The 225,197-nt window shown below is 48.4% G+C and carries 197 protein-coding genes and 3 tRNA genes; 88 read left to right on the plus strand and 112 right to left on the minus strand.

What is annotated here, in order from left to right:
* The 11 genes from U9S71_RS08840 to U9S71_RS08890 form a co-directional block, all read right to left on the minus strand.
* On the minus strand, positions 1–474 hold a 474-nt coding region (locus tag U9S71_RS08840; RefSeq protein ID WP_326326840.1), incomplete at its 3' end, for a hypothetical protein.
* A gap of 94 nt (positions 475–568) precedes the next feature.
* Positions 569–1,204, minus strand: coding sequence for a fibronectin type III domain-containing protein (locus U9S71_RS08845; RefSeq protein ID WP_326326842.1), 636 nt, complete (start codon positions 1,202–1,204; stop codon positions 569–571).
* Positions 1,205–1,344: 140 nt separating this feature from the next.
* Positions 1,345–1,860, minus strand: coding sequence for a CHAP domain-containing protein (locus U9S71_RS08850; protein WP_326326844.1), 516 nt, complete (start codon positions 1,858–1,860; stop codon positions 1,345–1,347).
* A 77-nt stretch (positions 1,861–1,937) separates the two neighbouring features.
* Entirely contained in the window at positions 1,938–2,366 is a 429-nt protein-coding gene (locus tag U9S71_RS08855; RefSeq protein ID WP_326326845.1) for a hypothetical protein, read from the minus strand.
* 155 nt (positions 2,367–2,521) lie between these two features.
* Positions 2,522–2,866, minus strand: coding sequence for a helix-turn-helix domain-containing protein (locus U9S71_RS08860; RefSeq protein WP_326326847.1), 345 nt, complete (start codon positions 2,864–2,866; stop codon positions 2,522–2,524).
* A 53-nt stretch (positions 2,867–2,919) separates the two neighbouring features.
* On the minus strand, positions 2,920–3,495 hold the full coding sequence (locus U9S71_RS08865; protein ID WP_326326848.1) for a hypothetical protein: 576 nt from the start codon (positions 3,493–3,495) through the stop codon (positions 2,920–2,922).
* A gap of 15 nt (positions 3,496–3,510) precedes the next feature.
* On the minus strand, positions 3,511–4,326 hold the full coding sequence (locus tag U9S71_RS08870; protein ID WP_326326850.1) for a LytR/AlgR family response regulator transcription factor: 816 nt from the start codon (positions 4,324–4,326) through the stop codon (positions 3,511–3,513).
* Positions 4,323–5,384 (minus strand): sensor histidine kinase, encoded by a 1,062-nt coding sequence (locus U9S71_RS08875; RefSeq protein ID WP_326326851.1) that lies wholly within the window; start codon positions 5,382–5,384, stop codon positions 4,323–4,325. Before U9S71_RS08875 ends, U9S71_RS08870 begins: the two co-directional genes overlap by 4 nt.
* Positions 5,385–5,460: 76 nt before the next feature.
* Positions 5,461–6,420, minus strand: coding sequence for a hypothetical protein (locus U9S71_RS08880; RefSeq protein WP_326326852.1), 960 nt, complete (start codon positions 6,418–6,420; stop codon positions 5,461–5,463).
* A 60-nt stretch (positions 6,421–6,480) separates the two neighbouring features.
* A complete protein-coding gene (locus U9S71_RS08885; RefSeq protein WP_326326853.1) occupies positions 6,481–6,648 on the minus strand; it encodes a hypothetical protein in 168 nt (55 codons plus the stop codon).
* A gap of 295 nt (positions 6,649–6,943) precedes the next feature.
* Positions 6,944–7,129, minus strand: a complete 186-nt coding sequence (locus tag U9S71_RS08890) for a hypothetical protein (protein ID WP_326326854.1) — start codon at positions 7,127–7,129, stop codon at positions 6,944–6,946.
* A 48-nt stretch (positions 7,130–7,177) separates the two neighbouring features.
* Between U9S71_RS08890 and U9S71_RS08895 the strand changes: the two genes are divergently transcribed.
* Together U9S71_RS08895 and U9S71_RS08900 are read left to right on the plus strand one after the other, a co-directional pair.
* On the plus strand, positions 7,178–7,762 hold the full coding sequence (locus tag U9S71_RS08895; RefSeq protein WP_326326856.1) for a Crp/Fnr family transcriptional regulator: 585 nt from the start codon (positions 7,178–7,180) through the stop codon (positions 7,760–7,762).
* A 276-nt stretch (positions 7,763–8,038) separates the two neighbouring features.
* Positions 8,039–8,437 (plus strand): hypothetical protein, encoded by a 399-nt coding sequence (locus U9S71_RS08900; protein ID WP_326326857.1) that lies wholly within the window; start codon positions 8,039–8,041, stop codon positions 8,435–8,437.
* Between the two features lie 67 nt (positions 8,438–8,504).
* Here U9S71_RS08900 and U9S71_RS08905 read toward each other — a convergent pair whose 3' ends face one another.
* The 4 genes from U9S71_RS08905 to U9S71_RS08920 all read right to left on the minus strand — a co-directional run bounded on the left by U9S71_RS08905 (position 8,505) and on the right by U9S71_RS08920 (position 14,997).
* Entirely contained in the window at positions 8,505–9,800 is a 1,296-nt protein-coding gene (locus U9S71_RS08905; RefSeq protein WP_326326858.1) for a TlpA family protein disulfide reductase, read from the minus strand.
* Complete coding sequence (locus tag U9S71_RS08910) at positions 9,797–11,185, minus strand: RagB/SusD family nutrient uptake outer membrane protein (protein ID WP_326326860.1); 1,389 nt, start codon at positions 11,183–11,185, stop codon at positions 9,797–9,799. The genes U9S71_RS08905 and U9S71_RS08910 overlap by 4 nt, the downstream gene beginning before the upstream one ends.
* Before the next feature lie 10 nt (positions 11,186–11,195).
* The gene (locus U9S71_RS08915) at positions 11,196–14,477 is read right to left on the minus strand and encodes a SusC/RagA family TonB-linked outer membrane protein (RefSeq protein ID WP_326326862.1); all 3,282 of its coding nucleotides are present in this window, start codon (positions 14,475–14,477) and stop codon (positions 11,196–11,198) included.
* A 181-nt stretch (positions 14,478–14,658) separates the two neighbouring features.
* A complete protein-coding gene (locus U9S71_RS08920) occupies positions 14,659–14,997 on the minus strand; it encodes a hypothetical protein (protein WP_326326863.1) in 339 nt (112 codons plus the stop codon).
* 349 nt (positions 14,998–15,346) lie between these two features.
* On the opposite strand from U9S71_RS08920, the gene U9S71_RS08925 reads away from it, so the two are divergent.
* The 6 genes from U9S71_RS08925 (at position 15,347) to U9S71_RS08950 (ending at position 18,020) form a co-directional block, all read left to right on the plus strand.
* The gene (locus U9S71_RS08925; protein ID WP_326326865.1) at positions 15,347–15,586 is read left to right on the plus strand and encodes a helix-turn-helix domain-containing protein; all 240 of its coding nucleotides are present in this window, start codon (positions 15,347–15,349) and stop codon (positions 15,584–15,586) included.
* A 179-nt stretch (positions 15,587–15,765) separates the two neighbouring features.
* Positions 15,766–15,990 carry a DUF2281 domain-containing protein gene (locus U9S71_RS08930; protein WP_326326867.1) on the plus strand — a complete coding sequence of 75 codons (225 nt, stop codon included), beginning with the start codon at positions 15,766–15,768 and terminating at the stop codon, positions 15,988–15,990.
* A gap of 1 nt (position 15,991) precedes the next feature.
* Complete coding sequence (locus tag U9S71_RS08935; protein ID WP_326326868.1) at positions 15,992–16,390, plus strand: type II toxin-antitoxin system VapC family toxin; 399 nt, start codon at positions 15,992–15,994, stop codon at positions 16,388–16,390.
* A gap of 76 nt (positions 16,391–16,466) precedes the next feature.
* Entirely contained in the window at positions 16,467–16,685 is a 219-nt protein-coding gene (locus U9S71_RS08940; protein ID WP_326326869.1) for a hypothetical protein, read from the plus strand.
* Positions 16,686–16,990: 305 nt separating this feature from the next.
* Entirely contained in the window at positions 16,991–17,275 is a 285-nt protein-coding gene (locus tag U9S71_RS08945; RefSeq protein WP_326326870.1) for a hypothetical protein, read from the plus strand.
* A gap of 151 nt (positions 17,276–17,426) precedes the next feature.
* On the plus strand, positions 17,427–18,020 hold the full coding sequence (locus tag U9S71_RS08950) for a hypothetical protein (protein ID WP_326326871.1): 594 nt from the start codon (positions 17,427–17,429) through the stop codon (positions 18,018–18,020).
* Position 18,021: 1 nt separating this feature from the next.
* Here U9S71_RS08950 and U9S71_RS21030 read toward each other — a convergent pair whose 3' ends face one another.
* Positions 18,022–18,219 (minus strand): DUF5615 family PIN-like protein, encoded by a 198-nt coding sequence (locus tag U9S71_RS21030; RefSeq protein WP_436410312.1) that lies wholly within the window; start codon positions 18,217–18,219, stop codon positions 18,022–18,024.
* A 333-nt stretch (positions 18,220–18,552) separates the two neighbouring features.
* The gene (locus tag U9S71_RS08955; protein WP_326326872.1) at positions 18,553–20,976 is read right to left on the minus strand and encodes an ABC transporter permease; all 2,424 of its coding nucleotides are present in this window, start codon (positions 20,974–20,976) and stop codon (positions 18,553–18,555) included.
* A 563-nt stretch (positions 20,977–21,539) separates the two neighbouring features.
* On the opposite strand from U9S71_RS08955, the gene U9S71_RS08960 reads away from it, so the two are divergent.
* The 4 genes from U9S71_RS08960 (at position 21,540) to U9S71_RS08975 (ending at position 24,152) form a co-directional block, all read left to right on the plus strand.
* Positions 21,540–22,352: an SDR family oxidoreductase gene (locus U9S71_RS08960; protein ID WP_326326873.1), complete on the plus strand. Its 813-nt coding sequence runs from the start codon at positions 21,540–21,542 to the stop codon at positions 22,350–22,352.
* Positions 22,353–22,355: 3 nt separating this feature from the next.
* Entirely contained in the window at positions 22,356–22,925 is a 570-nt protein-coding gene (locus U9S71_RS08965; protein WP_326326874.1) for a Crp/Fnr family transcriptional regulator, read from the plus strand.
* 77 nt (positions 22,926–23,002) lie between these two features.
* Positions 23,003–23,743: an SDR family oxidoreductase gene (locus U9S71_RS08970; RefSeq protein ID WP_326326875.1), complete on the plus strand. Its 741-nt coding sequence runs from the start codon at positions 23,003–23,005 to the stop codon at positions 23,741–23,743.
* Positions 23,744–23,861: 118 nt separating this feature from the next.
* Positions 23,862–24,152 (plus strand): hypothetical protein, encoded by a 291-nt coding sequence (locus U9S71_RS08975; protein WP_326326876.1) that lies wholly within the window; start codon positions 23,862–23,864, stop codon positions 24,150–24,152.
* Between the two features lie 209 nt (positions 24,153–24,361).
* Here U9S71_RS08975 and U9S71_RS08980 read toward each other — a convergent pair whose 3' ends face one another.
* The 5 genes from U9S71_RS08980 to U9S71_RS09000 all read right to left on the minus strand — a co-directional run bounded on the left by U9S71_RS08980 (position 24,362) and on the right by U9S71_RS09000 (position 28,713).
* Complete coding sequence (locus U9S71_RS08980) at positions 24,362–25,243, minus strand: lysophospholipid acyltransferase family protein (protein WP_326326877.1); 882 nt, start codon at positions 25,241–25,243, stop codon at positions 24,362–24,364.
* On the minus strand, positions 25,243–26,157 hold the full coding sequence (locus U9S71_RS08985; protein ID WP_326326879.1) for a DUF6268 family outer membrane beta-barrel protein: 915 nt from the start codon (positions 26,155–26,157) through the stop codon (positions 25,243–25,245). The genes U9S71_RS08980 and U9S71_RS08985 overlap by 1 nt, the downstream gene beginning before the upstream one ends.
* 255 nt (positions 26,158–26,412) lie before the next feature.
* Positions 26,413–27,030, minus strand: a complete 618-nt coding sequence (locus U9S71_RS08990) for a porin family protein (protein WP_072408696.1) — start codon at positions 27,028–27,030, stop codon at positions 26,413–26,415.
* 148 nt (positions 27,031–27,178) lie between these two features.
* Positions 27,179–27,934: a LytR/AlgR family response regulator transcription factor gene (locus U9S71_RS08995; RefSeq protein WP_326326882.1), complete on the minus strand. Its 756-nt coding sequence runs from the start codon at positions 27,932–27,934 to the stop codon at positions 27,179–27,181.
* Positions 27,931–28,713, minus strand: coding sequence for a sensor histidine kinase (locus tag U9S71_RS09000; RefSeq protein ID WP_326326883.1), 783 nt, complete (start codon positions 28,711–28,713; stop codon positions 27,931–27,933). The genes U9S71_RS08995 and U9S71_RS09000 overlap by 4 nt, the downstream gene beginning before the upstream one ends.
* 114 nt (positions 28,714–28,827) lie before the next feature.
* Between U9S71_RS09000 and U9S71_RS09005 the strand changes: the two genes are divergently transcribed.
* Positions 28,828–29,046, plus strand: coding sequence for a hypothetical protein (locus U9S71_RS09005; RefSeq protein ID WP_326326884.1), 219 nt, complete (start codon positions 28,828–28,830; stop codon positions 29,044–29,046).
* A 60-nt stretch (positions 29,047–29,106) separates the two neighbouring features.
* Positions 29,107–29,193, plus strand: a complete 87-nt coding sequence (locus U9S71_RS21035) for a JAB domain-containing protein (protein WP_436410316.1) — start codon at positions 29,107–29,109, stop codon at positions 29,191–29,193.
* Positions 29,194–29,386: 193 nt separating this feature from the next.
* Here U9S71_RS21035 and U9S71_RS09010 read toward each other — a convergent pair.
* Together U9S71_RS09010 and U9S71_RS09015 are read right to left on the minus strand one after the other, a co-directional pair.
* Positions 29,387–29,459: transfer RNA gene (locus U9S71_RS09010), tRNA-Thr, on the minus strand.
* Between the two features lie 69 nt (positions 29,460–29,528).
* A complete protein-coding gene (locus tag U9S71_RS09015) occupies positions 29,529–29,945 on the minus strand; it encodes an OsmC family protein (RefSeq protein ID WP_326326885.1) in 417 nt (138 codons plus the stop codon).
* A gap of 72 nt (positions 29,946–30,017) precedes the next feature.
* Here U9S71_RS09015 and U9S71_RS09020 point away from each other — a divergent pair, with 72 nt between their 5' ends.
* The 7 genes from U9S71_RS09020 to U9S71_RS09045 all read left to right on the plus strand — a co-directional run bounded on the left by U9S71_RS09020 (position 30,018) and on the right by U9S71_RS09045 (position 37,121).
* Positions 30,018–31,205, plus strand: a complete 1,188-nt coding sequence (locus U9S71_RS09020; protein WP_326326886.1) for a cysteine desulfurase family protein — start codon at positions 30,018–30,020, stop codon at positions 31,203–31,205.
* Positions 31,206–31,210: 5 nt separating this feature from the next.
* The gene (locus U9S71_RS09025) at positions 31,211–32,470 is read left to right on the plus strand and encodes a polysaccharide pyruvyl transferase family protein (protein WP_326326888.1); all 1,260 of its coding nucleotides are present in this window, start codon (positions 31,211–31,213) and stop codon (positions 32,468–32,470) included.
* A gap of 7 nt (positions 32,471–32,477) precedes the next feature.
* Positions 32,478–33,659, plus strand: coding sequence for a THUMP-like domain-containing protein (locus tag U9S71_RS09030; protein ID WP_326326890.1), 1,182 nt, complete (start codon positions 32,478–32,480; stop codon positions 33,657–33,659).
* A 44-nt stretch (positions 33,660–33,703) separates the two neighbouring features.
* A complete protein-coding gene (locus U9S71_RS09035) occupies positions 33,704–34,717 on the plus strand; it encodes an LLM class flavin-dependent oxidoreductase (RefSeq protein ID WP_326326892.1) in 1,014 nt (337 codons plus the stop codon).
* An 82-nt stretch (positions 34,718–34,799) separates the two neighbouring features.
* Positions 34,800–34,994: a hypothetical protein gene (locus tag U9S71_RS09040; protein ID WP_326326894.1), complete on the plus strand. Its 195-nt coding sequence runs from the start codon at positions 34,800–34,802 to the stop codon at positions 34,992–34,994.
* Entirely contained in the window at positions 34,994–35,266 is a 273-nt protein-coding gene (locus U9S71_RS21040; protein ID WP_436410313.1) for a type II toxin-antitoxin system YafQ family toxin, read from the plus strand. Before U9S71_RS09040 ends, U9S71_RS21040 begins: the two co-directional genes overlap by 1 nt.
* Positions 35,267–35,282: 16 nt before the next feature.
* Complete coding sequence (locus U9S71_RS09045) at positions 35,283–37,121, plus strand: UbiD family decarboxylase (RefSeq protein WP_326326896.1); 1,839 nt, start codon at positions 35,283–35,285, stop codon at positions 37,119–37,121.
* 128 nt (positions 37,122–37,249) lie between these two features.
* Here U9S71_RS09045 and U9S71_RS09050 read toward each other — a convergent pair whose 3' ends face one another.
* The 3 genes from U9S71_RS09050 to U9S71_RS09060 form a co-directional block, all read right to left on the minus strand.
* Positions 37,250–38,575, minus strand: a complete 1,326-nt coding sequence (locus U9S71_RS09050) for an ABC transporter permease (protein WP_326326898.1) — start codon at positions 38,573–38,575, stop codon at positions 37,250–37,252.
* Positions 38,572–39,507 (minus strand): ABC transporter ATP-binding protein, encoded by a 936-nt coding sequence (locus U9S71_RS09055; protein WP_326326900.1) that lies wholly within the window; start codon positions 39,505–39,507, stop codon positions 38,572–38,574. The genes U9S71_RS09050 and U9S71_RS09055 overlap by 4 nt, the downstream gene beginning before the upstream one ends.
* Positions 39,508–39,585: 78 nt before the next feature.
* Complete coding sequence (locus tag U9S71_RS09060; RefSeq protein ID WP_326326902.1) at positions 39,586–42,597, minus strand: TonB-dependent receptor; 3,012 nt, start codon at positions 42,595–42,597, stop codon at positions 39,586–39,588.
* 185 nt (positions 42,598–42,782) lie between these two features.
* Here U9S71_RS09060 and U9S71_RS09065 point away from each other — a divergent pair, with 185 nt between their 5' ends.
* On the plus strand, positions 42,783–43,292 hold the full coding sequence (locus U9S71_RS09065; protein ID WP_326326904.1) for a DUF4890 domain-containing protein: 510 nt from the start codon (positions 42,783–42,785) through the stop codon (positions 43,290–43,292).
* A gap of 99 nt (positions 43,293–43,391) precedes the next feature.
* Complete coding sequence (locus tag U9S71_RS09070) at positions 43,392–44,237, plus strand: 3-hydroxybutyryl-CoA dehydrogenase (protein WP_326326905.1); 846 nt, start codon at positions 43,392–43,394, stop codon at positions 44,235–44,237.
* A 13-nt stretch (positions 44,238–44,250) separates the two neighbouring features.
* Here U9S71_RS09070 and U9S71_RS09075 read toward each other — a convergent pair whose 3' ends face one another.
* Together U9S71_RS09075 and U9S71_RS09080 are read right to left on the minus strand one after the other, a co-directional pair.
* Positions 44,251–44,847 (minus strand): DUF502 domain-containing protein, encoded by a 597-nt coding sequence (locus tag U9S71_RS09075; protein ID WP_326326907.1) that lies wholly within the window; start codon positions 44,845–44,847, stop codon positions 44,251–44,253.
* Positions 44,848–44,917: 70 nt separating this feature from the next.
* Positions 44,918–47,380 (minus strand): bifunctional UDP-N-acetylmuramoyl-tripeptide:D-alanyl-D-alanine ligase/alanine racemase, encoded by a 2,463-nt coding sequence (locus U9S71_RS09080; RefSeq protein ID WP_326326908.1) that lies wholly within the window; start codon positions 47,378–47,380, stop codon positions 44,918–44,920.
* A 56-nt stretch (positions 47,381–47,436) separates the two neighbouring features.
* On the opposite strand from U9S71_RS09080, the gene U9S71_RS09085 reads away from it, so the two are divergent.
* The 3 genes from U9S71_RS09085 to U9S71_RS09095 all read left to right on the plus strand — a co-directional run bounded on the left by U9S71_RS09085 (position 47,437) and on the right by U9S71_RS09095 (position 48,939).
* On the plus strand, positions 47,437–47,925 hold the full coding sequence (locus U9S71_RS09085) for a regulatory protein RecX (RefSeq protein WP_326326910.1): 489 nt from the start codon (positions 47,437–47,439) through the stop codon (positions 47,923–47,925).
* A 64-nt stretch (positions 47,926–47,989) separates the two neighbouring features.
* Positions 47,990–48,065: transfer RNA gene (locus U9S71_RS09090), tRNA-Gly, on the plus strand.
* Positions 48,066–48,198: 133 nt separating this feature from the next.
* Positions 48,199–48,939: a 3-keto-disaccharide hydrolase gene (locus U9S71_RS09095; RefSeq protein ID WP_326326912.1), complete on the plus strand. Its 741-nt coding sequence runs from the start codon at positions 48,199–48,201 to the stop codon at positions 48,937–48,939.
* An 85-nt stretch (positions 48,940–49,024) separates the two neighbouring features.
* Here the strand turns inward: U9S71_RS09095 and U9S71_RS09100 are convergent, their stop codons facing one another.
* Together U9S71_RS09100 and U9S71_RS09105 are read right to left on the minus strand one after the other, a co-directional pair.
* Positions 49,025–51,841: a TonB-dependent receptor gene (locus U9S71_RS09100; RefSeq protein WP_326326914.1), complete on the minus strand. Its 2,817-nt coding sequence runs from the start codon at positions 51,839–51,841 to the stop codon at positions 49,025–49,027.
* Between the two features lie 94 nt (positions 51,842–51,935).
* Complete coding sequence (locus U9S71_RS09105; RefSeq protein WP_326326915.1) at positions 51,936–53,180, minus strand: beta-helix domain-containing protein; 1,245 nt, start codon at positions 53,178–53,180, stop codon at positions 51,936–51,938.
* A gap of 235 nt (positions 53,181–53,415) precedes the next feature.
* Between U9S71_RS09105 and U9S71_RS09110 the strand changes: the two genes are divergently transcribed.
* The 3 genes from U9S71_RS09110 to U9S71_RS09120 are packed head-to-tail and all read left to right on the plus strand — an operon-like array spanning position 53,416 to position 55,910.
* Positions 53,416–54,078, plus strand: coding sequence for an ABC transporter ATP-binding protein (locus tag U9S71_RS09110; RefSeq protein ID WP_326326917.1), 663 nt, complete (start codon positions 53,416–53,418; stop codon positions 54,076–54,078).
* On the plus strand, positions 54,075–55,424 hold the full coding sequence (locus tag U9S71_RS09115) for an ABC transporter permease (protein WP_326326919.1): 1,350 nt from the start codon (positions 54,075–54,077) through the stop codon (positions 55,422–55,424). Before U9S71_RS09110 ends, U9S71_RS09115 begins: the two co-directional genes overlap by 4 nt.
* Positions 55,425–55,433: 9 nt before the next feature.
* A complete protein-coding gene (locus U9S71_RS09120; protein ID WP_326326921.1) occupies positions 55,434–55,910 on the plus strand; it encodes a hypothetical protein in 477 nt (158 codons plus the stop codon).
* A gap of 4 nt (positions 55,911–55,914) precedes the next feature.
* On the opposite strand, the gene U9S71_RS09125 is transcribed toward U9S71_RS09120, so the two are convergent.
* The 9 genes from U9S71_RS09125 to U9S71_RS09165 form a co-directional block, all read right to left on the minus strand.
* Positions 55,915–56,637 carry a 16S rRNA (uracil(1498)-N(3))-methyltransferase gene (locus U9S71_RS09125; protein ID WP_326326922.1) on the minus strand — a complete coding sequence of 241 codons (723 nt, stop codon included), beginning with the start codon at positions 56,635–56,637 and terminating at the stop codon, positions 55,915–55,917.
* A gap of 11 nt (positions 56,638–56,648) precedes the next feature.
* Entirely contained in the window at positions 56,649–57,962 is a 1,314-nt protein-coding gene (locus tag U9S71_RS09130) for a hemolysin family protein (RefSeq protein ID WP_326326924.1), read from the minus strand.
* Complete coding sequence (locus tag U9S71_RS09135; RefSeq protein ID WP_326326926.1) at positions 57,962–58,513, minus strand: inorganic diphosphatase; 552 nt, start codon at positions 58,511–58,513, stop codon at positions 57,962–57,964. Before U9S71_RS09135 ends, U9S71_RS09130 begins: the two co-directional genes overlap by 1 nt.
* 12 nt (positions 58,514–58,525) lie before the next feature.
* The gene (locus tag U9S71_RS09140) at positions 58,526–59,185 is read right to left on the minus strand and encodes a DedA family protein (RefSeq protein ID WP_326326928.1); all 660 of its coding nucleotides are present in this window, start codon (positions 59,183–59,185) and stop codon (positions 58,526–58,528) included.
* A gap of 65 nt (positions 59,186–59,250) precedes the next feature.
* A complete protein-coding gene (locus U9S71_RS09145) occupies positions 59,251–59,661 on the minus strand; it encodes an HIT family protein (protein WP_326326930.1) in 411 nt (136 codons plus the stop codon).
* Between the two features lie 136 nt (positions 59,662–59,797).
* Positions 59,798–60,271: a transcription elongation factor GreA gene (gene greA, locus U9S71_RS09150; protein WP_326326931.1), complete on the minus strand. Its 474-nt coding sequence runs from the start codon at positions 60,269–60,271 to the stop codon at positions 59,798–59,800.
* 132 nt (positions 60,272–60,403) lie between these two features.
* Positions 60,404–61,099, minus strand: coding sequence for a response regulator transcription factor (locus U9S71_RS09155; protein ID WP_326326932.1), 696 nt, complete (start codon positions 61,097–61,099; stop codon positions 60,404–60,406).
* 47 nt (positions 61,100–61,146) lie between these two features.
* Positions 61,147–62,814, minus strand: a complete 1,668-nt coding sequence (locus tag U9S71_RS09160) for a sensor histidine kinase (protein ID WP_326326933.1) — start codon at positions 62,812–62,814, stop codon at positions 61,147–61,149.
* A complete protein-coding gene (locus tag U9S71_RS09165) occupies positions 62,811–64,616 on the minus strand; it encodes a S9 family peptidase (RefSeq protein WP_326326935.1) in 1,806 nt (601 codons plus the stop codon). The genes U9S71_RS09160 and U9S71_RS09165 overlap by 4 nt, the downstream gene beginning before the upstream one ends.
* A 242-nt stretch (positions 64,617–64,858) precedes the next feature.
* Here U9S71_RS09165 and U9S71_RS09170 point away from each other — a divergent pair, with 242 nt between their 5' ends.
* Together U9S71_RS09170 and rfbC are read left to right on the plus strand one after the other, a co-directional pair.
* Positions 64,859–65,155, plus strand: coding sequence for a DUF4286 family protein (locus U9S71_RS09170; protein ID WP_326326937.1), 297 nt, complete (start codon positions 64,859–64,861; stop codon positions 65,153–65,155).
* A 4-nt stretch (positions 65,156–65,159) separates the two neighbouring features.
* The gene (rfbC, locus tag U9S71_RS09175) at positions 65,160–65,708 is read left to right on the plus strand and encodes a dTDP-4-dehydrorhamnose 3,5-epimerase (protein ID WP_326326938.1); all 549 of its coding nucleotides are present in this window, start codon (positions 65,160–65,162) and stop codon (positions 65,706–65,708) included.
* Here the strand turns inward: rfbC and U9S71_RS09180 are convergent.
* From U9S71_RS09180 to prpB, 6 genes are all read right to left on the minus strand, one after another.
* Positions 65,705–66,007: a DUF983 domain-containing protein gene (locus U9S71_RS09180; protein ID WP_326326940.1), complete on the minus strand. Its 303-nt coding sequence runs from the start codon at positions 66,005–66,007 to the stop codon at positions 65,705–65,707. The two genes, rfbC and U9S71_RS09180, sit on opposite strands and share 4 nt — an antisense overlap.
* Positions 66,008–66,108: 101 nt before the next feature.
* On the minus strand, positions 66,109–66,387 hold the full coding sequence (locus U9S71_RS09185) for a hypothetical protein (protein WP_436410314.1): 279 nt from the start codon (positions 66,385–66,387) through the stop codon (positions 66,109–66,111).
* A gap of 58 nt (positions 66,388–66,445) precedes the next feature.
* Positions 66,446–67,141 (minus strand): RluA family pseudouridine synthase, encoded by a 696-nt coding sequence (locus U9S71_RS09190; protein ID WP_326326941.1) that lies wholly within the window; start codon positions 67,139–67,141, stop codon positions 66,446–66,448.
* A 37-nt stretch (positions 67,142–67,178) separates the two neighbouring features.
* Positions 67,179–68,633 carry a bifunctional 2-methylcitrate dehydratase/aconitate hydratase gene (locus tag U9S71_RS09195; RefSeq protein ID WP_326326943.1) on the minus strand — a complete coding sequence of 485 codons (1,455 nt, stop codon included), beginning with the start codon at positions 68,631–68,633 and terminating at the stop codon, positions 67,179–67,181.
* A 49-nt stretch (positions 68,634–68,682) separates the two neighbouring features.
* Entirely contained in the window at positions 68,683–69,840 is a 1,158-nt protein-coding gene (prpC, locus tag U9S71_RS09200; protein WP_326326945.1) for a bifunctional 2-methylcitrate synthase/citrate synthase, read from the minus strand.
* Positions 69,841–69,895: 55 nt separating this feature from the next.
* A complete protein-coding gene (prpB, locus tag U9S71_RS09205) occupies positions 69,896–70,780 on the minus strand; it encodes a methylisocitrate lyase (RefSeq protein ID WP_326326946.1) in 885 nt (294 codons plus the stop codon).
* A gap of 124 nt (positions 70,781–70,904) precedes the next feature.
* Here prpB and U9S71_RS09210 point away from each other — a divergent pair, with 124 nt between their 5' ends.
* Genes U9S71_RS09210 through U9S71_RS09225 form a run of 4 tightly spaced genes read left to right on the plus strand, consistent with a single transcriptional unit; the run spans position 70,905 to position 74,629 of the window.
* On the plus strand, positions 70,905–71,642 hold the full coding sequence (locus U9S71_RS09210) for an electron transfer flavoprotein subunit beta/FixA family protein (RefSeq protein ID WP_326326948.1): 738 nt from the start codon (positions 70,905–70,907) through the stop codon (positions 71,640–71,642).
* A gap of 38 nt (positions 71,643–71,680) precedes the next feature.
* Positions 71,681–72,655 carry an electron transfer flavoprotein subunit alpha/FixB family protein gene (locus U9S71_RS09215; protein ID WP_326326950.1) on the plus strand — a complete coding sequence of 325 codons (975 nt, stop codon included), beginning with the start codon at positions 71,681–71,683 and terminating at the stop codon, positions 72,653–72,655.
* Positions 72,656–72,710: 55 nt separating this feature from the next.
* Entirely contained in the window at positions 72,711–73,322 is a 612-nt protein-coding gene (locus U9S71_RS09220) for a bifunctional nuclease family protein (protein WP_326326951.1), read from the plus strand.
* A 59-nt stretch (positions 73,323–73,381) separates the two neighbouring features.
* Positions 73,382–74,629 (plus strand): nucleoside permease, encoded by a 1,248-nt coding sequence (locus U9S71_RS09225; protein WP_326326953.1) that lies wholly within the window; start codon positions 73,382–73,384, stop codon positions 74,627–74,629.
* Here the strand turns inward: U9S71_RS09225 and U9S71_RS09230 are convergent.
* Positions 74,613–75,092 carry an RES family NAD+ phosphorylase gene (locus U9S71_RS09230; RefSeq protein ID WP_326326954.1) on the minus strand — a complete coding sequence of 160 codons (480 nt, stop codon included), beginning with the start codon at positions 75,090–75,092 and terminating at the stop codon, positions 74,613–74,615. The two genes, U9S71_RS09225 and U9S71_RS09230, sit on opposite strands and share 17 nt — an antisense overlap.
* Complete coding sequence (locus U9S71_RS09235) at positions 75,092–75,553, minus strand: Xre family toxin-antitoxin system antitoxin (RefSeq protein ID WP_326326955.1); 462 nt, start codon at positions 75,551–75,553, stop codon at positions 75,092–75,094. Before U9S71_RS09235 ends, U9S71_RS09230 begins: the two co-directional genes overlap by 1 nt.
* A gap of 189 nt (positions 75,554–75,742) precedes the next feature.
* On the opposite strand from U9S71_RS09235, the gene U9S71_RS09240 reads away from it, so the two are divergent.
* Both U9S71_RS09240 and U9S71_RS09245 read left to right on the plus strand, forming a co-directional pair.
* Positions 75,743–76,396 (plus strand): hypothetical protein, encoded by a 654-nt coding sequence (locus U9S71_RS09240; protein WP_326326957.1) that lies wholly within the window; start codon positions 75,743–75,745, stop codon positions 76,394–76,396.
* 370 nt (positions 76,397–76,766) lie between these two features.
* Positions 76,767–78,017, plus strand: a complete 1,251-nt coding sequence (locus U9S71_RS09245; protein ID WP_326326958.1) for a DEAD/DEAH box helicase — start codon at positions 76,767–76,769, stop codon at positions 78,015–78,017.
* Positions 78,018–78,037: 20 nt separating this feature from the next.
* On the opposite strand, the gene U9S71_RS09250 is transcribed toward U9S71_RS09245, so the two are convergent.
* Positions 78,038–79,555 carry an acyl-CoA dehydrogenase family protein gene (locus U9S71_RS09250; RefSeq protein ID WP_326326960.1) on the minus strand — a complete coding sequence of 506 codons (1,518 nt, stop codon included), beginning with the start codon at positions 79,553–79,555 and terminating at the stop codon, positions 78,038–78,040.
* 119 nt (positions 79,556–79,674) lie between these two features.
* Between U9S71_RS09250 and U9S71_RS09255 the strand changes: the two genes are divergently transcribed.
* A tRNA-Val gene (locus tag U9S71_RS09255) sits at positions 79,675–79,749 on the plus strand.
* A 35-nt stretch (positions 79,750–79,784) separates the two neighbouring features.
* Here the strand turns inward: U9S71_RS09255 and U9S71_RS09260 are convergent.
* Genes U9S71_RS09260 through U9S71_RS09275 form a run of 4 tightly spaced genes read right to left on the minus strand, consistent with a single transcriptional unit; the run spans position 79,785 to position 86,559 of the window.
* Complete coding sequence (locus U9S71_RS09260; protein WP_326326961.1) at positions 79,785–81,209, minus strand: glycoside hydrolase family 183 protein; 1,425 nt, start codon at positions 81,207–81,209, stop codon at positions 79,785–79,787.
* A gap of 10 nt (positions 81,210–81,219) precedes the next feature.
* A complete protein-coding gene (locus tag U9S71_RS09265) occupies positions 81,220–81,633 on the minus strand; it encodes a DUF4945 domain-containing protein (protein WP_326326963.1) in 414 nt (137 codons plus the stop codon).
* A 19-nt stretch (positions 81,634–81,652) separates the two neighbouring features.
* Positions 81,653–83,410, minus strand: coding sequence for a RagB/SusD family nutrient uptake outer membrane protein (locus U9S71_RS09270; RefSeq protein ID WP_326326964.1), 1,758 nt, complete (start codon positions 83,408–83,410; stop codon positions 81,653–81,655).
* 11 nt (positions 83,411–83,421) lie between these two features.
* Positions 83,422–86,559 carry a SusC/RagA family TonB-linked outer membrane protein gene (locus tag U9S71_RS09275; RefSeq protein WP_326326965.1) on the minus strand — a complete coding sequence of 1,046 codons (3,138 nt, stop codon included), beginning with the start codon at positions 86,557–86,559 and terminating at the stop codon, positions 83,422–83,424.
* Positions 86,560–86,924: 365 nt separating this feature from the next.
* Here U9S71_RS09275 and hrpB point away from each other — a divergent pair, with 365 nt between their 5' ends.
* From hrpB to U9S71_RS09290, 3 genes are all read left to right on the plus strand, one after another.
* The gene (gene hrpB / locus U9S71_RS09280; protein WP_326326967.1) at positions 86,925–89,414 is read left to right on the plus strand and encodes an ATP-dependent helicase HrpB; all 2,490 of its coding nucleotides are present in this window, start codon (positions 86,925–86,927) and stop codon (positions 89,412–89,414) included.
* 120 nt (positions 89,415–89,534) lie between these two features.
* On the plus strand, positions 89,535–89,924 hold the full coding sequence (locus U9S71_RS09285) for a hypothetical protein (RefSeq protein ID WP_326326969.1): 390 nt from the start codon (positions 89,535–89,537) through the stop codon (positions 89,922–89,924).
* Positions 89,925–89,930: 6 nt separating this feature from the next.
* The gene (locus tag U9S71_RS09290; protein WP_326326970.1) at positions 89,931–90,446 is read left to right on the plus strand and encodes a hypothetical protein; all 516 of its coding nucleotides are present in this window, start codon (positions 89,931–89,933) and stop codon (positions 90,444–90,446) included.
* On the opposite strand, the gene U9S71_RS09295 is transcribed toward U9S71_RS09290, so the two are convergent.
* Positions 90,437–91,168 carry an IclR family transcriptional regulator gene (locus U9S71_RS09295; protein ID WP_326326971.1) on the minus strand — a complete coding sequence of 244 codons (732 nt, stop codon included), beginning with the start codon at positions 91,166–91,168 and terminating at the stop codon, positions 90,437–90,439. The two genes, U9S71_RS09290 and U9S71_RS09295, sit on opposite strands and share 10 nt — an antisense overlap.
* Before the next feature lie 94 nt (positions 91,169–91,262).
* Between U9S71_RS09295 and U9S71_RS09300 the strand changes: the two genes are divergently transcribed.
* From U9S71_RS09300 to U9S71_RS09320, 5 genes are all read left to right on the plus strand, one after another.
* A complete protein-coding gene (locus tag U9S71_RS09300) occupies positions 91,263–92,570 on the plus strand; it encodes an MFS transporter (RefSeq protein ID WP_326326973.1) in 1,308 nt (435 codons plus the stop codon).
* Between the two features lie 35 nt (positions 92,571–92,605).
* Complete coding sequence (locus U9S71_RS09305) at positions 92,606–93,724, plus strand: metallophosphoesterase (protein WP_326326975.1); 1,119 nt, start codon at positions 92,606–92,608, stop codon at positions 93,722–93,724.
* 80 nt (positions 93,725–93,804) lie between these two features.
* A complete protein-coding gene (locus U9S71_RS09310; RefSeq protein ID WP_326326976.1) occupies positions 93,805–95,178 on the plus strand; it encodes an FAD-dependent oxidoreductase in 1,374 nt (457 codons plus the stop codon).
* Positions 95,179–95,289: 111 nt separating this feature from the next.
* Positions 95,290–95,658, plus strand: a complete 369-nt coding sequence (locus U9S71_RS09315) for an iron chaperone (RefSeq protein ID WP_326326977.1) — start codon at positions 95,290–95,292, stop codon at positions 95,656–95,658.
* A 140-nt stretch (positions 95,659–95,798) separates the two neighbouring features.
* Positions 95,799–96,350, plus strand: coding sequence for a DNA-3-methyladenine glycosylase I (locus tag U9S71_RS09320; RefSeq protein WP_326326978.1), 552 nt, complete (start codon positions 95,799–95,801; stop codon positions 96,348–96,350).
* Positions 96,351–96,354: 4 nt separating this feature from the next.
* Here U9S71_RS09320 and U9S71_RS09325 read toward each other — a convergent pair whose 3' ends face one another.
* A complete protein-coding gene (locus tag U9S71_RS09325; protein ID WP_326326979.1) occupies positions 96,355–98,358 on the minus strand; it encodes a M13 family metallopeptidase in 2,004 nt (667 codons plus the stop codon).
* Between the two features lie 137 nt (positions 98,359–98,495).
* Here U9S71_RS09325 and U9S71_RS09330 point away from each other — a divergent pair, with 137 nt between their 5' ends.
* The gene (locus U9S71_RS09330; RefSeq protein ID WP_326326981.1) at positions 98,496–99,761 is read left to right on the plus strand and encodes an MFS transporter; all 1,266 of its coding nucleotides are present in this window, start codon (positions 98,496–98,498) and stop codon (positions 99,759–99,761) included.
* Here the strand turns inward: U9S71_RS09330 and U9S71_RS09335 are convergent.
* From U9S71_RS09335 to U9S71_RS09350, 4 genes are all read right to left on the minus strand, one after another.
* Positions 99,722–100,534 (minus strand): alpha/beta hydrolase, encoded by an 813-nt coding sequence (locus tag U9S71_RS09335; RefSeq protein ID WP_326326983.1) that lies wholly within the window; start codon positions 100,532–100,534, stop codon positions 99,722–99,724. The genes U9S71_RS09330 and U9S71_RS09335 overlap by 40 nt on opposite strands.
* A gap of 125 nt (positions 100,535–100,659) precedes the next feature.
* On the minus strand, positions 100,660–101,202 hold the full coding sequence (locus tag U9S71_RS09340) for an NUDIX hydrolase (RefSeq protein ID WP_326326984.1): 543 nt from the start codon (positions 101,200–101,202) through the stop codon (positions 100,660–100,662).
* Positions 101,171–101,740: an RsmD family RNA methyltransferase gene (locus tag U9S71_RS09345; protein WP_326326985.1), complete on the minus strand. Its 570-nt coding sequence runs from the start codon at positions 101,738–101,740 to the stop codon at positions 101,171–101,173. The genes U9S71_RS09340 and U9S71_RS09345 overlap by 32 nt, the downstream gene beginning before the upstream one ends.
* Complete coding sequence (locus U9S71_RS09350; protein WP_326326987.1) at positions 101,728–102,534, minus strand: DUF3822 family protein; 807 nt, start codon at positions 102,532–102,534, stop codon at positions 101,728–101,730. The genes U9S71_RS09345 and U9S71_RS09350 overlap by 13 nt, the downstream gene beginning before the upstream one ends.
* 70 nt (positions 102,535–102,604) lie before the next feature.
* On the opposite strand from U9S71_RS09350, the gene U9S71_RS09355 reads away from it, so the two are divergent.
* From U9S71_RS09355 to U9S71_RS09385, 7 genes are all read left to right on the plus strand, one after another.
* Entirely contained in the window at positions 102,605–104,038 is a 1,434-nt protein-coding gene (locus U9S71_RS09355; RefSeq protein WP_436410317.1) for an ATP-dependent DNA helicase, read from the plus strand.
* Between the two features lie 106 nt (positions 104,039–104,144).
* Entirely contained in the window at positions 104,145–105,473 is a 1,329-nt protein-coding gene (locus tag U9S71_RS09360; RefSeq protein WP_326326988.1) for an APC family permease, read from the plus strand.
* 141 nt (positions 105,474–105,614) lie between these two features.
* A complete protein-coding gene (locus tag U9S71_RS09365) occupies positions 105,615–106,142 on the plus strand; it encodes an SAM-dependent methyltransferase (RefSeq protein ID WP_326326990.1) in 528 nt (175 codons plus the stop codon).
* A 103-nt stretch (positions 106,143–106,245) separates the two neighbouring features.
* On the plus strand, positions 106,246–106,443 hold the full coding sequence (locus U9S71_RS09370; RefSeq protein ID WP_326326992.1) for a hypothetical protein: 198 nt from the start codon (positions 106,246–106,248) through the stop codon (positions 106,441–106,443).
* Between the two features lie 75 nt (positions 106,444–106,518).
* The gene (locus U9S71_RS09375) at positions 106,519–108,018 is read left to right on the plus strand and encodes a S9 family peptidase (protein ID WP_326326994.1); all 1,500 of its coding nucleotides are present in this window, start codon (positions 106,519–106,521) and stop codon (positions 108,016–108,018) included.
* A 123-nt stretch (positions 108,019–108,141) separates the two neighbouring features.
* Positions 108,142–110,385, plus strand: coding sequence for a sodium-translocating pyrophosphatase (locus tag U9S71_RS09380; protein WP_326326995.1), 2,244 nt, complete (start codon positions 108,142–108,144; stop codon positions 110,383–110,385).
* Positions 110,386–110,599: 214 nt separating this feature from the next.
* Positions 110,600–112,093: an amino acid permease gene (locus U9S71_RS09385; protein WP_326326996.1), complete on the plus strand. Its 1,494-nt coding sequence runs from the start codon at positions 110,600–110,602 to the stop codon at positions 112,091–112,093.
* Between the two features lie 74 nt (positions 112,094–112,167).
* Here the strand turns inward: U9S71_RS09385 and U9S71_RS09390 are convergent, their stop codons facing one another.
* A complete protein-coding gene (locus U9S71_RS09390) occupies positions 112,168–113,556 on the minus strand; it encodes a DNA/RNA non-specific endonuclease (protein WP_326326998.1) in 1,389 nt (462 codons plus the stop codon).
* Positions 113,557–113,787: 231 nt separating this feature from the next.
* Between U9S71_RS09390 and U9S71_RS09395 the strand changes: the two genes are divergently transcribed.
* The gene (locus tag U9S71_RS09395; protein WP_326327000.1) at positions 113,788–116,451 is read left to right on the plus strand and encodes a TonB-dependent receptor; all 2,664 of its coding nucleotides are present in this window, start codon (positions 113,788–113,790) and stop codon (positions 116,449–116,451) included.
* 62 nt (positions 116,452–116,513) lie between these two features.
* On the opposite strand, the gene U9S71_RS09400 is transcribed toward U9S71_RS09395, so the two are convergent.
* Genes U9S71_RS09400 through U9S71_RS09410 form a run of 3 tightly spaced genes read right to left on the minus strand, consistent with a single transcriptional unit; the run spans position 116,514 to position 120,239 of the window.
* Positions 116,514–117,158 (minus strand): MgtC/SapB family protein, encoded by a 645-nt coding sequence (locus tag U9S71_RS09400; RefSeq protein WP_326327002.1) that lies wholly within the window; start codon positions 117,156–117,158, stop codon positions 116,514–116,516.
* 7 nt (positions 117,159–117,165) lie between these two features.
* Complete coding sequence (locus tag U9S71_RS09405; protein WP_326327003.1) at positions 117,166–119,544, minus strand: endonuclease MutS2; 2,379 nt, start codon at positions 119,542–119,544, stop codon at positions 117,166–117,168.
* A 2-nt stretch (positions 119,545–119,546) separates the two neighbouring features.
* Positions 119,547–120,239 carry a DUF4296 domain-containing protein gene (locus U9S71_RS09410; protein ID WP_326327005.1) on the minus strand — a complete coding sequence of 231 codons (693 nt, stop codon included), beginning with the start codon at positions 120,237–120,239 and terminating at the stop codon, positions 119,547–119,549.
* Positions 120,240–120,385: 146 nt separating this feature from the next.
* On the opposite strand from U9S71_RS09410, the gene U9S71_RS09415 reads away from it, so the two are divergent.
* The 4 genes from U9S71_RS09415 (at position 120,386) to U9S71_RS09430 (ending at position 123,956) form a co-directional block, all read left to right on the plus strand.
* On the plus strand, positions 120,386–121,051 hold the full coding sequence (locus U9S71_RS09415) for a YggS family pyridoxal phosphate-dependent enzyme (RefSeq protein ID WP_326327007.1): 666 nt from the start codon (positions 120,386–120,388) through the stop codon (positions 121,049–121,051).
* A 194-nt stretch (positions 121,052–121,245) separates the two neighbouring features.
* On the plus strand, positions 121,246–122,058 hold the full coding sequence (locus U9S71_RS09420; protein ID WP_326327009.1) for a DUF3298 and DUF4163 domain-containing protein: 813 nt from the start codon (positions 121,246–121,248) through the stop codon (positions 122,056–122,058).
* Complete coding sequence (locus U9S71_RS09425) at positions 122,058–123,320, plus strand: aspartate kinase (RefSeq protein ID WP_326327011.1); 1,263 nt, start codon at positions 122,058–122,060, stop codon at positions 123,318–123,320. Before U9S71_RS09420 ends, U9S71_RS09425 begins: the two co-directional genes overlap by 1 nt.
* Positions 123,321–123,344: 24 nt before the next feature.
* Positions 123,345–123,956: a peroxiredoxin family protein gene (locus tag U9S71_RS09430; RefSeq protein WP_326327012.1), complete on the plus strand. Its 612-nt coding sequence runs from the start codon at positions 123,345–123,347 to the stop codon at positions 123,954–123,956.
* Between the two features lie 30 nt (positions 123,957–123,986).
* Here the strand turns inward: U9S71_RS09430 and U9S71_RS09435 are convergent, their stop codons facing one another.
* Positions 123,987–124,166 (minus strand): hypothetical protein, encoded by a 180-nt coding sequence (locus U9S71_RS09435; protein WP_326327013.1) that lies wholly within the window; start codon positions 124,164–124,166, stop codon positions 123,987–123,989.
* 93 nt (positions 124,167–124,259) lie between these two features.
* Between U9S71_RS09435 and gap the strand changes: the two genes are divergently transcribed.
* Positions 124,260–125,267 (plus strand): type I glyceraldehyde-3-phosphate dehydrogenase, encoded by a 1,008-nt coding sequence (gap, locus tag U9S71_RS09440; RefSeq protein WP_326327014.1) that lies wholly within the window; start codon positions 124,260–124,262, stop codon positions 125,265–125,267.
* A gap of 71 nt (positions 125,268–125,338) precedes the next feature.
* Here the strand turns inward: gap and rplT are convergent, their stop codons facing one another.
* From rplT to U9S71_RS09470, 6 genes are all read right to left on the minus strand, one after another.
* The gene (rplT, locus tag U9S71_RS09445) at positions 125,339–125,683 is read right to left on the minus strand and encodes a 50S ribosomal protein L20 (RefSeq protein ID WP_326327016.1); all 345 of its coding nucleotides are present in this window, start codon (positions 125,681–125,683) and stop codon (positions 125,339–125,341) included.
* A 94-nt stretch (positions 125,684–125,777) separates the two neighbouring features.
* Positions 125,778–125,978, minus strand: a complete 201-nt coding sequence (rpmI, locus tag U9S71_RS09450; protein WP_262249005.1) for a 50S ribosomal protein L35 — start codon at positions 125,976–125,978, stop codon at positions 125,778–125,780.
* Between the two features lie 32 nt (positions 125,979–126,010).
* Positions 126,011–126,580: a translation initiation factor IF-3 gene (infC, locus tag U9S71_RS09455; protein ID WP_326327017.1), complete on the minus strand. Its 570-nt coding sequence runs from the start codon at positions 126,578–126,580 to the stop codon at positions 126,011–126,013.
* A gap of 12 nt (positions 126,581–126,592) precedes the next feature.
* Positions 126,593–128,518 carry a threonine--tRNA ligase gene (gene thrS / locus U9S71_RS09460; RefSeq protein ID WP_326327019.1) on the minus strand — a complete coding sequence of 642 codons (1,926 nt, stop codon included), beginning with the start codon at positions 128,516–128,518 and terminating at the stop codon, positions 126,593–126,595.
* A gap of 92 nt (positions 128,519–128,610) precedes the next feature.
* A complete protein-coding gene (locus tag U9S71_RS09465) occupies positions 128,611–129,168 on the minus strand; it encodes a hypothetical protein (RefSeq protein ID WP_326327021.1) in 558 nt (185 codons plus the stop codon).
* Positions 129,169–129,174: 6 nt separating this feature from the next.
* Positions 129,175–130,431 carry an LVIVD repeat-containing protein gene (locus U9S71_RS09470; protein WP_326327023.1) on the minus strand — a complete coding sequence of 419 codons (1,257 nt, stop codon included), beginning with the start codon at positions 130,429–130,431 and terminating at the stop codon, positions 129,175–129,177.
* Positions 130,432–130,571: 140 nt separating this feature from the next.
* On the opposite strand from U9S71_RS09470, the gene U9S71_RS09475 reads away from it, so the two are divergent.
* From U9S71_RS09475 to U9S71_RS09485, 3 genes are all read left to right on the plus strand, one after another.
* On the plus strand, positions 130,572–131,195 hold the full coding sequence (locus U9S71_RS09475) for a 7-carboxy-7-deazaguanine synthase QueE (RefSeq protein ID WP_326327025.1): 624 nt from the start codon (positions 130,572–130,574) through the stop codon (positions 131,193–131,195).
* 148 nt (positions 131,196–131,343) lie between these two features.
* Positions 131,344–131,730: a DUF1573 domain-containing protein gene (locus tag U9S71_RS09480; protein WP_436410315.1), complete on the plus strand. Its 387-nt coding sequence runs from the start codon at positions 131,344–131,346 to the stop codon at positions 131,728–131,730.
* A gap of 103 nt (positions 131,731–131,833) precedes the next feature.
* Positions 131,834–133,030, plus strand: a complete 1,197-nt coding sequence (locus tag U9S71_RS09485) for a pyridoxal phosphate-dependent aminotransferase (protein ID WP_326327027.1) — start codon at positions 131,834–131,836, stop codon at positions 133,028–133,030.
* Between the two features lie 15 nt (positions 133,031–133,045).
* On the opposite strand, the gene cmk is transcribed toward U9S71_RS09485, so the two are convergent.
* The 5 genes from cmk to yihA all read right to left on the minus strand — a co-directional run bounded on the left by cmk (position 133,046) and on the right by yihA (position 138,057).
* Entirely contained in the window at positions 133,046–133,708 is a 663-nt protein-coding gene (gene cmk / locus U9S71_RS09490) for a (d)CMP kinase (RefSeq protein WP_326327028.1), read from the minus strand.
* 4 nt (positions 133,709–133,712) lie between these two features.
* Positions 133,713–134,126 carry a hypothetical protein gene (locus tag U9S71_RS09495; RefSeq protein ID WP_326327030.1) on the minus strand — a complete coding sequence of 138 codons (414 nt, stop codon included), beginning with the start codon at positions 134,124–134,126 and terminating at the stop codon, positions 133,713–133,715.
* The gene (topA, locus tag U9S71_RS09500; RefSeq protein WP_326327032.1) at positions 134,123–136,453 is read right to left on the minus strand and encodes a type I DNA topoisomerase; all 2,331 of its coding nucleotides are present in this window, start codon (positions 136,451–136,453) and stop codon (positions 134,123–134,125) included. Before topA ends, U9S71_RS09495 begins: the two co-directional genes overlap by 4 nt.
* 159 nt (positions 136,454–136,612) lie before the next feature.
* Entirely contained in the window at positions 136,613–137,461 is an 849-nt protein-coding gene (locus U9S71_RS09505) for a UbiA-like polyprenyltransferase (protein WP_326327034.1), read from the minus strand.
* Entirely contained in the window at positions 137,458–138,057 is a 600-nt protein-coding gene (gene yihA / locus U9S71_RS09510; RefSeq protein ID WP_326327036.1) for a ribosome biogenesis GTP-binding protein YihA/YsxC, read from the minus strand. Before yihA ends, U9S71_RS09505 begins: the two co-directional genes overlap by 4 nt.
* An 83-nt stretch (positions 138,058–138,140) precedes the next feature.
* Between yihA and U9S71_RS09515 the strand changes: the two genes are divergently transcribed.
* The gene (locus tag U9S71_RS09515; RefSeq protein WP_326327037.1) at positions 138,141–138,758 is read left to right on the plus strand and encodes a C40 family peptidase; all 618 of its coding nucleotides are present in this window, start codon (positions 138,141–138,143) and stop codon (positions 138,756–138,758) included.
* Positions 138,759–138,834: 76 nt separating this feature from the next.
* Positions 138,835–139,482, plus strand: a complete 648-nt coding sequence (locus U9S71_RS09520; RefSeq protein WP_326327038.1) for a lipoprotein — start codon at positions 138,835–138,837, stop codon at positions 139,480–139,482.
* Here U9S71_RS09520 and U9S71_RS09525 read toward each other — a convergent pair whose 3' ends face one another.
* The gene (locus tag U9S71_RS09525; protein WP_326327040.1) at positions 139,483–140,106 is read right to left on the minus strand and encodes a hypothetical protein; all 624 of its coding nucleotides are present in this window, start codon (positions 140,104–140,106) and stop codon (positions 139,483–139,485) included. It abuts the gene before it with no gap.
* An 85-nt stretch (positions 140,107–140,191) separates the two neighbouring features.
* Positions 140,192–140,803, minus strand: coding sequence for a WbqC family protein (locus U9S71_RS09530; RefSeq protein WP_326327041.1), 612 nt, complete (start codon positions 140,801–140,803; stop codon positions 140,192–140,194).
* Between the two features lie 126 nt (positions 140,804–140,929).
* On the opposite strand from U9S71_RS09530, the gene U9S71_RS09535 reads away from it, so the two are divergent.
* From U9S71_RS09535 to ligA, 4 genes are all read left to right on the plus strand, one after another.
* Complete coding sequence (locus U9S71_RS09535) at positions 140,930–141,796, plus strand: lysophospholipid acyltransferase family protein (RefSeq protein WP_326327042.1); 867 nt, start codon at positions 140,930–140,932, stop codon at positions 141,794–141,796.
* Complete coding sequence (locus U9S71_RS09540; protein WP_326327043.1) at positions 141,793–142,824, plus strand: glycosyltransferase family 2 protein; 1,032 nt, start codon at positions 141,793–141,795, stop codon at positions 142,822–142,824. The genes U9S71_RS09535 and U9S71_RS09540 overlap by 4 nt, the downstream gene beginning before the upstream one ends.
* Positions 142,825–142,914: 90 nt before the next feature.
* Positions 142,915–143,643, plus strand: coding sequence for a hypothetical protein (locus tag U9S71_RS09545; RefSeq protein ID WP_326327044.1), 729 nt, complete (start codon positions 142,915–142,917; stop codon positions 143,641–143,643).
* Positions 143,644–143,670: 27 nt separating this feature from the next.
* Entirely contained in the window at positions 143,671–145,689 is a 2,019-nt protein-coding gene (ligA, locus tag U9S71_RS09550; RefSeq protein ID WP_326327046.1) for an NAD-dependent DNA ligase LigA, read from the plus strand.
* Here the strand turns inward: ligA and U9S71_RS09555 are convergent.
* Both U9S71_RS09555 and U9S71_RS09560 read right to left on the minus strand, forming a co-directional pair.
* Positions 145,678–149,520, minus strand: coding sequence for a glycosyltransferase (locus U9S71_RS09555; RefSeq protein WP_326327047.1), 3,843 nt, complete (start codon positions 149,518–149,520; stop codon positions 145,678–145,680). The genes ligA and U9S71_RS09555 overlap by 12 nt on opposite strands.
* Positions 149,507–150,787: a glycoside hydrolase family 2 TIM barrel-domain containing protein gene (locus U9S71_RS09560; RefSeq protein WP_326327048.1), complete on the minus strand. Its 1,281-nt coding sequence runs from the start codon at positions 150,785–150,787 to the stop codon at positions 149,507–149,509. Before U9S71_RS09560 ends, U9S71_RS09555 begins: the two co-directional genes overlap by 14 nt.
* A 333-nt stretch (positions 150,788–151,120) precedes the next feature.
* On the opposite strand from U9S71_RS09560, the gene dapA reads away from it, so the two are divergent.
* The gene (gene dapA, locus U9S71_RS09565) at positions 151,121–151,999 is read left to right on the plus strand and encodes a 4-hydroxy-tetrahydrodipicolinate synthase (protein WP_326327049.1); all 879 of its coding nucleotides are present in this window, start codon (positions 151,121–151,123) and stop codon (positions 151,997–151,999) included.
* Here dapA and U9S71_RS09570 read toward each other — a convergent pair.
* Positions 151,982–152,893, minus strand: a complete 912-nt coding sequence (locus tag U9S71_RS09570) for a glycosyltransferase family 2 protein (protein ID WP_326327051.1) — start codon at positions 152,891–152,893, stop codon at positions 151,982–151,984. The two genes, dapA and U9S71_RS09570, sit on opposite strands and share 18 nt — an antisense overlap.
* Positions 152,894–153,643: 750 nt before the next feature.
* Between U9S71_RS09570 and U9S71_RS09575 the strand changes: the two genes are divergently transcribed.
* The 9 genes from U9S71_RS09575 to U9S71_RS09615 all read left to right on the plus strand — a co-directional run bounded on the left by U9S71_RS09575 (position 153,644) and on the right by U9S71_RS09615 (position 173,498).
* A complete protein-coding gene (locus tag U9S71_RS09575; protein WP_326327053.1) occupies positions 153,644–160,324 on the plus strand; it encodes a polyketide synthase in 6,681 nt (2,226 codons plus the stop codon).
* A 205-nt stretch (positions 160,325–160,529) separates the two neighbouring features.
* Positions 160,530–161,678, plus strand: a complete 1,149-nt coding sequence (locus tag U9S71_RS09580) for a transposase (protein WP_326327055.1) — start codon at positions 160,530–160,532, stop codon at positions 161,676–161,678.
* 17 nt (positions 161,679–161,695) lie between these two features.
* A complete protein-coding gene (locus tag U9S71_RS09585) occupies positions 161,696–166,975 on the plus strand; it encodes a non-ribosomal peptide synthetase (RefSeq protein WP_326327056.1) in 5,280 nt (1,759 codons plus the stop codon).
* A 4-nt stretch (positions 166,976–166,979) separates the two neighbouring features.
* Positions 166,980–168,320: a flippase gene (locus tag U9S71_RS09590; RefSeq protein ID WP_326327057.1), complete on the plus strand. Its 1,341-nt coding sequence runs from the start codon at positions 166,980–166,982 to the stop codon at positions 168,318–168,320.
* Positions 168,321–168,486: 166 nt separating this feature from the next.
* Positions 168,487–169,884, plus strand: a complete 1,398-nt coding sequence (locus U9S71_RS09595) for a hypothetical protein (RefSeq protein ID WP_326327058.1) — start codon at positions 168,487–168,489, stop codon at positions 169,882–169,884.
* Positions 169,885–169,969: 85 nt separating this feature from the next.
* Entirely contained in the window at positions 169,970–170,854 is an 885-nt protein-coding gene (locus U9S71_RS09600; protein WP_326327059.1) for a glycosyltransferase family 2 protein, read from the plus strand.
* A gap of 15 nt (positions 170,855–170,869) precedes the next feature.
* Positions 170,870–171,799: a glycosyltransferase family 8 protein gene (locus U9S71_RS09605; protein ID WP_326327060.1), complete on the plus strand. Its 930-nt coding sequence runs from the start codon at positions 170,870–170,872 to the stop codon at positions 171,797–171,799.
* 42 nt (positions 171,800–171,841) lie between these two features.
* On the plus strand, positions 171,842–172,726 hold the full coding sequence (locus U9S71_RS09610; RefSeq protein WP_326327061.1) for a glycosyltransferase family 8 protein: 885 nt from the start codon (positions 171,842–171,844) through the stop codon (positions 172,724–172,726).
* A 10-nt stretch (positions 172,727–172,736) separates the two neighbouring features.
* The gene (locus tag U9S71_RS09615; protein WP_326327062.1) at positions 172,737–173,498 is read left to right on the plus strand and encodes a glycosyltransferase; all 762 of its coding nucleotides are present in this window, start codon (positions 172,737–172,739) and stop codon (positions 173,496–173,498) included.
* A gap of 13 nt (positions 173,499–173,511) precedes the next feature.
* Here the strand turns inward: U9S71_RS09615 and U9S71_RS09620 are convergent, their stop codons facing one another.
* The 11 genes from U9S71_RS09620 to U9S71_RS09670 form a co-directional block, all read right to left on the minus strand.
* Positions 173,512–175,221, minus strand: coding sequence for a GMC family oxidoreductase (locus U9S71_RS09620; protein WP_326327064.1), 1,710 nt, complete (start codon positions 175,219–175,221; stop codon positions 173,512–173,514).
* Complete coding sequence (locus U9S71_RS09625) at positions 175,175–176,254, minus strand: nitroreductase family protein (RefSeq protein ID WP_326327066.1); 1,080 nt, start codon at positions 176,252–176,254, stop codon at positions 175,175–175,177. Before U9S71_RS09625 ends, U9S71_RS09620 begins: the two co-directional genes overlap by 47 nt.
* Before the next feature lie 34 nt (positions 176,255–176,288).
* Positions 176,289–177,530 (minus strand): glycosyltransferase, encoded by a 1,242-nt coding sequence (locus tag U9S71_RS09630; RefSeq protein WP_326327068.1) that lies wholly within the window; start codon positions 177,528–177,530, stop codon positions 176,289–176,291.
* Positions 177,530–178,780, minus strand: coding sequence for a polysaccharide pyruvyl transferase family protein (locus tag U9S71_RS09635; protein WP_326327070.1), 1,251 nt, complete (start codon positions 178,778–178,780; stop codon positions 177,530–177,532). Before U9S71_RS09635 ends, U9S71_RS09630 begins: the two co-directional genes overlap by 1 nt.
* Positions 178,781–178,789: 9 nt before the next feature.
* The gene (locus tag U9S71_RS09640) at positions 178,790–180,202 is read right to left on the minus strand and encodes a lipopolysaccharide biosynthesis protein (RefSeq protein ID WP_326327072.1); all 1,413 of its coding nucleotides are present in this window, start codon (positions 180,200–180,202) and stop codon (positions 178,790–178,792) included.
* A 123-nt stretch (positions 180,203–180,325) separates the two neighbouring features.
* Positions 180,326–180,865: a gluconate 2-dehydrogenase subunit 3 family protein gene (locus U9S71_RS09645; RefSeq protein ID WP_326327074.1), complete on the minus strand. Its 540-nt coding sequence runs from the start codon at positions 180,863–180,865 to the stop codon at positions 180,326–180,328.
* Positions 180,866–180,917: 52 nt separating this feature from the next.
* Positions 180,918–182,099: a glycosyltransferase gene (locus tag U9S71_RS09650; protein WP_326327075.1), complete on the minus strand. Its 1,182-nt coding sequence runs from the start codon at positions 182,097–182,099 to the stop codon at positions 180,918–180,920.
* The gene (locus U9S71_RS09655) at positions 182,096–183,295 is read right to left on the minus strand and encodes a glycosyltransferase (protein ID WP_326327077.1); all 1,200 of its coding nucleotides are present in this window, start codon (positions 183,293–183,295) and stop codon (positions 182,096–182,098) included. The genes U9S71_RS09650 and U9S71_RS09655 overlap by 4 nt, the downstream gene beginning before the upstream one ends.
* 113 nt (positions 183,296–183,408) lie before the next feature.
* A complete protein-coding gene (locus tag U9S71_RS09660; protein ID WP_326327117.1) occupies positions 183,409–184,839 on the minus strand; it encodes an O-antigen ligase family protein in 1,431 nt (476 codons plus the stop codon).
* A gap of 31 nt (positions 184,840–184,870) precedes the next feature.
* On the minus strand, positions 184,871–187,018 hold the full coding sequence (locus tag U9S71_RS09665; RefSeq protein WP_326327078.1) for an exopolysaccharide transport family protein: 2,148 nt from the start codon (positions 187,016–187,018) through the stop codon (positions 184,871–184,873).
* 22 nt (positions 187,019–187,040) lie between these two features.
* Positions 187,041–187,718 (minus strand): TolC family protein, encoded by a 678-nt coding sequence (locus U9S71_RS09670; RefSeq protein WP_326327079.1) that lies wholly within the window; start codon positions 187,716–187,718, stop codon positions 187,041–187,043.
* A gap of 263 nt (positions 187,719–187,981) precedes the next feature.
* Between U9S71_RS09670 and U9S71_RS09675 the strand changes: the two genes are divergently transcribed.
* Positions 187,982–189,592 (plus strand): hypothetical protein, encoded by a 1,611-nt coding sequence (locus U9S71_RS09675; protein WP_326327081.1) that lies wholly within the window; start codon positions 187,982–187,984, stop codon positions 189,590–189,592.
* Between the two features lie 22 nt (positions 189,593–189,614).
* Here U9S71_RS09675 and U9S71_RS09680 read toward each other — a convergent pair whose 3' ends face one another.
* Together U9S71_RS09680 and U9S71_RS09685 are read right to left on the minus strand one after the other, a co-directional pair.
* Positions 189,615–191,033 (minus strand): PQQ-dependent sugar dehydrogenase, encoded by a 1,419-nt coding sequence (locus tag U9S71_RS09680; protein WP_326327082.1) that lies wholly within the window; start codon positions 191,031–191,033, stop codon positions 189,615–189,617.
* Between the two features lie 182 nt (positions 191,034–191,215).
* Positions 191,216–192,199 carry a carboxylesterase family protein gene (locus U9S71_RS09685; RefSeq protein WP_326327083.1) on the minus strand — a complete coding sequence of 328 codons (984 nt, stop codon included), beginning with the start codon at positions 192,197–192,199 and terminating at the stop codon, positions 191,216–191,218.
* A 131-nt stretch (positions 192,200–192,330) separates the two neighbouring features.
* On the opposite strand from U9S71_RS09685, the gene U9S71_RS09690 reads away from it, so the two are divergent.
* Positions 192,331–193,176, plus strand: coding sequence for a beta-1,6-N-acetylglucosaminyltransferase (locus U9S71_RS09690; RefSeq protein WP_326327085.1), 846 nt, complete (start codon positions 192,331–192,333; stop codon positions 193,174–193,176).
* 7 nt (positions 193,177–193,183) lie between these two features.
* Here U9S71_RS09690 and U9S71_RS09695 read toward each other — a convergent pair whose 3' ends face one another.
* From U9S71_RS09695 to U9S71_RS09740, 10 genes are all read right to left on the minus strand, one after another.
* On the minus strand, positions 193,184–194,269 hold the full coding sequence (locus U9S71_RS09695; protein WP_326327087.1) for a sugar transferase: 1,086 nt from the start codon (positions 194,267–194,269) through the stop codon (positions 193,184–193,186).
* Positions 194,253–194,645, minus strand: a complete 393-nt coding sequence (locus tag U9S71_RS09700; protein WP_326327088.1) for a response regulator — start codon at positions 194,643–194,645, stop codon at positions 194,253–194,255. Before U9S71_RS09700 ends, U9S71_RS09695 begins: the two co-directional genes overlap by 17 nt.
* A gap of 207 nt (positions 194,646–194,852) precedes the next feature.
* Positions 194,853–195,881, minus strand: coding sequence for a UbiA family prenyltransferase (locus U9S71_RS09705; RefSeq protein ID WP_326327090.1), 1,029 nt, complete (start codon positions 195,879–195,881; stop codon positions 194,853–194,855).
* Positions 195,882–195,948: 67 nt separating this feature from the next.
* Entirely contained in the window at positions 195,949–196,854 is a 906-nt protein-coding gene (locus tag U9S71_RS09710) for a class I SAM-dependent DNA methyltransferase (RefSeq protein ID WP_326327091.1), read from the minus strand.
* A 112-nt stretch (positions 196,855–196,966) separates the two neighbouring features.
* On the minus strand, positions 196,967–197,959 hold the full coding sequence (locus U9S71_RS09715; RefSeq protein WP_326327092.1) for a glycosyltransferase family 2 protein: 993 nt from the start codon (positions 197,957–197,959) through the stop codon (positions 196,967–196,969).
* A complete protein-coding gene (locus U9S71_RS09720) occupies positions 197,956–199,122 on the minus strand; it encodes a glycosyltransferase family 4 protein (RefSeq protein ID WP_326327093.1) in 1,167 nt (388 codons plus the stop codon). The genes U9S71_RS09715 and U9S71_RS09720 overlap by 4 nt, the downstream gene beginning before the upstream one ends.
* A gap of 11 nt (positions 199,123–199,133) precedes the next feature.
* Complete coding sequence (locus tag U9S71_RS09725) at positions 199,134–200,960, minus strand: ABC transporter ATP-binding protein (protein WP_326327094.1); 1,827 nt, start codon at positions 200,958–200,960, stop codon at positions 199,134–199,136.
* Positions 200,961–202,049: 1,089 nt separating this feature from the next.
* The gene (locus U9S71_RS09730) at positions 202,050–202,235 is read right to left on the minus strand and encodes a hypothetical protein (RefSeq protein WP_326327095.1); all 186 of its coding nucleotides are present in this window, start codon (positions 202,233–202,235) and stop codon (positions 202,050–202,052) included.
* Positions 202,236–202,317: 82 nt separating this feature from the next.
* Positions 202,318–205,725, minus strand: coding sequence for a 3-keto-alpha-glucoside-1,2-lyase-like domain-containing protein (locus U9S71_RS09735; RefSeq protein ID WP_326327096.1), 3,408 nt, complete (start codon positions 205,723–205,725; stop codon positions 202,318–202,320).
* Positions 205,726–205,746: 21 nt separating this feature from the next.
* Positions 205,747–207,018, minus strand: coding sequence for a Gfo/Idh/MocA family oxidoreductase (locus U9S71_RS09740; RefSeq protein WP_326327097.1), 1,272 nt, complete (start codon positions 207,016–207,018; stop codon positions 205,747–205,749).
* A gap of 190 nt (positions 207,019–207,208) precedes the next feature.
* Here U9S71_RS09740 and U9S71_RS09745 point away from each other — a divergent pair, with 190 nt between their 5' ends.
* Positions 207,209–208,447 carry an ROK family protein gene (locus tag U9S71_RS09745; RefSeq protein WP_326327098.1) on the plus strand — a complete coding sequence of 413 codons (1,239 nt, stop codon included), beginning with the start codon at positions 207,209–207,211 and terminating at the stop codon, positions 208,445–208,447.
* Between the two features lie 3 nt (positions 208,448–208,450).
* A complete protein-coding gene (locus U9S71_RS09750; RefSeq protein ID WP_326327099.1) occupies positions 208,451–209,233 on the plus strand; it encodes a 4'-phosphopantetheinyl transferase family protein in 783 nt (260 codons plus the stop codon).
* Here U9S71_RS09750 and U9S71_RS09755 read toward each other — a convergent pair.
* Both U9S71_RS09755 and U9S71_RS09760 read right to left on the minus strand, forming a co-directional pair.
* Positions 209,164–210,372 (minus strand): glycosyltransferase family 2 protein, encoded by a 1,209-nt coding sequence (locus U9S71_RS09755; RefSeq protein WP_326327100.1) that lies wholly within the window; start codon positions 210,370–210,372, stop codon positions 209,164–209,166. The two genes, U9S71_RS09750 and U9S71_RS09755, sit on opposite strands and share 70 nt — an antisense overlap.
* Before the next feature lie 77 nt (positions 210,373–210,449).
* Positions 210,450–210,911 carry an NUDIX domain-containing protein gene (locus U9S71_RS09760; RefSeq protein WP_326327101.1) on the minus strand — a complete coding sequence of 154 codons (462 nt, stop codon included), beginning with the start codon at positions 210,909–210,911 and terminating at the stop codon, positions 210,450–210,452.
* A gap of 75 nt (positions 210,912–210,986) precedes the next feature.
* On the opposite strand from U9S71_RS09760, the gene U9S71_RS09765 reads away from it, so the two are divergent.
* Positions 210,987–211,982, plus strand: a complete 996-nt coding sequence (locus U9S71_RS09765; protein WP_326327102.1) for an acyl-ACP desaturase — start codon at positions 210,987–210,989, stop codon at positions 211,980–211,982.
* Here U9S71_RS09765 and U9S71_RS09770 read toward each other — a convergent pair.
* A complete protein-coding gene (locus U9S71_RS09770; protein ID WP_326327103.1) occupies positions 211,979–213,421 on the minus strand; it encodes an arginine deiminase family protein in 1,443 nt (480 codons plus the stop codon). The genes U9S71_RS09765 and U9S71_RS09770 overlap by 4 nt on opposite strands.
* Positions 213,422–213,753: 332 nt before the next feature.
* Entirely contained in the window at positions 213,754–215,139 is a 1,386-nt protein-coding gene (glmM, locus tag U9S71_RS09775) for a phosphoglucosamine mutase (protein ID WP_326327104.1), read from the minus strand.
* Between the two features lie 86 nt (positions 215,140–215,225).
* Here glmM and U9S71_RS09780 point away from each other — a divergent pair, with 86 nt between their 5' ends.
* Together U9S71_RS09780 and U9S71_RS09785 are read left to right on the plus strand one after the other, a co-directional pair.
* Positions 215,226–215,810, plus strand: coding sequence for a phosphatase PAP2 family protein (locus U9S71_RS09780; RefSeq protein ID WP_326327105.1), 585 nt, complete (start codon positions 215,226–215,228; stop codon positions 215,808–215,810).
* Entirely contained in the window at positions 215,807–216,550 is a 744-nt protein-coding gene (locus U9S71_RS09785; protein WP_326327106.1) for a ZIP family metal transporter, read from the plus strand. Before U9S71_RS09780 ends, U9S71_RS09785 begins: the two co-directional genes overlap by 4 nt.
* On the opposite strand, the gene U9S71_RS09790 is transcribed toward U9S71_RS09785, so the two are convergent.
* The 4 genes from U9S71_RS09790 to U9S71_RS09805 form a co-directional block, all read right to left on the minus strand.
* The gene (locus tag U9S71_RS09790) at positions 216,497–217,288 is read right to left on the minus strand and encodes a menaquinone biosynthetic enzyme MqnA/MqnD family protein (protein WP_326327107.1); all 792 of its coding nucleotides are present in this window, start codon (positions 217,286–217,288) and stop codon (positions 216,497–216,499) included. The genes U9S71_RS09785 and U9S71_RS09790 overlap by 54 nt on opposite strands.
* A gap of 7 nt (positions 217,289–217,295) precedes the next feature.
* Positions 217,296–217,916 (minus strand): histidine phosphatase family protein, encoded by a 621-nt coding sequence (locus U9S71_RS09795; protein ID WP_326327108.1) that lies wholly within the window; start codon positions 217,914–217,916, stop codon positions 217,296–217,298.
* Between the two features lie 10 nt (positions 217,917–217,926).
* Positions 217,927–219,135 carry an aminofutalosine synthase MqnE gene (mqnE, locus tag U9S71_RS09800; RefSeq protein ID WP_326327109.1) on the minus strand — a complete coding sequence of 403 codons (1,209 nt, stop codon included), beginning with the start codon at positions 219,133–219,135 and terminating at the stop codon, positions 217,927–217,929.
* 172 nt (positions 219,136–219,307) lie between these two features.
* Entirely contained in the window at positions 219,308–221,125 is a 1,818-nt protein-coding gene (locus U9S71_RS09805; RefSeq protein ID WP_326327110.1) for an ABC transporter ATP-binding protein, read from the minus strand.
* Between the two features lie 108 nt (positions 221,126–221,233).
* Here U9S71_RS09805 and U9S71_RS09810 point away from each other — a divergent pair, with 108 nt between their 5' ends.
* Together U9S71_RS09810 and U9S71_RS09815 are read left to right on the plus strand one after the other, a co-directional pair.
* Entirely contained in the window at positions 221,234–222,409 is a 1,176-nt protein-coding gene (locus tag U9S71_RS09810) for a pyridoxal phosphate-dependent aminotransferase (RefSeq protein ID WP_326327111.1), read from the plus strand.
* Between the two features lie 24 nt (positions 222,410–222,433).
* Entirely contained in the window at positions 222,434–223,273 is an 840-nt protein-coding gene (locus U9S71_RS09815; protein ID WP_326327112.1) for a prephenate dehydrogenase, read from the plus strand.
* Between the two features lie 57 nt (positions 223,274–223,330).
* Here the strand turns inward: U9S71_RS09815 and U9S71_RS09820 are convergent.
* Positions 223,331–225,197, minus strand: a 1,867-nt coding sequence (locus tag U9S71_RS09820) for an OmpA family protein (RefSeq protein WP_326327113.1), incomplete at its 5' end; no start/stop codon positions are given.

Here is a 225,197-nt window from a genome sequence, read left to right on the forward strand (position 1 = left end):
ACGGGCAAGGAAGCCCATAACCAACAGTAGCACCAGCGCCGCAACCGCCCAGCGCCACGGAATATGGTGTTTCTCTTGCCGCTCCAAGGCATGGGTTTCGTGGGTTGCTACGTGGTCTGCGACGTTGGCGGTGGTGCGGGATAGGTGCTGCGTACTATCGTGGCGGGCGTGCCGCTCCGTATGGACGCCCCGGCGCCGCAGTTGCACGAGGATGGCTTGGCCCCGATACCCCGAATCGGGGTGGTAGGTAAAACGGCCCAGCGGCGTAATGGTAGCCGTTTCACAATATCCGAGGGAGTCAAGGTGGCGCTCGATGGTTAGCCGATGCGCCTGGCTGTCGGTAGTCCGTTGCTCGGTATGGTGAATGGCCAGCACCTTTCTGGCGTCTTCCACATACCTGCTCCTGCGGCTTGCGCAGGAGGAAACATGCAATAAAAGCCCCGCGACCAAAAGGATGAATATGTCGTATCTCATGTCAGTAAATTTTAATTGTGTTTAAAAAAAGGGTTTAAAAAAGGGGCGATGCCTGAATGACACCGCCCCGGTTTGAAGTCAACGGCCGGCTTGGCTACCAGTTGGTAAATCCGATGACGACGGTACTCCAGGCACTTTCGCCCTTGATGTTGCGGGCCCGAACGCGCGCACGGTACTCCGTACGGTTTTCGAGGCCGGTAACGATGACCCCCTGGCTGCGGCTGGAGCGGCGGATATCGCCCCAGATGGGCTGATTTTCGGCATCCAACTCATCGGCTAGGGTATATTCATATTCCTTTGCCCTGTTCGCTGCGGCCCAGTCGAGGATCATCTCGCCAGGTAGCCTTCCCTTGCGGAACTTTATCCACTCCACCGGATCGGGCCCCTGTAGTGTCTTCGGGTCGGCCACGGGGTAAAAGCCCGAGCTCAGCTGGATGGAGCTCACTTCCGTGAAGTTGTTGATGTAGCTGGCCACAGCACGCAGGGATTTCAGCAATACCTTACGGGATTCATCCTTTTCTTCCTTCTGTTGTCCGCTGGCACGGCCGTTGGCCGTGATGGCCTGCTTGGCGATATAATCCAGTGCCAATGGCTCAAATTCGGCAAATGCCGGTATCATGTCGGGGAAGTTGGTATTCGTGCGCAGCGCATCGGCGGTACGCGTGGCGAATGAAGCGAGGTCTGAGTCGTTCATGTCGCTGTAATTGATTATTAATTTTGGTGTTCTCATTTTTGTAGTATTTAGTATTTAGAATTTAGTACTTAGTACTTAGTATTTAGTATTCAGTACTTAGTACTTAGTATTTAGTATATAGTATATATAGACATTTATGGGTATTAATCTGTTCACAAGTTCACAACCTCACAGGCTCACTTGTTCACAGGCTCTGTCCACCGTGCGACGGCTTTGATGGTCCTGATCGGCCGCCGCTTGCGGTAAACGCCTTGGCGGGTGGGGCCGGCGCGAATTGGGTTTGCTGGATAATCCTCGGGCATAGCTGTGCCGGTAGGCGGGCCGGTGTTTCCTTCTACCGTGATGCTGTATTTGCCGTCCCACCCATCCACGAACCCGACGTGGGCGATACGCTCAAGGTTGGTGTAGTAGATACCGAAGACATCGCCTGCGCGAGGAATCGGCTGGCCACCGCTCAAGGGCTCTTGTTTGCCCGCATGCCAGATGGTTCGACTAGCCGGGAATAGCGCCGGGCTCCATGCGTTGCGCGGCTCAGCGAATCCAGCCTGCCCATGGCACCAGCTCACAAAAGCGGCGCACCAGGCATAGCCTTCATCCAGTCCGCAGTAGCGGAGGTACGCCCCCACCCGGCTGCCGTCGTTGTTGCCCGTGGCTTCTTTGATGCCGATCTCGGCGGTATAGGTTTCACGCAAAGTTGGTTGTCGCAGTGGTTCTCGCAAAGTAGACGAAGAAAAAACCTCTGCGTTCTTTGCGTGAAAAACCTTCCCGCTTAAAAAACCGCCACCAAGCAGCACACAAACGCATACAGCAGCCCGAAGAAGGTAACGAGGTAAAAGGTGATCTTTTGCCATGGTAATAAGGATTTGAAATTGCGTGAAAAATGGTTCCGTTGGTAGCTACGCATCACGGGCCAGAGCAGGCCCAGCAGCCAGCGCGACACCGTGAGGAAGGCAGCTAAGGCCACCACCGCCAGCAGCACGAGGCTTAGCACGCCGATGTCGACCACCGCAGCCGTGGGATCGGCAAGCCGCAGCAAGGGGCCGACCCGTGCGAACAGCACGAACAGGCCGATGAGGGCCAAGCCCGTGCCGAGCCAGCGCCAGATGGGCCATGCCCAGGGTGATGACCATCGCAGGGTGTTGGGGAAGATGGTGGGGGGCTCCACCCCCATCCATCCGGTAATCGTTGTTGTTTTCATAACGGTACTCCTTTCGTTTCGGGCAAACGTAGGGTACCGGCATGCAAAAAGAAGAAAAATGTCCGACGGTTGTCCACCTGTTGTCCGGTAAAACGGCGTTTACGGGCTATTAACGCAGGTGGGATGTCCGGTGGTGGACATCGATTATCCGTTTGCTATCGGTTGAATCCGCCCTTCGGGAATCCGTGCAGCTTCTCGAAAAGCACTTCCAAGTCGGCCTCCGCATAGCGGATACATCCCTGGTCGTCGTGCGAAATGGGCAAATCGCCGTCTACCCGATACCGGTAGACCTGCTTTTCGCTCCGTTCCAGAAAATCGGCGGCAGCGGGCTGGCTGTAAAAGGTATGGGCCTTCGTAGCGAGCTCCGAAAGCGACGGCACCGGCGGAGCCAAAGATACTTCATGCCGGCAATGCAAGCACCGGTTCGGTTTATCGGCCAATTGGCGCATTAGTTGTTCAATCCGCAGTGCACACTGCAAGAGCTGTTCATTCATATTCATGGTAGGGTGTAGTTTTTGTGGTAAACGGGTTTAATGTGAGCCGGTGTTGGCCGTTAGCTATCGGGCAACCGGTTATCCAAGCGTTTCAGCATGTTCAACAGGCGTTGTCTGACATGCTTGTCGGCACCCACATGGCGTAAACTATACCGTTTCTTGAGGCTATCGAATGATAACCGGCGGTGTGTATGGGTACCCACGTATTGACTAAGGTAGCGGAAGATCGGGCGTAGCGTTTCGGTATGGATGATGCCCTCTTCAACCATCAGCCGCACCAGCAGCAAGATTTCCTGCGCATTTAACGAAACGGTTACCCGGGCATCTTCGTTAAAGCACAACGACCGGTCGATGCGGCCGATCAGCCCGTCGTAGAAATCCAGTTGTTCGTCCCACCAAAGCTGCTGCGTTTGTTTGGAAGACGATGGGGCATCCAGCAGACGTGCTTGCAGTTCCTCCCGGGCCTCCAGTTCATGCTGCCAATGGCGCACCTGCATGCCGACATCGGCTAATACCTGCCGCAACGCGCCATTCAGCCGATCGAGTGCCTGCCGGCTCCATCGGTCGCCCCCCTGCGTCTGGCGCTGCATCCGCTCTAGCTCTTTGCGGGTTTTATCAAGTTGCGTACTTAACAAAATCGTTGCGTATCGTTATTTGCGTATGCCCAGTGCCTTTTCCACCCGGTAACGGTATTTATTACCAACGGGAAACCGTCCGTTATCCTGGTCGTTTTTCCAATCTTTATTCGCGTCCAGCGTCAAAACCACCCACCAATGCTTCGCCTCATCACCCAGCCATGGCCTATAGTCGCCTATTGCCGCCTTGTTGACCAGGTATTGCCGTTGTATACGGATGAATTTAGCCGGATCGAGCAGGGTCTGTACATCCCGCAGCAACTGCCGGACCAGCAATTGCGAGCCATCGATAAAGAACAACCGACAGTTCTTTCCGTCCGAACGCGCATATACGAGATCACTCACACATATTCCCTTATAACTGTTGGTGTCGGGATTTCGATGTTCCTCCATCGAGCTCGTCTCATCAGGTGCCAGCGACATAAATAGGGTGGCCGAGTACGCCGTGTTGCGCGCAATGTTTTCCAGTAGTTCGAGTTTCCGCAATGCCCTGTCGATGGCATAGTCGAACCGTTCGGGTGCCACCATTTTGGTGAGGAAGTCGATCGCTCCGCTACCGATCGCGTCGGTGCCCTCTTTCTCGAATGCTGTGCATACGATAATCTGGGTGGGCTCTTCCACCGCCCCCATCAAGCGGTAGCCCGTGTCCACGCGTAGATCCAAATCGGTAATCAGTATATCATTATCATTTTCATCGAGGAAATCCAGCGCATCGTGAAACTGGGTGGTGGCCAGTGCGATTTCCAATTCCGGCCTGCGTTTCACCAGTTCAATGAGCACCTCCAATGCCGGGTGTTCATCGTCTACAATTACAACTTTTCTTTTGTTCATGGTTTATATGATCTGTTAACGGTTAATACGGCTTCATACCATCCGCTATCGGTGTCGCGGGTTTCCAGCCACGCTTGGTCGCCATATAGCAACCTCAGGCGTCGCCGGATGTTTTCATTACCGATACCTGATGATTGTTCGGCTGCCTTGTGGGCGTTGGTTTTATTGCGGATGGTAACCTCCAGACGGTGTTCGCTGCATGTAGCCACCAGCGAGATCGGTGCATGCTCCTCCCACGAAACGCCGTATTTGAATGCATTCTTCAGTAAAGCGGAAATAGACAACGCCGGCACCTGCCAGCCGCAGTGTTCGGCAGGGATGTCCATGGTGATGTGCGTCTCGTCGAACCGGCGCTGGTTGATAGCGACAATGCGATTGCAATGCGCCATCTCTTCGGCAAAAGGTACGGCACTATCCGCGTCGCGTGCCTTTTCCTGGATATACCGCCAATACGTTTTCAGTTCCCGCAAGGTATTGGCAATCTCCCCATCACGCTTCAGCGCCATGGCATACGGAATATCGAGCATATTGGTCTGTTCGTGCGGCTCCATCTGCCCCATAAGCCACTGGAGTTCCATTCGGTGTTTCTCTTCCAAGAGCTTCCGCTTACGGCGTTCGTCTTTGCGGATGCGGTAAATCGCAGCGAGTAGGCCTGCTTCGACCATTGCATGGTGGAAAAACAGGAACATGGAAAACAAAAAGATGGGCCAGGTGAATTTGGCGTCCTCGTCGTAGGTGATATATCCCAGTTTCGGCAGCAGCGTATAAATGAGGATGTAGTATACCAACGAGTAAAGTAAAAAGGTAAAGGCGATGACGAACGTACCACGGATAGGCTTCAGGTATGTGCGTGCAAAAATAAAGACGATGGTATAAATGATCCCGATGACCAACACATCGGCCAAAAACACCAACCACCAAGGGTATGACACATCGAGCCCGGTGTTTTTTACCAATGTTAGCAAAAAATAGCCAACCCAGTAGAGGGCTTGGTAGACCTCCAGCTTATATCGGTCGAAGAACGGAAATGAAAGTTTTTTTTGTAGCGATAACTGCATAATTAATCAAGATTGGCAGTCAAACTTAACTAAATTCCTCTTTTATTAGGTGCCGGACCCCCGGATTGGCCCGTTTTTATCGGATCGGGTGTAAACGATAATGGTTACGGTCGAACGCGTAACGATCGTCGGCGTGTACCATCACACCGAAAGGTTGTTTCCATACGCGGTCTGGAGGACGGATGCACTGCGTGGCATCCATGTGCTGCTGGAGATTCCACCAGTTGGTCCACTGCTCCGGATAGTGCAGCAGATAGGCAGCGAAATGATCGCAGATCGCTCCGATGGACTGGCGTAGATAGCTTTCTTTTGACAAGCCTTCTTTACGGATAGGGGGATGGCGATACACGTCTATCGAACCGCCCTGCTGCCTTCGGAACGCCCAGACAGGATAAATGGGCACCTCTGCGTGCCATGCCGCGTACGGTATGCCGCTACGTACAAACATGTGCTGCCCCAGGAAGGGAACTTTCACTGCATTCGACTGCAGCAAGGGACCTATGCCACCTCCTCCATCAATCAGTGCCAGTACATTTATGCCCGCTTTTAATTGGCGGATTACGGCGGTGAGCGCACCCGGCTTTTCGGCATCGATCAGTATGGGCCCTGCCGTGGGCGAAGGTGATTGGCCCAACATATCAATGAGCGACCGCCTGGCCACCGCCGATACCAAAAGCGCTAAGGGGATTTTTGACTGTAAAAGTGACCAAGCGATGTGCAGATGGGCACCGGTATGCATGGTGCAAACGATACCCGGCGCTGTGGGGAGTACTTGGTCCAAGGGGGTTTGGTGGGTTACCACGGTCGGCACATATCCCTGTGAAAACCAACGCATATCCAGTGCTCCCAATTGTTCGTAAGCAACCGTTTGACGGAATCGCCGCAGGTGGCTTTCTGTTGCGAGCAACGGCAGGAAGTGCGCCAGGTTTGCAGAATAGTACGTAAATGCGTTTAGCCACCGGGTGTCATGATAAGGATCGATTTGTTCACTTGCCGCCCATATCCTTTCGTACGCGGTATGATAACGTGTTTGCATGTGTTTGCGTATAAAAGGGATGATGCACATGGGCGTGCACCACCCCTATTGGTGAAGTGATTACCCTATCGAGATGGTTGGAAGGTCTGAGATGGGGTTATCGGGAATCAGCGGATTATTGCCGACGGCGTTCCAGCCGTCCGCCGGCATGATATCCATTGTGTAATCCAATAATTGCTTGAGCATGTCGGGTGTATTCACCGCATCTAATAATTGAAGAATTTCCATTGCTGTAATCAGTTAATGTTAAATAAATTGCCGGATTCCAAGCTTGACAATCCAGCGTTTACGGTGTGATCACGCAACAAACATCTGTTGCTCGTTCCAGCTGTCAAAGTGAAAAGAACCGAATCATCATCTGGCGGAATAAACACCGCGGCTGGCGGAATAAAAATCTGACGTGCAGCGAAATGTTCCAATAAGAACACGTGATATGCCACATAAGCCTTTGAAATTACCCCAGTGGTTCCATCTTATTTAGTTTGTCGAGTTTCATGGTGGTCGATAGCCCGGTCGTGGCGATTCAAATGGAAAATTCGCTAAAAGAGATACCGGTGGCGCAGCAAAACCGGGAGAAGGGGTTAGCTATCGTGTATAAATAGAAAAAGAAAAGATTTTCTGACGCGGAGTTCCGGTAGAAATAGCCCCGACGGGCTTCCGCAGGCACATTGGCCCGATCCACGCGCCGGGCGGGTTCCAGCAGTTCCATTGACTCGTCTCTTTCATACCCCTATTTTTGCCCGGCAAACCAATCCTGATGGAGCAATTATTCACCTATTGGAGCAAACACTTCCCGGCCCTGAATCCGGAGAGCCGCGCATTCATCATCGCCCGTTCGCGCCACAAATCGTACGGCAAGGGGCAGGTCATCAAACTGGCCACCGAAAGCTTTCCTTTTTTCTGTATTGTACTCTCGGGCCTCGCGGCCGGCTACCGCGAGAACAGCGTGGGCAAGCAGGTGCTATGCGAATTGATGCAACCGATGGATTACTTCACGGGCACACAGCACCCCTTCACCCCGCGCCTACGCGAAGCGGAGTATGTGGCCATAGCAGACACCAAGCTCCTGTTGGTGCCGGTGATGGAAGCCCGCGAGGCACAGCGGCGCTTCCCGGCATTTGCCGAGCTGCTGCATGTGCTGAAGCAACGGAAAATCAACTTTTTGGAATTGCTGGTTGCGCTGGAGCATGAAGAGACCTGCTATGCCAGGTACTGCCTGTACATGGATCGATTTGGCGGGCAGATCCACCACTTGCCTGATGCCCCCAAATGGCAATTGCTGCGTATGGGCCGGAGCACGTACTACCGCATGAAACGCCGCTACTTAAAAGACGGTCGATAGTTCGTCTCACTAAGGGAGACCCAAGTGGCCTAAAGGGCGCTGTACTTTTGTTTTTATGGAATCGACAAAGTACACACGGAAAAGAGCGGTTACCCAGGTTGCACACGATCGCAGGTGTGCGGTGTTTCGGCGTAGGGCCGTGTCATCGCATTTCGGATGTTTCCGATCCGGGTACCGGCGCATCCGCGGTCCAGTCAGCCGACGACCGACTAACCATTACTTGTTTTTTTAAACTTAAGCGGTAAGCATTTCCGTATAAAAAATGCCTATATGATTATGACATCGATCAAGAATAAGCAATTACGTATTGCTGCGGTAACGATGATGAGTATTAGTGTTTTAAGTCTCGTAGGTGGCAATTTGCTTTTTGCCATACCCGAGAAACCAGCACCAGAACCGAAAGTTCTCAACCAAACGTGGCACTTTACGGGCTCCACCGCTCTGGAGGCGATTAATCCAGCGTTTTATGAACAAGGGTCTGCCAGCAGTTGCGGCGCAGGAACGGAAACCATTTGCGAGATCTCGGCTCCTGTCGACCCTAACTCGCCCAACCCTGCCGACCCAAAACCCGATATGGATGCGATTGTTAGTGGTTCTGAAACGGTAGCTGATCAGATTACAGAAGCTCTTGATGAGGGAATCAACGATACCGTGCTATCATTGAGAGAAATCTAGTCAGCCACAATTGGATTTCTATAGTAAGCAGCCGATGGCAAAGACCATTGGCTGCTTACTTTAAGAATTACAGGTCGTTAATAATCATTACCTCGAGCTGCCGTGGTTCCACATCGATGGTAAATCCATATGGTTTTAATTGGTTCTTTAGTGATTCTACATCATTGAAGGCGAGTGTCGAAATTTCAAGCTTAAAAAAAGATTTAAAAAGATGATTAGCGAATGTTTCATCAACAACAGGTGTATGGCCGGCCAATTGATTAAGGTTGTAGCAGAGATTAGGTATTGTTACCCCTCTTTTTTTACCACGTTCGCTATCCCTGTCTTTTTCCCCGAGTGTTAGCTCGTTATCCCTATCGATATTTCGTATCACCCAACAATCCATTGTCTGCTTTTTTAACGCTATGTCGATTCCGAAATACCAGTTCAATTGCTGCAAAGCTCGTTGTGTTCTTTCCCCTTTTGAAAGCGTATCGGGGAATGACATATCATAACAATAGGTATTCTTCTCCTCCCATACAGCTTTCAGACCAAATTGGGCGGTATGAAAATATCGATCATTTTTTCCTGATTTTACAATCACGCGGCTAGGTGAGAGAGAATACACCCATGATCGACCCAAAAGATAAGTATATATCTGGGCGATCGACTTGTTAATTGCAAAATGTCGTATCTGGTTGTTCGCGCTGTCTTTTACCAAGCCTTGCCGCGGTTGTACGCCGAGTAGATGGTCGGTAATCATGGTACACTGCCACCGGCTTGGCTCCATCAAAGCACCGATGTTAGGTTTATTAAAAACAACCATGGGCTCTTCATAGTCGTAAGGGAAGTCCCACTTAACGGGCCAGGAAATAGCACTCCCATCAACCAGCATTTGGAGATTGTCCTTGTTCAGAAAATGGTGGTCGGTGAATGCGCTGACTACCCTATCGTGATCAATCCAAACCTCGTGTGGCGTGGACAGATGGGGAAATAAGTTACTTAGAATCGAATCTTCCGAAATTATGGGAATGTGTATCTGCTTTCCGATCGGATTGTTTTCCATAAACCGTTCAACGATTTCTTCAGACTCGGGGGTTACAAAGAAAAATTGTAATTCATCGTTGAATTCTTTTTGCAATGAGTCGATTTTTGGTAACGACCGCACGCAGGGTGCGCATGTGGTTGAGCCAAAATCAAGAATAATCGCTTTGTTGTCTAAATTCTGATGAGCGAAATATGCTGCATTGTGACTGACCATTCCCACAAATGATAACTCGGGAAAATGTTCGCCAATCGTGACACGTACGTCGGCCTTACCCTGGGCTTGGGCGTCTAATAAATATGCACAACAGACGATAAGGCTAATAAGTTTAATCTTCATCGTTGGTTTTGTTTCATTCCAGTAATATCAATGACGCTCTGAGGTATCAAATAAGTATACCGTAAATCATTAGGTGGCAGCGTATACTTTTTAACCTCCTGACCATCATCTACATATCTTGCCAATGTTTTCGCGAAACGAGGGTCTTTGTTAAGCCTGCGGAGATCGGACCAACGCAAGCCCCGCATGATTAATTCCTTACGCCGCTCACCAAGAATTACACGGAGAGCTTCCTCTTCGTCTTGTAGCTGTACAGGTTTAAACTCACCTTCTCTCCACCGTGTTCTTAATAGACGATTCAAGTCAGCCATCGCCTCCCCCAATTTTCCTGCACGTGCCGTGCACTCTGCGCGGATAAGAAATAACTCATCCACCGCCAGACCAATAAAAAAACCATTGCCTGAATTACCGGTGTACGAACCTTTAAATCCGTAGGTGCCGTTCTCCTTGTCGGTGAAGTATGCCCGTTTACGCAAGTCGTTATGGTGATAACTATGATAAAGCTCCAAATCGACGTTCGCCCGTTTGGGGTTCAGTATAGGTAGCCCCCCGCTATACGCATAGAATATAGTCTCTTTGTTGAAGCGCTCGAAGGGTATCCGTGCGTCCTGGTCTATTTCGTTGAAATCAATCAGTTCGTTGTACATCTTCAATGCTTCATCCGCGTGCGCGCCAGCCTCACTATAATCACCCATAATGAGATATATCCGTGCCAGTGCTGCGTACGCCGCCGCTTTATTAGGCCGTGTAGGATAATCGGTTGAAAGCGGGAGCAGATCCACACTTTCATTGAAATCATCCAAAATACGTTGATAGGTTTGGGCGACCGTTGCCCTAGTCGATTTTTCATTGAAATCTGGACTCAACCGCAGCGGTATTCCTAGACCATCATTGTCTCCGTAAGGATCATACGGTGCGCAGAAAACCTGCGCTAATGTATAAAATCCAAATGCCCGTATGAATAATGCAGCCCCCTTGATTTGCCGCCCACGTGCTGTTTCTTTATCTGCCATTTTTGCCAGTTCATGAAGCACTGTATTAGCAATAAATACGGTTTGATATGGGCTTTTCCATGTCCAGTTAACTTCGCGATCCGGATACAAAGGCGCTTTCTGCCACGTATAATTATCTTGCTCAAAAGCCGTTAATGCACTCAACGTTTCAAAGTCCAGGTAGTAATCGTCTGTCCCAACTTCGAGCAAACTGGGGTAATACATGTAGTTGATATTCGGGGAAGCATCCAATAAGGCTTGCAGATCATCTAATGTTTTTGGTATGACGAGGGACTTCGATGATTTTATATCTAAATATCTTTCACAGGACGTCAAAGAGGTACATCCTACGATTAACCCAATGACCAGTAATTTATAATACGTTCTTCTCATTACGATAATTTTAATAATGCATGGTAAGGCCCAAACTATACGTGCGAACAGGTGGGAGTCCGATGTAATCAGGATCGAGATTTGTTTCCGTTGCGGTCCACAATAGTGCGACATTATTTGCTGCGATGAAGCCGTTGAATACAATGGGCCGGTTTTTGTTTTTCCTGATCCGAAAAGTATAGTCCAATTTTATGTCTTGCAACCGTATCAGCCCTCCCTTTTCAATATTGGCCTCCGAGTTTCCATAAAAAACATCGCGGTTGGAATTGACCGGATAGGTCAGTGAAGGAACGGTTGTTCGATTTTCGTCTCCTGGCTTCTGCCAACGTTGTTCATAATCGCTATGTGTTATCCAATTATTGAACAGGTAACCATAGTTAATCGTCTCCTTTTTGAAATAATGGCCGAACTTGTATACGATATTAAACGAGAAGGTGATATCATGCCAAGATAAGCTATTTCGCAGGAAACCATAGTATGGTGGCAGGCCCGGGCCATGGTACACCAGGTTCGAGAGTGAGTCGTTCACCATGTTGGTATATTCTTTAGACGGTTCTCCTTGGAAATACCCGAGCGGATCGCCACTTTCCGGGTCGAGGCCCGCAAAGTGCAAGGAAAACACCGGATATAACGGTTTATCCAACAACGGCCTTATGGTTTGGCCGCCATTGAGGTAGTAGGATGTTGAACCAACCTCGCCATAATATCGGGTGGTAATGTCTCTCACATAAGAAAGGGCAATGGACGATCTCCATTTCAACACGCCGTTCATTTTGGCATGGTTTAGTTGAATGTCAAATCCATCACTATTTATCTGTCCGACGTTCCGTTGGGCATCGAGAAAACCTGTGGTCGGGTCAATGGGGTTCTCCGTGATTAAATCAGAAGATTTCTTAGTGAAATACTCAATTGATCCGCTGAACCGATGGTTCCACAATGCGAAATCGAGACCATAATTGAACATGCTAACATCCTCCCATTTCAGGAACGGGTTGGGCGGCTGGGTAATCAGTGCATAGGGCAGGTTAGTGTAACTTGCGCTACGCTTTGCATAAGAAATAATCGGGTATTGATTGGCTCCCGAACCGATGTTGCCACTGTGCCCGTACGTACTCCGAAGCCTTAATAAATCAACCCAATCCAAGTTTTCCAAAAAGGTTTCCTCGGTCAAGTTCCACGATAGACCGGTTGACCACAAGGGGTTCCATTTCTGATTAATGCTAACGCCGAACACGTTCGAAGCATCTTTCCTGCCCGAAATTGAAACCGTGTACCGGTCGCGATAAGTATACGCCGCGTTACCAAAAAATGAGACATATCGCCGTGTGGTGCCCGACAAACCACCATACGTCGGTATCGCCGAGTTGCCGGAAAGACCGTCATAAATTGGGTATGTACCTGTGTAATCCACATCCGCGAAAGTGAGGATACTGGGATTATACCCGTAACGTTGAAAGCTATTCGTCTCGCTTTCGCGATGCGACAACTCGTTACCCACAAATAAAGCGATATGATGGTCAACGTCAATTGTACGGTCGAAATTCAATTGCAGCCGACCACGGTGGCTGTGCATAGCGGCGCTGGAGGTCTTCAGAATTCCGCCCAGTGGAATGGTGTATTGTGGCACACCGTCATCCATCTGCGTGAAACGGTTGATCAAATTCCTGGTATTGAAATAGTCGAGCCCCTCCATCCGCTCGTTAGCACCCGCTTGTTTTTCGTAACCGTAGAGCAATTGAAGTTTGAGGCCATCGAACAACTCATATGCGACCTGTGCATTGATATTCACATGTTGCGAATGCCGGTTATCCCAGGAGTCCCTTCCATCCGATAATGGCCGATACTTCCAATCGAGCAAATTACCCCCACCGGCCGTATCGACGTAGTGTATATTATAGCCAGACGGCACAGCGACCGGCTGCCCGGAATCGTCGGTCAGGCTTGCGTACGGATACAAGTGGTTTTTATACCCACCTGGGCCTATGGGATAGCTCGTTCCCCAAAGGTCCCTTCGAAGCATGGTCTGTGTATATATCAACGAGGTTTGAATTTCCATCCCCCTAAAAGGCCGTAACGTATTCACCGCGCGGATGTTAAACCGGCCGTCGTTGCCGGACTTTTTTGTAGGTAGATTGCCGTGATCATAGCCGGAAGAAATCAGGTAATTCATAAACCCGTTTCCACCGGAAAAGCGCATATTATATTGTTGGTGTGCTGTAATAGCATACACCTGTTCCATCAATTCATCACGATAGTCAATGTTTCTAAATCGGTCGATTTGCCGCATCAATTCTTCATCGGAGGTCCCCGAGCTGGCTTGTCTATTTAGCAATTCAACAACCGGGGAAAACACGTAATAATGTGCATAGGGCCCGTTGATTTGGCTATCGTAGAATCCTTTTTCAAAGAGCATGAGTTCGACATCGATAAAATCTGACGAAGTCATTACTGGGTAATAACCAAGATCCGGCTTCCCTTGCAAAGTGGTATTGGCGGAAAGGGCCACCTTCAATCCCTGTTGGTTATCTGGCTTTTTGGTATTGATTACGATAACCCCATTGCCGGCCCTAGCGCCCCATATTGATGTTGCTGCTGCATCTTTGAGCAATGTCACCGATGCGACATCGTTGGGATTGATATGCTGTATGTCCCCTTCATAAGGAAAATTATCCACAACGATGAGTGGCCCCATCAACCCACTGGTAAAGGTGTTTATGCCCCTTATATTGAGCTTAGCGTCGCCCGAACGGCGATCAAATTGCAGGCCGGGTGCCACACCATCCAATCGATCCAGTATATTGGTCGTTGTCCGTTTACCCAGTAACTCCTCGCCAACTTGAACAAAACTCCCCGTAGCTCGTGCTTTTGGGATGGTTTGGTAGCCGGTACTTACTTGGACCTCCTCAAGTATGTTTTCATTTGGAATAAGTGTAAAATGGTATGGACCGAGGTTGTCGGCTCCGAATTTCTCGGCGATGGTTTCGTGACCGATGAAAGAGATCACGAATGTACCGCTTCGCTGAGGCGCGTGCAGTGTAAACCGTCCGTCACGTCGGCTGATGGTTTTAATGGAGCTGCCCCTTACCGCAACGGTAACGCCTTGCATCGGTTGCCCGGCGGTGTCGATGACAATACCCGACAACACAGGCCCCGAAGGTTCGGGGCGCTGTGCGCGGGCATACAAACACATGCTCGTTAATACAGCCAATAGGCTGATGTATTTTATATAATGGCGTTTCAGTTGATGTTTGGTTAGGGCATAGCCATCCCCTAAGCGTAATTTTTGCTTCATTAGTGCATTGATTTAGATGTAAGAATTGGATGAAATAATTCAGGCGCTTACGCTAAATCAAACCGGCCGGGCGATGATGTTTTTAAACAAATTTTCCTTGGAGATTATCCACGGTTTGGATAAATTACAAAGGTTTTTGGCGGGTATCGGGCCGTCAAATCTATGCAACCAGTTAGAAGGATTACTCATAACCACCTCCTTTCTCAACGAATTTCAGTGGCTTTTTCCGGTTATACTTATGCTCGAAATAGACAGCTTTTAGCAACTCTTCGAGGTCAACACGGAATTGCGTAAATGTGCAGTCATCTGTTGTGATAGGGATGTTGATTTCACCACGGCCGTATTGAGCAACAAGTTGGAGATGGAAAGCTAACGTCCGACTCTCTTGCAATTCGTATTTTTGCCAAAAGCGTTCGATGATTTTTTGGGGACAATAATTCTCGTATACGTAATAACGGTTGAAGTATTCTTTGCCCGGCCCAAAAATCGGCTCAATATCATCTAAGTTGATTTTTTTCATTTTGCTCGTTGGTTAGACGAGTCTTCCGAGATAAAAAACAGGAACGGTTCCTTACCCACACTGTTCCGTAGAGCCCAAGCAGTGGTTAAAACGGCAAGGCCCATTCCTGTAAAAACGCAAAAATAAGCATTTTTAAAGTGATGGGCATTAAATCTTACCGTCTTCTTCCTTGGGCTCAATCGCGGAATCAGAAGACTCTTTGTTTAATGCTATTTTAAAAAGTTAACTTTACAACTTCCTCATTTTTTCATTTTCTTGAATAGTTTCACGAAACAAACGTAAGCAAGAAAACTTAAAAAGTCAACATATAAGGTGACTTTTTTAAAATTCATTATTCCAAGCTTGCATTATGAAGAAATTGACGCAAGCGGAATTCAAGAAAAAGCTAGGCTCCCGTATCCTAATATTAAGGTCAGCATTAAGATTAACACAAGAACAACTTGGACACAGAATCGGGAAAGACAAGCAATTTATAAACAGATATGAGGTGGAAGGAGCAAATCCTACTGCCTACACGCTTGTTGACCTGGCAAACGCATTGGAAGTAACGCTAGATGAACTGTTGGATTTCAGTAAATTGGATGGATAACAAGCCGTCGCGCCTCAACACAAAAGACGCAACCGAGAGGGCGGTTATTAAAAAAGTGTGGGCGGAGTTATAGCGGATGTAGACTTTTTTAACGTACTTTTTATTGGTTGCTAACGCAGATTAAGCTATTAAATTAATCATTTTGAATAAATTAGCTTATATTTGCTAAAAAAGGGGACATGTATACGGCGATAAAAGGGATTTATGAAAATGGTAAAATTATCTTTACCGAGGAACCTCCTGTAAAATCCAAAGCAGAGGTAGTAATCACCTTCCTTACGGGTCAAGAAATGAAAGAAGAGAAACAACCTAAGAAGAAGGTAAAAATTGGGCTGTTGGAAGGAAAGATCAAACTACCCAGTGATTTCAACGAGCCATTGGATGATTTAAAAGATTACATGTAACATGTATTATCTGCTTGACACCCATGTGTGCATTTGGGCACTGGCTGACCAAACCAAATTATCAAACCGGGTAAAGGAAATTCTCGAAAATGGCGAGAACAGCTTTTTCGTCAGTAAGATGAGTTTTTTTGAGATTGCAATTAAACTTAAAATCGGAAAACTGTCGGCCTTCAATGTTCCATTGAACGAATTTATTGATGCGTCGTATCGCTCTGGATTCAACACGCTATCAATTAAGGATGACCATTTTAAATCTTATCTTGAAATGGATTTTACTGATGATCATCGGGATCCATTTGACAGATATTTGCTGGCGGCCGCTCATTATGAAAATCTTTCTTTCATAACTAAGGATGAAAAATTCGACGCTTACAAAAACACCTACCCTATAGTATGGTGACATATATGCTTATCGCCAACACATCTGAGTCTATCATAAAGCATCAAAACAGCACATTGGACGAAATAAATAGCCGATGACATTGATCGAAGTTATTCAAAGACCATCGGTACGAAAAGCAGACAAACCGGACGTTGTGATGGCACGAATGGATTACGTCATCATCTGTCGGGCGATTGCCTTGCTTAACGAGCGCGGAATAACCGACGATGAACTTTCCTTCCTATTCGGGAAGGCGAATAATTACGTCTTCGGCTTTATCGTAAAACCGAGCGACAAAAACCGGTTCACTTAAGACCAGCTTGACCTCCTCCCCTATATCCTGCGTTGTTCGTTCACCGACATCATCCCCAACGGAACGGAAAAAGGTAGCATCCAATTGCACCATACCAAGCGATTTGACGATGAGTACAAGGGGTTTTCGCATATCGTCTACGGCCTGAATCAAAAGCGAAGCTCCCTCCGGTCGGGTTTGGAAGAAGTTTAGAGGCTAAGCGTTCATCCGAGAATCTCCATTGCTGAAAGTGCACGCAATTGACCGATTTGAATTTGGAACTAAGCCCCTTTCGGTTTATCTTTGTTAAAAAGAAGGAGTAAACTATGCGACTGATATTGGATAATGTAAGCAAGCGCGATTACGAATGGCTGCAATCGATGGCCAAAGCGCTTAATTTTAAGGTTACTGCGGAATCATCCGCTCCAACTATCGCCTTGGATCATGTCGATAGTTTGTTGGACAATAATGCAACCGATACCCCAACCGCTGACTTCATGAAAACATACGGGGTGACAGAGGCTGATGTCGCTGAATTCAGGCAACGTAAAGCCGACTACCTGTCTGGCGACGATAATCCTGTTGCGTGGAAGGCTGTAAAAGAGCGCTAATGCCAAAGTTGCCGTGCTTTCCATTTTCCATGCAAAACGGCATCCCTCAACAATTTTTCAATAGTGCAAGTACCGCTTTTCCAATCCTATAGTGTTGATCGAAGTTATCCAAAGACCATCCGTACGAAAAGCAGACAAACCGGACGTCGTGATGGCACGGATGGATTACGTCATCATCTGTCGGGTGATTGCCTTGCTTAACGAGCGCGGAATGACCGACGATGAACTTTCCTTCCTATTAGGCAAGGCGAATAATTACGTCTTCGGCTTTATTGTAAAACCAAGCGACAAAAACCGGTTCACCGAAGACCAGCTTGACCTCCTCCCCTATATCCTGCGTTGTTCGTTTGGCGACATCATCCCCAACAGCACGGAAAAAGGCAGTATCCAATTGTACCATACCAAACGTATTGACGATGAATACAAAGGGTTTTCGCATATCATTTACGATGCCGCGGGCAAAGGAACCCGCATCATCTGGCAAAAGAAAAAAGCACCCAAAGGCAGCACCCGAAAAACAAACGAAAAGTTGTTGGACGTATTGAAACGGTGGATTGACGATGGTTATTTTGATAAGAAACGGACGGCGCTTGAAATCTATAAAAAGCTTCTCGCTGCCAGGGACATCCGCTTTCGGATCAGTGAACTGGAAAAGTGCTTGAAGATATTAGGCGGCTCGAGGCATGCAATCATCGCTAAAAAGCCGTTGGATGGGGTTTTAATGTATTGGAAGAGAATGGCCTGAATCAGACGCGTTCTGGGTATTCATCAAAATCGTTATCCTTAGTCAGAATCACGTAGCTATTCCGACCTGCATAACGCCAAATTTTACTATCATCGGCCTGAACGGATAATACCGTTCTCACGTGTGGCGAATCAGGGAAATCTTCTGAGAAATTACCAACTAATTTGTAGGATAAGTTGTTGTCGATTAAGAATCTCATGCGATTTTAAGCAGGCGGGTGTGCTTTTCTGCATCGGACGCATAACTTAAACAAGCCAGAATATCCTCCTTTATGTCCTTGTAATCCATAATACGCAATTATACTAAAATTTCATGAATCAAAACGGCTCATATGAGTCAATGGGCAAAAGATATTTACTGAAATATGTTTATTATCTTTGTATTATGACGAAGACCGTCACAATAGACATTTTGAATGACAAAGCAGTGAACCTGTTAAAGCAGCTCGAATTATTGAAACCGCCCGGGCCAGTTAGCGGCAAAGTTGGGCGACAATGCAATTGACGAGGCACTCGCTAAAAAATGATATGAGTCAATCATCGCGCAAAGCGTCTGTTGGGTTGGCCGACGCTGCGGTTATCGCCTGCCAGCTTACCGTGAGCAGGGCAATCATTACACCGGCCAGCCCCGCCACGGCAAACACCCACCAGGGAACTGCTATACGGTAGGCAAAGTCTTCCAGCCACCGGTTGGTAGCCCACCATGCTACCGGTGAGGCAATGACAAATGCGATGAGGGCCATCTTTACAAAACCTGCGCTCAGCATAGCCACGATACCGGAAACGGTAGCACCCAGTACCTTTCGGATGCCGATTTCTTTTACCCGCCGCTGTGCGGAGAACATGGCCATGCCCAGAATCCCCAAGCACGAGATCAACAGGCTGAGCAAAGCAAAGGTCAAGGAGATGACAAGCGCACGCTGATCGGCCTTATATAGCCTGTCAAATTCCGCATCGAGAAACAGGTATTCGAAGGGCTTGTTGGGATAGTGGTTTTTCCAAACATCCGCGGCAGCATCAACAGCGTCCTCCGTACGCCCGGCGTAGGCCTCCACCAATAGCTTATGTCCCATTCCATGCTGGTCGAGTTCAAGCACGACGGGTTGTATCGGATGGTGCAGGCTGGCATGGTGGAAATCTTTCACCACGCCAATGATGGTGCCCTGCCGGAAGCCGCTTTCATCGAAGTTGGTTCCCACTACGGGTTCCTTTAGTCCGAAGGCTTTTATGGCAGTTTCATTGATGACGATGTTGTTTTTGTCTGATACATTTGTCGGATCAAACCACCGCCCCGATCGAACTTGGATGCTTGCCAGCGACAGATAGTCGTGGTCTATTGATAGCGTTACCGCCTTTGGTGGGTTATCGGTTGGCGGATACCCCAGCCACTGGAAATACGTGTCCCGGGATCGCGGATTGTCAATCAGCGAGACCCCGTTTACTCGTGTTACCCCCTTAATGGCACTGCTGGAAAGCAGGTCTGATTTGATGGTTTGCAGTTTCTGGCGGTGGGCTTCAATCCGTTGCTGCTGGTTGCCCCGTAACATGATGTCGGGACTGGCGGCTGTGAAACTAAACACTTGGTCCATTTGGTATGCGGATGCCTGCCGCTGGATGTAGCGGAACTGCTGTTCGATGACCAGTACGCTGATGATCATGCCGATGGCCAAGACCAACTGCCCCACCAAAAGCGATTTTCTCAATGCCGTATTGCCAATGCGGAATGCGCCCTTGCCCCTGAACAATTGCAGCGGGCTGATGTTGCCGACCAAAAGGGCGGGGTAAATGCCGGTCAGCACCATGACGATCAGGAAGACCAGCACCACGGTCATGATTGTGCGGACATCAAACAGGGAAAAAGCAAGGTGTGTTTCGAATTGGGCATTGAACTGCGGAAGCAGTGCCACAACCATGATGACGGTCAGCCCCATGGATAATGTAATGGCCAATATGTTTTCGGCCATGGACTGGATGAATAGCTGGTGCTGACCGGCTCCGGCTACTTTCCGGATGCCCACTTCTTTGGTGCGAAGCGTTGCGCGCGAGATGGATAGGTTTATGAAGTTGACACACCCGGCCAGAAGCAGCAACGCGCCCAGTAGCGTGAACACCCCGATGGTATGCTTGTTGCCTTTGGGTAGATCGGGGGCTATAAAACCTTGGTGGAGGTGCAAATCGGTAATCGGTACCAACGCCTGATGAGACGGGGCGCCTTCCTGGTCGGATTGGTTGTTGCGGAAAATAGTCGTTGCTTTTTCGGCGGCCAACGCCGGGTTTGCGGAGGGATGCAGCTTGACCACTACCCACTGGGACCTAACGGACCAGTTGTCAATGCCGCCGTAGTAGTCGCTTTTGAAAAGGATATGGTTTGGTATCAACACGTCTTGCCGGAAGGAGGAGTTGGGTGGAATATCGGCAAAAACAGCCCCTATAATCACCTGGGTGGAATCGAGCCGGATGGATTGACCCAGTGCCGGACCATCACCGAAATATTGGCGTGCTTTCGTACGGCTGATGGCGATCTGATTGACGGATTGGCTAAAGATATCGAGCGAACCTTCCTGCAGCTCATAATCAAATATCCGAACCCAGTTTGAATCAATATATAGTGCATCATGCTCGTAGAAGCGGTCGGACCCGACGGCTACCAGCGGAAAAAAGATACTTTTGCAGGCTGCGGCGGCGAGCTCGACCTCCGGTAGTTGTTCCTTGAGAGCGGGATAGGCAGCGTACGGGCTCGATTCTCCTAATTTCCCTTCCTCTGCGTCATACGTACTCAAAAGATACAGCCGTTCTGCGTCACGGTGGTACCGATCAAAGTTTAGTTCGGTTTGCATCCAGAGCGTGATGAGAATTACCACGGACATGGAAATGGCTAGGCCGCCGATATTGATGAAACTGTGGATTTTATCTCTGAAAATGGCACGCAACGCGGTTTTGAAATAGTGCTTTAGCATGACAATCGATTTTTGTAGGCGTATAACGTAAGCCCAAATATAGTTCGAATTTAATGTTAAACGAACGATCGATCTCTTATTAACATACTTTAACAGATTGAGAAACAAGTTGATTTAGCCTCTACAAATCCCGCAAACTCTCCATGAACAGCGGCTGCTCCAGCATCATGATGTGGCCGACTTCAATAAAGGGGTCATATCACAACAGTGAGCTCCATATTGATAAGAATATTAGAAGGCATGAATCGTACACCCAATCCCTATTTAGTTTGCTTAACGGTATAAGCAATTATTTTGTTCGTCAATGTATCGATTCTGCCCTTGGAGAAAACCGTGTCTAGCGTGATCTCATAGACGTAGCCTGGTTCTATACCAGCTAGGTCTAGCTGAAACTCCCTCCTGTCTGTCGAGGTGGCCGTTAACGCAGCACTAAACCTGGGTGTTACCCAACAATCTTTAAGTAGAATCAGAAAAAATATCCGTTAGCAGCACTTATTGGCAAATGGCAAGTCTTGTAAGTTTTTAATTTTTGTTCTTTGCCTGAGAAATTAAAAAAGAAAGAAATGAACAAGACAATTTTTATTACAGGAGCCTCGTCAGGTTTAGGGAAAGTTACCGCTAAACTATTTTCAGAAAAAGGATGGACAGTCATTGCAACCATGCGGAATCCGGAAAATGAAACTGAACTTTCACAATTACCCAATGTACATCTTTTAGCATTGGACATTAGCAAATCAAATCAAATTACAGACATTGTTACAAAAGCTGAACAAATAGCTCCGATTGATGTATTGTTTAATAATGCGGGGTATGTTCTGGCCGGAGCATTGGAAGCCACTTCGGATGAACAATTAGAGCAACAATTTAACACAAATGTTTTCGGAACAATTCGTCTGACCAGAGCGTTTCTTCCTTATTTTAGAGCAAGAAAAACAGGAACAATACTAACAACAACTTCTTTGGGGGCTTACATTCCGGATCCATTTATGGCACTCTATTCAGCAAGCAAATCGGCATTAGAAGGCTGGACAGCGGGAATGTCTTATGAACTGGACAGAATAGGTGTCAGTATTAAAACGATTGTTCCGGGATTTATGCAAACAAATTTTGTTGGTAATGCACAAATGATACAACACAAAGCCGCCTATCGGGAAGATTGGGAGAAAGTACTCAGTGCTTATGCCAATCCTAACGCTGCTGTGAGTGCAGATAATCCTTCTGACATTGCCGAAGTTGTCTATGAAGCAGCAACAGATGGAAAGAAAAATTTACATTATTTTGCCGGAAATGATGCGACAACAAGATATAAAGAACTAAGTTTACAGGGAATAGATTCAATATTGGACACAAGAAAAAAAGTTTTTTTTGATAATTAAGCGATGGAAGAATTGATCAGCTATTTATTGCAATTCGGTCATTTTAATCAAAAGCAGATTGATTTGGTTAAAGCAAAAGCAGAAGAAAGATTTCTACCGAAAGGGGAGCATTTTTCCGAAGCCGGCAAAATTGCCAGGCATATCGCATTTATTCAAGAAGGCGTTTTGATGATTTGCTATTACAATAATAAAGGCGAAGAAATTGTACATCATTTCGTAGATGAAAATCATTTTGTGGTGGACCTGGAAAGTTTCAACCACAAAATTTCATCTATGATCTACATTAGGGCGGTTACCGATTGTAAATTGGTTTCATTTACGTTTGAAAGTTTTAAAGAACTATCAGAAATCATAATGGATTGGGATAAGATCATCAATAAGATTACCATAAAAACATTGCTGGATAAAGTAAATGTAGAACAGCCCAAGTTACATACCGATGCCAAAACCCGTTATTTAGATTTTTTGAAAAACTTTCCAAATTTGGCTAACAGAATACCACTCGTCCATATTGCTTCATATTTGGGTGTTACGGCCACTTCTTTGAGCAGAATACGGAAAAACATCCGTTAAATCACTTTTTACCAAATGGTAAATGACTTTATTGTTAATCGGGCCACCTTTGTACGGTAACATTAAAGCAAAGAAAAATGAAGTCAGCATTTATCACTGGAGCCAATAAAGGTATTGGCTTTGAAACAGCAAAGCAACTATTGCAAAAAGGGGTTCGCGTTTACCTCGGTAGCCGAATGTTGGAAAACGGTTTACAGGCTGTTGAAAAACTGAAAGCCGAAGGGTTGACAAATGTAGAAGTTGTTCAGATAGACATCACCGATGAGGATTCGGTAAAGAATGCCCGAACCGAAATAGGCAGAAAAACGGACGTACTGGACATACTGGTCAACAACGCAGGCATCAATGGAGGTGAACCTCCGTACATCGCCCTTGAATCAACTTCAAACCAATTTATGACCGCCTTTGACACCAATGTGTTTGGCGTGGCGAGGGTTACAAAAGCATTCGTTGATCTGTTACGAAAATCACCTGAACCAAGAATTGTAAACGTGAGCACCAGCGTAGGGTCACTTTCCCTGCAAAGCGATCCTAATTGGCCGGCCTATGATTTTGCAAAATATGCAGTATATGGTTCATCAAAAGCTGCTTTGAATATGTACACCATCCATCTGGCTTATGAACTGCGTGATACCGCATTTAAAGTAAATGCGGTTTGTCCGGGTTATACAAGCACTGATTTTACTTTCGGTAATGGTGGTGAAGTGGAAACTGCGGGAAACCGAATCGTAAAATATACATTGATCGGTCAGGATGGCCCGACAGGTAAATTCTTCAGCGAAGAAACTAATCCGGAAACAGGCGAAATTCCCTGGTAAAAAGGGATTGTTCTGTTAAAAGCCCGGCAAACCCAAATGTCGGACTTGTTTCCCATTGCCTTCTCACCGTTTAATCTAAAATAAAATTTATACATTTAAGGTCAATCATACATGTGATGTGATCACGCCGTTTATCCCCGAAAAGGAAGACATTTTGGCTGTATACCTGTTTGCGATAGCTACGATACTGGATTTGGATCTATCGGAAGATCCGCATAGCAGGACCGAGTTCTTCAACTTACCGATCATGATGAATCGAAGATACACAGAAAAAGCGTGCGAAATCCTAGAAATTGACCATGAGGAATTCTATGAGTTTTTAGAATACGTTACATATGCTGGCATTGAGCGTCTGGACCAGAAGGTACACGACCTTAGCCCGTTTTACACCATATTTTTCAGACAGTAATTACTATGATTTAAAAAAACGAGACAATCACAAGACTTCATAATATTTTTATAATCATTCTCATTATCAAAATTATTACGACTATATACCTCGTTTCCATTGTCCCACAAGAACTCGGCAATATTGTCGAGCAGCGTCTGCTCTTCTTGTTTTTCATCGTCAACTAATAAATATTTCATCGTCAAAAATGTTTAGTTATTTTGTGTATTTTATCTTTTCCACCGCTTATGTGTCCATAGCCAGCCATATGGTTCTTCTTTGATATTTTCTGTGAGCAACTCAACATACTTTTGAGTAATTTCACCCACTTTTGTAGATTCTGCTTTTGCATTTATGGGTATGCAGCTTACCTTGTAATTTCCTTTTGTAAGTTGCGTAATATGTAGGTATATGACCGCCGCTTCACTTGTACGGGCCAGTTTTTCCATTCCTGAAAAAAAATTTGTTTCCTGATTCAATAAAGTAAACCTGTATTTTTCATCTTTTATCTTTGGACGTTGGTCTGCAATAAAAAGATACACAGCTGGAGACGAGTTCTTGGATAGTATATATCGTATTACCGCTTTGTCACGAATTAACTTCATACCGAAACGAGAGCGGAGTTTGACCATAAGACTATTCGCTAGCTTGGAACTCAATGGCTTGTATACTGCATGAACGTCGTACTGAACCTTATGAGGTAAAAAATTTAATGCTTCCCAATTACCACAGTGCCCAACTGAAGCGATAACATTGCGCCCTGATTTTATATACAGATCCACTAACTCGAGGTTCTCAAATACTATTTTCTTATCAAGTGTTTTTGTCGGAATAGAAACACCTTTTATCATTTCAGCAAAATAAGCCACAAAGCATTCATAGAATTTTTTTACGATTGCATGAATCTCTCCGTATTGTTTTTCGGGGAACGAACGTGCAACATTTTGAACGACAACTTCTTTTCTGTATCCAACTAAATAATAAACAACAAAAAAAGTAAAAGAGGCCATTGCATACAAGAATGTCATTGGCAGCAGACTTATCAGGTAAATAGCTACATAGACAAATCTATATACAAAAAGTCGCAGGGTTTGCTTCAGATTGTCCATCATTAAAATTTCATCTTTAATCCGGCTGACACATAGGGTGAAACAGAAAAATAGTAATCGTTATCAGATGCAAAAACACCTTTTAGGGTTCTATCGCTATAAGATGCGGGGCGGTAGAGATTGAGCCCTGCCATACCAGTCACAGATAGCTTTTCGCTAATTTTATACTCCGGACGAAATCCAGTAACAATATACTGATGAGAAAAAATTACATCCTTGCCGTCTTTTTTCAACAATGCAACCTGACCATTCATTTCAAGCGCATACGAAAGTTTAAATTTATCATTGATATCATAACCTGCTGACACTTCCAGTCCGTCGACAAGCTCTACATTCAGGTCAAATTTGCCTTCGGTTTTCCATTTTACATACACGGCCGGAAACACCATTGGGTAGCCTAATGAACTATTTATTGCAACCCCGCCACCTATAGAAAGATTAGGATTCAAATGACGGATAAAAACAGCACTTCCACTTGCAAGCACATTTTTGAAACTGATTTTTGAAAAATCGGTAGAAGGGGTAAATACACCCATACCAAGACTAGCTCTCATCGACCACCTGTCATTCAATGGTCGCAAATGGTAAATTCCTACTTGAAAATTCATAATTTCGGACGCCATTTGGTCCGAGAAATTTTGGTTTTTCAACGAAACATATGACCCTCCAAGACCAATGCCCCATGCCGTCGGGCGGTTGTTCTCATTTAGTTTCATCGATAATGGTATGTTGACTCCAGCCTGATAAACCATTGCAGAACCCTTTCCGCCGATTTTTTCTCTCGGCTTTTCACCAGGAGGCAGATAGTAGTATCCGGATTTTCCGAGATACTCTGTTTTGAAAGTTACTTCCTGTGCTTTTCCTTGTAGATATAGCAACGTTACCAACGTTGTTAATAATAATGACTTTAATTTCATTAGATTTTTAAATTTATGTTTGAGATAATTTCAATTTATGTTAAGCAAAGCAACGATGAATGAAGCAGGGCAGAAAGCGATAAGTTGTGGACTTCAGAATCAAAGGGATGAATTGCAGAATATAATGGGTGGAATGTAATTTAAAATTTACCTATCGGGTGAAAGAGGTTATTGCGTACCGAATTTCATGCATCTTGTTACTGACAGGGGTTAAAATTCGGTACGCAAAGCATTAATTAATCGTAGTGATGAATATTAGAATTTATAGGCTATACCGATGGATGCACCTTGGTTTTTCATAGAGCCTCCTTTGCCTTTGTGCAGATCGGCTAGTCCAAATTTGTAACTAGCATTTATCTGCCAGTTCTTATCAAAGTCGTAGCCAACGATTCCCCCTACACCATAGTCAAAACGGTTCATCGTGGTTCCTGTTCCATTGTTCTTTTTATATAAGTTCACACCATCCAATTTCGTACTGATACCATAGCCGGCATAGGGACCCGCACCTATAAAAGCCTTTCCACTTCCAAGCTCTCCCTGAACAATTCCGTAAAGAGGTATCTCTACTCCAAAAGATTTGAGTTTATCAGATGATTTATCAGTTAAAGATTCAAGTTTCGAGGTGTTGTAGTACACATCAATACCAGATTGCACTGCGAAATTTGGACTTAGGTCATATTTTATAAAAACACCCGCGGAACCGCCAAAGCTCATTTTACTTTTTAAGCTTTTCATATCACCTCCCAAGCGATAATTTGATAGACCTGTGCCGGCTTTGAAACCCACAGATAACGGGTTCTCCTGTGCGGATAATTGAGTAGAAAAAATTAGTGTGCCTACTGCGAAAACAAATGTTAACATGTTCTTTTTCATTGTTCTGAAGTTTTAAAATTTTGAATGTTATTTTTAAATTCTGAACAAAAGAACGATGCCCTGAGCGATTACGAAATCAGGAAACTATAGGCTTTAGAATCTAATACATGAAATGCGTTATTAAAGGGATGAAATTTTCGGTCTTAGGTTATTCCACGATACCATCCATCCACTTTAGAAAGTCCGGTACGCGTACACGGCTTACCAAAACCTCATGTGGGCATATTGGCAAAAAGGAAAGTTTTAGACGGCTGTTGAAGTATTTAGCAACATTCTTAATAGCTTTTACATTCCCAATGCAATTACGTGATACACGAAAAAATAAACGAATATCAAGGAGGTGCTCTAACTGGTCTAAGGTATAATTAATGATATATCGCTTATCATTGGACGTATGGAGGAAGACAACTCCGCCTTCGCTATAGAAATGAGCGATATCCTTAGTCTCTATATAATGATAGTTTTCCCCTTTGGATATCAGAAATCTGTTTTTGGTTCTGACAGATAATAGCTGTTCATAGTTCTTAGGGTTGGCTTTATAGGAAACACTATGAAAGATATTCTCAAATTTAATTAACGCCACTTCCAGCTCATTTTCATTAAATGGTTTTAACAGATAATCAATACTGTTTAATTTAAACGCTTTAATCGCATGCTCATCATATGCAGTTGTAAAGATTACCGGGGTGGTGACCTCTATGTGATTGAATATCTCGAAGCAGTTACCGTCTGCAAGACGTATGTCCATAAGAATTAAATCTACGGCAGAAGTTTTCAAAAACTCGATGGTATCTATCACTGTTTTAGTTTGCTTCTCCAACAAATAATCAGGACGTAATTTCGTTATCATACGTTTCACTTCTTCGTAAGCGAAGCGTTCATCTTCAACTATCAGGTACTTCATGACTTTATAAAGGGGATTTTTACTATAAACAATTGTGTGGTATGATCCACAACAACATCTTTACCGTATAATTTATACTGTTGCGTAATATATTTCAGCCCGATTCCGCCCTTCTCAACATCGTGGGACGGTTGGATGTTGTTTTCGACTGTAATATACTCGCTATCCACATTAATTTTAATATTCAATAATGATTCTTCTGTTGCCTTATTATGCTTGAAAGCATTTTCTATCAATAATTGTAGGGTAAGGGGAATAATCTTATGCTGTTCAGAGGAAGATATTTTATTTACCGTAAAAGTAAAAGCATTTTCAAATCGCATTCTCATCAGGAATATATACGAATCCAAAGCATCCAATTCTTCGGTCACCGATACCACTGGCTGTTGGGTGAGTGAGAGTACATACCGATAGGTTTTTGAGAGGGCTTTCGTAAACTTGTTGGCATTTTCCTGATTTATATATATTAGAGAAGATAACACATTTAATGAATTGAATAAGAAATGTGGATTTATCTGTGCCCTCAATGTTTCATGCTGGAATAGCAATACTCTACGTTTCGCTATTTCAGAATCGGCTATGGCTTTTTGTTCGGACTGGAAATAATAAATTAGTTCAAATGACAGCAGAATTGGGATGTTATTTGTCATTGCAAATGCAAATTTGACAAGGAAAGAAGGTAATCCTTCTTCGGAAATCAACAGGACGTCATAAATCACGTAATTGAACAGACATAATATAATCAGACATATTACGACCAACCCTGTAATATCAGCCATGATTCGATATAGAATATTTTTGGAATAAGGCAAATGCTTATTAAGGAATCTTAATAAAAGAAAATCTGCTATACACATGGTAACAATTACCAAATAATGCGAAAACAACTGGATATGAAAATTGTTCCACAAATCTTCCTTCATCAGAATAATGCTGAAAAGCATCTGGCACAAAGCATAAATCAGTGTGGAGGAGAAAAAAATGAGCAGATTTCTTATACCTATTTTTTTAAATTGGATCATATTCCAAAAATAAAGTTTTCATTTGAGGTGTATGACAAATCACTAATATTTCTGATCAAGGGTTTTGGCGAGCCGAAAGAGGAAAATTGAAAATAAATAAGGACGGCAACCACTTATAATAATCTTGAAAACGAAACTATAACTTAAACATTGAAGACGATCGATATATCGCTATACGACCATATCGTGATAACAGCATCCGATTATTATAGCTATGCAGACAACGGATTACTATAGGGTGACCTATAAAGGCAAAGCAATTAGGTTTTAGGTTAATTAAAATGAGACAAAGAATGAGACAAACATGAGATAAACCTAGGATTAAAACACCATATTTACTAACAACTCATTTAGAATACAAGCACATTGAAATTCAACAGAAAAGCCTCATTACGCTTAAATAGAGGGGCTTTCGTGTCTTTAGATAATGAGCCGACGATGGGATTCGAACCTACGACCTACGCATTACGAATGCGTTGCTCTACCAGCTGAGCTACGTCGGCATCGGCAAAATTTTGCCGATGCAAACATACATAAACTTGCTTTTTTTCACAAGTGTTTTCCGGTGGTCCTCACATCAATATAGCCGTCAGTTCAATCGTGGTGTCCAACAACTTTGAAATCGGGCAGATAGCCTTCGCTTTTTCAGCAATCTCACTGAACTCCGATTCGGAAATCCCCTCAACTGTTCCCTTCAAATCAAGCGCTACGGAGGTGATGCTTCCATCTTCAAACGTCACTTTAGCCTCCGTATGGAGGTGACCGGGCGTATATCCTTTTTCAGTAAGTAAGAAGCTGAGTTGCATGGTGAAACAACCTGCATGTGCCGCTCCGATCAACTCTTCGGGGTTTGTCCCTACCCCGTCTTCAAAACGTGTCTTGTAGGAGTAGGCGGTTTTGTCCAACACGGTGCTTTGCGTGCTAACGGTGCCGCTGCCATCTTTTCCCGTACCCTTCCAATGGGCACTTGCCTTTCTTGTAAATTTCATAATTGTTGTGATTATGCTGTAAAGTTATAGGGAAAACACCCATAGCGGTGAAATTGTTTATAAATTCGCAAGATGGACAGGTTGATTTATTTCGACAACAATGCAACTACACCGCTCGACCCGGGTGTGCTGGACGCGATGATGCCGTATTTCACCACGCATTATGCCAATGCATCCAGCCTTACGCACCGCGCAGGCCGCGCAGCGGCCGCGGCCATCGATATCGCCCGCGAGCAGACCGCGGCGCTCATCGGTGCTGCCCCCAACGAAATCACGTTCACTTCGGGAGCAACCGAGGCCATCAACATGGCCATTAAAGGGATGTTTGAACACTACCAAAGTAAAGGCAAACACATCATCAGCTGCCGAACCGAACACAAGGCGGTGCTGGATACCCTCGCTTACCTCGAAAAAAAGGGCGCTGAGGTAACCTACCTACCCGTGGCATCAGACGGCACGATCGACTTGGATGCGCTGGAAGCAGCCATCCGCCCCGATACGGTCTTGGTGGCCCTCATGTGGGCAAACAACGAAACCGGCATGCTCCACCCCATCGCAGACATTGCCGAGCGCGTGCATAACCACGACGCCCTGTTTTTTTGCGATGCTACCCAGGCGGCGGGAAAAATAGCGATTGATGTAGGCGAAACGGGGCCCGACCTGCTCTGCCTAAGTGCGCATAAACTATACGGCCCGAAAGGCATTGGCGCACTCTATATCCGCCGCCGTGCCAGACGTATACAGACTGGGGCGTTACTGCACGGTGGCGGACAAGAAAACAAGCTCCGCGCGGGTACGTTGAATGTGCCGGGAATTGTGGGGTTGGGGAAAGCGGCCGACATGGCCGGGCAGCAGTTTGCCGACGAATCGCTGCGGCTGGCCAAACTGCGCGATATGCTGGAAACGGCGTTAACGAATTTACCAGCCACCGCTGTAAACGGCCGAAGGGCGCTGCGGCTACCGCACGTGAGCAACATCACATTCAAGCACCTCCGCGCCGACCAAATCATGGTTGCCGTGCCGGATATTGCGCTTGCCTCGGGTTCAGCTTGTGTAAGTGGCACGCGCGATCCCTCCCACGTACTGATGGCAATGGGACGTTCTGCGGCCGATGCCCACGCCTCGTTACGGGTCAGCCTAGGCCGGTTCAATACCGAGGCGGAAGTGAACACCGCCATCGGGCAACTCACTACTGCCGTAGCACAGCTGCGGGCCTCCTCCCCCATCTGGCAACTGCATGAAGCCGGGCTGGTGGAATAACAAGCATGTTTAGGTACGAATCTTGCAAACAAGCTATTTATTTACTCGCTTTTTACGTATTCGCTTTGGCTACTGAAAACCACATCTTCATCATCGGCGCGTTCGATCGCTTCAACTACGGCGACCTCCTGTTTCCGCTCGTCATCGAAGCGCAACTGGCCACCTATGGACAATCGTTTGATACCCGTTATTTCGGTATCATCGAAAGTGACCTTAGTGCGCTCGGCGGTAAGCCTACTGACGATATACAGGCGTTCTACCGTGCTTGCCGGGAAAGTACGGGGCACACCAGCGTTATCGTAGCCGGCGGAGAGGCAGTGGCGGTTACTTGGAGTTCGTTGCTGTTGGCATTGAACAGCACCTTTAAACGTACCCGTCGCTTCCATCATTATATCAATAAGGTTATTGACCTCAACGCATTTGCCAAACGGCGGCTGCACGGTGAAACCGCGCTGCCTTTTGTGTTCACGGCATCAGACTTCGCCGGGGTGGACCGGGTAATTTTCAACTCGCTGGGCGGATCGGAAATCGACCCCGCCACATTCAACCGGTTTGGCGCGCTCCGCGATAAGTTGCGTGGTGTCGACTACTTTGCGGTGCGCGACGAGGCCACGCAGCGGAACTTAGCCAAACAGGGCATCGATACGCACCTTTATCCCGATTCGGCCATCCTCATGTCCAGCTTTTACCCAGTAGCGCTGCTTGCCGAACGCGTATCCCCACAGGTAGCCGAATACGTGGCCGGAAATCGGCACCGGTATGTGTTCTTCCAGATCAAGAACAACCACGCGAAAGCAAACGAACGGCTACTTGCGCAGCAACTCGACGCCGTTGCTTCCAAAACAGGCCTGCACCTGTGCCTCTGCCCCATCGGCAAAGCGCTCAATCACGATGATCATCTGGCCCTGCAACGGATAGCTCCCTTGCTGGCACAGCCTTCCATCTTGTTTGATGAAGTAACCATCTGGGACATCATGTACCTCGTTGCCAACGCGGGTGTTTACGTAGGCACCAGCTTGCACGGAGCTATTACTGCCATGAGCTATGCCGTGCCGTATGTGGGCATAGCAGTGACCAAGCTCCATAGTTACCTGCAAACCTGGGGGGTAGACGGGATAAATCACACCGTCTCTTTAAATGAAATAAATGAAGGGGTCGACCGGGCGCTTGCGACCGACCGGGCGGTGCTGGAACAGTCGCGCGAACAACAGCTGAACGCCGCCGACGCTTCGTTTTCACATATCCGCCAACTGGCTTTCTCTTAATGATTACATGAATCGACACCTCCTAACCCCGGAAGTACAGCGCTATTTGGCCGAGCACGAGCAAAGCGATCCGGCAACGATGGCGCTGCGGAAAAGTCCGTTCACGACAGTTGCTGCGGCTGAACTGGCGCAACAACTGGATGGCCGGCAACGCTGCCGAAAAAAATTACCACTGTGGTACGACACACCGGGCATCTACTATCCTGAAAAGCTGTCCATTGAGCAGGCTTCTTCTCAAGTTACGGCGGGCTACAAGGCCACCGTCGTTCCTAAAGGCACAGAAGTGATCGACCTCACGGGGGGCTTCGGTGTCGACTCCGTCTTCTTTGCGCAACGGGCGGAAGCGGTGACCCATTGCGAAATCAACGCCAGCCTCTCGGAAATCGCTCGCCACAACGCATCGGCACTGGGCGTAGCAAACACCACCTTTATCGCTGCCGATGGCATCGGATACTTACAAAGCCTGCCCGACAACACTTTCGACGTAGCGTATATCGACCCATCGCGTCGTGTTGCGCAACGTAAGGTGTTCCAATTGGAAGATTGTGTTCCCGATGTAGTGGCCACCCAACACGAACTGCTCCGGAAAGTGGCCAGGGTGATGATTAAATCAGCGCCCTTGCTCGATATCACGGCTGCACTACAAGCATTGGAATGCGTTAGTGCGGTACATATTGTCAGTACCGATAACGAGTGTAAGGAGCTCTTGTTCGTTTTGGATCGCGGCCATGCCGATGAACCACGCTTGATGGCCACCGCATTAACGGCGGATACCACTGCCTCATTCGCTTTTACACGCTCGGAAGAGCATGCCGCCAACACCATCTTGGGAGCGCCAACAGGCTACCTGTACGAACCCGATGCGGCACTGCTGAAGGCGGGCGCATTTAAATTGATCGGTACACGCTATGGACTGAAAAAGCTTCACCGCCATACCCACTTGTATACGGCTAGCGAACCGCGGGACGACTTCATGGGGAAAATATTCCGCATAACCGATGTGATGAGCTATGGCGACTTCAAGAAGTCGAAAGCCGCTCCACGCGGAAATGTAACCACACGCAACTTCCCGCTTAAGGCGGAGGTGCTCCGAAAGCGGCACCGCATTGGTGAAGATGGCGGCCGCCACTTATTTTTCTGCACCGGCCCCAACAATGAGCTGTTGGTCATCTTTGCATCAAAATGCTGACCGCCATTTGTGCTTGAGGCCTTTATTGTGGTTCTTTGTATGATATGCACAAACAACTCCAACTTTCCACACTCGATCTTTCGGTAATCATTGAGGGCGGCGATGCCGCTTCGGCCATCGCCCGTACCGTTGAGGCCGCCCGTTACACCGAGCAATTGGGCTATACCCGCCTTTGGCTCGCCGAGCACCACAACATGGAAAATATCGCCAGTTCGGCCACTTCGGTGCTGATTGGCCATGTGGCCGGCAAGACTGAACATATCCGCGTTGGCTCGGGAGGCGTGATGCTACCCAACCATGCCCCGCTGGCCATCGCCGAACAGTTCGGTACATTGGAGGCGCTCTATCCGGGCCGTATCGACCTGGGGCTGGGCCGCGCCCCAGGCACCGACCAGCTGACCGCCGCCGCCCTACGCCGCAACAACCTCGGCACGGCCTATCATTTCCCTTCCGATATCCGCGAACTCCAGCTGTATTTCGGCGATGACAATGTCGCTGGGCGCGTGCGGGCATTCCCCGGTGAAGGGCTCGACATCCCGATATGGATATTGGGGTCCAGTACCGATAGCGCGTACCTCGCGGCAGAGCTCGGGCTACCGTATGCCTTTGCCTCCCATTTTGCACCGGCACAGCTCCACCGCGCCATAGCCATCTACCGGCAAAACTTCAAACCGTCGGCACAGCTGGAAAAACCTTATGTGCTGGCGTGTGTGAACGTCATCGCCGCCGACACCGATGCGGAAGCCGAGGTGTTGGCAACCAGCATGTACCGCATGTTTCTCGGCATCGTAACCAACACGCGACGCCCCCTGCAACCGCCCGTACCTTCCATGGATCCGTACTGGTCGCCCGAAATAGAGGTGGCCGTGAAACAGATGACGGCCTGTACCTTTATCGGTGGTCCGGAAAGCCTGGCACGGCAGCTTATCGCCTTCGTCGAAGAGACCGATGTGGACGAGTTGATGACCACCGGCAACATCTACGACCAAGGCGCGCGGTTGAAATCGTACCGTATCTTAAGCGAGGTGGTGACTGATATCCCTAAGCTGAGGTCGTAAACGATTATCCTTTTATCTCAACAATAGGGATCAATTTTATTTTTTTGTACATTTGGAGGGCGTATCATTAACGTGTGCGGATATGGAAATCACAATCAAAATAGATAAGCGGAGCAAACAAGCAAAAGTGTTTTACGAATACCTTAAAACACTTCCTTTTGTGGAACTTGAAGGACCTCATTACAATAAAGAGACTGAAAAGGCGATAAAAGAGGCCAAATTAGGTAAGACGACCAAAACCACGCTCGCGGATTTCAGGAAGGATCTTTATTCGTAATGTATCAGCTTGAACAGACAGGGAAGTTCAAAAGAGATATTAAACTCGCTAAAAAACGGGGTTTGGATATTCGACTTCTCGATGACATTGTTACCCAATTGGTTGAAAAGGGCACGGTCCCACAAACAAATAAACCCCACAAATTGACAGGCAATTATCGTGGGTTTTGGGAGTGTCATATCCAGCCCGATTGGCTGTTGGTTTGGAAACAGGAAGACACCATAAGGCTTGTCACCTTAACGAGAACGGGCACACATAGCGATTTATTTTAAACCTAACAAGGGCACCATGGGATACCGTAGCCTCGCCGAATGCATCAATGACCTGGAACGGCACGGCCATCTCGTGCGGATCAAACAGGAAGTAGACCCTTATCTTGAAATGGCGGCCGTCCACATGCGTGTGTATGACGCCCAAGGGCCCGCCTTGCTGTTTGAAAATATCAAAGGAAGCCCCTTTCCGGCGGTATCCAACCTATTCGGCACGTTGGACCGTTCCCGTTTCATGTTCAGGGATACGCTTGATAAAATCAAGACGTTGGTTGATGTGAAGTCCGACCCGATGCAGGTGGCCAAAAACCCGTTCCGCTATGCGCACGTAGCGGCAACGGCCCTGTCTGCACTTCCATGGAAAACCGGCCGGAATGCCCCCATTTTACATGGCACTACGCGCATCAGTCAGTTGCCGCAGATTGTGAACTGGCCGATGGACGGCGGTCCGTTCGTCACCATGCCACAGGTCTACACGGAAGATGTGACTAAACCGGGCGCGATGCACGCCAACGTGGGCATGTACCGGATCCAGCTGGGTGGCAATGATTACATGCCCGACACGGAGATAGGACTGCATTACCAGTTGCACCGCGGTATCGGCATCCATCAAACGAAAGCCAATGAACTGGGCCAACCATTGAAGGTCAGTATCTTTGTGGGCGGTCCGCCGGCGCACGCCCTCGCGGCAGTGATGCCATTGCCCGAGGAGCTGTCCGAACTGACCTTCGCCGGCGCACTGGGCAACCGGCGTTTCCGCTATTTTTATGATGCAGAGGGATTCTGTATTTCCGCTGATGCCGACTTTGTGATTACCGGAACGGTGTATCCACAGGAGAACAAACCCGAGGGGCCCTTTGGCGACCACCTGGGCTACTATAGCCTCGTGCACCCCTTTCCACTGATGCGGGTGCACAAGGTATACCACCGCAAAGACCCTATTTGGTCATTTACCGTGGTGGGGAGGCCACCGCAGGAAGACACCAGTTTCGGTGCGCTGATACACGAAATCACCGGGTCAGCCATCCCGCAGGAAATAAATGGCCTCCATGCCGTGCATGCGGTGGATGCCGCTGGCGTGCACCCGCTGTTGTTCGCCATCGGCAGCGAACGCTACACGCCTTACACGGAGACGCAACGGCCACAGGAAATCCTCACGATTGCCAACCAGATATTGGGCAAAAACCAGCTGAGCCTGGCCAAGTACCTGTTCATTTCAGCGCATCAGGATAACCCGCATTTGGACATCCACGATGTGACGGCTTTCTTAACACATATCTTCGAGCGGATTGACTTAGCGCGCGACCTGCACTTCCACACACAAACCACCATCGATACGCTGGATTATTCGGGCGATGGGTTGAATGCAGGCTCTAAAGTGGTCTTTGCGGCGGTAGGCAGTAAAAAGCGTGAATTGACAACCGAATTGCCGGGTGGTTTTGCCTTGCCCCAACCCTTCCAAGCTTGCAAATTGGCCCTACCGGGTGTGGTAGCCGTGGAAGCACCTGCATATACCGACGAAGCAACGGAAACCAAAAGGATAGAAACGTGGTGCCATGAAGTCCGCGATGTCAATTTCAGTGGCATCCAGTTGTTGGTGCTTTGCGATGATGCGGCCTTTACGGCGGCCAATGCCGATAATTTCGTATGGGTTACCTTCACCCGGAGCAACCCTTCGCACGACATCCACGGCGTAGGAAGCTTTGCCCGCCACAAGCATTGGGGATGCCGCGGCCCGCTGATTATCGATGCCCGCAAAAAGCCGCATCATGCCCCCGAGCTTGTCAAAGATGCCGATATCGAAAAGAAGGTAGACGCGTTAGGAGCACAAGGTGGGCCGTTGCATGGTATTTTGTAAAATTGTGAGATTGTAAAATTGTGAGATTGTGAGCAAGTGAGCAAGTGAGCAAGTGAGATTGTGAATCTGTAAAAAGGGTTATTTACTCACAGACTCACAAGTTCACAATCTCACTTGCTCACAATCAACTACCCTTTATAACGGAACCATTTAACCAATTCTCTATAACTGGCTTTCTTGCCGTACATCAGGATGCCCACCCGGTAAATACGACCGGCCACCCAGGTGGTAAGGATAAAGCCGCCCGCCAGCAGGGCAAACGATAGGGCAATTTCCCATACCGGGACCCCAAAGGGCACCCGCACCAGCATGGCTATGGGCGAGGTGAACGGTATCATGCTCAACCAAAACGCCAGCGGCCCATGCGGATCGTTGATCAATACGCCGAACGATAACATATAGGTAAGTAAGAGCGGAATCGTAATCGGGAGCATGAATTGCTGGGTCTCGGTTTCACTATCTACCGCAGAACCCACCGCGGCAAACAACGCGCTATACAGCAGGTACCCGCCAAAGAAATAGAGCAAGAACGTGATGATAATGGTTTGGAAATCGACTTTACCCAGCTCTTGGGTAACCTTGTCGACCATGCCCATCTCCGAACCAACCGCTGCCGAAGCGCCATTATCGGGCATGAGCTGTTGGTGCTCAACCTGCGCCTTCATCCCATCACCTCCCATAATGCTCGTACCTGCTACACCCGCTAAAGCTGTGGACAGCAGAATCCAGAGGATAAACTGGGTAAGCCCGACCAAGCCGATACCGAGAATCTTACCCATCATCAACTGGAAGGGTTTTACCGACGAGATGATCACCTCTACGATCCTGCTGTTCTTCTCTTCGATGATACCCCGCATTACCTGCGACCCGTACAAGAAAAGACAGATGTACACCAGGATGGAAAGCGACATGGCAATTCCCATGGCAGCCCCGGCGCTGCTATCTTTTTCGCCTTCATCAGTCATTTCCTTGGCAGAAAGGCGCACATCCGGACGGATGCTTTCCACCGTGGTTCGGTCGATGCCGGCGTCGGCAAAGGCCCTGTCGCGAAGCACATCTTCCAACTGGTCGGTAATCTCGTCCTGCACGCCAAAACTGGCTGTTTCTTTGGCGAAAAGCTCCACGTGCGACGATGCCGATACATCCGCCGGAATAACCAGAAGAAATGTCTTCCCCTCCTCGGTCATTATCCGTTTCTTTTCGGCGGCGATGTCGCCAGACCCTTCCAAAAATGTGATGTCGTCCGTATTGCCAACCTTCCCGTTAAACAACCCGCTCTGGTCTACCACGTAAACGGTCGCTTGGTTGTTTTCAAAGCTTTTGGCCGTGAGGTAGATGGTGAGTGCATAAATCCCGATGAGAAACAGCGGGACAAGGAAAGTCACCAGCAGGAAAGATTTCTTCTTCACGCGGCTCAGGTATTCACGCTTGACAATCAGTAATATCTTATTCATGAGGACGCTGCGTTAAAGGTGGAATTCGCTTTGGCGGTTACTTGTTGCACAAAGATATCGTGGATACTCGGGATAACCTCCTTGAGTTCGTGGATTTGTACCAGCGGGATCAGGTATACCAATACATCGTTAATGGTCTTGCCATCCGCAATCTGTAGCGTTAGCGTGGTGTTGTCGCCAGTCTCTTCACGGCCATTGATGGTGAATAGATCGGGAATGTCGGTGAGGTGCGTCTCGCGGTGGAGGTATTCCACCCGGTAGGTGTTCGTACGGTAGGCGTTTTTGATTTCCTTCACCTTGCCATCCAGGATCTTTTTAGACTTGTTGATGAGCACAATCGTGTCGCACAGCTCTTCAACGGATTCCATCCGGTGGGTAGAAAAAATGATGGTTGCCCCACTACGATTAAGGGCCAGTATCTCTTCTTTGATGATGTTCACGTTCACCGGATCGAACCCCGTGAACGGCTCATCGAGGATGATCAAATCGGGCTGATGCACCACGGTAGCAACAAATTGCACTTTCTGCTGCATGCCCTTGCTCAGGTCTTCGACTTTCTTGTGCCACCAGCTCTGCATCTCCATTTTTTCGAACCAATGTTTGATCCGATCGGTCGCCTCGCTTCTCGAAAGCCCCTTCAATTGGGCGAGGTATAGCATCTGCTCGCCAATCTCCATCTTTTTGTACAGGCCCCGCTCCTCCGGAAGGTAGCCGATACGCCCAATGTGTTTGGGATTCAACCGTTCACCGTCAAAGTATATCTCCCCGCCATCGGGCGCCGTGATTTGGTTGATGATTCGGATAAGCGAGGTTTTGCCTGCCCCGTTTGGGCCCAGAAGACCGAATATGCTTCCCTTTTCAACATTGGTAGACACATCGTCCAACGCCCGGTGGTTGGCATATTGCTTCACCATATTTTTAATCTCCAGCATCGTGTGTTTCGTGGTTTTAGACCTATGACGCACATCCACTGGGATTGTTACAGCCTTTGCTGCCGCAGCAGCCTTTCGTCAATTCAGCAACTGGTCAAACAAGAGGGAAACATAATAAAGGCCTCCTACCGATGGATTACCGAAACCAGTGGTATATAAGTTATTGCCGATGTTGGTACCACCGAATTTCACGATGGATTTGATGGCGGGAATCTTTTTGCTTACCTGGGCGTCGAAGGTCGAGTATGCCGGAATCATCGAATGCCTGCCGATATTCACAGCTGGGGTGCCCATGCTTGCGTTCCACAAGAACTCCGTTTGGTGGCGGAACGTGAGACCAAAGCCCCATCCGGTCCGATTGATATCGCGGTTGGCGAACCCGAGGTTAAACCGGTATTTGGGCGAGTTGAAAAACGTGATAAACGCGGGGTCCTGCTCGCGCAGTTCCTCGTCGTTTAGCAATACGTTCTGCGTAACATTGCCGCTGAGCGTATAGCCGCGTCCAATCACATAATCCAACCCGATGCCCCAGCCCGAGTTTTTAAGTACCTGTGGTGCATTCAGCGGCATGCTATACACATTGCGGCGCGTCGGGTCGGCCAGGTCGGCAACTGATCCGTTGGGGTCTTTTAATTGTACCAATACAGCTGCTCCCTCGAACGAGAGGAAGCGGTTGTAGTAATAGAAGAGGTCGACGAAAAGCCTGTTGTCGATAGCGCTTTTATAGCCTATTTCATAGGTCTCCACCTTTTCGGGTTCCCATTCTTCGAACTGGTAGGGCTCGATGTTGCCGCTTTGGATATCCGACAGCGCATATACCGGATTGTCAATCATGTTGTAACGTTCGCGGAAGAGCGGCAAGCCACCGATGATCCGCGCCTGTGGTGTGAGCAGGTTGATATATTGGTTCTGGGTGGTGGGTATGCGGAAACCGCGCTGGAATGACGCGCGGAAGTTGTGGTGGTCGGCCACGGTAAGCACGCCCGATACACGTGGACTGAACTGGCCCTTGAAATTCTCGTTTTTGTCGTAGCGCAACGATGCCGTCAACTTAAAAATATCATTGAAATTGCGCCCTGCCTGCACATAAGCACCCCATTCGCGGATATTGAATTCGTCGCCGTTAGCATCGAGCGCAAAGAGGGTACCCTCCGAATTGAGGTCATACATCCGGTAATTGCCCCCCGCAATAAGCTCCACGATAGCGGGGTCGATCTGCTGCTTGAAATTAAACATGCCTTCGGCATGGTACATATTGGAACGGTCGAGAAAATTGGCGCCGGCCGGGATGGCCCGCGTCTTGATGTCGGCCATGGTGGCATCGAAGTCGGACCCGCCCGGTAGGAACATGCCATCTGCCGTCTCCAGTGCGGGTGCCATGGCATCGGCCATCCACCCCCCACGATTGGCACCAGCATGGGTATTTGCGGCGTTTTGGGCAATGCCCAATGCAGTAGCATGGTCAGCACCACCCTCTTCCCTAGCCTGCCCATAGGCCGCCAAAAATGCTCCGGCATACTGCGTGTACGCATTTTGAACAAAAGTGGGTGCCCCTGCCCCGATGGCGGTTTGCAGGTATCGCTGGCTCATTAGGCTGCCCAGCACGCCGAGCGCATGCGCGTCGCCCGAATTTTCCCGTGTCGTGTATCCGCGCACAAAGAAATTATCGCCCCGAAGTTCGGCCTTGTACTGCCCCAGTGTAAAATTCTGGATATTGTACCGATCGGCAGCGGTATACACCGTAGAACCCTTACCCCAATTGGCTTGCAGGATGGCTTCCACCTGATCATTGATCCGGTAGTGCAAGGATGCATTGAGCTTTAAACTTTTTGTCGGGTAGTCCGTCAGCTGCGGTTCGGCATAGCCCGGTGCGGCCTGGTAATACTGCGGCACCATGTTTTGGAAGATGCTGCGCGCAGCCGCCACCTGTTGCAGCGGGTCCGCGCCCGCGATAAACTGCGGCAATGTTACGCCGCCGATTTCCGGTATCTGTGTGGTGTATATGGCCCCCAATGCAGCCGATGACCCCTCGGAGCCGTCACCCGGCATGCCATTGGCATACAAAATATCATAAAGATTTGCCCCTACATCGCCATACCAGTTCACCCCATCATAAGTAGGGTTGCCCTGGGTATTACCGATATTGTTTTCGAGATTGGTATTATTGGTATAACTCTGGTCGCGGTAGTCCGTTGCCTGCCAATCTTCGGCCTTGAGGTAGGCGATATTGGCCTTGAAAGCAAATTTATCGTTGAATGCTTTTGCGAAACGAACGGCCACATCGTAAAACGCGGTGTTGGTCTGCGTACGGTTGGAGGCACTCATCAGCCCGGTCTTCACATAGGCACTTAGCCCTTGGTACGTAAACGGCGATTTGCTGTTCATCAACAGCAGTCCGTTGATGGCATTGGGGCCGTACAATGCTGAAGCAGCCCCAGGTAGAAGCTCTACGCTTTCCACATCGAGTTCCGACATCCCTACCACATTGCCCACGGCAAAATTCAGTCCCGGGGCTTGATTGTCCATGCCGTCCATCAGCTGTACCAGCCGGGTATTGCCGTTCGCGCTGAAGCCCCTGGTATTGACCGATCGGAAAGTAACCGACTGCGTGCTCATCTCAACGCCTTTCAGGTTTTGCAGTGCGTCATAAAAACTGGGTTGTGGGCTCTCCCGGATGCCCAGTACATTCAGTTTTTCGATAGACACGGGCGACTCCAACACGCTTTCTTCGATACGCGAGGCCGACACCACGACTTCCGATGCCATAATGGTCTGCTCGTGCATGACAATAACTAGCGCCGGCGATGATTCGCTTACGGTGATCTCTTGCGATCCGTAACCGATGGACGAAACCTGTAACATGAGGGGCAATTGATTATTTACGCGCAGGGTAAACTCGCCGGCATCGTTCGTGGTGGTACCGACGATCTTACCTTTTACCTGGATGCTAACCCCGACCAGTGGCCGTCCTGTCGCATCGGAAACCGATCCGGAAATCGACGTTTGTGCAGCAGCGGGAAGAAAAAAAAGCTGGAACGCGAACAGTAAACCATACCATCCATAGCGCTTGCGGATCTTTAGGTGTGCCATATCTTTCATAGTTATAATTGGGTTCCGACAATAATACGAATTATTTCAATAGGTCATTAATTAATAGATTAACATTTTTTAACAGCTGCCGTATTAAACTTTTATCGCTAAAACCACTCTTACCAAAACAACGTCCATCCATGGCGGGTGGATGTAGAAAAAGGTGTAACAATTGAAAACTGAGTATGATGAAAAATGCAGTATTAATTACCCTCCTGCTTTCGGGGATGGCTTTCTCGGCCTTCGCGCAGGAACGTGAGCGACGGACGCTCAAAAGTGCCGAGGAAATCGCACAGATGCGTACGGATCGTTTGACGGAAGAGCTCACCCTATCCGAAGAACAACAGCGCGCGGTATATGAGCTGAGTTTGGAAGATGCGAAGAAAATGCAGGCAGAACGGAAGGACCGCAGGGCACAGTCGGAAGCAACGCGCGAGGAACGCGCCACCCAAATGGGCGAACGTAGGGAGGCCATGAAAGCATCGCAAGAGCGTTTGAACAAAGTCCTTACGGGCGAGCAGCGCGAAATACTCAAGCAGCAACAAGCCGAACGGGCGGAAAAAATGAAATCAATGCGCGATAGGCGGCAAAACGGTAAATCTAGGGGTGAGCGGACCCGAAGGGGCAAGCGCGACATCCATAAAAAAGTGGACAGTACCAGCGCGTCGGAAACATCGCCCGAAAAAACGGAATAACGATTCATATTTTTGGTTAAGTTTGATGATGAGCGCCCACTCCGCTTTTGGCGGATGGGCGTTTTTTTATTAGGTTTGCCGCGAACCAATTGGAATGCTATGCAACGGATAAGCGTTATCGGGTCGGGCACCATGGGCAACGGTATTGCCCACACTTTTGCACAATATGGATTTGAGGTGGCACTGGTTGATATCCATCCGGGCGCACTTGCGCAAGCGCTAACCACCATGGCCAACAATCTGGACCGCCAGATCAAGAAAGAGATGATTACGGCGGCAGACAAGGAGGGTATTCTCGGCCGGATTACCACCTATACCGATTTGAGTGCAGGGGTACGTGCTGCCGACCTGGTAGTTGAAGCAGCTACGGAAAATGAACAGGTGAAACTGTCGCTGTTTGAGCAACTCGACAAGCATTCCCCCCAACAAGCCATTTTGGCGAGCAATACCTCGTCCATTTCGATTACCAAAATAGCCGCGGCTACACAGCGGCCGGACCGCGTGGTCGGAATGCATTTTATGAATCCGGTGCCGGTGATGAAGCTCGTAGAGGTCATCAGCGGGCATGCTACATCGGATAGTACAACAAGCACGGTTGTAGCGCTTTCAAAGCAATTGGATAAAGTTCCTGTAAAGGCAAACGACTATCCGGGGTTTGTGGCCAACCGTATCTTGATGCCTATGATCAATGAAGCCGTTTATACGCTTTATGAAGGGGTGGCCGATGTGGAAGCGATAGACACCGTCATGAAACTCGGCATGGCCCATCCCATGGGGCCGCTGCAATTGGCCGACTTTATCGGCCTGGACGTATGCTTGGCCATTTTGCGGGTGCTGCATGACGGTTTCGGCAATCCGAAATACGCACCGTGCCCATTACTGGTCAACATGGTGGTTGCCGGTAAACTGGGCAAAAAATCCGGCCAAGGGTTTTACGCCTACTAACGTTGGGGCACCGCTATTCCAAGCCACTCACTCCGCCGGAAACGACGAGTTTCATCGCATCGGTAGCGCTCATGGCCAGTGGTTTCACCCGTTCGGCTTTGGCAATAACCACTTGGCCCGCAAAGGAATAAGAATAGGGAAAATAAACGACCACTTCGCCTGGCAAACCAAGTTTACCCAAATCGCGTTGGGTAAGGAACCCGATTTTTTTCAACCCGGTTTCATTCACTTCAACCAATACCGGCTCGTTGAATTTTTTGGCGTCGCCTACAAATGCTTCGGTAAAATCCTTAATCGATGAATATAACGTGTTGAACAGCGGAATCCGGTTGATCAGGTCGTTGAACCAATTATATATCGGTGCGGTTACCACGTTGGTGAATATCATCCCCACGATGACCAACCCCACGATAACGGTGAGTATTCCCAACCCGGGCACGTAGAGCGGGCTACCCGACTCATCCTCCCAGAACCAGCTGCTGAGGTTCAGTGCCGAGTCGATGCTGGCTACGATCCAAACGATTAGAAATAGCGCACCTGCCAGCGGCAGTACCACTAGGGTGCCCTTGATTAGGTAGTTGAAAAACAGACGTATCGTTTTATTTTTCATGTTTTTTGCTATTTGCCTTTTTGCGCTTTTGTATCATCATTGTCCGAAAATCTAACATCCGAAACCCGCCTCATGTCTCGTAATAATAAATTCGTTTTACGCGCTGTGAAATACCGGTGAGCAATTCGTAGGGGATGGTATCGATAGCGGCAGCTTGTTTTGCGATGTCATCAAACACGATCACCTCGTCGCCCACGTCTGCATCGATTCCAAGCAGATCAAGCATCGTCATATCCATGCAGACGTCGCCGACCGTGGGGGCTTTCGCGCCGTTGACCAGCATATACCCTACCCCGTTGCCGAAGCGCCGATCGTAGCCATCGGCATAGCCGATATTCACCGTTGCTATAACACGGTCTTCTGTGATAAGGCCACGCCGTCCATAGCCCACGGTATCACCGGCTGGTACCACCCTCAACTGCGTGATGACCGTTTTCAGCGTTCCGGTCTGCTGTAATGACAAAGCACTTCCCCTATCTCCCACGCCATACAAGCCGATCCCCAGCCGTACCATATCCAGGTGTGCCTGCGGCAAGCGCTGTATGGCGGCCGAATTAGCGATGTGGCGGAGCACCGGGTACCCCAGCCCGGCTACCAGTTCGTCCGCGAATGCCTGGAAACTGGCCAATTGGTTTGCCGTAAACGCGTCATGCGCCGGTTCGCCCGCAGCGGCGAGATGCGAGAACACCGAGATGACCTTCATGGCGCCCGCTTCCTTGAGCTGTATTGCCAGTTTGGCCGCATCGCCCGGTGAAAAGCCCAATCGGTGCATGCCGGTATCTACTTTGATGTGGATGGGGTAATCGCTGAGGTTCCGTGATGCCAATGCGTCGATCAACGCAGCTAACATCCCAAAGCTGTATATTTCGGGTTCCAGCCGATGCGCCAAAAGCGTATCAAACGAAGCTGGTCTCGGGTTCATCACCATAATGGGCATCCAGATACCCGCTCTGCGGAGTTCTACCCCTTCATCGGCATACGCCACGGCAAGGTAATCTACGCGGTTAAACTGCAGCAGGCTAGCCATCTCGAAATCGCCGCTGCCGTAAGAGAACGCCTTGACCATGGCCATCAGTTTCACCGGCGGGGGTAACAGCGCCCTGTACTGGTTAAGGTTATGCTCTACCGCACTCAAATTTATCGCCCAGGTGGTGTCGTGCACTTTGGCCGTCAGCGCCGCACTGACCCGTTCAAACGTATACCGCCTGGCGCCTTTCAATAAGATGGTCTCATTTTGGAATCCCAAACCCGGCAGCCCTGCCAATAACGCATCGGTATCCGTAAATGCTTGATGCGTGATCGCGCTGTGGGTTTCCGTGAGCGCATGCAACATGGGCCCTACAGTAATAAAACGGTTAATACCGCTATTTTCCAGTAGTTTAAACAAACTCTTATAAATAGGATCTTCACTCGTTGTCGCGCCTGGCAGATCCGATAAAATGAGCGTGCGCGTTGGGTGGCGATGCTGCTGCTTGAGGAAATCAAGCGCAATGGTCAACGATGCGAGGTCGTTACTGTAACTATCGTCGATTACCGTGCAGTTGTTGATGCCTTTCTTCATCTCCAGCCTCATTTCTACGGGTTGCAACAGGGCCATTCGCTCAGCGACCACCTCCTGCCGGTAACCCATGGCCAGTAATATGGCCCAGCAGCAAAGCGCGTTGCTTCGCGCTGCTGCGTCGGTAAAGGGGATATCGATGGCGGCGTCCTGTCCGCCGTACCGTGCATGGATGACGCTGCGACGATCGGTAACCACCTCATGGGCAAGCACCGTTAATGTTGCCTTTGTTTTGCCCCATGTGAAGTGCCTGCCTGCCGAAGGTACGGGCACCCCGTCCGTGTCATCCGGCGAATATATCGCTTGTTCGGTATGGCGGAACAGCGTCAGTTTCTCGGCAATTTTAGCCTTCCTTGATGGAAAGCCGTCGTCATGCGCCGGCCCTACGGTTGTCAGCACGGCGATATCCGGCCGGATCATCCGTTGCAACGCGTCCATTTCGCCCGGTCTGCTCACGCCGGCTTCGATGATTGCCAATTCATGGCTGGCATCCAGCTGCCACAGCGACAGCGCTACGCCAATCTGGGAGTTGTAGCTTTTCGGGCTACGGGCTATACGGTAGTCGGGCGCAAGCAACTGCGTGAGCCATTCCTTCACCATGGTTTTACCATTACTGCCCGTTATGCCGATAACGGGGTAGGCAAACCGTGCACGGTGGCTGGCCGCGAGGTCCTGAAGGGCTTGAAGCGTATCGGTAACCACAATAAAATTGGCCATGGTAAACTGGTCCTTGTTATCCCATTCCTTCGAAACGACAAAGTTCCGGACGCCCGCAGCGTAGGCATCACCGACATACCGATGGCCATCCCTGCGGTCTACCAAAGCGAAAAAGAGGCCTTGTGCTGTGTCGTTCAACCGCCGGCTATCGTACAGCAGCGTAGCAATGGTAGCGGTCTCATCGGCCAGCCAAACAGCTACCGTTTGCATCATTTCTGAAACCTGCCGGATGGTATAAACTTGGGGGTGCATAGCCATGCCACGAATTTCAACATTTTTTGGGTACTGCGGGAATTTTTTACCAATTTGCTGGTATGGATGATTTATCCCGCTCACCCGATAAAAAGCTGACACCGGGGCAAGCAAAAAGCAAGGCTGAAGCCTACTGCGCTTACCAGGAACGCTCCCAACAGGAAGTGCGCGACAAGCTGTATCACTGGGGGCTGTACCGTGATGACGTCGAGCAAGTTATCGCTGAGCTCATCACGGATGGTTTTTTAAATGAAGAACGGTTTGCCTTCGCCTATGCTTCGGGCAAATTCCGGATGAATGGATGGGGAAAATATAAAATCAAACAAGGGCTTAAGCAAAAAGCGGTGTCGCCCCTGCTCATCCGGGCGGCACTGGGCGCGCTGGACGGACAGGAATACCGCGACAAACTCTTGGATTTGCTGCGTGCCAAAGCCGGGCAGGAAAAGGAAAAAGACCCCTATAAGCGGAAAAACAAGCTGGTGCGGTATGCATTGGGAAAGGGGTACGAAAGCGAGTTGATCTTCGAGTTGTTGAATGACAACGACTTGTGATTTTTTCAAAAAATTATTTGACAGAAGCCGAAAACTCCACTATATTTGCATCCACAAACAGCAAGCGAAAGTAGCTCAGTTGGTAGAGCGCAACCTTGCCAAGGTTGAGGTCGCGAGTTCGAACCTCGTCTTTCGCTCCAAAGAAAACCCTTTCTATCGATGATGGAAAGGGTTTTTTAGTAAATTATTCTGCTTAAACCCACACAATTTAAAAATAAGTTCGTAGTATTGACGCTCAAACAAACGATTAAAGAACATCACATTACTTTAAACATGAAAAATCCAAAAAACTGGTTAACTGTTACTTTCGCTGTCGTATTTTTAGCTGCATGCGGATCCGGACAGAAAAGCGACGATGGACAAGACTCAACGGCTACCGATGCTACGGCCGAAAACGATGGGTGGGTACCCTTATTTGATGGGGAAACGACCAATGGGTGGCATACCTATTTGCGCGATACGGTTACTGCAGCTTGGACCGCAGAAAACGGTGAGCTACGTTTCAACCCCGAACTACCTGCCGAGCAGCGTGGCGACATTGTGACGGATGGCGAATATGAAAACTACGAATTGGAGTTGGAATGGCAGATTTCATCAGGCGGCAATAGCGGTATCATCTTCAGCGTCCACGAAGTGCCCGAATTCACCGCCACCTATCAAACCGGCATTGAAATGCAGGTATTGGATAACATCGACGGTGCCGATCGCCACGACGAAACACACTTGGCCGGCACGCTCTATGATCTAATTGGAAGCACCGAAGTGTCGAAGCCAAAGCCTGTAGGCGAATGGAACCAAGCACGTATCCGCAAGAATAATGGTCAGATCACCTTATGGCTGAATGACGTACAGACGGCGGACGTGACTATTGGCACCCCCGAATGGGAGGCCTTACTCAACGACAGCAAATTCAAAGATTGGGAAGGCTTTGCTAAATATCCTAAGGGCAAGATTGCGCTCCAAGACCATGGCAATGTGGTAGCCTACCGCAATATCCGCATCAAGGAATTGTAGATCAACGGGCAATCTCAAAGAACCTAAAAGGCCGTCTCTCCACTTTGAGACGGCCTTTTTTTACTCATTGTTTCTTCGAGTCCCCCTAAAAGCTATAGCTATATCCTATACTGAAGGTCCGGCCGGGGGCACGGTGCTGGTATAGCTGGTCGGTTGCCATATAGGCTTGGTATATGCTTCGGCGTTCGGCGCCTAATATATTCTCTACCTTCCCGTTGATGGCGCTGCGCTTATCCGCCCCTACTTTTTTTATCAGGTTAAAGGTTAAGTTATGATAGGGCGCTGTATACACATCAGCATTCTGGGAGAAGCCGATAATCTCCAATGTTTCCCCTTGGACATTATAGAACAGTCCCGCTTCAAAGCCTTTACCCACGTTATTGTAGTTGAGGCTGGCATTGATTAAATAGGGCGATTGACCTTGCAATGCCCGTTCGTCGTCGATTTCTTCGCCATCACGGGCGAAATGTAGCCTCGAGTTGTACTCACTCTCTCCCATCTTGATGGCCGACTTAACCAACGACACGTTCACATTCAAGCTCAAATCGGATAACGACTCCGAGATAAATCCGAAGTTCTTCCGGCCCTCTACCTCAACCCCATATACGTTGGCAGACGACGCATTACGTGAAATGAAATCGCTGGGTGCAGCATCCGAATATACTTGGAATTCGATTGGATCGGTAAAATACTTGTAAAAGCCGCTGATCGCAAACATTTCTGCTTGGTCGCCAAACAGCTCATAGCGCATATCGAAATTATCGATATAGGTAGGTACTAAATCGAGGTTTCCCAGAAAACGCGTGTCGGTGAGCGGATCATAAATCTGAACGACAGACAGCTCCTTGAAACTGGGTCTGGCCGTGGTACGTGAGTAGGAAAACCGCAGGTTATGGTGCGAGGCGAGGCCATAAATCAAGTTTGCCGACGGAAACAGGTCTAGCGTATGGAGGGTCTGCTCGTTATCATACTTCAGTCTGTCAATATTCTCACCCGTGAAGAACGTGGTGTACTGCTCGGCGCGTACGCCGATAATGGCCCGGAGGCGCTCGAACGGCCTGAATTCCGTAGAAACATACGCTGCCCCCGTATGCTGGGATGCATCAAACACGTTGGCCCGCTGGTACTCGCCCGACATGTAATAGCCGATGTTGGTTTCAGGGGTCCATATATTTTCCGGCAGCAGGATCGCATTTGGGTCGCCATTCAATTCCGCAGAGTTGATATTCCGGAGAAGGATGGTATAATTGTTGATTGAATAATCGCGCTGTTTATAGCTGTACAACCCGCCAAATTTTAATGCAGCATTTCGACTAAGGACGGTAAGGCTTTTGGTGAAGTCAACTTTTCCGACCCCGTTGAATTCGTCCAAATTCCGCCATATCCGTGTGGGGTACCTCGAATCCGATGCGACACGGTAGCTCGTGCCCTCCCGAACGAATGAGGTTAACCGCACGTCTTTATCGTGCACACGGGCCAACGAGGGCGATACCTTCCATTCCGTTAAAAACGACGCATCTTCATTACTATGTTTACCGCTAAGCAGCAAGTTAGACACCGATCGTTGACTGTAGTCCAAATTGTGCCGAAGTACCTGATTGATATTGGAGATACGGTTTTGCTGATCGAACAACGCCGCCCGTGTTTCACCATTCTGGATGTGCAACAGATTTAACGTATATTTCGATTGTGTTGTCTTGAGGTTTAACCCTACCAAGCCCGACAGCAACACGTTTTGCCCGCCCAGATCGCCTATTGTGGTGCGATCGGGGCGCAACTCGGGGTTTTGGTCCGACTGGAGCGCACGCCAATAGAGGCCGTTTTCGAAGCCCTCGTAAAAATGGGTCGAGTTTTTATAATTCAACGCCGCAATCACGCCTAATTTATTCTCGCCAACGGCATATTGGTTACTGAAGTCCAGACCAAAGCTCATGTCGGGCATACTACTGCTGCGTTCCGTCGCCATCAGCGGATCAAACGACCGGGTAATCCCTTCGAGCGATTCGTTATTTGAAGCGGCCGGATTGGGGATGTCTAGCATAGGGCTGATCGGTAACTTCCGCTTCCCATTGTCAAAACCCACGAAATCGGTGTTGCTCCCCTGGTAGCTGACGTAATTATCCTTGAAATGCATATCGGGGTTGTAGCCCACCGAGAGGGAAACCCCCAACTGCCGTTCAGCGGGGATATCTTTTGTTATGATATCGACCACGCCTCCGGTGAAGTCGGCGGGTAAATCGGCAGCGCCCGATTTGATCACGACAATGTTTTCCAAAATATTGGTCGGAAAAATATCCATCTGTACGGTGTTTTTGTCGGGGTCCAACCCGGGTATGTCCATACCGTTCAGGATGGATTTGCTGTAGCGATCGCCCAGCCCACGCACATAAACATATTTACCCTCTTGTACCGAAATACCGGGCACCGTGCGCACCGCTGTAACTATGGTGCTCGCTCCCGACCGTTTGATTGTCTGCGACGATAGGCCATCCATGACCACACCTGCATTACGCTGCATGTTAAGCAGGGAAATTTCCGTGTTCCGCCGAGCGGTCACCGTGATGACGACCTCCTCCAGCTCGTCTGTCTCGGCCATCATCGTTACATCCAACTCCACTGCCTTGCCCGATTCTACCGTTACTTCACTAACCTCCTTAACGGCATAACCTAAGTAGGAAAATCGTAGCGTATAAGTGCCCGAAGGCAGGCCCAGGGAGAAATCGCCTTCAAAATCCGTCCTAGCTGCTTCGACATGACCAATGACTTGTATACTCACGCCGGTCAACGGTTTGTTAAAGCCTTCATCGGTTACCTTTCCTGTAATCCGGCCAATTTCATCAGCAATCAGCAAGAAGGGTAAGCACATGATTGCAATGAGCGATGTATAAATACGGCTATTCATTTGCAGAATAATTTCTTTTGTTTGTTCGGTTAAAAAAGAAGTCCATCTCCCATTGGCTTTTGGAAGATGGACTTAATAGCACTATTCAATTAAGTTAAAAAGCACCTGTTGATTTCGCATATGTCCAGCCGAATACTGAAAGATCGGCACCAACCGTTTCCGACCCAGCTGCCACGCCAGTAGCGTTTCCAGCAAACGCAGCGTTGTCTGTTACTGAAGCATCGGCAGTAAACAAATCACTGACCGACTTACCTGACGGCAACACCAATTCCCAGGACTTGAAAATCAATTTATTAGCGTTATAGTTGGCTCCCGTAGTGGCGTCAGCCACGTTGACCGTTGCCCCCGTAGCGTTAATGTTGTATACATATATATTTTCCAATGTGCCCATCGCGCGGCTACGGAAATCAGCGATAAGCTTGCCTTCAAAGTTACCGGCATCGATAGTGATATTACGCAGGGTGAACGACGCTTCCATATCGCCTTCCGGACCATCGATTTCAAGACCACTACCCGATTCTGCCGTTTGAATCACAAACGCATTTGATACGGTACCGGCATATGATTGGTCGAGGTCGATACCGTCGTCTTGTTGTCCAATAACCAACAGGTTTTCAATATTCACATTACCGCCGAATGCCTCGATTCCGTCGTCGAGATTCGAATAGATCTCGATATTCTTTATGGAAGTAGCAGAACCAACACCCCCCAACGTCAAACCCTGGATTTCAGAATCCTGTTTCAACGCGACACCGCTGAAGCGGATAGAGATGTAATTCAATTTGCTCCCGCCTTGGCCGGGGGCAAACTCATCGACGGCATCATCGCCACCATACGTGCCGTAGGAAAGCCCGGCGGGGATACCTTCGATCAAGGCGGTACCACTTGCGCCGCTAACCGAAATTGGCGCGCGACCCAACAGGATTAAACCACCCCATTGGCCGGCATCAGCCAGTTCTAATGTGCTCTCCGTTTCACCGGGTTGGATATTGTCGTTTACGGAAGTAAGGATAATCGGCTTGCTCGCCGTACCTTCGGCCAGTAAACGAGCACCCTGATCAACGATCAAGGCCGATGCATTGGCTTCCTGTCCATCTTCCGCTTTCACAATGGTGCCCGCCTGAATGGTCAGGGTAACGCCTTCATCAACGACAACACGGCCATCCAAAATATATACGTTCTCCGCTGTCCAGGTTTCATCTTCGGTGATGACCCCCGTCTTAACCAATTCTTCTCCACCATCGCCGTCACCATCACCCGGTGCTGGGCCATCCTTTGAACAGCTGGTCACAAATCCGATTGCGCACACGGCCAGAAAGGGTAAAAAAAGCTTTTTCATGACTTTCATTTTTGTAGTTTTCATTCCTATAATTTCTTCTACAAAGGAATTTATTTAATGTAAAGCCAACGTTCAGCCAGTATCATGTTTCAGTGAATTTAATGTTAACGCATCGTGAACAGCCATCAGGCCCTTGCGTGGCGGGTTAAATCACAATAAAGTTGCATCTACATACCGCCTATTTGGATGGAATAACTTAGGTTTGCATAGGGGCATAAAATCCCGCTTTTTGACTATGACGCAAGACCTATTGACATCCGTCGCTTCCCTGCGTGGCATCACACACCGCTATCCGGGCGGCGAAATGCTGCAGTTTGCAGATTTGACGATTCCTGCCGGACAACACACCCTCATCTTGGGTAACTCGGGTAGCGGCAAGACCACCCTATTGCACATCCTCAGTGGGTTGCTCAAGCCACAGATGGGATCGGTGCAGATCGATGGCCAGGAACTATATGACTTATCCTCGCGAAAGCTGGATACCTATCGTGGGCAGCGTATCGGACTGATTTTCCAAGAAGCACACCTCGTAAAGAGCCTTACGGTTAAAGAAAACCTACAAATCGCCCAAAGCTTCGCCGGGGAGCCGGTCGATCACGGGCGCATAAAGGAGGTACTTAGCCTACTGGAACTCGACCATAAAGCAAACGGCTACCCAAGCAAATTAAGCCGGGGCCAGATGCAACGGGCGGCCATTGCCCGGGCTGTTGTCAACCACCCCACCATTTTAGTGGCCGATGAGCCTACGGCATCACTCGATGACCGCAATACCGAGCGGGTGCTCGATCTTCTCCTTACACAGGCAACCCAACACGGCGCAACCCTGATTATCGCAACACACGACAAGCGGGTGAAGACACGTTTTGAACACACTTACCAAGTGGGAGGTGCTGCATGAACATGTTACAAATCGCTTGGAAAAACATCCGTCAGAATCCGGCTACCTCAATTTTAGGTATGCTATTGACCGCATTCGGCACCGGTATCCTTTGTTTGCTGCTCCTTACATCACACCAGATCGAAGAGCAGCTTGGCAGCAATAGCCGGGGCATAGACCTCGTAGTAGGCGCCAAAGGGAGCCCAATACAGCTCATGTTGAGCAGTATTTACCACATGGATAACCCTACGGGTAACATCAGCCTTGCCGAAGCGCAGAAGCTGGCAGCCAACCCCATGGTCAAACTTGCGGTTCCGCTCTCGTTGGGCGATAATTATCGCGGACACCGGATTGTTGGAACGGATAGCACCTTTCTGCAACTCTATGGATTGGAGCTGGCGGAAGGCAGGCTGTGGCAGGCCGATTTCGAGGCGGTGATCGGCGCCGATGTGGCGCGTAAACACAACCTCCACATCGGGGATGAGATCTATGGGGCCCACGGACTGAGTGATGAAGCGCATACGCACGACGAGCACCCGTATATCATTACCGGTATTTTAAAGCCTGGCCATCACGTGGTGGATCGGCTGATTATCGCTAACCTGGCCAGCGTATGGCGCATGCACGGGGATGATGGCGGATCCATGGATGACCACGACGACCATGATCATGGGCATGATGAGCACGACCACGATGTGGCGGGCATTGAAGAACATGAGCATCACCATGGTGAACACCATGATCATGACCACGCTGAACATGATCATCAACAAGCCGATGAACCCGTGCTCGTCAAGAGCATGCTCGGCGATGTGGGGTCCGGCGAGCGGGAAATCACCAGTATGCTCATCCAATACAGCAATCCGGCGGCTATAGGGATGTTCCCTCGTCTGGTTAACCAGCATACGTCGATGCAGGCCGCATCGCCGGCACTGGAAAGCGCCCGTCTTTTCTCCCTGCTGGGCATCGGTATCGACTCCCTTCAGGTACTTGCTTATGTAATTATGTTTATGGCGGCACTCAGCGTGTTCATTAGCTTATATAATGCGCTGAAAAGCCGGAAATATGACCTCGCCGTCATGCGCACGCTAGGCGCATCACAAGCCAAACTCTTCGGCATAGTGATTGCAGAGGGAATATTGCTTACCTTTGTGGGTGCGCTGGTGGGTATCGTGATTGGTCATACCGCACTTTACCTGATCGGTGCCAGCACGGGCGAAACAGCCTCTTTCGTGGAAGTGTTCCACCTATTACCGCAGGAGGCGGTGCTTGTTGTTATCGGTGTAGCCATTGGCTTTCTGGCCGCGGTCATCCCCGCCGTGAAAGCGTACCGGACATCGATATCACAAACGTTAGCAGGAAATTAGATAAATACAATGAAGAAGCTGATTATCATCGCATTCATGGCCATCGGAATACACGGTGCCCATGCCCAACAAGACGAACTTTTCGGGCAAGTTCCCGACCATACCCCCATGATGAATGACACATGGGAGAAAATCAACACGCTGATGTATAAGGTAACCCACAAGGATAGCAAGACCATATACACTCCCCACTTCCCCGACGAATTGAAAGCCATCGATAAGAAGACGGTTACATTGCCCGGTTACTTGGTACCGATGAACGGGGGGCGCGACCATGAGACCTTCATGCTCTCGGTACTACCCATTATGCAGTGTATGTTTTGCGGACAGGGCGAGGTTCCACCGATGGTGGAGATTTTCATGAAAAAAGGTGAAAAAGTGCGGTTTACAGAAGAACCTATTAAAATCAAGGGCACGGTACACCTGAATGCGAACACCCAAGAGGGCAACGCCGAAATCCAGATACTGGATGCAGAGCTGATTTAATCCATTAATTTTCTAGGTAGGCGACATGGCGCAAATGCGCCTCCACGCAAGCCACCAGGCCTGCCGTTTCGGTGCGCAACCGCATCGTACCGAATGTCGTCGGCATATAACCATTACGGATAGCCGCATCGATTTCTGCGGCACTGAAATCACCCTCGGGGCCGATGAGGACGACTGTTGGCTCACTCGGTTGCAATAGTTGGCTGAAGTACTTTTTTTCGCCGTCCGCGCAATGTGCAATGAAACGCTTTCCAGCCAGCTCCTGCTTGACGAAATCAGCAAATCGGATAGCGGGGTTTACTTGGGGCAGGTAAGCGCGCTGTGATTGTTTCATCGCGGCCACAGCAACCTTATGCAAGCGCTCGGGCTTCACTGCCGTCCGTTCCGAATGATCACAAATAATTGGCGTAACCTCATCTACCCCAACTTCTGTCGCTTTTTCGAGAAACCACTCCATCCTATCCATATTCTTGGTAGGAGCCATGGCAATGTGCAAATGATAAGGATGCTTTCCTTCGCCGGTGCTGACCGAAAGTATTTCCAGTACGGCCCGCTTGGGATGGGCATCGGTCACCATAGCGGTGTACCGCCCCCCTCTTCCATCGATCAATTGAACCCGCTGGCCGGCCGATAGGCGGAGCACGCGAACGGCATGCTTGCTCTCCTCCTCATTGAGGATGAAAGCTTTATGCTGTGGCTGTATGTCTGGTGTATAAAAAAGGTGCAAATCGCTGAATGTTACTCCTCATCCTCCTCGTTAGAGACGGCAATTAGCTCCAGTTTCACAAACTCGATATTCTGCTGCGTCTTTTTCATGATGATGAAGTTATATCCATGAAATTCGGTATGCTCCCCAACGTCGGGTATCTTATCGAACAAATCGCTCACCAAACCCGAAATGGTATCGTAGTCGCTGCTCTCCGGCAGTTCTTTGGGTAAAAACTCATTAACGTCGTGCACGTTAGCACTCGCATCGACCATGTATTCCGTATCGGATATTTTTTCGACAATGGGTGTTTCCTCATCGTATTCATCTTGGATTTCCCCAACCAATTCTTCCATGATATCTTCTAGCGTAACCATTCCCGCTGTCCCGCCGAATTCATCCAACACGATGGCTATCTGTATGCGCTTCTGTTGGAATTCGGCCATCAAATCGTTGATTTTCTTGGTTTCCGGAATAAAATAGGGTTTCCGGATAATGTTCCGAAGCACCAATTCTTTTCCGTTAGCCAAGATGGGCAAAATATCCTTGGTATGCACGATTCCGATGATCTGATCGATATTATCGTCGTAAATGGGGATACGGGAATATCCTTCGTTGGTAATGCGGTCAATGACATCCTTTCCCGAACAATTCATCTCTATAGCCGATATCTTAGTGCGCGGCACCATGATATTTTTCACAATGCGCTCGTTGAATTCAAACACATTCTTGATCAATTCGTGTTCAACCATATCCAGTGCGCCACTCTCCCGTCCCTGATCGAGAAGGTACTGTAGCTCTTCGGACGAGTGGTGCGCCTCCCCTACGTTTACCTTGAACCCCATCAACCTAAGCAGCATGTTGGCAAAGCCATTCAGCACCCAGATAATGGGTCGGAACAACAAATAGAAAAACCGCAAAGGCAGTGCGATGCCCAACGTTGTCCCAATGGGGCGCTGTAGCGCAATCGACTTGGGCGCCAACTCGCCAAAGACGATGTGTAGCACCGTGATGATACTAAAAGCCAGTACATGGCCAAGGTTCTTGGCTACGGCACCAGTAAGTTCAACATTGAACCACCCAAAAACCGCCGAAACGATGTCCGTCATCACGGCCTCACCGACCCAACCCAAGGCAAGTGACGATATGGTGATGCCCAGTTGGGTAGCCGCCAGGTAACCGTCGAGGTGGCTAGTGATGTGTTTGGCCACAAGAGCCACTTGACTACCGGTCTTAATCTTAATCTCAATCTGGGAAGCCCGGACTTTAACGATTGCAAACTCGGCGGCAACAAAAAAACCATTTGCAAAAACCAGAAAAAATGTCCAAAAAATTTCCCAGCCCATTAAGTCATCGTTAGGTTAGCATACTCTTTCTGGTACAAATCGATGCTCTCTTGGATAACCTTGTAAGCATACGAACGACCAAAAAGACGTTCTATTGTCACATTTTTCCGTTCCAAGGCTTTGTAATCTTGGAAAAAACGGACAATTTCCTTCATCGTGTGCGGCGGCAACTCGGATAGGTCATTAATGTAGTTTACCGACATGTCATTCTTGGCAACGGCAATGATCTTATCATCTTGTTCGCCATTGTCTATCATGTGCATCACACCGATGACCTTAGCCTCAATAATGCTCATGGGGTAAACATCTACCGAGCACAGCACCAAGATGTCTAATGGGTCTTTGTCATCACAGTAGGTTTGCGGAATAAAACCATAGTTGGCAGGATACATCACAGATGAAAACAGCACGCGGTCTAACTTTATCAGTCCGCTGTCTTTATCTATTTCGTATTTAGCTTTTGATCCTTTTGGGATTTCGATGATGGCGTTGACGGACGACGGAACGTCATCGCCGGGGGATACTTCATGCCACGGGTGCAATATGCTCATGCTGAATAGCGATTAGGGTTTATTGTTTTTTGTTTCAACGTTTTTGTTGTGCCGCAGCTTTCTCTTGATCAACGCAATCAAAATAGGTGTAAATGAAATAGTGATGAATCCTACAATTATATATTCAATATAGTGGGTAATCTGGGGAAACTGACGTCCTAAAAAAAAACCCGACAACGTTAATGTCAACACCCAAATCGCACACCCCGAAACATTGTACATTACAAACTTACGGAAATTTAGTTGTACAATACCTGCTAATATGGGAGCAAATGTACGTATTATCGGCACAAAACGACCAATGATCAATGCGGTACCGCCATACTTGTGGTAAAATTCTTCGGCCATCACCACATACCGTCGCTTAAAGATCCACGTGTCTTTCCGTTTAAAGAGCATCGGCCCCGTTCGCCAACCAAACCAGTAGCCCGTAAAATTACCCAAAACACCGGCTCCGAAAAGCCCGAGGCACAGGGTCACGATATTCACATTCAACATGCCGGAAGCACAGAAAAGCCCTGCTAAAAACAGCAGGTAATCACCTGGAAGGAAAAAGCCAAAAAAAAGACCGGTCTCAGCAAAAACGACAAATATAACAAGATAGAAGCCTCCAGACATTAATAATGCTTCCGCATCAAGCAATTGTGAAAAAGAATCCCAGAATTCTTGCATAGTTATCTGTTACAAATTTACACAAATTGCCCTTACCGCCAAAACACTTTGTGGTTACACAGAGGCTAACCCTGGGTTACTTCAAGAATGGCTTGTTTTATGGCTTCGGCACTCTCCGCAAATGCTTCTTGGCTTAGTTTAAGCTTAGGCCTGTTGAAATCAATATCACCGACGTGATCAATGGGAATCAGGTGGATATGTGCATGGGCAACCTCCAAACCAACCACCGCGACGCCAATGCGCTCGCAGGGGTAAACGCGCTTAATGCCTTGTGCAACAATTTTGGCGAAAATCCAAAGCCCCATGTACTCGTCGTCGCCGATATCAAACAGGTAATCTGTCTCCTGTTTGGGAATAACCAATACATGGCCCTTTGCTAAGGGATTGATATCTAAAAAAGCCAGATAATCATTGCTTTCGGCGACTTTAAAAGCGGCTATTTCGCCATCGATGATTTTTGAGAAAATGGTAGGCATATTGAATGAGTGAAAATGAACAAACTGTCGTTATTGCAAATATAAAAAAAGCGGCTGGTTTTGAAAACAGCCGCCCTAATATAATATGGTTTCAGCACGTGCGGTTATGGCAAACCCGCACATAACCGTAACGTCCCTACCTGGAAATATCCAAGATTTCCAGCTCTACTTGGCCCGCCGGCACCTCGATCTGCGCCTTGTCGCCAATGGACTTGCCGAGCAACCCCTGTGCTATGGGTGATTTGACAGAAATTTTACCGGCTTTCAAGTCCGCTTCCGTTTCAGATACGAGTTGGTACGTCATCACGCTTCCGTTCTTTACGTTTTTAAGCTTAACGATAGATAGCGCTAATACCTTTGATGTATCCAGCGTAGATTCGTCAATTACGCGTGCATTAGACAAGCTCTGCTCCAGCTTCGCTATTTTAGCTTCGTGCAATCCCTGGGCATCTTTTGCCGCGTCATACTCGGCATTTTCAGACAAATCTCCCTTATCGCGCGCTTCCGCAATGGCTTTGGCGATTTTCGCCCGGCCTTCCGTTTTGAGATACTGTAACTCTTCTTTGAGTTTTTCCAATCCCTCTTTGCTGTAATACGTTAATTCTGCCATAATTATGAATTAAAAATAAAGTCAAAAAAAGAAGCAAGACCATACCGTTCCTGAGGTATGGCCTTGCTCGAATATCACGAAGATAGGCAATACTTTTCAATAAACAAAAAAACAAAGAATATTTGGCCGGCCCTACGTAGGGTTATCCACAAACTTGTATCCCATACCCCTAACGGTCTGCAAATAGGAGGGCTTGTCGGCATTAAGCTCAATTTTTTTGCGTAGCCGTACAATGTGCATATCGAGTGTCCGGGTATTCACGTTGGAACTATATCCCCATACTACCTGCATCAATTCATCGCGGGTGATGACCCGGCCGGCATGCTGAAGAAAGTAGAGTAAAATGCGGTTTTCAAGAATGGTGAGCTCAATTTTTTTACCGTCGCGAATCAACGAGTGGATATTTGGATGATGTTCGGTTTTGCCAAAGGTATAGAGGTCCACCCCTTGGTTGTTAACGAAATATTTAACTTTATTTTCGATCATGGCCACGAGTACGTCCATGCTGAATGGTTTGGTGATGTAGTCTGATACACCAAAACTATAGGCATCGATCTTGTCTACGTCCTGCGATTTGGCCGTCATCATGATAATGAGGTTAGTGAACCCCGCATCCCGTAGGTTGGCACACACCTCGGCACCCTGTTTACCGGGCAGCATCCAATCAAGCAACACAATGTCCGGCTTCTGTTCCAGTATCAATTGTTCGGCTTCATCGCCATTTCCGGTTTGTATAATGGTGTAATTTTCTGATTCGAGGCGGTGAGCTACCAGAAAACGTAAGTTTTCATCGTCTTCGACGATAGCTATTTTGATGTTTTTATACATATCTTCTATACCATTTCATTTCAAACTTAAAACCTCCGGTAAGATAATCAATCTATCGGGAATACGATACGGAATGTCGTGCCATGGCCCAATTCACTCTCCACAGTAATATTTCCGCCCATGAAGTTAACCAATTCCTTGCAAAACGCAAGTCCTAAACCCACACTGCCTTTTTGGTTATATTGGTTTTGCACGCGGTAAAACTTCTTGAATATATGTGTCTGTTCTTTTTTGGCAATACCGATACCGCTATCGGAAAACCGCATGAACATCTGTTTCTTCACTTGCTTTACGTGGATATCCAATACTTTATTGTCTGGTTTCGAATATTTATAGGCATTATCTATCAAGTTCTGAAAGATGCTGCCCAGCAGCACGGGGTCTACATATAACTTACTTTTCGCATTCACTTCACAACGGACAGCCAAATCGCCGTATTTAATTCGTGTTGCTGCTAATACCCGATCACAAAATTCATGCAAATCAACCTCTTCCCGCTTCATCTTGATCGACTTGTTTTCAATTTGTGTAAAGGAAAGCAGGGTGTTCATCAGGTTATTCAGCTTATCTGCTTCCTCATCCAATATCTTCCCGTAATGCCGTCGTTCATGGTCTGAAAGCTGCTTCGCACTGAAAATATTGTTGCCAGCAATCTTAATCACGCTCACCGGTGTCTTAAACTCGTGGGTTAGATTATTGATGAAGTCGTATTGCAGTTTAAACATCCGCCTGTTCACATAAAGATTACGGTAAATCAAATAGGCCACGATAGCCAGTAGCAGATATATTCCTACCACGCCTGCCATCACCGGCAAAAAACGCCGGTTGATTTGCGAACGCAGAAACGGTCTGCTCGAACTGAAGTAAATCTTATAGTCGGCCAGCGCGCCTGGCAGTGGAGTTTCCGTAGTTAACAGGTTGGGATTGGTATCGATGGATTCATAAACCAGTGGCTGTATTTGAATCTGTTGATACAAATCGGGTACGGTGTTCGTGAGTGAAAGTTTATTCGGGTCGATAAAATAGGTCAAAATGTCCTGCTCGTATACCGCGCCAGGCACGTGTTGCCCGTACATCAATTCTTTGTAGGTTTTTAGGTCATCGCGTCGCGGAATGTTCATATATGATATTTTCCCCGGTGTTACCGAATAGAATACCTTGAAAATATCGTCGTCGTGGAGCGCCTTGGAAGTATCTACCCGTTCGATGAAGGCAGCAAACTTCACTGCCATATTGTTGAAATCGTCGGACAGCGATAGCGGCAACCGCCTGTTGTGATCTACGGTGGTCGATAAGCTATCCAGCTTGCTGTGCACACTATACTGATACACCCCTTTCGGATAGACGACGAGGTTGTTAGCCGAAAAACCATAATCGATTGCTTCATTATTACTTAATGATACATCATAAAATACCATCCGTTCAACAAAGGGATAGGTTTGCAATATGCTATCGGCATATATGGCCACACTGGCTGAATCCAGATAGCCTTGATAGAACGATATTTCGGGTATACGGTTTTGGAAGAACTCATTGAACGGCCCTATGTTGTATTCCAGTACTTCGACTTTTCGCGATGAAAACTCGTTTTCGACATACTTTACAGTGAGGTCCCGGGCGAGGAAAGTGGCCACGACAAACGACGCAACAACCACAACAATAAAGGCGCTGACCAGAAGATAGTTTGCGCGATACGTATTGCGTTGGTGCGTCATTTCAAGTACTTTTCAAAAAAAGCGCCCAGTTCACTGTAAAACTGTATCCGGTTTTCTTCATTACGGAAATAACGCCCTTCTTCCTCACGCAGCATATACGTGATGGGGATATTACGTTTCCTAAGCTTCTGCACGAATTGGTTGGTCTCGTTCACGGCACTCCGGCTGTCTCGTCCACCTTGAGCGATAAAGACCGGAATGTCGATATTTTCCGAATGGAACACCGGCGACATGGCTTTAATCAATCCTGGCTCCGTTTCCGGGTTGCCGATAATCTCGTAATACATCTGCAGGTAAGGAGTAAGATGCGGTGGAATTTCCTTGAGGTAGGTAAACAAGTTGGTAAAACCCGCATAGGAAGCGGCACATGCATACGTATCCGAATTGAAACAGGCACCGTGCATCGCAGCGTACCCGCCGAATCCGGCACCATAGATACCGACACGTTTCGGGTCGGCTATTCCTTCGTCGATTAGCCAGTGAACACCATCGGTGATGTCATCTTGTATCTTACCTCCCCATTCTTTAAATCCTGCCGACCAAAATGCCTTGCCATATCCTCTTGAGCCCCGGTAATTGATCTGGAAAACGGCAAACCCCCGATTTGCAAAAAACTGAACAACCGGGTTGAAGCCCCATTTACTGCGGGCACTGGGGCCGCCATGTGGGTAAACGATTACCGGCGCTTTTGATCCCTTTGTATTTGGTGGCAACGTTAGATAGCCGTTAATTTGACGACCATCGCGCGACTGATAGGTAACCGGTTTCATCCCGGCAAGCAGGCAGTCGCGTAACGCCGGACTGTTATCGGTCAGTTTCGCCAGCGCGTTGCCCGCCATGTCATAATAATATATGGCGCCCGGGTCCTTGTCGGTAAACGTCTGTACGATAAACCGATTACGGGCCGTATCCCGATCCAATATATCGATTTCATAACCCGCCAATTTTTTGCAGATGGCTCCATATACCCGTTCGGTTTTCGCATCGAGAAAATGCCGTTGTTGTTTCCAAGTGGCATAGGTAGCGTAGGCCATCTTCCCACGGTCGTTGGAATAGCCGCCATGGTCAATATCGACGTCGGGATGGCTGTAGATAACCGCCACCTCGTTACCCGTTTTCATATCGATTTCAACCAGCGCCAGCTTGTCCCGGTTCAAATTAGATAATGCAAATACATGGCTTCGTTTTCCTGTCGAAAATCCAAGTGGCATAATCGAATTTTTAAAGCTATTGCTTATCACCGGCCGGAAAGGTTCATCTTCGCTGTCGCGGTACAACATGGTTTCTTTTACACTGTCGCTGGCCAATGCCAACCGCAATTCGCCATTCAGATCCGCATACCACCGAATGATATTACCAGGGTTCTTGGCAACGAGTTCTTTCTTGCAGGCATCGGTGCGGAGCCGATACACATCGAAAACGGACGAATCCCGCTCATTGAGTGATATCAGGAAACTGTTATTGATTACCTTGGTGGGCGATATCCATCGCAACTTCACCGTGGATGGGCGCATCAGATGGCGCACCGCCAGCGTTGTTCGGTGTACGGCAAAAATCTGAAGGCTATCGTGCCTTTTATCTTTGGTAAAGACCAATTCATTGTCGTTCGCCCAAAAATAGGAATGGATGCCCCACTCGGTTTCTGTGGTGATACGCTGTGGATTTCCTTCTTCACCGGCGCATATCACATAAATGTTCTTCTCACCGCCATATAGCCCCAAATAGGCTATGTACTCACCATTGGGCGATATTTGGAAGTTGGTCTTCGCTGGTTCGGAAAAAAAATCCGCTACAGGTATCAACTGACTTTTCTGGCCTTGGCAACCTTTCAAGAAGCACGAAACCGCTATAGCGGCAGTTAAAAACAAAGCAGTGCGCAGCATAAATAACAATATTCCCTTCACTGATCAATCAAAGGTGGAAAATTTTACGGTAAAAGGGTGCTATGCAACCTTAATTTTACACGCTTAAATATCCGAATTTAACTTTGTTTATCCAACTGGTGCAGTCGATTAATTTTAGACATATTATGTATCTTCGCGCCATGTATTTATACAATGTCACGATCATTGTGGAAAATGACATCCGCGAGGCAGTAAAAACCCATCTCCATGTGGCGCGATTTGACGAACAGCTGCCCGATGCCGTGTTCTCACTTTTGGAGCTGCTAGATTCGCCCCACGATGGGGCCACGTATTGCGTACAGCTCCGCTGCAAAGACCGGGCGACCATCGCCGACTTCCAGGCAGGTGGCTTGACCGTCCTTAAAACGGGACTCCATGCACAGTACCCGGGCAAAATCGTGTTTTTTGACAGCACCATGAAATACCTCAACGATTAATTGAATGATATTCAAATCCACACCCATACCCGACCTTGTCGTTATCGAGCCGCAAATCTGGCCGGATGAGCGGGGCTTTTTTGTTGAAACCTACAACGAAAAAGCTTTTCATGCGAACGGCATCCGCGAAACCTTCGTTCAGGATAATCTTTCGTATTCGCATCGCGGCGTATTGCGCGGCATGCATGCCCAAGCAGGGCCCCAGACTCAGGGCAAGCTGGTGCGGGTACTGCGTGGTAGCGTTCTGGATGTCGTTGTCGACATCCGTAAACAATCCGAAACCTACGGAAAGTCCTTTTCGATCACCCTGGATGCCGGCCAAGCCAACGCCCTATGGATCCCGCCCGGTTTCTTACACGGGTTCCTTGCCCTCGAAGACCATAGCGTATTTGCTTATAAGGTAACCGGGTTTTACGACAAAAGCGGCGAAGTAGGTGTGCGCTGGGATGATCCCGATCTGCATATCGATTGGCCGCTGGCTGCAGATCAACTGATTGTTTCGGAAAAGGACAGGCGGTTACCGCTGTTAAAAGAAATCACGAGTCCGTTTTAAATCAGTTCGTCTTCGTATTTCGGATCGTATTTCACTTTCGGCGTAAGGCAATGGAGCAGGATGAGGCGTGAATAACGATAGTTAAACGGTGCGGAAACCACAGTCGTTACCAACAATGCGATGAGGTAAACCCAGGGCGATTCGCTTCGGGTTAGTGCGTAGGTCAATAGTCCAACGGCAATGAGTTGTGCCATGGATATTCCGTAACTCACATACATGGCTGCATAAAAATATCCGGGTTCAATCTCGAAACGGAATCCGCAATGCGGGCATATATCGTTCATACGCTGTCGCCTCATCTGATAAGAGCTACCCACAAACATCTGCCCCACCCTGCACTTGGGGCATTTTGATTCTATAATTGCCCTGATTTTCGAGGTATGTTGTGCCATCGGTTGTGTTAATTCAACACAATGGGCTCGTCATCCATGGTCACTGTCTTTTTGCCACGGTATTTCTTATACCAAAGTACCCCGACGCCTGCCGCAGCTAAGTACGGTATAGCCAGCAAAAATAAGATCCCCTTATTGAGGCCCTTGCCTTGATTATTGCCGTTTTGGGTAGCGTTTTCAGCGGTGAGCGTACACATGGCACACTGCGCATCGGCGCAATCGGGAAGGACAGCTATCAGCGTGGCCGCCAGCGCCATCGTTCCTAAGAAACGCTTTATGATATTCATGGTACAAACTTACCTAAAGTTGAGTTGATATGCAAACCGGCAACCTTCTTCGGATGCATCAATTATCGTCAAAAACCTCAAAACGATCCCAGAAGCCATCCTTGGGTAACTTGGCTTCCAATTCGAGGGGCTCATCCTTAACAGGGTGCACAAAAGACAGCCGTTTGGCATGCAAACATATCGTACGCCGTAAGCTACCCCTTGGGTAACCGTACTTATGATCGCCCACAATGGGGCACCCCATGGAGGCCAGTTGCGCACGTATCTGGTGTGTCCGACCGGTCAACGGATATACCTCGATCAGGTAATATCCGCCCAACTCGCCCAGTAGCAGATAATCGAGTTCGGCGTACACCCGGCTCTGGGCCGATTCGGTGTGTACCTTGGTGATATTCTGCGTGCGGTCGCGCGATAGCCAATGCACCAGCTTGCCGCTCGGCTCTTCGGGCGGCCTGCGCACCACCGCCCAATAGGTTTTGCGGATGGCCCGGTCTTTGAATAACCGCTGCATGCGCTCTAGGCCCTTGCTTGTTTTGGCAAAGAGAATCAATCCGCTTACGGGTCTGTCTAGCCGGTGTACCACGCCCACAAAGGCGCCGTTAGGCTTGTCATACTTCTTGGTGAGGTATTTATTGACCATGTCTTCCAGCGGCTCGTCCCCGCCCGGATCGGCTTGCACCAAGTATCCGGCCCGCTTGTTAACGGCGAGCAAATGGTTGTCCTCGTAGATGATGTCTTTATCGGTAATAGGCATATCCCAGTATCTTCACGTACCCTGCAAAGGTAATTATTTAAGGAGTTACCATCAAGTCCACAAACTCGTGTACCGGCATTGCCGATAGCACGTTGAGATCCAGCGATGAGCCCGCTATCAGCCGTTGCTGCTTAGCTGGAAAAATACGGGCGAGGTTGGTTTTGAACTTTTCAATCAACACGGGCATCCCTTCTTCTCGCCGACGCTTATGGCCAATGGGGTATTCCACCACCACTTCGTCCAAGATGGTGCCGTCAACCAACGTTACGGTGAGCGCGTTGGCGATCGACCGTTTATCGGGGTTATGGTAATCACGCGTAAAGCCGACGTCCTCCTCAGCCTCCATCTTGTTGCGCAGGACATCGATCCGGGGGTCGCCCGCGATGTTATCCTCGTAGTCTGCGGCTGTCAGCCGTCCGAAAATCAGCGGTACGGCAATCATGTACTGGATGCAATGGTCTCGGTCGGCCGGATTGTTTAGCGGACCTTTCTTGTCGATGATGCGAATCGCCGCGTCGTGTGTACGGATACGGATATGTTGGATGTCAGCGGCTGTCTTCCCGTGTTCATGCAATTTATGGTACAGGGCCATGGCCGCTTCCACCGCCGTCTGCGCATGGAATTCGGCCGGAAATGATATTTTAAAGAGTACATTCTCCATCACATATGAGCCGTATGGCCGTTGGAACTTGAATGCATTGCCGGTAAACAGCACATCATAAAAACCCCATGTCTTTGCGGTAAGGACCGAAGGGTATCCCATTTCGCCCGTTTTGGCAATCAGTGCTAGCCGCACTGCCCGCGAGGTCGCATCTCCCGCTGCCCACGATTTGCGACTTCCGGTATTGGGGGCATGCCGATAGGTGCGCAGCGAGTGGCCGTCGACAAAAGCCAGCGACACGGCATTAACCAGCTCGTCACGATCCAGTCCCATCAGCTTACCCACCACGGCCGTTGACGCCAGCTTTACGAGGATCACATGATCGAGCCCCACCTTATTGAATGAATTTTCGAGCGCCATCACACCCTGTATCTCGTGGGCACGGATCATCGCGTCCAGCACATCGTGCATGGTAAGCGGAGATTTACCGTTGGCAACTGCCGTACGCGAAAGCCAGTCGGCCGTAGCCAATATGCCCCCCAGGTTATCGGATGGGTGGCCCCATTCCGCGGCCAACCACGTATCGTTAAAATCCAGCCACCGGATCATCGCTCCGATGTTGAATGCGGCATGCACGGGATCTAGCTGGTAGCCCGTACCCGGCACCTTTGCACCATGCGGCACCACGGTACCCGGCACTACCGGCCCCAATAATTTGGTGCACGCCGGATAAGTCAAGGCCTCAAATCCACAACCCAAGGTGTCTAAGAGGCAATAATGGGCAGTTTGGAAAGCCAGTTCGTTGGTGATTTCGTAATCGAGTACATACGCCACGATGTCTGCGATTACTTTATCGGTTTCGGGCCGTTCGTTCGAAGGGTGTAATGACATGAGTTGATCTGGTTCTTTTATGTTCTTATCGGATATGGTTTGATTAAGACTATTTCCTATGGTTTAGCGGAACAAAATGTATGGGATCCGGTCCCGTATAATTCGCGCTAGGCCGGATGATCTTGCCATCCTCCCTTTGCTCCACCACATGGGCGCTCCATCCGGTTACGCGGGCGATGACAAACAACGGTGTAAAGAAAGAGGTTGGAATATCCATCTGATGATAGGAGACTGCCGAAAACCAATCCAGATTTGGGAACATCTTCTTTTCCTCCCAGAGTAGTGTTTCCAAACGCTCTGCAATCGAGAATAAGCCTATATCATCCGCTTCGTCCGAAAGCTTCTTGGCCACCTTTTTAATGACCGCATTCCGCGGATCGGAAATCGTATACACCGGATGGCCAAAGCCGATAATCACCTCTTTGCGAGCCAGGCGCTCCTTGACATCGTTGACAGCTTCATCAGCATGGGAATACCGGCTCTGGATCTCGTAAGCTACTTCGTTAGCGCCGCCGTGTTTCGGTCCACGGAGTGCCCCGATGCTTCCCGTAATGCACGAGTAGATATCGGAGCCCGTACCTGCAATTACGCGACCGGTAAACGTAGACGCATTGAACTCATGTTCCGCATACAGGTTGAGTGATATGGCCATCGCCTTCGCCCATGATGCAGAAGGGGCCCGGCCATGTAACAGGTGCAAAAAATGAGCACCGATCGATTCATCATCTGTTTCCACGTCGATACGTCGGCCGTGATGGGCGTAGTGATACCAATATAACAGCGCGGACGCATAGGATGCCAATAGCTTATCGGCGATGTTGCGAGCGCCTACCGGGTTATGAGCGTCGCGCTCGGGGTAAATAGAGCCCAGCACCGACGTATAGGTACGCATCACATCCATGGGATGCGCTGCAGCCGGTATCTGTTCCAACGTTTTTTTTACGGTTTGAGGCAGCCCGCGCAGCAATTTCAGTTTTCGCTGGTAAGCCGTCAACTGCGTGGCGGTTGGCAGTCGCCCATGGATAAGCAGGTGTGCCACCTCTTCAAAAGAAGCCCCCTCGGCCAAATCGAGGATATCGTAGCCGCGGTAATGAAGGTCATTGCCGCTCCGGCCCACCGTACATAGGGCAGTGTTTCCTGCTACTACGCCCGACAAGGCCACCGATTTCTTAGGCTTAAAACCCGTTTGCTGGTTGCTATCACTCATCACGTATCTATTTATGCATTATCATTCGTTCACTTCTTCACAATAAGACTAACGACTATTTCCCATACAACTCATCCAGCTTCCGTTCGTAATCGTAATACCCGATGCTTTCATACAATTCTACTCGTGTCTGCATGGTGTCGAGCACTGCTTTTTGGGTACCTTCCCTACGAATGTGGCTATAGACGTTCGCTGCCGCCTTGTTGGCCGAGCGGAATGCAGACAGCGGGTATAACACCAGCCCTACGCCCGCCGCTTCCAGTTCTGCTACACTCCATAGGGGTGTCATGCCAAATTCGGTGATATTGGCTAATACCGGCAGTCCCGTTGCATCGGTAAAAGCACGGTATTGAGACAGTTCGCTCACCGCCTCGGCAAAAATAAAATCGGCACCTGCCTCCGTATACGCCACTGCCCTTTCCAATGTCGCCTCCAATCCCTCGTTCGCCAGCGCATCGGTACGGGCACCAATGGCAAACCGATCATCGGTACGTGCATCCACAGCCGCCTTCAACCGGTCTACCATCTCCGCTTTGCTCACCAGCTCTTTGTTCGGGCGATGGCCACAGCGCTTCGCCCCTACCTGGTCTTCCATGTGTATGGCTGCGGCGCCGGCTTTTATTAGACTTTTCACCGTCCGCGCCACGTTGAATGCCGACGGGCCGAATCCGGTATCCACATCCACCAACAGGGGTGTATCGCAAACGTTGGTGATGCGCTCCACATCCACCAGGATATCGGGCAGTTGGGTAATACCCAAGTCGGGCACGCCCAAAGAACCCGCAGCCACACCGCCCCCCGAAAGGTATATGGCTTTAAAACCTGCCTGCGCAGCGAGCAAAGCGTGGTTGGCATTAATGGCACCAACAATCTGCAGTGGTCGCTCGGCCTGCATAGCTAAATGCCAACGCCTACCGGCGGAAGAGGTGTTTTCATTCATCGTAGCTTATTTTGCAATGGCCGTAAATATACAGCATACGATCGACGTGGACAAGCTACGTCAATAAAATACTATGCTTGCATAATAAAAAAAGTTTGCTGATTTTTGTAGAAAACCAGTTGTTATGAATATATTAGTTTGCATCAGTAATGTTCCGGACACCACGTCGAAGATCACGTTTACGGCTGAGGGTACGGCGCTCAACACGGCAGGCATCCAATACATCATCAATCCATACGATGAGATTGCGCTTGCTAAGGCTATCGATCTGACCGACGGCGGGGACGGTAAGGTCACTGTCATCAACGTTGGCGAGGCTACTACGGAAGCCACCATCCGAAAGGCATTAGCCATCGGTGCCCACGAAGCTGTGCGTGTGGACGCTGCACCTCGCGATGCGTGGTTCGTAGCACAACAGATTGCCGCCTACGCCAAAAACCACCCGTTTGACCTCATCCTTACCGGGCGCGAGTCGATTGATTACAATGGTAGCCAAGTAGCTGCCTATGTCGGCGAGCTATTGGGCATCCCTTCCGTGTCGACCGCCAAACGTGTGGATATCGATGGTAACAAGGTCATTGTAGACCGCGAAATCGAAGGTGGTAAAGAGGTACTTTCCATCCCATTGCCGCTGGTCATAGGTACCGCCGAAGGTGTTGCAGAGCCCCGCATCCCAAATATGCGTGGCATCATGAGTGCCCGCACCAAACCATTGGAGGTCGTCCCCCCGATATCGGTACCCCAGCTCTCCCGCATCGTCAGTTACGAATCGCCCGAGCCGCGGAGCAGCGTTACGCTGGTCGATGCCAACGATGTGGGAAAATTGGTTGACCTGTTGCACAGCCAAGCCCGGGTGATTTAGTAGTGAAACCATATGTCAAATAGCAAAATAAACGTACCATGTCAGTTCTAGTATATACCGAACATACGGAAGGAAAGTTTAAAAAATCAGCGTACGAAGTGGTTTCTTATGCCAAGGCTATCGCCGACCTGATGGGCGCCTCGGTTACGGCCGTGTCTATCGGTGACGTGGAACCGGCCGATCTGGCAGCGCTGGGCAATTACGGCGCGGCCAAGGTGCTCCACGTGTCGTCTGATAGGCTCACGCAATTCATTAACCAGGCCTATGCGTCTGTCATCGCTGCGGCTGCGCAACATACAGGAGCTACCGTCGTAATCATCTCCAATACGTTCAGTGGCAAGGGACTGGCGCCACGGGTGGCCGCCAAGCTGGAGGCCGCCTTGGCCGATGGCGCAGTAGAATTGCCAGAGATTGACGGCGACAAGCTAAGGGTAAAGAAAACGGCGTTTTCGGGCAAAGCTTTTGCCTTAACTGAACTTAATGCGGCCAAAAAGGTGGTCGCCCTGAACCCCAATGCGTTTGAAGCGCGTGAAACGGGCGGCACGGCATCGATAGAAACCTTCAGCCCTGATGTCTCCGCGAGCGACCTGCAAGCCGTGATTCGGGATATCGTCCGCGTAACGGACAAAATATCCCTCCCCGATGCGGAAATCGTGGTATCCGCCGGCCGTGGACTTAAAGGGCCAGAAAACTGGGCGATGATCGAAGAGTTGGCCGATATCCTCGGAGCGGCTACGGCCTGCTCCAAGCCGGTTTCTGATGCCGGTTGGCGTCCACATGCGGAACATGTCGGCCAAACCGGTATCGCCGTGAGCCCCAACCTATACATCGCCATCGGCATCTCGGGGGCCATCCAGCATCTGGCGGGTGTGAGCGCTTCAAAAACCATCGTGGTCATCAATAAGGACCCCGAGGCGCCCTTTTTCAAAGTAGCTGATTATGGTATCGTGGGCGATGCTTTCGAAGTCGTACCCAAACTGACTGCGGCTATAAAAGCGTATAAAGGCAACTGATCGGTTGGTTTTTCGATAACAATTCGCATCTTTGTAATCCTGCATCCAATCAGGTATGAAGAAAATTAAACTAGATATCGTCGGTCTGTCTTACAGCCAAACCCAATCGGGTGCCTATGCACTTGTGCTTGGCGAGGTGACCGGGCGCCGCCGACTTCCCATCATCATCGGCGGGTTCGAAGCGCAGGCAATTGCCATCGAAATCGAGAAGATGAAGCCGAGCCGACCGCTTACACACGACCTGTTCAAGGCCTTTGCCGAAACGTACCACATCCGCATCGACGAGGTGATTATTTATAACTTGGTAGATGGTATCTTCTATGCAAAAATACTCTTCAATGATGGTAGTAAACAAACTGAAATCGATGCCCGCACATCAGACGCGATTGCATTAGCTGTCCGCTTCAAAGCACCCGTATACAGCTACGAGTTCATCTTAGCCTCAGCGGGTATTGTCATCGAAGGTAATGATTTTGTTTTTCTGGAAAACATCGAACCATCCGGTACAGATACCCCCGAAACCATGGTAACCAACGACGTCAAATCGTCTTTCACGTCGATGAGCGATGACCAGCTTCAGGACACGCTGGCGAAGGCGCTGTCCGATGAGCTTTATGAGAAAGCTGCCCGCATCCGCGACGAAATCACGCGTCGAAAATCCTCCTGAATGAACCCGCAGCCCACCTGTCATGTTTCCGGGGTCACAGCCCCAAATAGCCGATCGCCATGCCGATAAAGACGCGACTGATCGTAATGAATTTCCTTCAGTTTTTTGTGTGGGGCTCTTGGCTCATATCGCTCGGTAGTTATATGGGTAGTCAACTCGGATTTTCGGGCCTGCAGATCGGGTCGGTTTACTCCACCATGGGTATCGCTTCCATTTTCATGCCAGGCTTGCTCGGTATCGTGGCCGACCGCTGGGTGAATGCCGAGCGGGTCTACGCCACCGCCCATCTTATCGGTGCCTGTGCGTTGATTGGCGCGGCGAACATGACGGATTTCAGTTCGTTTTACAGTTTCATGCTGCTTAATTCGCTGTTTTATATGCCTACCCTTGGGTTATCCAATGCGGTGTGCTACAATGTGCTTTCACAGCGGCAATTCGACGTGGTGAAGGCCTTCCCTCCTATCCGGGTTTGGGGTACGGTTGGCTTCATCGTAGCCATGTGGGCCGTCGACCTGCTGGGATGGACCCAAAGCACCAACCAACTGTACGTATCGGCCGCAGCCGGCTTATTACTGGCCGGATATGCCCTCACCGTTCCGCCCTCACCGCCCTATCTCGACGAAACCCGCAGAAAAACGCTCATATCATCTTTAGGGTTGGATGCGTTTGTATTACTCAAAAAGAGAAACACGGCGCTGTTCTTCCTTTTCTCGCTCCTGTTGGGCGCTGCGCTGCAGATTACCAATGCGTTTGGTGGACCATTTCTAAACGATTTCAAATCCATGTACCCCGATTCGTTCGGCGTGCAGCACCCCAACTTGTTACTTTCCATCTCGCAGCTCTCCGAGACATTCTTCATCCTGTTGATCCCCTTTTTCCTCACCCGTTTCGGTATCCGCAAAGTAATCCTGTTTAGCATCATCGCCTGGGTTTTCCGCTTCGGGCTGTTCGGACTGGGGAATCCTGCCGACAAACTTTATCTATTGGTACTGTCGATGATCATTTACGGCATGGCGTTCGATTTCTTTAATATCTCGGGCTCGTTGTATGTGGAGAAAGTTGCCGAGCCGAAAATCCGTTCGAGCGCCCAAGGTTTGTTTATTATCATGACCAATGGCTTCGGTGCCATCATCGGCGGCTACGGAAGTGGGTGGGTGGTCGATCATTTTACAGGCGTAGATGGTATTCGCGACTGGCCGAGCATCTGGTTTACCTTTGCCGGCTATGCCCTCGTACTGGCTATTCTTTTCTTGTTGGTGTTCCGCGATCGGCGGGTAGCCACCACGCTGGTCACTTCCCCATCTTGATGTGCATAAGGCGACCGTCTACGGGAAGTTGCTCCACCGACGTTACGCGCACCAACTCATGGTAGCCCGGGTATAATGGATTCAACAAGCAATTGAATTCCTTCGGATTGACGGCCGAACGTATCCGGACGCCTAGGTAACCGGCGTCCCGCATCAAGCGATCGCCCAGCCGTTTGTTCTCCAGTTGCCCAAGTTTCATCCATTGCTTGGGATACGCCGAATCGGGCAAGGTATAGATCATCCCCGGCTTCTCCATTACGCTGATTTCCATGATAAACAACTTCGGCGGCGTAATAGCCGCATCGAAATGCACCAGGTTTTCCAGGTAAGCCAGCGAGCTGTTTTCGCTGGTATAGAGCATATAGGTGCCCGGATTGTTCCAACGTCCTCCAAATTTGTAGGCTCCCATCCCTGATAAGTCGGTGGTCCGCTGCTTCGTCTTCGCAATCCGGTAGAGCTGCATCAAGAATACACCCCCTCTTCAATACGCCCTAATACCGTATTGACCAGTGCAAGACCGGTAGGCATATGAAACAGCTCCAACGGACGCATACTGTTTATCGATCGGTTGGGCGTGGTCAACCAATCGCGTACCTTATCATCATCCTCGAAAACCGCCACCGCATGCTCCACTACTTTGGCAATCTCAATGATATGTGAAGAGGTATGCCGACCCAGTCTATCGTCAGGTCGCTTGCGCTCAATCGTCTTCACCGAAAGATCGAGTACCTCTTCCACAAAATATTTCTTTGCGACACATAAAAACGAAATCAATGCGTCGAGCGATTCACGTTTCAACCCCTCATTACTCAGTTCGATGAGGTCAAACTCCGTTTTTACGGTCGTACCCAAGACTTTCTTGCCGCCTAATAGCGATGCGACATCCCAATAAACCTTCGTTTCCTTTCTGTGACCTACTTCCATATGCGACATTTTTCCAAAAGTAAGGATAATTTGTCGTATTTCAAAACAAGTTATTGACACTGGCTACGACGCATTCCAGGGCAGACACGGAGGTCTTGATAAAAGAAAACTAAAAATATTTGCATTACACATCAAAAGATACTATCTTTGTTGGCAACAAATTTATTTCTAAACCCAAAAAACTAGACCATGGAAATTAAGAAATTAAAAAGAAGAAAATTCCGGCACCTAACCGACGAAGAGTTCGAAAACCCGCTAATAGCGTTGGTGGAATTATGCTGTAGTGAGACTTCGTTGGATTATACAGCAGAAGACACGCATCGATTCATCCGCGCGACTGCTTGCCGAAACAGCGGCTTCAACGGACAAGATTACGGCGAAATGTTTTTTCTATATGAGCGATTCCTCAAACACATCGAATTACTCTACGTCTTAATGGTTCGCTACCCTGATTGGAAAACCGCGAGAGAAAGCCCGCTATACCGAACAGAAGTAGTAGGCCTCTGCCGGGAAATCTACGACGAAGATATGTATAAAGGTACGCTCGTTAAGTTTAATAAATTAACGATAGACGAATTTTGGGATTTACGCAGGTTCATGGAGGTCTTTTTCACTTTCAAAACACTCGCTGAATGGCAAACTACCTTAGACGAAATGATACGTTTGGTATTCAGCGATGAAAGTTTTTCGGAATACTACGACAACGCGTACCAAATCTTTGAGTACTTGGACAAGCTAAGCGAAGCTATGTTTCTCGCCTATTTAATCCGTGGAAAGAGCTATATGCTTAGCCATTGCGCCGAACGGTTCGGCATAAAAAAGAAAAAGCTTGTTGATGCTTGACATCACCAATCAGACCAAAATGCAATTCGAAACAATCGTATCTAACACTACTTAAATAACCTTAAACATTAAATCAACATGATGTGGCTCATTACTATAAAGAGAGCAATATTGACGAGGATAACGAAGAATAAACGAAAACAGAAATTGACGAGATACCTGAGGGCGATGCATAGCATTGAGAGAACCAACAAGTAAACTAACAATTGCCTTCCGGGTGGCGGGCGTAGGACGCCGCTCGGAGGTGATTGCTTATCATGAAACACCTTTCCCGATAATTATGCCTACCTTTGCAGCCATCCGCTCAAAATATCCGTATTAGACCGGGTAGCGATGTTGTTATGTATTCAACATCTTTAATATTAACATTTTGCAATTTACATCATTGAATCTTTCCAAGCCCATTATGGAGGCTTTGGAAACTGCGGGTTATGAAACCCCCACCCCCATACAAGAACAAGCCATCCCCACTATTTTACAACGCCACGATGTTTTGGCATGTGCGCAAACAGGCACCGGCAAAACAGCCGCCTTTTCGCTGCCCATCATCGAGCAGTTGCTGGTGAAGAAAAACGAGGGGACCTATCGCGGGCCCAAAGCGCTTATCCTTGCACCTACGCGGGAACTTGCCATACAGATCGGCGAAAACATTGCCGTATACGTGAGTAAGACCCATCTGCGGCATACCGTCGTATTCGGCGGCGTCTCAGCGGTCAACCAGATCAAGGAGCTGCGCAGGCGTCCGGAAATATTGGTAGCTACGCCCGGCAGACTGCTCGACCTCATCAACCAACGGGTATTATCGCTGCAAAGTGTCCGGTTCCTCGTGTTAGACGAGGCCGACCGCATGCTTGACATGGGTTTTATCAAGGATATCCAGCGCGTCATCGCCATGATTCCAACCGATCGCCAAACGTTGTTATTTTCGGCAACCATGCCCAAGGAGATCGAAAAACTGGCCAGTGCCATCCTCCGCAACCCGAAGCAGATTGCCGTTGCGCCCGTTTCTTCTACAGTCGATACCATCAAGCAAGCCGTCTACCCGGTGGCCAAGCCCGATAAGATCAACCTCCTCGCCCACCTCGTGCGCGAGGAAGGTGGTGATAATGTTTTGGTGTTTTCCCGTACAAAACACGGGGCCGATAAAATTGTCCGTAAACTACGGAAGGTAGGCATCAGCGGCGAAGCCATCCACGGCAACAAATCGCAACAGGCCCGCCAGAAGGCGTTGAAAGCATTCAAAGCGGGTACCATCACGGTGTTGGTCGCTACCGACATCGCCGCGCGGGGCATCGATATTGACCGGTTACAACTGGTCATCAACTACGACCTGCCCAATGAGCCGGAAACGTATGTGCACCGCATCGGCCGTACCGGCCGGGCGGGTGAATTGGGCACAGCCCTTTCTTTCTGTGATATCGAGGAGCGTGAATACCTTTGGGATATCTGCAAGCTGATTAAACAACAGTTGCCGATGGTAACCGACCATCCGTACGTACCAAAGGACCTCACTGAATACGAGGAGAAACCAAAGCAAGCGCAGGCAGCTGCAAATCCGAATAAAAAGCGAAACAACAATAAGCGTAGGCGGCCGCAGCACCGTTACCGCGCTGCTGTTTAAAAATTTGAGAGCGACTTGGCTTAGGTAAACGAAAGCCAGTCGCTTCCAGTTACATAGTCGTCGATCACCTTCACTCGACTATCCAAGTATAAATTGGACACGAGGTGTGCAATATCCCTGCGTAGATGTTCAATGCTACCGGTTACCAAGTCGTCCCGGAAGCCATCGTTAGCGAGGGCCAACACATAGCTCGCCGCGATAACCCGGCTGATTATTTTTCCCAAGTCAACCAATTTCCGCTGCATCAGTCCCTCGCCTGGCGCAAAGTCCAATGTATCTTTAAAATACGCCGAAGCGTCGCGGGTAAGATCGTATGTAGCTAAAAATGCGGCAAGATTAGGTTCCTTGCCTTTTCGCATTTTCTTTATCATCATCTCGGCAATCTGGGTATAAAGCATCTCGTTCGAACCCTCAAAAATCTGGAAAGGCCTGCTGTCTACAATACCGCGCCCCGCAATGTGGCTGATCTTGTAGCCATTGGCGCCCGATACCTGCAGGCAAAGCTGCGCGGATTCCTGCATCAGATCTGTCACCAAAGCCTTCATTGCGTTCGCTTCAATGCCTTCCATAGCAAGATTGTTGGCTATGCCGCTAATGTGACTGCTGCGGTGGCACATGGCCGAGCAGATGGTATATGCTGCCTGAATACGCGATAGCTGGAACTGAACAGAATCCAGCGCCAGTAGGTTACTGCTGCCAACCATACGTTGGCTACAGTGACCTATCGCCTCGTCGAGCATCCGCTTGATGAAGCCCATGCCCATTCCCGGAAACTGCATCCTGCTGCGGTGCAGGATGTCAAGCATCATCTTAATGCCCGTGCTTTCGGCAACCAAACGCTGTTGTGCTGGCACCTGAATATCGATTGTATTCAGCCCATAGGGAATCATGTAAAGCCCCAAGTTATTATACAACCGTTCCACTTTAATCTGTTGGGCTGGAACGGCGTTGTCGGTGATGAAGAAATCAATATCCCGGGCCAATTCACCGTTAGGAAGCTGACCACGCGCCGTCACCAACCAGAAGTCGGCCTGCCCTGTAAGGCCCTGCCAATGCTTGGTGCCGGTAATTCGGTAATCTTCACCCGCGGTACGGTAAGACGTGCGCATATTGAGGGCATCACTTCCATAATCCGGTTCGGTAATCATCAACCCGCCCATGCTCTGCTGTGTCAAAAACCGGTCAAATATCGGCGCTTTCACCTGCTCATTAGCATATTTAGATACTGGCTCCAGGAACAACGCGATATTGATACCAAAGGTAAGCGAGAGCGGTAGCGACTCATATGAGGCCGCAGAAAGCAGCGCCAAGCATTCCTTAACGATACTGCCCCTACCCCCATATTCGGTCGGTATTGCTACCGATAGTGGCACCTCATTCATAATACGGGTCCAAACCGCCGCCGGAAGCCCGCGTTGGAGACTAAGTTGGTTGATATCTGCCTGTTCGTAAAAAGCCTCACGGAGCGCCCGCTCGAAACGTTGTATAAAAACGCTCAGCGTATTCTCGTTTGCTATATGGGTTGATAAAGATGTCAATGCCTATCTGTGTGTTGAGTATTCCACAAATCTACGAAAATAGTTGGGCTACCCGGCAAGCGAGCCGATAAAAATGATTTGTACCATCCGCAAAAAAAGCTATTTTTGCAGCACGCATTGGGAAATTAGCTCAGTTGGTTCAGAGCACTACCTCGACAAGGTAGGGGTCACAGGTTCGAGCCCTGTATTTCCCACGGTAGCCCGGCCCATCATCAAGCCGGGCTTTCCATTAAAATTCGCCCATGTCCGCCAGTTCGGCTTTCATCAAAAACACGTTATAAGGCAGCCACATCGACATTAGGAAATACAGGTCGTTGCCCGTTACCGATACGGGATGGATATAAGAACCATACAGCTGGGCATATTCGCTGCCCGACGCCAATGTATATGGTGCGCTCCACGGTCCGGTAATGTCGTCGGCCGTACGTAGGGTCAGCTCATACCGGTCTCCATTAAAATAAGCAACTATCCACTTTTCAAGGGTTTCATTATAGATGAAAGAAAGCTCGCCCACTTTGTCGTCGATGAGTACGGTTGCCCGGTTTTCGTCGCCTTGTACCCACTGGCCAGCTGTGCCATCCCAGTATTCGTAGTTCGGCAAATTTTCGATTTCAGCCTCCAAGAACCGCGCTAGGCGTGCCGGACTATCCCGGCCGGTTTGTGTGCCCACCATATATACATACCCGTCTTTCTTGAAATACCCTGCCTGTCCGAACGAACTGTTGGCCGGGAAGGTCACATCCTCACATTTTGCCCACGTCTGGCCGTCATCGGTCGATTTGTAAAGCCCCGAGTAATTGGTAACCCATCCCGTCCACGACCGCATGTTGAAATAATGCACATAATCAAAACCGGCGGCACGGATGGCCGCTGTGGGGATCGACGTCCAATCGCCGTTGCCCGACACATCCTTGGCGCTGTAGATAATCTCGCGGGCGTTCCCGCCATTGCCCGTGGCCATCGCACTCAAGGTCAACCCATCCGCCAGATCTTTATCGGTCGAGAATGCCAGCACATTGCTACGCCAGCTACCACCATTAGGACCGGGGCTGGCGGGGTTTGGCGCAAAGTCATGACCATAGGTATCGCCAAAGAAGAGGCCATAGGCGCCCGGCTCCATTTCCCACACCACGCCGAGATCCGTACCGCCCACATTCCATGTGGTAGCGGTATTATTCGGACTGGCAAATGTTTCACCCGACATCGGCCTTCCGGTTACCCGCGCAATGCGGGTAACCCTGCGGATAAAAAACCCCCAACGGTTGTCTACCTGCAGGGACAGCTCGTTCGAGACGTTACCATCGTTATAATGGGCCGTAAGTACCAACCGGAAAGATTCCGGGTCGGACGATTGGATGGTGTATGTAAATGCATAGGCATCACCAAGCTCCGACCGGCTTATCTGCCGTGAAAACTGATCGCCCCCGCTTTTCCGCACTAGCACGTACGCGATGCCGTCGAGATCATCGAAATATAACGTTGTCGATACGTTCTTGGTCACCTTATCGGGCACCAGGGTATCAACCGATGCGGTGATCTCATCTGTGGGCACATACGTCGGCATATTGCCATCGCTACCGCATGCAGCCAACAGGCACAGCCATCGGCCTAAAGCGACATATACACCCGCCTGCTTAATATGCCTTAGCCTCATTGCACTTAATTTACTGGACCTCAAGTACCAGACCGGATGAATAGACCCGATCTGGCTTTCCGGTTTCCCGGGCTTCGTCTGATAAATTACCGGCGAGCTTGACCACGAACCGATACGACTTACCCGAATCGATAGGGATTTCAGTCGACGTGCCTTCGCCACCCGCGATGATGACATCGCGGTAGATATCATTCTCTACTTTTTGGATACTCACCTCCAACGGACGCCGAAATGCCGGCGAAATATCGGCCGGAAAATCCCAGGTAATCGTCAGGGTGTTTCCCACCTTGGTATAATCCAGGCCTTCTACATTAGGCAATGAATGGTCAAAATCTTTCTTATCCACGATGCCCCGATCGTAACAACTTGAAAACACTCCAACGGTAAGTATAACCAGCAGGACATGAACTGAAAATCTCTTCATAACGAACGAATATTTGCTATTAGTACCCAATATTTTGTGTGTAATTACCTTTTGCCCAGTTAATTTGTGCCTGCGGTATGGGAAAATACTCGTCGCGCCCAGCCGTAAAGCGCGCCACACCCATCCACGAGAACCTGTCTTTTTCAACATCGAAGTATTCATTCATCGTTTCTTCTAAAACACCCCACCGTTGCAGGTCGAAGAAACGGCGCCCTTCGGCAGCCATTTCCAGACGGTTTTCCCATTGCATGGCTTTCCATGCAAACTCCTTAGTCCACTCGCAATTCACGCCCGGTTTATAGGGCTCGATGTGATAATCCAGCGAGGGTGATCCATCTACCATGACCAGCCGATCCGTGCTATTGGCCGCACGTTCCCGTATCTTGTTGATCAAGGGCAGCGACTCGTCCCACCGGTCCAATTGGATGAGTACTTCGGCCTTCCACAATACCACTTCGTCGTAGCGGATCATCCGTTTATTCATCGAGTTGAATTGCCATCCGTCGTACAGCAGGCAATCGCAATCGGGCGGCACCAGTTCTTTGATGGATTTGAAATAGCCGTATTCTGCCCCGTTCCGGATCCCGGCTTTTTCAAATAACATATCCGCATCGTACTTCCACGGCAGCCCGGGCGCGGCAGCGGTGTGGCTAAAGCGGGGGTCGAACGTGTTTTCTTCAAAATATGCCGCCTCACCATCTGCGTAGCTGGTCTCATTGTAGGTGTCGAATAATGGCAACCCATCGGGACCGGTTTTAAAGGCATTAGCCATGGTATAACTGATTTGGTGGAAACCACAGCACTGGTATCCGCCCCAATTGAACGGGTGATTTAAACCCTCGCTTCGGTTTATTTTCCCGCCCGACGAACTGCCATCGTCAATGGAATACTGGATTTCCCAAATCGATTCTTTGGTGTTGTTGTCAAAAGCGATATCAAAGTTCTCCGCAAAATCGGGTTGCAAGCCCACCTTTGCGCCTTCCTGATCGGTCAGTTTATTCAGGTATGTCAATGCCTCGTTAAGTCGTTCTTTGTTAATGTCCGTCACCTGGTTACGATCATCCTGCTCATAGGCCATGAACATGAGTGTGCGGGCAACCATCGCAGTCGCTGCATTTTTATCAATACGCCCCTTCTCGGGTTGTACCGGAGGCAACAGTTCTTCCGCACGCTTGAAGTCCGCCAGCAGGCGCTCCCATAGGTACTGGTCGTTTGGCTGCGACAAGTCCCGGTTTGCAACCGCTTCAAATTCGGCCGAAGTACCGACCACGTTTTCGTCGATATAAGGAATATACTTGAAGAACTGCTTCAACCGGAAATGGGTAAACGCTCGGATAAACGTCACCTCCCCGAGGCGCGAATTTTTGTTAGGAAAATCCTCCTCCGTAACGGTATTCAACCGCTGTATAGCGGTATTGCACCGCTGGATGATTTGGTAAGATACATACCACGGGTAGTCAAGGGGCCATCCGTTCGGTTGCAGTGTGACGAAAATCTCCATGTTATGCCAACCGTCGCCGTCCCAGGTGCCGCCTCCCCCTTTGTATGAATCGTCCGACCGCAAGGAGCCTGTCCACCATGGGGCGAACGGCGAATCCCACGATGGGATATCCGTTATCCGGGCGTATGCCGCGGTTACAAACCCTTCCATATCGCTGGGTTTCGTGAGCAGCGACTCATCCAATACCTGCTTAGGTGCCACATTCAGGGAATCGGCGCAACCGGCAGCAGCGAGAACAAATGCGGAAGAAAATATAATGAATTTAAACGTTTTCATAATCAAACAATTTAGAAAGTAACATTAACACCAAAAGTTAAAAAGAACGGCGTCAGGTAGCCGTAACCCGGCATCTCGGGGTCAATGCTGGTAAACCGGTCGTCGCCCCAGCTCTTTTTTAACGTGAATACATTCCGGGCCGAAGCATATAAACGCAGGTGCTGCATCATCAGTTTGCTCGAAGCAGCTGCGGGAAGTGTATACCCGAGCTCCATATTCCTCAACTTCAGGTAAGACCCGTTTTCCACATAATAGCTCGAAAAGCGGTTTTCAGCATTTTGGGTTGAGTTGGAGATAGCCGGAATATCGGAGTTCGGATTATCGAACGACCAGCCATCCAGGATACGCGTCTCGTGGTTTTTATGTGCGGGCACGGTAATGTTCCAGAGGTCAGATTCGCGCTTCCAGGCGTTATCCACTTGATTCCCAAAGACACCTTGAAAAAACACGTTCAGATCGAAATTGCGGTAACTCAGGTCGACAGTCATGCCGCCAAAGAAATCGGGGTCGGTAATTCCGATATATGCCCGGTCAAAGTCCTGTACAACACCATTTCCATCCAGGTCCTTATACCGGATACGTCCAACGGCTTTTCCCGGTTGTTCGGCATGGGTATCTACCTCTGCCTGCGTCTTAAATATGCCGTCGGCCACCAGACCATACAAGATATGCGGTGTCAGGCCCAATACCAGATCATACACTCCATCACCGGGATATTTATTGATTACGTTTTCGGGTAAGCTTACGATTTCGGTTTTATAAGTTCCCACATTGGCCGAAATGGCATACCGGAATTCGCGTTGCGGGTCGTTGCGGTAGCCGACTTCAAATTCAAACCCTTGGTTGTTCATATCGGCCCCATTGATCCAAGGCTCACCACCCTCACCCATGGCGGCGATGTAAGGCGTTTGCACGAGTATATCGCTTGTTTTTTTGAAATAATAACCCAATGATCCCGTCAGCCGGTTATCAAAGAGACCAAAATCAACTGCGACATCGGTTTGGGTGGTGGTTTCCCATTTTAGAGCCGGGTTTCCTAGCCATGTCCGGCGATAGCCAGAGTAGAGGTCCCCGTTTTCATTACCCTCGATGGGGTACGAGGTACCAAAGTAGTCGGTTGTAAACGGCGTGGAGGTATAGCCCCGGGGCAATCCTTGCACACTTCCGTTTGCGCCCCATCCCGCACGGAGCTTGAAATCGGATATCACTTCATGGTCCTGCATAAATGGCTCGTTGCTAATCCGCCAGCCCGCAGAAAACGCTGGGAATATTGCGTATCTATTTTCTGCACCGAAGAGTGATGAGCCGTCGCGGCGCACAGTTGCAGAAAGCAGGTACTTCTGATCGTACACATAATTCGCCTTGGCGAATAACGAGAAATACACATATTCATCCGCCGAACTGCCCAGCGAATATTTCGAGCCGGTGGTAATACCGAGGTGGGCAAAATCGCGATCCTCTAGGTACACACCTTCTCTCCTGGCCCAAAAGCCTTCCTGCACAAACCGCGTATATTCCACACCTGCCACGGCATCGAGGCTATGCTTATCGTTGCTCATGTTGTATGACAACGTATTGGTCCATACATAACTCAAGGGATGCGATTGGTCGCTCCGCACGTAATTTTCGCCATCGCTGTTCCGACCACCGGTTTCAGACCATTCCTTTTCCAGGTTACGGCTATAGGAATTGCCGTAATCTACCCCGAATTGCGTGCGTGCTGAAATGCCATTCCAGATATCCAGATCGGCAAACACATTTCCGATCACCTTCACGTAGTTGGCGATATTATCTTGGTTATCTGTCAATACGCGCACCGGGTTGGTAAAGTCATCAAAGCCGGGGGCACCCGCCCATCCACCGTTGATGTCGTAAACGGGGCCAGCGGGCGGATTGATCAATGCCCAACGCAACTCATTCGCATCGCGGAATTGCAGGTAAGAAACGGCGAGGTTCTCTCCTATTCTCAGTCGGTTGTTGATGAGGCTGTACTCGTTGTTGGCACGGATAGAGTATTGCCTGAAGAAGGTATGTATCTGTGTTCCCTCATTGTCGTAATACCCCAGGGAAAACAGGCTCCTGGACCGCTCCGTACCGCTGGAGACCACCAATTGATGGTTGGTCATCACCGCTGGCCGGAGAATTTCGCCAAGCCAGTCCGTATCAGCACCCTTCACCGTTTGTTCGGTATTCAGCCATTCGGCAGGTTTTACCGATTCCAGTACCGGCCGGCCGTTTTCATCCCGGTGCCACGTGAAATCATAGGTGCTCGGCAAATTCATCGCCATGCCATACACCTGCTCATCGTAAGCATATGCCCGGAACGTGGCGATGCCATACTGCTCGGCATTCAACAAGGTAGGCCGGTTAATCACCTTACTCATGGCCACGCTGCCGTTGTACTCCACCTTGGTCTGGCCTATCTTGCCCTTCTTCGTTTGGATCAAGATAACACCGCCCGACGCCCGTGCACCGTAGATACTGGCCGATGCCGCATCTTTCAGTACCTGTATGGATTCGATATCGGCTGAGTTGATATCGCGGAGGTTCAGGTTTTCCGTCGGCATACCATCCAGCACGATCAACGGCTTTACGCCCCCCGACAACGAGGAAAGCCCCCGGACTTGAACGGTAACACCTTCTGCGGGATTACCTCCATTAGTGGTAATATGTACCCCCGATAGCTTTCCTTGGAGGGATTTCATGGCATTAGCCGATGGGTTTTTGGAAATATCCTCGGCCGTAGCCATCGCAATCGAACCGGTAACATCTGCCTTCCGTTGGGTCATGTAGCCGATGTACACTTCCTGCAGCATGGTCTCGTCTTCTCCCATCACCACGTTGATGACGGATAGCCCCTTTACCGGCCGCTCTTCCACTTTCTTACCCGTGTAGGAAAACACGAGGATGGCATCTTCATCGGCTACATCGATCTCGAATGCCCCAGTAGCATTTGTCACGGTACCTACTGTCGTTCCCTTAATGTAAACACTGGCACCCACCAGCGGCTGGCTGGTACCTTCTTCGGTAACTGTTCCCCTCACCTGTTTGGGCTGCAACAAGGTGGGCAGCGGCAAGGTGGCATAGGCATGAACAGTAAGGCCCAGCAGTAAGCAGGCCAACATCATTTTGTTCATCGCTGTTTTCATAAAACTTATCATAATTGGTAATCGTATTTTATCGGGTTTATCCGGGTCCATCCGGTTCGCTGCACAGTGACAAAAACGGTGCGTTACAGCTGTATAGTGAACAGCAACTATCGGTCAGTGCGCTACTTCGTTATACGAAGGTCGGTGGTATTCGCGTTCCATCACACCTCTTCGTTAACCAATGATGACTGTATTTTATCATTACAAGCCCCTTAGATGAATGTAGAATTTACATTTAGACGTAAAATCACCTCTTTTTTAGCTTATACTGACTGTATTTTACCATGTTCTTTCGTGTGTAGGCTTCTCAAATCGATTGGCTGCGGGATTGGTTGCGTTTTTTATCTTTGTGGGGTTTCTTGGCTATGCCGGTCGACTTTTCACATATCGCACTCCCCATCATGGAAATTGTGCCGCAGTTGCGGGAGCAACTCGCTGTACATACGAGCATTATCATTGGTTCGCCGCCGGGAGCTGGGAAAAGCACCATCGTTCCACTCGCCCTTCTCGATGAACCATGGTTGCAGCGTCGCAAAATCATCATGCTCGAACCACGCCGCTTGGCTGCCAGTAGCATTGCCCGCCGTATGGCGGCACTCCTAGGCGAGCAGGCCGGAGAAACCGTGGGCTACCGGGTCCGCTTCGAAAACCAAACGTCTTCGCGCACACGCATTGAGGTGGTCACCGAAGGCATCCTCACTCGCATGCTGCACCAGGATAACGCACTGGAAGATGTGGGAGCCGTTATCTTCGATGAGTTCCACGAGCGACGGTTGCATACCGACCTATCCTTGGCACTGTGCCGGGAAAGCCAGCAGGTGCTACGGCCCGACCTGCGCATGCTCGTCATGTCGGCCACGTTAGATACCGATGCACTGGCCCAACTGCTCGACGCCCCGGTAGTCGAGAGCCAGGGGCGTATGTATCCCGTCGCCGTCATCCACACGGAGGACTCCAGCCCCGAAGACCTGGCTAGCCAATGTGCGCGCACCATCATCCGCGCTTGGCGCGAACAGCAAGGCGATATCCTCGCCTTCCTGCCGGGAGAGGCGGAGATACGCAGCTGTGAACAACGGTTACTTGCCCACCCCATGATTTCGGCCATCCATCCGTTATACGGGCAACTGCCCTTAGCGGCGCAGCATGCGGCCATTCAGCCCAGCCGGGATGGGCAACGCAAGATAGTTTTGGCCACGTCCATCGCCGAAACCAGCCTCACCATTGAGGGTATCGGAGTGGTGGTCGACTGCGGCTATACGCGCACCCTGGTGTATGATCCGCCTTCGGGCCTTTCCCGCCTCCGCACCGAGCACATTTCGCTGGATGCAGCCGACCAACGTACAGGACGGGCGGGGCGTCTCGGCCCCGGTACCTGCTACCGCATGTGGTCGCGCGCTACCGAACAACGCATGGCCGCCTACCGCACCCCGGAAATCCTGCAGGCCGATCTGGCCCCGACCGTGCTCGATACAGCCAAATGGGGGCTGCAAGATGCGGCACAACTCAATTGGCTCACGCCACCACCGGCCAGCAGCGTGGCGCAGGCAAACGACCTGTTGCACGCGCTTGGTGCACTGAAAAACAAAAAAATCACAGCCCATGGCCAAGCCATACACGCCCTGCCCTGCCACCCGCGTATCGCCCATATGCTGTTGGCCGGCAAAACCATCAACCAGCCTGGCCTCGCAACGGACATTGCGGCGCTGCTCGAGGAGCGCGACCCGCTTGGCCGCGATGCCGGCATCGACATCAACCTCCGCATCGAAGCGTTGCGCCGGCACCGCGTTTATGGTAAACAAGGAAAACGCTTCGATAACCTTGAAAAGATAGCGCGCTCCTACCGGAAATTATTGGGCACGACGGTGGATAATGGCCCGGTAGATGCCTACACCACTGGTATTTTACTCACCCATGCCTACCCCGAACGCATCGCCAAAGCGCGGAACGACGGGCGCCACACCTTCCAGTTGGCCAACGGTAAACGAGCGATAGTTTCTGAAGGCGACGGCCTGGCCCACGAGGCTTGGTTGGCCATCGCCTCACTCGATGCCCGCGACGGGCTGGGCAAGGTATTCCTCGCGTCGACGGTCGACCCAGCAGACCTCATCGCGCGGGCCAACGAGACCGAACGTATCATTTGGGACACCAAAAAAGGAGGTGTGGTGGCTACCAGAGACAAACGCATCGGTCACCTCACCATCCAGTCCGTACCGATCCCCCAACCCGGTGACGAGGCTGTAATGCCCGTTTTATACGAAGCCATCCGTACCGAGGGATTCCAGTTACTTCTCTTTTCTGATGCCGTAGTGCAGTGGCAGAATCGCGTAGGTAGCTTGCGGCACTGGCACCCCAATTACGACTGGCCTGATGCAACTACCGCCACCCTCTTGCAGCAGCCAGAAAAGTGGCTCGCCCCGTACCTTTCCGGTGTCCGAAAAATCGAAACGTTACAGAAGCTCGATATATACACCATCCTCACCCATAGTCTATCATTCGAGCAACAAACCGCCCTGCATCGGCTTGCACCAACGGCGCTGGACGTACCCAGCGGGTCGACTATCGGACTCCAATACTCGCCTATCGGCGAACCACCGGTACTCGCGGTGCGTCTCCAGGAGGTGTTTGGGATGATCGATACGCCATGTGTAAACGACGGCCAAACGCCGGTGGTGATCCACCTCCTCTCACCGGGGTTCAAACCCGTGCAGGTCACGGCCGATCTCCGCAGTTTCTGGCAAACCACCTACTTCGAGGTACGGAAAGAACTCAAACGGCGCTACCCCAAGCACGCATGGCCCGACAATCCGCTCCAAGCCACGGCAATGAGGGGTGCGCCCCGACGGAATAAATATTAGGAGATTTCCCCGGCTGTAGAGGTGTTGCGGGTGCAAACTCAAGCTTTTTTTGTCGCATTTTTACGATGGGTTACGCTTTTAAGTGATTATATTTGACACCAACCAATATAAACGTAACAGATGAAGAATCCGAAGAAAGGTCGTTTCCTGATCGTTATCGTGGTTGCGTTGGCGATCCTCGGTTGGCAATTGCTCACCACTTTCGGCGGCACAGGAGGGGTATCCGATAAGGAGAAAGCAGCATTGAAAGCAGATGGCATCAAATGTACGGCTACCCTCGCCGCCATCGAGCGCACCGGAACGATTGTCAACAACATCCACCAGTACGCATTCTCGTTTACGATTCAACCCGGTTCGGGTCAGTCATTTTCCTACCAGGAAAAGAAACTCATCGACCCCATCTACATGTCGAGTATCAAGATCGGAATGGTTATCCCCGCTTATGCATCGCACGACAAGGAAATCGTGTGGGTGGTATGGGAGGATGTAGGTGTAAACGATGCATTTTAATTGATTATGAATAAACTACTTATCATCGTTTTTGCCGTTGTCCCGGTATGGTCAACGGCCCAACAGACCGAACCGATGGTCGAAGCGTTCTTCGTGGACCTGAAAAAAGCTATCGAGCAGCAAGACACCCAGACCCTCAAACAGTTGGTATACCCGTTTAAAGATGAGGTGGAAGACATGCAGGCCGGTCTGATCGATAACATGCTCAACGGAAACCCGCAACAGCGGGGGGATGGCGCATTTTCCATGTATGCGCTCGATGCGCTGATTGCCCACCACCTTACCGAGGTGGTCCCCATATCCGATGAACTGTATGGCCAGCTATCCATCGACCGGTTCTTCGGCAAGGTGATCAGCGGATACAAACAACAGCATGTATGGGTCATGGATTTCCATGAGGTACGCCTCATCCTGCTCGAAAAACGCCGCAAATTCCAATTGCTGTTTTGGGAAAACATGAATAACCTCCTCCATTCGGCATTACAACCTAAACGTGAGTCCGGTTCCACTCCTCAATTATAAAAATTGATTTTTTCACTTATTTCCTTTGCCGTGTTTTCTAAATTCCTAAATATCGTTCCCTTGGTTTTTTCAGTATAACGGTTCTCGGGGAGATAGATACCTAGGCTAGCAATTGCTTCGTCCTTTCGGAATATCGGCATGGCTACCCCTACAATATTGGACTCATCATGATGTACGGCAAATCCCGCCTTATTAATCTCTTGAAGCTCTAGAATGAGCGCCCGCTCACTATCTATTTTATCCCACATCGTACCCGGTATCCCATAAATATGGATAAATGCATTCCGTTCCACCGGCTCCATATACGCGAGTAACAGCCGGCCAGTAGCAGTAAGGTAAGCATGTTTTTCGTCTAGTGCGTTTACCTGTAGTTCCCGCACAAAAGTTTCCTTATGAAGGGTTATTCGAGAATGATTTTTTATCACTGCCAAAATACAACTCTCCCTTAGGGTGTCACTGAGCGTTTTCATTGCATCGGCAGCATAGTCGACTATTTCCTTCTCCACAGAGAAGTTATTGGTAAGATAATACATCTGTTTGCCCAATCTGTATCCCTTCTGTTTCTCTATATAACCCCTATTGATCATTGTTTTGATGATGTTTGCACAGGTGCTATGATTAAGATTCAATGGATCTGCAATTTCACTCAATGATAATTCCTTATCCAAATTACGAGACAGTAGCTCGAGAATATCCAATGCTCTATTTAGTACTTGAATCATATGACGTACGCTAATATACAGCGAAGTTAAACATGTATTTTATATTGTAAAATTTCAAACAAAAAATTTGTCAATGTAGAACATAAATCTACCTTTGAGTTTCCAAGAGTTAATTTATAAACCGAAGCAAAGCATAAGCATCGGAAGGTCTTTTTCGCTTATGAGAGAAATATTTGTGAAGCCGGAGAACAGAAGGTGGTTTATCATAGCCATCGCCTTTCTGACGATTGTAATTAACTATATCGACAGGCAGATTGTCTCGGTATTAAAACCTATCCTGAAGGTTGAGTTTGACCTAGATGATTCTGGCTATGCCGTTATTGTCAACATTTTTACGATATGTTATGCTACTATGTATCCCGTCACGGGCTGGCTAGTGGACAAGTTCGGTTCTAAAAAGGTCATGTTCTGGGGAATTATTACGTGGTCCCTCTCTTGCATAGGCGGCGGTATCTCCCGCACGGTCGGGCAGTTTGGTTTTTTCCGAGGCGTTTTAGGGCTCGCTGAACCGACCAATTTCCCCGCTACTGTCAAGGCTACTACCATCTGGTTTCCCGGTCGGCTCCGAGCGACAGCCAACAGCCTTTGTCAGGCTGGAGGATCTATTGGAGCTATTATAGCCCCTCCGATTATTGCTTGGCTGACGCTACAGTATGGCTGGCAAAGCGCCTTTATCGTCTTAGGCGCTATCGGCATAGTGGTTGCAGGAATCTGGTACTTTATTTACAAGGAACCTCCCGCGCATATTTTAGCGGAAAGTGTCGCGTCCGATGAAAAGGAAGACCAAGGGAAATTTACCTGGCTACAACTCTGGAAAACCAGAACACTCTGGGGTATACTGCTCATTCGCTTTGTAAGTGACCCCGTATGGTACTTTTGCCTATTTTGGCTTCCGGGATATCTCCAAGAGGAGTCTGGTCTGAGCCTTGCGCAAGTAGGAATGTTCGGATGGATCCCCTTCTTGTTTGCCGATTTTGGTGCTATCGGGTCATCCGCATTTTCGGACCGTTTAGTACGCAAAGGTCATTCGCCCTTGATGGCTCGCAAACGTATGCTTAGCTTCATTGCTTGTCTTGTGCCCCTTTGCGCCCTTACACCGCTCCTACCCAGCGCCGCAGGCACTTTAATCGTGTTTAGCATCGTGGCCATGGGTTGTTTCAGCTGGCTTCTAACAATGAATGTTGTCGTAGCCGAGTCGTTTCCGGTCCATAATGTAGCCAGCGTCATCGGCATCGCTGGCGGCTGCGGTGCATTTGGGGCAGTGCTATTCAATACATTTGTCGGCTCGTTTATGGGCACGGTGGGTGCAGATAAAATATTCATTGCCATGGCATTTCTGCATCCTATCGCTTTGCTTTTATTATGGACAATGGTTCGCAAGGAGCGTGTCCCTGCTAGTTAAAAAACCGAATAGAAATCAACATATAAATGAGAAATATGGCACGAAGCATTCTTTCAACAATTCTACTGACGTTGCTGTTTACGGTGACATCCCTCGGTCAGCCTGCTTATCAAAAGCCGGCATTGGAACACGACTCCTCGTGGTCGGTGATATTGCTACCCGATATCCAGAACTATACCAAGTGGAATCGCAATCAGCCCATCCTCGATCTGATGATGGCTTGGATCGAAGACAATATCGACACCCTCAACATCAAGATGGTTTTATGTACGGGCGATTTGGTGGAGCAAAATGACCTGTTGATTCCGGCCCATAATGGCGACCAGTCCGCTGAAAGCCAGTGGGCATTTGTGGCACGTGCATTTTCCCGATTCAATGGTAAGGTGCCATACATTACCGCCTTAGGCAATCACGATTTCAGTATAGACACCACACTCAAGCGCACCAGTCGCTTCGATGAATTCATCAAGATTGATGACAATTGGCTAAATAAGCGCGCGTTGGTCCAAAATGGTACCAATGAGTCTGGGCAGCAGTCTCTGCAGAATGCAGTTTATGAAGTAAAATCTATCAACGGGGGCAAGGACTATCTTTTTATGACGGTTGAATACGCACCGCGAGACACGGTGTTGACCTGGGCCAAGAAGGTAGCGCAATTGGAGCAATACAAAAATCACCGTATTGTCTTGCTCACTCATGTTTATCTGAGTCCCGACGACAAACATTGGGACGGCCAGAACCGATGGATTATCTATCAGCCATACGTCATCAATAACAAAACCGTGAAATCTGAAAGATACCTGTTGCCGTTTTCCAATAATGGTAGGCAGATATGGGAAAAACTGGTCAAGCCCGCTGCTAACATCGAACTGGTCATGAGCGGCCATATCTCCGGTGAAGGGTACCGGGCAGACAGAAATGACGGTGGCAAGACCGTGCACCAAATGCTTTTTGACATGCAAAGTGCCGGAGGAGGGCACATACATGGTAACGGAGGCGACGGGTGGTTACGTATCCTGGAGTTTTTCCCAGACAATAAAACCGTCAAGGTGAAAACCTTTTCACCATTTTTCGGGTCGTCCCCTTCCACCAGGCATCTAGCGTGGAAAACGGACGATAGAAACGAGTATGAATTTGTTTTTGACAACAGATAGGCATAATGAGTGCTGCGCCCACTGGCTATTAAGAAAAAGGTATACAGACTAAATTTACGTATTACGATAAAAAAACAGACATGAAAAAGTATGTAGAAGAACCAAAAGAGATCGCTATTATAGATGAGGTAGATGTTCTCGTCGTAGGAGGTGGTCCATCGGGTGTTGGTGCAGCCATAGGTGCTGCAAAAACCGGTGCAAACACCCTTGTCATCGAGAATCTTGGGTCCTTCGGCGGAATGTGGACCAATGGGATGGTGATCACCCTCGCCGGATTCAACAACTGGTTGCGACCGTACGAGCGCAACGTTGACGGCGTGATGGGCGAATGGCTGGCCCGTGCGGAGAAAAGAGGTGGAGCGGCCAATAATCGCAGCTGGGTATTGCACTCCGATCCCGAAATTATGAAGACGGTAGCTGATGAGATGATGATGGACTATGGGGTGAAGTGTCTGCTGCATACGTGGGCAGCCGATGTGATCCTCGAGGGCGACAAACTCGTCGGTGTCATCATAGAGAATATTGACGGCCGGCAGGCTATCATGGCCAAGACGGTTATCGACTGCACCGGCAATGGCGTTATTTTCGAAAAAGCTGGAGCTCCATACACCTTGCCGAAGGAGATGCAGCCCATGACCATAGGCTTCTTTCTTGCAGAAGTACAGCCCAATACCTTTATCGACTACGAAGAGGACATCCTGATACCCATAGGCCCTGAGCCGGGCTATCTGGAAGGCGACGTCTTGACCGCATGGCAGTCCGCCCGTCGAGATGTCGATGTAGACCGCTTCAGATTAAAGCAAGCACGCAAAAACGGCGAATTTCCCGAATATGGTGGTCCGTGGTTTGGCGGCTTGCGGGAGAACTTCCCTTGGGTCAACAGCACACGGATTTATGGCAACGGGGCTGTCGCTGCCGAAGTGACCAGAGCCGAGATGGAAGGCAGGCGGAATGCCCACCAGATGGCGGACTTTTATCGGAAAGAGTTCAAGGGATTCGAAAAGAGCTGGCTAATGTCTAGTGCATCCACGCTCGGTATTCGTGAGACGAGACAGGTGGACGGCATATTCCGGCTGACCGGCAAGGATGTAGTTGAAGGCCGCAAGTTCGACGACAGCATAGCCATGTGTGCTTGGGCTATTGATATACATCCGCAGGCGGGCCACTCCGGACAGCACAGGCTATACGTTCCGTCACCATTCCAAATTCCCTACCGAATCATGGTGCCCCAGAAGATTGAAAACCTATTGGTTTCGGGCAGGTGTGTATCGGTAGATCGTGAAGCGATGGCCGCCCTCAGGGTGGGTGCTACTTGTGGTGCGATGGGCCATGCAGCAGGCGTCGCTGCGGCCACCGCTGTACAAACCGGCGTAACCGTGCGCGATGTAGATGTCAAAAAGGTACAGAAAACGCTGCTAAATCAGCATGCAATAATTGCACCCGTAGCAGGCTGATACCACGGTCTGCTAATGAATGAATAAGGAAACCTTTTTTATTTACAACATTGAAGTCCGATCTTTGTTATACAGGAAAAACGCATCCGTAATACCAACATTTTTAATTGCATGGCAAAGACAGATTTCAAAACTATCGACGAGTATCAAGCTACGTTCCCTAGCAGCACTAGGGAACGTTTGCAACAAATCCGGGAAATTGTTAAGGAGGCGGTTCCGGGCGTAGAAGAAGTAATCAGTTACCAGATACCGGCATTCAAGATCGGTAAATTCTTCCTGATTTATTATTCCGCCTATACGAACCATATTTCGCTTTCCAGTCCGTGGAGCGATGAATTGTTGAAGGAGTTTGGTGCCCAATTAAAATCATATAAGGTATCGAGGTCGGCCATACAGCTCCCCAATGATCAACGGTTGCCATTAGACCTCATCAAACGTATCGTGATGTTCCGGAAAAATGAGTATACACACCCGGATTAATCCCGCGGTGCGGGCGCCACTCTTTACCAAAAAATGACATCATATTCACTTCGATTGAGTAAGCTTGCCGTACGGCAATATGCCCTCGGGATTGCCCGGTGGGTTGCATACTTGCTGGATATAACTAACGAACAACAAACATGTCATACTGCACGGCCATCCCTACCTTACAACCCGAAGCCCGCAAGGTACTGCATCAACGTTATCACGATCATCATTATGGGTTCCCTATCCATGATGACAATGAGTTGTTCGGACGGCTCATTATGGAAATCAACCAAGCTGGGTTAAGCTGGGAAACCATTTTACGGAAAGAGGAAGGCTTCCGAAAGGCATACGATCAGTTTGACGTGGCCAAAGTAGCCGCTTATGGTGATGCCGATAGGAGTCGACTGCTGGCCGATGCGGGCATCATCCGCAACCGACTTAAAATCAATGCCGCCATAGAAAATGCGAAAGCGATTGTAGAGATACAACGCACTTTCGGTTCATTTGAGCGATGGCTAGACCACCACCATCCCCTGTCGCTCCAAGAATGGATGAAGTTGTTTAAAAAGACGTTTAAGTTTACAGGTGGTGAGATTGTCAATGAATTTTTAATGAGCACCGGATATCTGCCCGGTGCTCATGATCCCGACTGTCCCATCCATGCGACCATATTGATGGCCAAACCGAATTGGGCCGTGGGATGAAAACTTACCAGATAACGATTCGTTTCGCTTTCGGCAGGTATAGTTTATCGCCTTCGTTGATATCAAAGGCCTCGTAAAAGCCATCCACATTGACGAGTGGCCCAACCGCACGGTATTGCGCCGGTGAATGCGGGTCGGTCTTCACCTGGTTGACCACGAACTGCTCAGTGGTTTTAGACCGCCAAATGGTTGCCCACGAAAGGAAAAATCGCTGCTGCTGGGTAAATCCGTCGATAACGCCGGGATCACCTTTTTCCTTCAAGTATAATTGCAACGCATCATACGCTACGGAAACACCTCCCAGGTCGCCGATATTCTCGCCCAGTGTAAAGCGACCGTTTACATAAACGCCCGGTACGGGCTCGTAGGCCTCAAACTGCTCCACCAAGGCACCGGTCGCTTTCTCGAATTGGGCGCGGTCCTCATCCGTCCACCAGTTATTCAGGTTGCCATTACCGTCGTATTGCGAGCCGCTATCGTCAAATCCGTGTGAAAGTTCATGGCCAATCACTGCACCGATACCGCCGAAGTTGACGGCCGCATCGGCTTTATAGTCATAGAATGGTGGCTGCAAGATGGCTGCGGGGAATACGATTTCATTTTTCAGCGGGCTGTAATATGCATTCACCGTCTGTGGAGTCATGCCCCATTCGGTCTTGTCTACCGGCTTGCCTTGCTTGGCACGGTTCTTTTTAAACGTCCAGCGCCGTGCGTTCAGCACATTGTCGAATAACGACTCGCCTACTTCCAAGTCTGAATAATCTTTCCACTTATCCGGATAGCCGATTTTCACGGTAAACCGGGCCAGCTTGGCCAACGCTTTCTCTTTAGTCGCATCAGACATCCACGTCAGCTGCTTGATGTGCTGTTCGAACGAGCGGATCAGGTAATTAACCATCTCTTCGGCGGCATGCTTGGCTTCCGTTGGAAAATGCTGCTCTACGTACATTTTGCCAAGCACTTCGCCGGCTGTGCGGTTGACAAACTCCTGCCCCCGTTTATCCAAGGAGCGCTGCTCTTGTTGGCCACGTAATCTCCGGCCCCAAAAATCGAAGCTGAGCTCATCCAGTTCCTTGGTTAGGTTTGTGGCGGCGCCATTAGCGATGTTGAAACGGAGGAAATTCTTAATGGTTTCCAAATTTTCCGGTTTCAACACCTCATCCAGCTCCTCGTAGTATTTTATTTCGCTGATAATAACGGTATCGGCATGGAAACCCAAATCGGCGAGGTATTGGGCGATATCGATGTTTTTTACCATTCCTTTCAGATCAGCAACAGCTATCGGATTGTACCGAAGCGAGGCATTCCGGATCTCTTCTACCGTGAGCATATGGCTGGCCAGTTCCTTCTCAAACGCAACGATGGAAGGGCCTTTCAGGTCGCGTGTGCGCTGTCCTATTTTCGAAAACAACTGGTTGATGTAGTTGTTGTAATCCGCTAATGTCTTGGTATTTGACTCGTCCACTTTTTGGTAGTAGGCGCGCCCCAACCCCAGATCGGCAGAGCCGAGATACACCGTATTCATGTCGCTGTTTTTCATATGGGCAGACACATATGCGCCGAAAATCGGGTTACCGCCGATAGGTGCTGTTTCAACGAGGTACTGATAGAGATCGTCAAAATCCTGTATGTCATCTATTTGCTGGAGCAGCGGCTTAATAGGCCTAATCCCTGCCTTGTTCCGTGCATCGAAGTTGGTGTACGACCGATAAAGGTCAGCGATTTTCTGGCCATCGGTCCCTTTCGCGTGTGGCTTGGCCAGCGCTAATTTAAGTATTTCGAGCGAGGCGCCATCCGTGTTTTCGCGTAATTCGTCGAAACTCCCCCACCGGGCTTTGTCCGATGGGATGTCGACGGTCTTCATCCAGTTGCCGTTTACATAGTTATAAAAATCGTCCTGCGGCCGGACATTGTTATCCATAAATCCGAGGTTAATGGACTGGTGTGGCTGTGCAATAGCCGCGGTCGCAACCGCCGTAGCGATTGCCAAGGTTAGATAATACTTCATGTGCAAATCTTTTGATGGGACAAACTTAAAAAATATCTGCCATGACGCAGAACTTTAGCTGGGAGATAAATGAATCGTTACAAGAAAAGGAAAAAAAAACGTACATCTGAAGAAAATTGATAATTTAGACGTCTGCTATGACAGCTACTTGGAAAAGAACGTTCGGCATCATTTGGAGTGGACAATTGGTGTCCCTGCTGAGTAGCTCTGCGGTCAATTTCGCCATCATCATCTGGCTTAGCCTCGAAACCGGCTCGGCCGAAGTGCTGGCATACGCCGCCATCGCGGCTTTTCTACCGCAGACCATCATCGGCCCTTTTGCGGGTGTATATATAGACCGCTGGGACCGCAAACGCACCATGATCTTCGCCGACGGATTCATCGCGACCTGTACCGGTGTGATGTCGCTGTTGTTTTACCTGGGCTATTCCGAATTGATGTTTATTTACATCCTGTTAGCGTTGCGTTCGGTGGGGTCCGCATTTCACATGCCTGCCATGCAGGCATCGGTACCCCTGTTGGCACCGGAGTCTGAACTGCTCCGCATCGGGGGCATCAACCAAGTCATCCAATCGGTTTCAAATATTGCCGGGCCGGCGCTGGGTGCGTTGGCCATCGGGCTTATGGATATCGGCTATGTGCTGCTGCTTGACATCGGCGGAGCTATCTTTGCTATCGCCTCCCTCTTGTTGGTACATATCCCGAATCCCGAAAAAGACCACGCGGAGCAAACGACAGGCATCCGCCAAGTACTGCGCGACCTACGTCTGAGCATCGTCGCCGTGACGGCAAACCGCGGGATATCCTGGCTTTTCGGACTTTCCGTATTGGCCACATTTTGCATCATGCCAGTGGCGGTATTATTCCCGCTGCTCACCCTGCAGCACTTTGGCGGCGGGAAATTCGAAATGAGTATCATTGAGGTTGTCTGGGGTATCGGAATGCTCGTGGGGGGCGGGCTGTTGGGTGTTTTCAAACCGACATGGAGCAAAATAATCATTATCAATGCCATGCACCTCCTGTTGGGGATCAGCTTGGCCGGGTCGGGCTTGCTGCCGCCCTCCGGATTTATCCCCTTTGTCGCACTGACCATCCTCGGAGGCATTGCCGGCTCGGTCTATAATGCATCTTTTATGACCGTGTTGCAGGAGGAAATCAGACCTGCAATGTTGGGTCGCGTGTTTTCCATGTATTTCAGCATCGCATTGCTACCCTCCATGATCGGCTTGTTGAGCACTGGCTTCCTGGCCGACACGGTAGGCATCAATGTGACGTTTGTCATACTAGGAAGCGCAATCGGCCTGATTGGGATATTCTCGTTTTTCGTACCTGCGCTGATGCGGCTGGGGTTAAAAAAGAATGATCAATTTCCCGAAAAGAATTTGCTGAAGTACAACAATTGATAACCGATGGATCGTCGCCAATAATCCCAATTATGGGCACCCGGTCCGGTGATGTAGGTGTGCGGGATATTCCGGTCGAGTAACTTGCGGTGCAATTGTTCATTGACCCCATAAAAGAAATCACTTGTTCCGCAGTCAATGATCAGAGACAGCGCCTTGGGTGTGAGGCGGTGAACCAAGTTGATTACCGTGTGGCTTTCCCACCGCTCCGGATAGTCAGCATAGCTACCCAATTGCTTGGCCATATCCCAATTCAGTGGGAACGGACGGATATCAACGCCGCCAGCGGTGCTGCCGGCCGCGCCATACACATCGAGATGCCTCATGGCGAGGTAAAGCGCACCGTGTCCGCCCATACTGAGCCCGGTAATAGCACGACCTTCCCGGCTTGCCACGGTTTTATACTGGCTATCAACCCATTTCACCAATTCGCCGGCCACGAACGTCTCGTAACGGAACGAACGGTCTACCGGGCTATCCCAATACCAACTGCCATACCCACCGTCTGGACATACGATAATTAAGCCATATCGATCGGCAACTTCCTTGATTTCAGGCGCCTTATTAACCCAATCGGCATAATTGCCACTGTAGCCGTGCAACAGGTACACCACGGAAAAAGAATCGCGTTGGTTATAGCTGTCAGGTGTGACGACAACAGATTTAACCGATTTGTTCATCGCTTCGCTCCATACCGAAATGGTATCAACATCGGCGCCTCGCGCATGAACGATGTAAAGCGCGAATATGGCAAATAACAACGAATGCTTCATTTTTATGTTGAATTGGGCTGTGTATTGTTAGCTTTTGCGGTAAAAATAGGAAAATTCTCCGGTATTTTAACACCGATATACGCTAAATAATTTCGTGCAACATACGGGTGCTTCCCTGGGATTATTCATAGTCCCAGTACCCGCGCAGCCACCATGAGGCCACAGATTGAAATCGAATCGGTAATTTCCGAACGCATTACCATGGCCACCGCGTCGGTCAACGGCACACGCCGCAATACCAGCTCCTCGGTTTCTTCGGGTTGGGGCCGGCCTGGTGTCAATCCCTGTGCCAGGAAGATAAACCCTTCTTCGTCGGTGACGGAGTTGGAGGTGTGAACACGGCCAATCTGCCGCCAACGTTCGGCAATCAACCCGGTCTCTTCCTTCAACTCACGTTGGGCTGTCGTTAGTGGATCTTCCCCTATCGGACCACCGCCCTCGGGAATTTCCCACGAATATTCTTCCAGTGGGTAGCGGTATTGGCCCACGAGGTAAACGAAACCGTTGTCATCGATCGGAACGATGCCAATCGCTTTGTTCTTGAACTGTACAACGCCGTAGATACCTGGGTTACCGGCAGGTGTGATCACATCCCGGTGTTCCACATGTATCCACGGGTTCTCGTAGGTAGTTTCTTTACGTACGGTTTTCCAGTTGTTGGCTTCCATTGGGTTGGTATTGATAAAATGAAAATGACGCGTATCCGTATTTCCGTGTTTCCACCAAATGCGCATGTACCGGTATTTTGCGCGTTGTTGCGTGCTCCAAAACCAGCCATCCGCCCGGCTTCAGCAAGCCATTATCGAAGATACGGCGGGGAATATCGGGCAACTGAGGCATTTCATAAGGTGGGTCGACAAAAATAAAATCAAAATCATCCTTGCAGGAGGCGATGAATTTCAACACATCGGCACGTATGCCTTTTACGGCTGCCAAGTCCAGCTTCTTGGCCGTGGCATTGACGTATTGAATGCATTTGAAGTGGATATCTACGGCGGTAACGTGTGCAGCGCCACGCGAAGCGATTTCGAGGGTTACATTTCCCGTGCCTGCACAAAGATCCAACACGTCCGTCCCTTCAAAATCAATACGGTGCTGCAGCACGTTGAATAGCGCTTCCTTTGCCATGTCCGTTGTTGGGCGGACCGGCAAGTTAGTTGGCGGCTGGAGCCGTAGCCCGGCATGGCTCCCCCCTATGATTCGCATTGGTATAACCCGAATAGTGAAAGAAAACGGTGTTGATGCGGCAACATGTCGTCCGGTAAATGAATGCCTGTCAAGGCACCGCTGTCGGCCAGCTCCACTTTTCCACCGTAAGTTGCAGCACGGTCATAATAGCCGTCGCCCTGCGCAATATCTCCGGCCAACAGGATGGTTGGTTGCCGGTCGGCCAGTCCGAATTGAGTCACAACAGACAGTAAGTGGTAGGTGAAGTCATCTTCGTTAGCGGACTCGAAATCATGGCTATACAAAAACCTACCACTATCGAACACACCAATGGTTATCCAGGGAGCATGCCGTTCCATGATCACCCTCGGTTCACTGCCCTGCGTCGCTCGTGCGGCCACAGCACTGAGCACCGACTGCACCTGCGGATAGCATTCGACATTGGGATATCGGGCAGTAAAAGCTTCCAACCCCATGCGGTTGGTCTGATGCAACAATTTGATACCAAGTGGGGTTATATCGGCGATATGGGTTGCCCCGACACCGTCAAACGGAAGGTAACGGAGGTACGTATCGCGCTGTTGTTCGTCATATACGTCCGCAGGGATAAAGGTGTAACGGCAATCGGAAACGGACAGTTTCGCTTTGCCAAAATCAAGATCGAGCACCGCTATCACCTCAGGCTCCACATTTGCAGGGTCATAACTAGCGGCAAATTTCAATTGTCGTGCCTGATCAACAACGGCCAATCTGTTACTCGTCGCCCCCACCCCGATTAACAGGGTATAATCCGTGGCCTGTTGCCCGTCAAAGTCCGTCGTTGTATATATCATGCTGATTTATTTGCAGCGACAAACTTACTTAGATAAATCATTTTGAACAAACTTTTGGGTACCTTTGGCCGTGCAGCTCGTTGAATTGATTTCCAGTCGCTTCCCTATGCGGCCTACGGGACAGCAAGAGGAAGCATTGCAGCAACTTGCGGATTTCCTGGCTGATCACGACAACAACGAATCCAGTTGTTTTGTGCTTAAAGGATACGCCGGTACGGGCAAAACCACCATCATCAGTGCGTTGGTGGCCGCGCTTCCTGCATTGCGTATGCGCTCGGTGTTGCTTGCCCCTACCGGCCGGGCGGCAAAGGTGATGAGCAGCTATACCAAGAAAAAGGCATTTACGGTACATAAGAAAATCTACCGCAAGAAAGTGGCCCTGTCGCCCGATATGGTATTCGGCCTTGCCGACAACCCACATACGGATACTTTATTCATCGTAGACGAGGCATCGATGATTTCGAACGAGCAACACACGTTCAACGGGCGGAGTCTGTTGGAAGACCTCATCCAATACGTGACCAATGGCGAACGCTGCCGCCTGCTGTTTGTGGGCGATACGGCCCAGCTGCCGCCAGTAGGGTTAGTGCAAAGCCCTGCATTGGATGCGCAGGGGCTGTCTCGGCGCTTCGGCTTGCACGCCATGGTTTACGAACTCACCGATGTGGTGCGGCAAGAGAAAGATTCGGGCATTCTCTACAACGCCACGGCCATACGCCAGCAAATCCAAACAACAAGCGGCGAAACGAACGATGGGCCCCTGCCCTTCCCACAATTTACGGTAAAAGGTTATCCGGATATTTACCGGATGACGGGTGAACACCTCATTGATGGCCTGCACTATGCTTATGACAAGTATGGCATGGAAAACACCATCGTGATATGCCGTTCGAACAAGAATGCCAATCTATATAATCAGCATATCCGCAACCAAATCCTTTTCCGGGAGGAAGAGCTAACCGGTGGCGACTACATCATGGTGGTGCGCAACAATTACTTTTGGCTCGCTGCCGAATCGGAACGGGCGGGCTTCATCGCCAACGGCGATATGGCAGAGGTACGGCGGGTACGTAATGTGCACGAGCAGCATGGTTTCCGCTTCGCGGATGTAAGCCTCGAATTCATGGATTCGGACGAGACCGAACCTGTGGGTTGCCGGGTGATGCTCGATACGCTCCACAGCGATTCGGCCAACCTACCGCAGGCCGACCAGGAACGCCTATTTGAAGCCATCATGGTTGACTATGCACACATTCCTGACAAGAAGGAACGCTTGGCCGCCCTCAAAGCCGACCCCTATTACAACGCGCTGCAAATCAAGTTTGCCATGGCTGTAACCTGCCATAAAGCACAAGGCGGACAATGGCAGGCAGTATTTGTAGACCAAGGGTACCTAACCGAGGAGCTGCTCGATGTGGAGTTCTTACGGTGGCTTTATACGGCCTGTACCCGAGCTACTGACGAATTGTTTCTGGTCAACTTTCACCGAAAGTTTTTTGTTTAACGACCAACGGACTTAAGACTCTCCCACACAATTATTACAATCCAGGTTAAACAAACTCGCGCCTCATCTGTATTTTACAGCGTATACCAATCGTAATAACTGTCATATGAAGGGGGGAAACGGGGCTGGTAAAGACAGCCCAAAGCCTGCGCTCCGAATTGTGGATGCCATCGTTATCATTGTAGGTGTCGTCGTAGGAGCGGGCATTTTCCGAACGCCTTCGTTGGTCGCCGCCAACACAGGAAGCTGGGAACTGTTCCTATCCGCCTGGGCACTGGGCGGTCTGGTTTCGTTGATCGGCGCATTGTGCTATGCTGAGCTTACCACCGCCTTTCCAAACACCGGTGGCGACTACCATTTCCTCATGCAAGCTTTTGGGAAACGGTTTGCTTTCCTGTTTGCGTGGGCAAGGGTAAGCGTGATCCAAACCGGTTCGATTGCGTTGCTTGCTTACATCGTAGGCGATTACCTCACGCCACTGTACCACCTTGGCCCGCACTCGCCCGCACTATACGCCGCGTTGGTGGTGGCCGCTCTCACCACGGTTAATATCGTTGGCGTCAAATTTGGTACCGGCGCACAGAAGGCTCTCTTAGCTATCCAGTTTACCGGACTCTTGCTGGTCGTCATTGTTGGCTTCTTTGTAGCCCCCTCTCCCGCCGCATTGGCTGAATTGCCAGCATCTGGCGATGATACCACCACCACACTCGGCCTCGCCATGGTATTTGTACTACTCACCTTTGGCGGCTGGAATGAAGCGGGCTACATATCGGCCGAGTTACGGGCGGGCAGTCGAAAAATGGTTCAAATACTAGTTATTAGCATATTGGTAATCACAGGGATATACTTGTTAATAAACGCGGCTTTCATCTGGGTGCTGGGCATGGATCGGATGGCCGCTTCAGACGCCGTTGGGGTAGATTTGATGCGGGTGACACTCGGTGAGCCGGGCGTTTTCCTTATCGGTGTGCTAGTGGCGCTGGCCGCCCTCACGTCGGTGAATGCCACAATCTTTACCGGGGCGCGAACTAATTATGCACTTGGCCGCGATTTCAAAGCCTTCCGCTGGTTGGGGCAATGGCACGACCGAACGTCTTCGCCCATCCACGCCCTGCTGGCACAGGGAATGGTTGCTTTGGTGCTTATTGGTCTAGGGTCGATGACACGCGACGGCTTCCAATCGATGGTCGACTTCACAGCACCTGTATTTTGGTTTTTTTTCCTGGCTATCGGCGTTGCACTGGTTGTATTACGCAGAAAAAAGCCACATGTGCCGCGTCCGTTCAAGGTGCCACTATATCCCATTACCCCCCTCATATTCTGCGGATCGTGCGCCTATTTACTGTATTCGAGCCTGATTCATACTGGCACCGGCGCGCTGGTAGGCGTGGCCGTGTTGCTATTGGGGACCCTGTTTTTCTTCATCATACGATAATGGTAACAGAATTATAACACGCTGAACCAACACGGATGAAACAATGTAAGCTGTCGGGTGTTTACGTTTGTGGTACATGCTAGATAAGTGTACGTTGAGAGGCTAATTATAAATTATAAGATAACATTAAAAACGAAGACGATGAGCACGACAAAAAATTGGCTGATTGCCCTGTTTGTCGGCGTATGCTCGGCTGCATACGCCCAAAAGACCCAACTGGACGTACCTTACGTCCCGACGAGTCAGAAGACAGTAGAGGAAATGCTGAAGCTGGCCGGTGTGAAACCGGGAGATGTGGTTTACGACCTGGGATGCGGTGATGGCCGGATTGTAATTACCGCAGCTGAGAAATTCGGTGCCACCGGCGTTGGCGTAGACCTAAACCCCGAACGAATCGCGGAAGCCAAGGCCAATGCAGCGGCAGCCGGTGTAAGCGACAAGGTGGAGTTTGTACTGGGCGACTTGTTTGAATTCGACTTCAGTAAGGCCGATGTGGTGACCATGTACCTCCTGCCGTCGGTGAACCTCGAGCTGCGGCCTAAGCTCCAGAAGGAACTCAAGCCCGGCAGCCGCATCGTATCGCACGACTTCCACATGGAAGACTGGAAACCCGAAAAAACCGTGCGGGTGGGCACCCATGACACCATTTACCTGTGGACAATTGAGTAATCCGATATGCATCACGCGATTATTACAATCGCCACCCTAGTAATTCCAACCAAAAGCTGTTTCTTTGCGGGGCAAACGGTACCAACATACACCACAACCCGCCATGCAAAGAAAATACATGCTGATATGCTTCGTGTTCGGGCTATTGAACACGGGAATTGCACAAGAAAACAAGATAAATGTCGGGGCAAACTACCCGTTAGCTGCCCGCTTCTCTCCCGAAAAATTAAAGCGACTGGTTTTCTCCACGTCGGTCAACCCGCAATGGCTGAAAAATTCCAACCGGTTTTGGTATACATAGCCGGGCGAAACTGACAGCACAGAGCAGGAGCTTCACCTCTTTGATGTTGCCACTAAAAAGCCAACTTGGATTCCTGTGGCCGCATTCAAAAACCAAACGCTCGCTATCTGGACAGCACCGAGGCCACGCAACGCCCAACCCGGCGACATCCGTATAGACACCTGGCTCGGCACCAATGAACGGTTTTTCATGGCGCGGAGCAGCCGCGACCTCAAACGCATAGACCTCGTCACCGTGGGCATTAACGGCGAGGTAACTACGCTCGTGGAAGAACGCGCAAACACTTACCTCGACATCCAGCAACCGGTACTGATCAACGACGGTGAGGAATTTGTGTTTTGGTCAGAGCGCGATGGCTGGGGCCATTACTACCTCTATGACAGCACCGGTAACCTGAAAAACCAAGTAACCGCAGGCGAGTTTTATTGCTCGGATATCGTCGGGCTCGATGAAGAAACGCGTACCCTTTACTTCGAGGCCAACGGTCGTGAGGAAAACGAGGATCCCTACTACCAGCACCTCTACCGGATAAACCTCGATGGCAGCGGCATGAAATTGCTCAATGCTGGCGACTTTGATCACCAACCGGAAATGGATGAAAACGAACATTTTTTCGTTAACAACTCATCCCGCGTGAATACCGTTCCGAAATCGGCGTTGTATAATAACGCCGGACAGCTACTTCTGCAACTGGAAACGGCGGACCTATCGCAGCTATTCGCTGCGGGCTACCAATTCCCCGAGCCATTCCAGGTAAAAGCCGACGATGGCATCACCGACCTATACGGTGTGATGTACAAACCGTTCGACTTTGATTCCACGCGGACGTACCCGCTTATCGAGTACGTATACCCAGGTCCGCAGACCGAAGCGGTAAACAAAGCGTTCGGGCGCAGCATGGACCGGATCGACCGTTTGGCACAGTTCGGCTTCATTGTGGTTACCGTAGGCAACCGGGGTGGCCATCCCACACGATCGAAATGGTACCATACTTACGGATATGGCAACTTGCGCGACTATGGCTTGGCCGATAAGAAAGCCGCAGCCGAGCAGTTGGCCAACCGCCACCCGTTCATCGATATCAACCGGGTGGGCATCACTGGGCATTCCGGTGGCGGCTTCATGTCCACGGCTGCCATGCTGGTATACCCGGATTTCTTTAAGGTAGCGGTATCGGGCGCCGGCAACCACGAAAACAATATATACAACCGCTGGTGGAGCGAGCGGCATCATGGTGTTACCGAAAAGGTATCTGCGAAAGGCGACACCACGTTCTCCTATGCCATCGAGAAAAACACGGAACTGGCAAAGAACCTTAAAGGCCACCTGCTATTGGCTACGGGCGATATTGACAACAATGTGCACCCGGCTAATACCATCCGGATGGCCGAAGCGCTTATCAAAGCCAACAAGCGGTTTGATTTTCTGCTATTGCCGGGGCAGCGTCATGGATTTGGCAGCATGACCGAGTATTTTTTCTGGAAAATGGGCGATTATTTCTGCGAGCACCTCCTGGGTGACTATAAAGATGATGTGGATATCACCGAAATCAATAGAGAGGTGCCGCGCAATTAAATTATAAACTGATGAATTCATGAAATAAATTTGTTTATTGCAATAAGCATCTTATTTTTGGCGACTCTTTGTTAAGACCTATTTTGACAATGAAGCGTTTTATTAACAAATGAATTGGTTATAATGGAATTTTTACAAGAAAATTTGATTTATCTCATACCCGTATTGGGTTTAGTGGGCATCCTCGTAATGATTGTAAAATCGGCATGGGTGAGCAAGCAAGAAGCCGGCGATGAAAATATGCGCGCGCTTGCGGGTCACATTGCCGAGGGCGCCATGGCGTTTCTGAAAGCCGAATGGAAAGTATTGTCGTATTTCGTGGTCATTGCCGCCATCCTACTGGCGTGGTCGGGCACACTGGTAGAAACATCCAGCTGGGTCATTGCCGTTTCGTTTATCCTTGGTGCGGTAACGTCGGCATTTGCCGGTTACATCGGCATGAGAGTGGCTACCAAGGCGAATGTACGGACCACTCAAGCCGCACGGACCAGTCTTACCAAAGCATTGAGGGTGTCTTTTACAGGAGGTACCGTGATGGGACTGGGTGTAGCCGGTTTAGCCGTATTGGGAATGGGCACCTTGTTCATCGTGTTTTACCAGATTTACGTGGTCAGCACCGGTGGCAACGTCAACGGAATGGAGATGGAAACGGCACTGGAAGTACTCGCTGGTTTCTCGCTGGGTGCTGAGTCCATTGCGCTTTTTGCCCGCGTGGGCGGTGGTATCTACACCAAAGCCGCCGACGTAGGAGCCGACTTGGTGGGCAAGGTGGAAGCAGGCATCCCCGAGGATGACGTGCGCAACCCCGCCACGATTGCGGACAATGTGGGCGACAACGTAGGCGACGTGGCCGGCATGGGTGCCGACCTGTTTGGCTCGTATGTGGCAACCATATTGGCTACCATGGTATTAGGCCGCGAAATCGTATCAGCCGATAGCTTCGGCGGTATCGCTCCTATCCTACTGCCGATTTTAATCGCCGGACTAGGCATTATTTTTTCCATCATCGGCGCGTCGCTGGTCAAAGTAAAAAACGATCAGGGTGATGTACAGCAGGCGCTCAACCTGGGCAACTGGTCTTCTGTCGTATTCACGGCCATCGCCTCGTATTTCGTGGTCGGATGGCTACTACCCGATCAGCTCCAACTACGCGGTGTATCGTTCACGTCGATGGACGTCTTTTTTGCCATCATCGTTGGTCTCATTGTAGGTGCACTCATGAGCATCGTTACCGAATATTACACTGCTATAGGCAAACGTCCTGTTAACTCGATAGTCAAGCAATCGTCGACCGGTCATGCCACCAACATCATCGGCGGGCTATCAATGGGTATGGAATCAACGGCCGTGCCGACCATCATCCTCGCTGCCGGCATCGTCACTTCGTATTCGTTCGCCGGATTATATGGCGTTGCTATCGCCGCTTCGGGCATGATGGCAACAACCGCCATGCAGCTGGCCATTGATGCCTTTGGTCCCATCGCAGACAACGCTGGTGGTATCGCCGAAATGAGCGGACTGCCTAAGGAAGTCCGTGAGCGCACCGATAAACTCGACGCCGTGGGAAACACCACCGCCGCTACCGGAAAAGGATTCGCTATTGCCTCGGCAGCGTTGACCGCCCTCGCGTTATTTGCCGCTTTCGTAGGCATTGCGGGTATCGATGCTATTGACATATATAAAGCTCCCGTATTGGGTGCGCTCTTCATCGGTGCCATGATCCCGTTCATCTTCTCCTCACTCGCCATTGCGGCGGTGGGGCGCGCGGCCATGGCGATGGTGGAAGAAGTACGGCGCCAGTTCCGCGAAATCCCCGGCATCATGGAGTATAAGGCGACACCCGAGTATGACAAGTGTGTCGCCATTTCGACCAAAGCCTCTATCCGCGAAATGATTTTACCCGGCGCCATCGCGCTGGTTGTTCCCATTTTGGTAGGTTTTGGCTTTAAAGGCGTATTTGAAGACACCTCTTCAGCCGAGATATTGGGCGGCTTGTTGGCCGGTGTTACCGTATCGGGCGTGCTTTTGGGTATGTTCCAAAATAATGCCGGAGGTGCTTGGGACAACGCGAAGAAATCATTCGAAGCCGGTGTTGAAATCAATGGACAGATGGAATACAAAGGTTCGGATGCCCATAAGGCGTCCGTAACTGGCGATACGGTAGGCGATCCGTTCAAAGATACATCTGGACCATCCATGAATATCCTCATCAAGCTGATGTCGATCGTTTCACTGATTATTGCGCCACATATTAGTGTTGGTGGAGCACATATCCCTACTGCGAAGACCAACATTGATCTTCAAGAAAAAGTAATGGTATACGAGGCTGACAGGACAGAAGAAAACAACAACATTTCCTTGTTTTAGGCCTAGTGAATGGAGTCCATTGCGGATCCAATGACATGTGGAAGAGGATACCGGTGTTTGCCGGGCATCCTCTTTTTTGTGCTGTCATTTCACTGAAAAGTGCATGCGTGGGCAATCAGAAGCGGTTATGTAAAAAAATCACGGCCATTGCTGATAAAAATTTGTAGGTTTGACCGATTGCTAACGAAACACCTGAATTGTAAAGGAAAACACCATGTTATTTAAAAAGACGATTCCAGTCCTCATCGCAGAGGCCGCGGAGAGTGGCGAAGGTACCCTGAAACGGACATTAACGAGTAGTGGATTGGTGGCATTAGGTGTCGGCGCCATCATTGGTGCCGGTCTCTTTTCGCTTACCGGTATAGCTGCAGCCGAAAATGCGGGTCCCGCAGTAACGATCTCATTTATTATTGCCGCGACAGGTTGTGCGTTTGCCGGACTATGCTACGCCGAGTTTGCAGCCATGATTCCCGTCGCGGGAAGTGCATATACCTATTCCTATGCCACCATGGGTGAATTTGTAGCTTGGGTCATCGGCTGGGATTTGGTGCTCGAGTACGCGTTGGGTGCCGCAACAGTAGCATCGAGCTGGTCGCAATACCTTGAGCAATTCCTGATTGAGTTCGGCATCCACATCCCACATAATTTTCTTCATGGCCCTTGGGAAGGCGGCATTGTGAATATACCCGCTATTGCCATCGTTTGTCTCCTGTCCTTATTGCTCATGCGAGGAACACAGGAGTCATCACTGGTCAACAACATCCTCGTGGTGGTAAAGGTAGCCGTTGTATTGGTTTTCATCGCGTTGGGGTGGAGTTTCATCAACCCTGCCAATCATGTACCCTTTATCCCAGCAAACGAGGGCGAGCAAATGCTGAAATCAGGCCAACTCGGCTTTTTCGATTTTTTCAAAAGCGATTACTTCGGCCAATTCGGCATCAGTGGCATCATGCGGGGCGCCGGCGTGGTGTTCTTCGCCTTCATCGGCTTCGATGCGGTGAGTACGGCGGCACAAGAGGCTAAGAACCCACAGAAAGGGATGCCCATCGGTATCATTGGGTCTTTGATCGTGTGTACGTTGCTTTACGTGCTGTTCTCGTTTGTGATGACTGGATTAGAAAACTACCAGTTGTTTGCCGGAGATGCAAAACCAGTAGCAACAGCATTTGCGAACACAGGGTACACGTTTTTAAACACGGCGCTGATCGTAGCGATCCTCACCGGCTATACCTCTGTAATGCTGGTGATGTTACTCGGTCAGAGCCGGGTATTCTATACCATGAGTAAAGATGGGTTGTTGCCCAAGTTCTTCTCCAACCTGTCAAAAAGGCAAACACCTTGGAAAACCAATGTAGTATTCATGCTTTTCATAAGCATTTTCGCTGGCTTTGTGCCTGTCGCGGATCTAGGACATATGGTAAGTATCGGCACCTTATTTGCATTCACCTTAGTATGTATCGGTGTGATGGTGCTCCGTAAAACGAATCCGGACACACCGCGCCCCTTCCGCACCCCATTGGTGCCGCTGGTGCCGATCCTCGGCATTGCGGTGTGTATCGCCATGATGGCGTCTCTCCCCATAGAAAGCTGGGAACGACTGGCAATCTGGATGCTGATCGGCGTTGTCATCTACTTCTTGTATGGCAAGCGCCATAGTAAGATCCGGGCCGCGGCAGCGGCTGGCAAGCAACAGGGGCCCACTGTCTAAACAATGAAATGACATTCAAAAGCTGCCTTCCACCTGTGCGGAGGGCAGCTTTTGTTGATGCAGCCGCTAAAACGTCAGAAACCGACGACGACAGCCTCTTCAAGAATACGCTGGGTCGCTTCGGGCAGGCTAGTGAAAAGGTCGTAACCCGTCTGTTGTTCGATGTCGTCAACGCTAACCCGGTACGCCTTCCAATCATCCGCCACGTCATTCGTATTCGGCATATCTACGGCGATAATCTTTGTTTGGGTTGTTACACGAGCGAGGTCATCGTCGCCATTGCGTAGAAACAAGGCCACTTTCCAAATCCGTGCCGGTACCGTTATCTTTCCGCCAGCCAGCGTCGTAGCTTCGCCTTGGCTACCCTTCCCCCCACGACCATAAGACCCCATGATCACATATGCTTCATACCCATTCCTTACCTGCTCACGGATATGGCTCTCCAGACCGGCCCACGGACCACCGTTGTTCGCCGGTGCCTGCGGAATCATATTGGTCATCAAAAAAGTAGCTGCATTGGCGGCATATGAGCTGGTACGGTCGGCCGAAGGGCAATTGTGCCCCCGGTCGAATCCTGAAGCAGTATAACTGGCGTGTGAAACGGCATACCAATTTTCAGGAAGACCGATATAAGCGGCGAAATTATTCTGCCGGCTTACGGCCTCTGTAATGTTAGCCTCGCCGAGGTGCCAGCTCACCCAATTGGGTGTACCCCGGTCGCGATTATAGGACAATATGAAGTAAGAGTGGTCAATAAGGTAGTTCGTGTAATCCATTACATCATCCGTTGCGTTGGAGGGATTGCCAAACAACAAGTTGCTGTTATCGCCCGACGGGGCGGGTGCATCATCACCGCGTTCCACCCCCCGCGGCGGATAAGGTTCGGGTTCTATCCCACCGTCCCCCTCAGCCGGTTCTCCCAGGGCAATGCCCGAATCGCCGGCACCCTTGAACAGGATGTCGTCTAGATTCAGCCGGCCACCACCCGTTTTAACGATCCGAAGCCTTACTTTCCCGGTATCTGTAACCGCAAAAGAATCCAATTTCAGTGTATGCGATACCGTGGTCATTTCATTGCCTACCTGTCGGAAGTTCTGGCCATTTGGCGCAATATACAATCGCCACGTGGCCGACGTATCACTGCCGAAAAGGCCGTGCTTGAGGTAAACCATATGCAGGTTAGCGACATCAAAGGCTGTACTGATGCTGCCATTGTTGCGAATACGAACAGCACGCTCCCCCACTTTCGCATCCGCTTGGTTTGCCGCACCCCAGATCAGCGCATCGTCAAATTCCCATAAGCCGGTACGCAGCCGGTAATCGGCCTTGGCATAAGCATCCTTCCGAGCCCCTTCAAAATTTTCGGTAATCCTGTACGTCTGCCGATCAGGCTTGGGGTCTTTCCGTTTAACACTACATCCCAAAAGCAGCAGTAAACAACCGACAAAAATGGTAGGCTTCATTCGTCAAACTTAGTCATCCTTACCGGCACCTGCAAATGGCATCGAATCTCACGGTAGAGAAATCAACATAGCAACGCAAATGTTGATAAAAAGATGTTAGATAACGTTTCGTTAATACTAACTTCACACACAAAAGGCTAACTTTACAACGTAAAATAACTTTCGTTTCATGGATACTGTTTTTCACGCACAGCATCATCATTTACATTCAAATTTATCAATTTCGTACGTATGAAAGAGAAATCTACTAAATGGACAGCACTACTTGCCTTGCTACTCCTGCTTGGTAGCCCTGCTTGGGCGCAGCGCGTGCTCACCGGAAAAGTGACCGACCACGAGGGCCCCATAGTGGGAGCCACCGTGCTGGTCAAAGGCACCTCCAGTGCCACGGCATCCGACAACGACGGCAATTTCCGCTTGTCTACCGACCTTCAATCGGGTGAGGTTATTATCCGGATTCTTGGTTTTACCAGCAAAACGATTCCCTTCTCCTCCCAAACGGATTTGGGGACCATCATTCTCACGGTTTCCGACTCGCAATCGCTCGACGAAGTGGTGGTTGTTGGCCGGGGCCTCATTGATATTGCCGAGGACCGGAAAACCCCGATAGCGGTATCCACGGTATCCCGAGCCGAAATACAGGATAAAGGTATTGGAAACGTGGAATTTCCGGAAATCATAAAGAACACGCCATCGGTATTCGTGGCCAATCAAGCCAGTGGATTCGGTGATGGCCAGATGTGGCTCCGTGGTTTCGACCAGTCGAATACGGCTTACCTCCTCAACGGCCAGCCAATCAACGGCATGGAAGATGGCAACATGTATTGGTCCAATTGGAGCTCCATTGCCGATGTGGCCAACGCCATCCAGGTTCAACGGGGCTTGGGCTCATCCAAACTGGCCATCTCATCCGTAGGCGGCACGGTAAACATCGTTACCAAGGCAACCGACATGCAAAAAGGTGGGTTCATACGCTTCCTGTCGGGCAACTACGGTTACCTGAAGGGGACAGTGAGTTATAACACCGGCCTCCAGAATAAATGGGGATTCTCGATGATGGTGGATTATTGGCGAGCTGACGGGAAATATGCGGTAGGCACCCAGGGCGAAGGCCAAAGTTACTTCTTCTCGGTAGGCTACCGGCCTAATGATCGCCATAGCTTTAACTTCATGGTGTTCGGTGCACCCCAGGTGCATGGCCAGAACTATTCAAAGGACATGGAAACCAGCTACTGGAATGATTCACCGGGCAACGTGGCCGGTGGATACGCCGGCGAGATCAATACACCGGGATATGATCTTACAGGAATCAAGGGGAACCACAATTATGGGTATTACAATGGCGAAGGCCTTTCGCTGGTGAGTAACTTCTACCACAAGCCGGTAGCTAACCTGAACTGGGACTTCGAGATCAACGACCAGTCCGCTCTATCCACGGTATTGTATGCATCCATGGGCAGAGGCGGTGGTACAGGCAGCCTGGGCAACGGCCAAAACCGATTGAACGCGGATTTATTCGGACCCGCATACGGTCAAAACGGTCAGCTGATGTGGGATAATATAGCGGCGTACAACGCGACAATCCCCAATGGGGTGAGCCAAGGTTTTAACGGAACCCTCCTCCGAGCATCGATGAATAACCACTTTTGGTATGGTATGGTTACGAATTTAACGCATGAAACGGATCTCGGCCTGACATTCAATGTAGGTGCTGATCTGCGCTTTTATCATGGTGACCATTTCCGTCAGCTAATCAACAAACTCGGGTTAAACAGCCGCATCGAAAGCAATACCGCACGCGGTGAATTTGAAATTACGGAGACCTATAAGGCTAAACCTTGGGCAGCATTATTCAATTACGCGCCCGAAGATCAACGCGTGGGCTATGACAATTCCGAAGACATTAATTACCAAGGCATTTTCGGGCAGGCCGAGTACAGTGCCAACGGCTTTACTGCGTTCGTTCAAGGCTCATTCTCACACCAGTCGTATATCAAATACGACCGCTGGAACTACGCGGGCGGCGAAGCAAAATCGGACACCCACAACAAGCTCGGGTACAACATTAAGGGCGGGGCATCGTATAGCTTCGATGAGGCACACACTATTTTCACCAATATCGGCCAATATTCACGTCAACCATTCCTGGATAACATCTTTATTCAAAACACCGTCGATTTTTATGAACCCGTTGTTGACAACGAAGAAATTTTCGGTATAGAGGGTGGTTACCGCTTCACCGGAACGAACTTTACGGCCAACCTAAATGGCTATTACACCTCTTGGGCCAACCGTTTCCTGGCATACGGCGGTTCGTACGGCCCGGACCAAGAAGACGGCACGTACTTGCTTACCGGCGTAACCCAACTTCATAAAGGGTTGGAAGTTGATTTCCAGACGAATATCACCCCGCAGTGGATGCTACGCGGTTATGGCTCTATCGGCGATTGGCAATATGACGACGACTCCCCTTACCGGATACGTGACGAGGAATCGTCGCAAATCGTAGAAACGGGTAATTTGGACTTATCGGGTGTGAAGGTGGGCAACGCCGCTCAGGCCTCTTTTGGCTTGGGTACCCGCTATGCTATCTTAAACGACCTATCGGTTGATGTAGACTTCAACTTCTACGACAATCTATATGGCAACGTGGATACAGAAGATGTGGTGGAGTCTGCACTAGAAGGTACCGTCTATCAATCTGAAAAACTGAAATCTTTCGGCATCGTCGACGCGGGTGTGAGCTATACGTTTCATATCGGTGTACAACAGCTTAAATTCAGGGGTAACGTTAAGAACCTGTTTAACCAGGAGTACATCGGAAGGAAAGATGCATTCGGTTATTTCTACGGTCTAGGCACCACTTGGAATGCCGGACTGACCTACAGCTTTTAGCAGCTGGTTGAATAGCAAATACAAAACGAACCGTTCCAACCGTAGGTGTTGGGACGGTTTTTTTATGAATTGTAATAAAATTCTTCCACGTACGGGAGTTCCATCATCGCGTTATTGAATTGCTGTAGGTATTTGCGGTCGGCTAACAATTCAAAAACCACCGACAGTTTACCGTCGCGTTTCGCCACTGTTTTACGGGTATATTTGATGTGGTGTTCGTCCATCACCCGTTTCAGTCTTTCTAGGTTGCCCGTATCCATATCGCCAAACCCCACCGAAATGGTACGCGTAAGAAACAGCCGCTCCATGGCACTCTCTACTTTATTGAATACCGAGAGGATGATAACCGTAATCACGGAAAGGGAGAGCGCCAAGCCATAATATCCCATCCCGGCCGACATCCCGATGCCTGCAACCACCCAGATGACGGCGGCCGTGGTAAGGCCCATCACCGAAAACTTGTCCTTGAAGATGACCCCGGCACCGATAAAGCCGATACCGGTAATGATATTCGCCGCAATCCGGTCGTCGCTGCCTACCCCAAAGCGGGAAGCAATGGTAAACGCGGTTGCGCCAAGGCCAATCAGTACGATGGTACGGAAACCGGCCGACTTATTTTTATACTCGCGCTCCAGTCCTACCAGACTACATGCCAGCAAGGAGACCCCAATGCCCACCAAATCGTTATTTTCAGGTAAAAATTCCATCAGTCAATCAATCCAAATAAGCATATGTAATCCCCTCTCCGCCCCGGTCTTGGTGTTCATCTTCCATGCGGGTAACTTCGCCATACTTCTGCAAGTACGCTCGGATAAATTTACGCAAAATACCATCTCCTTTTCCATGGATAATCTTCAGGCTGGGAAAACCCATCATAAGTGCCCTATCCAGGTACTTCTCAATTTCGGCAAGCGCCGCCTCCGTACGCATGCCACGGACGTCTACCTCCGGACTGAAGTTCAGGGCGTTATCTGCCAGTTTGGTATGACGCGAGCCTTGCCCCCCGGCTTTGGGTTTTTTCTTATCGATGAGAACGACATGACTTCTTTTTTGTACGGTACGGAGTTCACCCATGGCCAACACCAGGTTATTCTTGGCGATACTGATGACCTCGGCCTCGTTTCCTGTGCCGAGTATCTTGACCCAATCGCCCACTTGTATGGCAACCGTTTCTTCCGGTTTTTGTTTTGCCCCACCGGCCGATTTCGTCGTCGACGGCGCATTTTTTTCCAATTCCCGGTCGAGTTCTTTGCGAAGAGTCTTGGTCTTGGCCTTATCGGCCTGGCTTTCGCGGATACCCGAAATGGTGTTTTCTACCAATTTATTTGCGTTTTGGATAATCGCGCGAGCTTCTTCTTTCGCTTTGTTGATGATGGTTTTTTTGTTTTCCTCCAAGTATGTCTGCAATGTGTCGTTTTCAGCCTTCAGTCGGGCGAGTTGCTCCTCTTTTCGGCTTAAGGAAACTTTCGCGTCATAGACTTCTTTCTTGTCGCGTTCCAAATCCACCAACAGCGTATCCACCCGTTTCTGCTGTTTTCCGATTTTTTGTTTGGCCGCATGCAGGATATGCTTGCCCAAACCAATCTTTTCAGCAATCTCAAACGCGTACGAGCTGCCCGGCTTACCGGTTTGCAAAATATAGAGGGGACGCATAGCCACATTGTCGAAAAGCATCGATGCGTTTTCGACCCCTTCCGTATGGCTAGCAAACACCTTTAAATTGGAATAGTGGGTGGTTATCACTCCACGTACCTGTTTACTGTTGAGCGCTTCTAACACTGCTTCCGCAATAGGACCACCGAAAAGTGGGTCCGTACCCGTACCAAATTCGTCGATAAGCACTAAAGTCTTGGCGTTAGCGTGCTCCGAAAAATACCTCATTTTGCTGAGGTGGGCACTATAGGTACTAAGATCGCTTTCGATGGACTGGTCATCGCCGATATCGGCGAATACCTGCCGGAATATACCAACCTGTGATGTAGGATCGGCGGGGATAAGCAAACCCGCCTGAACCATCAGTTGCAAGAGTCCGATCGTTTTCATACAAACCGACTTGCCACCTGCATTCGGCCCCGAAACCACCACGATCCGTTGGCCGTCGCTAATGGTGACATTCAACGGCACGACTGTCTGTTGCGTACCCTTGAAGTTCCGGGATAATAAGGGATGCCGTGCATGAACAAGCGAGATGGATGCATCAGCAACCAGCTCTGGCATATAGGCATCGATTTCGAGGGCAAAACTAGCCTTCGCCCGTACAAAGTCTACCTTGGCGAGGAGCCTATGGTAATCGATCAGCAAGGGCACATGTGGCCTGAGCTCGTCGGTAAGAGCGGTAAGGATGCGTACGATTTCCCGCCGCACCTCAAACTCGAGGTCGCGCACCTTATTGTGGAGATGAAACACCTCTTCTGGTTCGATATAAGCGGTTTGTCCCGTGGCCGATTCGTCGTGTATCCACCCCTTCACTTTGCGTTTGTTTTCGGCAAGTACCGGAATACATAACCGGCCATCACGCACGGTCAGATTTCCATCGGCGGTCCACCCTTGCTGTTGTGCTGCCCGGAATACGTGGTCGATACGTTTCCGGGCTTCCTGTTCGGCTTTGGCAATATCGGTCAGCATACTGGCCAACGCGGGCGATGCATGAGATTTTACCTTTCCCTTGGCGTCGATTACCCGATCAATGGATACCAGGATATCCTTTTCTATTGGCAGGTGTTCGAATAGCGCTTCGAGGTTGGGGTATTGACTACTCCGTTCATTGAAAAAGCGGATAATCGCAAATACAGTACGTAAAGAAAGCATGAGCTGGAAAAAATCTTCCTCGGCGAGGAAAGCACCTTCTACACGCGCTTTTTCTACCAAAGGCCTGATCGGATACAGGTGATCTACCGGTAGTGGTGTGTCATTGGCTAGCAGCTCCTTGAATTCAACCGTCTGGCGAAGGAACCGGTTAACCTGATCAAAGCGGATCTGTGGCTGAATCCGGTATACGAGTTCTTTTCCCATGTCACTGAGACATTTGTCGGCAATCAACGCTTTGATTTCAACAAAGCCAAGTTTCTCTAGGGCATTGTCCGGAAAAGTCATCGTCACTTGATTTTTTTAATGGGCTTCAGCGCAGGCTGGGTACGCTCGTCCACTCCTGGTGCCTGTGCGGGTGGCGGAGCCACCGGCTTGGCAGGCATTGCATTTGGGCGGTCTTCCAGTGAATTGATGGCCGGTAGGCCAAGAGCCTCCATCATACGTTCGCGTAGCAATGTATAAGTTACCGGTACGGGTTGGCCATATTGGAGGCTGTCCGGGCCATCTTGGTATAGAAGATAACGCTTACGTTTAAAATCCAACGAATCGCGCGCTACCTTCTGTAGACTATCTGTGCGTCGAGCTGTTATGATGGAGTCGGCTCTTCGTTGGGCACTGTATTTTTCTTCTATCGCTTTTTGCTCGGCAGTATTGTATGCTTCCAACCGCTTTTCGATGCCGATGTAAAGCACCTTCATGATCGCTGGCCGCGACGAATAGAATTTGATGCTCCGCTCAAATGTCGTGGAATCAATCGCATAGCGATTGAAAATCGCCTCATAATAAGCATTACGGTACACCCTTGCCGAATCGGCCATCATGGATGCCAGTTGACCATCGGCCACATGCATATCCAACAACATAGCCTCCATCTGCGGTTGCGGCACCACCCCTTCGGGCAATTGGTCACCGCAAGCACTACTGAAAATTAATACCGATAATAAAATGATTATCAGACGCATGTATTTACCTTGCCTCATCTATCGCTACGCCTTTATCGCCTATCCGCCAATTCCGGTGCTCCGCCCTTGATGGATACCCGCAGGTTTCGTAGTTTTGTGCAAACTTAGACAAATTGCTTTTTATATGCAATTGTTCATCATCACACAAATGCAGTAGTGGATATATGGATATAGCCGATCAGATTAAAACCATCAACGACGAGTTGACCCGTTTGAATGTCACGTTGGTTGCCGTCTCCAAAACCAAACCGGTTGAGGCGGTTCAAGAGGCGTATGACGCCGGTCAACGGATTTTCGGAGAGAACATCGTTCAGGAGCTCCTAAGTAAATATGAGGTGTTACCCAAAGATATCCAATGGCACCTCATTGGCCACCTACAGCGCAACAAGGTAAAATACATCGCCCCATTCGTTGCGCTTATCCATTCCGTAGATAGCCTGAAGCTCCTGAAAGAAATAGATAAGCAGGCGGCGAAAAGCGACCGCGTCGTGGACTGTCTGCTACAGGTACATATCGCCGAGGAAGAAACCAAGTTCGGGCTTGACCACGCGGAATTGGTTGAGCTGTTGCGGTCTGAAGAGTTTATCGCGTTGAAGCACGTACGCATTCGGGGACTGATGGGGATTGCTACCAATACCCCCAATGAACGGGAGGTCAAAGCGGAATTTGACGAATTAAAGTCTCTGTTTGACGGTGTTAAGGTCAGTTTTTTCAGACAAGCAGACCATTTTGACACCTTATCTATGGGAATGTCTACCGATTACAAACTAGCAATCGAACAGGGTTGCACCATGGTTCGGCTGGGAAGTACCATTTTCGGCAGCAGGTAATGGACGGAGACAACAAGTGATGCTACGGTAAAACAATGATCCAACACGGTTATAGCGGGATGGCTTGGCAAGTATTGGAATGGAATGAACCAGCCATCCAATTTTACAAGAAATATGGAGCGACTTTTGACGGTGAGTGGATAAATGTATCAATCGCTGGTCGTGAAAGTGATCAGTCAAAAAAATAACAAGCAATGGAAATTAAGAGGCTCACCGCATGTAGCATACTTATTGGTCTTGCATTCACCGCATGCCAGCCCAATGCGCGCAAACAGGACAAGGCAAATCGTGGCATTGAAATCGATACGCTGACCTATACGTACGAGGATTATATCAAATACAGTAAAAACCTCATAAAGACAAGCGAAACCACCGATACAACTTTTTATGCTGCGTCGTATCCCGTGTTCCATGACTCTGCTGCCAACAGGTTTGTTCGAACAGCCTTGTTAGGCAGTGATACTACCACAGTAGAAGAAGCAGCAAGTACATTTATTGGCGAATTCGACCGCTTTTACGCTTCAGACCCTTTTCCGCGTGTATGGACATCGGAGTCGCATGCCAAAGTGTATAGCAATACGCCTTCATATCTGGCACTCGCCATTCATGCCTCGTCGTATACCGGTGGCGCCCATGGCAACTATGCAACCCTCTTCAAGCACTATGACTTGCAGGCCAACGAGTGGCTCACACTGGATGATATCGTGACGCCGTCGTTCCAGAATGAATTGACGGCCGTAGGAGAACGCTATTTCCGTACCCAGGAAAATCTTGGCCTTGATCAACCGCTCGAAGATGCTTACTTTTTCGATGACGGTCAATTTAGCCTGCCGGATAATTTTGCCCTCGAACCCGACAGCATGTTGTTCTTATACACGATTTATGAGATAAAACCATACGTCTACGGCGAGACCGAGCTCCGTATCCCCTACACCGATATCGAACGGCTTTTGACGGATCGGTCCAAACGGATCATCGCTGAATTGAACACCCCAATCGAACCTTAATGCAAGTATTCAAATTTGGCGGTGCGTCTGTCAAAGACGCCGAAGGTGTAGCGAACCTAGGTCGTATTGTCACAACGCATCGTGATAATGCGTTGCTCATTGTCGTATCTGCCATGGGTAAGACGACCAACCTGCTGGAGGAACTGGTACAGCGGTACATGGATGGCATAGCCCCCGCAGCTGACCTGCTCGACGCAGCCAAAGAGTACCACCGCGGGATTACTACGCAACTCTTTCCCGACAGCGCCCACCCGGTACACAACGAGGTAGCCAATCGCTTTGTGGAAATCGAATGGATATTGGAAGAACCTGCAATGGATCCATATGACTACTTGTACGACCAAATCGTTGCCGTGGGTGAGTTGGCTTCCACGACTATTATAGGCCACTATCTGAATGCCATCGGACTGAAAAGCCGATGGATAGATGCCCGGGATTTTATTCTTACCGATAATACACACCGCGAAGGCCGCGTGGACTGGAAGAACACCGCTGTTCGCATACAAGAGCGGTTACCCGAGTTACTCGAAAGTCAACTCGTGGTCACACAGGGCTTCATCGGCTCCACCACTGAAAATTTCACCACCACATTGGGTCGAGAAGGGTCGGATTACTCGGCGGCCATTTTCGCCGCCTGCCTCGATGCAGAAAGCCTAACCATCTGGAAAGATGTGCCCGGAGTACTAAATGCCGACCCAAAATGGTTTGACCAAACGGAGCTTATTACAGAGCTATCGTATTTGGACGCCATTGAATTGACTTATTACGGTGCCACTGTTATCCACCCAAAAACCATAAAACCGCTACAGAATAAGAACATTCCACTCTTCGTAAAGTCATTTGTCGATATCGATAATGGTGGCACGCAAATTAAACGTACCAAGGAGTCGCTGCCGGTACCCTCGTTTATTTTCAAGGTAAACCAAGTGCTGATTTCCATACTACCCAGAGATTTTTCATTTATCGTTGAAGATAACCTCAGTGATATCTTCAGTCGTTTCCACGCGCATAAAATCAAGGTTAACATGATGCACAACAGCGCCGTTAACTTCTCAGTAAGTATCGACGATACCGGAAGCAACGTTGCTGCCTTGCTCACCGATCTCCAAGCGCGATACGATGTTCAACACCAAAGTGGACTGGAACTTATCACAATACGGTACTACAACCAGCAAACGATCGACCGTGTACTGGTGGAAAAGGAAATCATCATGGAACTGAAAGACAGTTACACCTGCCAGCTTTTGGTGCGTAAACTATAACCATAAAGCTTTACCTTTGTATTCATGACAACACGAATAAATCTTCTTTCAAAGCTTGCTGCCGCCGCTTTCATCACAGTAGCCCTGGCGTGCAATAACCGTGGAACAACGAGGCATTCCGACCAAGAAGTCCCTCCGGCCACCTCTTCGGAGCAGGCTCACGCAACAGCATCTTCGAGCCATCAGCCCCAACCACCGACCCCCACAGCCGAACCAGCGGTATCGATACCCGACTTTACATTCTATATCCTAAAAAGCGGCATCCGGTTCACGAAAGACGATTTGGCTAAAACTGGAAATATCGTTTTTGTGTTGTTTGATCCCACATGCAGCCATTGCCAGCAGGAGGCTAACGACATTGGTAAACATTACGACCAAGTGAAAGATGCCAACTTCTACTTTGTATCAATGAACGACCCCGCCTTGATGGCCTCATTTCTGGATACTTGGGCAAAGCCATTGGTCGGCAAGGAAAACGTGGAAGTGCTTTACGACCGAGGAGCAGATTTTATCAATAAGTTCCACCTTCCATCGCAATACCCCGCTACATACGTTTACGGCGCGGGCGGTGAATTGAAAGAATTTTGGAATGGTGAGCGCGATGTTAACGAAATCGTAGCGGCCATCAACAAATAGCCCATTCGTTAATCGTACGGTTGCTACTGGCTACGTTTTTGAATTGTGTTTTGTGGGAGGGTGCTCACTGAATTTTCGTTTTGTTGCTGGATTCGTGGTTTTTGGACTTTTTGGTATATGTCCATGAGCCGTTTTTCGGGTTACCGCCTGCTCATCTTCATTGCGATGGCGGGTTGAATCTTGGGGTTCGAATTTTTCTTCCTTCTTCATACTATCAAAACCCCGAGCCCTGCAATTTGTTTCCGCGCGCACAAACGAAATACGTAACTTTGGTCACAACAAGACCGTATAACATAATTGAACATGCTGAACGTTGCCATTAATGGATTTGGCCGCATTGGCCGCAATACCCTACGGAACATCCTACTCCGTAAGCAAGGTGATTTTGCCGTCACGGCCATCAATGATATCACCGATGTACCCACCTTGGCCCATCTGTTTAAATACGACTCGGTACATGGCCCTTATCCTGGCGAGGTGGTGGCTGATGGCGATCGATTGATAATCGATGGGTATCCTCCTATCTGGATTGTGCGTGAACAAGTGCCAGCCCAATTGCCGTGGGCGTCATTGGCTATAGACGTCGTCATCGAATCGACCGGAAAGTTCACGACGAAACATCACGCCGTTCAACACCTCGATGCCGGCGCCAAGCAGGTCATTATCTCGGCCCCATCGGCCGATAAGGAAATCCCTACGGTAGTCTTAGGCGTAAACGACGATCAGATCGACCTTCATACACCAATTTTCTCAAATGCATCGTGTACCACCAACAACCTAGCTCCCTTAGTGAAGGTTTTGGACGACCATTGGGGAATCGTGGACGGGTATATCACGACCATACACAGCATGACGGGCGACCAAAGCTTACACGACCGACCGCACCGTGATCTACGGCGGGCACGGGCGGCTTCGGCATCCATCATACCCACCTCCACAGGCGCCGCCAAGGCCATCACCAACGTTTTTCCGCATTTGGAAGGTAAACTGGGTGGTGCGGGTATCCGGGTGCCGGTGCTGAACGGGTCGCTCACCGATTTCACGTGTACCTTAAGGAAGCAGCCGACAGTCGAAGAAATCAACGCCACTTTTAAAGCTGCCGCCGCCGGAGACCTAGAGCATATTTTGCAATACACAGAAGATCCCATCGTATCGGTAGATATCATCAACAACCCATACTCATGTGTGTTTGATGCACAATTGACTTCGGTTGTAGGAGGACTGGTAAAGGTTGTCGGTTGGTATGACAATGAATATGGATACGCAAACCGTTTAGTGGATCTATTGGTCCGGTTAACAGCAAATGGTTAAGCCACATGAAAAAAGGGAAGCCGATTGGCCTCCCTTTTTTACTAACAAAATCGATATCGGTTCTTAAAACGTTATTTTACTGCATCAATAACGGCTTTGAAAGCCTCCGGGTTGTTCATTGCCAAATCGGCAAGCACCTTACGGTTCAACCCGATGTTTTTGGCATTCAACTTACCTATCAATTGCGAGTAGGAAACCCCATGCTCGCGGGCACCGGCATTGATACGTTGTATCCACAACGCCCTAAATTCTCGTTTTTTGGTCTTGCGGTCGCGATACGCGTACAACAATCCCTTTTCTACTGTATTCTTAGCAACGGTATAAACCTTGCTGCGCGATCCATAATAGCCTTTGGCCATTTTGAGGATCTTTCTGCGTCTTCTTCTCGACGCTACTGCGTTAACCGAACGTGGCATAATTTTTACTTTTTTTGGTAGCAGGCGCCGTGTTTCGCAACGGTCTTACAACCCATTACCTGGTTATTAATTACTAACTACTATGTACTAAGTACTACTTCCCGATAACGAGCATACGCTTCACGTTGCCCATATCGGCTTCAGACACGAGACCGGTCTGCGTCAGATTGCGCTTCTGTTTGGTGCTTTTCTTGGTCAGGATGTGACTCTTGAAAGCATGCTTCCGGGCAATTTTACCTGTTCCAGTAAGCTTGAAACGCTTCTTCGCACTGGAATTGGTTTTCACTTTTGGCATGATTACTAATTTTTATATCGACTTGTTAGTATTTATTTTTTTGCGGCCGTCTTAGGCGCTACCGTAAGGAACATGCGCTTACCCTCCAATTTTGGCAACAACTCTACCTTGCCATAATCTTCCAAAGCCTGGGCAAAACGCAACAACAGGATTTCGCCCTGTTCCTTATATACAATGGCCCGACCCTTGAAATGCACGTACGCGCGGACCTTTTCTCCGGCCTCTAAAAACTTAATGGCATGTTTGAGCTTGAATTCAAAATCATGGTCGTTCGTATTGGGACCAAATCGGATTTCTTTGATGACCGTTTGCTTGGCGTTAGACTTGATCTCCTTTTGCTTTTTCTTCTGCTCGTAGATAAACTTGCTGTAGTCTATAATCCGGCAGACAGGTGGAATCGCTTTGGGTGATATCTCCACCAAATCCAGTTCCAATTCATCGGCAAACTCCAATGCCTTACGTGTGGGGTATATCCCCTGTTCGATATTGTCGCCTACCAATCGTACCTCGGGTACCCTGATGTGTTCATTGATACGATGCTCCGGTTCCTTCTTTCTGAATGGTGGCCTCGGGCCTCTGAATCCTGGTCTTTTTAATGCCAAATGTTCAACTAATTAAACGGTTATCTCTTTTATTAACTGCTCACTGAATGACTTTACGCTCATTGTCCCCAAATCGCCGGTACCATGTTTCCTGACAGAAACGGTACCATCCGCCTCTTCCTTCTCACCCACAATAAGCATGTAGGGGATTTTCTTCAATTCTGCGTCCCTGATTTTGCGGCCGACCTTCTCGTCACGCAAGTCCAGTAGGCCGCGAATATCGGAATTATTGAGCGATTCTAAAAGTTTTTTCGCATATTCTTCGTATTTCTCCGATACCGGAAGAATGATGAATTGCTCGGGCGACAACCATAATGGAAACTGACCCGCACAATGTTCAATCAAGACCGCCACAAAGCGCTCAAGCGAACCGAACGGGGCGCGGTGTATCATTACCGGCCGGTGCTTCACATTGTCACTACCCGTATATTCCAGTTCAAACCGCTCGGGTAAATTGTAGTCTACCTGAATGGTCCCGAGCTGCCATTTCCGTCCCAACGCGTCCTTCACCATAAAGTCGAGCTTCGGACCATAAAAGGCGGCCTCACCGTACTCTACCACCGTGTTCAAGCCTTTCTCGTTCGCTGCTTCGATGATATCTTGCTCCGCACGATCCCAATTTTCGTCCGTCCCGATGTATTTTCCTTTATTCTCTGGATCTCGGAGTGAGATCTGCGCGGTATAATCTTCGAAACCTAACGCACTGAAAACGTAGAGTACCAAATCAATAACCTTCTTGAACTCATCTTTCACTTGATCGGGCCGACAGAACAAATGGGCATCATCTTGTGTAAACCCGCGAACGCGCGTCAAACCATGTAACTCACCACTCTGTTCGTACCGGTACACGGTGCCGAACTCAGCATAACGGATGGGCAGATCTTTATACGATCGTGGTTTCGTTTTGTAGATTTCGCAATGATGCGGACAGTTCATCGGCTTCAGCAAGAACTCCTCTCCTTCCTGTGGGGTGTGGATGGGCTGGAATGAATCCGCTCCATATTTTTCGTAATGCCCCGAAGTAACATACAGATTTTTATGGCCAATATGTGGCGTCACCACCGGCTCATAGCCCGCCTTGACCTGCGCCCGCTGCAGGAAATCGATTAATTTCTGGCGCAGGCGCGCTCCTTTGGGCAACCACAGCGGTAACCCCATACCTACTTTCTCCGAAAAAGCAAATAACTCCAGCTCCCGCCCCAACTTGCGGTGGTCACGTTTTTTAGCTTCCTCGATCATGTGCAGGTAGTCGGCCAATTCTCCGGCTTTCGGAAACGTTACGCCGTAGATGCGGGTCAGCTGTTTGCGGTTTTCATCGCCCCGCCAATAGGCGCCCGCAACGTTGGTAAGCTTCACGGCCTTTATAAAACCCGTATTCGGGATGTGCGGACCGCGGCACAAGTCGGTAAAATTGCCCTGCGTGTAGAACGTGATCGTGCCGTCCGGCAAATCCTTGATGAGGTCCAGCTTGTACTCATCGCCTTTATCCGTGAAATATTCCACCGCCTCGGCTTTGCTTACGGGTTTACGCACATAGGCGGCTTTGGTGCGTGCCAATTCCACAATCTTGTCTTCAATTTGCTTGAAATCATCGGACGAGAATTCACGGTCGCCGAAATCGACATCGTAGTAAAATCCTGTTTCAATGGCCGGGCCGATACCAAACTTGATACCCGGATATAACGCCTCCAATGCCTCGGCCATTAAATGCGCCGACGAGTGCCAGAATGTAGATTTCCCTTCCTTGTCGTTCCAGGTGAGCAAGCGTACCGTAGCGTCGTGTTCAATGGGGCGCGATGCGTCCCAAACCTCGCCGTTTACCTCGGCAGCCAATACATTGCGGGCCAAACCTTCTGAAATGGATCGGGCGATTTCCATCGCCGACGTTCCCGGCGCATATGGCCGTACGGAACCGTCCGGTAGAGTGATTTTTATCATTTACAAGTATGATTTCGTGTTAAAATAAAAAAATCCAATAAACCACAATACAAGTGTGATTGTTAGTTCGGTTGCAAAGGTAAAAAAGAAATCTAGAATATTATCCCAAACCGTACCGTCATCCGATTAAGCGCGTACCGCGCGGTATGGAAAGAGTCGATGCCCCACGCAGCGGTAGCCGTATGTTCGGCTACTGCCTGTCTTTTATAGCCGATGTTGACCAAATAGCGGTCTCTCCCACCAGCCTTCCAACGCACGCCAATGGCCGGATGGAATACCATGCCACCTTCATGCCACTCACTGGCGGTCTTTTTCTCAAGCCAGGTAAACCCATACCCTATGTCTACCCCAATGTGGGGTGATACCTTCGTGCGGGGTAGCACGGCCCGGCCGCCTACGGCTATCGGTACCACATGCAGACCGAAATACTCATCTAGGCCAGCAGCAAGCCCCATGCTGAGTACGCCGTCGAACTGTACGCCATGGAAAGTCTGCACGGTAGCGGCTACAGGCGAGAAAAAATTCGCCCGCGACCACATGATGCCGATCTCCGTCTCGTTCGTGTAGGTAACCGTCTGCCCCCGCAGGGGCGTTGCTATCGCCGTAATGCCCATTACCACGGCGGTGAGTATATTATGCTTCCATCGCATACTTAACTATTTCGTGCTGATACAGCTGAGCAAGCGGAGTTTTGCCGGGTTGCTGTAATCATATTGGCATACACCGGCGGGGCCGGTTACAATCAGCGATTTCGGTGCCGGTATGAGGTCGATGGCACCTTTCCCTTTATGGTGTTCAAGCAGACTTTCACCGATATGCATCACGTCGGTCGCGTCAAAGCTTTTCAGTCCGAAATCGCCTTCGCAGATATACAGGTGGTTTTCCCGCAGACCCAACCCATGTGGGTTGTCCATCGGGTACGATTTGAGCAATTTGGGGTGGTAAAGGTCTTTAATATCCAGCACATGCAGCGCGTTTTCGCTCATGCGGCACGTGGTGCCCGAACGCAGGGTTACGAACGCATAATCGTCATTCACCACCACAGGGTCGCAGGCCATCACATGTTGATATACGGCCATCGGTTCGGGCGCCGAGGGCGTGCTCGCGTCGTAGATGTGCATGCCGGTCATCGATCCGATGAAAAGCTTCTGTTTATAGGGGAATATGGTTTCGATGCCCCACCCCAACGGAATATCTTTGACAAACTCCGGCTTATTGGCTTGATGTACGTCAAACAGCCGCAGCGACTGCTCATCTACCGCATACAGGTGCCCACCCATCAGCGTAAACCGGGCCATCGAGCCACCCTGCCCGTAACTCGGGGCCGAGAAGTCGCCCGACGCGAAGGCCACTTCATTATTCCATACCACGCCCCCTCTCCACCTCCTTCCTTCTTCGGTGGTGACGGTGGTGATGATCGTATCTTTGTAGGTTATGAACATTTCACGCTGCATATCAAAGAACATATGGGGAAACACGTCTTCTACCCGTTCCACTAATTTCACATTGCGGATGTTACTGATGTCGAAGGCCAGAAGGTCGATGTAGCTATCGGCATACAGAATGTTGCTGTTCACCGCCATATCCACGTTGCCTGGCACACTGATGAAATTGATGTTTTTCGGATCCGATGGATTGCGGTTGTCCACGATGTGGATGCCTTTCTGCGGTTCGTTGATGAACAGGTAATCGCCATACACGTAGATCTTGCCGGTTTCGGAAACGCTTTTCGGTGGTTTGACACCCACATCCATGCGCCGGAACGCATCGACCTCCATGTAAACCGGTACCTGCGTATGGTAGGTAACGGTGCGTTCTACCTGATCGCGGCACGAAGAAAAAAGCGCTACGACAGCCAACAGCACGCCCATCCAACGACTAGACGAACGACCATGGTTTGATTTTCTTTTCATAATCAACTCAAGTTTTTAGGAACCTAAAATGGTATTTTTAACGATAACGGACACAACGATCCAAACGCTACAACGTAAAACAAAAAAGTGAAACACGGCCCTATCTAAAATTCCTTATCTTTGGGCCCTCGTAACAAGATATGGCACACCAGGTTCCCGAAGACGGCACATTACTTCCACTGATGGAGCAATTCTACACCATTCAGGGTGAAGGGTATCACACAGGCAAAGCGGCCTATTTTATCCGCCTTGGCGGATGCGATGTGGGTTGCCACTGGTGTGATGTAAAAGAAAGCTGGGATGCCGAGCTTCATCCCCTTACATCAGCAGACACCATCATCGAACAAGCCAAACAACACCCCTCCAAAGCGGTGGTGGTAACCGGAGGTGAACCGCTACTATATAACCTCGATTATTTAACCCATGGCCTACAGGAAGCGGGCATCCAGACGTTTATGGAAACCTCCGGCGCTTATCCGTTAAGCGGCTCTTGGGATTGGATTTGCCTCTCGCCGAAGAAATTCAAATCGCCCCTACCCGATGTGATTGCGGCAGCCGGTGAACTGAAAGTCATCGTGTTCAACAAGAGCGATTTCGCGTGGGCCGAGCAACATGCCGCCCTTGTGCCTGCCACCTGCAAACTTTACCTGCAGCCCGAATGGTCGAAAGCCCAGGAAATGACCCCGCTTATCGTTGACTACGTGATGCAGCATCCCAAGTGGGAAATCTCCCTGCAAACGCATAAATACCTGAATATTCCGTAAAGGGCACGTCGATCGCAGGACTGCGGTAATTTTGGACGAGAATAGTTTTTTGGAACATTTTTTGACCCTTTCATCTTAAAATAGTAGATTTGCTTATCGCCGATACTGCGATGGCTCATATACTAGAACAAAAACTAAAAGAAAAACAATGATGAAAAAAATCGCTACAATATGCGTTGCATTGGTTGCTTTTGTTTGCACCACTGCTTTGGCACAACAAAACAGCAAAGCGGAGTTTAAGTTTGATAAAGAAACCCACGATTTCGGTAAAATCCCGCAAGGGACGCCCGTAACTCATGTATTTACTTTTGAAAACGTGGGCACGGAACCCATCATTATCAGTGAAGTAAAACCGTCATGTGGCTGTTCTGTCGCTGAGTTTACAAAAACTCCCGTCAAACCGGGCGAAAAAGGCAAGATATCCGTTACCTACAACGCTGCGGCCAAGCATCCCTTTACAAAAAACTTTACCGTGCGTTCCAACACGAAGACGCCGGTGAAAACCTTGTACATCAAAGGAGAAGTAACTAGCTAGTAAACAACACGTTTACGAAATAAAAAAACCGCTGTTTCCAGCGGTTTTTTTATTGGGCTTGTTAAATCAAATCCGTAATATTGCACGAGAATTGTCCCGTAATATGCCACCAATAGCTATAAAGGCCCGCGAGATGCCGGCTTCTCCGATCCGTAAACTAACACCTTATGCCGATAAGGCAAAGGCCGAAGGAAAGCAGGTGTACCACCTCAACATCGGCCAACCCGATATCGAAACCCCGCAAGGGATGCTGGATGCCATTCGCGGGGTCGATTTCAAGGTGTGGGCGTATACCCCTTCCGAGGGTACGGCTTCCTATCGGGATAAGTTGAGCGGCTATTACAATAACCTAGGATACAACATCACTTCTACCGATATCCTCGTAACCAATGGCGGATCGGAAGCCATTACCATTGCCATGCAGGCTTGTATAAACCCCGGGGAAGAAATCATTATCCCAGAACCCTTTTACGCCAATTACAACAGTTTTGCACGCTCGGCTGGCATCGTGGTAAGGCCCATCCTCTCCTATATCGATAATGGGTTTGCACTACCTCCAATCACAGCATTTGAGGAAATTATCACCGAGAAAACCCGAGCTATCGCCATATGCAGCCCCAACAACCCGACAGGCTACCTTTACTCACGCGAGGAGTTGATAGCCTTGCGCGACCTCTGTATTAAACATGATCTTTTCCTCTTAGCAGACGAGGCCTACCGGGAGTTTTGCTACGACGGTCGTGAATTTATCTCTCCGATGCATTTAGATGGTCTGGAACAACATGTGGTGATATTGGATACCATAAGTAAACGATACAGTGCCTGCGGTGCACGGCTAGGCTGTATGATCACGAAGAACAAGGAATTGTGGGAGGTAGCATTGAAGTTTGCCCAGGCCCGCCTTAGCCCGCCCGCCGTGGCCCAAATTGCGGCAGAGGCAGCGGTGGATACGCCGCAAAGCTATTTTGATGCGGTGAAACGGGAATATGAGGCCCGCAGAGATGCGTTGGTTAACGGTTTAAACGGGATTGAAGGCGTTTACTGCCCTCATCCGGGCGGTGCATTTTACGTATTGGCCCGCCTGCCGATAGATGATGCGGACCGGTTTTGCCAGTGGATGCTGGAACATTTTACCTACGAGAACCAAACGGTAATGATGGCGCCAGCGAGCGGCTTTTACAGCACACCGCATGCAGGTAAAAATGAGGTGAGGTTAGCTTATGTTCTGAATACGAAAGACTTGAAAATATCACTATTATGTATCGAGAAGGGACTCGCGGCCTACCCCGGTCGTCAGTGATGTCCTAGTCGACACCTACAGCCGATCGAGCACAAACGCTAGCTGTTCAGCTTCATCAAGTTCAGTATTGTCTAAAATGACAGCATCATCAGCACGAACCAGTGGGCTCTCGGCCCGGGTGGTATCGATGTAGTCGCGGTGCGCAAGGTTTTCAAACACCTCTTCCAGCGTGATGTCATCGCCTTTACCTTTCAATTCAAGATAGCGCCGTTCGGCACGTATCTTCGGGTCGGCAGTCATGAAAATTTTCAGGAACGCATCGGGAAAAACGGTTGTACCGATGTCGCGGCCATCCATCACGATGTTTTTGTCCCTACCCATCCGCTGCTGCTGGGCCACCATCGCCTCGCGGACGGCCTTAATGGCACTAACCTCACTCACGTAGTCCGACACGTACATCTGTCTGATTTCATCAGATACGTCCTTGTCATTTAACGAAATGCGCGTATTTCCGGGCTCGATATGAAAATCGATATGGATTTGATCTAGCGCAGCGGCTACCTTTTCGGCACGTGCAACCGGCACGGCATTGCGGATAAAATACAGGGTAACGGCTCGATACATTGCGCCACTATCGATATAGAGGTAATGCAGCTTTTCCGCTAACGCCTTGGCTAACGTACTTTTCCCGCAGGAGGAATAACCATCAATGGCAATGATTTTATTCGCGGTGGCCATGGAATCAGCTTTGTCCTCCAATGAGCACCCCGGGTTTATTGAGTACTGGAATTTTAATCAGATTATCGTCGATGATGCTTTCCGGGAGAAAAATATATTTCTTGTCGTATATGGTGCCATCCACATAGTAGCTGAGCCAATATTCATTGGTAAGACCAAACACCTGCTCATCTATAGCCTCGATCCTAGCGTAATCATGCGGATCGATATCACCAATAAAATGCCGCAAAATAGAAGTCTTAACCTCCTTTTCGTCCTTAACCCCGTAGCCTTTTGAACTGACCATTACGTTGTTAATCGGCTCGTCTTTGTCATTGATTAGGTATACATTCCATGTTGTGCCGGAAGGCGCCTCGCCTTCCAGCACCACTGCGATGGAAACATCCTCGACGATATTCGGGGGTAAATCCTTTTTCATTTCCTCCCTCTTACTTTTTTCTTTGGTTTTTTCTCATCCTCGGCAGCCCATTTGACGACATCTTCATACGTGATGCTGCTCACCTCTGTCCCTTTGGGTATCTTAATATTCTGTTTACCGAAGCGTATGAATGGTCCCCAACGTCCGTTTTCGATACGCGCGTCAGCGTTTTCCTCAAAAACTCTAATGATTTTCTCTTTGTCTTTCTGCCGTTTATCCTTAATGATTTCAATGGCTGCGTCCGTGGTGACATCGAGTGGATCCACCCCTTTGGGGAGTGAGAAAAATGCATTATCGTGTCGTATGTAAGGACCGAAACGACCAATGGCAACAGTCATCTCTTTATCTTCGAATTCGCCCACCTTCTTGGGAAGCTTAAATAAATCAAGCGCCTCCTCAAACGAGATGGTTTCAATCATTTGGCCAGGCCGCAGGCTGGCATAGCGGGGCTTCTCCTCATCATCGGCAGTCCCAATCTGCACCATCGGACCAAAGCGGCCAATACGAACGCTCACCCGCTTGCCGGTTCCCGGCTCCTCCCCCAGCTCCCGTTCGTTGGTTGCACGGTCGGCATGCTTTGTGGTCGTTTCCACCTCTTGGTGAAAAGGTCCATAGAAACTATGCAGCATCGCTGTCCACTCCTTCATGCCCTGGGCTATTTCGTCGAACTCTTTTTCCACTTTGGCAGTGAAATTGAAGTCGACAATCCCATTGAAGTGTTCAACCAGAAAATCATTTACCACCGCGCCGATATCAGTAGGGAATAACTTCGATTTTTCGGTGCCAGTGGTTTCGGTTTTTGTTTGTGACGATATCGAACCGCCTTCCAACTCCAGCACCCGGTAATCGCGCGGCTTGCCATCGCGGCTTTCTTTGACCACGTAGCCGCGATTTTGAATGGTGGAGATTGTTGGCGCGTAGGTAGACGGGCGACCGATGCCCAGTTCTTCCAGCTTTTTGACCAAGCTTGCTTCCGTGTAGCGTGCCGGCGGGCGCGAAAAACGTTCCGTTGCCGACATCTGTTTCATATGCACCCCTTGTCCCCGTTGTAAAGGTGGCAGCAATGCATTATCGGTATCGCTATCGAAGTTTGGTTCGTGTTCATCGTCCGTCGATTCGAAATATACTTTCAAAAAGCCATCGAACCGCATCACCTCACCATTGGCCACCATTTCTTCTTGGCGTGTAGACACGCCGATTTTGGCCGTCGTTTTCTCAAATTCCGCCTCACTCATCTGCGATGCGATAGCGCGCTTCCATATCAACTCATATAACCGCCGCTCCGCGTTGTCTGCCCCGATGGTATGTTTGTCGAAATAGGTTGGTCTAATCGCTTCGTGGGCCTCTTGTGCCCCGGCCGCCTTGGTACGGTACTGGCGGCGCTTATGGTACGTATCGCCATAGGCAGACCTGATCTCCTGCTCTGCGCCTTGAAGTGCGGTATCACTCAGGTTGACCGAGTCGGTACGCATATAAGTGATGTGCCCTGCTTCATAGAGACGCTGGGCAACGGACATGGTACGCGCTACTGAAAATCCAAGTTTCCGGCTGGCTTCCTGTTGCAATGTGGAGGTCGTAAATGGTGCTGCCGGATTACGTTTCGAAGGTTTCGTCTCCAAACTATTGACCACAAAATCCGCCTCCATGCAATCGGTAAGGAAGCGTTCTGCATCGGCGGCTTCGGTAAACCGCTTGGGCAGTTCCGCCTTGAACAGCTCCTTGATATTATCGGTATGGAAAATGGCTACGACTTTGAAAGCAGCCTCCGCCGTAAACCGATTGATTTCCCGCTCACGATCTACGATCAGCCTAACGGCCACGGATTGCACACGCCCTGCAGAAAGAGACGGCTTTACCTTCTTCCACAACACGGGCGAAAGCTCAAAGCCCACCAAGCGGTCGAGTACCCGCCGGGCTTGCTGCGCATTGACCAAGTTAAAGTCTATTCCGCGCGGGGTTTCAATAGCCCGGAGGATAGCGGGCTTGGTAATCTCATGAAACACGATGCGCTTGGTTTTTTTATCATCGAGACCCAACGTTTCATAAAGGTGCCAAGAAATAGCCTCCCCCTCACGGTCCTCATCCGATGCCAGCCATACGGTTTCCGCCGATTTGGCCAATTTCTTCAACTCACTCACAACCGCCTTCTTATCAGCGGGGACTTCATAACGCTGCGTAAAATTATTAGCTGTATCGATTGCATCGTCAGTTTTTACCAAATCGCGGATATGACCATAGCTCGATTTCACAAGAAAATCTTTACCAAGGTACCCTTCTATTGTTTTTGCTTTCGCTGGTGACTCTACAATCAGTAAATTCTTTGCCATTGATCTTGTTGGATTTCTGCAAACTTAGATAAATTTGTTTTATATGCAATAATTTGGGTTGCATGTAAACAATTTATTCATGTAAATAGCCTCCCATAACGCAGTCATGAACTGCCCTGCGTTATCGGTCTCTAAACGATTTACTGAGCAAAGGGAAAATCAAAAAAAGATATCCAGCAAGAAAAAACAGGCAAACACGACAGACGCCACGCCATTGGTGGTCATAAACGCCCGGTCTACTCTACTTAGGTCTGTTGGACTGACAATACGGTGCTGATAAACGAGTAATGCACAGTAGAAAATCACACCAACAAGGTAGAGCCACCCGAGTGGAATGACCAGCATAGGAAGAATCACGAAGATGGCCGACAGCACATGGAAAGCACTCGAAACGCGAAGTGCCGTGTGCTTACCGAGCCATACGGGGATGGAGCTGAGGCGATGCTCACGATCGAACGACTCATCCTGCAAGGCGTAGATGATATCAAAACCGGCGACCCAAAATAAAACTGCACAGGCATAAAATACGGGTACGATATGAAACGTGCCCGAAACAACCAAATAGGCGCCAAGGGGCGCTAGACCAAGTCCCAGCCCCAATATAAGATGACAAAGCGGCGTGAACCGTTTGGTGTAGCTGTAACCCAATACCACCGCCAACGCAACCGGGGACAGGTAAAAGCAAATAGGGTTGATAAACCAAGTGGCTGCGACGAAAAAAATAGCATTGGCAATGGTGAAGCCCAAAGCTTGGCCGGCACTGATGCGGCCTGCCGGAATATCGCGCGTAGCGGTACGCGGGTTCGCTGCATCGATTTCACGGTCTAAATAGCGATTAAACGCCATCGCAGCATTACGAGCAAACACCATGCATGCCAACATCAATAATAACTTCAACCAATCGAAATCCGCTGTTGTGGTTTGGACAGCGAGAAAAAAGCCGATAACGGCAAAAGGAAGGGCAAAAACACTATGGGCAAAAAGGACCAGTGAAAAATATTTTTTCATTGAAAGTTCACGTTGATTTCATCGATAGCAGTCAATAGCTCCTCGCACCCCGCCCGTGTCTCTGACGAGGTAAGGAAATGCATAGGTGTTTCCTCAAACCATTGAAGCAGTGCATTGTGGAACCGCTGTACGTTTGCGTTTGCTTTACCGAGCGATAGCTTGTCTGCCTTGGTAAAGACCAATAAAAACGGTATACTATTTTCGCCCAGCCAGCGGCAGAAATCCAAATCATTCTGTTGTGGCTCATGCCGACTATCAATTAGCACGAAAACACATTGCAGGTTTTCGCGAACGGACAAGTACCGTCGGATGAATTTCTCCCACGTGGCACGATTGGTTTTAGACGTCTTGGCAAATCCATATCCCGGCAAATCCACCAGATACCATGCATCATTGATCAAAAAATGATTGATGAGCTGTGTTTTTCCCGGTGTTTGCGAAATCTTGGCCAACTGGCGGTTGCCGGTAAGCGCGTTGATAAGCGACGATTTACCTACGTTGGAGCGGCCGATAAACGCGTACTCGGGTAGATTGGCCGGTGGTAACATGTCCACCCGGGTATTGCTGCACACAAATATCGCTGTTTTTACCACCACGTTGCAAACTTAGGTAAATTTTGCCATCCGGTTAAGCCCTTTTTGGGCAATTGCTCAAAATATGTACCTTAGCCCGGTATAAAATGAACTCACACCTCACGTATCGCCACAGCGTTGGTCTACTATGCTGCTTATTGGCGGCAATAACCTTCAGCGGATGCCTCACCCGTAAGAATGCCCTCCCATCGGGCAAAACCGTAACCCATACGCCGCGTAAACATGCGTCAAAAGGATCAATTCTTACAGATGCATCATCCGCACCAAAAAATGTGCGCACGGGGAAACAATTGCTCGAGAGCTACGCTTCCGTATTGGGCGTACCCACCGGTGAATTGCAACGTCCCGAACTATATCGCTTCATAGACGACTGGATGGGTGTGCCGCACCGTACAGGAGGAACCAACCACCGCGGGCTGGACTGCTCGGCATTTGTAGGACTGGTGATGCAGGAGGTGTATAACATGGAGGTTCCACGGACATCAAAAGATATGGCTGAGCACATCAAACGGAAGTATGAGCGGCAGTTGAGAGAAGGTGACCTTGTTTTCTTTTCTTTCGGTCGACGAAATATTGATCACGTGGGCATCTACCTGCACAACCACAAATTTGTACATGTATCTACCAGCAAGGGCGTTATCATCAGCGACCTGCGCGATCCGTGGTACTATCCCTATTTCACCCGAGGGGGAACCGCGCGATAAACGACCGCCAACTCATTTTGAAAGCTTCTCCACTTTCCTTAGTTTAGCAACGCAAATAAACATTAACTACGAAATTATGAATAAGCTATTGAGCATTGCATTACTGACATTAGTTGTGGCAGGCTGCCAACAGACGCAGAAGCAGGAAGAAGCAGATGTTCCCCAAGTAGATCCCAACGCCATTACATGCGATGGTATCGGACCGGTGAAACTGAGTTACAGCTATGCGGCGTTAGACAGCGCAGTTGGCGCCAATAACCTGGAAAATGGAACAGCGACGGTGGACGGCCAAACCATACACACCACGAAAGTGTTTCCGAATGAGGCCGAGGAAATTACCGTCTACTGGGCGGAGAACAAAGAGCCTTACACTACTGCCACAAAAATTTCCATTGCGAATAATTTTGGCCCCTACCAAACTGCCGAGGGGCTGCGTGTAGGGTCTACGCTGAATGAGGTAAAGGAATACAATAACTTCATGCCCATTACAATGAGCAATTTTTATAATAACATTGATGGGTTTGCGAGGATACGGAGTTTCAATGGCGGCGATATCGAAACCAACTACCCATGTCTTACCGGCAAGCTAGATATCATCAAGCAACGTGCCGTTGATGTACGGACGTTAGACGAAATAAAACCCCAAGCGGAATTAAAATCGTCACATAAACTCTTCAACGCGCTTGATGTGGAAGTGGTGGAATTGAGCATTTCAGCGGAATAGCTACTCTATTCCCATCACCCGTGCCACGTTGTCCTTTAGTTTGGTTACATCGGTTTTCAATCCGCCGTACAAGGACAGCACGTTGACCGGCCGTTGCTGGATCCGCCGAAAATTGTGGAGCCAACCCATTTCGACAAATAGAAAGAAACTACCGATTCTATAATCCGCGCCCACGCCACTACGCAGCGTGGGCGTAAGATGCGCCGAAGTTTCGATGGTTACCTTGCTAGCGTCCGGTAAAACAACTGCTCGGGGCTCTACGACAACTCCCACACCGGGCCCTGCAAATGCATAAGCATTGAGTTTATCCACTTGTTTGCGGATACCACCAGCGAGGTTGAGGATATAGAAGTTACTACGGCCACGGTCCAGATTATACGGATAATCGGGATCGGAGGCCTGCTGGTTATAGCGAAAAGTCAGGAAATCGATAGAAGGGTACACAAAATAATGCCTGTTGCCCAGTGAAATGTCTAGCCCGAGGCTATTCGAGAATTTCGCCTGCAACACGTCGTTGGTTTCACCCAATGCAAACCCCCATCCCATTCCACTGGTAACAAATACCTTACGGTGATGAAGCGAATCTGTTTCGGATTGGGCCATGGCGTTTCCGATGAGTAGCATAGTGAAAAAAAGGAAGTATCTTTTCCGCATCGTTTCTAATTCAATCTGACACTAAAACAGGGACCACAGCAAAAGGTTTTCAACCTTAGAGATAACCCTTGCTTTGTGGGCCATGGTTAAACAGCAAATCGACAGTACTCAGGTCCGCAATGAACCCATGCTTAGCCGCAAATACTTGGTAGTATGGCTGTCGGCTACCTATAGTCAGGTTCTTTTTCGGGTGAATGGCCTGCCGGAAGTCGGTACCCGGCGGATAATCAGCGCGGTAATTTGCAGTATGCCCCACCTCTTTATCTATTTTCATTAACCGGAGCAACAGCATCAACTGGGCTTCATTGAAGTCGAACAACCATTTGAAACGCTGCTGATAAAACGGAGCAAAATCATCCTCGTAATATTCGAAATACGCCGAACTACGGTAGGCCGACTGTAGGCTGGCCCAATGCAAGCGCTGCCATTCAGCCTCATAACTGATCCGTACATCTTTCATGGCGGTATGGCTTTTGCTACCATGCTGCACCGGTATGATCAGATCGAGCTTGCCATTGGCAGAATAGATAGATGTACGGTTCCGGTAGGTCTGCTTCGTATAATGCTCAAACCGCTCAAGCTGCACAGGCATCGAAGAGCCATTAAGCACGCTGAAATAGGAAACCGGAGGTAAATAACAAACCGGCAAAATGTTAGGGTTGTCCATGTATCGCGAGAAATATAATTTGCGATGTAAACTTAGATAAAGTTATGTTTATACACAATTTAATCGTATTGCATATCAACATAACTTTATCTAAGTTTGCGGCTTCGTGCACCATAAATGGCCAACATGCGAAACGTTTCCGTTTTGTCCGTCTTAATTTACCTGATCTCCCTGCTGCCGTTCGGGGTACTTTACGTGTTGTCTGATTTAGGCTACGTGGTGCTTTACCATATTATAGGGTATCGAAAAGCCGTCGTTTTCAAGAACCTCAAGAATGCCTTCCCCGAAAAAAGTGCGGAAGAGCGGCGCAATATCGCACGGAAGTTCTACAAGTTCCTTCCCGACTTGTTGGTAGAAGCCATCAAGATGCGGAGCATTTCGGCGGCCGGTGTGAAGAAACGGATGGCGATGTATCAAACGGAAGAATTGGAACGTCATTTTCGAGCAGGCAAAGGCGTCATTGCCGTTACCGCGCATTATGGAAATTGGGAATTGGGCATACATCGTATAGGCCTATTTACAGCGCACCCGGCGCTGATTATCTACAAGCCGTTGCGCAATAAAGCCTTCGATATGGTCTATAACGGCATCAGGAGCCGCTTCGGTGCCATTATGGTGCCCATGAAGCTAACCTTACGGAAAATTATCCAATACCGGCACCAGCCCCACATCAGCGTGTTTGTAGCAGACCAAACGCCCGGGCGTAGCGATTCGCATTATTTCATCAATTTTCTCAACCAAAAAACGCCTGTATATACAGGTGCGGAAAAGATTGCGAAGGCTACCGGATTTCCTGTGGTCTTTTGCCACATTGACCGCGTAAAGCGAGGCCGCTATTGCTGTACCTTCACCACACTGGTAGAAAATCCTTCTGCTATGCCTGCGCATGGCATTACCGATATACATAACAAATTTACGGAAGACATCATCCGCCGCAAGCCGGAATTGTGGTTATGGTCGCACCGCCGTTGGAAAAGGAAGGCCACATCATGAACCACTACCCAAAAGTAGCAGTAGTCATATTGAATTGGAACGGCAGGTTTTTTCTCGAAAAATTCCTGCCGTCGGTATACAACAGTGACTATCCGAATATCGAGTTTGTCGTGGGCGACAACGGTTCTACCGACGACTCCGTAGCGTTTGTACGCGCTGTTTACCCCACCATCCGTATTATACAAAACGATCGAAACCTGGGCTTCGCCGGTGGCTACAACGAGGTGTTAAAGGTGGTGGAGGCAGACTACTTCGTATTGCTGAACTCGGATGTGGAGGTGCCACCTAATTGGATAACACCGGTCATTGAACTGCTAGAAAACAATCCGGACATGGCGGTTGCTCAACCAAAAATTTGCTCAAACTATCAGCGCGACCACTTTGAACATGCCGGTGGGGCGGGCGGATTCATAGATAGCTACGGTTTCCCCTTCTGCCGTGGGCGCATGCTGCACGTATTGGAAAAAGACCACGGGCAATACGACGATCCTTTCGATATCTTCTGGGCCAGTGGTGCCGCATTCTTCATCAGAACACACCATTGGAGACTTTCGGGCGGGTTTGACGCCGATTTCTTCGCACATATGGAGGAAATCGACCTGTGCTGGCGCTTGCAACGTGCAGGGTATCGGATTGGATATTGCCCGCAATCGGTGGTCTACCATGTAGGGGGCGGTACGTTGTCAACCAGCAACCCGCAGAAAACATACCTCAACTTCCGCAACAATTTGTTCATGTTGCAAAAGAACCTCCCATTTTTACGCGCCTTTTGGGTCATTTTTGCCCGTATGTGGTTTGATTTGGCTGCCCTCATACACTTTATGGCCATAGGTAAATTCCGTGATGCATGGGCGGTTAGCCGTGCCCACCAACGCTTTTTCCTGGATATATTCAAGACCGCACGGAAGCGGAGCCGTGAGGGCCAAGGCGGCAAGCTTCGCGGTTTATACCACGGGAGCGTCATATGGGCTTTTTACGGCCACGGCAAACACGCATTCAGCAAGCTCGACCCCAGGCGCTTTTTGTAAAATACCCGCTACATATCAACTTTTTACCCCCCTAATTGTTATCTTAGGTAAATTGAAACAAAAACATTGAAAAGCCAAAATGATAAACCCATGAAACATATCCTTATTACGCTACTGGTCGCCTGCGCGACCTTCCTGGTAGGCACAGCACAACAATCGGAAGCCCTGCCCGGCGCATGGCACACTCAACAGGGAAGCATCCAGCAAACTGCGGTTTTTGTAGACGGCTACCTATCGCACAGCGTGTTTGACGTGAAGAATAAAAAATTCATTTCCACAAGGGGTGGTACCTACACCACCGAAAATGGCAAGCTGGCGGTAACTTGGCAATACGACACCGAAAAAGCCGCCGACGAACCCTCGAATGACACCTGGGTGGGCACGACTAGCACTTTCGACATCAGCGTTGGAAGGAAGTTGATCACCAACCTGCCGGGCAGCAGCACATCATGGCAGCGCGTGGATAGCAATGACGGCGCTATGGCCGGCGTATGGCGCATTAGCGGTAGAAAGCAGGGCGATAACATCAGCAAGATGGCACTTGGCGATCGGCGTACCTTGAAAATCTTGAGCGGTACCCGTTTCCAATGGGTAGCCATCAACATTAAAACGGGCGAATTTTCTGGAACCGGTGGTGGTTCATACACCTTCGAAAACGGAAAGTACACGGAAAACATCGAATTTTTCTCTCGCGATAACGACCGCGTCGGCGCGTCGCTTACTTTCGATGGCGAAATTGACAATGGATCTTGGCATCATTCCGGATTAAGCTCGACCGGAAATCCGATCTATGAAATCTGGACTAAGCTAGCCGAATGATCCGCAAAAAGTAGTATTTTCGCTGCCATGTCACCAGCAGAAGCAGCTATCCGTGTTGAGGAGCTTACCAGGGAGCTCAACGAATACAACTACCAATACTATGTGTTAGCCAATCCATCGATTTCAGACTACGATTTCGATCAACGGCTCAAGGAACTAGAAGCACTGGAACGGCTGTTCCCCCAATTTCTTGATCCCGATTCGCCTACACAGAAAATCGGCGGTGATATCACGCAGCGCTTCCAAACCGTGCCCCACCGGTGGCCCATGCTCTCATTGAGCAATACGTACAATGAGCAGGAGCTACGTGATTTTGACGACAGGGTGCGCAAAGCTATCGGCAACAATTTCCAATACGTATGCGAACTCAAGTTCGACGGCTTATCCATTAGCCTTACTTATGAAGATGGGGCACTGAAACGAGCGGTTACCCGGGGCGACGGCATGCAAGGCGACGAGGTCACCACCAATGTACGGACCATCAGGAAGATACCCAATAAACTACGGACCGACGGCTACCCTGATGTATTCGAAATACGGGGCGAGATTTTCATGCACCGGCCCGCATTCCAACGCCTTAATAACGAACGGATTGAAAATGGTGAAATGGCCTATGCCAATCCGCGTAATTTTGCCGCAGGCACCATCAAATTGCAAGACTCAGCAGAGGTAGCCCGCCGGCCATTAGATTGTTTTCTTTATTTTCTCTACTGCGACAACCGCAATCGGCTTTTCAGTAATCATTGGGACAGCTTGGAAGCGGTAAAATCCTGGGGGTTCCATGTGTGCGAGCACACCGCCTTATGCACCAACATGGATGATGTGTTGGCATTTATCGCCAAATGGGATAAAGAGCGCCACAATCTCAGCTATGACATTGACGGCATTGTCATCAAGGTGAACGACTATGGCCAGCAGGAAGAGTTGGGATTTACCGCCAAATCGCCCCGTTGGTCAATTTCTTATAAATACAAAGCCGAACAGGTGGAAACCGTATTCCTGTCGGTAAGCTACCAGGTAGGACGTACCGGCGCGGTAACACCGGTGGCCAACCTCAAACCGGTATTGCTGGCCGGAACCACTGTAAAAAGAGCTAGTCTGCACAACGCCAATGAAATCGAGCGGTTGGATTTGCGGATCGGTGATACCGTATTCGTAGAGAAAGGTGGTGAAATCATTCCGAAAGTGATGGGCGTTAATATGCTCAAGCGGTCGGCAGACGCGCAGCCCATTGTGTATCCCAGTGAATGCCCCGAATGTGGCAAAGCGTTGATTCGTAAAGAAGGCGAAGCGGTGCACTATTGCCCAAACGATGACGGATGCCCACCCCAAATCGTTGGGCGCATGCAGCATTTCATTGGACGGAAAGCAATGGACATCGAAGGCATGGGCGATGAAACGGTCGACACGTTCTTCCAACAGGGCTTGCTTCACGACATCACGGATATTTACCTGCTTAAGGATAAGCAGGAAACCCTCAAGCAACTCGAACGCTTCGGGCAGAAATCCATCGATAATATGGTTGCTGGCATCGAGAAATCGAAAGCTAAACCTTTTGAGAAGGTGTTGTTTGCCTTGGGTATCCGGTACGTGGGCGAAACCATTGCCAAAAAATTAGCCACGCATTTCAAAACGATCGATAACCTCGCTGCGGCCACGAAGGAAGAAATTGCCTCGGTTTACGAGATCGGTGAGCGGATTGCGGAAAGCGTAACGGAGTATTTTGCCAATGACATCCACCGCGAACAGATCGAGCGGTTGAAGCAACACGGCCTCCAGCTCACCGCTGAGGAAAAGGTGGTTGAGCGCTTGGGCGACTCGCTATCCGGCAAAACATTTGTCATCTCGGGTGTGTTTGAGCAATTCAGCCGCGAGGAACTGACGGCCCTCATCGAAAAACACGGCGGAAAACTGCTGAGCAGCATCTCAGGCAAGCTCGATTACCTCGTAGCGGGTGATAAAATGGGGCCTTCCAAGCTAGCGAAAGCGGAGAAACTGAAGATTCCTATTATTTCGGAAGCCGAGTTGTTGAAGTTAATCGGATAATTCGTTCAGTTTAAAGGATGACCAAGCTTCTTTCGTCCATTGTGATGGATAAAGCGGGGTATTAAGATCGGATTGGATGACGTCAACCTGCGTATCGTTCGAAGCATACAGTGCAATTTTATGATTCATGAGATTTCCATGAAACTGGAATGTAACATTCACACCTTCACCCAGAGTCATTGATTCCAATGGATTACCATAATCGTTCGTCTTTATCAACTTCCATTCGAGTTTCAACCCCTCGGGTTCGTTCAGCAATCGCCATCCCTTACCATCTCGGACTAACAAACGGAAAGTAACCGATTGACCCTCGTCAATCGTTTCGGCAGGTTGTAGAATTTTCAGCTCCGGTAGCTCTTCCGGCACGGCGGCACCCACCCATCGATTTGCTAATCGATAACGCTCGATCTTGCTTCTTCCAACGTCGTCGAGCAGGCCATCCAAGACCACCGCGCGCGGCGTGCGCTCATCTTGCCAGTTCGTGATAAATACACCGATTTCTTGCGTAGGAAGTGCTAAATAATCACGCGCTCCGATCTTGCTAAACAAATACGGTAAGGGAATATCCCAGCCCGTTTCGGCGTCAGTATCGTTTCCTTCGATCAACCCGAAACAATCGATATCCGGGATATGGTAGTGAAGCCAATGGGCCTGTTCCTCCAAATGAGCATCAATATCGATATCGACGCTAATCGGCCGTTTTGGATCAATCGCCTTCATACCCGCAATCAATTGCTTAAGCCACTCGGTATATGCTTCTCTATGATAATTAAAATCCGGCTTGAAATAGCGATAAGACATCCCTTTCAGCGGATTATTACTGATATTCCACATCACTATGGTTTCCTTGTCTTTCAACGACTTCACCGTCCGCAAGATTCGAGTGGCATATTCGTTAAGTTCTTTCCCATCGGACGTGTAATCCAGGTGGTCGGGTAGCCAAAAGCCGTAGCTAATGTTTATCGCTTCCTGTCGCGCCATACTCAATATATTACGGTCATAGACCGAGGGTCCGTAATGTTTGACCGTATTAAAACCCACTTTTTTCATTTCGACGAAATCTGCCGCGATGTCCTTCTTCCGCAGCACTTTATCGTTGGTAGACCAGTTTTGTCCTTTCGCGTAGTTTACACCCTTAATGCCGGATAGCAAGGCCGAAGTAAACGGAAGCACCTTACCCCCACTCGACGATGCGGGCTCAAAACGTTTGAGCGGTCTATTCGTTAGCCAATGTGTTTGCCACCCTTCTTTCCTTAATGCAACGCCCAAACTGTCAGCATGTGCAATACGCCAGTCCAAAAACCCGACACCTTTTCCCGAACCTGGTATATTATGGTCGACTTTGGGATTAAAGAAAACAATCGATTTGATTTCCGGGAACCGTCCACTCATCTCTCGGAATGCCGACCGGAACCATTCGTTCTGCCCACCTGCCGCCGGTAGCGAACCCATTTCGGCTACCATGACCGGAATACCCGATTTAAAAATGGTTTGATTATGGAAGGGCGCATAGAGATCGCGCATACTGTACCATTTGCCGTCATCATTCAATGCGCCGTAGTTGAGGCTGGTAACGCCGATCCAATCCACATACTCCTTGCCTGGAAAGTAGGTTTTTACCGCCTCGGGCTTCCACGGGTTCCACACCCAAATAGCGTTATAGACGTGATGGTTCCGAAAATATCGATGCACATATTGCCAAGCTTTTTTAAATGCATCAGCTGTATTTTCACCCGCCGCAGACCAAGGGTATTGCGGATTGTCAGCTTCATGGGCAAAACGAATAAACACAGGACGATTAAGCGCATTCACCTGTTGAGAAAAACGAGCTAAATAGGCATCATAGTCACCTTCCAGGATGGCCAGGAACACCTTCTTGTCTTCAAACTGTTCGTCGCCTCTTTCTCTTTGATGAAATAAGTTCTGCCACGGTTCCCATGTGATCATGGGAATCGCACCCACGCGATAGATAGAATCCATTAAAGAGGCTGGTAGATTGCATTGTGGTTCGTCGCCCCAAGGCACATAGCAGGACACAATGCCAAATGAAATACCACTCTGGCCCGCTAATATGTTGACATCACTTATCGATGTAAGCCCATCGGACTGGAGGGAAGTGAATATACCCGGAATCACGATATCTCTTCGAGGTTGTGGCCCAGTGGGAAGTTCCACTCCAACTGGCGCGGTATTTATCTTATATGCAGTATAACATATTCCCAGTATAGTAAGCATCAATGCCGTGCTTCTTATGCCACGATAAACACGGCGCCTGAATTTCCAAAAAGACCTTTTGAGTTCGGCCACGACGGCCATCGGGGCCCTTACCACCCAGTAACGTTTTTTAAATCGCCTAAACTGATATTGACGGCTTGCCGCAATCGAGAACGACAGTATGGCACAATTGATTGCGGCAAACCCAGCCATAATCAAGTTATACGGATTCCAATCATTACTCAACCCGTATGCAATCGCAGCAACCGAAGCTGTGATTGTCAATAAATTGGGGACATTGATCCACCAGTTATTGTCTCCGTCATTCCCTTTAGGCGTTGGGATATAAGGAACTTTTTTTCGGAGAAACGTATAAACCAGGCCCACAACGAAGACCCACCAGGTACCGATCATAAGCAGCCCGCCGACCATATGCACCCCGCGCTCTTCCTCTTCCATCACCCATTTTTGGACAAAAAGCCGGATGAGCATAATGGCGACGAATAAGGGGAAACCGATGGTGATAAAATTCAGAAAATCAAAGCTGATCGGACTCGTGTTTAAAATGAGCGAGAGAATTGGAATTAGGAAATTAATCAAGATAAAGACGCCCGATAAGTAGTAGATGGGTATAACACCATAATGCAGTTTCTGTTGCCAACTGAACTTCGGAAACAGCTTAGGGTACGACGTCACGAGCAATTCGAATACCCCTCGCGCCCATTTCAATTGTTGGCTATAATAAGCAGACAACGTGGAGGGCACCAGCCCCCGGGCAACGACGGCGGGTACGTACACCGATTTCCATCCCTTGGCATGGAGCTGCATGGCGGTATGCATGTCTTCTGCCAACCCGGCTGCGTGCCCACCGATCGAGTCTAAAGCCGCACGTCGAAACGTACAATTTGCACCGATGGCCAACACCGTGCCGTATTTGTTCATCGTCATCATGATGGGCCCATAAAATTGGTAGGTCTGCTGGGCCGCACCTTTTGCAACTAACCCCTGGTCCTGGTTTTTGTAAGCTTGGACGACCTGCACGAAACCGACACCCTGATCGCTGAAGTGTGGGATGACAGCATCTAGGAAATCAGGAGAAGGTACATGGTCGGGATCCAGAATCAGGCAAATTTCAGCGTTAGAAAATTGTAACGCATTGTTGATATTCCCCGCTTTTGCGTCGACCTTGAGTGTCCTGGTTACATGGACAACGCCGAGTTCGTCACAAAGATTCTTTAGGTAAGGATCATCCGCCTCGTCACATAAAAACGTTTGATGTGGATACTTGATGGCTTTGATCGCAATCAATGTTTCCCGTATCATTTCATACGGTTCTCCCGCACAAAACGTCGTGAAAACATCCACCGTGAATCGCTTGTCCGACTTCGGCGTATCCGGCACTATAATGCACCAATAGTGTACCCACTCATGTGCAATTTTGAGGCAACCGAAAATGAACGTCGCGACCAGCATTCCGTGTAATATGGCATATTCTGCGGTAGTAGCCAATATTTCCCTCAGGAATAGCACCATGCAGATTGCCCCAATGCCAATCATTAGGCGCAACGTAAAACGTTCTAACCTCGACGGATTGATTACAGGTTCAGTTTTTTTCATTTTCCGTTACCACGTAAAAAGGTGTATTGCATGTAGCGATGTTTCCATGGGCGCCATATAAGGTGGCAAATACCCGATAGGGCCCTTCTTCAGCTGGTGTAACGAATGTCACTTCCAACCCTCGACTATCCTGAATCAATCCACTAATAGACAGAGGTTTAAATATGTTATTTTGACGATTCACTTTATGCCAGTCTTCGGGATAGATTTCCCACTCTACCCGTTGAAACCCGGATGACTGATTCGGCAATTGGCGGATGATTGCTCCGACTTCTTCATTCGCATTCAACACGATATTATCGGCAGCCCCCCGCCCATCTAACAACATGTCCTTTACTTTCGGAAATGGAGCCAAAGTTCCTTCGCCCGTCCACGCCAGCTCCGCTGCCGCAACGACTTCGGTTTTGTTTCCATGTTCATCAAAAAGGCTAAACCACGTGTGTGTGGTTTCCTGTTTTTGCCCCCAATAAAAAATTAATGACCCTAAAAACCCCGGGGCATCCAAGGGCATTTGCTGCTCGTATCGCCAAAGATATTGATCTGCTTTGTTCGTACTTGGTGGTTCTATCCAGGCACCCCAAGCCGTTTTAGGCGTACCTTCCCATGGACCATCGATTCCCCATTCGGTTATGAGGTAAGGTCCACGCCACATCCATTCGAATTTTTCCAAATCGTCCCGAAAAAAACTGAGTCTACCAAAAATGTTGAAGGAAATCACATCAACGTTCGTGCGCAATTTGATATTGATGATATCCTTGCGCTGGAAATTTACCATCGTCGTGGTAACGGGATGATCCGGGTCATCTTGATGAATCATATCGACGATATCATTAAAGGCTTTGTAAAAATTGGCGTACCTCGGTCTAACCGGGAAGGTAAGTTCATTGCCTACGCACCACATGAGTAGCGAGGGCTCATTCATATATTTGTTCACCAATGCTTTGATCGCATCATGTTGCTGGCTAACTTTCGGGGCGTCATTATAATAATCCATATGACGGCTTTCGGGTATAGGTAAGCCCATGATAATGGCAATGCCTAGTTCATTTGCCTCTTCAAATATCGGATCTAGGCCAACCGTATCCCATAATCGGATGGTATTGCCACCGATTTGATGGAGTAGATCTAATTGCACCTGACCCGCGGCGCCTTTGATTTCAAAGGGTTGTCCATTTCGATATAACACGTACTCGCCGTTCACCTCTTTAATGGTAACCTTTGCATCGGTTTTGGGGTGATCATGGGCACAAGCTATTATTAACGGCAATAATACAAGCCAGCAACATTTTCGGATTAACTTGGATAGCACATTGATTATGGACATTCGGCCTAGGGGTCTTGGTGGGTATACGGATGTGGATAAACTTTATTCTTGATGATTCAACACGAACTTTAATCGTGGTGCATAAATATACATTATTTCGATAATACCAAAAACTTTTTTATTAATACCGCTTGTTCAGCTAGCTATATAACGATCCAACCTCTTCGTGCTGCAAAAAAACGTAGTAGAAGCTTACCCTTACTTGGCCGACAGTTGACCTTTATATTAATGATTAAAATATCAATCAGTAATTTTTTTTAGCTAATTTTGGCGGCTATGAACGAACTTTACGGCGCAGGGGTGGCCTTAGTTACCCCATTTCATTCGGATGGAAGTATTGACTTTGATGGTTTAGCTCGGGTTATCGAGCACCAGATCAACGGTGGCATGGACTACCTCGTTTCTTTGGGTACAACGGGCGAGACAGCAACGCTCACCGAAGAAGAACGAAAGGCTGTATGGAAGTTCACCGCAGAAAAGGTTTCGGGCAGGGTGCCGTTGGTGGCCGGTATCGGAGGCAATAACACCGCAGAAGTGGTACGCCAGCTCCACGCATTCAACCACCAAGATTATGCCGCGATCTTGTCGGTAAGCCCCTATTACAACAAACCCACACAGAAAGGTATTTACAAGCACTACCAGGCGGTGGCTGTGGCCTCCCCCCTGCCGGTAATCCTCTATAACGTGCCAGGACGTACCGGCAGTAATATTAGTCCCGAGACGACGGTGCAGCTCGCCCGGGAAGTCGACAACATCGTGGCCACAAAAGAGGCCTCGGGCAATTTCGACCAGTTCAGCAAGATCATGTATGATAAACCGGAGGGATTCTTATTGCTCTCTGGCGATGACCCAGCTACCCTGCCCATGATGGCCCTAGGTGCTGTGGGCACCATATCGGTCGTGGCAAACGCATTTCCGGCCGAAGTCGCCCAACTGGCTAAGCTATGTCTGGAAAATAATTACGTGGAAGCCCGCAAAATCCACGGTAAATTGATTCGGATGACGGAACTTTGCTTTGTTGAAGGTAATCCGGCAGGTGTGAAGGAAATACTACGCCAATTGGGAATGTGTGGGCCAACGGTGAGGTTGCCACTAGTGGAGGCGAGCGCACCGCTGACAGACGCGATCCGGGCAGAGCTACCGTTTTATTCCTAAGTCTTTGCTGTTCTTGGAATGCGTAAAATTCCACCACACACCCCGCAATGCCGCTGTTATCAAATTTGGTTTGCCCTTGAGCAGGTATTTCACGAGGAGCACCGGGATGGCCACCGTTAAGTAATAACAACAGAAAATCACCGTGGATGGCCATTGGGCATTTCGCCGGATAAAGAGCCACCGGTTACGTACCATGAAATAGGTTTTCAACGGGCTTTCTTTGCCCACGCTCATGGATTCTTTGTGATAAATTTTTGCTTTTCCAGTAAAACCTATTTTCAATCCGGCGCGCTTGAATTGTTCGCACCAATCCAGCTCCTCGTAGTAAAGGAAGAAATGCTCGGGCATAAGCCCTACCCTTTCCAAATCCTTCCGCCTGCATATCATGGCCGCACCGTGACAATAACCTGTTTCAGTCGTTAAATGGTCATACTGACCGTTATCCTCATCCATCGTACCAACACCGCTATTCCGACCAGTCAGGTAGTTCATTGGCGTATAGCCAGCGTATTGGATTTTAGTTTTATCTTCGTGGTATAAGATGAGTGGTGAAAGCAAGCCTATATCGGGATGACGCTCCAGCTCATCGCGGAGTTTTTCAATAAATCCAGCTGTGATTTCAGTATCATTGTTCAGGAAGAGCAGGTAATCACCTGTCGCGTGCTGGATACCAAGGTTGTTGCCTCCAGCAAAGCCGAGGTTCTCTTGTGAGCGGATGTAGATCAGGTCGGGAAACACCGCTTTGAAAACATCTTCATTATCTACGGTAGCGCCATTGTCTACAACAATGACCTCCAAAGCCTTTCCTTGAGCAAACCGTATTATCGAATGCAAAAAATCGGCAGTTAGTGCTGCTTGGTGATAATTGACTGTAATAATCGATACCAAACCCATAGTTGATAAGCCATTGCTTTTTTCGAGCGCGACAAAGCTAGTTGTTTTTTCCGACCGGGCAAAGGGAACGATGCGTGAGGCTTCGGTTTTGGTCGCTTAAGTAGATACTTATACGCGGGAAGTAATTACAAGCGCAGCGGAAGTAAACACTTCGAGCAAAAAATATGCTGCAGCTGTTTCCCGTCGCACAGCATAGAAAAAGGCCGTCGGATACGGCACCAACCTCAACCAGCTAGGTTTCGAAGAATGGACCTTTGGTTAGTGGAAAACTCTATTACCTCAATTACTGGTGATGCGTTAAGTTTTGAACTTATAATATAACTTACTGAATACAAATTATTTGAATTGATAAATGATTTTTTGATTTGAATTCACCTTATCGGAATACACACCTGTTTCAGTTGTGTCACTAACGAGATTATTGTCATTACAAAGAGGAAAATTATAATTATCAAAACTTAACGCATTAGTACTATAGCTCAATTTAAAATATACATCATCCCGTATTCTCGGAACAGTATGTAAGATGGGTGAACCAATTTCAATTTATTGCGTAGGTTCGTCTAAGGTGTATCGTTTTCTAGAGAAGTCCTTCGGTTTTTAAGCACTTGCTCCGCTGTAGGTTTATTGCTACAAAAGAAAATTATTAGGTGTCAGGGAATTGCAGGTGTTGTTCTTTCACTCTAAATTTGACAATCGGTACCATTAAAGTAATAGTAATGTTACTGAACGAAAAAAGCACATCTATTATTGAAAAAAACACAGTCATACCGGGAGGCATTTATGGGAGACACAGTACTTGATATTTTCGACTTTCATGTAACAAGCCATCCAAAAAAAACAGCCGTTACTTTTGAAAGAAAATCACTAACATACAGACAGTTAAACGAAAAATCAAATCAACTGGCTCATTTCCTACTGCGTCTTGGTATTTCACCGGGCACCCCCGTTCCAATTCTATTAAGCGACCCGCTAGAAGGCCTGATCACAATACTAGGCATACTGAAAGCCGGTGGTGCCTATGTACCTATAGACACCACATTCCCTGCCGAGCGGATATCCTATTTGTTGGAAGATACCGGTGCCTCGGTGGCTGTCAGTAGCAGCGACGACACCCAAACACTGCCAGCAACGAATCATTTGAAGCATACCATATTGGTTGATCGGCAAGCTCCAGATATCTGTCTCGAATCGCAGGAAAACCTACCCGACTGTCCCAGCCGCCACCACCTAGCATATATCATCTATACATCGGGCTCTACCGGACAGCCTAAGGGTGTTCTGATGGAGCACGGACCGTTGGCGTCTTACATCAAGAAACAAGGTGAATTTCTGAATATTGGCAGCAACGAACGAATCTTACAATTTTCCAACTACTGCTTTGACGCTTCGGTGGAACAGATTTTCCTGGCTTTGTGCCATGGCGTCACGTTGGTGTTGCTGCCCAAGAACGCCCGGCAGGATATGGCGTTATTCTCATCGTTTATCAACGAGCAACGAATCACCCATCTTCATGCGACACCATCCTTTCTAGAACAAGTGCCCGTAAAAGCCTACAGCAACCTGATTCGAATTGTCTCTGCAGGCGAGCCCTGCAAGAAGCACATCATTGCGAATTGGCTGGCTCATGTGGATTTTATAAACAAATATGGACCTACAGAGACCTGTATCTCAACACACGAGCACCGTTGCACAGTTGACGATTTGGCTGCTTCTGGGAACGTTCCGATAGGAGAACCGCTACCAGGCATCCATCAATACATCCTGTCGCCCGACGGTGATCTGGTATCTGGCAACGATATTGGCGAATTGTTCATTGGTGGCGATCAATTGGCGCGTGGATACCTCAATTTACCGGAACAAACGAACGAGCGATTCTTGCTTAACCATCCAGGAATCGCTGAACGTATCTACCGCACGGGGGATTTGGTCAGACAGTTGCCGGGAGGAAAAATCGAGTATATCGGGCGGATAGATGAACAAGTGAAAGTCAGGGGTTACCGGGTGGAGCTGAGAGAAATTGAGCACACGCTACAACAAGCACCGGGTGTCAGCCAATGTACGGTGGCCGCGCAGGACGACTCATTGGGTAACAAGCAGCTCGTGGGGTATGTCATTACAAAAGGGGGGTTCAACAAATCTGCTATTTTTGTACATCTCCGTTCGAAGCTGCCCTCGTACATGGTACCCGCCATACTGGTGCCGGTTGATCAGTTTCCGCTTACCCACACGGGAAAAATTAACAAAAAAGAACTTCCGATACCCAATGCAGCTAACTTGTCAACGCAGTCATTCATCCTTCCTAGAAAGAAACTGGAGAAAATATTGGCTGATCTTTGGACTTCCATCCTTCCTGCCAGCCGCATCGGCATCAACGACAATTTTTTTGAATTGGGGGGCAATTCACTGCTTGCCCAGAAGATGGTAACACTGCTTGGCCAACAGCATGGCATGCACTTGGCAGTCACAACCTTATATCAGTACCCCGTACTGGGTCAGTTGGCTAAATTCTTTGACGAGGGCCGATCAGCTATCGCCGACCGTACGGGGCGCGGGATTGAACCCACGGATTTCGACGATATTGCGGTTATTGGTATGTCTTGCCGTTTCCCGGGCGCGCATTCCATAAAAGCGTATTGGGATGTATTGAAAAACGGTAAGGAAACTACCCGATTCTTCCTTGACGATGAGCTAGCCCCTTCCATCCCATTGTCTCTCCGGACACATCCGGATTATGTCAAAGCCAGGGGTGTATTGGATCAGGTCGGTGATTTCGACGCTGCTTTTTTCGGCATTACACCTGCGCTCGCCAAATTAATGGACCCCCAGCAACGGATTTTTCTGGAAATCGCATGGGAAGCACTGGAACATTCCGGATGCGTTCCCCAAAAATACAACGGCACAATCGGTGTCTACGCAGGATGCCGATACAACACCTACTACGTCAATAATGTCCTGCCCAACAAGGAGCTAATTGAGAAGGCCGGAAACTTTCAGGTGACCACCATCAATGACAAAGACTATATAGCAACCAGAACTGCCTATTCATTGAATTTGAAAGGCCCTGCGGTTACGGTACAGTCGGCCTGTTCAACTTCGCTATTGGCAGTTGCTCAGGCCGTGCAGGCCATCCGCTCGGGGCAATGTGATGTCGCACTGGCAGGAGGTGCCTCAATTAGCCCTCCTATCATTAGCGGCCATCTCTATGAAGAAGGCGCAATACTGAGTAAAGATGGGCACTGCAGACCGTTCGACACCGCCGCTACCGGAACAGTGTTCAGTGATGGGGCCGGTGTAGTGGTCCTGAAATCCAGGAAGCAGGCCGAAGCAGACGGCGATACCATCTATGCGGTTATCAAGGGTATTGGAGTCAGCAATGACGGTGCCGGAAAAGGCAGTTTTACCGCACCGAATGTAGCGGGACAAGCAGCTGCTATCCGGATGGCTCTTTCCGACGCTGACGTCCTGCCGGAACAACTCAGTTATATCGAAGCCCATGGCACGGCAACGCCATTGGGAGATCCCATCGAAATCGAAGGACTGAAAATGGTTTTCGGTCCGCAACAAAAGAAGCAGTTCTGCGCTATCGGTTCCGTAAAAAGCAATATGGGACATACGACGAACGCAGCAGGAATAGCCGGATTCATCAAGACGGTACTATCCATACATCACCAACAGCTTCCCCCATCTATCAACTTCGAGCAAGCAAATCACTACATTGATTTTGAAAACAGCCCTTTTTTCGTCAATACAGCCTTGCAGCCATGGACGGGCAACAGCCTGTTGGCAGGTGTGAGCTCCTTCGGCGTTGGAGGTACCAATGTACACGTGGTGGTAGGGAATGCTACTTCACCATTACCACCACAGGAGGCCCAGTCGGCTAATTTGCCATTAATGCGCCCGATGCACCTCATTAGTTGGTCTGCAAAGCACGTTAACAGCATAACCCAATATGCGCAGAAGCTTCATCAATCAATAGAACGTTCGGCGAATAGTAACGTCGCAGATATCGCCTATACCCTCCACATTGCGAGGCAGGATTTCTCTAACCGTGTTTTCATGGTTGTGGCTGATACGAACGAATTGAAAAACGCATTGGGCAATGCGGAGCTGTTGGCCACATCAAACAAAGCGGTTGAAACACCAATCCGCGACGTGGTCTTTATGTTTCCAGGCCAAGGTGCGCAATTCACCCAAATGGGCCTGGACCTTTACCTGCACGAACCGATCTTCCAACAAGCTGTCGATCGTTGTGCGGAAATTTTCATGAACGAAACCGGCGAAGACATCCGTGGCGTGATTTATCCCGAACGGTCATCGCCCGAAGCAACCGAACGGCTACGCGATACGTTATACAGCCAACCGGCTCTTTTTACGATAGGGTACGCATTGGCTCAGACATGGATGCATTGGGGATTACGTCCGTCAGCCTTAATCGGCCATAGCGTCGGCGAATTCGTCGCCGCACACCTTTCCGGCATATTTTCACTGGAAGATGCTATTAAATTGATCGCATCGCGGGCCAAGTTGATGGGCAGTTTGCCTACCGGGACAATGCTATCTGTCAGGCATCCCGCATCGGATCTTGTCTCTCTACTGCCCGGGGACCTAGATATCGCGGCAGTCAACAGTCCTCAATTATGTGTGGTATCCGGACCGGAAAACGCCATCCAATCGTTTAGCGATCTGCTGAATGACAAAAATATCGCGAACAAGCGGTTGCATACCAGCCATGCATTCCATTCATCGATGATGGATTCGGTAGTGGAGCCTTTCGGGGAAACCGTTGCGGCCATCGCACTCCGTGAACCGGAAATTCCGATCTGTTCAACAGTTACCGGAAACTGGCTGCGAGCCGATGAAGCTAAAAACCCATTGTATTGGGCCGGACATCTTCGGGCGACTGTCCATTTTTCCGAAGCAGCAGCAGTGCTCCTGAAAGAATACGACGCGTTTGTAGAAATGGGACCAGGCAATACCTTAACAACCCTAGTAAAACAACAATGTCCAAAGGAGCGAAGCCCACTCGTACTTCCTTCCCTTGTTCAACGAGAATCAGCACAATCTGCTTATCAAACGATGCTGAACACACTCGGTTCTCTTTGGCAGCATGGGTTTGCTCCTGACTGGCAGTCATTCTATGGACAGGGGAAAAAACAGCGATTTACCGACTTACCGACATACGCCTATAACCGACAACATTATTGGGTAGACGGAAATAATCCGTCCACCCCTAACCAGACGGAGCAGCTGCTGCAGACTGACATTCCAGTCCCTGCTATTTCATACCATCATCCTACAGTAATGCCTAACAACATGAGAAAAGATACCCTTATTGAAACATTGAGAACCGTTCTCGAAGATACTTCCGGCATCGAAATGAGTAATGTCTCCGTTGACATGGGTTTTATGGAAATCGGGCTAGACTCGTTATTGCTGACCCAAATTGCCTTAGTTCTTAAGAGAGAATTCAGTGTTCCGGTTACTTTCCGGCAACTTAACGAAGACTTTTTCACACTTGATCGGTTAGCTACCTACTTAGACCAACAGTTGCCAGCAGAAACACCGCAACCCGCAACTGTTCAAGCTACAACTGTTGCCCAATCACCAGTTGCTGCAGTGCAGGAACCGGTGTTCAGCAACGTATCTGTTGGATCAGCTATTGGCAATGCAAATACAGTAGCAATCAACCTCATCAGCCAACAACTGCACTTGCTTTCGCAGCAATTGATGTTGCTACAGGGACAAAGTCACCTTACTCAACCGGCTGTTTCGCCGATTCAACCCGTTTCGCCAGTTCAGAACGAGCAACGAATTACCCCTTCCCAACAAGCTGCCGTTAAACCGCAACCAAGCATCGCTCCTCCGGTTGATGAAGCACCCGAAGCGGCTAAACCTTTTGGAGCGGGGGCGCGCATCGAAAAGCAAGCGGCTGCACTTACCGCCAAGCAGCTGGAGTTTGTCAACCAGCTCACGGCGAGATATAATGCCAAGACTGTCAAAAGCAAATCTTATACGCAAGAGCACCGGGCTTATATGGCTGACCCCCGTGTAGTCTCCGGTTTCAAACCGACGACCAAAGAACTTGTCTATTCCGTCGTTGTTAATCAATCGAACGGAAGCAGACTTTGGGATATTGATGGCAACGAGTACATCGACGCATTAAACGGTTTCGGATCGAATATGCTGGGCTATCAGCCCGATTTCATTAAGCAAGCCCTAATCGCACAAATAGAGAAAGGCTACGAAATCGGCCCACAGCACGAACTGTCTGGCGAAGTGTGCAAACTGATTTGCGAATTTACCAAGTTCGATCGCGCAGCGCTGTGTAACACCGGATCCGAAGCTGTACTAGGTGCAATGCGGATTGCCCGGACAGTAACAGGCAAGCCAAAGGTCGTTGCCTTCTCGGGTTCTTATCACGGTATCACGGACGAAGTGATTGTGCGGAGCAACAAGAAATTGAAAACATTCCCCGCGGCCCCTGGAATTATGGCCGAGAATGTTCAGAACATGATTATTCTCGATTATAACGTGGACGAATCACTTGATATCATCCGGGATCGGTCTGATGAGGTAGCTGCTGTATTGGTAGAACCCATCCAGAGCAGGCATTCGGAGTTGAGGCCATTGGAATTCCTGAAAAAACTCCGAAAACTTACTGAAGAGTTGGGTATCGTGTTGATTTTTGACGAAGTGATTTCGGGCTTCCGGTTTCATCCGGGGGGAATCCAGGGAATGTATGGGATACAGGCCGACCTCGGCACCTACGGAAAGGTCGCTGGGGGAGGGATTTCGATCGGGATCATTGCGGGCAAAAAACAATACATGGATGCGTTGGATGGCGGATTTTGGCAATACGGAGACAACTCCATCCCGGAAGTAGGCGTAACGTATTTTGCGGGCACTTTTGTCCGCCATCCCTTAGCGCTTGCCACCGCAAAGGCCTCGTTACAATATCTAAAAGAACAAGGACCCCAGCTTCAAAAAACGCTGAACAGAAAAACGGAATACCTTGCACACAAACTCAACAATACCTGTAAACACCTGCGGGTACCCTTGTATATTGCACAATTTGGTTCGCAATGGCGTATCAAGTTTAAGGAAGAGTATCCATATTCCGAATTATTCTTCACATTGATGCGGTTAAAAGGAATCCACATACTGGAAGGTTTTTCATGTTTCTTAACCACGGCCCATAGCGATCAGGATATTGAGACCATCATTGAAAAATTTGAAGAGAGCCTGATTGAACTGAAGGCTGTTGACCTCATCCCCGACTATCAACATCCCGAAAGTACCGATGAGATTACGGACCCGTTTGCAGTACCGCCACTTCCCAACGCAAAACTGGGAAAAGATAAATCAGGCAATCCAGCATGGTTTGTGATGGACGAAAAGAATCCGGGCAACTATTTACAATTAAATTAATTCTCACTCCTATGAATCAACACTCCGTTAAAAAATGGGACAAATTTCTGATTTACAGCAAAATAAGTGGATAAATAATGGCTGAAAAATTTCAATAAACCCTTGATTTTCAGTATCTTAATAGTGTTTTCTAAGCATTATTTGAGATATGGTCACCAAGGGTTATAATCTATACAAAACACTGATAATCAACATATTGTTAAACATGAAGAATATCAACGCATGCAGGCAGCGTTTCATGGTCGAGGCCGTGACCCTGTTCCTTTCGATAAAGGGCCGGATCAATTTCCAGCAACTGGAACGGTACGGCAAATATAGTGAACAGCGCTACCGTATCCAATTCGAAAAGCCATTTGATTTCATGGGCTTCAACAGCGGATTGGTCCGCAAGCACGGCAGCGGCCATTATATCATCGCCCTTGATCCCAGTTTCATCGCCAAATCGGGGAAGAAGACGCCCGGCGTCGGCTATTTCTGGTCGGGTCAGGCAGCGCGCGTGAAACGTGGACTTGAGATGCTGGGCATGGCGGCAATCGACGTGGACAACCACACCGGATTCCATCTGGATGCCTGCCAGACGATAACCGGCAACCATCCGGAAAAATCACTTGCCGAGATCTACGCGGATTCATTCACCGACCGCGGCAAGGAACTCCTGGAACTGTCCAGCATTGCTGTGGCGGACGCATGGTTCACCAAGAAGCCGTTCATTGATGCAATCTGCGGGGCCGGTTTCCGGTTCGTAGGCAGGATGCGCGATGACGCCAATCTGAAATACCTCTACGCCGGCCCCCGCAAGCCCGGTCGCGGGAGACCCAGGGTGTACGACGGTAAAGTCGACCACAAGGAAATCAAGGCCGGGTATTTCCATGAGGTGGAATTGGCGGACGGAACTAGGGCCACAACGGCCGTAGTATATGCTGTTTCGCTCAAACGGAAAATCCGCGTGGTCAGGGTATCCGCTGGGAAGACCCACAAACTGTATTTCTCAACTGATACGGGGATGGGACCTGCCGATATCGTCCGCTACTACAGGCTACGCTTCCAGATCGAGTTCATCTACCGCGACGCAAAACAGTTCACCGGACTGGAAAATTGCCAGGCAAGGAGCGAGAACAAGTTGGACTTCCACCTCAATCTGGCCCTAACGGCAACCAATGTCGCCAAAGCCGCGCATTGGATAAGCATCCCCAAAAAGGAACAAGGGGCGTTCTCCATGGCCGACATCAAGACGATGAACCACAACACTTTACTGATGAATAGATTTTTTTCAACCTTTGGGATAAACCCACACTTGCAAAAAAATCAGAAACATGTCAAAGAACTAATAATGTACGGCACTATTGCCGCTTAAAAATTAACTAACTATTGATGAATAATATTAACAATCTAACCCCCGTTGATTTTAATCCCTTTCAAGATGCCCGGAAGATTGAGAAAGTAACATATACAACCGAAGCGCAGAAAGAAATTTGGCTGGCTTGTGCGATTGGAGAACAAGAAGCTAATCTTTCCTATAATGAATCGGTTTCGCTGATACTCGAAGGGGATTTTCGGCGGGACGCATTTGAATCTGCACTCAGGCAATTGGTACGGAGACACGAGGCGCTCCGAGCTACGGTAAGTTCCAGTGGAGAGCACTTAGTTATCTACGAAGATATTCCCTACGAAGCCAAGTTCTATGACTTTTCGGAGATGGAAGATGATGAAAAGCAAATAGCATTCAAGGCATTTTTAACCCAACAGATGCATATTCCTTTCAATATTGAGGAAGGACCTTTATTTCGTTTCTTCATCCATAAATTTTCTCCAAGACACCACTATTTCACGCTGTTTAAACATCATATTATCGGTGACGGATGGTCTACGGGTATACTATTGGAAGATATCAGCAAATTTTACAACGGGTTTGTCCATGGCCTGAACCCCATCCTGCCAGTTCCATACCAAATCAGCGAGTATGCCAAAGATGAATTACGCTACCAACAAACATCGGCCTACGAATCAGCTGAACAATATTGGATCAATCTCTATAGCGGCAATATCCCGGTACTGGACCTGCCAACCGATTATCCTAGAAAGTCACCCCGGTCATTTAAGGGAAATCGGATCGATTTCGAGTTGTCCCGTGAACTCGTACAACGTGTAAGACAAGTAGGTGCCAAGGCTGGATGCAGTCTGGTAAATACATTAGTAGCTGCATTTGAGCTATTCTTGCATAAAACGACTAATCAACGAGATATCACAGTAGGTTTGCCAACCGCTGGCCAGTTAGCAACAGAAAGGTTTGATTTGGTCGGACATTGTGTTAACCTATTGCCATTACGAAGCAAAATAGATACCACGGCAAGTATCAATGAATACCTGAAATCAAGACGGCAATCATTCTTTGACGCCTATGATAACCAGCGATTTACATTTGGGGAACTGGTGAAAAAACTGAAGATACCCCGAGATGAAAGTCGTATCCCGCTGATCCCCGTTATGTTCAATGTCGACATGGGAATGGACAACGCGGTATCATTTGAAGCTCTTAAGCATACGCTCATCTCGAACCCACGGGAATTTGAGGCATTTGAGCTCTTTCTAAACGTCACCAATGCCAAAGACCGTCTGATATTGGAATGGTCTTACAACAGCGGTCTTTTTACCCCGAAAACCATCCGGTCCATGATGGCTGCGTTTGAATACCTGTTGACGCAAGTTGCAGATGATCCAGACGGCACCATCGAAGCACTTCGTTTAACCGATGGCGTAGTGCCCAAAAGTATTGTTACCGGCGAACAATTGGATTACGACAAGTCATCGAATTTCACCAAACTGATTGCTCAATCGGCTCACGAAAATGCCGAAAGAACAGCGGTAATTTTCGAAAATCGTCGCATCAACTACCGGCAATTGGAAAGCCAAACCAATCAATTTGCCCATTATTTGTCAAGCATCGGTGTTAAAAAAGGAATGGTTGTCGGCGTGGCAATGGATCGGTCGATTGAAATGTTAGTAGCATTGGTCGGCATCGCCAAATCAGGGGGCGTTTACCTACCATTGGATCCAGAATATCCGGAAGAACGGATTGAATTTATGCTCCAGGATTCAACGGCTAAATACCTGGTCACCGACAAACACCACAAGGGCCGTTGGGGATCTGAGGTTTCAATTATCATCTTTGGCGATATACAGGCGAATCTGGACATACAGCAAACGACTCCCCCGTCTATACCGATAACGGGAGAAGATTTGGTGTATTTACTGTATACTTCGGGTTCCAGTGGTAAACCGAAAGGTGTCCAGATCAAGCATTCGAACTTGTTGAACTTCCTGCTGAGTATGCAGCGCCAACCAGGAATACAACGAGCGGATGTCGTATTCAACATCACGACCATTTCATTCGATATTGCAGGGCTAGAGCTGTATCTTCCATTAACTGTAGGGGCTACACTGGTACTAAGCGACCAAGAGACAACACGCGACGGACGGGCTATCCTCCGCTCTCTTTCCGACCGGCAAGTCACCCTTATGCAAGCCACGCCGTCGACGTGGCGTATGATGTTGGACGCAGGCTGGGAACACCGGATCCCACTAAAAGCACTTTGCGGCGGAGAACCCTTCCCAATCGAATTGGCAGATAAACTACTTGATCGTTGCCAAGCGGTATGGAACATGTACGGTCCGACCGAAACGACAATCTGGTCAACAATCAAAGAAATCACTCGGGCGGACAACGGCCTAATCACTGTGGGCAATCCCATTGCTAATACTACAGTTCATATCCTGGACGAACACCATGTGCCCGTTGCGATTGGGGGAATAGGCGAGTTATTCATTGCTGGCGATGGTGTAGCCAAAGGATACCTAAACCGCCCAGAACTCAACAAAGAGCGGTTTATCGCCGATCCAGCAGATGAGTGCAGCGCTATGTACGCGACGGGGGATTTGGGTAAAATAGTAAGTAACGGTGAAATCCAGTGTTTAGGAAGGAAAGACAACCAAGTCAAGATCAGAGGACACCGGATAGAGCTGGGTGAAATAGAATACCAGTTAAGCACGTTGCGCGGCATAAAGGAAGCGATAGTCGACGCTAAACCTACTCCACAAGGAGACACCCAATTGGTAGCGTACGTCATCGCTGATCGAGATGATAAATCCGATGACAGCGATTCTGTTTCATGGAAAGACCGGTGGGATACCATCTACGACACCGGCGTTGAGTTCAACAAATCTGCCAATTTGGAGGAACACCAAATCGATGGGAGTATTTACCGCCAACTGGAGAACAGCGAAGAACTGAAACTCCAAGCCGACGAATGGCTGAAAGAATCCGTCGACCGCATCCGGAAAATCGGAGCCGAACGCATCTTGGAAGTAGGTAGCGGTGCCGGACAAATCCTGTTTGGAGTCGCACCGTTTACATCGTACTATCTGGCTACTGACTACGCGCATACGGCTATCGACAAACTAAGCGAGCAATTGGTCGCTCATCCCGACAAATGGGGGCACGTCGAAGCCAAGACAGCCCCCGCCGACGATTTCAGCGGAATTCCAGCGGCATCCTTAGATTTGGTGTTGGTCAATAGTGTTGCCCAGTATTTCCCGGATGCCAATTACTTTTTAAAAGTAATTGAAAATGCAACTAAGGTGGTCAAACCCGGCGGTTGCATCTTCATCGGGGACATGCAAGGCAAAAACTCACTTGAGATGTGTCATGCAATCGATCAGTTCAAACGTTCATCCGATACCGCTACCCTATCCCGTTTTCAAGAGGTGGTGAAAAACCGCGTCCGGATAGAAGAAGAGCTGGTTGCCGATCCGGGATTCTTTTACCTCCTCCCTACATTGATACCGGCCATTACCGCCGTAGATGTCCAATTGAGGAAAGGACTGCTGCTTAACGAAACCACCAATTATCACTTCGACATCTGGCTTTATGTCAATTCAACACATCAAACCATTGTTTCGGAAATCGACCACACCTGGGATGATGTTAAAACAGAAGACCGTGTCCGTCATTTGCTTACGACTCACACTGGCAAAACCATATCCATCACCGGTATCCCCAATAAAAGAACGGCCAAGGACTTCCTCCTGTCGACCATCTTGCAGCAGCCCGAAACAGGCCAAAAAACAATCGGGGAAATTAAACCCCAAGTGGAAGCCGAATCAACGGGTTTCTTGCCCGACACCTTCTGGGCAATTGGTGAAAAATACGGTTATGATACCCGTGTACGCTGGAGTACGGACGGTACGGACGGCTGCTTCGAAGCCATATTTTTACCGCCGACCGTAAAAAACGTCGTTCCTGCAACAATGGCACAGCTCAATACGTCGACTAAAAAGGCAATAGATTTCGTCAGACAGCCCAAAGCCGATGAGGCAACCAGCGTACCTGCGGAGCTGATCAAGTCTTGGAAAAACGAGTTGAGCAAGGTGCTTCCGGACTATATGGTTCCCGCACACTACGTTGCGGTAAAACAGTTTCCATTAACCCCAAACAAAAAGGTCGACCGGAAGGCGCTGCCGGCAATCGATTGGCAACAGCAAAGACTGGGTGGAAACCTTCCCAAAACCGATACGGAAAAACTTGTTGCGTCTATATGGGAAGACTGTTTGGGAATTACCAACATTAGTTTAGATGACAATTTCTTTGAATTGGGCGGACATTCGTTGATAGCTGTAAAATTGATGGCAACTATCGAGAAGGAATTTGGAAAACGACTACCATTGGTTAGTCTGTTCAAGTACCCTACTATTAAACAACTTTCGAAACTTTTGGAAGATAGTCAAGTGACAACCAATTGGGAGAGCTTAGTACCCATCAAGCCAACAGGAAATAAACCCCCATTATACGTCGTACATGGTATTGGACTCAACGTATTGTTTTTCCAAAGGGCGGCGAATTACCTGAATCCCGAACAACCCGTGTTCGCTTTGCAGGCGAAAGGTTTAGACGGAAGTCTTCTCTCTGGCCAAACCATAGAAGAAATTGCTGCAGACTATATTGATGAAATCCAAAAGCATAGCCCAAAAGGCCCTTATGCACTCTCCGGGTACTCTTATGGAGGTATGGTTGCCGTAGAGATGGCCAAGCAGTTAAAGCAAATGGGAAAAGAAGTGACTTTCTTAGGATTATTCGATTCTTATACTAATAAGACCGTCGAACAACAATTTGAAGGAAATCGTAATGAAATCCTTAAATATAAAGTAAAAAAGATACTGGCAATACCATTCTTATTTGTCAAAAATCCCCGTTTGTATGCGAGAGATAAATACCTGTATGCCAGGGGGGAATTTTATAAATTTTTTAAGAAAGTGTTTCCTAACAGGAGATTATTCAACGATCCTCCAGCACATATCAAATTGTTGCAAGAGCAGCATTCGGCCGCCTTAAGAACTTATAATCTTACGTCATATAACGGATCCGTCACGCTGTTCAAATCAAAAGTCAAAACACTTTACATTCCCTATTTTGAGACTAACGGCTGGGAACCTTATATAAACGGAGACATACACATTGCGGAAATACCGTGCAATCATGCGCAGTTGTTCCGTGAGCCCGCGGTTAAAATATTGGCTAAAGAACTTCAAAAACACCTCGATCTGTCTTTTTCGAGGATGAAAAACGATACCGAGCACGAAGTAAACATGCTCGGTTAACGCAATGGATATCAAAAAGGTCTTTGAGGGAAATTACTGGATTCGGTCTGGCACGGTCAGCTTGTTGCAACAAGTATGCAATTTTATCGTCGGGTTCGCAAGTTTTTTCTTTCTAGTGAGATTGACCTCTAAAGACGATTACGGCACATGGATTCTTTTTCTTTCGACCATTTCACTCGTTGAAATTATCCGCAATGAACTTATTCAAAATGCACTGATAAAATATGTTTCGGTAACTAGAAGCGAGGAACGCGGAAAAATCATTGCCACGTCTTTTATTATCAATACGGTCGTGACCGGTATACTGGCCATTTTATTGGCAGGTATTGCACCACTTTTGAGCCAAATCTGGGATGCACCGGCAATCGAAAATATGCTGTGCCTCTATCTTGTTTCGTTTGTTATCGTCGGTGTACAAATGCAGTTCAACAGTATAGAACAAGCACACCTCAGTTTCAATAGCTTATTCCTATCTACTTTCTCAAAGCAATTTCTCTTCCTTATTGCTATCACTGTTGCGTATTTCCAAAATTACAACATAAGCCTTATTCAACTGGTTGTACTTAACATTGTTTCGACAGTTGCAGGGACATTTGTTTCATGGCGTTTTGTGCGCAGACACCTGACATTTAAATGGAGATTCGACATGGGATGGGCAAAAAAACTGCTTAACTATGGCAAATATACGATGGCCACGTCGCTACATGCTACGTTTTCCAATGTGATGGATCAAATGTTGCTAGGAGGTATGCTCTCGCCAAGTGCCGTGAGTTCTTTTAATATTGCCAATCGCATCAGCAATATGGCACATATTCCAACCAACGCAATGGCGACAATCGTATTTCCGCAAGGTGCTATCCGCTTCGAATCTGAAGGCAAAGAAGCGATGAAATTATTATACGAGAAATCCGTGGGTTCCATTTTAGCTATCCTCACCCCCGCCGTAGCAATACTTTATCTGCTTGCTGACCCAATAATCCACATCATAGTCGGGGAACGGTACTTGGATGCTGTCCCGTTATTGCGGATAACCTTGCTTTACTGCCTTCTTATCCCTTATAGCAGACAAACAGGTACTATCCTCGAGTCCACAGGAAACACAAGATTGAATTTCCTATTGGTCTTATTCACCAGCACATTTAACATGATCTTAAATATCTTCCTCATCAGTGAATTTGGCGTAATTGGAGCAGTCTACGGAGCGTTATTGGCTAGAGTATTATTCTTCGTAGTGGCAGGTCACTACCTCAAAAAACTTTTCAAAATAAACCTTTGGACACCGTGGAAATACGCTATCCACTTTTATCCGGAAACCTATCGAAGGCTGTTCCACCGCAGCCCTTAGTTTTTGAAACATCCATTCCAGCGTCTGCACTTTGACGAAAAAAAATAAAATCAAACTTTAAATAGTTAAAATGTTTGTTTTAATTTGTAGTATTATTACTACAAAACGTTTTGTGCTTGTGAACAACAGACTGCTTTTCAATCCGGTTACGTTAGTGAAATCCTACATGATGATCGGCATTTATGTCATGATGGCTATGCCACTTTCTTCATGCACGAAGAAAGCGACGATTATCCCTGATAAAATTATTGCCGAAACACCCGGCGACAACGAAACCGACTCAACGGACAATGATTATTCAATCACCGAACCATCTCCCGTTTCCCAAAAAATGTTGGTATCGGGCGACACCAATGGAAAATTGGTGATCGATGGCAATACCGGGAAGTACAATTGTCACACCCAAATTATCATCAAGGCGGGCGTCTATACGAATATCCAAATCAAAAATTTAAAGGGCCAGGAAGGGTGCCCTATCCGGATTACGAACGACGGATTGGTTGAAGTAGTTGGCTTTCGCAAGCACATGCTAATTTCCAACGTTTCCAACATTGAAATCACCGGTAATGGAAACACTGACATTGAAAACGGCTTTTTATTTAGAGACAACGAATACAGGGCCATCGAATTACTCGGAGCTATCAATGGTTTGTCGGTTCAATATTTTGAATTCAAAAATATTGGAAATCATGTCATTTCATACAATAGTGATGTCGTTTATGACGGCAGTCCCGGTTCCTACGCGAGCAATCTTACATTTTCTCACCTCACCGCAGACAATACGGGCGCATTAATCAATTTCGGTGGTGGAATAAACGGTTCGGCCATTCAGGGTCTGGTAAAAAACTTAGAGATTTCACACGTATCGTTTAATAATGCACCTACGGTGAGAAATGCCGTGTATGTAGGTATGGTAGAAGGCTACGATATACACCATAATAGATTCCAACATGTGAATATGCATGAAGACAATCACAACGCTATGTTCTTCATGCGTGGAAATGGTCGTTTTCATAATAATTATATAAGTGATCACCAAGGCAACGCACTTCGTGCATGGGGAGTAAGTATTGGTTCGGCACCTAAGGAAATCTTGGCTTATAACAATATTGTGGTAAACTCACGGAAATATTCAGCCTTTGAAATACAATCCTTCGCAGACGATATGATTTCTGGGAAAACCACCTTCGTAAATGCTAAGATTTTCCACAACACTTGTGGCAATCTCAATACATCGCGAGATTGGTATGGCGTGGTACTTGATGCGTATCGGCTGTTGGGTGGGTCGTGCCAAGTGTTTAATAACCTTGTTTTTAATTTACCGGCGCCTCATCCCAAAAGCAACTTCGTGAGCTACATGTCTATTGAGGAAGGCATGTTAACGACAACGAACAATTTATATTCCCCCACATCGACAGCTGCTGGAATCGTAAACGAAAATGATTTTCGTCTCAACAGTTCATCAAAAGCAAAAGGAACTGGAAAAAAAATAAATCTTGTAAGTCTCGACTTTTACAGTGCTCCCCGCAACGTCAGCGCTCCGTCAATCGGCGCCGTCGAATAGTTGGATTGTATTTTGTAGTGCTTGTACTACAAACCTGTATTTCTCGGATTTTTCCTCTATTGAGTAGCGAAGACAATAACTACTTTTGAATGAAAGTTCTGTCACAGTCATTCAAATGATGTTTAAAATACCAGATTGGGTAAAGAAGTACCACAACAGTTTTCGTGTTTTCACAGACATTCCCCCGCGAATGTTTGACGAGGTCAATGAACGACTCAAAAAAAACACGACCGATTATCCCGTCGTTTCTATTGTTATTCCGACGTGGAACGAAGAAGCGAACATATTTAATTGCGTTTCAAGTTTATCGGCGACAGAAAGTTCAATTCCTTTTGAAATAATTGTCGTCAACAATAATTCGACCGACAATACACAACAAACGCTAGATAAACTCAACATAATAACTTTATTCCAACCCACGCAAGGTTGTGGCCCCACAAGACAGCTCGGACAGGAACATGCCCGTGGAAAATATATATTGCTTGCGGATGCCGACGTTATTTACCCCCCCCACTGGTTAGATGAAATGGTATCCGTATTACAACAAGAGGAAACAGTATGTGTATATGGAAGATACTCGTTTATTCCGGTCGACGGGTACCCTAGATGGAAACTGGCCATTCATGAAACATTAAAAGATATCATTGCCGAATTCCGACATATCAAGAGACCTTACCTCAATGCGTATGGCATGAGCATGGGATATATCCGGGAACTGGGAATGAAAGTTGGATTCGTAGATCATAATATCCGAGGCGAAGACGGGCGGTTATGTTTTGACTTAATGCCCTTTGGCAAAATTAGACAAGTAAAGGCATCGGCTGCCAGGGTCTGGACAACACCCCGTACGTTACAAAACGAGGGTGGTTTGTCGCGGGTATTGTTAAACCGATTGAAAAAAGAAGGAAAGCGCTTCAGTTCGCTGTTCTCTCCGCTCGCTCCACACGACACAAAAACGTCTAAAAATTGAGCCAAACCTACATAGATGAAGAAAAACAAGGAGAACATTACCCTGGTGACCGTATGTGACAATCACTTTGCAGTGATGCTCGCGGCTTTATTGAAGTCTATCCTCACCAACCAAAACGGGACCGGCCTTTTTTCATTGTATATTGTAGACGATGGTATCTCAAGGAAAAACCGACGACGGCTCGACTCAATTATTATGCACACGGCCAACTTCGGCGTCAATTGGCTACCCATAAAAAAAGCTTTCCCATCTAACATTGAACTTCCGCTCGACGGCTCTGCATTTCCACTATCCGTTTACGCTCGGATTTGTATTCCTTATTTCCTTCCGGATACTGTTGAAAAAGCGATTTATCTCGATGCCGACACCTTGGTAGAGAATGGCCTGGAGGAGTTGTGGAATGTAGACATGAGCGGATATGGTTTAGCGGCGGTAACCGATAAAGCAACAACGGTAAGTACAAGATGGGCAGGTATAAAAAATTATGCCGCCCTAGGAATACCTGCCGATTCACTGTACTTCAATACCGGGGTATTAATAATGGATTTGAAGAAGTGGCGCGAAGAAGATATTCCAAGCCATGTTTTTAAATGCATTAAGGAGAATATCAAATACGCAACGTTCCCAGACCAATATGGGTTGAATGTCTATTTTGCAAACAAATGGTTAGCTTTGCCGGCCCATTGGAACAGTTATGCGCAAGATGATATAATCGACCCCAAAATCATCCATTTTACCGGAATGAAACCCATTTATAGAGGGTATCAATTTAATCAAGCATACAAGCGTCGTTTCTTCGAATATTTGTCATCCACACCTTTCAGAAAATTTAAACCGAAAAGCTCATATTTCCGTCTCTTATCAAAAATGATGCATGTTTTAGAGAAGAAACAATCTGCGCTTACACAGTGGATTCGAGAAGTAAAGGTCACGTTAAGCCCATAAACCGATCACCATAAACTCACTAACACAAAAACACTAATTACGATGGTTCCACGCACAACAATAACCTTAGCATCAATTGTTGACAATCATCTTGCCATCATGCAAGGTGCATTGCTTCAGTCCATCCAGGATCATTACAAGTCGGATGAAAAGATAGATTATTACTTAATTACAGACAATCTTTCCGAGATTAATAAAAAGAAACTGTGTTTCAACATTCATAAGATCAATTTAATTTGGGTAGACATAAACGATGTTATACCCGACAACATAAATCTGCCGGTAGACAAATCGTCCTTCCCCATCAATGTATATGCGCGGTTATTTATTCCGAATATAATTGCGGAAAATACGGAGAGAACAATCTATCTCGACGTAGACATGGTCGTAATGGAAGACATTTCTAAACTATGGAAAATTGACATGGCAGACTACCCCGTTGGCGGAGTGCTTGATCGTAGCAGATCGGTTAGTTGTGAATGGGCGGGTATAAGTAATTACAAAGAATTGGGGTTGGCGAAAGACACAGGCTACTACAATACAGGTATGTTCATTATGAATAATCGACGCTGGAAAGCTGAAAACTACGCACAGCGTATCGTTGATTGTTTGCAGGAGAACATCAAATTTAGTTCGTTTCCAATTAACTATGGAATGAACGTCATATTGGCCAACCAATGGCTAACACTTGACGCGAGATGGAATGCTTATGCAATGGAAGAAATAAACGAACCATTTATTATCCATTTTGCCGGTAAAAAACCAATTTTTAAATCCTATAGCTATAATCAAGAATATAAAACTATTTTTTTTAAGTATATTGAAAAAACGGCATGGAAGGGCTTCCAACCTATTGGTGAAAGGCGTAGACTAGTAAAGAAATTATATAACAAAATAGAAAAAAGGATCCAACACCTACTCAAATGACTCATGAATTATGCATCTAGATAAAGTTTCGTTATTGATAACCCATTATAATCGAAGCCAATCCTTAAATCGATTATTACAGAGCTTCGTGCAACTCGATATGTTCTTTGCGGAGATTGTGGTTTCAGATGATTGTAGCGACGAAACGCATATTTCGGCTATTCAACAGCTGTCCACACATTTTAAGTTCAAGCTAGTGAAATCACCCCAAAACATGGGCTTGGGCAATAATATCAACAAAGGACAGGCGGAAATCTCTACGCCATATACGTTGTATGTACAGGAAGACTTTATTCCGTCGGATAGGTTTAAGGAACGTCTATATCAATCGCTAGTCATGATGGAAGCCAATCAAACAATAGATCTGATGCGTTTTTATGCCTATGTACCCTACCCCTACCTTAAACCTAAAAATGAGTTCGGTTTTTCAGAAATGTATCTCCCTTTTTTAGGATACCGATACAAAAAAATTTACCAATATTCAGATCATCCCCATCTAAGGAGATTTAATTTTGTCGAAAAATTTGGAAAATATCAAGAAGGTATCAGCGGTGACAAAACAGAGTATAAAATGTGCCTGTCATTTCTACAAAATAAAGGAAAAGGGTATTTCTACAACGATTTCAAGGAACTTTTCACCCAATCTAACTCCGAGGCCGAACCCAGCACTATGACAAGGGTCAATTGGAGGAATGGGGCCAACCCCGTGATAAAAATGGTTCGAAATGTATACCGGCAGCTCAAGTACAATTTCGAAATCTATTTTGGTTAAGTCACTTCCAAAACTAGAGTCGACCGGCCCGCAGTTCGTCGACAGCATAGTTACATGCTCTCGCTGTAAGCGCCATATAAGTCAACGATGGGTTCTGGCACGCAGAAGATGTCATAGCGCTCCCATCGGTGATAAATACATTATCCACGGCATGTAATTGGTTGAACTTATTCAGTACAGAGGTCCGGGGGTCGCTTCCCATTCTGGCCGTACCCATTTCATGTACGGTGCTGCCGCCCGGTTTTGCGTAATTAAATTCGTGTATGTTTCGAAATCCTGCATATTCAAGCATTTCCGCGCAACTACTTCGGGTATCCGATTGCATCGCCTGTTCATTTTCTCCAAATTCGAAGTCAATCACGACGCGGGGCATTCCCCACTTATCCGGTTGGCTTTCGTCCAATGTAATCCGGTTATTCGGATTGGGTAAACACTCACCCCAACCTCCTAACCAGACCTTCCAATCACCAGGCGTCAGCAGCCGCTGCTTATAGCCCGTTCCGAAGCCCGACTCTCCTTTACGTTCCTGCCACCCTTCGCGCGAACCAACACCCTGTACCTGATATCCCCTGAGAAAACCGGCACTTGAATTCCCATCAAGGTTCCGATATCTTGGTATAAGAAAACCGCACGGCCGCCTACCTTTGTAAAAATGATCCCGAAACCCATCGTATGTCCCTTCCGCACCGGCCGACGAATGGTGATCCATCAGGTTCCTCCCCAGTTGACCACTGTCGTTGCCCAGCCCATTCGGAAATCGATTCGATTTTGAAGCGAGAAGTAGCGCAGTCGTATTAATTGTTGAGGCATTGACAAATACCACCCGGGCATAGAATTCCGTTTCCTCCAATGTCTGCGTATCAACCACCCGAACACCGGAAACACGCTGGGTATTGTCATCAAAAATGAGTTCGCTCACAACGGAAAATGGCCGAAGTGTGAGGTTACCGGTCGCAAACGCAGCCGGAATGGTGGCACTATTGCTACTGAAATAACCGCCATACGGACAACCCCGCGCACACAAATTGCGGTATTGGCACGGACCTCGTCCTTTCCATCCTTTGGTGAGGTTAGCGACCCGGGCAGCCGTCAGGATACGACCCATTTTCCTAATGTGGTCCGCCAGGTAGTCTTCTACACAGTTCAGTTCCATTGGTGGAAGGAAAATACCGTCTGGAAGCTGGGGAAGGTTTTCCGCTTTTCCGCTGATTCCTACAAAAGATTCTACATAATCATACCACGGGCTCAGGTCGGCATACCGGATAGGCCAATCTACACCATGTCCGTCTCGGCTGTTAGCTTCAAAATCCAAGTCGCTCAGTCTGTAGCACTGCCTGCCCCATATCAACGACCGCCCCCCCACCTGATAGCCACGGAACCAACTGAAGGGCTTTACCTGATGATAAGGGTGTTCATCATCCGCCACATAAAAATGCTTCGTACTTTCATCAAATCCCCCGCTTTGGATGGGGCTTCTTCGCACATCATCCATTGTGTTTTTGAGACGGAATTGGAAATCCCACGGATTCAACATGGCGGTTGGGTAGTCGACAGGATGCCGAACGTCCCTGCCCCGTTCGAGCACCAGCGTCTTCAGTCCTTTTTCACACAACTCTTTCGCCGCCCAGCCCCCACTGATACCCGACCCGATGACAATGGCATCATACGTATGGCGTTTAGTGGACGACAGTGGAGTCACGGTATTCTTTGTTGTATTTAACAAGCACTTCTGACGATTTCTTCTGCGAAAACGGAATTTTTCCCTGTTGGTCCGCATAGCCTACACCCATCAGTAGGATGGGGCGCTCATCATCACCCAGGTGAATCGTTTTTTCCATCGTACACTCAAACTCTTCAATGTCCGGCCAGTTGATCGGTACGGAACTTAAACCCAAGGTTTCTAGCGCCAACATGAATGACATGGCGGCCAATCCACCATCAATGTAGATAACATGGCGGTCCCGCTCACTTAAATACGCACTCAGTTTTCCCACGAGCACGACAAAAACCGGTATTTGATCATAAAATGGCCGAATACCCATCGGGATTTTCCCCACCCGATTTTTCATCGCTTCTTGGTCGTATATCCTAAACTCAAACGGTTGGCGATTGCAGGCGCTTGGAGATAACGAGGCAATAGACACGGCCTGATCGATCAATGAACGCTCAACGGCACGCTCTTGGTACCAGCGAACGGAGCGTCGCTGCATGGCAAGTCCGAAAAGCGCTTCAAATGTTACTTCACTGGGTTTCACATCGGCCCTAAAATAAGGAACCCGTTGTAAGGGTTGTAAGGTATCGACACCCTCGTATACACAAGGGTGGTGTGCCTGCTCTGAACGGAATTGTTCACGTGCAGCATCAACTGTCGGGTGCGGTGCAACGACATCGAAATAATGAGCGAGCACTTCCTCCGTCCAACGCAACAGATCACGGTCGACAGGCATCTTGCCCGACTCCATATCTTCCTTGATCGTTTTGTAGTTTTTTACGGTGTAGAGAATATAATCCAGGGCAAACACCGACCGTTTATTCTTCATGATCAACCCCTTTTCCAACCTATGTATTTGTCTCCGCAGGTGAAAAGCATTGGGCCGATCCTCTTTAAGTGCCTTCAAATGCATATATTTACCCTGAAGCACCTTCTGGTGCTCCCTCGAAAACTCGTCAGAAAAACAAAGGTAGTAGAGATCGCTGAGAAATCTTGATTTCCGACACACCGGTATCAAATAGTCGTTCTTGACGTTTTCTTTCATCAAATATAATCGATGCCTCAATCCCATATCTGTATTAATTATTGATATTATTCTTATTTGCTGGTGATATAATCGCTAACACCCGCTCGGCAACAGCCTGCCAACTATGCGATTTTGCCATCGCGACCCGGGCTTTTTCGGCATCGCCACGGCCCCCACCACCTAATGCCTCCGTTATCTTTTCAAGGAATCCAACATGGTCTTTGGCCAAATACGTCACCGAACTGAAAATTTCGCGCATCACATTGGTCTCGGTTGCAACCACCGGCCGCCCCATCGCCAGGTACTCATCGATCTTCAGTGGATAGTTATCATTCGTAATCTCATTGATGTGTTGCGGATTAATGCATACGTCAAAATGTTGGATGTACGCGGGCGCCAATTCCGTATCTTTTTTTCCCAAGAAATGAACATTGGGCAACAGATGAAGCTCGCTGTCGCGGAACGCCTCATCCTCACTGCCGACCAACACCAAGTTCAATTCCGGTCTTGATTTAGCTAAAAACACCAATAACGGAATATCCAAGCGCATTTCCAATAATGCGCCGACGTAGCCAATCACAGGTCTATCAACCAACGGAAGCAAATCGCCGGGAATCTGATATTGTTTCTGATAATCGAATCGCCCGATATCACAACCATTTCCGATATAATACGACGCCGGATTGAATGCCAGTGCCCGATTTCGAAAACCGTAGGAGTTACACAAAATAACATCCGAGCTTCGCATCAAATCGGGCTCTAATTTACTACCGTGCCTCTTCCAGTAATCCATACCCACAATATAATCACGATCAAGATATATATATTGAGAAGGCTTCAACAGCTCCTTTAGATAGAAACTTCTAAAAATATCTTTATCGTTAACGATGATATAATCGTCGAAGCCAATTTCAGCGACCGCCGAACCAATCTCTTTGGAGAGTCGTGAATTATTGATCCTGTTTAATCGTGAGAATGTCCAAGTGTTCGGAATCCAGTTTATCGACTCGATAATTTTCTCCGGATAAAGTACCCATAAACCATTTTCGACTTTTTCCAGGGGTTTGGTTTTTTGGCGTATCCTAAGGATATGTTCATTAACAAATCGGTCGGAACTACCGAACCAGTAAGCACGTCGATCGATAGGCGAATTGACATACAATACATTATGGTTTTTTGCGAGCTCCTTTGCAATACTCGTAGCCGTAGATTCCCGATCCGTGAGAATGCGTTGTAAGCCCACAAATACAAAATTGAGCTTCCTTTCAACAAACTTAGGGGTTATCGCTTCCATCAAGCTAACAGTCTATTAAACATATGGTCCACACGCTCCTTGAGTGACGGGATTCGTGCATCAATCCTTCTCGTTACATCGTCCTTTTCAGCCAACAATTCCTGGAACCTGGCAATCACCGAACGTTCATCAATCGCATCTGATTCAATAACATACTTTTCCAGGTCAAAAAGTTCAAAAAGCTCCCGATATTTGTGCGACCAACTGATGGCCATCACTGGCCTTCGCTCTAAAAAGCCGAAAATCAATGCATGGAAGCGCGAACTTACCAATAAATCAAGATCTCGAATATGGCCCCTGATCGTTTCTGCCGACGCATACCCGTCGAGTAACGTACATGCTTCCGGTTTGCCCAATAGTTGGTAAATCTGACGGCACAGTGTTCGGTCGTCGGTGTGGATAACACCGTCAGGGAACAATTCATTGGGAATAAGCGTAATTTCAGCGCCAAGCGTCTCCATGCAGTGACGACAAAGTGCCAGCAAAACCCGCATATAAGTATTATCCGGCCCTGCCCCCGTTAGCTTTTCGTACACCCGGATATTAGGGGATATCCCAATCCGAAGCCGCTTTTCGGTGGCTGGGCGATCAGGATAATGTATTGGACGTTCATTACCGGCCTCTTCGCCGCCCATAGAAAACACGATGTCGGAAAGCATGGGAATATCTACCGGGGCTCGATCGAGGAGCTTGGCCAAATATTGGCGTGAAACGGCGTCCCGAGCATAAAATCCATCGGCCGTCATCAACATTTTTCTAGCCGACTTAGAAACGCCCGCAAGCTCGAACGGCCCCCATGCCTGGGGCATGAAAAAAATCTTCACTTGCCTTTGCTTACATATGGAAATCAATCGAATGGTCTCATCTATCATCGGTTTCCCCCAGGAATCGGCGTAAGCGAATCCACTAATATCGATAACCGCATCTAATCTGTCAACAATTTCCTCAATCTCGCCGAAAGGAAAAGGGAAATACCACGGCAGGGTTTTGCCGGTTATTACTTTATAAAGTTTACCCTTAACCCGATACATAAATCCTTTGACCTTACCCTGTCGGGGGGCAGATGTATCAAACACCGGCAAAAACCCTGCTGATTCCGCCAGTTCACGTTCGTATCCACGACATACCATATAACACGTTACCCGTGCGTGGTTCCGCTGTAATTGCTGTTTGACCACCTTTAACATGGCCTCAGCACCTTTGTTCGTAAAATTCGCCCCTATGATCAAAACGTTGATGTTCTTCTTCATTTCCATGCACTATTTTCCCATAAACTGTCTAATTGCTAAAATCTGTTTGAATTTATTACGTGAGTAAGAAGTAAAACTCCACGGCACCAAGTAACACGCTCCCCCAACTAATAAACCTACAATCAGTAATGCTAAAGGGGCGAGCTCGGAGAACGATTCCCTGATCGCCAAACAAGCAAGGCCACTCACTAAGGACAAAACGAAAGGTAAGGCTAGCTCTCGAAAGAACAGCGATACCGAAATAGGTGTTCCTTTGAAACAAAAGAACAACGAAGGCACCAAGATGGTATAATTAACAAGGGCATAAGCGATAACCATCCCGTCCACCCCCCAGTTCATTCCAATCAAAAAAGCACAAACAGTAGCAACCGCATTGATACCCCCCCAAGCAAAGTACCTTTTCGTTTGGCCCATCGTAATCATCACGACCCCTTTGGTACCGGCCACAGGCTGAATGAGCGAAGTCACGGCCAACAACTGAAATATCCGTGAGGCCTCCAGCCACTGCGCGCCTAACACAAGTAACACGACCTCTTTGGAAAAGACGACAAGGAACATCACCAACGGCATCGAAAAAAAAGCCAATATGAAGTTATAACGGGCGTAGAACTCACGGTATTTTACATATTGATTTTTCAAGGAACTCAACGCAGGGAAAGCGACGGTGTTTAACGGGTCTCGGAGCTGCGTGATGGGCAACATCAACAGTTGGTACGATTTGCTATAGAGTCCCAATGCCGCCGAGCCAAAATATCGGCCGATAAGCATATTGTCGGCATTCCGCGAAAAATAATTAACAATATCAAACCCCGTTACCCCTGCACCAAACCGCACCATGTTCTTCACCCGATCAAATTGAAAATAGAAACTCGGACGCCAGTCGCAAAGTAACCATAACATCGCCGTATAAGAGACCGAATATGCCGCAGTAATGCCTATAACCGCCCAATAGTCAAAATTCAACAATGCCATTACGATGCCGACGGTAATACTGGTAGCGGTAGCTGCTACGTGTATAGCCGAAATTCGTTTAAAACGCATTTGTCTTTTCATCAATGCACCGTGCTGCAATACAGACCCTGTAAGGAAAACGGTGCCGGCCAGCGCAAGTGTGATGTGGAAAAGTCGAGGTTCGTTATAGAAAGAAACCAAAAACGGACCGGTAGCAGCAATAATGAGCGATATCGCTAATGAAATACCCAAATTTAACCAAAACAAGGTGCTGATCTGTTTCTGGCTAATCACGCTACGCTGAACCACCGCCGACGTGAGACCCAGATCTTTAAAAATCAAAACGAAACCGGTAAAGGCGGTAACCATGGCGACCAAACCAAAGCTCTCCGGCACGATAAGCCTTGCCATAACCGAGGTCGACAGCATGTTCAACACAAAAGACAACGTTTGTGAGAGCATCGTGTTCATACCTCCTTTGATAGATTTCCTTTTTAGGTCACCCGTCAAATGGCGCGTATTAAACCATTTCGAATATTTGGCTTTTTCCCGAAGTTCCTGCATTGCTTTCATCAGTAACTGATCGCTCTTTCGTTAAGTCAACGCCCAAGAACGTTGGTTTTTTTCCATTTCTATACAGCCGTCATACCGGGCGGGTACGGGGTCGTAGACAAGTGCCAACGTCGCTCCCTGCATTGAGCGACAGTAACATAGTGCAGTGAGCTCCTTGGCTAGAATGATAAATGGTTTACCAAAAAGCCGTTGTTTGACTTTCCTGATAAACCAGCCACCAAAATTCGCGTCCGACTCAAGTTCAATTAGCGTATTTAGCCTTTCCTTTTCTGCACAGACGGCAAAGGTACGCCCAAACTTAGCCTTGCAATGCTTATCCAAATCTTCCAACCCCTTTAAAAAAACAGCTTGCTCCCGCTCACTCAAACAGTGCTCAACCAACAAAAAAACCGCAACCGACACCCCGGCCGATTTCGCACCGGGTGTATCTGTTTCGGGGATAATGGCTTCTGCTAGTTCCTCCATACTCTTCGTAAATAAGGGCAAGTTTGATAAATCTGCTTTCGGAGCCGCGTATCGACCGACAAATTTCATGACGGCGACACCGATAATCCCCGTCACAAGTAGCAATAGAACGATTAGCGCTTCCCTACGTTTCAACATATGCCTCCTTTCACTCCACATCTTGCACGTGTTTTTCTTGGTAATGCCGCGTGGCGACAGAGATTTTATTAGCCTTCCGCGCCTTAATAAGCGATGTCAATTGGTAAAATATAAATAGTGGTATGCCTACCAATGCCCGATAAACCTTACGGTCTGTCTGTGAAACGACCAAGGCGGTAAAAAAACCAGCAACAAAAATACCCAACGCAATCAACCAAACAACCGCGTGCATCTGATTAATGAAAAGGTTTGCCACCATGAACATGAAGGAAAGAAGAAGGAAAATGAAAAGTGGCGGCCGGAGCAACGTCAGCCCGAACAACAGCTGGTTTCTACTAAGCGTCCTTATACCACGCCCCACCAGTCCGAACCCGAAAGTGAAGTACTTGAACCACGTGTTGATCCAACGGGCCCGTTGATTAACCAATTGTGCGGAATAAGCCGTTTTCTCATCATATACCACCGCTTCATCTGCATAGGCTATTTGCTTGCCCCGCTTCACGATCTCATACTGCAATACTTTGTCGAAACCGGCACCGACAATATCCAAGTGCGCTAAACAGGCTTCGTACAGATCGACGGTAAATGCCATCCCCGAACCCGCCAGCGTAGCCGATGAGCCTGCGTGAAACAGGGCCTTTCCGTCATAGAAGTGATAATAAATATCGCGCGCAGCATCTAACCCGGCATAGACCCCATCCATATTCTTTGCCTTACGCACACCCTGCACCGCTTCAAAACCTTGGTCAAAATACCGATCCAGTTCATTCAGATATTCGGGATCTAACAGATTATCACTATCAATGATCGTCAACCGATTGTGTTGTCTTTTAAAACGGTTAATGGCATAAAAATGTGACCTCGTATTACTAGCCAATACCTTTTCAGGTTTCAACAAGATGACGCGTTCATCATCAAAGCACAAATCGGAAGTATCACATTTATCTGCCACAACATAAACCAGATATCGGCTATATCGAATACTTAAGATCGATTTTATCACAGCGGGAAGCATGCTCGTCTGTTCGTAAGCCGTTACAATAATCGCATAATCTCCGCTATCACGCCTTGCCGTTGCGCGGTTTCGTTTCGGGAATAACCAATAAAGGATCAACAGCATAATTGGGCTTACCAGATTGATACCGATAATCAATTGGATAATTACCCATAGTATGTATAAGCCTTGTGTCATGATAGGTGATGCTTTGTCTTCAATACCGAATACATCATCTCCACCGACGCAGCCCACGTATGGTGGGCCACAAAAGCAATCCTTTCCTGCTGGATTACTTCATTGTCTTCTGTTAGCGCCCGTTCAATCAGTTTAACATATTCGGCGTTTGTCCTGGCCAAATAAGTATGGTCTGCAAACAGCTGCATGGCGTGTGTAGACAAGGCGACAACAGGTTTCCCCATGGCCAGGTATTCATCTATCTTTCTGGGATAGTTCCCTACCGTCAACGGCGTGAGAAACTGTGGATTAATGCATACGTCAAAGAAATGGATGTAGTGAGGTAGCTGTTCCATCGGTTTCATCCCGAGGAACACAACATTATCGAGCAAGTGCAATTCACTTTGCCTAAACGCGCCGTCTTCCGGACCTACAAGCACCATCGTCCAATCTGGGCGACTCCGTGCGATATGTACCATAGCGTCCAGGTCGAGCCGGCTACGATGAAGCACACCGACGTACCCGATAAAGGGGCCGCGCAGCCCGGTTAATTCACTCGGCATCTCCTTGGTCTCATCAGTATTGAAAAGCCGCGTATCAAACCCCTGCCCCACAAAATGCACATTTGAATTATATTGTTTACAGTAATTTGCCAAATAGCTCGAATTGGAAAAGCACACATCGCTCTTCTTTATCATGATGGGTTCTAAACGCGGGCCGTGTTTATTCCAGTACGGTGCTCCAACAATAAAATCCCTCGAATAATAAATGGTCAATTCAGGTGCCAGATACTCCTTTAAATAAAAGCATTTCATGATTTCATTATCGTTAAAAAGCACAAACCCACTGTCAAATCCAACGACCTGAAGATACTTTTTAATTGCTGAGGCAAACCGTTTGTTGTTCACTCTATTGAATAAATCAAAAACCCGTTCGTTATCCAACCAATTAATTGACTCTACCAGACAATCCGGATAAAGCACCCACAGGTTATCTCCTTCTTGGCGCAAACCATTTTCCTTCCCGGCAATGACCCGTCGTCTAAAAACCACATCCCTATCGGCTTTCCTTCTGATCGACGTAGCCCGATCTAATGGCGAATTGACGTAAAGCACCTTATTCTTCTTGCTGAATTCTACTGCAATATCCTTACAGTTACTTCCCAATTCAGAATCCCATGGCTGCTGCCCAACAATCAGAATATTTTTTCCAGTCATCGATGTACTCCTACGGAATGTATGGGGTTAGTTGACGTCAGATTTTTTCCCTCGAAAAAAACCGACAACAAATAAAATAAGCCCCGGGATAACGAATAACTCAAATGGCATAATTACGATGATTTTTCATCCCACTTCCGTGCGTTATAAATAACAGCCCACGATATGAAAACCAATATGGACGAAGGTGTTCGATTAATAACCTCGTTACCATAACTGGCAACGAAAATCCCTATGGCACCCGAAATCAGTGCAATCAATTTGATACGGAGTATGGGGTCATTGATTCGCCAGATAATCCCACAACATTTGCCCATAATATACATGTTCATACCAAACCAGATGATAAGCCCAACGATTCCATACATCGCCCACACCTTAACCCAATAACTATCGGGTTCGATCGAGGCCAGGAATGTTCCGCCATTGTATTCTTTCCCATTTCCGCCGATGGTTCCCAACCCCCCGCCAAAGGGATGATATTTCAGGTAATCTGCCAGTTTCATTTGCGAATTTAAACGCACGATGAACGAAGGGTCATTTTCGGGGTTTACCGCCGACCGCAGCCGACGTATCTGGTAACTACCCTGGCCGATATCCGTAAACTTAAGAAAGGAAAAAAGCATGCCCAAAGCCAGTATCCCCACAACAAGGACTCGGAAGTTTTTAGTTAGAAACAAACCGACCAATCCACCGGATAACACAAAAAGTGCACCCCTGGTTCCGGAAATCATCATGGCATAAAACAAGAGACAGCCAATTGCCACCAATAATAGCCGTTTCCATAACTTAAAAGGCCCCATCGCCAATATTCCCGAAACCAATGCGATATGACTCATGGACGCCCCAAATTGGCCGGCATCCGTATAAAATGAAAAGACGCGAATCACCCCACGAATTAAGTGGGTGCCCAAATTGTCCAGAAGAAAACGCTCCTCACCGGGAAACAATCCAATGTGAAGCTGTTTGATTCCATTCAACGCACCGATAACCGACCAAGCGATTACAATATATAAAAACAAATCGAGATAGCGCTTACGCTGCATCACGGCACATCCCAATGGAACAATCAACAGCATGTTCAATGCCGTCCCACGGATTTCATTGACCCACCCAACCACACTTGCTCCAGACGGATTCGCAATCTGCAATACACTGATGCCAAACCACATGACAACGAGCTTCACCATGTCGTTGTTGGCATCGGCCCAATTGGTCCGGTGCTTATTGAAAAAGGTTACAACGAGTGTCAGTATCAATATGATTTCGAGACCAATACCCCAAGGGATAAAGATCATCGACTCCCGCCCGATTATTGGGAGAATGAAACAATAAATTACGCTCCCCATTAAACCAGACACCGGATATTTAACCAGAACGATCAAACAAACCGCTAAAAGGGCTATAAGCGCCAATGACACCGGGAGTATAATCCCAACGGTTACGGTATAATACCCGATTAAGATAGCCATAACGGTCAAGGCCAAGGCGAACCCTATCCTCGTCTTCGCATTTTGTCCGATATCGTACAATGCCTGTTTCACTCCGCTCAACTATTGACGTTAACTAAACTGCTTACGCACTCAACTTAACCTTATTGAGTACCCAACCTAGAAAACCGTTGTGCTTGCCCAGATAATTCATCAACTCTTTACCTTCATTTGATACCTCATCACCCGATTCAAATACACCGATGCTTACGTCCGTAAACATCAACCATTCCTTCACCTGGTTCAGGTTTTGGCAGCTATCCGTATCGATGATAATGATGTCAAACGCGTCGCGGAGAAGACCGAACCCGGTCAATAAGTTCTCCATATCCTGCAATTCCATCAATGAGTTTTGATGTGCATTACGGGTCAAGGTCGTAATCAGATCCTCAATCTGAATCTCGCGTTTCATTAAAAACTGTTCAAAATGCTGTGCCTCTTGTGCCGTTTTATCAGCGTTGCCAAAAAAATCATATACCTGTTCACCAATCAACAATACTTTTTTGCCGGTAACGGCAAACGCATAGGCTAGACTCACCGCTAAAAAAGATTTACCGGCGCCGGGCGACAGGCTCGTAATCCCCAAAACGCGCGACTTGTTAATATTCATCTCGTTATTCAAATCAAAACGCAAAGACCGAAGTAAATCTTTATACATCACGGCATCAACATCGACATTGTCATCCCACACCGCCCTTATCCCTTTATAGGACTTATCCAACGAATTAATGACGCCGATGACCTTTCCATCGGTCAATGCTCCAAGTTGCGCCTTCGTTACCACCCTGCGGTCCAGCAGGAACAACAACGCGAAAGCCGACATACACAACACCAGCGTTGCAACACCCGAAAACCCGACATATAAAAGGCGTTTGGAGGGCATTTTCATACCAGGCAAACCGGCCTCAACAATACTCAGGCGCAAGCCAACATTAGACACAAAACCCGCCTGATTTGTACGGTTTAAGATTTCCATATATTCCTGTGTGGCGATATCCGCTTCACGCTGTAAATTCTGCAATCCGGCATCCATCGGGACCATGGCATGGTAGCGACTCCGAACATTTGCTAGCTCTTTCTCAATAGAAGCAATACCGTTCTTGGCCAAAGACAATGAGGTTTCGAGTTGAAGTAATTCTGCCTCCAAACTTCTTCTGTTCACCTGGACACCACTGTTGCTGACGGAACCGGGAACGGAACCGGCGATGGCATTTCGCCGCCGCTGTAGCGAGTCGACCATTCGCTTATCGACGGGATTAAAATTATTGTCGATATACCTTCTATTCGCCGCTTGTAATTGCCGGTCAATTTCCAATAGCTCGTTATTCGTATGCGAACTTGTCGGCCGCAAATAATCACTGGTCGGATTGTTCAATTGAGCGTTCAGATCTTTAATGGCACCCTGTAGTGATTGAATTTCGGTTAGTCGCTCTGCACGCTGGCTCTCCAATGTCGTAATTTGTTGATACAGCCCTGAAGATTGTGCAGAAGCATCCATAATGCCTTTGCTAACGCGATAGTTCTTTAACGACTCATTACGGGCCACCATGACACGTTCTTTCTCGCTCAAGAGAGAATCAAGCAACGTAACCGATTTCGTTTCATTTACCGATCGAAAAGTGTGGTAATACTGGATGAACTCAGACGAAAGCGTATTGACTACGAATGCGGAAAGTTCGGGGTTTTCAGAGGCAAATCCGACAGTAATGAAATCACTTTCCCCTTTTCGGTTGATCGAAAGCCCCTCCTGTAGATCGGCCCCACCATATCCCATCCATTGAATCACGTCTTTCAACTTGACCCCGGAAACCTCGTCCTTATCCGTTAAAATAACGTTACCGGATACAAGGCGGTTTTCCAGTTCGGATAGAATCTGCTGGCGAATCGACCGGACCACCCCGTCGATGTTCTCTGAATACGGCCTAAATGCATTCCCCACATCCTTCAGATCATGGATAGCCAAAGCATGTGAGACCGTACCCAACACCCTTTTCATCGTCATCATGCTCATGATGTTGCCATAGGTCTGCCTAACCTGCATATAGTTGGATGTCTGGCTGCCATCTATTTTCGCCAACTCCGTAATCCCTGTAGATATCTGTGTCTCTGAATAATAGGAATCCGGCAAATCGTCGGTCAAGAAATAAGTTACACCAACAGCCAACAGCACAATTGCTAATATCAGCCACAACTGTTTTAATAAATACTTAAATAAACCAACGAAATCAATCATGGGTGAGTGTGTTTATGAATAATCAATCTGTTATTTCTGCAAGTGGCCCCCCTATGACTGCCTCCAAAGCGTCTTTTGCGACCAAGAATTCCACTTCCGTTCTGATTAAGCTAGACTTGGCCTCAGCCAAAGCAGATTTTGCGGCATTGTATGTTTCCAAATCAATTTCGCCAAGCTCAAATTGCTCCTGCATCTGTCCCAATATCATCTGGTTGTCTTGCACCGATTGGGTGTTGATTTCCAGCTGATTATTGAGCATTAAATAGTTGTAATATTGAGATTTGACCTCATTTTCCAAATCGACCTCATATTCTCGCAGTTCCAATTCAGATATAAACCGTTGTTGTTTCGCTTGCTTAACCAAGCCGGGGGTCCGCACCAACGTAGACAGGTTTAAACTAACACCCAGTTGGAAACCATTAACCAGATACGGATTTATTACGTTTACGGACGGCTTGTTATTGGGACGGTAGAAATACGATGCTTGGAACATATCCAGATACGAAGCTTTCGCGGCCGTTACGCTCGCCCGTGCGCTGACTTCCGTGGCTTCGAATATCTTCTTTCGAATATTGTTCTCCTTTGCCAATTGTATCAGCTTTTCCAGATATTGATAGTCAATCTTATCAATGACCGATTCCTGTGCATGGGCCGGGGTAAGGAGTGTTAATGTAAAAAAAATAAATATCCAATTCTTCATAACCATTAAACTAGTTTTCAAAGATAAACACTGCATGTTTTTCGTAATAGCGAAGGCAAAAGTATCTCATATTCGAATTACTTAATTACTTTTTCGGCTATATAATTAGCGATTGTAGCTTATAAACTACAAAGTCACGGCGATTATTATTACGCCGTTTTGAAGCTCCGAATCAAGAGGAACCTGTTTTTTTCACTATCGCACAATTAACGAAAATAAATTTCGTTATTATGAAATACTGAATAATGCTATACGCTTCTAATATGAGAGTTTTTTCACCATCATTATCCATTTGCATCTCGCTCTTCGGGATATTTTTTATCCCGTCGACGGTGAGCTGCTCGAAAAAAACAGCAGCGAATAATGATCCCCCCCCCATTGAAACGCCCAATGATCGTCCATCCAAAGTCACCTTCAATGATATGCTCGGCGTGAACGCCTTCGAATGGAATTTTGGAACCCAAAACAATCCAACCGCCCCAGAGCGGTCGCGTTTTTTCGCGCCGTTTTCAAACGTGCGACATTACCTGGATTGGCGACAAATTGAACAAGACAAAGGTAAATACGGCTATAATCCAACACCTCGTGGAGGATGGAAATACGACGAAATTTATGAGTGGTGTAAAACCAACGATATCACGGTACTCGCTTGTATTAAGACCATACCCGACTGGCTGTTGAAAACTTATCCGAAAGACAAACAAGACGGAGAAAATGTACCTGCGCCCTATGGTGCTGATCTATCAGATCCCGCCTCGTATATCGAATTCGGAAAACTAGCATTTCAATACGCCGCGAGGTATGGTAGCAATCCAGATGTTGATCCGTCACTGGTACATGTAGAACCCGTGCCCCATTACAATCCGAATAAGAAACGAATAGGTACGGGACTTGTTGAGTATATTGAATGCAACAACGAACCGAACCGTTGGTGGAAACCCAATAAGGTTGCTCAACAGACAGCATCAGAATATGCTGCGAATCTTTCGGCATTTTATGATGGGCACCAAGGTAAACTTGGGGAAGACGTTGGTGTAAAAAATGCTGACCCGGACATGAAAGTCGTGATGGGGGGCATCGCTGCGGCCGATCCTGCCTTTGTACAAGAAATGATCGATTGGTGCCGAAAATACCGTGGGAACAAACCGGATGGCACGGTTGACTTATGTTTTGATGTTATCAATTACCACCATTATTCCCATAACCGGGATGAAGAAAAAAACCGAGCTCAACAACGGGGTGTCGCACCGGAACTCTCTAACGCAACGGACCTCGCCCAACGCTTTGTAGCGATGGCCGAGCAGGACGCTTACGGAATAGAAGTATGGAACACCGAGGTAGGGTATGATGTTAACGAACATAGTGTACAGCGAGCAATCCCGATCAAAAACAAATCGGCACTCATCACACAAGCCGATTGGAATCTGAGGAATGCGCTCCTGTACGCGCGAAACGGCGTTAGCAAGCTATTCTTCTATATGCTTCATGATCTTAGTGCCAACAGCACGACACAATACGCCTCTTCAGGGTTTGTGGATAAAGAAGGGACGTTGAGCGCCAAGCCTTCATGGAATTACTTATTGCAGGCAAAAAAAATACTGGGTGATTTTTACTTCCAAAAAACCATCCATTCGGATCCGTTTGTGGATGAATATCAACTAGGTGGTCGAACAATATATGCGATGGTTGTTCCGGATGAGATCGGTCGTACTGCAGACTATCAATTGGAAGTGGGCAGTGCGGTTAAACAAGTAAAGGTATACCGGCTTCAGTCGAATAGCACCACGGCCACAACAAATGTCCAAACGGTAACCGATGGAAAAATCATGCTAACGGTATTGGAGACCCCTATTTTCGTGGAGCTTCTCCAGTAATCAAATCGATTAAACGATACAATTACAACGGCTTTCCTATTCGGTAAATGCGACCTTCTTTGGTGTCGGTGATCACGTAAAGTGCACCGTCCGGTCCCTGTTGTACATCGCGGAGTCTCACGCCTACGTCTTCCATAAATCGTTCTTCGCCCACAACTTTATTGCCTTCGATGACCAACCTCGTTAGATATTTACTCGCTAACCCGGCAATAAAGAGATCATTGTTCCATTCTGATATCACGTTGCCGCTATAAAATGCAATTCCCCCCGGTGCAATGCATGGGTCCCAATAATATCGGGGTTGTTCCATCCCATTCCGCGTAGTGATACCGCCACCGATCAGGTTTTCCATTTCAAAACGGTATTCCTCCCAAGGAAAGCCAGAATCAGGAACGGGCAAAATACCCTGGCCAACGGGCGTACTATCGTAATTGATGCCGTAGCTGATAATAGGCCACCCGTAGTTTTTTCCGGCTTCTATCATGTTTAGCTCGTCACCGCCCTTGGGCCCATGCTCGGTTTCCCACAACACACCGGTGGCCGGGTGAAACGCCAATCCCAAAGGACTCCTGATTCCCAACGCCCATATTTCCGGTAATGCACCCGAAACGCCTTCGAAAGGGTTCCCGGGAGCCGCACTGCCCTCTTTATCCAAGCGAAGGACCTTACCAATCGAACTATTCAGGTTTTGGGCCATATAATGTGAATCATGGCGGTTCCGCTCGCCAGTGGTTACCATTAAATAACCGGCTTGGTCAAAAACCAAACGCCCTCCATACACGGAATTACCGGCATGATCTTGTGATACCTGATAAATCTCTTTAACATTTACCAATCGATTCTCTTCTATAACCAGATTGGCTTTACATATTGTTAGGCGATTAGCGGGCCCTATCCCTTTCGAATATGAGAAGTAAATTAGGTGATTAATGGTAAAATTGGGGTCGAGCGCAATATCGAAAAGTCCTGCATTGGAAGAGTTCGCGCCGGCACCAAGCTCACGGACATCAAAAAACAAATCAGTTGGTAACCCGGTTATCGGTTCACCTATCGATACCCCATCCAGTCCGAAACGGATAATACGCATATTACCATCCTTTTGGGCCAATAAAATCGCACTATTAGAAATAAACTTAAAGCTCCAGGGTTTATAAATGGCAGCGTCCGCTATCAACAACGTCGTTTCGATTGCCGTATTTGTTTTCACGCCGTCGATCCGAGTTTGGCCAACAAATGCCGGTTGAAACCCGGCGCCATTGCCTGGCAACGTTTTTACAGGAGCTTGTGTTACGGGCTGTTCCTCGCCCTCATTTTCGTCGACACCGGCATCAAATGCGGCTTTTTCACATGCCGTAATTAGCAAAATCAAAGGAAAGAAAATCTTCCCGAACTTTGCAAGGTCACGAAAACAGGTGTTGACGATTCTATTTAACCTTTCCATAGTTGTTTGCCGTTTGTGTTTTACTTCTTCTGATAGAGTAAGCAAAGCTAAACCATTACCCTGCTTCATCAGCACAAATCACCGCAAACAAAAAAGAAACGTAGCTATAATCCTACAGGCCGCTCACGGAGGAGTCATTTCCTATTGAAATCTGGATGCGTGATAAAACAAGGCAAACTCAACTAAGGTAACCGGTATTGGAGCATCCACGAATAGACATCCTGGTCAAACGCATCATAATCCGGATTTTCCTTGCCTTGTCCTGACCCGTCATACGTCATGGTCCAACTATCGTGGCCCACATTTGGGTAGAGCGTCAACTTGGGTTCTTGCTTCGGATTTATTGCCTTTAATGCCTGAACGATCTCAGTTGCGCGGGCAACGGGAACTTGTTGATCTGCTTCCCCGTGAAAAACCCAAAGCGGGATTTTTGACAGATTCCTCACATAGGTGCCATTATTGGAGGCACCCCCGCCACATACGGCAACAGCAGCTGCGATTTTAGAATCTGCACCGTATTTCCCAAGGTAGTCAAACGTACCAAAAGCGCCGAGGCTCAATCCCGTCAAGTAAACGCGGCTTTCGTCAATGCGGTACGTTTCAAGCAAGTAGTCTATAAAATGTTTTAATGTCTGGCTGCCCCATTTATTCACCCTCGTTTGTGCCGATACGACCAGCATTTCTTCTTTTGGAGACCAAACTCTTTTGTTAATTAACTTACCTGGGCCATGTTTAACCGCCTTATTTAATTCTGCCGTATTGGTCTGGCTATTCCCGCGCTCTCCCGAACCATGTAAAAAAATTAAAACTGGATAGGTGTTTTTGAGGTACTTATACGATTCTGGAAAGAACATGAAATAACCATATGGGGAAGGCGTCTCCCCTAAAACAAAAGGAACATGGAACCCATTACCGATCTGATATTCTTCACCGTAGTTAAAATTCGGGTCTTCTTCTTGCTGCTGATCTTCCTCATCCTGTTGGCCTCCCTGCTCCTCGTCGTTTTCGTCTCCTTGTCCAGCCTCCTCATTTTCTTCGCCCGTCCCTTCCCCATCGCTATCTTCGACCACTTCCGTTTCTTTTCCGTCATGAATATCAATTCCATTCTTTTTGTCACAAGAGGCTGCACTAAAAAAAACATAGAACAGTGAAAGTAAAATAACCATAGACCGTGCACGCATATGAGAAAATATAAAACTTGTAAAACCGTCACTTACAGACAATCATCGCGCCAAAGGATGTCAATTTACAAAATAATTCACTTTGAACCACTTATCTTTTTTCGTTATTTTGCTTTATGGCTAAAATCGCCCACCTCATCCTAACTCATCAGCATCCCGGCCAGGTCAGCCGATTAGCCCGCGCCATTGCACATCCGCTGCATGATGTGTATATCCATGTGGACAAAAAACAAGATATCCTACCGTTCCGCCACTTACTCGATAACGCAGGCGTCCGCTTCATTATCAAAAGAACGCGGGTAGACTGGGGTGCCTACAGTACGGTCGAGGCCATGCTTTCGTCGATGTCAGAAATCCTCGAACGAGGTCGTTATGATTTCATCAATTTAATGAGTGGCAGCGATTACCCCCTAGCTGAACCGTCAGTCGTCGATCACTTCCTGAACGGCCATCCTCAGAAAACATTCATTGAATTTTACCGGCAAGGATCAACATGGTGGGAGCGGGCGAGAACCCGGACAGAAAAAATCCACTTGACCAACTATCGTTTTAAAGGAAAATATTTACTTCAATATGTGATCAACACGCTTCCTTTCAAACGTAAAGCACCTATGGGTCTCGAACTAGTAGGCAGTTCACAATGGTTTACCATGGCAACCACGCACGTATCCTATGTTTTGGATTTCGTGAAAAAGCACCCCGAAGTCGTCCGCTTCTTCAAACATGCATGGGGGCCGGATGAGTTTTTCTTCCAAACGATATTGCTCAATTCCCCCTTTCAAGATGAGATTGTGAACGACAACTTACGCTATATCGATTTCAGCGATGGGATGGCTAGCCCGCGAATACTGACAGATGACGACTATCCGCTATTAATATCCTCCAAAAAAATGTATGCCCGGAAATTCGCGGCCAATTCACCCTTATTGGATATGCTTGATGCACACCGAAGAACCTCCTAATCTCATGTTACACTTTTTCCTTCTGAAACACTGCTGGAATCGTCTTCAATAGAATCTTCAAATCCGTCCAAAACGAAAAATGATTTGTATAATCATTATCCAGTTGCCGGCGCTCTTCATCAGACATTTCACTTTTGCCTCGCTTTGTTACTTGCCAAAGACCCGTAATTCCCGCCGGTCCTAAGAAACGTAAGGCCCATTCGTCTGATGTCAGTTCCTGCGCTTCGTATAGCGGCAATGGTCGGTTGCCCACCAACGACATATCTCCTTTCAACACATTAAAAAGCTGCGGAAGCTCATCCAAACTGGTGTTCCGCAAAAAGGAACCTAATTTCGTAACCCTTGGATCATCCTTTATTTTGACGAAAGCCGACTCACCGCCATTTGCCGCGTATTGGTTCAATGCCGACAGTTCGGCCAATTCCTTATCGGCATTTACCCGCATGGAACGGAACTTGTAGAAGTCAAAAATACGATACCCTGTTCCTGCCCGCTTACTTTTATATAGTACAGGGCCCTTAGAGTCCAGTTTAATGAATACAGCAATCAGCAACAATAATGGAGAAGCCATGAATAACACGAGACTAGCAACTAGTACATCGAAAATCCGTTTGGTCACTGGCATCTCGTAACTTTTAGGGAATTGCTTCCCCATGTATACTGGCTGTCCACTTTGTAGATATTTAAATCTCAGGATAAGCTTGATACGTTCCCTGACATCGGCGACGTTAATGGGGTAAAAGTAAATATCGTTCACCAACGGCTTAAATATATCAACAACGACCCGTCTATTCCCTTTAAAGCTCAAAAGGATGATACTGATTACCCGAGTTACTGTGTTGCCTCTTAATTGAGCAATCAATCGCTGCGTCTCTGAAATCTCATCGCCTAATTCCAGCAACAACACTTCCGGTATTTGCAGCATCGGACATTCCCGAATGTACCGCTCCAGATCAGCTGGTTTATCAAATTTGGCAATTTCGACATTATCAAACATGCCATCTTCGAACTCATCCCTGAACTTAGTGCCCAGATAGGCAACCGACACTGTCAAAAAAAACTGCTCTTGTTTTACATTAGTTAACAAATCCATAGGGCGATGTCTTGAAGATACTTCCAATAGTTTCTTTCAATTTAATCGGATCGAAAGGTTTGTGGAGATAGCTAACCGTAGAAAACGGCAGATTGGTCAACTCCTCCTGCACATGCGGCGAAGCGGAGAGTACAATGACTGGAATTTCACTATACAGCCCACTTACTTTGAGACACTTCAGAAATGTACCTCCGTCCATTTGAGGCATCATCCAGTCCATGATAATCAAGTCTGGTGTATAATGTTGATTCTCCAACCAAAGAAATGCCTCGTAACCATTAACCGTCGATTGCACATCGAATTCTTTCGACAAAATAAAGTGGAGCAGTCGATGGATAATAGGCTCGTCTTCTACTAGAAGTATATTCTTTTTCATGTATTTATCTTCTCATTTAGAAAACCTTTAACACGCGCAAATCTGCATGTTTTTTTGACGAATAGAATAAGAAAACAGATGAATAAACTGCATTTGTAGCCAAAGCACTACATACTTATAGCGTATAAACAATACATCGTCCGTTCAGCGCTACTGTTGTAAAAATTAGCGTAAAAAAGCACGAATACCTTGATTGATGAACTCCTTTCAAGCGTATCTGACAACCTTTCTATATAAATAAAAAACGGCCCGCCAATAGTCTCGGGCAGCGATAAAAATCGTCTTAGGGAAAAGTATGGCGTGAGCCAATAAAATCATCCACGCCCATGGTTGGCTCAAGCTCGCAGCGACAAGTAAACTTAAAGGCAAGAATGCCTGATAAAAATCCATCATCAGCACTTGCCATTGCGCGTTGGCAGGCGTCAGCAGGACGATGGGGATGCTGGTATATCGCTTGTAACGAATCATTACCAGGACAACATATAACAACAGGCCTATCCAAATAACAAACAATTGAATCTGTAAAAGCATACCTATAGCAGCAATTAATTCTACGCCAAAAAGTATGGTAGTGACAGGTCTGAATTTTTCGGGTATTACTTTTGTTGCAAACGTGTTTGTATTCGTGTTGATGTCGTTTTCCCGATCAACAAATTGGTGCCACAAAATCGCGCGTAAACCCGAAGCAAACGCCCATATTCCTACGGTTATGAACCACCAAAAATGAGCTGAAAATCCGGTGTAATAAATGAATTCCGACACGATAAAAAGTGCCGGAAACAAACTTTCTCCACATGCACAACATACAACACCTATTCCTCCTCTTATTTTCAATCTGATTGGGGGAACCGAATAGAGGATAAAGGAAAGCCAAGCCATTGCGTAAAAGAATAGCGACAAAAGATCCGGATATATGATAATCCCGAACGCCACGCCCAAGGTAAGACAACCCGCGAGACATACCCATCGGCTCCTTTCAGAAAACTTTGCCATCCGATTCTTCTTACCAGCCTCCAAATCATCATCTATATCGGTCACATCGTTAATCAGACTCGCGAACACCGCACCTATGACTAGACCGACAAATGCAATAAGAAGAGTTGGGACCGCTTCAATCAATGGTGTCTTGGACACAAATGCGGTAGCATAGCCAATACCCAATAGTGGAACTAGCTTATATTCCCACCATTCTGCTGCTCGAACCATCTTCCTTATTGTCACAATATACTGCTTCATTTACACCCAACAAAAACGAACAATATTACATACCTATCGACAAAACGTTATCGAAAACCATCCGCTTTCAAGAAAGCCGCCTTAACGCGGATTTCAACAATCTCCCGGATTTTAATCTGTTGAATAATTCTGACACCAACTGCTTGCTCGATAACACATTCATCGTATTTTGTATAGAATCAGGTTCTCTCACGAGGTGTAATGGTTCATTTGGATACACGATGCTGGCGGGCGTATCGTCGCCGGGGGCGCGTTTCTCACTGCACACGATAATCCTTCGTAATGCTTGCAATGTTCCGCGAGGCACATCTGCGCGAAACACAATCTCAATTTTCCGAAAAAACACGCTAAACCACCGCACCCACTGATCGAGGTTGGGGCTTAATAATGGATAATAATTCCCATCAAACTCTTTATAGGTCCAAATAAGTCCCAACGGCGTTGGCGCAAAATCTCTTGTGATATTTGCGGACATGTCATAGAAATCAGCTGGAAGTTCCAATTCCAAAACATCAAATATATCGAAGGGCGTCAGCATACACGTGCCGTTTGGTGATGTCCACTCAGCCATTCTTATCACGGAGCGCTCAATTGCATCCATATCGGGCAAATAGGACCACGGCTGACCGGTACAGGATACTAAATCGAACTTCCCTTCCAATGACTCGTTTTTCTCCGTCATACTTTGTTGCACAAATGCAACCTCCGAATTAGCCATGCGCGCGCGGTCCAACATATTGGTCGATAAGTCTAGCCCCATTCGGTCGACCTCAGGAAATTTACTCAAAAAGTAGCCCGTGCCACACCCTACATCGAGCCAATTTTTACTTGTTTTCAGTAACGAAGTGAGCGTACGAATGTGGAACTCGGCTGCAGGCTTCCAAATATCTTGATTCCACCAAGCATCATTGTATAAGCTCGCGTATTGATCATCGTATAAATGATCGGCATTTTTGATTTCTTTTAATAACATTGACATTTTCTATAGTGTTTAATATGGAATATAATGATCAAGCAACGCGAATAGTTTCATCTGCAATCACATTTTGTCTGCAACACATTTTGCTCACATCGAGCTGTCTTTTTCAACGGCTTGGTTTTATATAATTCATCCGATACATCATCCGCTGATAGCCATTACGAAGGCTCGATTTCATTAGCTTGGCCGCGGTAATCAACGTATGTTTTACGTCAATTGAAAGTGCTTGTACAAAGCGCCGGGAGAAATCGATTAGATGACCGTTTTTTGTCAATTGATATTTTCCGAACTCCACAAGTCCGGCTACATACCGTTGTTCCAATAATCTTTGCTCGCTTAGCGTGAGCCAATCTCGGTATTTAATAAGAATTTCGTTGGTATCCTCAACTAGAAGCAATTTAACCACCTCCTCCCGGGCGCGCCCATCATAGATATTTTGACCGTCCAAATCTTTATACCAAAGCCTTTCCAATGTAAAAACCGCTTTGCAGGGCTTAGCAAGAATCATATCCAAATAGAGCCCCCAATCGTCGCCGATATTTAACTTGCAATTCCAACCGCCAACCATGGAACTCCGCTTTAATACCACAGAAGACGAAGGCGAAGGGCACGCCATCAGATAGAGTTTTCTCAAATCCTCGTTATCCAAAAAAAACCAACCTTTTTTTTCTTTCGACAGGTAATTGCATAAAAAAGGGTCTGATGAAAGAAAGTCTTCCCAATTTCCAGTAATTTTCGATTTCTGATTCCAATTCGTAAAAACAAAGTCAGCATCATAATCGCGTAACTTGCCGACACAAACCTCCAGAAAACCCGGCGTCCAATAATCGTCCGAGTCTAGCGACGATATGAGCGTTCCACGAGCTTGGCGCATTCCGGTATTTCTGGCTGCAGCTTGACCCGCATTGTCTTGATAAATGTATTCAATTCCAGGCTTAGATTCCAACAAAGCCCGTGTGCCATCTGTAGAACCGTCGTCTACCACGATAAGCTGTATATGTCGGTATCGTTGGTCCAAAACACTATTAATCGCCCTTAACACCGTATGGGCTCGGTTGAATGTCGGAATAATAACGGATATTAAAGGTTGGCTGGTCATATAATCGCTAGTATTTTCTTTCCAAATATTTCTTCTGGTGATGAAGGCACCTCTCGCGCGATGCATTTTGAGGCATTTTGTCCAATTTCTTGCCACCGGTCGCGTTGCTGCCAAGCACGTTCCATTGCTTCATCAAGCGACCGCTCAGCAGGCAGGGAAATATACCCCGAAACCCCATCTTCTAAAAACTCCGCATTCCCTCCTGCATCGGTGGTGATGACTGGTCGCCCCGCCATCATGGCCTCCATAATGGTCAGTGGTAGTCCCTCACTTCGCGAAGGTAATACGAGCATGTGATGTGTTTTCCAAACCTCATCGATTCGATCTGTATACCCTTCAAAACTGACATTCTTTACATCAAGTAGTGCCGCTAACTCCATCAATGCTTCTTTATCCATCCCTTTTCCAATGAAGGAAACATGAATAGGGCGACGTTTCCACTTCTCCAAGCTCAATACCCGCAATAGCATATCCTGGCCTTTGTCTAAAATAAACAGACGCGCGATACAACAAAAGCGATAGGTCGATTGCAACGCAGGGTAAGGAATCGGTGAACTAATCTTGATCGGATTGAATATGACTTCTCCGTTCGTCAGGCGCACACCAAATTGCTCTTCGGTCAACCTTAGATTATGTTTGGAAACAAAAAAGCAACGTTTGGCGTGTAGGAGTAATTCCCTCATTACACGTCGGTCTTGTGGCCCCGGCCAATAGAAATCGACGGCTTTTTGTGCAATAATGACATACGGAATCCCCAATTTTAGACAAGGATGGGCAAAAGCTAATCCATCAAAGTTTATACCCTGAGATATGATGACAAATGCCGGTTTGGCCCGACGGAGATAAGTTTCAAACGCCTGAACACTTCCATGGAGAACCAGATCCAACAATCCATTTTTCCGATTGCGCCATTTCCAAAGCTCATTTCCAACGCGTCTTATTAACCGTTTACCAAAGCCCTGAAGGTCTGGGTATATCGCCTGAAACGTAACCCCTAAGTTCTTCAATTCAATAAATTTGGGGTGCTCAAGGGCAATTTCTGCTTTGCAAACCGTCACCGAATGACCAGCATCCCTAATAAACGGAACACTCTTCGCCCATAATTCCTCGCTACCGCCCCAATCGTCCGAACATGTCGTTAAAATAACCACATGGCTATTCATAAACGGTAAGTTTAAAGTTGTGTTTCATTTAATATTTCTTCTTTAAATAAATTCACGAAGTCGCCCTCCTGATGGCTTAGTTCAATAAACGATCCTTCTTGTACTATTTCCCCACCCTTCAGCACATAAACATAATCGGCGTACTTGATCGTAGAATAACGATGACTAATTACCAGGATCCCTTTGTCACGGTGATGCTCGGACAACATCGAAAAGAAGTCCTGTTCGGACTTCGCATCAAGCGCACTCGTTGGTTCGTCAAAAATCAAAAAACGGCCGCGGCCATATAATGCCCGGGCGATGGCTAGTTTCTGCCACTGACCAATACTCAATTCATGACCATCATCAAAAACCCGCCCCATCACGGTTTCATAACCCTTTGGAAACTCCGTTACAAATTCATGGACCCCCGATTGGGTCGCAGCTGTTTCTATGGCCCCTACGCGAGGGTTATCGTAGTCTACATCACCCAAACGAATATTTTCGGCGACCGACACATTGTATTTACAAAAATCCTGAAAAACGACACCGAAGTTTTTCCGGTAATCTTGCAGCGAGAACCGACGAACGTCCTCCCCGTTAAGCCTTATACAGCCAAACGACGGATCATAAAGCCTCGTCATCAACTTGATAAGTGTACTCTTACCAGCACCATTCATTCCTACCAGCGCTATGATTTTCCCCTTGGGAACCTGTATATTGATATTACGAAGCGTGAACCGCTCCGAATGTGGATACTTAAAACCCACATCTTTGAAGGTCAAGGCTGAAGCATCACTGATGGGCAGTTCAATGGGTGATGAAGACGGAAGGTGTCTAGGTGATTCCAAATCCAGCAATTCATAAATGCTATTAATAAATATATTATGCTGATAAATGGAAGAAATGCCAGAAGCAACCCCTTGAAGAAAGTTAAAAATTTGAGGGAACACTACCAAGAAAATGGCAATATCCCCTATTGTGACTTTACCATCCAAAGCTTGATTTATGGTATACCCGATACAAGCAAACAGGCCTAGACTGGCCAGTGTTGTTGCAATAATTTCTCCATTTGTCCGCGCAAGGGAAATTTTCAACCGTTCGGCTAAAAGTTGCAGCCTTATTTTCAAGTATTTATGCTTAAAATAATTACCTAAATCAAAGGCTCGCACCTCTTTTGCGGTGACTTCGGACGTAATCAGCTGTCCGAAATACGTAGCATGTCGCTCTAAAGATGTGGTCTTAAGTCTGAAAACATTCAGTTTATCCGAAAAGTATATGCGTATAAATAACGTAGGCAAGACAAATAGTACCAGCAGAGGCAATAAAATCCAATCGATATGGACGATAATGGAGGCGATGGCTAACAAGCTAAGGACCTGCTTAGCCGTATCAAGAATAGCAATAATCAATGCACTCGGACGATCGGCCCCTGCATTCTTCGCCCGTTGTAGAATATCAAAATAGGCAGGTTGTTCATAAAATGATAATTCGATGCTGACGGTCTTCTCATGTATCTTGTCGTTGATTAGCTCAGAAACAGTGGCTGCCTGCCGTTCAGTAACATAACCCGACACAGCCTTTACAACATGATAAGCTACCGTTACCGATGCCGCGATGATCAACTGTGTGATAATCTGATCTGCATTCAACGCCATATGATTTGAAGATGCAGTCACCAAATCAATTAATATCTTTATCGCGTATAAAGAGGTGTATAAAGCAAACGTTTCCAATACAACCATGAAAACCAACAAACAGGTCATCTGCTTCGAGAGTGACCACAGCAACCCGATAGTCCGGCCAATCCGCAATTGCGCACCAATTTCTTTTACCCGATTTGTTACAGCTATTACCATCGATTCTTTACACCCTTGCAGGCCAAAATAATGTAAATAAAGTTCATAAGGAATACATGGACACTAATTCCCTATACCATTCGCCAAGTTCGAGTTATACGGATTACCTCCATTAATATAGGTAATAAACTGATTACTCTCGTCATAGCATAAATGTATTCGCAACAAAGGTCCAAAAAATCAGAAAGTTTGTAATATATTGTAACGCCTTTATCTTCTTTTGTAGAAAAAATGCTACAGGGTCAATTAAGTCGATTATATCATTAAAATATCAAAGGGGAGCGGGATTCAAATCCTGTCCCTTTAATCTCGAAATCCACCGCTTCTTCGCGCTAAAAAAAAACATTTCGACGAAGTAATACAGCATTAACGAGGAAATAGTAATATACGTAATATACGTAAAAAGTAACAATAGCTTATGCCCCCCAAAATACATATCACCAAAAAAGTAGCTGCCGATGTAAGGTAAAAATGCACCTATCACCAAGCTGGAATGCACCAGATAAATACTATAGCTTACTTTGCTGACATAAGTGACCATATCCCTTGCTAACCGCCATGTGATTCCGACGTAAAATAGCCAGGGTATACAAAGAGTCGCACACGCCTAGGCAATGTCAAAATAAAAAAAGCCAAAAAGCTGCCATAGTATACGATGCTCACCGGCAACCCCACCTGTAAGGTCTGTCACCATATAAATAAATAAGGGAATCATCAACTGGGCCACTAAAAGAATCGAAAAAAACAAAAGTGATTTATATCTATATTTTTTAAAATGCTGCGGATAATAATAATAATAATAATAATAGAACGCTAATGCCGCACCGTATATCGGTGCGTCTATCCGGAAGATTATACTTAACGGCATTAGCAACAAAAAGAAAACCCAGTACAGGTTTTTAGCAGCCCGTGGTCATCTCCAATTGAACTCGCCAGAACGCCAAAAGGAACTCCGGCTCGAATATGAAACAAAATTAGTCGCCGCCATAGCCAAGCATGATGCAGAAAAACCCAAAAATTAAAAAGCATAAAAAAACCATCCCAACAAAGTAGGATGGCTCAATGTTCATTAATGGCGCACTAGTTGCACTATTTCTTTTTCTTGCTCAAATCAGCACGAACTTTTTTGACGAAGTCTTCGGTTACCGTAGCAAAATTAGCAATTTCAGCAACGGAGAACTCCCCCGCAGCCAATAGATTGCTCACAACCTCGTAGCTCTTCTGCTCGACACCCAGCTCAAACCCTTCTGCTTTCAGCAATTCATACGTACTCATAACTTGCCTCCTTATTGTTTCGTATCTGTAACGCCTACAACCATTTCGGTGGCCCAATTGAGCCGATCGGTTCCGTAATCAGTTACAACCGCTTCACCCGGATATTCCGGAAATGTACTTCCGAACCATGCCCGAGGAACGCGATATGACCCGATGTCCGCATCAACCCGGGATGCTGTTTCTTGTCCAACGTGCCGTTCTTAGACGCTTCGGCCAAATCACCATCCACAATCACCGTCCCGTTCAGCGTCACTTTTATCTTGTTGCCCTTGATCCAGATTTCCTCGGTATTCCATTCGCCCATAGGCTTCAGGAAACCTCGCTTGGCCGGAATAACCCCGTAGACCGAACCGTGGTATTGGTACTCCGCCAGGTTTTTATACATATCGGCGGTATTGTCAAGAACCTGGATCTCCATACCGCCGTAAGCAGCGTCGCCATCCAACGGTGCCCGTATGCCAATGCCATTGTTCGCACCGGGCGTCAGCCGAAACTCAAACCGGTAAATGAAATCGGCAAACTCGTCCTTCGTATAGAGATTGCCCCCCGACCCTTCTTCAGGATAGATCGCTAACGTGCCTTCATCACTTACCCGATAGGCTGTCGTGTTGCCGGTCCATGCATCCAGGTTGGTTCCGTCAAACAACACTTCGAAACCTTCGGCTTTTTCTTCTGCACTGAGGGTAAACGTCTCGCGGCGCGGGAGCTCCCGCACATACACATCACGATACATCACATGCGTACCATGCGCCTGCAATTCGAGCTGTTCCGTGGGGAAAATCGGTATGCTTCTATCCCAATAATTTTCAAGCACCACATTGTCGGTCACCAATTCACCATTGAGATATACTGTTACTTTATCGCCAATCATGGTGATACGGAACGTATTCCATTCGCCCAATGCATTGTCCGCCACCTTAAGTGGCTTGCTTTTGTGCGTTTGGTTGTTATATAATCCGCCGGAGCCGACCTGCGCCCCTACATTCACGCGCGACGTATCCCATATCTGAACCTGAGGTGTGCCGCGCAGATAAATGCCAGCATCGCCATCTTTTCCATCTTTATCTAACTTCCAGTCGACCAACAGCTCGAAATCGCCATATTCTTTTGCCGCAACGATGTTGTCGCCATGGCCATTGAAATGTAATACGCCGTCTTCCGCGTACCATCCTTCACGCATCACCTCGTCGGCCTTCACTTGCTCAGCGGCGAGCGTTTTGGCGTCCATCTCAGCGCGTTTTATCGGATTCGCTACCAGCCCTTTCCATCCATTTAAGTTGTGCCCATTGAACAACGATACATAGCCCGGACCTTCGGGCAACCCATCAAGATACTTCTGAATGGCCTCACGCTGGTAGCTGCTCTCGCTTCCTGACAAACGTGCGATTGCTTTTTTCAGTAATCGAGTTACCGCTGCGCCGTAATACTGTTTGTTTTCCAATGCAATGTTTATTACCGCATTTGTTGCGGTGGCGCCCAGTTCTTTATCATCCATAAACTGTCCGGCAAATAGCAGGGCTTGATAGGTTTTCTGACCTTGCAGCGCCTGTAATACCGTCTTACGCTGGCCGTCCGTTTGGGCGACTTCAAATGCATCACGCAGGTAAAGCACCTTTTGGTCGGCAGGCACATCGGCAATACCAACAATACGCACCAGGCCGTTGATCACTTCACCCAATTGACCGCTATCCATCACTTTTTTACGGCTCAACTCGACCAATTTTGGTAAGGCCGCCGCATCTGCCCAATCCGTCAATGCCGAAGTGGCTGCGCGGCGCAAAGCCGGGTTATCCCCTTCGGTGTAGTCCGAAACGATAGCCAGCGCACGGGGTCCACCGACTCCCGCCAAAATGGGGAAATAATGGGGTTGTACGCCGGCACCTGCACCTTTAAGGCTGGTGATGACCTGTTGCAATTGGCTACCCCTATCGGCACCACGATCTACCGCCACGACTGCCGCATTTTGCACATGCCCAATGTACCGCTCATCCGTAGAGACCAGCAGCCCCAACAGACTATTGAGGTCGTCCGCACGTGCGATCTTCGGCAGCGCTGCATAAGCCGCCGCTTTTGCCTCGTCACCGGCATCATTGTTAACCATGTCTAGCATTACCGGCATGCTTTCGCCCGCACCACGCCGGCCCAGCACGTCAATCAACAACATTCGCACATCATCGTTCTTCGTTGCCGAGAGCGCTTCAGTTACGGTTTGTATAAGCTGCTCCTGCTCCGATACAAGCAATACACCCTTGATGGCAGCCCTTGTTTCACCATCCGTGTTTTCCAACAGCGGAATCAATTCTTTCACCTCGGCATCACTGTCCAATTGATGGAGCGCCCGCACCGCTGCTATCCGCACGGCAGGTGATGTTGAATGCAGTGACTTTCGGACGGCTGGCAGGGCTACAGTTTGCCGCTGATTTCCCAAATACCGAAGAATGTCCACTTGAGCATGCTCGTCGCCCTTCGCAGCGTTACGAACCAGCTTGGCCGTTGTCCGGTCATTGAGGTAAGGCACCAATAAGCCTAACGAAGCATTCCGATACACAGAATCATCGTCTTTCACCGCCTTTAATAGCTTGTTTACGTGTCTCTCTCCCTTGATCTTCGTCAGCAGTTCCAGCGCTGCGAAATGGCTGTGAATTTGACTATCCGCCTGGGTGCTCTTGAATAATCGCGATGCCAGTTTGCCGGCTGTCTTTACTTCGCCCAGCTCGACAAGCCGATGGAGGTAATTGATATAGGCCGCCGTCGCATCTGTCGGGTCGTACGCATAGTCGGCCGCACTGGCCGCATCCATCAAAACCGACCCGGACGCTGTTCCGCCGATCCGGGAAAGGGCGTATAACACCACCTTTTGCAGGTTTGTATCGGTAGCGCTTGCTTTGGCTAAAACCGACTGTTCTGCTGGGGAGTAAGCCATGAACCCCAGCGCGTTAATGATATTGATCTCCGCTACTCCGGTCGCTTGGGGCAGGGCCTTCAGTAACGCGGTCCCCGCCGTTTCCGTGCCGATACGGGCAAGCGCCCGTGCAGCCTTTTCACTCAGATAGTCATCGGTAAGATAACCGCTAAGCGCATCCACCGCTGTGTCGTCACCCGCATTTTGCAATAGCTGTATGACGAACCCTTTATTGTCTTTGTTATCCAGTGCGGCCAACGCAGCTGTAGCACCTTGTATAAAAGTGGCCCGCTGCTGGTTTTTACCGGGTAACAACACATGATAACTATAACTGTTTGTTGCATATTCGATACCCGCATTGTCCCCTTGTCCCGGCGGCGTCAATTGAGAAAGCAGTGCCGAAATATCCGCAGCAGTGAACCGCTCCAGCTGTCCCATCGCATCGTTAAGCCGCTGGGGCGTCTCCGATGGCTGTAAAGCCAATATATCGGCTATCTTGGTGGTCGTCGTACGGGTGTCGCCCTGTTGGGCATACACCGGTGCTTGTAATATAAATAGCGCTAGGAGCGCAACTATGGACCTTATCATGGATATCTATATTTTGTAAGTTTATAACGACCAAGGGCCACGCATGGGTTGGTCAAGTAATCTGTTCGCTGCTTCGTCATCAATAAATTCGAGCTTCGCTGAGTCAAACTTCAGTGACCGTCCGAGACGTAGTGCCGTTAACCCCATATTCACGATGGTACAAGACCGAAACCCATTCTCTTCGTTAAGTGCAAACTTCTGGCGTGTCTTCACCGCCTCCACAAAGTCGGTCATTTGCGGCTCCGGGTCTGGAAACGAGGCGAGTTTCCGTTCCATGTCCGGGATGTCCGACTTGAATCCTCTATACAACTTCCCTTTCGGTCCCTCGATATAAGGCATCCCCGCATCTTTACCTTCGCCATCGAGAACGATCTGGCAACCGTCGGCATAGGTAAATGTAATCCTCCGCCAGGTGCCTACGGCATCGCTATGTTGTTGCGGCGCATCCACTTCAACGGTAATGGGACTCTCTCCGTCCTTATTCAGGAAGTACTGGACCGGGTCGATGTAATGTTGCCCCATGTCGCCTAACCCCCCGCCATCATAATCCCAGTAGCCACGGAATGTCGTATGTACACGATGTTCGTTATACGGTTTATAAGGTGCCGGGCCCAACCACATATCGTAATCCAGTTCTTTCGGAACTTCCTGTACGGGCAGGTTCTCACGACCCACCCAAAAGAATTTCCAATCAAATCCGGTGTGCTTGCTAATCGTCACCTTCAACGGCCACCCCAACATATCCGAATCAACCAGTTTCTTGATCCGCTTTACCGGCACGTTCATCCCATAAAAATTGGCATCAAAACGAAACCAGGTATTCAAACGGAAAATATTACCACGTTGCTTAATCGCTTCCATCACTTTCTTGCCTTCACCGATGGTGCGGGTCATCGGTTTTTCACACCAGATGTCCTTGCCCATACGTGCGGCCTCCGTTGCCATAAGCCCGTGCCAATGCGGTGGCGTTGCAATATGTACGATGTCTACTTCCGGAAGTTGAATCAACTCGCGGAAATCCGCTAGTTGATTCACACCATTATCGCCCAGCTGCTTCATGGCAAGGGCCAAATGGCGGGTATCCACATCACAGATGGCCACGGTTTTGGTACCTGCATAGCCGAAATGCCCCCGGCCCATGCCACCTACTCCAATAACGCCTTTTGTGAGGTGATCACTTGGCGCTAAATAGCCCTGCCCACCTAAAACAAAACGGGGGACAATGCTGAATGCCGCTGCCCCCACTATTGATTTCTTAATAAAATCCCGACGGGACGTGTTTTCTTTCTTCATGGTTATTCTGATTTCCAAATCGGTTCCGAAGTCACAAATTTATTATTTCCTTAATCAACACCAAAACTTTTTCAATTTTTTTCAAGAAGATTAGGGTTATTTGCAAATATGTAACAAAACTGTATCGGAATCCGGTATTATTGCGTATTTTTGGATACTAATTTAAAACGTAATGTCCCCGCTGTTTTCATTGAATAATCTAGCACGAAAGTCGCGTATCGAACGAAAAAACCACGGTTTCAAGTTAAAACTTGTTAAGGCGCTGGTTGCAACAAACGGGATGACCAATGCCGGTATCTGCAAGCACCTCAACCTCAGTGCTCCAAAAACCCTCGAATTAATCAACAGCTTAGCCGAAGCAGGGATACTGGAACAAAACGAGAAAGGGAGTTCCATCGGCGGCAGAAAGCCGATTCTGAATAAGCTGAAAAGCAATACCTTCTTTGTGTTATCCGTAGAGGTGGAATTATTCAAGGTTAAAATGACCATTGTCGACAACACGAACGTATTTATCCATACGGCCTCCTCGCCATTCCTGTTGACAAAAGATTGGTCCTCGGCCGACCAACTCAAAGATCGGATTGCCGACTTTATGGCCGCTTCGGGCGTGAACTGGACCTCCATATTGGCTATTGGCATCAGCATGCCCGGACTCATCAATAAAACCGATGGTCGTAACCATACCTATATGGCCAACGATTGGCCAGCACAGCCCCTGCAGGATTATATGGCAACGGCTTTTGAGAAACCCGTCTTCATTATCAACGATGTGAAAAGTGCGGCTATTGCCGAATTGAAATTTGGCATGGCCGAAGGACGGAAAGATGTGTTGGTTGTTTTGATGGACTGGGGTATCGGTTTAGGGATCATCATGGATGGCCAATTACGGGATGGCGCAGCAGGGTTTTCCGGAGAAATGGGGCATATGCCTTTTGTTGACGATGGCATCTTATGCTATTGTGGAAAAAAAGGATGCCTGGAAACGGTGGCCTCTGGAATCGCATTGGCAAAAATGGCTAAAGAAGGAATCCAGTCGGGCGAAGATTCGCTCCTCAACGACCTTTCGCAACAGGAAATTGAAAACATCGAACCCCAGCGGGTAATCGACGCCGCGAATCGTGGCGACCAGTACGCCATCAATATCCTCTCTATTACGGGCGAAAAACTAGGAAAGGGCATGGCTACGCTGGTGCAGCTCTTTAATCCCGAATTAATCATACTGGGCGGTAAAATTGCAGCTGCAAATGAATATATCACCATTCCCATCCAACAGGCTATCAATACCTATTGTATGACGCAGCTAAAGGATATTGTCACCGTAGAGCGCTCACGGCTGGGATCCGATGCCGGGGCCAAAGGCATTGCCCACATTACCTTCGAACGCTATTTCGATGATCTCATTGCGCGTATTGGTGTAAATAAGGGTTAATCGATGGGAAACACAACCATCATATCAACATGGCTCGATGAGCCGCAATGGACAGACGGCTGGCCGATTGCGCTGGGTTTCCATCCTGTTCCACGCCCGAGCCTTTGGCTGATTGACCCGGTACTCGCTGACACCGTGCTTACCAATCGGTACGATGATACGCTGAGTAATGATGAACGGGCCCGGGCAGAACGTTTCCATCAACCTGCCCACCAAACCCGCTACAAAACGGCCCATACGCTGCTTCGGGTCTTACTGGCCGATGCAACGTACACCAGAGCGGCTGACCTCCATTTCAATGGCGGACACCATAACAAGCCGAATTTGCGGAATGATCTTGACCGCTCGATTACCTTTAATCTTTCTTATACCGAAAACAAATCGCTGATTGGAATCGCAGACGGGACCGCGATAGGTGTTGACATCGAATGGCTGCAACGACCTATCGTTATTGACGATATGCTGCCTTCATGTTTTTCAGGTAATGAAATCCGTTACATTACCTCGAAGAAAGAAGGTATGCACAGTCGATTCTTTACCCTGTGGACCCGAAAAGAAGCCATACTGAAATTGACCGGCGAGGGTATTGGAGAGCACCTCCCCTTGTTCGAAGTCTTGGATGGCACCTGTGTAACAAAAAAGGAAATTATCGGTGGTCATCCGCCGGACAGGATTTACCTTTACTCGTTCGCCATGGACGACGAATACGTGGCATGCTATGCCACGGCCGAACCATTGGAACGGTTATCTTGCTTTCGGCTAGACCGTTCCCAGATGGCACTTTGACCTGCACTGAAAAACCTGAGGATCCCCGCGATCACGGCATAATTCATCACGCAAAAATAATAGGGAATAAACAGCATCTTCACCCGCAACGCCCGTCGCTCAAGCAATAGGCCCAAAACAGCACATAAATAGAACGCCATTTGTCCATAAAACAATATGGTATAGATTTCCCCGGCTCCACGGGTATGCAAGAGGACATTAAGAATAAAAACTACCACGAGCAGTATCGGTGTCACCGTCCAGCGCAATACCCGGTGACTGATGTATTGGAAAGCCAGTACCGGATCGGAAAAAGGATTTGGCGCACGTTTTAAACGCAAAATCGATTGAATGCCACCGGCAGCGATGCGGATTTTCCGCTTCAGTTCTTCTTCCACGTTCTCCGAGGCCATCTCGGTTGCATAAGCCTTTGGCTCATAAACTACCCGGTACCCGCGCTCAGCAATCCGCATCGAGATCATAAAATCGTCCAAAATGGTATCGGGCGAAACAGGTTCGTACAACGATCTGCGGATACTGAACAGTTCGCCGGCACTGCCCACTACCGTATGCAGGGTCGAGTCCCACTGCTTTAGCGCAGATTCGTACTTCCAGTAAAAACCCTCCCCAGCGGCGCTGGCATCTGCCTTCGCGTCGGCATGCACGCGTTTCTCACCGGCCACCGCACCGACTTCCGGGTCTTCGTAACGCTTGCAGATTTCCTGCACGGCGGTTTCATTCAATAAGGTATTCGCATCCGTAAAGATGACCACCTCCGTCGTAACCTGCTCCATGGCACGGTGTACGGCGGCAATCTTACCGCCGCGTGCATCGGTATGCAGCAAATCAACCTGTGGAAACCGCCGAACAATGTCGGGGGTCGCATCGGTAGACCCATCTGTCACAAAACAATAGTTTATTTTTCCATCCGGGTACTGTAAAGCTAGCGTATTGCGGACTTTCTCTTCGATAACGGATGCTTCATTATACGCGGCAACGATGATGGTACACGACGGCCATTGCGCGTCACCACTCCCCATACCCGTTTCTTGCTTAGGCGCAATCAACCGCTTCAGTCGGGTGAGTGCGTACAATACCATGCCGTAGCCGATATAGGTATATCCAATAATGAATAAGCTAATCCAAAAAAAAAGTTCCATTGCTCCGAGTTACGAATAATGGCACGAAAGTATCAATTTATCCGATGCGGCGGGCCTATTTCGGACTAGTGTCCGATTTAAAAATGCAAACCGTGGCTGTTTTCCGACATGAACGCACGCCAAGCGATGCGATCTATCTCAAAGGTCAGGTCCGATTCGTTCAATTTGTCGATGGGTATCCAACGAAAAACCTGGTCAATGGAGTTATCCGCTTCGAAATCGAATGCTTTATCACTGAAACGGCATGTTATTGGTGTTTTATTTTTAACCAAGTAATATACCGCAAGGACTTGGCTGTCATTGAATGCCGATTTTATAAATACATCGGTGGTATGGACATGCCGCAAAATCTCAATATCGACATCGCACTCCTCCTTAAACTCACGCGCAAGACCAGCAGAAAGCCCCTCCCCATATTCCAACCCGCCACCCGGGAATTTACTGAATTCCATGCCATACTCGCGCTCATCACTGAGCAAGACTTCACGGTTGTCGTTGACCAAGATACCGTATACACGTATGTTAAAATGACCGCTCATATAGGGTCTCAAAACTACGGTTAAATTATGATTCCTAACATATTTTAAATTTAATCGACTACCTTTGCATAGACTATGCAATTGACACAACAAATACCCGAGGGATCACGGAAAGAAGTGATGGCATACCTGGAGCCATTCATGCTTAATGACATGGCGGAGTACCTGAAGCCCGTAGAGCAAATGTGGCAACCTGCAGACTTTCTCCCCGATTCGTCAAGAGACACGTTTTTTGAAGAGGTAAGGGATTTACAAGAAAGTGCCCGGGAGCTGTCGTATGATTTGGTCGCCGTACTGATCGGCGATACCATCACGGAAGAGGCCCTACCTACTTATGAGTCGTGGCTTACTATGGTGGAAGATGTCAACAAAAACGAACAAGGCGGGTGGATGAAATGGGTACGTGCATGGACGGCCGAAGAAAACAGGCATGGCGATTTGCTCAACAAATACTTATACCTCTCCGGCCGCGTCAACATGCGCGAAATGGAAATTTCCACCCAATACCTGCTGCAAGATGGCATTGAGATCGGAACGGGCAACGACCCTTACCGCAACTTCATCTATACGTCTTTCCAGGAGCTGGCTACCAACGTATCGCACCGGCGGGTAGCTGCGTTCTCAAAAAAGGAAGGCGACAAGCTATTGGCAAAAATGTGTGGTGTAATTGCGGCTGATGAAGCACGCCATGCTAAAGCATATATGTCTTTCATATCCAAAGCGATAGAAGTAGATCCCAGTGAAGTGATGCTGGCATTTGAAGACATGATGCGTAAGAAGATCGTGATGCCCGCACTTTTGCTTAGGGAGTCGGGCGAACCGCAAGGGGAAGCGTTCAGCCACTTTTCAGATGCCGCCCAACGGCTGGGCGTTTACACGGCAATCGATTATGTGGATATTCTTAAAGAGTTGCTTACCGAATGGCAGATCGAGTCCGTCAAGGAATTGAATGAGGCTGGTGAGCGCGCACGGGACTACCTCGTCCGCCTGCCCGACCGCCTGCTTCGCCTAGCCGACCGGATGAAGGTGCCAGACAAAAGCTACGCTTTTAAGTGGATACATGCACATTAATCCCTTAGTAAGGGCATACTCATGCAATGGAAGCCGCCCCGGGCCCGCGACAGTTCTGCCGATGGCATTAATACCAAGGTATCGGTCAGGTCAACCGCATTTACCTTGCCCGACTCCAAATCAGCGAGTAAATCGGACACATTTACCACATCGAAGCCGACTGCACGGAACGCTTCCGTGGTCTTATCGTTGCGATCGTACCCCAATACCACGCCCTCTTGGATAGCCAGCACGTTACAGCTGTCGGTCCACTGCTCGCGCGCGTCATACGGAAATTCGTTATTCCCCGACATGATAATCCGTACCTCTTCCGGGGCGCAACCCAGATCGCGCACGCTGATATCCGTTAACAGCGCTTCGAGCGATTGAAAATGCCGTGGCTTGGACAAATCCCCTTTTTCAAATTGCAGGATCTCCAAACCATCGGCACGGTGTGGCTGGATACGAAGGGCCCGATGTACGGCGTCCGACTGCGAACCCGCTATACGCTGGGTGGAAAAATCGCCCAGCATGACCCATACATTCCGTTTCACCTGCGTAAAAACCGTATCAATATGCATGTAATCCCGTTTGTGCGGGATTTTAACAATAGTGGCCTTCTGCACCACATCTTTCTCAAACAAGCGCCGCACCGCCTGGGCGGCCGCTTCGCGGGTGGTACGCTCACTCACGCCGATCAGCACGTGGCTTGGGCTCACTACCATCACATCTCCCCCCTCCAGTGTCACCCGTTCCACATCAGCGTCATTGGGCAGCAGGAAGTGGTGCTGCGTGTCGGTGAGCTCTATCACCTTATCGTGGTGGGCTGCAAAAAAGGGATGGTGATAGAAAATATACTTGGCAATCAACGCCTCGCGTTTGCGGGCTTCTTTCATCGGCTTATTAAGTAGGATATGGTCATTGATCACAATGCCGATATCCCGGGTAAAGATAAAGTTGGGGATGGGCGGAAAAATCATCTCGCGCTCATCAGGTGTGCCGCTGAAGAATACCCGCGCCAACACCGCCGGTGGGTACCCCATCAGCTCGCGCTGCACATCATAGCTGCAAGCCTCGATCGCACAGACCGAGGCGACTAATTGGCTTTTTATCGACGTGTCAGCGAGGATATCCGCCAATAACACTTGTAACTCGATTACATGCTGTGAGTGGTAAAAGCTGGGGTGGTCGGGCTTGAAAAAGTTGCGTTGATGCCCGGGGGCATCGATTTCGGCCAATCGGCCTCTTATCTTTTCTTCATCGAGGAAATATAAGAGCAATTTGATGTAATAATCGTATTCATGCCGCCGGATGGTATCGAGGTGAACGATATCTTCGAATAGCCAGTCCTGTGCTTTGGAGGGAACAACTTTCCCCAATCCGCTATCTGGACTGTGTACCAGCACTTTTCGCAAGCGGCTAGTTTCTGACGTTACATAAATGGCATCTCGATTATGCATATTGACAGTTTTTTGGGAAAGAGGCAAGATAGAAAATTTGAATGCAAGATACAACCTGCCCAAACGGAAGCGCGCCGAACGATTAACATAGGCAACTGGAAGTATTGGAAATATTTTAAATAGAAAATAGGAATAAAATTTATCCTTATACGATAAATATACTACAATTCATCGTATCTCCATCGTATTTTTATCGTATTTTAATCGTATTTAATACAGTAAAAATACGATCAATAAACGTTATTAAATGGTTAAGCAATAAAATGCATATAGCTTCTTAATAGAAACTTCTCCATTTTTAATAGGAAAACATCTTCAAAAAAGGAAGAATACTACGCGCTGATTGTGGATTCGATTTCCTGAATGATTCGCCGTGCAATAGCTTCCGCCCGTTCCCGTGTGGGGCCTTCGGAATAAATCCGGATGATGGGCTCGGTGTTGGATCTGCGCAGGTGCACCCACTCTTCTTCGAAATCAATTTTCAATCCGTCGACAGTACTATGGGGCGTGTCCTTATATTTTTGTTGCATAGCGGCCAGCAAGCCATCGATGTCTAACCCTGGGGTAAGGGTGATTTTGTTCTTAGACATATAATACTGGGGGTAGCTTGCCCGTAGTTCAGAGATACGCTTGCCGCTTTTAGCTAAGTGAGTAAGGAAAAGCGCGATGCCAACTAAGGCATCCCGTCCGTAATGGATGGCGGGATAGATTATACCGCCATTACCCTCACCGCCGATTACGGCGTCGACTTCTTTCATCTTCGTCACTACATTCACTTCGCCTACAGCCGCTGCATGGTATTCCGACCCGCTCTTAACGGTTACATCCCGCAACGCCCTGGTAGACGACAAGTTGGATACCGTATTCCCAGGCGTATGCTGAAGCACGTAATCGCTTACCGCCACGAGGGTATATTCTTCACCAAACATCTTTCCATCTTCCATCACAAAGCATAGCCGGTCCACGTCGGGATCTACAGCGATGCCCAAGTCGGCCTTTTTTTCGACGACCAGTGCCGATAAATCCGTTAAGTTCTCAGCCAACGGCTCGGGGTTATGTGGGAAAATCCCGTTTGGTTCACAATGGATTTTATAAACGGTTTCCACACCCAATGCGGTCAGCAAGGCGGGCACAAAAATCCCGCCCGTCGAATTAACCGCGTCGACGGCTATTTTAAAACCAGCTTTTCGTATCGCATTCACATTGACCAAAGGCAACGATAAAACCTGATCGATGTGCTTTTGTAAATAGCTATCATCGGTGGTGACCTTACCCAAATCTTCCACTTTTGCAAAATCAAAATCGAGCGCTTCGGCTATCTCGAGCACGCGTCTGCCAGCGGCATCGTCGATAAATTCACCTTTGGCATTAAGTAGCTTCAACGCATTCCACTGTCCGGGGTTATGGCTCGCCGTCAGAATGATACCACCCGCAGCTTGCTCCTCGGGCACAGCGATCTCCACGGTCGGTGTGGTGGAAAGGCCGAGATCCACGACGTCCATGCCGATGCTCTGCAACGTGCCGACAACTAGGTTTCGCACCATCTCGCCCGAAACACGGGCGTCACGCCCCACCACCATTTTGTTCGAGGCCGACTGCTGCTGGATAAAGCGACCGAACGCGGCAGTAAACTTAACAATATCGATTGGGGTCAATGCTTCGCCCGTCCGCCCGCCAATCGTTCCCCGTATGCCTGAAATAGATTTGATTAATGTCATGTATATTTATTTGAAATCGTAAAAATAGGAATATCGTAGGAATTTAAAATTTATTTTTACTTTTGTTGCAACTTTGTTTATTTTATATGATCGACCAACTTCTTTCGTTCGACCAGGATGCATTCCTGGCGATCAACCAAGGGTTGAGCAATGCGTTTTTTGATTGGCTTATGCCTATTCTCCGGAATCGGTATACCTGGGCGCCCCTCTATCTGTTCATTATTATTTTCTGCATCAGGAACTACAAAAAAAACGGCTTATATATCATTGCCTTTTTGTTAATCACCTTCGGCATTACTGACCACGTGTCTTCCGCTATCGTTAAGAAATCAGTGGAGCGGGTGCGACCCTGCCGGGATGTCGAATTTAAAGACCAGGTGAATGTGCTGGTGAGATGCAGCGGTGGCTATAGTTTCACGTCGTCGCACGCGGCAAATCATTTCGCAATCGCCGTGGCGCTGATCATGGTTTTTTATCGAAGATGGAAACACATCCTTTGGCTGGGCCTTTCCTGGGCCGCGATCATAAGTTTTGCACAAGTGTATGTAGGGGTCCACTATCCGTTGGATATCATCGGGGGGGCTTTACTCGGAAGTCTGATTGGCTACCTCACTGGCCTAGGGTTTAGGTATTTAGTTCCCAATCTAACTCCCGTCAAGGCCGAAGCATGAGTCCCCTAGCGATTATTGCCATTCTATTTATCTCGGCGTTTGCAAGTGGTATAGCCGTGTTTTTTGTGAAGCGCGACAACACCAGCCTATTGAAGCTTGTCCTTTCGTTCAGTGGTGCATACTTGTTTTCCATCACCGTGCTCCATTTGATTCCCGAGGTTTACCATAGCCACAGTACACACGGCCATACCATCGGCTTATTTGTGCTTTTGGGATTTATCTTGCAGCTTGGCTTAGAGCAGCTGTCGCACGGTGTCGAACACGGACATATCCATCATTCCGAAAAAGGCAGTAACTTATTCCCCTTGGGGATTATGATAAGCCTATGCCTACACGCCGTATTGGAGGGTATGCCTTTGGCCGCTGGCCATCAGGGCGCACTGACTTTCGGAATTGCGCTGCATCACGTCCCTGCAGCGTTTGCACTAGGCAGTCTGCTGCTCAACACCTCGCTGTCTCGGCAAAAAATCACCTTGCTATTAGCGTTGTTCGCCATCATGACACCGCTGGGTTTTGTGGTCAGTAAAGCGATCAGCTCGGGCGGCATGGGGCATATCGAGCAATACTTTGATCGGATAATGGCCGTGGTCATTGGTATTTTCCTCCACATTTCCACGACAATCCTATTCGAGTCGGGGTCGGCCGACCATCATAAATTCAATAAAAAGAAAATGATTGCCGTGTTGCTAGGCATTGCCGTGTCGCTCCTGAATTTCGTGTTTGCCCCTCACGTGCATTAAGCCGGCATCAAAACCGAGCTCTAGCGACTCTTTCCATTTCAAGAACGTTTTCACAGCTTCTTTTTTTGCGTCGTTATACTGATAGTCGATGTTTTCCATGAGGTATTGGCGATAATCGAAGTCTATCCGGGCAGGTAATTCGGCAATCAGTGCATCGCGTTGGCTTAACCCATACGCCAGGGCATCATTGAATGCCCGGATAAATGCCGGTTTCAGGGGTTTGTTGGCTACCCACACCGCAAACGTAAAAGGCAGTCCGGTGAATTCCTGCCAATGCCACGATAAGTCATACACATACCGGTGGGCATGTTGTTTTCCGAAGGTGCGGTCGCCTATCTCCACATATGCATCAGCTTGCCCATCTACGAGTACGACGGACTCGTTTTTCCAATGGTGACGCAGCAGTATTCTTGCCAAGGCGTTGGAGGTTCTGGACTGACTATCCAACCGGAGCGATTTGATCGCTTCTACCGGCTTGTCGCTATAGATGAAAACGGAATTTACCGCGCCGGTGGCGCCCAGGCAATAATCGGAAACAACTTCGGCGTTTGGGATATCGGGCAATGCAGCTACCGGTACAATGCCCAAATCGGCTTCGCCGTGAATCAGTTTGTGCGCACACGTACTGGGCACATCAAGGCTCAACGACACCTCGTCGATCACCGGCGAGTGTTGGAGCCCATATAGAAATGGCAGTGTATTGGTATAAGACACCGCAGATATCTTCACTTTTTCCATAAATCCACTACTCAGTAAGCAGACCTGCTAAATGTTCAATATTATAGGCATCGACAATGGAAAACCGTTGTCCATCGTAATGCACTTTATACAATGCCGTGTTCGTATGAGGAAACTCATCCATTGACGCGATATTGCGTTCAATGAGTAAGCAGAGGAACACCCGCATCGCCCGGCCGTGCATGCAGACCAGTACTGTTTTTTCGTCCGGATGGGATAGGATGTGGCTGAGCGCCTCGCGTTGCCTAGCAACTAACTGGTTGGGCGTTTCGCCCCCCTCCACCGCACGGTCCAATTCACCCAGTCGCCAACTTTCGGTCAACTCAACGAATCCCGTCATGATATCGGGGGTTTGCTCTTTTCCTTCATATGCGCCCCAACCAATCTCGTCAAGTCCGGCGAGCTGCTCGGTGGGTATGCCGACAAAAGGTGCTACCGTTTGGTGGGTACGCACCAACGTGGACGTATAAATTTTATCGAAGTCAACATCGCGATAACGGGCAAAAAATGCTTCAGCTTGCTTCTTTCCCGTCTCGTTCAATGGGGAGTCGACCCCCCTACCTTGCACGATCCCCTTTAAATTGAGGTCGGTTTGGCCGTGGCGAATAATGTAAAGTGTTTTTTCCAAAAATCTATTGCTATTTATCGTTCAATACCGGTAATTGATAATACCGTGCTTGTTTATCGGATCCGTCGCCGTCAAAAACCACGTCATTGTAATCCGTCATGATGTTATATAAGGTATCCCGCTCAATGGGATGTTTACCTGCTTGTTTAATCAACGCCACCAGTTCCTGTGTCGTCATTGCAGGGTGCTGTTCTTCCGCACCAGCCATGGAGTAAATCTTTGTCGTATCATCGAGCGTCCCGTCGATATCGTTTACACCAAAACTCAACGACAGTTGGGCGGTCTCCCGACTGATCATGGCCCAATAGGCTTTGATATGCGGGAAATTATCCAGATAAATGCGGCTAATGGCGTAGTTGCGAAGGTCCTCGACGACGGTCGACTCCGGCACATGGGCCATCTGGTTGTCTTTGTTACGGAACTTCAACGGAATGAAGGTTTGGAATCCATTCGTCTTGTCCTGCAGCTGCCGCAGTCGTTCCATATGGTCTACCCGGTGGCGGTACTCCTCAATATGCCCGTACAGCATCGTCGCATTGGAATGCATGCCCAACTTATGCCATTCTTCATGGATCTGTAGCCATTGCTCTGCATTGCATTTGTCCTTTGCAATCTGGTCCCTAATCTCCGGATGGAAAATCTCCGCACCGCCACCCGGCATCGACTCCAAACCGGCGTCTTTCATCATGGCCATCCCGGTGGCATAGTCAACCTTGGCCTTCTTGAAAATATAATGATATTCAACAGGAGTAAGCGCTTTCACATGGAGATTTGGCCGGTGTTGTTTGATTGCCGTAAACAGGTCCATATAGAACGCCATGTTGTATTGTGGCAACACCCCCCCTACAATATGGACCTCCGTTACCGGCTCATGATCGTATGATTTTACGATGTCCAGCATTTCTTCCTTGGTCGCTTCCCACCCATCGGCCCGTTCCTTGATGAGCCGCGAGTAGGAGCAGAATTTGCAGTCGTACACACAAAGGTTGGTGGGTTCAATGTGGAAGTTCCGGTTAAAGTAGGTGATATTGCCGTGTCGCCGTTCCCGTATGGCGTTTGCCAATACGCCCAGATACCCCAGCTCACCACGCTCGTAGAGCAACACACCTTCCGCCTGATCGATCCGCTTACCTTCGCTTACCTTCGCTGCGATCGCTTTCAACCCGTCGTCCAGGTGCTTGTCTTCAAGAAGAAATGTAAGCTTTTTTTCGGCGTCCATACCCTGATATCTTTGACAGCAAACTTAGATAATTTTGCTTTTATATGCAATGATTGCATGGCATAGAAAAGTAAAGTTATCGGTCTCTCCGCTGCCAATGAAAGAAAATCTTTATAGCGGAAATTTAGTTAAAATGCCCATGGTATCCAAGTCACGGAACTGCCATATCGGCTTATTCGCCGAACTGCTGCATCTCGATCAATCGTTTATAAAGGCCGCCGTTGGCCAGCAATTGCTGGTGGTTTCCTTCTTCCACAATGCTTCCGGCCTCGAGTACCACAATCTTATCGGCGTTCTGAATCGTACTCAATCGATGGGCAATAACCAATGTCGTGCGGTTTTCCATCAATTTAGCCAATGCTTCCTGCACCAATTTCTCCGACTCGGTATCCAGGGCGGAGGTCGCTTCATCGAGCAATAAGATCGGTGGATTCTTCAAGACGGCGCGGGCAATGCATATCCGCTGTCGCTGACCACCCGACAGCCGCACACCACGGTCGCCAATCGCTGTTTCGTATCCATTTTCCGTCTCCAGTATAAATTGGTGTGCATTGGCAATCTTGGCTGCTGCCATCACATCTTCTTTGGTTACGTTATCTGATGAGAAAGCGATGTTGTTGAAGATGGTGTCATTAAACAGGAACGAGTCTTGATTCACTAATCCAATAATAGATCTCAAATCATTCGTGACAAGGTCTTTGATATTCACACCATCAACCAAAACTTTACCGCTGGCAACATCCATGAACCGTGGAATCAAATCCATTAACGTGGACTTTCCGCCGCCGGAAGGGCCGACCAATGCAACCGTTTGCCCTTTGGGTATTTCCAGGTTCACGTTTTTTAGCACCTCGCGCTCCCCATATGAAAAGCTTACATTAGCCAGCCGAACCCCCGAATTAAAAGCGGTAATCGGTTGCGCATTGGGCGATTCGGGCAACGCGTTCTTTTCATCGATCAATTCCAACACCCGCTCGCCGGCGGCTATGCCCGAATTGATGTTACTGAATGCATCCGTAAGCGCCTTTGCGGGGCGCATGACCTGTGAAAAAATGGCGATATAAGTGATGAAAGCTTCGGCAGGCAGCTCTCCGGACCCGCTCAGTACGAGGTTGCCGCCATACAGCAACACGATAGCGACCATGGTTACGCCCAACAGCTCTGAAACCGGTGAACCCAACTGCTGCCGGCGAACCATCCGCCTGCTTATTTTTGAGAACCGGATGTTTTCATTATGGAAACGATCCTTGATAAATTGCGTTGCGTTGAACGCTTTAATGATCTTTATACCCGATAGCGCCTCATCGAGATAGCTGATCATATTGCCATAAACTTGCTGGGCTTGGGTGGCCTGCGCTTTCAGCCGCTTCACGATGCGTGAGATAATGAATGCCGACAGGGGAATAACCAAGACCGCAAACAGGGTAAGCTTCGCCGAAATCAGAAATAGTGTAACAATATAAAACGCTAAGGTGAGGGGTTCTTTAAACACGACCTGTAAGGTCGCCGTAACGGAAAACTGCACGACCTGCACGTCAGACGCAATCTTAGCAATGATATCTCCTTTGCGTTGATTGTTAAAGTAACCGACGTGTAAATCCATCACGTTGCTAAAAACCGTCTTTCGTAAATTGAGAAGGGTATGTATGCGCAGGTTTTCTATGATCCGCTGTGAGAGATATCGAAACAAATTGCTGAGGAATACCGACCCAATAATAACCACACATACCCGCTGCAACGCTCCGTAGGACCCGTAAATCGTGATGGCCTGCGTTGCATAGTATTTGAAATAAGCAGTGATATCATGCCAGTTTTCTGGCCGGACGACCTCACCACCGTCGCTGGCATTAAATAACGTGTGCAGCAACGGAATAATAAGCGCTAGATTAAGTGTAGCGAAGAGAACACTTAATAACGTAGTAGCTGCGTAGGGAACAGCAAATCTCCCGAGGGGCTTAGCATATGATAATAATCGAAAATATGTCTTCATTAAGAAACAAACAAGCCGCAAAGCTACCAAAAAAGAAAGGCTAGCCGAAAAAAGCGAACGCTATTATTAATAGGATTTTGCTTAATTTAGTCGCCCAAACGTAAAAAAATGCAGATACAGGTTGCCAAACGGCTTCAACATACCGAAGAATACTATTTTTCAAGGAAACTACGTGAAATCGAGGCATTAAACCAAACGGGAGAGAAAGTCATCAATTTAGGCATCGGCAGTCCCGATTTGCCGCCGCATCCGGACGTTATAGAAACGCTTAACGAATATGCTTCACGGCCTGACACCCATGCTTACCAAAATTACAAGGGCATATTGCCGCTCCGGGAAGCCATGGCCGACTGGTACCGCAATTGGTATGGCGTATCGTTAGACCCCAACGCCAATGTACTCCCCTTAATCGGTTCCAAGGAAGGCATTGTGCATGTATGCATGACATACCTACAGGAAGGCGATGAGGCCTTATTTCCCAATCCAGGATATCCAGCCTATGCAGCTGCCGTGCGTTTAAGCGGTGCAACGGGCGTACCTTACCGTTTGGAAGAAAAGCAGGGGTGGCTGCCTAATCTCGATGAGTTGGCCAAGCGTGATTTGAGCAAGGTGAAATTGATGTGGTTGAATTACCCCCATATGCCGACGGGGACACCGGCTACAACATCATTTTTCAACGAGGTGGTTGCCTTCGCCAAACAACATCATATCCTGCTTTGCCACGACAACCCCTATAGCTTCATCTTGAATGAGCATCCACAAAGCCTCCTCGCTACGGACGGCGCGATGGATGTGGCCATCGAGCTCAATTCGTTGAGTAAGTCATCCAATATGGCCGGTTGGCGTGTAGGCATGCTCGTTGGTGCCGAAACCCGCATCCAGGAGATTATCCGATTTAAAAGCAATATGGATTCGGGGATGTTTCTCCCGGTGCAAATGGCAGCGGCGAAGGCCCTGTCGCTGGGGCACGAATGGTATGATGAGCTGAACAGCCACTATCGAAGCAGGCGGGAAAAGGTATACCGCCTTTTGGATGCATTGGGGTGCACCTATAGCCGTCAGCAGGGTGGATTGTTCGTATGGGCGAAAGTCCCCGCCTCCCATTCCGATGGGTATACACTCAGTGATGCCGTACTGCAGCAATCGCGCGTCTTCATTACGCCCGGTGGAATTTTCGGCGACGGAGGGAACGGCTATATCCGGGTGAGCCTATGTGCCACGCCCACCGTACTCGACGACGCGTACAACCGTATTATTAACGCAAAGACATCATCGGCCAATTAGTTATACACATAGTACAAGATAGCAATGAATATAGCCATTGTTGGCGTAGGGCTCATCGGCGGGTCCATCGCCATTACCCTCAAAGAAAAAAAAATCGCTGCGAAGATAATCGGGGTCGATAAAAGCGAAGCCAATCTCAAAAAAGCCCTTCAATTGGGGCTAATTGACGAAGGGATGACGCTGGACGAGGCCGTGGACGCGTGTGAAGTGATATTGCTTACCGTTCCGGTAGATGCCATCCTTAAACTGCTGCCCGGTTTGCTCGACCAAGTGACCGACCAGGTGGTTATCGACATGGGCTCCACCAAAGAACGTATACTACAAGCCATAGCAGATCATCCGAAGCGTGGTCGCCTTGTAGCGGCGCACCCCATGGCCGGCACCGAATATTCTGGACCGGAGGCTGCCGTACCGAATTTATTCGCCGGTAAGGTGATGGTGTATGTGGATGCTATGAATAGCGACGAAGACGCTTTTGAAACGGTAGACTTTATTGCGGAGCAACTTGGCATGCAGACGACCTTTATGAGTGCACATGAGCATGATGTGCATACGGCTTATGTGTCACATATCTCGCATATTACCTCGTTTGCGCTGGCACTTACCGTGCTGGAAAAGGAGAAAGCACAGGGAAGGATTTTCGAGTTAGCCGGGTCGGGCTTTGAATCGACCGTACGGCTTGCCAAAAGCTCACCCGACATGTGGACGCCCATTTTCATGCAGAACCGTGAGAATGTACTGGAAGTATTACAAGAACATATCAACCAATTACAACATGTGCATGATGTGCTTCGTGATGAAGATTATGAAGCATTTTACAAACTCATTAAAAAGTCGAACAAAATCCGTCGGATTTTGAAATAAAAAAAGGGGGCAGCCGCTATAACTACCCCCTTTGGGTTTCGGGTCGATTGAATGTTGTTAAAAGGCCAATACGGTAACCTCCGTACGTCGGTTGGCTTGATGCTCGGCTCGCGAGCAAGGTATGCCATCGGCACAACGGTTAACCAATCGCGATTCGCCGTAGCCTTTAGCGACCATTCGGTCGCGCGCAATGCCCCTCGACACCAAATAATCTACTGCCGATTGGGCTCTACGCTGTGACAATGCCTCGTTGTACGCGTTGCTACCACGGCTATCCGTATGGCTCGATAATTCTATCTTCAGGGTCGGGTTGTCGCGCAGCGTGCGCACCAGCTCGTCCAATATCGCAGCGGCATCCGGACGGATGTTATGCTTATCGAAATCGTAATAGATGTTCTCCAATTCGAATGTCTGGCCCACTTGGAAGATCGGCTCCAACAATAGCGCTACTTCCAAGGTATCTGATTTCGTGATACCGTGCGTGCTTACTTTGGCCGAATCGGCATGGTAACCTTCTTTCTGGCCCAGTACGGTATAGGCTTGGTTGCGATCGAGCACAAACTCAAACGTACCTGTTCCACTGCTGCTCTTTTTCGCAACAATTTCGCGTACGCCGTCATATAATGTCATGGACGCAGCTGGTAACCGCTCCCCTGTCGCTTTATTTGATGTAGTGCCTTTTAGGATAATAATGATTTTCGGCTTTTCGTATGAAAACGAATAGATATCGTCACCGCCTTTGCCCCCACGGCGGTCGGACGACAGGAACCCACGGTACCCTAGTTCGTCTTCGGCATAAATGAGGTAGGCAAAGTCGTCGGCGGCACTGTTTACCGGATAACGGAGGTTTTCCGGTGTGCTCCATTGGGCTTTGCTCCCATTGGACTTGAACACATCCAGTCCGCCCATGCCTGCTAAGCCATCGGTTGAGTAGTAAAGCGTCCCGTCGGGTGCGATGTTGGGGAATAACTCATCCCCTGCCGTGTTTACGGTGGCTCCCGCATTTACCGGAGTTCCCCACGAATGGTCTGACTGCCGTTCGCTGTACCAGATGTCAGTGCCTCCTTGGCCACCGGGCATATCACTGGAGAAATAAAGTGTGTTTTCATCCAGCGATAACGCGGCATGCCCTACTGAATAGTTTTTTACATCATTATAGGCAAACGGCTCGGCTGTCCAAACGCCATCCGTTTTCCGATAGATATACAATTCGAGTGTATTGGTACGGTAACGGCGTCCATCCTCTTTCTGCAGCACGACATCCTTGCCCACATGCGTGCGTGTAACATATAACGTGTTACCACCTTTCTCGGCAGCAACAGGTCCTACGTGGAACTTCGCATCATTGATATTGGTGGTTGCTATCGATGGACTACCCAGGGTCCCGGACGATGACAATGGCGCGGTATACACACGCAGGAAAGCATTGCCTGTCCAACCGTAGGTGTGCGTGGCGGATTCATGACCGGGCTCGCCCGCATAGTATACCTCGTCGCCCACTGGGAAAACGGAAAACTCGGAGTTGTCGGTATTTACCGCCGCTTCGTTACGCAATCGGTGTAATGTTGGTGATGCCATCCAAAGCAATGCCGAATCACAACCGGCAATCTGTGCGGCCACGGCCGACGGATTCCCTGTCTTTGCCGCATAAGCTTCCAACTGGCGCTTTGCTTCGGCATACTTTCCGTTCACTTTGAGAACTTGTCCATAAAGGAGCAGGTGCTCAGCTGACGCGCCATCCTGCTGGACCACACGGGCATACCAGTTTTCGGCCGATTCGTAATCGTTCATCCGCCAGTAACTGGCGGCCAGCCGCTCCAGGTCCTCCAGCCGCGGCTTGCGCGTATAGACGAGCTTGGTATATATTTTTGCTGCGTTTGCATACTCATACTTCCGGTATGCCTCCTCCGCACGATCGCGCAGG

It is taken from the genome of Parapedobacter flavus, from assembly GCF_035818675.1.
GTDB classification, from domain to species: Bacteria; Bacteroidota; Bacteroidia; order Sphingobacteriales; family Sphingobacteriaceae; genus Parapedobacter; species Parapedobacter flavus.

Bases quoted from the DNA above. Each gene is read 5' to 3' on its own strand.
- U9S71_RS09785 (WP_326327106.1), top strand. From the start codon at position 215,807: ATGAGTCCCCTAGCGATTATTGCCATTCTATTTATCTCGGCGTTTGCA.
- U9S71_RS09710 (WP_326327091.1), bottom strand. From the start codon at position 196,854: ATGTTATTAAAAGAAATCAAAAATGCCGATCATTTATACGATGATCAA.
- U9S71_RS09220 (WP_326326951.1), top strand. From the start codon at position 72,711: ATGAAGAAAATTAAACTAGATATCGTCGGTCTGTCTTACAGCCAAACC.
- U9S71_RS09400 (WP_326327002.1), bottom strand. From the start codon at position 117,158: ATGGAATTTTTACCTGAAAATAACGATTTGGTGGGCATTGGGGTCTCC.
- U9S71_RS09790 (WP_326327107.1), bottom strand. From the start codon at position 217,288: ATGGAAAAAGTGAAGATATCTGCGGTGTCTTATACCAATACACTGCCA.
- U9S71_RS09730 (WP_326327095.1), bottom strand. From the start codon at position 202,235: ATGAGTACGTATGAATTGCTGAAAGCAGAAGGGTTTGAGCTGGGTGTC.
- U9S71_RS09435 (WP_326327013.1), bottom strand. From the start codon at position 124,166: ATGAAGAAGGAAGAAAAATTCGAACCCCAAGATTCAACCCGCCATCGC.
- U9S71_RS09285 (WP_326326969.1), top strand. From the start codon at position 89,535: ATGAAGAATCCGAAGAAAGGTCGTTTCCTGATCGTTATCGTGGTTGCG.
- U9S71_RS09570 (WP_326327051.1), bottom strand. From the start codon at position 152,893: ATGGGTTTGGTATCGATTATTACAGTCAATTATCACCAAGCAGCACTA.
- U9S71_RS09380 (WP_326326995.1), top strand. From the start codon at position 108,142: ATGGAATTTTTACAAGAAAATTTGATTTATCTCATACCCGTATTGGGT.
- U9S71_RS09595 (WP_326327058.1), top strand. From the start codon at position 168,487: ATGATGATCGGCATTTATGTCATGATGGCTATGCCACTTTCTTCATGC.
- U9S71_RS08905 (WP_326326858.1), bottom strand. From the start codon at position 9,800: ATGAAGATTAAACTTATTAGCCTTATCGTCTGTTGTGCATATTTATTA.
- U9S71_RS09650 (WP_326327075.1), bottom strand. From the start codon at position 182,099: ATGACACAAGGCTTATACATACTATGGGTAATTATCCAATTGATTATC.
- U9S71_RS09015 (WP_326326885.1), bottom strand. From the start codon at position 29,945: ATGAAATTTACAAGAAAGGCAAGTGCCCATTGGAAGGGTACGGGAAAA.
- ligA (WP_326327046.1), top strand. From the start codon at position 143,671: ATGTCACCAGCAGAAGCAGCTATCCGTGTTGAGGAGCTTACCAGGGAG.
- U9S71_RS09275 (WP_326326965.1), bottom strand. From the start codon at position 86,559: ATGAAAACAGCGATGAACAAAATGATGTTGGCCTGCTTACTGCTGGGC.
- U9S71_RS09345 (WP_326326985.1), bottom strand. From the start codon at position 101,740: ATGCGAATCATAGGGGGGAGCCATGCCGGGCTACGGCTCCAGCCGCCA.
- U9S71_RS09740 (WP_326327097.1), bottom strand. From the start codon at position 207,018: ATGAAGAAAGAAAACACGTCCCGTCGGGATTTTATTAAGAAATCAATA.
- U9S71_RS09025 (WP_326326888.1), top strand. From the start codon at position 31,211: ATGTTTAGGTACGAATCTTGCAAACAAGCTATTTATTTACTCGCTTTT.
- U9S71_RS09130 (WP_326326924.1), bottom strand. From the start codon at position 57,962: ATGGGCTGGGAAATTTTTTGGACATTTTTTCTGGTTTTTGCAAATGGT.
- U9S71_RS08955 (WP_326326872.1), bottom strand. From the start codon at position 20,976: ATGCTAAAGCACTATTTCAAAACCGCGTTGCGTGCCATTTTCAGAGAT.
- U9S71_RS09725 (WP_326327094.1), bottom strand. From the start codon at position 200,960: ATGGTAATAGCTGTAACAAATCGGGTAAAAGAAATTGGTGCGCAATTG.
- U9S71_RS09330 (WP_326326981.1), top strand. From the start codon at position 98,496: ATGACAGCTACTTGGAAAAGAACGTTCGGCATCATTTGGAGTGGACAA.
- U9S71_RS09705 (WP_326327090.1), bottom strand. From the start codon at position 195,881: ATGAAGCAGTATATTGTGACAATAAGGAAGATGGTTCGAGCAGCAGAA.
- U9S71_RS08940 (WP_326326869.1), top strand. From the start codon at position 16,467: ATGACATTGATCGAAGTTATTCAAAGACCATCGGTACGAAAAGCAGAC.
- U9S71_RS09430 (WP_326327012.1), top strand. From the start codon at position 123,345: ATGACAACACGAATAAATCTTCTTTCAAAGCTTGCTGCCGCCGCTTTC.
- U9S71_RS09805 (WP_326327110.1), bottom strand. From the start codon at position 221,125: ATGAAGACATATTTTCGATTATTATCATATGCTAAGCCCCTCGGGAGA.
- U9S71_RS08995 (WP_326326882.1), bottom strand. From the start codon at position 27,934: ATGAAGTACCTGATAGTTGAAGATGAACGCTTCGCTTACGAAGAAGTG.
- U9S71_RS09485 (WP_326327027.1), top strand. From the start codon at position 131,834: ATGCCACCAATAGCTATAAAGGCCCGCGAGATGCCGGCTTCTCCGATC.
- U9S71_RS09215 (WP_326326950.1), top strand. From the start codon at position 71,681: ATGTCAGTTCTAGTATATACCGAACATACGGAAGGAAAGTTTAAAAAA.
- U9S71_RS09050 (WP_326326898.1), bottom strand. From the start codon at position 38,575: ATGAATAAGATATTACTGATTGTCAAGCGTGAATACCTGAGCCGCGTG.
- U9S71_RS09350 (WP_326326987.1), bottom strand. From the start codon at position 102,534: ATGATATATACAACGACGGACTTTGACGGGCAACAGGCCACGGATTAT.
- hrpB (WP_326326967.1), top strand. From the start codon at position 86,925: ATGCCGGTCGACTTTTCACATATCGCACTCCCCATCATGGAAATTGTG.
- U9S71_RS09640 (WP_326327072.1), bottom strand. From the start codon at position 180,202: ATGAACACGATGCTCTCACAAACGTTGTCTTTTGTGTTGAACATGCTG.
- U9S71_RS09580 (WP_326327055.1), top strand. From the start codon at position 160,530: ATGAAGAATATCAACGCATGCAGGCAGCGTTTCATGGTCGAGGCCGTG.
- U9S71_RS09310 (WP_326326976.1), top strand. From the start codon at position 93,805: ATGAAAAAGTATGTAGAAGAACCAAAAGAGATCGCTATTATAGATGAG.
- U9S71_RS09715 (WP_326327092.1), bottom strand. From the start codon at position 197,959: ATGACCAGCCAACCTTTAATATCCGTTATTATTCCGACATTCAACCGA.
- U9S71_RS09755 (WP_326327100.1), bottom strand. From the start codon at position 210,372: ATGGAACTTTTTTTTTGGATTAGCTTATTCATTATTGGATATACCTAT.
- dapA (WP_326327049.1), top strand. From the start codon at position 151,121: ATGAACGAACTTTACGGCGCAGGGGTGGCCTTAGTTACCCCATTTCAT.
- prpC (WP_326326945.1), bottom strand. From the start codon at position 69,840: ATGAGTGATAGCAACCAGCAAACGGGTTTTAAGCCTAAGAAATCGGTG.
- U9S71_RS08855 (WP_326326845.1), bottom strand. From the start codon at position 2,366: ATGAAAACAACAACGATTACCGGATGGATGGGGGTGGAGCCCCCCACC.
- U9S71_RS09185 (WP_436410314.1), bottom strand. From the start codon at position 66,387: ATGAATATCATAAAGCGTTTCTTAGGAACGATGGCGCTGGCGGCCACG.
- U9S71_RS09180 (WP_326326940.1), bottom strand. From the start codon at position 66,007: ATGAGGCGACAGCGTATGAACGATATATGCCCGCATTGCGGATTCCGT.
- U9S71_RS09305 (WP_326326975.1), top strand. From the start codon at position 92,606: ATGGCACGAAGCATTCTTTCAACAATTCTACTGACGTTGCTGTTTACG.
- U9S71_RS09540 (WP_326327043.1), top strand. From the start codon at position 141,793: ATGAACCACTACCCAAAAGTAGCAGTAGTCATATTGAATTGGAACGGC.
- U9S71_RS09555 (WP_326327047.1), bottom strand. From the start codon at position 149,520: ATGAAAAAAACTGAACCTGTAATCAATCCGTCGAGGTTAGAACGTTTT.
- U9S71_RS09210 (WP_326326948.1), top strand. From the start codon at position 70,905: ATGAATATATTAGTTTGCATCAGTAATGTTCCGGACACCACGTCGAAG.
- U9S71_RS08860 (WP_326326847.1), bottom strand. From the start codon at position 2,866: ATGAATATGAATGAACAGCTCTTGCAGTGTGCACTGCGGATTGAACAA.
- U9S71_RS08925 (WP_326326865.1), top strand. From the start codon at position 15,347: ATGAAGAAATTGACGCAAGCGGAATTCAAGAAAAAGCTAGGCTCCCGT.
- U9S71_RS09425 (WP_326327011.1), top strand. From the start codon at position 122,058: ATGCAAGTATTCAAATTTGGCGGTGCGTCTGTCAAAGACGCCGAAGGT.
- U9S71_RS09020 (WP_326326886.1), top strand. From the start codon at position 30,018: ATGGACAGGTTGATTTATTTCGACAACAATGCAACTACACCGCTCGAC.
- U9S71_RS09515 (WP_326327037.1), top strand. From the start codon at position 138,141: ATGAACTCACACCTCACGTATCGCCACAGCGTTGGTCTACTATGCTGC.
- U9S71_RS09750 (WP_326327099.1), top strand. From the start codon at position 208,451: ATGGGAAACACAACCATCATATCAACATGGCTCGATGAGCCGCAATGG.
- U9S71_RS09240 (WP_326326957.1), top strand. From the start codon at position 75,743: ATGGAAATTAAGAAATTAAAAAGAAGAAAATTCCGGCACCTAACCGAC.
- U9S71_RS09390 (WP_326326998.1), bottom strand. From the start codon at position 113,556: ATGAAGCCTACCATTTTTGTCGGTTGTTTACTGCTGCTTTTGGGATGT.
- U9S71_RS08885 (WP_326326853.1), bottom strand. From the start codon at position 6,648: ATGGAAATTCTTCAATTATTAGATGCGGTGAATACACCCGACATGCTC.
- U9S71_RS08935 (WP_326326868.1), top strand. From the start codon at position 15,992: ATGTATTATCTGCTTGACACCCATGTGTGCATTTGGGCACTGGCTGAC.
- U9S71_RS09235 (WP_326326955.1), bottom strand. From the start codon at position 75,553: ATGGAAGTAGGTCACAGAAAGGAAACGAAGGTTTATTGGGATGTCGCA.
- U9S71_RS08985 (WP_326326879.1), bottom strand. From the start codon at position 26,157: ATGAAATTAAAGTCATTATTATTAACAACGTTGGTAACGTTGCTATAT.
- U9S71_RS09035 (WP_326326892.1), top strand. From the start codon at position 33,704: ATGCACAAACAACTCCAACTTTCCACACTCGATCTTTCGGTAATCATT.
- U9S71_RS09160 (WP_326326933.1), bottom strand. From the start codon at position 62,814: ATGACGCACCAACGCAATACGTATCGCGCAAACTATCTTCTGGTCAGC.
- U9S71_RS09325 (WP_326326979.1), bottom strand. From the start codon at position 98,358: ATGAAGTATTATCTAACCTTGGCAATCGCTACGGCGGTTGCGACCGCG.
- gap (WP_326327014.1), top strand. From the start codon at position 124,260: ATGCTGAACGTTGCCATTAATGGATTTGGCCGCATTGGCCGCAATACC.
- U9S71_RS09615 (WP_326327062.1), top strand. From the start codon at position 172,737: ATGCATCTAGATAAAGTTTCGTTATTGATAACCCATTATAATCGAAGC.
- U9S71_RS08900 (WP_326326857.1), top strand. From the start codon at position 8,039: ATGACATCGATCAAGAATAAGCAATTACGTATTGCTGCGGTAACGATG.
- U9S71_RS09395 (WP_326327000.1), top strand. From the start codon at position 113,788: ATGAAAGAGAAATCTACTAAATGGACAGCACTACTTGCCTTGCTACTC.
- U9S71_RS09675 (WP_326327081.1), top strand. From the start codon at position 187,982: ATGAGAGTTTTTTCACCATCATTATCCATTTGCATCTCGCTCTTCGGG.
- prpB (WP_326326946.1), bottom strand. From the start codon at position 70,780: ATGAATGAAAACACCTCTTCCGCCGGTAGGCGTTGGCATTTAGCTATG.
- U9S71_RS09525 (WP_326327040.1), bottom strand. From the start codon at position 140,106: ATGCTACTCATCGGAAACGCCATGGCCCAATCCGAAACAGATTCGCTT.
- U9S71_RS09420 (WP_326327009.1), top strand. From the start codon at position 121,246: ATGGAAATTAAGAGGCTCACCGCATGTAGCATACTTATTGGTCTTGCA.
- U9S71_RS09085 (WP_326326910.1), top strand. From the start codon at position 47,437: ATGGATGATTTATCCCGCTCACCCGATAAAAAGCTGACACCGGGGCAA.
- U9S71_RS09295 (WP_326326971.1), bottom strand. From the start codon at position 91,168: ATGATTCAAGTACTAAATAGAGCATTGGATATTCTCGAGCTACTGTCT.
- U9S71_RS08960 (WP_326326873.1), top strand. From the start codon at position 21,540: ATGAACAAGACAATTTTTATTACAGGAGCCTCGTCAGGTTTAGGGAAA.
- U9S71_RS09585 (WP_326327056.1), top strand. From the start codon at position 161,696: ATGAATAATATTAACAATCTAACCCCCGTTGATTTTAATCCCTTTCAA.
- U9S71_RS09655 (WP_326327077.1), bottom strand. From the start codon at position 183,295: ATGACTGGAAAAAATATTCTGATTGTTGGGCAGCAGCCATGGGATTCT.
- U9S71_RS09770 (WP_326327103.1), bottom strand. From the start codon at position 213,421: ATGCATAATCGAGATGCCATTTATGTAACGTCAGAAACTAGCCGCTTG.
- U9S71_RS09405 (WP_326327003.1), bottom strand. From the start codon at position 119,544: ATGACTTTTCCGGACAATGCCCTAGAGAAACTTGGCTTTGTTGAAATC.
- U9S71_RS08980 (WP_326326877.1), bottom strand. From the start codon at position 25,243: ATGATGGACAATCTGAAGCAAACCCTGCGACTTTTTGTATATAGATTT.
- U9S71_RS09720 (WP_326327093.1), bottom strand. From the start codon at position 199,122: ATGAATAGCCATGTGGTTATTTTAACGACATGTTCGGACGATTGGGGC.
- U9S71_RS09700 (WP_326327088.1), bottom strand. From the start codon at position 194,645: ATGAAAAAGAATATACTTCTAGTAGAAGACGAGCCTATTATCCATCGA.
- U9S71_RS08890 (WP_326326854.1), bottom strand. From the start codon at position 7,129: ATGGAACTGCTGGAACCCGCCCGGCGCGTGGATCGGGCCAATGTGCCT.
- U9S71_RS09120 (WP_326326921.1), top strand. From the start codon at position 55,434: ATGAAGAAGCTGATTATCATCGCATTCATGGCCATCGGAATACACGGT.
- U9S71_RS09070 (WP_326326905.1), top strand. From the start codon at position 43,392: ATGCAACGGATAAGCGTTATCGGGTCGGGCACCATGGGCAACGGTATT.
- U9S71_RS09520 (WP_326327038.1), top strand. From the start codon at position 138,835: ATGAATAAGCTATTGAGCATTGCATTACTGACATTAGTTGTGGCAGGC.
- U9S71_RS09075 (WP_326326907.1), bottom strand. From the start codon at position 44,847: ATGAAAAATAAAACGATACGTCTGTTTTTCAACTACCTAATCAAGGGC.
- U9S71_RS09095 (WP_326326912.1), top strand. From the start codon at position 48,199: ATGAAAAATCCAAAAAACTGGTTAACTGTTACTTTCGCTGTCGTATTT.
- U9S71_RS09000 (WP_326326883.1), bottom strand. From the start codon at position 28,713: ATGGCTGATATTACAGGGTTGGTCGTAATATGTCTGATTATATTATGT.
- U9S71_RS09055 (WP_326326900.1), bottom strand. From the start codon at position 39,507: ATGCTGGAGATTAAAAATATGGTGAAGCAATATGCCAACCACCGGGCG.
- U9S71_RS09470 (WP_326327023.1), bottom strand. From the start codon at position 130,431: ATGAAAAGAAAATCAAACCATGGTCGTTCGTCTAGTCGTTGGATGGGC.
- U9S71_RS09385 (WP_326326996.1), top strand. From the start codon at position 110,600: ATGTTATTTAAAAAGACGATTCCAGTCCTCATCGCAGAGGCCGCGGAG.
- U9S71_RS09810 (WP_326327111.1), top strand. From the start codon at position 221,234: ATGCAGATACAGGTTGCCAAACGGCTTCAACATACCGAAGAATACTAT.
- U9S71_RS09765 (WP_326327102.1), top strand. From the start codon at position 210,987: ATGCAATTGACACAACAAATACCCGAGGGATCACGGAAAGAAGTGATG.
- U9S71_RS09530 (WP_326327041.1), bottom strand. From the start codon at position 140,803: ATGGACAACCCTAACATTTTGCCGGTTTGTTATTTACCTCCGGTTTCC.
- U9S71_RS09780 (WP_326327105.1), top strand. From the start codon at position 215,226: ATGATCGACCAACTTCTTTCGTTCGACCAGGATGCATTCCTGGCGATC.
- U9S71_RS09680 (WP_326327082.1), bottom strand. From the start codon at position 191,033: ATGGAAAGGTTAAATAGAATCGTCAACACCTGTTTTCGTGACCTTGCA.
- greA (WP_326326931.1), bottom strand. From the start codon at position 60,271: ATGGCAGAATTAACGTATTACAGCAAAGAGGGATTGGAAAAACTCAAA.
- U9S71_RS09635 (WP_326327070.1), bottom strand. From the start codon at position 178,780: ATGAAGAAGAACATCAACGTTTTGATCATAGGGGCGAATTTTACGAAC.
- U9S71_RS08880 (WP_326326852.1), bottom strand. From the start codon at position 6,420: ATGCAAACACGTTATCATACCGCGTACGAAAGGATATGGGCGGCAAGT.
- U9S71_RS09475 (WP_326327025.1), top strand. From the start codon at position 130,572: ATGGCACACCAGGTTCCCGAAGACGGCACATTACTTCCACTGATGGAG.
- U9S71_RS09265 (WP_326326963.1), bottom strand. From the start codon at position 81,633: ATGAAGAGATTTTCAGTTCATGTCCTGCTGGTTATACTTACCGTTGGA.
- U9S71_RS09260 (WP_326326961.1), bottom strand. From the start codon at position 81,209: ATGAGGCTAAGGCATATTAAGCAGGCGGGTGTATATGTCGCTTTAGGC.
- U9S71_RS09340 (WP_326326984.1), bottom strand. From the start codon at position 101,202: ATGGAAGCCAACAACTGGAAAACCGTACGTAAAGAAACTACCTACGAG.
- U9S71_RS09480 (WP_436410315.1), top strand. From the start codon at position 131,344: ATGATGAAAAAAATCGCTACAATATGCGTTGCATTGGTTGCTTTTGTT.
- U9S71_RS09365 (WP_326326990.1), top strand. From the start codon at position 105,615: ATGAGCACGACAAAAAATTGGCTGATTGCCCTGTTTGTCGGCGTATGC.
- U9S71_RS09360 (WP_326326988.1), top strand. From the start codon at position 104,145: ATGAAGGGGGGAAACGGGGCTGGTAAAGACAGCCCAAAGCCTGCGCTC.
- U9S71_RS09415 (WP_326327007.1), top strand. From the start codon at position 120,386: ATGGATATAGCCGATCAGATTAAAACCATCAACGACGAGTTGACCCGT.
- rplT (WP_326327016.1), bottom strand. From the start codon at position 125,683: ATGCCACGTTCGGTTAACGCAGTAGCGTCGAGAAGAAGACGCAGAAAG.
- U9S71_RS09225 (WP_326326953.1), top strand. From the start codon at position 73,382: ATGCCGATAAAGACGCGACTGATCGTAATGAATTTCCTTCAGTTTTTT.
- U9S71_RS08910 (WP_326326860.1), bottom strand. From the start codon at position 11,185: ATGAGAAGAACGTATTATAAATTACTGGTCATTGGGTTAATCGTAGGA.
- U9S71_RS09315 (WP_326326977.1), top strand. From the start codon at position 95,290: ATGGCAAAGACAGATTTCAAAACTATCGACGAGTATCAAGCTACGTTC.
- U9S71_RS09610 (WP_326327061.1), top strand. From the start codon at position 171,842: ATGGTTCCACGCACAACAATAACCTTAGCATCAATTGTTGACAATCAT.
- glmM (WP_326327104.1), bottom strand. From the start codon at position 215,139: ATGACATTAATCAAATCTATTTCAGGCATACGGGGAACGATTGGCGGG.
- thrS (WP_326327019.1), bottom strand. From the start codon at position 128,518: ATGATAAAAATCACTCTACCGGACGGTTCCGTACGGCCATATGCGCCG.
- topA (WP_326327032.1), bottom strand. From the start codon at position 136,453: ATGGCAAAGAATTTACTGATTGTAGAGTCACCAGCGAAAGCAAAAACA.
- U9S71_RS08965 (WP_326326874.1), top strand. From the start codon at position 22,356: ATGGAAGAATTGATCAGCTATTTATTGCAATTCGGTCATTTTAATCAA.
- U9S71_RS09100 (WP_326326914.1), bottom strand. From the start codon at position 51,841: ATGAATAGCCGTATTTATACATCGCTCATTGCAATCATGTGCTTACCC.
- U9S71_RS09665 (WP_326327078.1), bottom strand. From the start codon at position 187,018: ATGATTGATTTCGTTGGTTTATTTAAGTATTTATTAAAACAGTTGTGG.
- U9S71_RS09170 (WP_326326937.1), top strand. From the start codon at position 64,859: ATGTATTTATACAATGTCACGATCATTGTGGAAAATGACATCCGCGAG.
- U9S71_RS09370 (WP_326326992.1), top strand. From the start codon at position 106,246: ATGCAAAGAAAATACATGCTGATATGCTTCGTGTTCGGGCTATTGAAC.
- U9S71_RS09505 (WP_326327034.1), bottom strand. From the start codon at position 137,461: ATGAAAAAATATTTTTCACTGGTCCTTTTTGCCCATAGTGTTTTTGCC.
- U9S71_RS09290 (WP_326326970.1), top strand. From the start codon at position 89,931: ATGAATAAACTACTTATCATCGTTTTTGCCGTTGTCCCGGTATGGTCA.
- U9S71_RS09045 (WP_326326896.1), top strand. From the start codon at position 35,283: ATGGGATACCGTAGCCTCGCCGAATGCATCAATGACCTGGAACGGCAC.
- U9S71_RS09190 (WP_326326941.1), bottom strand. From the start codon at position 67,141: ATGCCTATTACCGATAAAGACATCATCTACGAGGACAACCATTTGCTC.
- U9S71_RS09230 (WP_326326954.1), bottom strand. From the start codon at position 75,092: ATGCAGCTCTACCGGATTGCGAAGACGAAGCAGCGGACCACCGACTTA.
- U9S71_RS09685 (WP_326327083.1), bottom strand. From the start codon at position 192,199: ATGGTTATTTTACTTTCACTGTTCTATGTTTTTTTTAGTGCAGCCTCT.
- U9S71_RS09065 (WP_326326904.1), top strand. From the start codon at position 42,783: ATGATGAAAAATGCAGTATTAATTACCCTCCTGCTTTCGGGGATGGCT.
- U9S71_RS09535 (WP_326327042.1), top strand. From the start codon at position 140,930: ATGCGAAACGTTTCCGTTTTGTCCGTCTTAATTTACCTGATCTCCCTG.
- U9S71_RS09625 (WP_326327066.1), bottom strand. From the start codon at position 176,254: ATGAAAGAAAACGTCAAGAACGACTATTTGATACCGGTGTGTCGGAAA.
- U9S71_RS08945 (WP_326326870.1), top strand. From the start codon at position 16,991: ATGCGACTGATATTGGATAATGTAAGCAAGCGCGATTACGAATGGCTG.
- U9S71_RS08990 (WP_072408696.1), bottom strand. From the start codon at position 27,030: ATGAAAAAGAACATGTTAACATTTGTTTTCGCAGTAGGCACACTAATT.
- U9S71_RS08930 (WP_326326867.1), top strand. From the start codon at position 15,766: ATGTATACGGCGATAAAAGGGATTTATGAAAATGGTAAAATTATCTTT.
- mqnE (WP_326327109.1), bottom strand. From the start codon at position 219,135: ATGGACGCCGAAAAAAAGCTTACATTTCTTCTTGAAGACAAGCACCTG.
- U9S71_RS08915 (WP_326326862.1), bottom strand. From the start codon at position 14,477: ATGAAGCAAAAATTACGCTTAGGGGATGGCTATGCCCTAACCAAACAT.
- U9S71_RS09140 (WP_326326928.1), bottom strand. From the start codon at position 59,185: ATGCAAGAATTCTGGGATTCTTTTTCACAATTGCTTGATGCGGAAGCA.
- U9S71_RS09060 (WP_326326902.1), bottom strand. From the start codon at position 42,597: ATGGCACACCTAAAGATCCGCAAGCGCTATGGATGGTATGGTTTACTG.
- U9S71_RS08870 (WP_326326850.1), bottom strand. From the start codon at position 4,326: ATGAACAAAAGAAAAGTTGTAATTGTAGACGATGAACACCCGGCATTG.
- U9S71_RS08950 (WP_326326871.1), top strand. From the start codon at position 17,427: ATGGCACGGATGGATTACGTCATCATCTGTCGGGTGATTGCCTTGCTT.
- U9S71_RS09155 (WP_326326932.1), bottom strand. From the start codon at position 61,099: ATGTATAAAAACATCAAAATAGCTATCGTCGAAGACGATGAAAACTTA.
- U9S71_RS09005 (WP_326326884.1), top strand. From the start codon at position 28,828: ATGAAAATTGTTCCACAAATCTTCCTTCATCAGAATAATGCTGAAAAG.
- U9S71_RS09605 (WP_326327060.1), top strand. From the start codon at position 170,870: ATGAAGAAAAACAAGGAGAACATTACCCTGGTGACCGTATGTGACAAT.
- U9S71_RS09590 (WP_326327057.1), top strand. From the start codon at position 166,980: ATGGATATCAAAAAGGTCTTTGAGGGAAATTACTGGATTCGGTCTGGC.
- rfbC (WP_326326938.1), top strand. From the start codon at position 65,160: ATGATATTCAAATCCACACCCATACCCGACCTTGTCGTTATCGAGCCG.
- rpmI (WP_262249005.1), bottom strand. From the start codon at position 125,978: ATGCCAAAAGTGAAAACCAATTCCAGTGCGAAGAAGCGTTTCAAGCTT.
- U9S71_RS09145 (WP_326326930.1), bottom strand. From the start codon at position 59,661: ATGCCTACCATTTTCTCAAAAATCATCGATGGCGAAATAGCCGCTTTT.
- U9S71_RS09270 (WP_326326964.1), bottom strand. From the start codon at position 83,410: ATGAAAACGTTTAAATTCATTATATTTTCTTCCGCATTTGTTCTCGCT.
- U9S71_RS09545 (WP_326327044.1), top strand. From the start codon at position 142,915: ATGAAACATATCCTTATTACGCTACTGGTCGCCTGCGCGACCTTCCTG.
- U9S71_RS09110 (WP_326326917.1), top strand. From the start codon at position 53,416: ATGACGCAAGACCTATTGACATCCGTCGCTTCCCTGCGTGGCATCACA.
- U9S71_RS08845 (WP_326326842.1), bottom strand. From the start codon at position 1,204: ATGAGAACACCAAAATTAATAATCAATTACAGCGACATGAACGACTCA.
- U9S71_RS09630 (WP_326327068.1), bottom strand. From the start codon at position 177,530: ATGGAAGCGATAACCCCTAAGTTTGTTGAAAGGAAGCTCAATTTTGTA.
- U9S71_RS09135 (WP_326326926.1), bottom strand. From the start codon at position 58,513: ATGAGCATATTGCACCCGTGGCATGAAGTATCCCCCGGCGATGACGTT.
- U9S71_RS09115 (WP_326326919.1), top strand. From the start codon at position 54,075: ATGAACATGTTACAAATCGCTTGGAAAAACATCCGTCAGAATCCGGCT.
- U9S71_RS08920 (WP_326326863.1), bottom strand. From the start codon at position 14,997: ATGAAAAAAATCAACTTAGATGATATTGAGCCGATTTTTGGGCCGGGC.
- U9S71_RS08970 (WP_326326875.1), top strand. From the start codon at position 23,003: ATGAAGTCAGCATTTATCACTGGAGCCAATAAAGGTATTGGCTTTGAA.
- U9S71_RS21040 (WP_436410313.1), top strand. From the start codon at position 34,994: ATGTATCAGCTTGAACAGACAGGGAAGTTCAAAAGAGATATTAAACTC.
- U9S71_RS09040 (WP_326326894.1), top strand. From the start codon at position 34,800: ATGGAAATCACAATCAAAATAGATAAGCGGAGCAAACAAGCAAAAGTG.
- U9S71_RS09030 (WP_326326890.1), top strand. From the start codon at position 32,478: ATGAATCGACACCTCCTAACCCCGGAAGTACAGCGCTATTTGGCCGAG.
- U9S71_RS08875 (WP_326326851.1), bottom strand. From the start codon at position 5,384: ATGCAGTTATCGCTACAAAAAAAACTTTCATTTCCGTTCTTCGACCGA.
- U9S71_RS09815 (WP_326327112.1), top strand. From the start codon at position 222,434: ATGAATATAGCCATTGTTGGCGTAGGGCTCATCGGCGGGTCCATCGCC.
- U9S71_RS09670 (WP_326327079.1), bottom strand. From the start codon at position 187,718: ATGAAGAATTGGATATTTATTTTTTTTACATTAACACTCCTTACCCCG.
- U9S71_RS09760 (WP_326327101.1), bottom strand. From the start codon at position 210,911: ATGAGCGGTCATTTTAACATACGTGTATACGGTATCTTGGTCAACGAC.
- U9S71_RS09735 (WP_326327096.1), bottom strand. From the start codon at position 205,725: ATGATAAGGTCCATAGTTGCGCTCCTAGCGCTATTTATATTACAAGCA.
- U9S71_RS09690 (WP_326327085.1), top strand. From the start codon at position 192,331: ATGGCTAAAATCGCCCACCTCATCCTAACTCATCAGCATCCCGGCCAG.
- U9S71_RS21030 (WP_436410312.1), bottom strand. From the start codon at position 18,219: ATGAGATTCTTAATCGACAACAACTTATCCTACAAATTAGTTGGTAAT.
- U9S71_RS09320 (WP_326326978.1), top strand. From the start codon at position 95,799: ATGTCATACTGCACGGCCATCCCTACCTTACAACCCGAAGCCCGCAAG.
- U9S71_RS08895 (WP_326326856.1), top strand. From the start codon at position 7,178: ATGGAGCAATTATTCACCTATTGGAGCAAACACTTCCCGGCCCTGAAT.
- U9S71_RS09195 (WP_326326943.1), bottom strand. From the start codon at position 68,633: ATGTCATTACACCCTTCGAACGAACGGCCCGAAACCGATAAAGTAATC.
- U9S71_RS09495 (WP_326327030.1), bottom strand. From the start codon at position 134,126: ATGAAAAAGGATTTACCCCCGAATATCGTCGAGGATGTTTCCATCGCA.
- U9S71_RS09465 (WP_326327021.1), bottom strand. From the start codon at position 129,168: ATGCGATGGAAGCATAATATACTCACCGCCGTGGTAATGGGCATTACG.
- cmk (WP_326327028.1), bottom strand. From the start codon at position 133,708: ATGGCCACCGCGAATAAAATCATTGCCATTGATGGTTATTCCTCCTGC.
- U9S71_RS09080 (WP_326326908.1), bottom strand. From the start codon at position 47,380: ATGGCTATGCACCCCCAAGTTTATACCATCCGGCAGGTTTCAGAAATG.
- U9S71_RS09335 (WP_326326983.1), bottom strand. From the start codon at position 100,534: ATGAAGCATTCGTTGTTATTTGCCATATTCGCGCTTTACATCGTTCAT.
- U9S71_RS09105 (WP_326326915.1), bottom strand. From the start codon at position 53,180: ATGAAAAAGCTTTTTTTACCCTTTCTGGCCGTGTGCGCAATCGGATTT.
- U9S71_RS09410 (WP_326327005.1), bottom strand. From the start codon at position 120,239: ATGAGGCAAGGTAAATACATGCGTCTGATAATCATTTTATTATCGGTA.
- U9S71_RS09695 (WP_326327087.1), bottom strand. From the start codon at position 194,269: ATGGATTTGTTAACTAATGTAAAACAAGAGCAGTTTTTTTTGACAGTG.